Origin of the sequence: Brevibacillus reuszeri, from assembly GCF_001187725.1 — a bacterium.
GTDB lineage: Bacteria > Bacillota > Bacilli > Brevibacillales > Brevibacillaceae > Brevibacillus > Brevibacillus reuszeri.
Genome location: NZ_LGIQ01000002.1, coordinates 288,356 through 517,588, shown reverse-complemented (window position 1 = coordinate 517,588; position 229,233 = coordinate 288,356). Strand labels below are relative to the sequence as shown.

The following is a 229,233-nucleotide window of genomic DNA, read 5'->3' as shown; positions in this document are numbered from 1 at the left end:
TGTACCTTTTTTAGATTCACTGCGTTACAATTACGGGGGAGGTTGTTGCGATGCGCATCGGAATTATTGGATTAGGCAGTATTGGACAAATGCTGGTGAAGGCTTTTTGCAAAAGTAACATCCTTTCACCTGAAAATGTGATTGTGTATAATCGCACACAGGAAAAAGCGGATATCCTACATGCTGCGTATGGCATTGGCGTCGCTTCGAGTGCTCAGGAGATTTGCGAGCAAGCGGACCATATTTTTCTCTGCACGAAGCCGCTGGATATTTTGCCACTCTTAGGCGAGCTTACTGTATCTGCGGAAAAGCATGTTATCTCCGTTGCGGCAGGTGTGAGCATTTCTGATTTGGAAAAAAGCCACACTGGTCCTGTAAGTAAAGTCATCCCTACTGTGACCTCTCAGGAATTACATGGTGTTTCTTTGTTTACATGCAGCACACAAGTGAGTGCCGAGCAGCGCAGCGAATTTGTAAACCTGCTTTCTGCAATCGGCACCGCACAAGAAGTAACGGAGGATGTCATCGAGACTGCTACCATCATCAGCAGCAGTGCCCCAGGCTTGATTGCAGGCATACTCGAATCCTTTGCGGAGGCGGCTGTACGCAAGTCACCACAGCTAGACATAGACACAGCTCGCAGTATTTTGGTGGAAACCATGCTCGGTACCGCTTTGCTTCTGAAAAATGAACAGCTAGGCTTCGATCAGCTGATCACGCAAGTAGCAACCAAAGGCGGGATTACAGAGGAAGGGCTGCGCGTCTTGGATAAAACTCTTCCTGGCGGGTTTGACGAGCTGTTTGCGATGACAGAGTCCAAGCATGCCATGCTCAAGGAGCTCGTACAAAAACAGATTGCAAAGTAGCATATCGACAACAAGACAAAGGAGAAAGTGACAGTGAAAATCGGTTGGATTGGACTCGGCAACATGGGGATTCCTATGGCAAGTAATCTGCTGGCAGCGGGCTTTGACCTGCATGTATGGAATCGGACACCAAATAAAGCAGCACCGCTACTGGCTCTTGGAGCTAAACAGTCAGCTTCACTTGCACAGTTAGTCGATGAATGTGATATCTTGTTTACTATGGTCAGTGATGATGACGCTGTCAAAGTGATTTATACCGGGGCAAACGGACTGCTTTCTGCTGCTGTAAAAGGAAAGCTGGCCGTAGACATGAGCACAATTGCTCCAGAAACATCGCGCTTTTTGGCTGAACAAGCGAAGAAGGTCGGTTTACGATTTCTCGACGCTCCTGTTTCGGGAAGCGTAGGTCCTGCCAAGGAAGGCACGCTCGTCATCATGGTTGGCGGCGAGCAAGCTGATTACGAAGAAGCAAAGCCGATGCTGGACAAGCTCGGCAAAGTAGCGCTGCATCTGGGACCAAACAGCTCGGGTACATCTGCCAAGCTTGCGATCAATCTGCTGCTTGGCATTACAGTGCAGGGTGTTTCGGAAACATTGCTCTTCGCCCGTTCTCTCGGGATTAGCACGGAGCAAATGCTGAATATCATTTCCGAGAGTGCAGTAGGAACCCCTCTCATTCGCGGAAAAGCTGCTTCGATTCTCGCCGATGATTTCCCTGCTGCCTTTGCTTTGAAGCACATGGCAAAGGATCTCAGACTCGCGAAGGAAGCCGGCGTATCCACACCAATGGCAGATACGGCAAATGCCAGCTACCGCCAAGCCTTGGAGGGCGGACTGGGTGAAATGGATTTGATGGCGATTCTCCGGCATTTGGAGCAGAAGAAGGAAGCTGTAGCTGCTAAATAGCAGTCAGCCGAAAACACGAGAAAAGACCGGAAGCGAATTCCGGTCTTCTTTTTGTCTCTACCTAGCCTTGTTCAACCGTTCTTACTGCTGAGACTTCAGCCATTCATTCAACAGCTTTGCATCCTCAATCGCGCGTTTATCCCCTAAAATATCTCCTGGCTTGTTACCTTCGCCGATGAGATAGCCGTCGTAGGTTGTTCCCACAAAGGACAAGACGTATTGGAATTGCTGGATCAACGGAAGTCCTTTCAAACGGGGCTGATCTCCGCCCGTCGTGATGACATACGCACGTTTTTGCCCCATCGATTCTTTGAATGAATATCGTTTATCCCGCAAGCTTTGTGACCAGCGATCCACAAAGTTTTTCATGTAGCCAGACATGCCATACCAGTAAATCGGAGTGGAAAAAATGATAAAGTCATGTGCCATCACGGCTTCGATTACCTCATCATAATCGTCCGCCACGGGGGCGAAGCCGTCTGCATCATGCCTTTGATCGTGAATCGGGCGAATCTCCTTTTCTCGCAAACGAATACTGGTGTGAGGAATCCCCTGCAATGCCAAATTGGTCAACTGCTCAGTATTCCCTTCCTCTCTTGAGCTGCCGTGCAAAACGAGAATCTTCATTTCCTATCACTCCATTTCCATTTTTCCCATCTCTTTTCTTACCTATATTGTAGTGAAAAAAATGGGCTGCGTCATCTTTTGGCAAGCCTTGGGTGCAGTCATACAGAAAAACCCTCCAGCAATCTGCCAGAGGGCTACACATTTTACGATATAGAAGTACTAGCTTGCCTGTTCGCATGCTGATACAGCTTCCAGGCCAGTAAGAAGCCGACGAGCAAAAGCCCAGCGGAAAGGGAATACACCGCTCTCGTTCCCATCCATTCTGCAAAGGCTCCCATGATCAGAGACGAGACCCCGAATACCATCATGTCAATCGTTCCTTTTGCAGACAGCACATATGGCAATGCCGACTCCTCTGTTTGCTGTTGAAGTATCGTCTGTTTACTGACGAAGAACAACTCCAGAAACGGTCCGAGCAAAAAGGAAAACAACAGGGCTACAATTGGATGCGAGCTGCTGCCAAAGGCAAACGTAATCAAGCTTGCACAAATCGTACCGATTGCGATTGCCTTATACAGATGACGCTTGAGCCGATGAGCAAGCATCAGCAGCACACTACCACCTGCAATCGCTCCGAGCATGTAAGCAGCATTGATATATCCCCACCATGCCTCGCTGCTTCCCAAAACCTCAAGAACAAATGGCAGTAAGATCGCTGCAATCCAGGCTGCTCCTGACATCCCAACTACGATATCCATGGCAACCAAGAGATGCAGGGACGGGGTATCCCGGATGATTCTCCAGCCTGTGAGCCAACTTGTTTTAGCCTGCCGGGGTTCGGACTGGTTGTCTTCTTGTCTTTTGCCATCCTTTGCAGGAGCAACACCCAGCATCGCCACTGTCGCCACCACATAGGCTCCTACCGTTCCTAAAAGAACCGCGCTTGCCCCCAGCCATGCGACAAGCAGCCCTCCTGCCGCCCAACCAGCAAAATGAACGGTTTGATCAGAGGTTGCCAAAAGTCCATTCGCCCGCATCAGCTCAGATCGATCAACCAATCGTGGCACAAGGGCGTTACGTGCTGGATTTGCCCAGCCGTCCATAAAGGAAATCAGAGAGGCAAGCACAAAGAGCAGCCAAATCACTAGCTTTTGCTCCCCTACCCCCATCGCCACGACAAGAGAGGCAATGCCGAGCAAAATCGTCTTGATCCCTTGAGATAGCACAAGCATTCTCTGCAGGGAAAGATGCTGAAACACCAATGGAGCAAGGAAGCTGCTGAGTGACTGTGACGTCACGTTGACCACTGGAATCAATGCCGTGTACATCACGGAGCCAGTCATCGCGTACATGACCGAGATAAACGCAACAATATAAAAAACGTCCCCCAGATTGGCCAGAGTCTGACCCGCCCAGAGGCAAATAAACCGTCTATTCCACACGGTGCGACGCCTCCTGTCGGTTCAGGACTTTATTTAATTGTCCTGTTGGAATGAAAAATTAGTTCCACCGACAACTCATCACAATGGAGGTGCACCTCGTTTTCTTCAAATTTCTCTCATTATATGCCGGAATCTGTCTGTTGCATAGATTTGTTTCTAAAAAAGCTGTAATACACCCAGCCCGCGTTGATAAACAAAAAGGCGCTGGTCATAAAAAAGACCCCGCTGATGCTTACATAGCCAGCCAGAAAACCGCCAATCATCGGTCCGAGCATACTTCCAATGCTGACAAAGCTGTTATTGTAGCCGTACACGCGACTCACCATATGCACGGGCGTCGCTCGCCGCAAGAGCGAATTGACTGATGGCAAAAGCCCACCAAGTGACAATCCGAGCAGGAATCTCAGCAATATGAGCTGCCACACAGTTGCTACAAAGCCTTGTGGAATAAACAGAATTGCCGCCATCAGCAGTGCACCCAGGAGTACCTTTTGCGAGCCGTAGCGGTCTCCCAATCTACCCAAGCGTGGAGAGGCGAATACATTGGCAATCCCCATCGCTGCTTGCACAAGTCCTGCCCATAAAGCTACCTTGGCGCCTTCTGATCCGAGAAGCTGTGCGATATAAATCGGAAGGACAGGGATAATGCTAAACAAAGCAAACTGGATCATGACCGTTACAAAAAAGAGTGCCGGCAGCTCCTTGGACGAAAAGATCATGTGAAAATCGTCACGCAGACTCGAACGATCCTTTTTCTCCGGAGGCACAAAATTTTCTTTTACCGTAAACGTAATCACCAGTGTAGCGAGCAAAAGCAGGCTTCCCGTGATGAAAAAGATCATCCGAAAGCCAATACGCTCTGCCAAAAGCCCACCAAACAGCGGACCCATAATGGTTCCCGCCGTAATAAACGATTGCAGCATGCCTTGTGCCCAGCCAATTTGTTCTTTTGGCACAGAGGATGCGACGAGTGCTGTACTCGCGGGAATAATCCCTCCAACCAAGCCATTAATTAAACGCAGGGCCAACAGCTGCCATACGCTCCCGGCAAATCCCGTCAGTGCCACTGTAATCGACATAAAATAACCAGAGCGCAAAATCATGATCTTGCGCCCGTGCTTATCCGCCAAATTCCCCCAGATCGGTGATACGAGACCTGCCGTCAAAAAGTTGGCTCCAAATATAATACCTGCCCAAGCTGTTACTTCATGTGGATCTTCTATCCCGAAATCTTGTTGAATATACAGAGGTAAAAAGGGCATGATCATGCTCATCGCAACCATCACGACGAACAAAGACCCACATAAAACATATAAATTGCGGCGCCATATCTCCATCGGATTCCCCCGTTCCCTCGTCTTATCATTTACGATTCTTCGCCAGTTGTACTCCCTAAATCTTGTACACTCCACAAGGCATGATAAATGCCCCTTTGTTCCAGTAAATCTTCATGCTTGCCCTGTTCTACGATTTGTCCTTCTTTCATGACAACAATTTTATCTGCATGGGTAATGGTCGATAGTCGATGGGCGACAATGATGGTCGTGCGTCCTTTGGTCAATCTCGCCAGCGATTCCTGAATGGTATGCTCGGATTCCAAATCGAGGGCAGAGGTCGCTTCATCCAAAATCAGAATACCTGGATCACGCAAAAACACGCGGGCAATGGCGATCCGTTGCTTTTGTCCTCCCGAGAGCTTTACCCCCCGTTCGCCCAGCTCTGTATCGTAGCCATTTGGCAGCGCCGAAATAAACTCATGGGCATGTGCTGCTTTGGCTGCGTCATAGACAGCCTCATCCTTTGCATCTGGATTGCCCATTAAAATGTTTACCTTTGCAGACTCACTGAACAAAATATTGTCCTGTTGAACCATACCAATGTGATTGCGCAGATTCCGCTGCTTGATATCGCGAACGTCTACGTCATCAATTGTAGTTCTTCCTTCGGTCACGTCCCAAAAGCGCGGTAACAGGCTGATCAGTGACGACTTCCCGCCACCAGACATACCGACAATCGCTACGGTTTCTCCTGGCTCGATCGTCAAATCGACGTTTTGCAGGACGAGTGGTCCTTCCTCCCGATAGCGAAAGGAGACATTCTCAAAACGGATTTTTCCTCGGATTCGTTTGGTTGCAGGATCGACCGGCAGCTCCCCTGCATTTGGCTTGTCGACGATGTCATAGGACTCATCTATAAACTCAAACATCCTGTCCATCGATGCAATCGCCTGGGTCAGGACTGTGCTCGAATTGACCAGCCTCCGCAATGGCGTATACAACCGGTCCAGATACGCATAGAACGCAACCAGTGTCCCCACACTCATGCTGCCCCCGATCACCTGGTATCCTGCATAGGCGATAACGAGCAATGGTGCGATATCCGTAACAGTATTGATCACGGAGAAGGTACGGGCATTCCAGCGTGTATGCGTCAGTGCTTTATGTAAAAAATGATTGTTTTCTTTGGCAAATTCCTTGCTCTCATGATCCTCCAAGGCAAAGCTGCGAATCAGCGACATGCCGTTGACTCGCTCATACAAATGTCCCTGTAAATGTGCCAGCGCCGCTGAACGATCCTTTGTTAGCTGACGTAAGCGCTTATAAAAGAATTTGACGGAAATGCTGTACAGCGGAAATACAACGATGGCGACAAACGTGAGCTCGACATCCATGTAAAACATGATTCCCAATGTCATCACGATCGTGAATGTGTCGAGCCATAGATTCATCAAGCCCGTTTCTACAAAGCTTTTGGTTGATTCTACATCGTTGATCACACGAGAAATGACTTCACCCGTTTTGGTGTTGTTGTAGTACCGCATGGAGAGCCGTTGCAAATGCGAAAACAGCTGATTGCGAATGTCAAACAAAATGCGGCTGGATACCCACTGCGCGTAATATTGCCGAATGTATTCAACAGGTGCACGAACAACGGTAAACAGCAAAAATACACCAATCATCAGCCAGAAAAGCTGCGTTAGCTTTTCATCCTGGGGAAGTGGGCTCGGTAAAAGATCGTCAATCACATACTTAATGAGAAGCGGCAGGGCAAGCGGAATCGAAAATTTAATAATACCAATGAAAACGGTACCTAAAATCTGTTTCCAATACGGCAGCACATATGCCAGATAACGGCGTATGCTCAACCATCATACCTCCTTTGCAAACAAGGAAATCCCTCCCCCGAATTACGGGAAAGGGATTATTCCTCATCGTCTCGTACTAAAAGATAGCGTTCGTACCAGCGCTGAACGAAGCCGCTTTGAAAGGGACCACGACGTGCGCTTACCCAAGCCAATACTTCTTGCAGCGCTGTCTGTACTCTTTCCACGACAAACGGAGGGTAGTTCATCTGTCTGGAATGCAGCAGAAACTCCTCTTCATCGAGAATCGAATACGTCATGTCAGGAAACACTTTTACGTCGAGATCGTAGTCTATGTAGCTGAGCAACTGCCCCTTCATGCTAAAGGGCGAACCAAGGTTGCAATAATAGTAAATGCCGTCGTCGCGAATCATGGCAATGGTATTGAACCACTGGCCTCGTCCAAATGTACAAATGGCCGGTTCACGCGTACGCCACTCCCGTCCGTCTGCTTCTGTCACCTTGACCCGATCATTTCCCCCAATCACCACCGCATCACTGGTATGAATCAGCGTAGATTTGTCCCATATGCGGTGCAACGAATGGTCGTGTTTATAGCTTTCAATGCGGATATTGGAGCCCGGAGTTGGTGACATGACTCTCCCCTTTCTTCTCTTCTCTATCTGAATGGGGACAAGCCTCCTTAAGAAGAGAGCTTTTTGGAAAGTGTAACAAATTTTTGTACTTCATAGCCAAGCGAAAGGTAAAACGGAAGGATTTCGGGATTAGCCTGGTTGACCATAATCAGAACGTTATTGACGCCTCTCTGCTTGAACCGTTTTTCAATCGCGGCAACGAGTTCGCGTCCTATGCCACTGCCTTGCATCTCTGGAAGAACGGCGAGCCGGTAAAAGTAAGCACGCGCCCCATCAATGGTGCCCACTACCACTCCTACAACTCTTCCTTCCATCTCTGCAACCATTACCAGATCGCTGTCCCATGCCAGCTGTTGGGCCAAGTCGTTCAACGACTCCGTCTCCGATTGGTCCAAACCCGTTTCCTGCCAAATCCTTGTGATAGCCGAATAGTCACCGAGTCGAAACGGACGAATCAGCATACGTTGCCTCCTTCGTAGCCTTCTTGATCTATTGTACAACAATTGGACAACTTTGTCTTGTGTGGTAACACGTCAAAGTCTCCAACTCCGCGCATTTATTCAAGTGATTTTTTTTAGGTCAAAAGAGAAATTCCACCGTCTACAATCAAGGTTTGTCCACGAACCATCCATGCTTTGTCAGAGAGTAGGAACATCACAGCATTCGCCAGATCTTCCGGTTCCACGATGCGACCAGCTGGAGTACGTTCAGCAGAGCTACCGAGCAATTCCTCACGATTCGGGAAATGCTTGAGTGCATCTGTATCTACCGCGCCACCCGAAACGGCATTCACGACAATGTTATGTGGAGCCAGCTCAACAGCCAGATAACGAGTAATTGCTTCTACTGCAGCTTTGGAAACACCCACTGCTGTGTAGTTGTCCAATACGCGAATTGAGCCAAGGCTCGACAGGCTGACGATTTTTCCGCCGTTGCCGCTCTTGATCATTAGTTTTGCCGCTTCTTGCGCACAAAACAACAGCGCTTTACTATTAATTTCCATTGTCCAATCCCAGTGACTCTCTTCCAGCTCCATTAATGGGCGGAGAACACCAGATGCTGCGTTATTCACGAAGACATCCAGGCGACCGAATTCCTGGTCGATTTCAGCGAACAGCTCCTTGATTTTTGCTACATCGCCAACGTTTGCTTTAATCAAGTGAACACGTGCACCTTTTGCTTCCAGCTCAGCTGCTGCTTCTCTGGCAGCTGTACGGTTACGGAGATAATTCAGTACGAGATCATAGCCCTGTTCAGCCAATTGCAAAGCAATTGCTTTACCGATTCCTCTCGTTCCCCCGGTTACTAATGCTACTTTTTTTGTATTCATAAAAGTATTGCCTCCTAATCAGACCAACTATTAACAGCAGGTACTAATACTTAAAACCACTCATTTATTATACAACTCCCGTTCCGCTTTTTCTACAAGAGCCGTTTTTGTACCAGTGATTGGAACTGCAGAAGGCAAGCCATACTATACGAGCATCATCCATAAGCCGCTGCTACTAGGTACGCAGAGATACTGGCTAAATTGCCTTTGGAGGAGGACGACGAATGTACATAGGACGAGACTTATCTGAATTAACATTGGAACCGATGGAACGCTGGGAGCTAAACGAGCTTTTGTATCACCAGCATATTTTTTCCCAATTAGCTCTTTATCTCAGCACAGAAGGCGCCTCCCTGCATGTTAAAATCATCCGTGAGCTTGAATCGCGAGGACCGACCCATGGTGATAGCGGAGGCTGGGACCACTCGTCCACGCCGATTTATGATTAATAAAAGAAAACGGAAAAGAGCAGGCTCGTTTGATGAGAGAGGCCTGCTCTTTTTGCTTTTTTGGTAAATCGAAAAATTTCTTTTGGCAATCTTGTAACCTTTTTCTCTTTTTTACGGATAAGTAGGCAGAAGGAAAGAGAGGGATAACCATTATGAAGAAAATGATCAAAATCGTCTGCCTTCTGGCAACCACCAGCTTACTCGCGGCAACACCTATTTACGCAACACAGAAGAGCAATAAATCGGCGGAGAAGACGCAAGCTGTGACTGTAGCAGATATTACAAAAATGGTTGACGACTCCATAGCCAAGACCAAAAAGCTTTTGCCTTACTTGGACGACTTTCCGCATAAAACCGTGACGATTGATGAGGGCGGCGATAAAACCGTTCGCGTTTTGCTTAAGAAAAACGAGGACGAAGAAAAGATTTTACCAAATGTTGTACTTTGGCTCGATAAAAAAACCGGTGAATTAAAGCGATTCCGCTTGTTAAATGATGCAAACACGGATGAGAGCCTGGCAAAGGGAGAAACGGCTGTTGAACAGGCTACTGCCTTTCTCAAGCAATGGTATGGGGAAGACATGCGAGGATATCGTTATAATCCATACCTCTCTCATACGATTGGCGTTCCGTTCTCCAAAGTCGTGAATGGTCTTTTTTACCCTAGCCAAAGCCTGCGAATAACAGTAGACTCAGCTGGACGCATCACCGAAGGAGGACAAGCTCCTGTGCCTGATTCCAACTTCAACTATCCTGTACCGGAAATCGAAGAAACCAGGTTTGACGATCCGAAAGATGCAATTCCGGTTGAAGAGATGGAAACACTGGTCGCAAGCATGATGACTCTCTCTCATGACGGCGATACCTTCATCTATCAGCCGATGTTCTCTGGGTATATCGATGCGAAGACAGGCAAGGGACTAGAGATTCGACAAGCGAATTACGAAACCCCAGGTCCAATCGTTCATGTAAAACCAAGCGGAGCGACCTTTTCTGTAAAAACAAAGGAAGACGCTGCCTCCTATTTGAAAAAAGAACGCGGCATCCAAGCAACAGCAGCTGATATACGCGAAGAAGCAGCACGGGATGAAACCAAGAAACGTTTTTGGTGGAAGGAAGGAACAGAGCAGGAAGCACTTGTCCAAGCAGATGCAGCTACTGGAGAAGTCGTCGCTTACTTTACCATCGATACAGAACAGAATGAAACAAAAAGCGTGACACGCGAGCAAGCCAGACTATTGGCAATTAAAGAGGTAGAAAAGTATTTGCCAAGCGGTACAACTGAATTGATGGAAATTGTGAATCACCGCAGTGAAAACTGGCGCGGAAATATGTTTACCTTTGCTCCTCTCCATCAAGGAATTCCAAATCTGTCTCACGCATTTACCGTCAATATACATGGCGACCAGGTTACAGATTTTTTTGGAGCTACCAAGGCCAAGCTAGCAGCTAAACCAACAGAGGTTGCAAAGGTTGTTTCTGCAGAACAAGCAGCAAAAGCATTCTTGAAGGAAAATCCTCTGCAACTCATTTACTTCTACCCGAAGGATAACGGGAAACAGGCTGTGCTCACCTATCAGGCTAAACAGGGCTATTCTTTGACCAAAATCAATGCCGTAACCGGAAAAATCATAGAGCCGAAGAACGAATAAGGAGGAAATGTTTTGCATGACGAGCTCAACGAGAGAATCCGCCATATTTATCAGACCTACTACAAGGATGTCTACTCCTTTTTACTCTATTTTACCAACAATCAGAATGAAACAGAGGATTTGACCCAAGAGGTGTTTACGAGTGTATTGCGCTCCCTCCCCAATTACGATGGGCGCGTCGTGATTAAGACCTGGCTGTTCTCCATCGCCAAATATGTTGCGATCGACTATTACCGCAAGCAAAAGCTCAAGCTGTTCTTTTCCGAAAAGCTCCTGCGCAATACGGTAACAACAGAAGGTGTACCTGAAGCAGAGCTGTCCCATAAGGAAGATCTGGTAGCATTGAAAAAAGCTTTGCAAAAGCTAAAGCCCGGCTTTCGCATGGTCATTATCTTGCGTAGCATCCGCGGCTGCAGCATCAAGGAAACAGCAGAGCTTTTAGCGATTTCAGAAGCAAAAGTAAAGGTAGATTATCACCGAGGCTTAAAACAGCTACAGCGCTATATGACCGAATCGACGGAAGGAGGGTGGCAAAATGAATTCGTTTGATGAGCTGGAAAAACAACTAAAACAACTATCGGAGCTGGAGCAGTCCCCTCGGCCAGAATATATTTCTTATTTGGACGAAAAGCTGCAAAAAGAAGCGTCTATGGTCAAACGTCGGTTACGCAACCGCCGCATTTTAACTCATGCAGCAACAGCTGCAGCCGTAATTTTATTGGGAAGCTGGGTTTCAACAATGCAGTGGCAGCAGCCTTCGCCACAGGCATCTACGAATCCAGCAAATACGAATATAGCCTCTCCGTCGATGTCCGGATTACAGCCAGAAGCTCCAGCTGTGTCAGAAAAAACACCACTGGCCCCTGAACGAGCTCAAACGAAACCAGAAGTACCAGCATCTCCTTCCAAGCCAGATGAGCCAGAGACAGACACAGAGCAGTCGATTACTGTGCAGCAGCCACCCGCTCAAGTAAGCACAGAGGCGGCTGAGACTCCTCCACTCCAAATTGCGCAAGCGTATTTAAACCAGATGCTTGGGGACGAAAGCAAGGACTACATAATAAACACCCAGCAGACGGATATAAAGAAAGGTCAAATTGTCTTCAGCCGCATCATTCACGGCGTACCTTTCTATAACGACAGCTATTCCGTAGGCATCGAGCATGATGCAGTAAGCTATTTCAAATTCAACCGATTACCGGAGAAGCAGCGCAATTTATCTAAATTCCCTCCTCCAGACCATATTCTCTCGGAGAAAAAGGCTATGGAGATCATCGCTGATACCATGCAGTCTGTTTATCGCTATGACAAAAATGGCGTACTCTCCAAACGCTTTGAGCTGAACTTCCCAGGATATCTGGATGCAAAAACAGGAAGTGCCCTCATAACATCAGATCAATCTACTCAGATTCCTACACCAGAAACGAACATTCCTGTGAAAGCGGAAGGCAAAAAGCTGGAAGCAAGCTCATTGAATGCAGTCATTCATTTGCTCCAAGAGGAATTTGGTGTCACCTTTGATGGCGAGCAAGGAACATCGCCCAGCTCCATCTCATATGGAAACGGTTGGGGAACGGAATATATGTGGACAGGATCTGATAAAACCATTTCGGCCACCATCAGCCCAAGTGGCACGCTGACCGCCTACCACGTTCAGGAATCCAAGGATGAAACCTCCACCGGATCAAAGCGTGCTACACGAGAGGATGATCAAAAAAAGGCAGTCACGTATCTACAGCGTTATCTCGACAAAAAGATAACGGCAATCGGCTACCTTGGATCAAGCTGGGATGAAGAAGAAATTCATTACGGCTTTGGCGCTTTCGTAGACGGAATTCCAATTAAGGGCCGTACCTATAGCGTAACGCTTGATCAGAACGGGAAAGTCACCGGAATGGAAGTAGCCAAGACTGCCTCCAAAAATCCGCCGCTGTCCTTTGAAGCCACCTCCAGAGAAGCTGCCATCTCCGAATACTTGACCCAGCACAAGCTCGAGCTGGTCTATATATGGCCGAAAAAAACTTCAGATGACAAAAACACTACGGATGCTCCACAGCTCGTGTACCAGCAAAAGTGATCCTGCCCCACCCAACAAAAAGTGGCGTTCGAAAATGCTTCGCCACTTTTTGTCATCTGTTCACAGAGATGAATAATTGTCAGAAAATAATTTCTTTTTAAAATTAGGTAAAAAAGTGCTTTACATCAAGAAGATATTCCCATATTCTAAAAGTACGTTTTAAAACACTACGAAAGAAAAGGAGGCTGTGACAAATGATGATGATGAATGTACTCCAACCTGTTGCTGCTGCTTATGATCGTCTTATCGTTGTTACAATTGAATATGGCAACGCCTCCTGGACTGACGAATCCTAGTTTTATTCGTGTTTTAAACATTCCCATTTCGTCAAATATCCGACCACAGGCGTTGTTGCTTGTGGTCTTTCATTTTCTTTGTGATTCCCAAAAGACCGCTGGCGTATTGCCCGTGGTCTTTTTCTTTCTCCAGCAATCAAAAAATGGATATGATTCAATATTTAACCTTTGAAGGGAGGTGATCGATTATGGTACTGAACTTTTTGTTTTTCACAATCAAGATTGAGCGCAATCACGTAAATGCTGAACAACGTATCGCGACATACGCTCGCACACGTTACCTGGAAGAACGTGCGGAAGCCCACGCCTTTCAAGCAGCCCAACACATCAGCCGCATCTAATTTTTCACAAACAATCATTTTGAGGAGGGATTTTTTATGAAAACCAAACAAAGACGTCAGATGATGAGATTTACAGGAGTCAAAGCGATAGATGGCAGCTGACTGCACCAAATAAAAGGGATGGGAGGGATACGCTCATGTACATTCCGATGATTTTTTTCACGATCATTATTGAAAAGAAAAAAGTGACTCCAGAGCAACAGGAGGCACACTATTTGCAAAAACAAGCAATTGCTCAGTGGGAAGAGCAAAAGCATCAAATCGCGATGCAATTTCCTGAGTATTTGTATCGCTAATATAAATGCGTCAAAGTAAAGCAAAAAAAGAAGATCAGGTCTCATAGGGACTTGATCTTCTTCTTTTTTAGCCTCCTTCACGTAGCAGCCCAGCGAAGATACTGGCGAATAGGTCGGCTAATTATTTTTGCAGCAACTGCCTGATCTTGTGATGGGCCATCGGAAAGGTATACGCGTCAAGCTCTTCCCACGCTTCATAACGAGCATGCGTCGGCAATTCGTCCCCTTCAATCCAGTCACAGGACCAAACCTGCATGTTCCATTGCAAGTGGGAGAAAATATGCTGAACCTCTCCAATCGGCTCCAGTACCTCGACATCAATACCGAATCGCTCGCGTAGTCCATTGGCAAGTGCTTCGCGTTTGGTCGTTTCCGTGTCGGCATCGGACTCCACCATCGGGAATTCCCACATGCCAGCCAGAAGCCCCTGCGCCGGCCGCTTGTTAATCAAAACCTTGCCGTCACGCACAATGACTCCCACCTGAAGACTAACTGGCCGAGGCGGTTTTGCCTTTCCTTTGACCGGCAGCTCTTCCTGCACACCTTCCTGACGCGCCATGCAGTAATCAAACACTGGACAGGTCAAGCATTGCGGTGTACGCGGAACACAGACCATCGCACCTAGCTCCATCAATGCCTGGTTAAAATCCCCTGCTCTTCCGACTGGAATCACTTGTCGCACGAGATGCTCAATTTTGATTCTTGTAGCAGGCTTGGCAATATCGTCAGTCAAATACAGCAAACGGGAAAAGACACGCATGACATTGCCATCGACTGCTGGCTCCGCCTTTTCATACGCGATGCTGAGAATCGCTCCGGCTGTATACGGGCCTACACCTTTTAGTGTCGCGATCTCTTCGGGCGTATCCGGAACCACACCACCATAGCGCACGGTTACTTCGCGCGCGGCCGCTTGCAAATTGCGAGCGCGAGAGTAATAGCCAAGTCCCTCCCACGCCTTTAGCACATCTTCCTCCGGTGCCTGGGCCAAAGCTGTAACGGTCGGAAATTTTTCCATGAAATTCGCATAAAAAGGTTTAACCGTCTCTACACGCGTCTGCTGTAGCATGATTTCAGATACCCAGACCCGGTACGGATCACGGTTGATCCGCCAAGGCAAATCACGTTTTTGCGAGTCATACCAGCCAAGCAAATCCTGTGCGAATCCAAACACATGAAATTCTTCCGGTAATGTATACTTGAGGCTCGTTTCTTTTTTCCTTGCCATTTCTGTTTTGTCTGCTCCTTTTTATGAAAAGCTATAGCTCGGCGGCGCGAAAAGCCCACACATGCAGCTTGCCCGCTCCCGCGACACAGTTGCAAAAGTCGCGATCAGCCAAACGGACGGACTTGATTTGTTCGTACTGCTCCATCGTGTCTACATCAAAAGCTTCGACGAACAATCCTGGCTGATCCACACCTTCCCAGCTGCGATACTGTTTGGCGCCCATGCCTTCCATACGGGCAGCCATATCTGCGAGCAGCAGCAGCCCTTGGGCGCGCTTTTCATGCTCTAATTTATATTCGATAAAAACCGTGATCACAATATGCGCCCTCCCCTTCGAGGTTTGTCCCCTACATCATACCTTTCAAGGCCCTATGGGAACAAGCTCACAATTTTTTTCAGCAGAATGAGGGAAATATATCGCACCTCGCGCTATAATAAACAATAAAGATCAGCCTGGAAGGAAAGGAGGAAGACAACGATTCCATGGATACCGCCACGCACTTTGCCATGGGCTTTGGATTAGCTGGTCTCGCCTATCTCGATCCTGTTGTAGCTTCCACTCCGGCACTCGCGGGAGCAGTCATGATTGGTACGGTCATTGGCTCGCAAGCACCTGATCTAGATGGCTTGGTCCGCCTCCGTGGCACCGCAGCCTATGTACGCAACCATCGGGGTGTTTCGCACTCCGTTCCGGCACTGTTTCTCTGGACAGGAGCAATCTTTGTCCTCATACAGGCAATCATGCCGCAAGCACACTGGTTCCACCTGCTGAGCTGGATCTTTTTAGCGGTTTGCCTGCACGTATTCGTTGACTTGTTCAATTCGTATGGCACGAAGGGCTTGTACCCGTTTCGCGATAAATGGGTTGCTCTCAACGCCATCTTCATTTTTGACCCGTTCATTTTCGCCGCTCACCTCGTCGGCTTCCTGCTTTGGGCTTCGGGCGTCGATCCGGGCAGGTCGTTTCTTCTGATTTACATCATTATCGCCGGCTATTACTACTGGCGCGTTCAGGTCCAAAAACGAATGACAGAGCTGGTGCGACAGCGCATTGGAAAAACCGGGACCTATACGATCATCCCTACGCTTTCGTGGACGAACTGGACGTTTGTCGCCAAGACCGAGCACCACTGGTACGTTGGCGAGTTAATTTCCGGGGAAGTGATTATTCTCGACACCTTTACAATCAAACCCGAAAATGAGCGCATTGCCGCTGCGAAAAAAAGCTTCAAGGTACAATCATTTCTCGCCTTCACCCATCACGTCCATGTTGAGACCAAGGAACGCCCTTTTGGCTATGAGGTCAAATGGATCGATCTTCGCTATCGCTCCCGATTCCAAGGGAAAAGTCACTACATGTTCGTCGCAGTGGTATATCTGGACTTTGATTTGACTATCCGCGACTCGTTTGTCGGCTGGATTCACCGCGGTGAGGATCAGCTTGCCAAAAAGCTGGATTCAAATCGACAGCTAAGCTAAAGCGTCATAAATAAAACCGTCCAAGGCATCTGGACGGTTTTTGTCCTTCCTATCTGACCCGCTTCATTTACGGAAAATTGCCCCTTCATACCGAGTCAGAAACCGACTACGATCATCTTACAAGCAACATTACTAGTAGTCAGACTGGAGGACTTGCCATGATTCCCATTCGTTATTCTAAACGTACGATTACAGACCAGGAGCAAATTGACGCCTTTTTACTGCAAGCCAAGGTCGGCAATCTCGGTTTAACCAATGAATTCGAGCCATACATTCTCCCCCTCAATTTTGCCTGGTGGAATGGCTGTATTTATTTTCACGGGGCTGATTCCGGGCGAAAAATCGAGATGATCAACGCCAATAATCGTGTCTGCTTTAGTGTCTGTGAAGAGTACGGCACGGTAGCTGATCCCGTCCCTGCCAATCTGGATACCATGTACATGAGTGTATTTATTGCTGGCACAATTGATCGCGTACAGGAGCCTGACGAGATGCGCGATGCGATGCAAGCGATGATCGATAAATACGTACCAGGCTACTATCAGGTGCCATTGTCACTGCAGCATGTACTTAAATATCGCTCCTCCATGGGAAGCACCACTGCCATTTTCAGAATCACGCCAACCTCTATTTCGGCAAAAGGCAATCCGCATTCAGATGAAATGAAGTATTATCCTGGTCGAAAAGTAGAAATGGATGTGTAACGAAAAAAGACACGCTCGCCAAACAGCAAGCGTGTCTTCTTCTTTTTTCTTACAGAATAGCTGGGGCACTCATGCCTGTAGAAATGGCAAGCCGGTTCCAGCAGTTGATTGTATTGATTGCCATAATCAGTGACACGTATTGGTTCTCATCGAAATGCTCTCTCACCTGTTTATACACCTCATCGGATACGCCACCATTCGTAATGACAGTCACAGCCTCGGTCAAGGCAAGCCCTGCGCGCTCCGCTTCCGTGTATACAGCCGATTCTCTCCATGCGCTCAGCAAGTATATGCGCTGCTCTGTCTCACCTAGCTTGCGCGCATCCTTCGTGTGCATATCCAGGCAAAAAGCGCAGCCATTGATTTGGGAGGCACGGATTTTAATCAGTTCAATCAATTTTTTATCCAGACCAGTTTCATGCACATACTTTTCCAGTTGGAGCATTGCTTGAAACGCCTGTGGATTTGCTTTGCGATAGTTCATTCTTGCTTCCATGATTATCGTTCCTCTCGCCTTTAAATTGGTTTACACCCTCAAAGACGACTAACCATCCGATCCTGTGACAAACATTTACGCTTTTGCGACAAGATGGGATAATTTTTCTGGATTGACCATCATGTAAATCCGTTCGATCCGATACTCCAAAGGATGCAACACGAATTGAAAGGTGATTTTTAATTCGCCATCTGACATGACCACGATGCCGTCCTGACCATTCATGGTACGGACCTGCATCGTCGAACTGGCAGCCCAGCGTGGCCAAATCCCGAGCAAGAACGCAACGATACGTTGATCGGAGAAAATTGGCCGCAATGCCGATCTCGCTTTTCCCCCGCCGTCGCTAACCAGTACAGCATCGTTCGTGAGTAAGCTTATTAACGTTTTGGCGTCAGCTTGGGAGATCGCTTGGATAAGCTGTGTCACCAAACGAGTGGAGCGCTCCGGCTGCGTCTCTGTCTGCAAGCCGGCACCCTTAAGCTTTTGTCCAGCACGACTGAACAGCTTGCGGCAGCTGTCTTCCGTTTTGTCCAGCATCTCTGCAATGGCACGATAATCGTAATCGAGCGCGGTACGCAGGATGTAGACAGCCCGTTCTTGCGGGGTAAGGGTATCAAGCAAAACCAGCAAGCCGTAGGATACTGCCTCTTTTTCCATCACGACATGCAGGGGATCATGCTCACTTCTATCAGCCATGTACGGTTCAGGTAACCATTCTCCTACATACTGCTCGCGTTTCCAGCGTGCGGATTTTAGCGTATCGAGGCATCGGTTGGTCACAGCCTTGCACAAATAGCTTTTCACATGGTGAATGTCGTTGAAGTCATTTTGCGCAAAAGCCAGGAATGTCTCCTGCACGATATCTTCTGCCTCCGTTACGGAACCAAGCATACGGTAGGCAAGAGAAAACAGAAGCGCCTTGTACTCTTGATAAACATCCTCCATGCGAATCGGCATTACTTGGCCTCACCAAATTGCCAGATCGTATGACTTAGGCTGCCATAACGGAAGCTCATGTGCAGCCGCTTCGCAGTGCGGGCATCATCTGCTGCCCCCATTACATAAACCAAAGGTACAAAATGCTCGCTGCCGTAGACAGGAACCGCCTTTTCCGCATGAGGTGCAAGTTCGCGGTATTTGGCCAGATCGTCGACCTTCCATTCCGTCAGGGTTTGTTCCAGCCATTGCTCAAACTCAAGTGCCCACTCAGATGCGCCACCTGTTGTTTCGCGCATATCGATATAAGAAAAATTATGCACGGTGCCGCCACTTCCGATAATCAGCACATCTTTTTCTCGAAGCGGACTCAGTGCCTTGCCAATCGCGTACTGCTGTTCAATCGTGAGGTTCGGATTGACGGACAGTGCCACGACTGGAACATCTGCATCCGGGTATACATGTCTCAGCACTACCCAGTGACCGTGATCAAGACCTCTTGTAGTGTCGAAGTTGACGGGTACACCCGCTTTTTGCAAAAGCTCCAGTGTTTCTTTGGCAATATCGCTGTCGCCTTTGGCTGGGTATTGAATTTCATACAATTCGCGCGGGAAACCGCCAAAGTCATGAATCGTCGGGAAGGTATCTACGAACCCCACGTTTTGCTCAAAAGCCTCCCAGTGTGCCGAGAACATGACGATCGCCCGGGGACGATGCGGCAAAAGACTTGGTAATTGATTCATCGCTTGTGTATATACGTTGTTTTCAATCGCGAGCAACGGAGCACCGTGCGCGATAAAAAATGATGGCATCATGGTGAAACACTCTCCTTTGAATGCTTTATAGCTTAACTTTTTAAACTTAGTTACTTTTTGTAAGTATTATAACGCATCTTTGCTTGGTTTACTATCCCCTTTTTGTCGGGCTGGGGTGGTCCAGCTTTTGATTTCCTCCTGGCATTTTTGTGGGTTATCTCAATGTAGTATTAAAAAATTACTCTTATGTAATGCAAAAAAGCTTGCCGCATGACGCGACAAGCTTTTGTTGGGTGAGCCCACAATTATTTCGCAGCTGCGAAACGTTTGCTTACTTCATCCCAGTTTACTACGTTCCAGAACGCCGCGATGTAGTCAGGGCGTTTGTTTTGATAGTTCAGGTAGTAAGCATGCTCCCATACATCCAGACCGAGGATAGGCATTTTGCCTTCCATTACAGGGCTGTCTTGGTTAGGAGTAGAAGAGATAGCTACTTTTCCGCCTTCAGCAGTCAGCCAAGCCCAGCCGGAGCCGAAGCGAGTTGTAGCTGCTTTTGCGAATTCAGCTTTGAAGTTGTCAAAGCTTCCGAAAGCCGCGTTGATTGCGTCAGCCAGCTCACCAGCTGGTGCGCCGCCGCCGTTCGGGCTCAGGATTTCCCAGAACAGAGTGTGGTTAGCATGTCCGCCACCGTTGTTGCGAACTGCTGTACGGATACCTTCTGGCAAAGCATCCAGGTTGCTGATCAATTCTTCAACGCTTTTCTCTTGCAGGTCAGCGTGACCTTCGAGAGCTGCATTCAGGTTGTTTACATACGTAGCATGGTGACGTCCGTGGTGGATCTCCATGGTTTGAGCGTCGATGTGTGGAACCAGTGCATCATGTGCATAAGGCAATGCAGGAAGTTGATGTGCCATTTTAACATTCCTCCTCAAAATATGTATGGGTCAAGCTTCGCCTTTATTATACTTCAAAGAACGTACTTTTACAACAAATCGGTTTGCAAAGTATATTAATCTATTAAAATATTTCAGTAGATTTTCCATCTTGCAAACAGGATGGAGCGTGCTAGACTTGGATTATATGAAAACCTCTATCGAGGCTTCCCTAATGAGGAGCGACCGCGTTTAGCGGAATGTTTACATTCGCTCCGGAATTCATAAGCGTCACACCCTTATAAATTCCTATACGTTTACAAACTAGAGAATCAGGTGATCTTTTGTGGAAATGGACTTATCAACCATTATCTTTCTCGCGTTCTTTGGATTTGTCGCCGCCTTTATTGATAGTACCGTAGGTGGAGGCGGGTTGATCTCCCTTCCTGCGCTGCTCGGCTTAGGAATCCCTCCTTACCTTGCACTCGGTACAAACAAGCTGGCAGGCACCATTTCGTCCGCTACCAGCTCTTTTACCTTTATTCGCAGTGGCAAGTTTGACAAGAAGCTCATGTTCATCCTCTTCCCCATTTCGCTAATAGGGGCCTTTCTGGGGGCCAAAACGGTACTGTTTGTTCCTCAGGAGCTGTTAAAGGTACTGGTCATCGTCATGATGGCACTGATTTTCGTTTACACCTTGTTTAACAAACGGTTCGGTCAGGATTCCAACTTTAAAGGTCTCACCAAATTCACACTCGGTGTGGGAATTCCCTTTACCTTTTTAATTGGATTTTACGATGGCTTCTTCGGACCGGGAACCGGTTCGTTTTTCGTTTTCTTGATGGTGCTTTTATTCGGTTATGATTTTGTAATCGCTGCTGGCAATGGGCGAATTCTCAATCTGGCGAGCAACATCTCTGCCCTGTTCGTTTTCGCTATGGAAGGCAAGGTCATTTTATTGACTGGTCTGGTCATGGGTGTAGCTATGCTTCTCGGTGCGACGATCGGTGCGCGTGTGGCAATCAAAACGGGTGTGCGTTATGTTCGACCGCTGTTTTTGATCGTCTCCATCACACTCATTACAAAAATGATTTATGAATTGATTTTTATGTAGGCGAGAGTGGCATTTCTGTACAGCTACACGAAAAAAGGGAAACTGCGTCCAAACTAGCGAATTCCACCTGACCTTGCAGAGGTGGACGCTTAGAGGCGTGTTTCCTTTTTTTATTTACCCGAAAAAATTGGTTGAGTAATTTAACAACCAATTGGTAGTTTTCTTAAAGGTGTATCATTGCACAAAATAGATAGAAGAGGTGGCACATCGCTTCCGACTTCATCATATTTAGGGGGTAACCATGAATCTAACGATACTGGACACACCGTTCTCTGTTGTAAAATTCCCTCAAGCGCATGATATACCGTCATGGGCGACCAAGAGTGAGTTTTTCTCTATTACTCGGACCAAGGAAGAACTTTCCGTTGTTTGTGAATCTGCCAATGTGCCAGCTGACATTTCAGAGGACGCAGAGCACGAGTGGAAGTGCCTGAAGGTCGAGGGTGTACTTGATTTCGCACTGACCGGAATTTTATCTTCTTTAGCCAATCCGCTCGCTGATAACGGGATCAGCATTTTTGCGATTTCCACTTTCAATACCGATTATTTACTGGTTAAGGCTCATTCCCTAGAAAAAGCAAAGCTCGTACTGGAAAATGCGGGCCATAGCTTCCAGTAATGGTTGCAGGCAAACAAAACAGGAGTGGATCCTAGTTCCACTCCTGCCCCTGATTCGTCCAGAAATGCTAGCTAATCAGGAATTAACCATCAGTTGAATTTTCAACCGTTTTTTCGTTGGACCTTTATTTTGTGCTTTCAATCGAAAAACAACCAATTTCAGATGTGTTGCTCACATGTGTTCCCCCGAGGTTGTCCACCGCCACCTGGATAATAAATAGTTTAGTCAAAAACAACAAAGCGCTCCTGTACGGAATCGATCATAGCCATACATTCTTTCCGATAGCTATCATCTGCATATAACTCTTTCGTTGTCATTCTGGTCACCCGTCCCTATGCCAATGCCTTGATATCCTCTATCAACATTTCAACATTTTCTTTTTTGGTAGCCCAGCTGGTACAAAATCTCACAACACTGTGCTCCGAATCGAATTTTTCCCAGAAGGAAAAGGAGTACTTTTTGCCCAATTCACTGAGCATAGCATTCGGCAAAATCGGAAACTGCTGGTTGGTAGGCGAATCGTAGCGGAAGGAAAAGCCTTTTTCACGAAATGCTTCGCGAATCATCATTGCCATTTCCACTGCGTGACTCGAAATCTCAAAGTAGAGGCCATTTTCAAATAAGGTTTCAAATTGTATGCCCAACAATCTCCCCTTAGCCAGTAGCCCGCCCCTTTGCTTAATGAAGTAGCGGAAGTCTTTTTTCAGAGCATCATTCGTGATGACGACGGCTTCTCCGCACAATGCTCCGATTTTCGTTCCCCCGATATAAAACACATCACATAGACTTGCAATGTCTGCCAAGGATAGATCGCTGCCTTTTGAAACCAGACCATAGCCTAATCTAGCGCCATCCAAGACCAATGGCAGCCCGCATTCCCGGCAAGTCTTACTTAACGCTTCCAGCTCGGCCTTGCTATAAGTCGTACCATTCTCGGTAGGATGCGAAATATACACCAAGCCTGGCTGTACCATATGCTCATGAGTTACATCATCCCAGTGAGCGTCATACATTTCCTTTACCTGATCGGCCCGAATCTTCCCATCATCACTCGGTAATGTCAGCACTTTATGTCCGGTTGTCTCGATTGCCCCTGTTTCATGTACCGCGATATGACCTGTAATGGCGGCAACGGCACCTTGATGCGGGCGCAAAATAGAGGCAATAATCGTTGTATTCGTCTGTGTTCCGCCAACTAAAAAGTGAATGTCTGCATGCTCGAGATCACATGCCTTGCGAATGTATGCCTTGGCCTTTTCACAGTATGAATCCACTCCATATCCAGGTGCCTGCTCTTCATTCGTTTCCCATAACCGTTTTAAAATGCGTTCGTGTGCGCCTTCTGTATAGTCATTTTCAAATCGAATCATTTTCGTATCCTCTCCTACCGATCTAATTTCTTCTGAATCACCAGCATCGAAGCATGTATTTCATTGATTTCTTTTTGTGATAGTCCGTGAAATAAACGCTCGATTTGCTCATCCGATTTCTCGTTTAGTTGATGAAACAGCGCGATCCCTTTTGGGGTTAAACGGATGAGGCTGATTCTGCTATCTGAGGGCGAGCCTTCCTTGCTGAGCAGTTCATCCTTACTGAGCTTGGCGATGATTCTACTCATATAGCTGCGATCAATTTTGAGCCTTTCGACCAGATCGTTCGCGATACACTGCTTCATAAAGCCGATCTCTAAAATTACCCTTGCCTCTGTTAACGAGTACCCAGTATCCAATACATGCTTTTCCAAAACGCCAAGCAGAATCGTGTAAAACCGGTTAAATTTGCGTATATCTGCAATAATATCCTGCTTCATGACGGCGCTCCTTTTTAGTGGACTTTGTCAACAAATAATGTATGCGATTTAGTAGACTCTGTCAACATTTTTCAAGCACAAAAAAAGCCTGGCACAAAAGCCAAGCTCCCCCTACTCTTCGTTTCCTTTTCTCTGTTTCAAGCGCAAAATGATGCCATCGATCAGCAGGCCGACGCCCGCCAAGTAAAAAGGGGCTGCAAATCGGGTTCCTTCACCGATCGGCAGATCTTTCATGTACACGATAAAAACACCGATAATAAAGCCAATCATCGTGTAGCGCAGGCGAGTCGGCCCCATAACGACATCCCTCCGCTTTATTTTCCGAATTTATTTGGCATTTTCATGTTTTTCATCGTGCGGCTCATCTGTTTCAATTGCTTCTGGTTAAGGTTCATCCCCATAGAACGGGCCATGGCTTGCAGCTGCTTGTCGTCCATTTGCATATTGGAGACCTGTTTTTTCAAATAATAAGTTCCTCCGGCAAATCCGCCTACGAGGCCAAGTAAGAGTGTAACAATCGGAATTACCCAGTTGTACCAAGCCATCAATACATTACCATCCTCTTTACGTAATTATGTACATGTTTATTGTACCATAGTTGGACCTTCTGTACATTGCACCAACTGAAAATGGTGAGACTGCCTCAAGCAGGTTTGCTATTTCTAGCATATCCTAATTGCAAGAGGTGATGTAACAATGATTCCTATCGTTATTCTTGATGCTGGACATGGTGGTGTTGATCCTGGCGGAGGCAATAATTCCCAATTTTCAGAAAAGGACATGACTCTAAAGATCTCAACCTACCAGTACCAACGGCTCCAAGAATTGAACATCGCCGTCGCCATGACGCGAACAACAGATACCACCCTCTCAAGTGATGCTCGAACAGCAATCGTCCGCAACAGTGGTGCTCGCTATTGTATTTGCAACCATATTAATGCTGGCGGCGGCAGAGGTTCTGAAGTGATTTACTCCATTTATGGCTCAGCTGCTTTTCCTCGCTTGATTCAAGAGGAGCTAGAAGCAGAAGGCATGCCAAATCGAAGAATATTCACTCGAACACTCCCAACCAACTCTGGTCTGGACTACTATTACATGCATCGGGAAACGGGAAGCGTAGAAACCGTGATCGTGGAATACGGCTTTGCTGACAACCCTTTGGATGCGGAAAAGCTCGCCAAGGATTGGAAGAGTCTTGCAGAAGCAGTCGTTCGAGCCTTTTGCGAGTACGCCAAGCTGTCGTATCAGCCGCCGAAAACACCTATACCGACGTTGACGCCAACTCCTACACCCACTCCAACAAGCTCACCAGGTAATGGCAACGGAAACGGCAATCCTGGAAACGGAGGAGGTGGCACTTTGCCTGATTGGAAGCAAGAAGCGATTGACTGGATGTTTGACCAAGGGCTGCTCACGAATGAAGATTGGCGCAGTCAAGCTGACAAACCATTACCCCTCTGGGCTGAAGCAGTCATTCTTAAGCGTCTGTATGAAAAGCTGAAAACCTAAGTTCATTTACTGGAGGTAGTGTGCCGTGGGATTTGATCTGGGCTTGATCATTGCCTTTGCCCTGGCAGGCACTGCTACCCTATCGGATGTACTTCGCATCCCCAAAAAGCTGCGTAGTTGGGTAGCGGTCATGTTGATTCTCGGGCTGTACATGGTGAATCAGTGGTTGTATTCACCTGGATTTGACTGGAGGACGGCCTTGCTAGAGGGCTTGACTGCCGGTCTTGCCAGTGTCGGTATTCACTCTTCAACTAAAAACACACTGGAGCAATTTAGCGTGAACAAAACAAATCAGAAGCAAAAACAAATCGAAAGCAAGCACAACGACTCTCAATCCGCCGTGTAGCGTGTTAACGGAGTGTCAGCCAAACCCGAATAATTTTTCTTTGCCGGTACACATATCAATTCGTCCTCTGGATAGCGATAAGCGGTCAGCTTGCCACCAAACACGCATCCCTGGTCGATATTGAGTGTGCCGTTTTTGCGTTCAGGCTCTGGTCTGGGATCGTGCCCCCATACAATTAACGGCTCCGTAGCCTTACGTTCCTTTGCCCACTCTCTGCGAAGAGGACGACCATCTGGCCCTGTTCCGGCTACATCCCCGTATCTGCAAAAGGTTTGCACGGCTGATGTTTCCATTCCGATAAAATCGTCCTTGATTCCGGCATGGACGGCAACTGCGACCAGCTTGTCATTTCGCCTGATCATCATGTGTGAGGGGGAAGAGAAAAGCAAACGCCGGCTCTGCTCCCGCAGGAGGGATGCCTTTTTCGGCCCGAATTCCTGCTGGTACAAGCGCAATTCTTCTTCTACCTTCTCATCTCCATGCGAGAGGGTCACTGGTCTGCCATCCAGCCATCGTGCCACTTTCCAACCATGATTGCTATCGACCATTTCGGCAACACCCGTCGCAAGATGCAGTAAAAAAAATTGCAGCATCTTAATCGAATAAGGCCCACGACTTGTAATATCTCCGAGGGAAAGGAGCTTTCGGCCCTGGGGATGGCGATAGATGCCGTCGTGGCCTCGCTGATACCCCAAGCGCTGCAGCAATTCGATAAATTCGTCATAACAGCCATGCACATCTCCGACGATATCTACGCCCTTGTCCGCCAAAAGCACCTTGGATCGTGTCTGAGGTTTATGCCTCATCTTCCGTTCCCTCCTTTCCAAAAGCTATTACTTACTATCTTTACCACATATACAAAAAAAACTCACTCTCTATTCAAAAGAGTGAGCCTCGTCTTCATTTCCTTTTAGAGTGTGTTCGTTTTTAACCCAAATGATGTGTGTGTACATAGATCGCTGCTTGCGTCCGATCCTCCACGTTTAGCTTGGCCAAAATATTACTTACATGCGTTTTCACTGTTTTGATCCCGATGATCAATTCATCCGCAATTTCCTGATTCGATTTGCCCTGGCCAATCAGCTTGAGCACTTCCAGCTCTCGTGGCGTCAGCTGCTCATGCGGGTGTGCTTCCTGCCCATGGCGAAAGCGAGCCATAATTTTGCCGGCTACACGCGATTCCAGTACAGGCTCGCCTGCTACCGCAGAACGGATTGCTTTGACAATCTCAGCCGCCCGCGAGGTTTTGAGCAAATAACTAAAGGCACCTGCCTCAATGACCGGATATACCTTTTCGTCATCGATAAAGCTGGTGAGGACAATTACCTTGCTCGCTGGACAAGCCTCGCGAATCCTCCTTGTCGCTTCTACACCACCGATTCCTTCCATAACCAGGTCCATCAAAACTACGTCCGGACGCAATTCAATCGTCATCCGTACACCTTCTTCACCACTGCCCGCTTCCGCTACGACTTCAATATCATCCTCTGTCGAGAGGTAGGCAGCCAGTCCCATCCGTACCATTTCATGATCATCAACCAGTAGTACCCGAATCACAAAAGATCTCACCCTTCCCGTTCTGCCTGTGACATCAGAGGAATCCGCACTTCGATTTGCGTTCCCTTGCCTATCGCTGAATAAATCTCCATCGATCCGCCAACCTCGGCAACACGTTCCTGCATGCTGCGCAAGCCATAGGATGTCAGTTTATCTCCATCTGGATCAAAGCCTACCCCGTCATCTGATACCCGCAACCGTACCTGCTCTTGCAGCGTAAACAGTTTTACGGTAATCAAATTGGCTCTGGCATGCCTCAGCGTATTGGAAAGCGATTCCTGCAGAATCCGGAACAGATGATCCTCAATTCCACTCGGCAAGCCTTCGACGGCTTCGATTTCCCACGTCAGCTCCATCGTATTTTTACGTGTGAGCTCATCTAAAAGTTCCAAAATGGCTTCCTTCAAGGATTTGTTTTGCAAAGTCGCCGGGCGAAGATGCAACAACAGCGCCCTCATTTCCGCTTGTGCTGCGGCTGCCATTTCTTCCACTAATTCAATCTGCTGGCTGGCACGCTGCGGATTTTTCTCCACGAGTCGCTTCATGGCTGCTGTCGTCATCGCGATGGCAAACAGCTGCTGACTGACTGCATCATGCAACTCACGCGCAAGCCGCTGCCTTTCCTCTGTTACAGCCGCGTGCTTCAACTGTTCGGCAAGCGCTGCATTCGAATTGGAGAGACGCTGCAAGGATGCGACCTGCTCTTCCCATTGAGAAGCGAGCCTGTTTAATTGCCAGCCCAGCTCCCCTACCTCGTCGACTCCTAGCTCCGGCACACGGTACGATAGCATCCCCCGTCCCAGCTTCATTGCTGCTTCGCCCAAAACAAACAATCTCTTCTTCAGCAAGTTCCCGCCGATATAAGAAATAATCAGAGCGACAATCAATCCGGCTGGCAACGATATAATAAACGCAACGAGCTGAATGAGCCAATCCGGGTCTGGCGATAACAACGAGAGCCTCTTATCACCTAGCCATAAAACGATTTGGGGATCATGGATGATCTTGAAATACCACTGATGGATACCGGTATCGTTTCTCCACTGAAAGTAGAGCGAAAAGAAACAAATAAATGCTACTACGATCGCACTGACGGCCATTGTTACACCGTAGCGCACATACTGCCATTGTATACTTGCCAACCGCTGTCGACGCATCCGCCAGTACCTCCTAGATGTACTTGACTTTTATATCGCCGACTAGCAGCGAGATATGCAAATTTACTTTATGCACCGCCTGGTCATAATGATCAGACCGAATCATCAAGCTACGATTAACCCCTCCCTGGCGGTGACTAAACACCTCCAGATCACCGACTGTCAACTCTGCGGATACTAACACAGGAAGATCTACCGGGACATAAATGGTTACGTCACCAATCCACCCCTCCACTACGAGAAGTGCTTCGTCCTTCATCAGCATTGCCCGGGACAAGTCGATCACGACATCACCAATTCCATGCCAGACATGCAACTGACTGAGTTCGAATCTGCCCGAGGTCAGATGAAAATCGCCAATCAACGAGCTGCGGGAATCTTTTGGCAACATACGGTCCCGAAAAACGGTAGAGCCATCCTTTTCAGCTGTTTTCGCACCTGGTGGTCTCCATTTTGTCCAGCTCTCACTTTGCTTTTTAGGCTCCGTGCCTTCACCTTCGTTGCCTGACATCCAGCCAGATTGAAAGTCGAGATCATCCTGCTTGAGCACGGAATCCTTTCCCGGAAGCGGCCCCTTTTGCCGAGCCCTGCCTCGCACCAGACGAAAGCCAAAGTAGATAATGACAAAAGGTACAGCCAGTCGAAACAAGTCATCTATACCAATGCCGAACCACATTTCGAGAGCGATGATCGTACCCAGGCTGACCAAAATGCCGCCGCCGACCCTATTATTCTGTTTCCACAATCGTGCGCCAAAGTATACCAATAGCATCGGCCAAAGATCAAACAGACCGAACGTAATGATATGCAAGCCATTTAATAAAAGGCCAATCCCGGTCAAAATGATCAGGACACCAGCCAACATTTTGTGCAAGCGGGACAATTTCACAGAAGTCTCCTCTCTTACGCCCCATGCCGATCGTTTTTACTTCTGACCGTTACGACATGTATAAATGAATGCAGGTGGTATATTCAGCAAGGTAAAGCTGGTCTCTACCCTGGAAAAACGTGCCTGCAGCTCAGCTTGGAGTTGTAGCGAATATTGGAATGTAATGAACAGCCCGCCTGGTTTTAGCACGGATTGTACCTCATTCAAAATGTCTGCCCGCAATTCCTGCGGAAAGTTGGCAAAAGGCAGTCCGGAAACAATCACATCTGCCTGCTCCAGTTTTAATTCCTCCAAGTAATCCCTCAGCCTCGTTGCTTCTTCCATGATCGGAATTTCTGGGAATCGGGAATGCAGCATCGACCGAAACTGGGAATCGCGCTCTACAAGCACATAGTGGGTATCGGGACGTATTTTTTGATTAATCACATGAGTAAAAGCACCGGTTCCTGGCCCCAACTCAAATATGACGTCGGTTGAAGCCCAATCTACATGCTCCAGCATCCGTTCGCTTAAAAACCGAGAGCTGGGAATCACACTACCGACACGACCAGGCTCTGCGATAAACCGTCGCAAAAAGACCAAAAAGTCTACCAAGAATTGTACCTCCTAGGGGGAAAAGCAGCCTGAAATCCAGGCTGCCTAGTTGCCACACTTTATTCTATACCCGGTCCCCTAGTTCCTGTCCAATTAGGACTGCTCTGGTTTTTGGACCGGTACCTTTTTCTCTTGTAAAGAAGCTTTGATGCTTGCGAGCTCAGAATCGAGATCATCTTTCTCCAACTGAGACAAAGCATTCTCCCATCCATAACCTACATTGGAACCGCGCCATTGTCCACTCATTTGTGCCTCAGCTTCCATGCGCATAACCTTTTCTTCCATTCTAGCAAAGCCGCGGCCTGCTGTTTGGTTGCCAATACCCACAACCGCATGATTTACTTGCTTTTGTGTACGAGCAACTTGCGCCCGAGCCATCAGCGTGAATTTCTTTGCACGCATTTTATAGAACTCCTCTTTCAGCTCAGCCAGCTTCTCACGCATTTGAGCGGCAGCTTCTGAAGCTGACAAGTAGAGGGTTTCGTATTCTGCTGCGCGTCCTTCATACTGTTTTTTGTCTGCCAGAGCACGACGAGCTAGCTCTTCCTCGCCCTCTGTGAGTGCCAGTTTCACCTGGCGATCGCGTTTTTCAATCAGTGCGTTGGCTTCATCCAGTTGCTGACGGAATTTCTTCTCCAGGGCAACCTGACGGGCTACCGCTACTTCAACCTGTCCAATTTCTACTTCCATGTCACGCATGTATTGATTCAGCATCACTACTGGATCTTCCATCGAATCCAATGCATCATTCACAGAAGCTACTGTCAGGTCACGCAAACGTCTAAAGATACTCATTTTAAAATTCCTCCTCATCATATCACATCATATAGTTTCATCCAAAAGCTACATTTGACATCGTTGCCTACGGCTGGCGTCTGTTCACGTTTCTTTCCCAGTCATCCAGCTTATCTTCTTTTAAAATTCCTTGTGCCCACTGACGTTCCCAAGCTGGTGGTGCTTCTTTTTGTTCTGGCCGCGGACGCAACAGGCGATATCCTAAGTAGATAACCCCAATGGCCAAGATGCTGTGGAACAAGAGGTGCAGTTTCCCAAACAGCATCAACAGCCCGAACAAGAAGACAATGACTCCCCAAAAGCGTGAGCCCGAACTACTCATTACCTTGCGAGCCCCGTACAGCATGATTACTGAAGGAATCAACACGCCAATCAAATCGCCACTGTCGATTCCCAGTTGGTCCAGGAGAACCAACCCGCCAATTAGCAGCAGAACCAGCCCGAGGAGTATCTTTCCAGACCGTTCGCTCATCCTTTGCTTGCCTCCTTCGTTGTTGATGTGGTGCAGGTCGACCTTATGCACTTATTGTAGCCCTGAGCATAGGCTTCCCATAACGGGCGAGCGGTTGGTTTTTCCCTCCGTCCTTGGACGGATACTGCTTCCTGCTCCAATCGGACGAGCATTGCAGGGACTTGCCGAATCAAAGCTTGCACTGCCCGGACAAAACGTTACGCCATCAGACAAAATATTGTGGCAAAAATGTGAACAAACCATCGAAAAAGAGGAAATGTTGGACAAGCGTAGAATTTGTGTTAGGTACGCGTGTAAAAAAACATCGAAAATAGCCGAGTTCCGCCTGGCGGAAACGGGGGAACCAAGTTTTTGGGGTGAATGGCTGTGTTTCTTCGCAGTCTAGGGCGTCCTTTCGACCGAACCCTTCAGCTAACCTCGTAGGCTCATGGAAGGAGCAGTTTCTTTTGCGCAAGTTGGTAGTATCTTTTATGATGGCTGGGTTGCTGGCGATGGGAGCCGGTGCTGCACAGGCTGCTGAAAGCACATCTCTGAATGATGTGGTAAGCGATCTGTACGGCGTTCCTTACAAATCGTCCGGTACATCCACCAAGGGCTTTGACTGCTCCGGTTTCACACGCTACGTATTTGATGCGTTAGGTGTAGACCTGCCTCACAATTCTGCGGCTCAATATGAAGTAGGAGAATCCGTCGAGAAGAAAGACCTTCAACCCGGCGACCTCGTTTTCTTCAATACAAATGGACGCAGCATCTCGCACGTAGGCATCTACATCGGAAACGGCACATTCGTGCATTCGGAAACCGGCCGTGGAGTCGTCAACACCAAGTTGAGCGATCCCTACTACTGGAGCAAGCGTTATGTAGGTGCGAAACGCATCAACTCGCCTGTTCTGGAAGCAAAGGCTGAAACTCCGAAAAAGGAAAACGCGGTGCAAGCTGCATCGTTGCCGGAAAATCAAGCAACCAATAAGTAGTTCGGCAAAAAAATAAGAGCCAGGGACTTCGCGTCTCTGGCTTTTTCTGACGAAATTTAGTACCTGGTGTCAAGAGGTGACCTCACTTATAAGCATTTGGTTATAGTTAGAGGCAGACTTGCCTTTCCCTGGTCAAAGCATGTTATGATAGATAGACATGGTAAATAATTTTTTTCTGAATATCCGTTTCCATATTATATAGAAGTAACTGGGGGTATAACCGGTGAAGGATCACATATTGATTGTCGATGACAACCTCGAGATTATTGAACTCTTAGAAGACATATTAGAAAACGAAGGATTCCAGGTGTCTTCAGCTGAAAATGGTGAAGATGCCCTCCAAATGCTCAGCCAGGGACATCGTCCAAATTTGATTCTCCTCGATATCATGATGCCGAATATGAGCGGATATGAGCTCTGTTCCCAAATTCGCCGTGAATGGGATTTGCCAATCCTGTTTCTGAGCGCGAAAGGAAAGGCAGTCGACAAGGTAGTAGGCTTCGAGATCGGTGCCGATGATTACATTACCAAGCCTTTCGATACTGAAGAGCTGCTCGCTCGTATTCGTGCTCACCTGCGGCGCTACGAGCGGATTCGCAAGCATACAGAAGAACAGCCAGATAAAGAAGCATCTACCTCTTCGATTACGGTCCTCAAATTTAAAGACCTGGAGATTCACAAAGAAACCTACTCCGTTTATGTCAGCAATGAAAAGATCGAGCTCTCTACCAAGGAGTTTCAATTGCTCACATTCCTGGCCGAAAATGCCGGAATCGTATTTACACGGGAGCAAATTTACGACCGTGTCTGGGGATACGGCTACGGCTCTCTCAATACCGTGACCGTCCACATCAAAAACTTGCGGGAAAAGCTGGAGACCAACCGCCAATTCATCAAGACACAATGGGGGACAGGCTACGTATTTATTGGGGAGAAGCAATAAATGAGCTTGCGCAATAAACTGTTTCTTTCGTTTATCGCTTTGATTACGCTCAATATTCTTTTGTTCAAATTCGTCTTTCAGGACATTATTGTCGACCAGCTGAAAAATGACAGACATAATCAATATCAGTATGAAAAGGAAGCAGCAGAAAAGGTTCGCGTCAACCAGTTGTTGCGCAACAGCAATTTCAAGGACCCAACGGAGCGTTTGGAGCTCGAGAAGCAGCTTCCTGAGGACGTCATGTACCGCATGGTGATCAAGGACGCAAATGGCAATACGATCTATAACAAAACTTCACAGGCGTATGATTTAAAGGTCCCACCGTCCAGTTCAAAACCGAATTTTTCCCAAAAGGGTGCTCTCAAGACGGTTGCTGAATACCACTTTCAACAGGAGCCGCCACGCGAAGGAGAAATCGTCATTTATTTTTACACAGACGACTATGACATCATGTCTACAACCGGAGTATCCATGATGCTTTGGTTTATATACGGAAGTCTAGTGTTGGTCGGTCTGGTACTATTAACTCTCTTTGTCCGCTGGATTCTGCGTCCGGTTAACGAGCTGTCTCGGGTTACCCAGGAGATTCGCAGTGGAAAGCGACTTATCTCGTTTACGTACAAATCCGATGACGAATTCGGGCAATTGTTTCGCTACTTCGGGGACATGGTGGATGAGCTGCGTTTTTCCGAGGAGCGTCAGTCTGAGATGATCGCCTCGATCGCTCACGATTTCCGTACCCCCCTGACAACGATCAAAGGGTACGCTTCCTATATCGGGTCTGGTCGAGTCACTGAGCTTGAACGGATTCAAAAGCAGATGAGTAAAATTGAACTGAAAACATCCGATCTGGAAAAGCTGCTCGATGAATTACAGGACTTTAGCCAGCAAAGTACAGAAGTACGACTCAATATTAGCCGCATCCATGTAAAAGGATTTTTAAAAGGGATCATTGAAGACTATTTGACCCGAATTAAGGATGCTGGCCTCGCGTTTCAATGGAAGCTGCGCGTTTCCAACGAGCTGTATATTGAGGCTGACGAAACAAAGCTGCGTCGGGTCATGGAAAACCTGATCAACAATGCAATCTACTACAATAAGCCGAACGGCTCGATTTTGATTACGTGCGATCAGCGCGAAGGTCATGTGCTGTTCTCTGTGATTGATAAAGGCGAGGGAATCTCTGCTGAAGACCTGCCTAAAATCTTTACCAAGTTTTATCGCGCAGAAAAGTCCCGCAACCGGAACAACGGTGGTACGGGACTTGGATTAACCATCTCCCAAAGCATCGTCAGACGCCATGGCGGGGAACTGATGGTAAACAGTGAGATAGGCGAGGGCAGCAGCTTTTCGTTTTCGATTCCATTCTTTCACAGTTGAGTTTATTTAGATTTATAACCAGTTAATATATTTTTTATTTTTCTCTGTTACATTATTACTTGTAAGCATGTTGCTTTCAGTGATAAATAACCCCCAGTTCGGTATCTGACACAACACGGCGTAACCGTAGGTGAAAAGATGCCTTTTTTTTGTCCAAAAATCCTTTTGTTATCCTCGCTTTTCTATTCTCAACGGCAAGCCATTTTTTGGTCGCAGAGTAACCAACGGCTCTGGCTCTACCTTTTGATCAGGAGTTTCCAGCCTCAGTTTATAGCGCTGTGTGATCGTCGCCAGGAGCAAGGCAGCTTCCATCAAGGCAAAGTTGTTCCCGATACATACACGCGGACCTCCACCAAACGGGAAATACGCAAAGGTCGGAATCCGCTTCAGCAAATCCCCCTCAAAGCGTTCAGGAATAAACTCGTCAGGCTTATCGTAGTAACGGTGATTACGATGCATAACATACTGACTCATCATCAAGGTATCCCCCGGTTGATACGTATGTCCGCCGATCTCTACCTCTTCTACTACCTCACGATTAATCGTCCACGCTGCTGGATACAGTCTCAATGTTTCCTGCACGATCAAATTGGTGTACGTCAGGTGCGGCAAATCTTCGACGGTAGGAAGCCGGTCACACAAAACTGCCGTCAGCTCATCGTGCAGCTTTTTCTCGATTTCCGGATGCGTGGCAAGTAAATAAAAAATCCAGGACATCGTATTGGCAGTCGTCTCATGCCCCGCAACAAAAATGGTCATGACCTCGTCACGCACTTGCTCGTCCGTCATTCCTTCTCCGTCATCCTCGTCTCGTGCAGCCAAGAGCATCGATAGCAAATCATTCTGACCCTGTTCGCCATTTTTGCGTCGTTCTTCAATCAGTGCAAAAATCGTCTTGTCCAATGTCTCGTTCGATTCCACAAATTCGCGATTGCTTTTCGTCGGCACGGACAGTGGAATATCGATAAAAGAAGACGCCTTGTTGGCAACGTATTTCAAGCCGATATCAATTGCCTTTCCAATCTGATCGGCACCTTCTTTAATGCTTTTGCCAAACATCGTTTCTGTAATGATTGCCAGCGTGACCTTCATCATGTCGTGGTGGATATCGCGAACCTCTCCATCCTTCCATTCGCTCATCAGGTCAACTCCCTGGCGAACCATGACTTGTCCATATGTAGCGATTCGATCACGATGAAAAGCAGGCTGCATCAGTCGTCTTTGCCGCAAATGCTTTTTCCCTTCGCTCGTAAGAATGCCATCTCCGACAACCGCTTTTGCTACCTGAAGCCCTTTTCCTTTGCGGAAATGCGCTTGCTTGGATACCAGGACCTCTTTGATTTGATCTGGATTCATGAGCATGTAAACATGGCGCTTGGGCCCGAATCGGAAGTGAATAACATCGCCGTGCTCCTCTGAAGCGGAACGGATAAATTGCAGGGGATCACGGCGAAAGGATAGCAGGTTACCCGAAAGCGGCAGACCCTTTGGTCCAGAAATCGTTACATTCATGATGTCCTCCTTGTGGTAAATACGGCATGTTACGGATTAGTATCCAGCACCAAAAGGAGATTATGCGAAAAAAAGCCACCCGGTAATCGGATGGCTGTGCGTATAAATTTCTTGATCAATTCGTTACAGAAGATCCGGTACGCAGCAAGCGTGTCGCAATCAAACGCTCCCGTACCTTGATGCCGATGAGGGCTGCAAGTACTGCCTTGATCACGCCTACCATCAAAAATGGCGTTGCGCCAAACGCAAACGCTTTGTCCCACGGAACATCCAGAACGAATTTCAATTGGATAGAACCAAAAACCAGTGTCACGATCATGCCAATAATATTGGCGATCACGGCATTTACGAAGGTAAAACTCGTTTTTTCCAAATACAGCCCGGTTATATAGGCCGCCGCGATAAATCCGAAAATATATCCGCCTGTTTTTCCAAACAAGACTTGTATGCCGCCGCTCGCTTCTGTAAAGACTGGCAAGCCGATTGCACCCAGCAAAACGTAAATGACAAGGGCGACGGTTCCGTAACGACTGCCCAAAATCGTAGCCGTCAAGCCTATTGCGAGCGTCTGCGCTGTAATCGGAATCAATGGCAATGGAATCGTTAACTGCGACAAAACGGCTGTGACCGCAGCAAAAATAGCAGATAAGAGCAGCCACCTCAAACGTTCGTTTCTCATGCGTATAGCCTCCAATTGTTAACTAAAATAATTGCGAAGTTAACAAAATGATAATACGCATCCTCAAAATTGTAAATGGCCTTTGTAAAATTTAGCTGGGCTTGCTGTCAGCAAAGGCTTGCAGCCGGGTAAGTGACTGCACCGTATGATCCAGTAAAAAGCGCAAGTCCTCAATATTCCCCTCATCAATTTTCCGATGGAAATCAAGCGTTATCTGATTTCTCAACTGCTGTGGCGGCCATTCTACCCGATTTTCCTCCACCTGTGCTTTCAAGGTTTGCGTTATGTACGGACGACTTCCCCATATATCGTCTAGAATCGTGGTGATGGCTTTGATTTTTTGTGGGACATCCCCAGCATATGGCATCGGTAAATGAAAATGAATACAGATGGTACAGCCAACATGCTCTGTCAAAGGCTGCTCCAGCTGTTCGGCCGCAATATCAGCCAAGCTTGTGCGCAGCTGCATTTGTGCTGTTACTGCTTGCTCATTTTTATCCCGATCTACCAGTGTAAACTCGATTTGGAACATCCGGTGAAATGTAGCCATATCCATCACATCCGAGCGCTGTGTAATCGTGATGGCCCCTTCGAAATCACGGTCGTAAACAGCACCTTCCAGCACCACTCTGATGTTATCAAATACTAGTGGATGAAACATCTGTTTTCCTCCTCTCTCATGTATTTTTTCGAATCACCTTTCTTCTTAGAATGCCTCCTTTCCTGTTGTTTTGCAAGCAAGCCAGACTTACCCGTGGAAAACAGGAGCAATAGAGTGGTAACATGAGAGGGAACCAACCTTTGAGGTGACAGCCATGTTTTTAATTGGAATTTTAGTTGTTGTTGCGATTTTTGGTGAACTGTTTCATCGCTTGAATCCGTGGAAAAAACCGGAGCCCGCTTATGAAGATCTAGTCGCACAGATCAAAGCAGCAGATTGGTATCGGGAGTTATACGAGGATGAGGCTTGTCGATACGTCCTCGAGCATGATTCACATGTCCATGCCTACTATGCAGGTACTTACGAAGCGCAGCGCTTGCTTACCCAAAAAGGCTTTCAGCTGGGCTTGATCGACTACGTCAAGCAGCAGGCTTCCAAGGCATCACCTACTCATCGCTAAAGGATAAGAAAACCTCTATCGAGGCCACCTCAAAGAGGAGCGACTGAGTTACCTTGCCATGCGCTTGGGAATTCATAAGCGTCACGCTTATAAATTCCTATACGTAAGACAAAAGCCGCTGTCGCAAAACAAGTCAGCGGCTTTTTCCTATTCCCCTTTCGTTTAACAAACAAAAAAGGCGCACCTGCTTTTGGCTGCTGCCAAGCGGTACACCTTAACTCTCGAATCGATTCATTAGCGCTTTTGGTGGTAATGCTTGTAGGCGTCGAAGGATGCCTGCTCCTGGCAAGTGAAGCATTCAGTAGCATAGGATTCTGCCTGCTCGTTGATAGTTTGGCCGCAAGCAGCGCAGCATTTTGCTTCCAGATTGCGAAAGAAAGTTGTGATTGGCGTCATGATTTTAACCCCCTGTGTGTTGTTATCTGTATTGTATTACAACAGGAGCTGTTTTATAAAAGTTTGTTATAATACATTACACCTCATTATCTTTCCCTCGCGCTCATTCTCTCTCGATTGCTCTCTTTTTCGCTGTATTCATACATTTTTGCAAATTCACAAACTGTTGTAACACAATGATCACAGCTCTGTTTCCAGGACTGTTCATACGCCTTCTTAAATCAGCAAATTGAACAGATACGGATCATTGGTAATCTCGACATAGCTGATCCCATGCTGCTTCATACGCCCCACGAGCGGCTGATAATCTGCCTGACATTTCATTTCGATTCCGACTAGCGCTGGGCCATTTTCTTTATTGTTTTTCTTGGTGTACTCAAAACGTGTAATATCGTCATGCGGTCCAAGCACTTTTTCCATGAATTCACGCAAAGCACCTGCACGCTGCGGGAAGTGAATGACAAAATAATGTTTCAATCCTTCATGTAACAGCGAACGCTCCTTGATTTCCTGCATGCGGTCAATATCATTATTGCCTCCGCTGATGACACACACTACGTTTTTGCCCGCGATTCTCTCCCGGTACAAATCGAGCGCCGCGATGGACAAGGCACCTGCTGGCTCCACGACAATCGCGTTGCTGTTATACAGATCAAGGATGGTTGAGCATACTTTTCCTTCTGGCACGATCACGATGTCATCAAGCACATCGCGGCATAGCGTCATGGTCAATTGACCTACCTGTTTAACAGCCGCTCCATCAACAAACTTGTCAATCTCGTCCAGAGTCACCACATCGCCAAGCTCAAGCGCGGCTTTCATCGATGCTGCTCCGGCTGGCTCCACTCCAATGATTTTCGTCGCAGGACTGATTCCTTTTACATAAGTCCCGACTCCTGCTGCGAGTCCGCCTCCACCAATGCTCATGAAAACAAAATCAGCAGGCTCCTCCATATCGTTCATGATCTCCAGACCTACCGTTCCTTGGCCAGCTACTACCAATGGATCGTCAAATGGATGAACAAAGGTCCGCTCTTCCTGTATGCAATATTTCATTGCTTCTGCAAAAGAGTCGTCAAAGGTATCACCAATCAGGACCACTTCCACATAAGGTCCGCCGAACAATTTCACCTGCGTAACCTTTTGGCGTGGAGTTGTTGTCGGCATAAAAATGGTTCCCTGAATTTTCAGCTGATGGCACGAATACGCTACACCTTGTGCATGATTGCCCGCACTGGCACACACGACGCCATTTTCCCGCTGGACTGACGAAAGATTGCGAATAAAATGATAAGCACCTCGGATTTTAAACGAACGCACGACTTGCAAGTCCTCTCGTTTCAAATACACATTGCAGCCATATCGTTCTGACAAAACCTTGTTTTTTTGCAGCGGTGTTTTTTCTACGACGTCTTTCAACGCATGATTTGCCACCACGATCTCTTCCACTGATACTGTACTCATATATTGAATGCTCCTCCCAAAGGTGTCTCATGTCTCTATCGTTTCATCAAAAAAGAAAAGCCCCGCCCCGCCAGCAGCGCTTGTAAGCGCATGGCTGGCTGAGGCGAAGGCATCGCGGTACCACTCAGCTACTCTATTTCCCTCACGGAAAACAGACTTAAGAAGTTCGACAGAGGAACTCCCGTCTGGTAACGGAGACGAATCCGTTGTCCTTTACTAACAGAACTTACCTTTCTCTTTTCAAGGACACTGCTCCAAGGTGATTTTCAAAACAGGCTGGCGATCATCCTTTCAGCACAAGGGACGACTCTCTGCAACGCTGCTCTCTGCTTCTACTCTTCCTTATCTACGCAACTACTAACGAACTATTCAAATTAGTTACAAATTATAAATGTACTCGTCCTAGTTGTCAAACGTTATGTTATCAAAGTTAAGGCGTTTCCCAGATGTACCGGCAACCACAATCTTGAAACGCACGTTGCCAGCTTCGTTAACCGTAAAGCTCTGCTCCTGTAGCGTGCCCGTGCTGCTCTGCAAGCCGCTCACATCCTGCCACGTCTGTCCTGCGTTCACCGACTTTTGCAGCTTCCACGTAGCACCTGTATCAGTCCCGTAGTTGGCATGGGAAATCGTGACGGTGGTTACGTTGCTCACATCAAAATTCATCGTGATCGAGCCTGCTGCTCGCGCCCGTACTGATTGATTCCCCAGCTTTTTATCGGCTGATGTATCTCCTAACAGAGCATTATTCAAGTTCCATGATCCGCTTGACAGGGTAACGTCCCCTGCCGCATAGGCTGCTTTTGTTCCTGTTTCAAAATCTTCAGATGCCTGACCAGTCCCTGGATTCGGTGTCGAGCTGGAGTAACCATATGAACCTGGCTTAAAGGTCGAAGAATCCCACCACTTGTAGCCAGCAGCAGGTGCCGCCCAAGGCTCTGGTACAGGCTCTGTGGACGTCTGTGGATCTTCCATCGCCAACAGCTGTGTGACAGGACTTGGCGTGAAGCCGCTCAGCTGATCAAAGCTGGTATATGACTCCTGCTCTGCCAACCAATTGATCAGATTGACGAGGAGCTGGGCATCATCCTGCTCTTTGAAGCCGTCATATGTCTTTTTCGTGGCGCCATTTTCTTCACGCTTGTATTTTGGTGTAGCATCCTCAACCGGAGAGGAATCCCCGATGAAGGCTGCTTTTCCGCTCCCTGCTTTGGAAATCGCTACATAAGGTCCTTCGTTTATGCCACCACCATTGTATACGCCTTGGTCTACAGCGCTTGCCCACTTTACATTCGTGGTTGGCAAATATACGATTCCTTTTGCTTTATTTGGATCAAGGATAGCCAGGGTCGAACCAGCGTGCATCGCTATTGTGCTCACTCCACTTGTAATCCCAAACGATTCACTCGAAGGTACCACGTTATTTGCCGTAATATCTCCAAGCGCATTGTAGCGGAAACGAATGCCAAAGTTGGTTCCCAGCCAATCGGAGCTGTCCACATTTTGCATGGCAGTTGAGTTGCGCTCCTCCGTTCCCATACCTTTCGCCGGATTATCCCACGCCCCACGGCGATATCCGTTAAAAACTTCGTTGGCATCCCAACGGTTTTTGTTACGATCTGCATTATAATGATCCCCGATGAAGAAAATGCTGCCGCCATTTTCAACGTAGTCCAGCATCGCTTGCTGCTCAGAGGTTTTATAAGGGATATTTGCTTCTCCAATGACAAATACTGTGTAATCCTCCAAATCGCTCAGTGTGATCGGAGTCGTTTTGCGCAGCTCGGTAACGTAATACCCTTCATCGGCCAACGCATCGCCAAAATCGGAAAATCCTCCGTCAATAACCCAATCAGCTGCTCCTGATGTCTGTCCATGTGTGTTGTCAAAAAGGATTTTTTTGCTGTTGTTATTATTGACGACTTTCGGTGTCAAAACAGGCGCTGGATCGAGTGGTCCCTCTGCCTTTACGACAGTAGCATTCGTTAGCGGTAACGTAAAGATTCCTGTGAAGAGCGCGAGGGAGAGAAGGAAGAATGATAGCCGGTGCTTTTTTTGCTTGCTCAAATAGTCCAACTCCTTTTTGATAGAATAGGGAAATCCTCTTTACATTACCATATTCATCCTAAAAACTTGTCCCGTTAACACTCTTTTTACAAAAAATGGTTCTTACGACATAAAAGCATGAAAATCCTCCATACCCTTTGCCTTATTGTGGTCAGTCGGGCTGTTGTGGTGGGAAGAAAAAGGAGAGCTATGCGCTTTTTTTGGCAAAAAAAATGAGGCCCATCAGCGGACCTCATCCTCATTGCTTTGCTATTATACTGCTTCGTAGATTTCTTCATAGCGCTTGCCGATTTCTTCGTCGGTCAAGCCAGCTTCACGCAGACGGCCAATCAGAGCATTTGCCCAGATTTCAGTACGCTGTGCCATCTTTGCGTATTTTTTGGATTCCTTTTCTTTGCGCTTCGCACGGTCTTCCCCGTTGGATTTGAGGTTATCGAGGATAAACAGCATTTTCATGGTGTCCTCTTCGTTCAAACCTGTCCAGTTGTCGTTCAGGAACGCAACCACGTTTTTATAGTAACCATCAAATTCAGCGAAGGAAATCTCGGAATCCATGTTGAGATATTCTTTCATTTTGTCAAATAGCTCTTGCATCTAGCGTCACAACTCCCTCGTTATTCTCCGCACTATTATAACAAAAACAGCTCAGCGGAGGAAGTTGCCATTATCTGTGAAGCAGGACGGCTAGAATTACTTTTGTAGGCTTAGATCAATGGGAACCTCCCAGTTGACGTTACTCTGTATCTTTGAACAAGTTTTTCTTTAAATGACTCTCATATCCTCTCGTGCTCCTCTTGGGTCTGCAGGGGAAATCCATGTATAATAGAAACCATCATGAAGTAAGGAGAGCCACGCCCCATGAAGTCATCAGCCAAGCAGCAAAAAGACTTCCGTCCCCGAGATGGAAAGCAACCAGAGACGAAGCTCACTGTCGGTCAGCAAATGACCCTAACAATAAAAAGCCTAGGAATCAACGGCGAAGGAATCGGCTATTTTAAACGGAAGATTGTGTTCGTAGATAAAGCACTTCCCGGCGAAGTGATTCATGCACAGGTTACGGAAGTAAAAGAAAAGTACGCCACTGCCCGATTATTGAAGGTCGTGGAAAAATCGCCAGCACGCACCAAAGCTCCTTGTCCAGTGTACGAAGAATGCGGCGGCTGCAGTCTTCAGCATATGGACTACAAGGCGCAGCTTGCCTCGAAGCAAGAGCTGGTACTCGAATCCTTGCGCAAATACGCCCGTTTGGAAACCCCTCCAGTAGCACCTACCATTGGGATGGACAACCCTTGGGGATATCGCAACAAGGCTCAGTTTCAGGTTGGCAAACGGGATGGCAAGCTCGTCGCCGGACTGTATCAGACAGGTACGCATCAGCTTGTCGATTTGGAAACCTGTCAGGTGCAGCATGAAGCAACGACAGCCATCGTTCGCACGGCCAAACAGGTTATTCAGGAGCTAGGTATTCCTGTATACGAAGAGCGCAAGCGAACTGGAGTCATTCGTACAGTGGTGGCCCGTGTCGCTTTTGCCACAGGTGAAACACAGCTTACCCTCGTAACCGCTACTAACGAGATACCGCGCGTCAAGGAATTGGTCATGGAGCTGCGTTCGCGACTTCCGGAGCTTGTCAGCATCGTGCAAAACGTCAATGCTCAGAAAACATCGGTCATCTTTGGCGATACTACCCGCGAATTGTGGGGAAGACCGTACATCGCAGAGAAGCTGGGCGAGCTTTCCTTTGATTTGTCTGCTCGCGCCTTTTTTCAGCTGAATCCAGAACAGACTCACAAGCTATATGATGAAGTAAAAAAAGCCGCCGGATTGACCGGCAGCGAGTTATTGCTTGATTTGTATTGCGGCACAGGAACGATCTCGCTCTGGCTCGCTCCTTTTGCCCGGGAAGTACGCGGAATTGAGTTGATTCCAGAGGCTGTAGAGGATGCTCGGAAAAACGCTGAGCGGAATCAGGCGGCAAATGCCCAGTTTCATGTGGGGCGTGCTGAGGTATTGATGCCCAAGTGGGCCAAGCAGGGCGTGAAGCCCGATGTCGTTGTTGTCGATCCACCGCGTACCGGACTTGATGATGCACTGATTCGTTCCCTGCTGGAAGTCATGCCGAAGAAAATCGTGTATGTGTCCTGTAATCCGTCTACGCTTGCCAAGGATATCGGGAAGCTGCTTGCGAAGTATGAATTGAAGCATGTTCAGCCGGTGGATATGTTTCCGCATACGGCGCATGTGGAGTGTGTTTCACTACTTAAACTTAAATGAGTATCGCAAACCCTTGTCATATCAAGGGTTTTTCACTTTTTCTAAGCTCGTAATAAAGTCGATAAAATAATCATGACCACATATTGACCACATTGAGTCTCGAATTAATCTTAATTAGCACTTGTCATAATACAAAAAGCCACTATCCAGTGGTAAACTGAATAATGACTTTCGTCCGCCAAGTATTATGTTACTAGAAATATATTACCAGAAATATATTTCTGAATCAAGGAGAATTTGATTATATGATGACTCTGAAAGAAGTAAGAATGTTAAAAGGAAAATCGCAGGAAGAGGTATCTAGGGCTGCAAATATTTCGACCAAGCAATACTACAATATTGAAAAAGGGCTTAGCACTCCTACAGTAAGAGTTGCTTTAAAGATCAGTAAATTCCTTGAAGAAAGCATCTATGAAATAGCTGAATGGAATGAGGAACTCTAAAAATAAAAGTAGCGCAATCCATTACCTTTTGTGGAATTTATTGCGCTACATCTTTATTGCCTATTGATTTTCAGTACCGATCCCTTGTGGTGGATCAAACTCCGTATCAAAGATCGTGACGGGGCGAATTCTGGCTATTTCGTCATGTCCTAGAAATGTTACCTTACCGATTCTAGTACGACGAATCCAGATACCACTCAATGCTTGCCTGGCCAAAGACATGGGTAGTCCAAAGCGCTCCATATAGAATTGCTCATTTGGTTCTGTTTCAATTCCGATTATTCTATAGCCTTGAACTGTTTCAAATACTTTTTCTTGCATTACCTTACTCCCCTTTCATTTGGGCACTTCTTTTCCCTTCGTACCGATCAAAAAAACCAAAGGCTTTTCTTACGTTCTAATACTTTTCGCCTTTTTTTCAAAGCTGTTTCTATATCATCAGGATTTAACATATGTGGATGCTTTTCAGCGTTTATCTGGTAATAATACAAGCATTGATCTCTACGTTCTTTAAGCTCTTGTACCTTGAACCTTTTTACACCGCTATGGAATCCAGTTGCTTGTAACCTTCCTGACGCTTCGTTAAACGCATGTGCAGTAACGTTAAGAGCGTGCCTTAGCTCTGCTGCTCTCATTGTCAAGATACCATTAACCGAATTATCAATCATCAAATCAGCAAGCTTTATAACTGTTTCCTGTACTTTCTGTTCATATATTGCTTTGCGATCCAGCTTCAAAAATTTCACACCCTCTCCTTCTAAAACTATTCTTGGTCAATAAGACCTTCCTTTTCAGCCTCAAGCACTATTCTGGAATTCAGTGAGTATTGAATAAATTTTTGGACAACCTCGATGTTTCTTTTTTCATCAATTGGTGTGTCCAAAGCTATTACTCTTCCGATTGTATCCAAAATAGTTAGCATAAATTTATCGAATAGTTCGTGGTCTCCATTTGCATCATGTTTTAGATCTATAGAGTTTATCAAATGCTTTATAGCAGCTAACCTAAGATCCGATCTCCAATAGTTCTCTCTTTCTCCCTGGATAATTAAAGAAAGCGTCAAACCATTCTCATTACCCGATCCTGTTATATCAAATGGTTTATTAATGTCAAAACCCATTTCAGTTATCATAGAAACAAAATTTGATTTATTTTTCATTGTTTAACCTCCTAAATTTAAGGAACACATTTATTGATTAGTCACAGCCCACGACGTCGCCTAACGCCGCCATGGGCTTGGCCCTGTATTCCCCAAGAGCAAATACAAGGAACCCTTAATCTATCCTGCTCGAATATCAGAACTTAAAGTATCAGATTTACTTCCCACACCAACATTAACCTTTATTGAGCTCTCCTTCTGCCATAATTCATACGGGGATTTCCTTCCCGTCACGTATATAGTCCAAATACTCCCATTCAGCACTATCTAAATCTAATTTTTCGAGAATATTCCATCTCTCATCATAAAAACAAATTGTCGACTCCAATAATGCTTTGTATCGTAGAAAGCACTCTTTTGCCCTACGATGTATTTCTAAATCAGTGGCAGCAGTAAAATCAAATCCTATTACAAAATCGTGGTAAGCAAAAAACATGGGTTCTAATGTTCCGCAAAAATCTAAGTCTTCAATCAGTTCAAAGAAAATTGCCTGCTCTCTTGTCATTAAATCATTTCCCCTCTGCTCTTAAAGCAATTTCAAATTTCTTTGCTGCTTCTTTCTGCATATCGCTAGTTACGTGGCTATAGACGTTCATTGTCATTGCTGCATTTGAGTGTCCTAGACGTTCTGAAACGATTTTGACATGCTCCCCGAGTTTCAAAAGAATTGTTGCGTGAGTATGCCTGGTATCATGGAAACGAATTTTTGGTACACTCGCCTTTTGTATCATTCGGCGGAAATGCCCTGTCAAACTTCTCGGATTAATCGGTTGACCAATTTCATTTGCAGCTATCAAGTCGTAATCTTCGTATGCACTTCCCATTTCTCTTTTGTGTTTCTCCTGTTTAAGACGATAGGTCTTTAATATTTCGACCACAGTATCAGGTATGGACACCAATCGGTTTGAACGGCTTGTTTTAGGCTCTAAGAAATGAAATTGCTGGTTGGAGTAATAAAGTGTTTGGCAGACGCTAATTTTCCCCTGATTGAGATCACAATCCTTCCAGCGTAGCGATAAAATTTCCCCTCTTCTTAGTCCTGTGTACAATGCTAATAGATAAACGATGTAGTAAGATTGAGTATCTTCTTTAGCTACTTCTAAAAAGCGAACTGCTTCGTTAATTGACCACGTCCTTTGTTCTTTACGCCCGATTCTAGGTGGAATAGCAAGTTCGACTACATTTTTTGTAATGTTCTGCAATCTCATTTGATACGTAAAAAAACTTTTTAGGATGGAATGTAGATATCGAATATATTCAGATGACAGTCCTTCTTTCACCAAAGCCAAATAGAACGATTGAATATGGTCTGAATGAACGTCTTTTAGTTTCAATTTTCCCAAGGCAGGAATAATTCGTTTCACAATTGCCTTTGAGTAGTTGTCATATGTTGATATACGTAAGGTTGACTGTAATATAGTGTTTAACCATGCTTCCATAGCCTCCTGTACCGTCTTTTTACTTGGTTCCAGATAATCGCCTTTAGTTAATTGCGTGATTAATTCAGCACACGCCTGTTCAGCCTCTCTCTTCGTTCTAAAACCGCCTTTTGTCTTTTGGTTCCTAGAACCATCCGTCTTCCTTCCAATATCCACTGTGAACGACCAGTAACTGCCACGCTTACGAAAGTATCCTTTCATAGTCTTCTCCCTCTAGATGTACTGCTCGTTTAACCACTTGAACAATGCTTCCCTTGTTACGCGCTTGCATCTTCCTATACGAATCAACGGAAAGCCCGACTTTTCCATAATTTCATAAGAAACTCTTTTAGAAACACCGATAATCTCAGCAATATGAGTTGCCGTTAATACCAAGGGATAATCTTCAATGTTTGTCACTTTATTTCTCATTGATTTTTCCTCCAAATCTGTATAAGCTAATCATTGAATAAGAATTTTTTTCTTCTACGTTCTTTCTCTTCTTGGAAAGACGTATTTTTTTTGTCTAAACCGATCTCAGTCCATGACTGGAACAGCTTTGTAGTCTCCTCAATAGACTCGTGGTTTCCTATAGCAGCTACTGATAGTAAAATCCCTCGTCCTTGATCCAGTAACTGCTGAAAGTTGACTTGTTTTACCATCTCTCTAGTTAAAGGTGATGCTTCATATTCCATTCCTGCTTTTTGAATAACAACCCACTTCCGTTTTATTTTCCATCGAGAAACATTGTCTCGTGACGGCTGCCTTATCGTAAACCATTCACGTGTCAGATAAGCCCACAAACCACTCTCCTTTTCCAATAAATCTTCTATAGTGTGTATCGCAAACTCTTTTAACACCTCCCTTCGTAGTTGAAACTCTACCCTCCAAACGTCTTTGTCCTCGTTCCATCCATGCTCTCGCCAGATTTGTTTAAACCAGTCCTTCCCAGATTTTTGAATCTCCATCGTTTTATTATAGATTCGTGCTAATAATGGACCCCCTATACCAACTCGGAAGCCACTGAACTTTCGCCCATTTGTGTATTCCCCACTAACAAAGCAATCTTCCTTTTTTCTCGCTCTTGTTATCACGCCCTTGGTGTCGATTTGTTTAAACGTTACCGAATCACTATCCGCGCATATATCTGCACGTGAGACTTGATTTCGATAGTAGGAATCCGTAAAACATTTGAACCATTCAGTAAAGTTTTGATAAGCACCGGCCAAGCCAAATGACCAAATGTATCCTGATAAAAAGTGTACAAAAACCGGAGAGTTCGTTTTCAATTCCTTATCAGCGAAAAAAATGATAAAGTCATCACATGACAATCTGTAAGGATAGAATCGTTTACCAGTACGATGAACGGTTAATGAGACGTTGTTCAAAATTATAGTTCTTTCTACTCCTGTCTCTTGTGCCTCTTCCTTAAAGTTTTTAAAGATGTCTAAATGCGGTCTGAGACTAGATTCATAATTTTCAATGTTTAAACCAAATTCAAGAGTGTCAAAACCTTTTAAGATCAAGCCTTTTACCACCTTTGGGTTGTAATTTGAGGGGCGCATGTTATAGGGGGTGCGCCATATGCGAGAGGCTAACGCCTCAGTCTTGACATGGAGCCTCTACGAGTGTGCAGGACAAGGCTTATCGGTCAAGCCAAATGCGGGCTTGTCCGCTAAACCAGCCTGGCACATCTCGCATCTCCATATCAAGACCGAAGCCACCATTCCGCTTCGCTCCATGCTGGTATCGGCTGCGCTCATTTCATGGCTTGCCGGGCTTCTTTTATCTTTTCTTGTATTTTTCTTTCAAGACTAATTTGAATCGCTCTTGATTTCGCTAACATTTGTAGATATTTTTCTACTTCTTCAAAACATGATAAAGAAAGTGTATACTTGCTCATTAGAACCTCCTTTTAATTGATTATTTATCACAACAAAAGTGACAAAACACTCACTAGAGCTATAGTATATTCCAGTGAGTGTTTTGTCAATAATATTGTTATGTTATTACAACGAACGAAAGGTGAACACTAATGACATATAGTGAAATGCTCGTAAAAATTATTAAGGAAAGTGGTCTGACACTAAAAGAAATATCCGAAAAATGTAAGGAACACGGAGTTAAAATTGACTCTTCTTACATCAGTAAATTACAGACTGGAAAGCAACCTCCCGCATCCGATGAAGTAAATACAGCACTAGCATTAGTATGCAATGTTGATGAAGATACATTAAATTACGAAAAATATATGGATAAAGCACCTTATTACATTGCAGCATTTATTACAAAGATGCTCGACTATTTTAAAAGAACCAGCGATCAAGCATTAAAATCTAAACTCCCTCCTGAAATGTATCAAGTTATCAGTGAAAACTTGAATCAACAACCAAATGTACTCTTTATAAAACAATTTTTAAATCAAGACTTACCTAGCTTTAATAATGATAAATTCACTTTTCAAGACGCTGAGAATAACGAGGTAGGTTTTCTAAGTGGCGTTAATTTTAATATGACAATACTAGATGACTCTATGGAACCAAAAATTCCAAAAGGCTCAACAATTCAATTTGATAGCTCTCAGTCAATTGGAAATGGAGATATAGTGGTTGTAAAAATTGAAGATGAAAAATTTATAATCAGGAGATATATAGAGGTGGGAAGCAATAAAATTCTCTTAAGTGAAAACTTAGATTACCCACCAGTGGAAATAACGAGTGACATGGAAATTTTAGGGAAGGTTGGTTACGTATTAAATAAGTTATAAACTTGTAGTGTAGTATAATAATACAAATACAACATACAACAAGATACGTAAGAGGCGCGTGGCAAAGCCCCCGCGCCCTTCTTGTGCGTTACTCCATTTCAATTCGCAAGGCATCCCTAAAATTAGCCTGCTCCGATTCACTTTCATCTCAAATCCATTCTTTACATTAGATGTGTCACAGAATGACATTGACCACATTTTTGACCACACATTAGCATCATTCTATGTGATCGCTGATAAGCGTGGATGAACTGCTGATAGAATCAACTGCACTATATAGCACTTTTATTACATATGTGCACTCAAAGTTACAACTGTCCCGAAACGGCGCATGTGGAGTCGGTCAGTTTGCTGGTGAAAAAATAGAAAACAGAAAGGTGGCTAAACCTCTTGATACTTCTGGGGTTTAACCACCTTTATTACTCATTTCATGAAGATTGTTCTTACTTGAAATAAGTCTTTGACCACATCAATACGCGAAATGCTGGATTACAGGCACTGAAAATAGCCCGCATTGGACACAAACAATCTATAAGCGAAAAGAAAAGCTATATAATCCTCTATGACAAAATAAAGGGCATGTAAATTCTCTTAAAACCCTTCTACCCGAATTTGAAAATGCTTGTTATATTCCCATCGTAGCATTTAGCGGAAGGGCCACACTTAAAGTAAACGTTAATTCTCAGGTAATTTATCTAAGTAGTCTTAACAAGACTATTAGAAAGTACAAACAACCTGTTCTTACACATTCAGACGTAATCAGCATTATCAAAAAGCTTTCTAATAACAATCTCCTGGACAAAGCAACGCGAAAAGAACATGTAATGACACTGCAAAATGAAAACCATAATCGAAATCAAAAAATACGCAATAACGTGTGTCCTTCTTGCAATGGAAAGTTGGTTGAACGAAGTGGAAAACTTGGCAGGTTCATAGGCTGTTCCAACTATCCCAAATGCAAATTCATCCTAAAAGATCGCGTAGCAAGGTGACAACTTAAACAGCTATTTGTATCAACCGAAAGGTCTGTAGAAAACATGGCAAAATGGTCAAAGAAAGACGTAAACAATCTTGTATCCTTGATTAATGCAATTCTTATCATTGGTTCGTTTAGTATAGGTTTTTACTTTAATCTGGGGATGTATTACTTTTTCGGCTCACTGTTTGGAAGTGTCCTTATATCGACAATCATCGGAAATTTCCTTGGGGACAAGACAAGAAAAGCGAAGCCACCAAATAAAAAACAAAACAACGGGAAAACTGGAAAACTTAATGAATCCGTTTCGGATGATGCACTTCTAACCTCTGATATTGATACGCTTTCCGGTACTGATTTTGAAAGATTAATGGAAAGCTATTATCGCGACAAAGGATACAAGGTCGAAAGAGTAGGCGGATCAGGAGATCATGAGGTAGATTTAATTCTTCAAGACAAGAAAGGTTATAAGATAGCTGTCCAGTGTAAACGTTGGAAGAAAAATGTAGGGAATGACATCGTCCTTCGTTTGAAGGCTGGCAAACAGGTTTACGGGTGTTATGACGCTTGGATCGTCACGACTAGCCATTTTACAAAGGCTGCTATACAAATAGCAGAACCTCTCAATATCAAGCTAATAAATGGCGCTCAAGTACATGACATGATCGACCGTTGGCGTAAGGAAAAATCAAAATAAATATAGGGTCTTGGTGTCAATATCCGGCGGGGCGCGACGGCTTTTAATGGCTATCGCGCCCATGTTGATTTTATGAAGAAATAGTCCGAAAAGCCTGTACCATTTCAGTTGTCGCTTTAAAACGCATTGATTTATCTGGATGTAGCCCTTTATTTACAAACTCTCGTAACTTCAACTCAGGTATTGAGTCTGTATTGGTTCTTCCTGTCATCACAAAATACACTATCCTTGTTAAGGCATATGTTTCATGTAGAATGCTATAAGTATCAAATCCATCAACCACAAGAGAAGGGTCATTGAAGTAACCCTTAAATTCAGTGTTAGAAGTCGTAAGTGAACTATCTGGGACTTTGACTAAACCGAAATCAGCGATTTTCACAACATGTATATCGTGATACTCTTTCAGTAAAATATTTTTAGGACTAATATCCCTATGTAACCTATCCTTTGAATGGATATATTCAAAAGCCCGCAAAATTTGATTTACAATACCCTTACGTAACCCTATTGACAAAGATGAATTATTTTTTTGAATGAAACTGTCAAGAGTATAGTCCATGTATTCCATTATATATTCGTTTTTGGCTTCATCGTACTGATAGACTTCAAGAATATAGGGTGACGAAAATTCTTTCATCTCGTAAAATTCACGTCTAAATCTTTCGAGTTCTTTTTGTGTTAATTCCTTTTTTGCCCGTTTTAATACGAAATTTTTATCATAAAACGCATCCCGATACTTGTAAACATTGGCATATGAACCATTCCCAATTTGTTTTAGTGAGAATGATCTTGTTGTTTGAGGATGGTCTATTGTTACAATGCTGTTCGGAGTAAAAAGTGGGATTGTATAATATAAATCTATTTTCTCCATATGCGGGGGGAGAGAGCTTCCGCCGCTTGAACTTAAAAAATCTCGACATTTCTTCATTAGCACAAAATAATATTCAGTTATCTCGAAAGCGAGTTTTGTGTTTTTGAGAGCAGTATACAAGCCTAATGTTATTTCGATAGTTTTTAATAGCTTCCGGCTTGGGTCTGCCCAGAAATGAGCACTAAAATCATTAGTAGGAAGTCGCTCATTCATAGTTCTAAATAAAGAAATAAAATCAAAGTGAAGTGTTGCCAATATTTCGCGTAATCTTGCATGTTCTAGACCAATATATAATTCTGAAAACTCTGCGTTTATTGTGCTGTTAGAAAGCAGTTCTCTATACTGAGCTTCAATATAGTTTTCTATGTTCACTGTATCACCCCCAATCAAAATATAACGCGAAGTCAATTATAGGGTCAATGTTTGCATGCATGTGCATTATGAAAAGACGTTGGGCCTCTTTAACCCAACATCTTTGTCTCTTCCCTTTTAGCAGCAAGCGAAAACAGATTTTCAAACTTGTCCGAGGCTTGGTCGGCAGAGCCTAGGTCGTGGAAGCTGATACAGCGAAGGCTATTTTTCTTAACGAAGTTACGAAACCACAGGTATGGGAAGCATAGCAGCTGTTGCTCGTTATGCTTCTAGATGGAAATATTTGACCACATCAATACGCGAAATGAACATTTTTTGTTTAGGAGCTAACGTAAACCAAAATATTCGTTCGAAGAAATTTTTTTAAAATGACAAACCAAAGAAAGTTTCTTGAAATCTGACGTAGTCAGGTTTCTTTTTTTGTCGCTTTTCGGAGGTTCTGGAATATTTTTGGCGAAATAAGGTAATTTGAACTATCTACTTAATTACACGATTTATAAAATAATTTACATATATTTCGCAGGAGGAAAAAATGGGTAACCAGAAATATATCTCTACAACAGCTCTCTCTAAGCTGATGGGCGTTTCCACAAGCGAACTTTTTGCGTACTTAATCGAAATTGGATGGATGGAAAGAGTTAATGACGCTTGGACACTAACAAATACCGGTAAAGACAAAGGTGGACAATTTAGATCAGATTCATTACGAGGAACTTGGGTGGTTTGGCCTGACACTATAATTTACGAGCTTGAGTCTATGAAAGGAACTAATGCTAATGCTACAGACACAAAATATTTAAATGCTACTTTATTGAGCCAAATCCTTAAGGTATCAAAGTTGCGAATTAATCCAATTCTCTCAGAACTTGGCTGGTTAGAGAAGGATAGAAAAGGATGGGTATTAACTAAATTAGGTGAAAGTATTGGTGGAAAACAATTAGAGTATGAAAAAACCGGCATTCCTTATGTAACTTGGCCGGAAAGCATTTTAAGCAATAAAAGCCTAAACGAGACCTTTAAGCAAATACATGGAGAATTTTTTGAAGAGAAGGCAGAATCGATCGATGAAATCGATACAAGTTTTCGGGATAAATTTCAGGCAAAACATAGATCTGCTGATGGACACTTCGTTAGGTCAAAGGCAGAAATGTTAATTGATAATTGGCTCTATATGTCAGAAATAGTCCATGCATATGAGCGAAAACTCCCCATTGAAGAAGATGTATATTGTGATTTCTATCTTCCTGTTGGAAAAGTCTACATTGAGTATTGGGGGCTTGAAAATGATGCAAAGTATATTGAAAGAAAAAAAACGAAACTAGAAATATACCGAAAGTATGGATTTAATCTAATTGAGTTAACGGATATAGACATTCAAAACTTAGATGATGTATTTCCTAAGAAGTTACTGAAATTTGGAATTCAAGCTTATTAGATACAAAGAGTTTTTTTGGAGGAGACAAAGGGGACAGTTATTTTCAGATAAAATTTTCGCTCAACGCATAACCATTTCATCACGTGGTGTGTCTTGAGCGAAGCGAAAGGAATGGATATAAACATGAAAGAACCATCTGAACAGCTCATTGAAATGCTTGGTCATCCGTATAATCCCAGGAATGTTCAAGCTTTGCTGCAATCATTCGGTGTCAAGCGAATGCCAACTCCGAATAGCTATTTCAACGACGATATCATTTGGTCTGTGAAATCATCGATACGCATCGATATTTATCGCGCACCAAAAATAAATGATATAACTGGTCTTACATATACAAATCAAGATGAATGGATCATTGGAGCCATACATTTTCTTGCGCCCGGGTCGGATGATAGAATTAAAGCTCCGTTTCCAGGATACCTTCCCAAGGGAATCACGATGAGCTCAACACCAGATGAGTCTATAAAGGCATATGGTCAACCTGAACTGGATGAAGAATGTGACTGGCCTGCATTTTCCGGTCGAATTTTGGCATGGCGCAAGCCGGGTATAAATATCGCAATTGAATATGCGAACAGTGAGATTGATAGCGTGATGAGAAGCTACACGGCCTGTTTAATCGGCTGTATAGGCGCCTGGCGAGACGATAATCCGGAAGTCTTTGCTCCCTGACTGCAGGTCGACACTTTCTGATTGGATAGACGTGAAATCATTACTTCGGGCCCATTAAAATGTTGTGTTAACAATGTCTACTCGTCATATGTGGAAGTAGTTACGCTGTTGACGTTAAAATAGTTGAAAAAGAAAAGGCTAAAATCCCTTGATGTAACGGGAGTTTAGCCTTTTTCATTTAATTGTAAATACTGGTTTTGCCATAGAAATCACCATGGAAATATTCACCATATTTTCATTTGTTTCGACGATTTCACCGTGCTTTAATTTAAGTAAAATAATATGGAAGAGGTGAGCAATTTTGTCATCGATCTTACTCGTTATTTTTTCTATTAATTTTGCTCTTTTCTGTTTGCACGAAATGGATGCTATAAGAGCGAAAGAATGGAAACTGTTTGTCATTCTCAAAGATATGGATGATGACCGCGCCTTTAAAACATTTACGATCCTCCATCTTCCTCTGTACGCGATCTTGCTATTTTCATTTATAAGCCACCAAATGATAGCCTTCATTATTATCGATGTGTTTTTCATTATTCACTCCATACTCCATTTTTTCTTTGAGAAGCATCCGAATAACAATTTTACGAATATGTACTCCAGATTAATCATCTATCCAATGGGTATTTTGGGAGTCTTGCATCTTACGTTAAGCATATTTTCACAGTGAAATGAAAAAAGGGGACTGTTCCCTCTCTTCTATTTAGCAGGCTCCCTTCCACCCCACAAATTCCCAATTTCACAAGAAAGCAGGTAAAAAGCCCCTGCCCTTTTCAGTACAGCAACCTATAATTAAAATAGGGCACCGATGACTATACAGCGGTTGATTTTGCAAAAGTATTGGCTGCCGGCTTGCCGACGATCTACCATGTAGAGGATTCGCTGGAAAACTATCATCGGATCGAGCCAATTATTACAGAGCGTTATCAGGGCTGGAAAAATCGCCAAGCACATGGCTTTATTTGCCCAAGGAGGATGGCAATGAATATTACCGCGGATTTTATTGACGAGCGTTTTAAAGCATACATTTTGGAAACCTATTGCGAAAATCGGGACTGGATTGAGAAGCGCGATGTAGAGCGAATTGTCTCATTGTCTCTGGCAACCCACAGCTATTCAAGTCTGCGGGGAATTGAGCATTTTACCTCTCTTGAAGAGCTGGATTGCTCGTACAACGAATTGACCTCTCTGGATATCCGTCACAATCTACAATTGAGAGAGCTGAACTGTAACCAAAACGAAATTCATTCCTTGGATTTGACGAGCAATGTCAAGCTGGAAACACTGGATTGCGGTTTTAACCGGATTCGGCATCTGGATGTCAGTCAAAACATCATGCTCACCAAGCTAGTCTGTTATTGGAACATTCTCTCAGAATTGCAGCTCGCTCAAAATACGAATCTCAAAGAACTGAACTGCAGCTACAACTCCTTGTTTGAATTGAAACTGGATCAACACACACAGCTTACACACCTTGATTGCGGCAACAATTATTTGATCAGCTTGAACACGAAGCGCTGCTTTGATTTGGTGGAAATCCGCTGCAATCACAATCATCTTACCAGCCTGGACGTGACTGCCAATACGGCATTGCGAAGCTTGCGCTGCTTCAATAATCACATCACACATTTGGACCTCAGCCAAAATGCCCGCTTAGAAGAGCTCTATTGCTCGGAAAACAAAATCTCAAAGCTGGATACGAGTCGTAATCCACAGCTCACGAAAATGAATTACACCAATAATCTCATCGTCGAGCCAGACTATATGGTCAACGGGATCAGCACTTTTCGATACGATGTCTCGATTTCTACTTATAGCTCCATGCTTCTCTATAAGGGGAAAGAGGTTCATGTTACAACAGATGCCTCCACAAAAGCGGATATGGAACGGCTGTCACCGATTATCCAGAAAGTCTGGGAGCAATTTGACGAGCTGAGTGATCAAGCGCTGGACCTGATTGCCAATATGCACCCTGACGAGGATGTGAACGAGTTAGTTATGTCCGAGCTTGCTTTTGATAAGGACAGCACATTTCAAATAGGCTTCGATGCTGGAGATACACCAGCTGGGCAGCTAATCATTTACGTTGCTTTTTCGCAGAATCTTGAAATAAACAGCGAACTTGCATATGAAACGTATTAAAGACAGGCGGGAAAAGAGTTATCATGAGCATTTTTCACTTGGAGTACTGGACAACCATGGATACCGCTAGTCAAACAGAAGCGTTGAAGTCATTAGAGGGATCTAACGGTCATGCTTTTTCGTTCAAAACAATCGAAACCTTTCCTTCGGTTAGCGGAAATTTCACTACCGGGCTGTTTGAACTGGATGGGAAAGAATACATTTTTATTCCAGGCAGCAAAGTCACTTTAGGTTGGAGCGAGGCAGACATGCGCGATGAAATCATCTTGTCTGCTATCGAAAAAGAGCTTGAAATAGCAGGCATTTCCCAAAGCGCTACTGACTACTTGCAAAGCGTCTTTTCACCGCGAAGAGATGCTGTGATCGCTCCGATGCTGGTAGAAAGAAATGTGCAACCGATTGTCTCAAAGCCTGGGCATTTGGCTAACTACTACGCTATCTCACAAGACATTGATCTGCACGGCTTCTCATTGCCGACAGAGGATGAATGGGAGTATCTGTGTGGAGGCGGAACTCAGCGGATTTTTAGTGAGCATATAAATGAAGACTTGATCGTAAACATTTGTCGTGAAAAACGGTATTACTCCGACCTCGAAAAGCCGAATCGTTTTGGACTGTACATGGCTTACGAGCCTTATCTGTTTGAGCTGGTGAACTCCCCTGTCATTTCCAAAGGCGGCGACGGTGGAACTGCTGCACATGGAGGCTATCATATCCTTGGAGTCCTGCCCATTTCCCCGCATTACCGGGACGAGGTCATTCAAGAGCTGATGAGTAGCGACGGAGATTTTGATTGTGATGTCAGTGCAAGACGCATTGTGCGGTTAGAGACTCGATAGCAAAAAGAGGGGAACTGCTCCCCTCTTTTTGCGTTCTTCCTCACTATAAGCTTTCATTCTTAATAATTGCACGGTAAACAAACTTCGGTATGGCAGTTTGTCGGCGCCAGCGTGATTTCTGTCCCTTGGCAACAGGAACCGTAATCAGCCGATGAAGCCATTCCAGATTCAGTTTTTTCCACATCTCTGGCGTAGCCTTTACTTTACCTGCGAGGACGTCCAGGCTTCCTCCTACACCAAAAACAACCTTGACCCCATTTAACAGATGTTTATGCTTATAAATCCACTTGTCAGAGTAGGGAGCTCCCATCGCCACGATCAGCACATCTGGCTTGGTTTCCTGGATCGTTTGAAGTAGATTACTCTCTTCTTTTTCATTGAAAAAACCGTTATGACGACCCGCAATCACAACATTCGGATACTGCTTGCTAACCTCCTCGGCTGCTTTTTGGTTCGTGTCTTCATCTGTCCCCAGAAAAAAGAAGCTCCACCCACGCTCATTGCCTTCTTCCAAGAGGCGAAGCAGCAAATCATAGCCAGTCACTCTTTCCGTAATCGGCTCGCCTTTTCGTCTGGAAGCCATCACAATCCCGATCCCGTCCGGAGTAATCAAGTCTGCCTCTTTGACAATCGTTTGCAGCAGCTGGTCCGTTTGATACGTAATGGTAATCTCGGGGTTCACCGTGATGAGATGAAACAGCTTGGACGATTCTTGTTGAATATGCTCTGTCAGTTGCTGTGTGGTTTCATGGAGGGTTAGCTTGGAAAAAGGTACTCCTAAAATCGTTACTGAGCCTTCCATATGATCACCTTTCATCGATGCGAATTAGAAGAATTTTAACACATTCGCCGAATGTAAGTCTTACCCAAAACAATTTGTTATGATAGAGAAGGTAAAAGAATTGGTAATATTCGGGAGGATCACTCGCATGCTGCTTGAGGATCGCATCACTGATTGGATCGAAGCTTACGATCGCAATGGTTATCTGAACGGGTCTCTATTGATCGCAGCAAACAATGAGATAATCGTTAATCGCGGCTTCGGTTTGGCAAATTGGGAGCATCATGTCCCCAATACATTGACAACCAAATTCCGCATCGGCTCCTTGACAAAAGCGTTCACTGCGGTTGCCATTTTGCAATTGCATGAAAAACAAAAATTGAAGCTTCTCGACTCCATCGATAAGTATCTGCCTGCGTTTCCAAACGGTGAGCGAATCACTCTTTATCATTGCTTGACGAATACATCAGGGCTTCCAAACTACACTAGTTTTCCTGACTTTTGGTCGCACACCATGAGGCTGCCTTCCTCTTTGCATCAACTGATCTCTTCCTTGAAAGAACATCCTCTGCATTTTGAACCGGGAAGCAGATTTGACTACTCAAACTCCGGCTATGCCATTCTAACGGCGATTATCGAAGCGGTATCAGGCATGTCCTATGCAGATTACATTCAGGAAAACATTTGTCATCCACTCGGAATGAATCATACGGGTTGCGATGATGGCCAAAAAATCATCCCGAATCTGGCTTCCGGGTACTCCTTTTGGGAAGAACCGATTCATTCTGCGTATGCAGACATGTCTTTTCCTTTAGGAGCATATGGCTTGTATTCGACAACGGAGGATCTGTTTATTTGGGACAAGGCCTTGCGCTCACCACAGCTGCTCCCTAGGGAGCTGTTGGAGCAATTGTTCACCCCTTATCTTGGTTCCTATGCATGTGGTTGGCTGGTATCTACGATTACTGGGAAAAAATGCACGCATCATTTTGGCGATATTAGTGGCTATTGTAGCGATTTTCTCCGTTTTGTGGATGATCAGGCTACAGTTATTTTTCTAAGTAATATGAATGTCACCCCTGTATCTCATCTAAGCCGAGAGATAGCCAACATCATTTTTCAGGAAAATGTGAGCTTACCACTTCCTGCGCGTCCTATCGATTTTTCCGAGCAAGCTGCCTTGACGGGTTCCTATTTTATTGAAAAGGAGCCGCGGACAATACTGGACATTTCTGTAAAAAGCAACGCGCTCTATTTGACTACTCCCAAAATGTACGGTGTATTATATAAGTTCAAGCTCGTCCCCATTCATCATGATTCTTTGCGCACGATTTTGGTTACCGAAATGATCAATGAACAGCTTGTTTTTTCTTATTCAAAAGCAGGTGAGCTAGCAGGTCTTGTATATACAGACTGCTATGGCAAAGAGCATCAGCTTCACAAGACAGATCAGCTACCAAGACACGAAAAAGATAGGTGATAACAAATGACTACGACAACTACCCTCCCTCGACTGGGAGTCGGGGCAGTAATCCTGAATGAACAAAATGAGATTTTGCTCGTATGGCGCAATCGAAATCCCGAAAAAGACACCTGGTGTATTCCAGGCGGCAAGGTTGATCCTTATGAAAAACTGGAGGATTGCGTGATTCGCGAAATAAAAGAAGAAGTAGATCTTGAGGTAGAAATTAAAGAGCTACTCTGTACATCGGAAACGATACGTCCTGAAAATAACGAGCATTGGGTGTCTGCGATCTATGCCGTTACAGTGAAAAGCGGAGAAGCTCGCAATATGGAGCCTGAAGGAGCCATCGGGGATTTGAAATGGTTCCCCCTCAATCATTTGCCTGAGAATCTGGCATGCTTTATGTTGCCAGCTATCGATAGTTTGAAAAAGAAAGGCATGTAGTAGACAAGCAGCGTTTCGGCTACAGGAACCAAAGCCGCTGTTCCTCCAGATAGATATGTCGGTAACCGCCATTTGCCTAAAGGTCGGCTTTCAAAGTGCCAACTCATTCCCAAGCCCAAAAGGAGGATACAAGAAAATGGAACTGACCCCACTGATTGAGGAGTTGTTTCAAGCAGCACAATCGGGTGATACGGAGCGCTTATCTGCAATATTGGAAGCTCATCCTGACCTGGCCAATATCGAAAACAGCGATGGACTAACTCTTCTAGGCTATGCAGCGCATTTTGGAAACAAGGATGCTGTGCAGCTGTTGCTTGATCATGGCGCTGACATAAATGCCGTTTCCCATTCCAAAATCTCTTTTATCCCATCCAATACCGCCCTGCATGCAGCTATCGCCGGAGAGCGTGACCCCGACGTCATTCAACTGCTTTTGAGCCGCAATGCCAAGACGACGATATTCGATAGTAACGGTCATACGTGTTTGCATTCAGCTGCCTTTCACGACGACAATGTCGAGCTGATTCATCTATTGCTCGCACACGGGGCAGACGTGAATGCTTGTGTAGTGGAAAGCGAAACCGCCTTATCTCTCGCCAGCAAGAAAGGAAACCATGCTGTCGCCGAGCTTCTGCGTCAAAACGGCGCAAAAGACTGATGAATGCACATAAAAGGCTTCGAACACCTCAAAGGTACGAAGCCTTTCTCTTTTTTAGTCTACTGTTCACGATCTCGATGATTATTTTGTAAAATTCGAATTAATTACCTAAACAATTATCTGCAACTGTCCGATTATATATGGGAGTCATCATAAGGAGGGGAATCATATGAAAAAAAGTCACATGATTGCTGTCTCCTGTTTATTGGCAACCAGTCTAGTAACAGGCACAGCAGCAGCCCAGTCAGACAAATATAAAGAGTCTGGCAAAAACTCGGAAGCATCCGATAAGTACGAGAAGAAAGAGCAAGAGAAGCAGAAGGAAAAAGCCGAGAAAGAGGCAAAAAAGGCCAAGGAAGAGCAAGAGAAGCAAGCTGAAAAGGCTGAGAAAGAAGTAAAAAAAGCCAAAGAAGAGCAGGAAAAGCAAGCTGAAAAAGCGGCGAAAGAAGCAAAGAAAGCTCAGGAAGAGCAAGAAAAGCAAGCCGAAAAGGCTGCCAAAGAAGTGAAAAAAGCTCAGGAAGAGCAAGAAAAGCAAGCTGAAAAAGCCGCGAAGGAAGCGAATAAAGCGCAAGAAGAGTTAGACAAGCAAGCCGCCAAAAAAGCGAAGGAAGAAGAGAAAGCTGCTAAAAAAGCGTCCTTGAAGTCCGATACATACGGCAATTATAAAAAATACGAAGGTCTGCTGAAAGCAATCGAGCTTGTGCAGGACAAGCCTGCCGGATCAGCGGTTGCTGAAATGCTCAAAGCCAAATACGAAATGCTCCTCTCGCTGGACCAGCAGAAACAGCTTGGAGACGTCACTGAGAAGGATGCTGCACTGTGGGCGGCTGCCGGAATCCTGGAAAAGGACGGGAATCTGACAGATGCAGCATCAATCGGCAAGGAAGCTTTGCGTGCGAACTACAAGGACATTGCAGCCTACAAGAAGCTTGGGCTGTTGTATAAAAAGCTGGGCAAGCAAAACCTGGGACTGTATGTGAACGGCGAGGAGCTGGAAGCCGCCCCTATTTTGCACAATGGTCGAACGCTCGTGCCGTTCCGTTCCATTTCTGAGGCTTTGAAGGCCGAGGTTAACTGGAATCCGGCAGATAAATCCGTTACCGTCACCCGTGGCGGTGTTGTCGTGAAGCTCATCATTGACAACAAGATCGCTTACGTTAACGGAAAAGAAAAAGTGCTCGATATTCCTGCTACACTGATCGACGGAACAACAGTGGTGCCAAGCCGTTTTGTAAGCGAGGCGTTGAATGCTGACGTTCAGTGGGAACCGGAAACAGGTACAGTGATCATCATCGACAAGGAAGCCATGGAAAATACAGAAGCTTCGGCCACGACGGAAGCAAACGCAGACACGCAATAAAATCCGTTTCTTCCGTCTATCCATGAACAGAGAGAACCACCGATCAGCTCGGTGGTTTGCGAGTAGTCCGTTGTTAGCTTGCCATCCACCAGCCACTCTGTTTTACGTGCATCGTATATGATCGGAGTGTCTGTTTGCTCTCTTTTCGTTAAAATATCAAACGTGATGAGGTAGGAGTGAAGTGATTCGTTTGACGCTGCTGTAACTTTTATTGGCTGCTCGGGATTGATAAACAGAATGGTTCCTGGCTTTACCTGATATGTATAGAGGCCGATCGTCACTTCAGCCTTGCCATGTGCGACTACAAACAAGCCCTACGAAGAGAGCCACTGCTGATACTCATTGCAACCTGGCATATCTCCAACATGTATTTCTTCTGCGTAATTCAATCGATAAAAGTCCTGCACTGCGTCTATCACCTCTACTGACTGATTTCTCGCTGTTCTAGCACTACAAAACAATTGCAAACATACGTTCCGTGTATTAAAATAAACTTGTGGGTAATATTGGTATATGAAACTGCTAACATACCCTAAATCAGAGTGACCAAGGAGGATTTACTCATGTCATTGCGCCTGACCCCTTATGTTGTGCTGGATGGAGAAACGAAAGAAGCGATTGCATTCTACGAAAAAGCATTGGATGCCAAAGTCGTTTTTGTTCAAACCTTCGCTGACATGCCTGCAAACCCTGATTTCCCTCTTCCAGACGAAGCAAAAGGCCGTGTGGCACACGCTTCGTTAAAAGTAGGCGATTCCGACTTGATGTTCTCTGATTCATTCCCTGGTCAATCGATTCCAAAAGGTGATCATGTAACCATCTGTATCGTATCTGATGATGTTGAGAAATCCAAACGAATTTTTGATGCCTTGCAAGATGGCGGTCAAGTACTTATGCCGTTGCAAGAAACTCATTTTAGCCCTGCATATGGTAATCTGAAGGACAAGTTCGGCATCACGTTCCAAATTTTCACAGAGGGCAACCAGTAATTTCAAATCAACGGCTCTGATCGCCTCTATCGTATCAGAGTCGTTTTTTAACGCCTAGAAGGAGGATTCAGAAAAGATGAATATTCCTGAATCGTGTATCAAAGCATTTCCCGCTTATGAAGACGTTTTTGCCGATGATCTCGAAAACTGCAAAAAGCACTTCCTGCCCATATGCTCCATCAACTTGCAGTGTGTATTTCCCGAGCAGGATGAATGGTTACATATCGTATCCGTAAAGGAGATTTATGAAGGCTGTGTAGGTGAAGACACACAGGAGTACCATACCACCTACACCAAAGAGGATATGCTGGGCTTTGATGTCAGCAATGGAAAATATACATTCGAGGCAGATTGGAACTACTTCCTCTTGAATCAACAAGAACAAAAGGAAGCAGAGTATGCACAATTAAAAGCAGCAGAAGACAAGCAATATTTACGGCTTAAAAGAGAGCTTGGTCAATTAAGCGAACTTGCGCAAGCCTATATTCAAAACGAAAATGACTATAACAGTCGCAAGCAGTTTTACGAACTCACGAAAGGCATTTATCCCTTTTCCAGCATTGGAGATACCTTTGACTCTGTTGATGGCCTAATCGCAGACATCGAAAAGAAGCGAACAGATGGTTGGGGTTTTTCGTATCCCGAGATCAATGGCATTCTGGACGATGTTGCGTTTCAGTCCGATGAGACCCGGGATTTCATGGAGAAATACGACGTATCCATCGAGGAGATGCGCAAGTTTGAAAACACCAACCTCATACATCGTCCTCTCAAGGAAAACGGAGAAGTATTTACTTACATAGGTTCTCTGACAGGATACTTATTCCAGGCATATGGCGCAGGCTCTGTCCATTTATTTTACGATCAGGAGCTAAAGAAAGCCGTCATTTGTTTTGAGTACACCTAAAATCATAACAGGTTCGGGATTTACGCGATTTTTATACAGTACCACAAGGGCAGGTGCCATCGGACCCGCCCTTTTTACGTGTACAGGCGTAGCAATTCCTTGACCTTTTCTTTGGCAAAATCTCGTAGCTGAGCCGGCTCAATTACCTCGATCTGTCCGAGCCAATCGACAATATCCTGGCAGGCTCTTTCGTAACTGTACAGGTTGATCGTTAGTAAAAAGAACTCCTCCACCTGCTGGGATTTCATTACGTCCAGCTTGTCCATTAGCGCCCGCTTCGTCACAGGAAGCTTGATCGTGACAGGATACAGTTCCTTCGCCTGGCACTCTTGCTTGAAGAGCTGCCCTTGTTCATTCCAATGCCTTTCTAGTGAAAAAGTCTCCGGAATCGTATATGCTTCCTCCACCTGCTCCACTGTCATGATTCTCTCACACTTAAACGTTCGTAGTTCCCCTATGTCCTCACAAAAAGCTACGAGATACCAGTCTGCTTTTTTCACGACAAGTCCATACGGTTGCACAAGGCGTGTGGAACGATCACCACCTACCTTTTGATAACTAATACGCAGCTTCCACGAACGCCATACAGCTGCTCGCAATGTTTCAAAGCACGGCATGCTCGCACGCTCTGACCACCAGGGCGTATCATCAAAATAAAAGCGTGTTTTTGCTTTCTCGATATCGGAAAGATATACATCTGGCATCGTTTTTTCCAGTTTTAACAGTGCATTTTTTAGCTTCAATCCGGTCTCTGTCTGCCCTCCTGCATATATGCCCATTCCGGTCAGATAGAGATGAATCACTTCCTCGCCATGCAGCTGCTTCAGATTGACCGTGTATCCCTCCATCAGCTTAATGCCTCCATTTGGGCCTGATCTGGATACAATCGGAATTCCTGCTTCAGCCAGTACATCCACATCTCGATAAATGGAACGGACAGAAGTTTCCAAAGCATCTGCGAGATCCTTTGCTTTCATCTGCCCTCTTGACTCGATCAGAAGTAAAATCGCGATCAAACGATGTAACCTCATCTCACACCTCCGATTCCTCTCTACTGCTCCTCCTTATCTTTCTATTCCTGACAATCAGTTGTCAACAATTGTACGCTACGATAGGGAAAAAAGGAGTTGATAGGAATGAATATCGGTATTTTAGGAACAGGATTCGGCTCATATCATGCGCAGCTATTCAAAAAGATGAAAAAAATCGATCGGGTCGTAGTCTTTGGCCGAAACCAAGAGAAGCTGCACGAGCTGAAAGAAAAAGTAGGAGTCGAAACAACCAACCAGATTGATACCATCATGTCGGACCCGGAAATTGACCTGATCGATATTTGCTTGCCATCTACGCTCCATAGACAATACGCAGTAGAAGCACTGGAGAGAGGCAAGAACGTTTTTTGCGAAACTCCGGTATGCTTATCTCTAGAGGATGCTGAAGTGATGATCCAAGCACAAGAACGCTTTTCCAAAACGATTTTGGTCAATCAGTTTATCAAGTTCGATCCAGCCTACGCCTATCTCCACACCGTAAACCAACAGCAAAAATACGGTCGACTCCTCTCCCTTTCCCTGAAAAGAGAAACGGCTCCCCTGTGGGGCAATCTAGGTCTGGACTCGATTACACTGAACCTCATGATTCATGAACTGGATTTTGTCACCTGGATAATGGGGACTACGAACAACCTAGACGTGTGGGGGCAGGAAACCGCGGACAAGCAGCAAGCACTCGTTAAAGCAGCATTTGACTATTCACATGCCTATGCTGAAGTCATCGCTTCCTCTCAAATGCCACGTTCCTATCCGTTTACCATTGGTTATGAAGCCTACTTTGAACGGGCAAAGCTCGTCTATCACGAAAGCGACGAAAATGGGGAAACTCATGCCTACTTGCATGCATACACACAGTCAGGAAGAGAAGAGATTGCACTTATGGCTGCCGACCCGTACCAAAAGAGTCTGGAGCATGCGATCTGGTGTATCCAAAACGATCAAGAATCGATGCTCTCCCTGCAAAATGCAGTTTTGTCATTGAAAACAGCACTTGAGCTGAAAACACGCCTGCAAATAAAACGGTAGGAAGCGATAAAGCCGTACATAAAAAAAGAGACAGTGTCGGCTGTCTCTTTTTTTATGTAGATACTTGCTATGTGCCTGCATCTATTTAATGACCTCACCCGTTTTTGCATCCTGTGACCATGGCTGCTTGGCACTCCTTGGAATCTGGTACACCAGGATGGGGTCTGACTCGGAATCTGGTGCCCAATAAACAAGCTCGAGCGGGACAGTTTTCACGAAATGTGTGGAAATTTCTTGCTCAGATAATGCATCTGTTTTATGAGGAAGCGCAAATTCCTGTGCAAATTCTCCCGTCATGCTGATAACCTTCCCGCTGGCAAGCTCGACCGTCACCCTATAAGGTACGTCGATAACCGGAATGCCTTGGATAAGCGGAACAAAAGTGAACCGGGTCTCCCCTCCGTTATGACGAGCTTCTTCCACGGATACTTCATGAATTTGCGAAGGAAGATAATTTTTCAATTGATTCAGTGCCACTTCCTGTGCCTGATCAGTAGTGAGTCTGTCCCTATTTTGTTTTTCCGCCGCCCCTCTCCACTCATACCCTGTAAAAATACCATCTTCATCTGTAAACAGTTGGATCGAGCCTCCCTCTCCGGGCGACCATGTAAAGGAGAAGCCTTTCTTTTCAGCTCTCATAAACCCATTTCCTGAAACAGTAAATCCGAACTCGTTTGCAAGCAGCTGAGCCCCCTGCTCCCCATCCTTGATGGTTACTTGCTTCCCTTTACCTGTGGCTGCGAGCACGACTTTTTCTCCCTGTTTGCTTCTTACTTGTTTGCCCGACTTTGCATCGATAAAAGTATAAGGATCAGACATGTATTGAAGCTTGCGGGATGCGTTTGCTACATAGACGAGTCGCAAAGTAGCAGCCAGCTCTTTGGCAGCGACGTTTTCTTCGATCCGATCAGCTGCTGGTGCTTGTGCATTCTTCGTAGCGTCTTGCTCTTGGCCTGGGTAGAAAAGCATGCTCATCTCACCATTTTCCTCATCTACTTTCACTAGCAAGCTGCTTTCCTGTTGAGGAATACCCGCGATCACTTTGCGAAATGCTATTTGTCCATCGTCAGGTCTTGAATGGACGATATCCACCTCATACTGTGTACTTTTTTCTCCCAGCTTTTCGCGTAAAAAACGCACGGCCTGCTCTTCTACTCTTGTCTTATTCCTGGCAATTGAGTTCTCCCTGCCACTGCTTCCGCTCATCACTGCTGTTGTGCTGCTTGGTTTATCCAGTGTCGCTTGATTTCGGGACTGATTCGGCTGCTGTCGAATATTGGGGACAGATGGCTGGTTGGTATGCTGCTTTTCTCCTTTTGGCAATGGCACAGCTTCCTTATCAACTTCATCCTGCCCAGCCGGGAGTGCAGACTGCGGTAATGTCTCGACTTGCTCTCCTTGAGACGGAGATTGCCCCCATTGTGAGTCATTAGGGGTCTGAGTAGATGACCCAAGGCTAATCCACACCCCGACAAGCATAGCTATCGTAAACGTACTTGCCACACTAACCGTACGTACAGCTTTTTGCGTCCATAATACACGTCTTGTCTGACGTAAAAGCTTCTCCTTCCCGATCTGCTTCCATTCCTGTCGAGGTGGGGGAACTTCCTGCTTAATTTGCCGCAGCATCTGGATGATGTGCTCTTCATCTGGCCAACCCATTTGCAATCCCCCCTTCCTCCGATTCTCCCAAAATTTTTTGCAAAGCTTTTAACCCCCGATGACAATCCACTCTCACCTTTGTCTCCGATATCGCCAATACTTCCGCTGTTTCTTTTACGCTGTACTCCTTGATGTATCGTAAAATGACAATGATGCGCAGGTGCGGCTTTAATTTTTGCAAAGCAGTCTTTATCCTCTGCCTCTCTTCCTTTGTCTCGAATTCACTCTCCGGCAGGCCCTCTTTTGATTTCATGAGAGAAAGCCAGCTGTCCGAGAACAGTCTTTGCCATTTTTGCTTGCGATAATGGTCGATCGCGATGTACTTGGCGATCGAAAACAGCCACGTTTTCATGGTCACCCGTCCGTCATACTGTGGCAGTACTCGTAATAGTCTGGAAAAAACCTCGTGAACCATATCCTCGGCATCATCCTGACTACCAGTGAAATAAAGCAAGAAGTAGTAAATATCATCATAATAAGCTTCGTAAATGGCACCAATCCGTTCGCATAAATCCTCAGACAACGTTTCCCCTCCCCTCCCGTCTCATAATTACAAGCATCTATGGGTCGATCCCAAGGTGATAGAATTCGCCAGTCATCGCATCGATCTCTTCACTTGGATCCCCTGGCAATATATAGACAAGCTCAGCTGCATTTTTCGCTTCGTTCATGGAGTAATAAAGCTTGAGAGGGTATTTTTGGAGAAATTTCTTTGTCGCTTCTTCTGGTGTAATAGCCTTCTTTGTATCCGGAAACGGCAGCTTCTTTTTGTTTCCGCCTCCCCAATCAAGCAAAGTGACTTTTCCTGTAGCAGCATCTACATGTGCCTGCTTGATTGAATCATCAATCACATACCCCTGGTAGAGCTGCGAAAAATCAAATTCGTATGAATCGTAGTAATCGACATAGCGATAGGCTGTCAATGTCATTCCCTTATCGGTAAGCGGCAAGAATTCAGATAGGCCCTCTATCGCATGTTGCAACGCTTGCTCCATGCTCAGTGCTTTTTTGGCTTTGCTTTTCTTCTTCGTATCCAATACCTGATAGCTTGTGACTTTTCCCGTTTGCTCCTCGAAAAACAAGCTCCCCAGCACTTCATCTTCTGTCATCCAAACATAGTTCGTCAGTCCATTGTCTGGATTTTTCGTTTGTTGAAACGCAGAACGCCCCTTGGTAAAATCGTATCCGGACTGACGGCCGAGAAATGCAGCAGCCTCTTCCTTTGACTTGACGATTACCTCTTTTGCTTGCGGTTGGAATTGGATGAGGCGGTGAAGTGTTGGCTCGACTTTGTCCTTTCCGGTAGCCGCTAGAATTTCCCCTGAGAAAGCCGGTTGATAGAGCAGCCTGTATTTTTTCCCGTCCGTACTAAGAGCGATATAGGGCTTCATATAAGAAACCAGCATTTGCTCGATTTTTTCTTTGGGCAGAGCTTGCTTCGGATCAGCAAAATGAATTTGGCTGACATCCTGCTCTTCGTCAATGGACTCTGTATGTCCATCTCCTTTTGCCAAATTTTTAATCTGTCCCTCGCTATCCACAGAGATACCCAGCGTGTCATTTCGAAATGGAATTCCATTTACTATTTTCCGAAACAGGAAGGACGAGTTGCGCTTGGGCGTATCCGGATCGAATTGGTAGCCACCCATATCTTCACCGAACCACTTCTTCATGAAAGTGATTGCTACCTCCTTTGCCTTTTCATACGGATAGGTAGAAGTAAACCCGGTTCCTGTCAGCAGCATAAACCGCTTGATCTCACCTGTCTTTGCATCGGCAAAGAGTGTCACATATGGAAATTCCTGATCTGTACCCTTACGCTTGTTCACGATAATAAGAGATCTATTTTTGAATAGCACGAATTCGCTGCGTGGATATTCCTTCATGTAAGGAACAAGCTCACTGAGTCTTTCGATTGATTGTTCGATCTTTCGAACCGTTTGCGCATCAACAGCCCCTGTTTCATTCCTCTGTTCTTGTGCAGACGCTTCCTTTCCCGACACAACAGAAAAAGTTGCGGATGCTGCCAGACAAGTTGCCAAAAGCACATACATACTTTTTGTTCTTTTTTTCATTTTCTCTCTCCCTCCATTCAAATGCTTATGGTGCTCATAACCTGTGTCGATTTGGTTCTGCCTATTATTCGAACGAAACCCTTTTTTGTTTCAATTTGGAAAAAATCTTCAAAAAAAAACATCATCCCCCTGTCTCAGGAAATGATGAATTCGTAGATGTCGGACACTCATATATTAGCGTGCATGCCTCGAAATTTCGCGAACCAGCTGCATATCTGGAATCGTATAGTCACGTGGCAAGGAAGCGAGGATTGCCTTCCACACTTCCGGTTGCTTCGCTTTTTTGGCATATCGTTTATAAACACTCACAAAAGGCTTTGCTTGTGAAACAGATCGCTTTGCTTTCGGAGCAGTGTAGCTTTCAGTTTGCTGGTTGGCTCCTGCTTCCAATGTTTGCTGGTAAAGCTCCAGCGTCCGTCTAACCATCAGCTCGATCGGCCATTGTTCTCTCCCCCAGCGTTGTGCTTTTCCAGACAGTCGATTAGCCAGATCATGATCGTCCATGATCTGCTTGATGTTTCGATAGAGAGGTCCACTCGCTGCGACTGGCGACAGCAGTCCTGTTTCCATATGAGTAACGACCTCTGGCATACCGCCTGCATTCGTTACTGCGATAGGCAAGCCCGCGAGCTGCGCTTCCATCACTGCAAATCCGAGTGTTTCCAAAAAGCTCGGCAATACAAACATGTCTGCTTGCTTGAGGATACTCGGTACATTCTCCTGCGCGCCGACGAACATAACTTGCTGCTGCAATTGCAAGCGATTCCTTTGTTCTATCAATTTTTTTCGCATATATCCGTCACCGACCAGCCAGCAAACCCAATCTTTTCGTTCCTTGGCCAGTTTCGCCAAAGCTTTGAGCAGAAGCTCATGTCCCTTTTCTCGAGCAAGACGCGCAACACAGACGATATGAAATAACCCGTCGCGTCGCTCCAGCGGTGGCGGCTGCTTCATCCGCTGCTTAAAAAGCTCAATATCAATGCCATGGGGAATCACATGGATACGCTCTTTAGTCGGATGATAATCATCGACCAGCGTCGATTTCAACCAGTTGGATGGGACAATGAGACGATCAGCTGCTTTTACCGCGAGAGATTCCTCGGCGGCTACATACTTCCACTTGAACGTACGCGGAGCACGCTCCTGTAAAACAAAGGTCTCTCTTGTATTCGAGCAATGAAACGTACTGATTAACGGGATATGCTTGGGCTTCACCCTGCTAATGGCTCGTGTCGATTCTGAATCATGGGTATGGATCAGATCATATTGCTCCAGACCGAAATAAGCTGCAGCCAATTCAAAATTATAACGAAACGTCTCCTTGGAGAGTAACCATGATTTAGGCTCGTTCCAATGCTTCTCGTAATAATTGTGAACAACTTTTTTCACCATGTCCGAAATGGTTGCGATCCTTACAGATTGATCGGAATCAAGCAAATAATAATTTTTTTCATTCTGATCAGCAGCAAGAATCGAAACAGAATGCCCTTTTTTCTCCAGGGATCGCTTCAATTCCTCCACATATGTCCAAATTCCTCCAACATGGGGGAGGCTATAGCAGTATGCAATTAGAACCTTCATGGACTCTCCTCCCCATTGCTCTTCATTTCACCTTTTTTAAAGCCTCATATTTGATTTCTTTTCTATAAGCTTTTGCGATCCATTTTTGACTTCGATAAAACTTCAGCATCTCTCGCTTCTTTTTTAACAGCTTGGATGGCAGTTTTTCTTTGCCTTTTTTAAATACGTACAAATTTTTCTTCACCAGAGAGTGCATGATCTTGGACAAGGCAATATGCTGGGTGTGACCATACTCCCCTTTTTTATTGTGGGTAACGATTTTTTTATACTTGTTTGATTTCAGCGCTTTTTTCAGCTTTTTCTTTAATGCCTTTTTCTTAAAGGTCCCTTTCCATTTATCTTTAAAGCTCCAGATTTTATATTGGGCTCCGGCAAATTTCATTGCCCGAATGAATTCTTCTTTTCTTTTGGGATTATCACCGTTGGTCACACAAATAACTGTCCATCCCGGCTTTTTTAACAGTTGTGCTCCACCAAAGATGCTTTCATCATCAGGGTGAGCAACAACCATTAATTTGTTGTATTTCATGCCTCCACCCCCGAATTCATTACCACGTCTTGCCATATTATGCCGCTGTTCTCTAAGCGGTATAGATAGGTACCTACATAACCAATTTGGCAACAAAAAAGAGTCAATCTCCCCAAAAGGAAATCGACTCTCTTCTTATCTCGGTTGCTTATAGTTTGCAGGAGCCATCTGAGCAATTGTCATTTTCGCCAGCTGTCTCTTTCTTTTCATCCGTTTGCACAAATTGCAGGGTAGGAGCAGCGCTTTCTTCCTCCCAAACTTTGTTTAATACGTTGAAAAAGACTTCGCCGGGCTGTGCGCCAGATACGGCATATTTTTCATTAAAAACAAAGAATGGAACGGCGTTGATACCCAAAGCAGCAGCTTTTTGCTTGTCTGCCTGCACGTTCTCGCTGTAGTCGTCTCCCGCCAGCATGGCGAGTGTCTTTTCCTGATCCAGGCCGATCTCAGCTGCAAGCCTCGCCAGTACCTGATGATCGCCCAAATGCAATGATTCGGTAAAATAAGCCTTCAACAAGCGCTCGATCATTTCTTTCATTTTACCATGCGCGTTGGCATAATGGGCGAGTCGATGGGCATCCGCTGTATTGGTATGGATCATGGTGTCAAAATGATATTCCAGCCTGACTTCTTTTGCCTGCTGGGCTACCTGGGCGGTCATGTCTTTAGCCTTCTCGACAGGCATGCCGTACTTGGCTGCCAAAACATCGTAGATCGTCTCATCCGTATCCCGTTTAGCGTGTGGGTCCAGCTCGAAGCTGCGGAAAATCGTCTCTACCTTTTCTTTATGCGGAAATTGGCTCAGCGCTGCTTCAAAACGTCTTTTCCCAATATAACAAAACGGGCAGGCAAAATCAGACCAGATTTCTACTTTCATACGTTCTTCTCCTCCTATACAATGGCCACCTATACCCACAAGATGCCCGGAAACTGTAATCTCTACCAGTACATTATACAACAACTCCCCCACCAGCCTTGCACTTTGGAAAGGGAGTTATGCTTTACCGGGATCACCGTGTCATCCGAATGATGCGATCACAGATTGTCTCAGCGTCTTCTTTATCATGCGTGACCAATATAGAGGTAATCGTGGCTGCCCTGAGCAGCTGCTTTAAGTCTTCGCGGATTTTTTTCTTTAGCTCTGCATCCAGATTGCTGAAGGGCTCATCCATCAAAAGAATCGCTGGACGCGGTGCCAGAGCACGAGCAAATGCAACACGCTGCTGTTGTCCACCACTTAATTCATGCGGATAACGCTTGCTATACTCACTCATTTGCACGAGCTCCAGCATCTCCTCAAGGCGCAGCCCACGCTCTTTTTTAGATATTCCATGTAGTCCGAACAAAATATTTTGCGCTACGGTTAAATGTGGAAATAACGCATAGTCTTGAAAAATCATGCCGACACCACGCTGCTCTGGCTCCACAAAATGCCGCTCATCCACCAGCGTGCGCCCACCAATCAGGATGCGTCCAGCCTTTGGCTCCTCCAGACCTGCAATCAGTCGGAGCAAGGTACTTTTTCCACAGCCACTCTGTCCTAATATCCCTATGATCTCGCCCTGCTGGATTCGCAGTGAAAACTCATGTATGACATTACGATTCCCTGTCCCATATCCAAACGAGATTTCATCCATTTGAAAGTAAGTCATTTTGTTTGTTTCTCTCCTAACCAATGATAGAAAAAAACAGAGACGATCCCAACCGCAATAATACAGAGAGAGGGAATCGAGGCCTGATGAATTTGTTCATCGCTGGCATACTGGTACGCTTTGGTCGCCAATGTCTCGAAGTTGTATGGTCGCAGCAGAAGTGTAAGCGGCAGTTCCTTGATAATCTCCATGAATACTAGAACAAAGCCGGTGAATACCGCCCCTTTTATCAAAGGAAAATCGACTTTAAAAAAAGTACGTGTCATACCCAGCCCGAGTAATCGAGAGGCTTCGGTATAGCGATTACCAATCTTTTCAAAGCCCGCTTCCACAGCGTTATAGCCGACGGCCAGAAAGCGGATGATGTATGCAAAAATCAGCATGAAGAGCGACATGCTGAGCACCAGCTTGCCTCCGCCAAAGCCAAGCCATTCATATACCCCACTTAGCTTTTGATCGACAGAAATGACGACAGCGAGCACGCCAATGGACAAGACGGCTCCAGGAATCGAATAGCCCATGGAAATAAATCTGGTGAGCATGAGAGAAAAGGTAGAACCCCGAGCCGAGCGAATGACGTTGGCTACAATAACCGCCAGCAGCATCAGAATAAAAATGGAGACAAGGGAGACAGAGAGTGTATTGAAAAGGAGTTCTGTAAAGCCAGAATTCCATACGTCTTCATACGTCCATGTCGCCCAGACGAGCAATTGCGTAACGGGAATGAAAAAAGACAAGGAAACAACCAGCAGTCCAAAAGCCATTGCCGCCCATTTCCAGACTCCCTTTAGCTTGCGCCGTTTAAGCGGGTTTTGCTTATTTGTTGGCGAGCTGAATTTTTTACGTTTGCGAAGCAGTCTTTCTATGACGAACAATCCGATGATAAAGCTCATCAGCCAGGCCGCCAGACGAATCGCTGAATCCACGTCATACATCCCGAACCACGTCTTGAAAATTGCCGTCGTAAATGACGAAATCCCAAAATGCTTCGTAACCCCAAAATCGTTGAGCACTTCAAAAGCGACGAGACTCGCCCCTCCGACAATCGCACCTTGTGAGAGTGGCAAAACAATCACGAAAAAGGTATGGAACGAATTCTTCCCGAGCAATCTCGCATTTTCAATAAAAGCAGCACTCTGTTTCTCTAAAAAGGCTTTGGTGATGAGATACACGTATGGAAACAGAAACAGGGTAAAAATGAAAATAGCACCCTTCATCGACATGATGTCAAAGTAGCGCTGATCAGGGGTCCAGCCCAATGTGTTGCGCAGGAAGGTCTGAATACTTCCTGTATAGCTGAGCATGGAGCCATACGTATAGGCAGCAATATAAGGCGGAATCGCCAGCGGTAAGACAAAAGCCCAGTCAAAAAAGCGGCGCAGCGGAAACTCATATGCTGCTACTAACCAAGCCAAAGTCACGCCGACGATGATTGTACAGGCACCTGTTCCAAGTACAAGCCACAGCGATTCCAGAGCGTAATCCACCAGCATGTATTCTTGGATATGCTGCCAGTTTTCATTTTCTTTTTGAAAAAGTCCGAACAAAATATAAAGAGACGGAAGAAGGGCCAAAAAGGCCCCGATTACGCTCAGTGTTACCCACCCATTCATGTTCCGTCTCAGATTTCGCAAAAGCGCTGATCCGATCATGCTTATTTCCAGCCTACTTTATTCAGCAGCTCAACCGCCTTTTTGTTATGCTCGCCCAGCTTTGCAAAATCGAGCTGCTGTGTCTTGAACTCTCCCCACTCTGTTAGCAATGCTGGCTTGTCTGCCTCTTTATTCACAGGGAATTCAAAGCTGCCTTGTGTCAGCAAGGTTTGTCCTTCTTTGCCCGTGATAAATTCGATCAGCTTGATTGCATTTTCTTTATGCTTGGCATGCTTTGCGAGACCGATGCCACTAATATTGAGATGAGTGCCCGTTGTATTTTGGTTCGGGAAAAAGACCCCGATGTTCTCAGCGACCTTCACTTCTTCTGCGTCTTTGGAATGCAGCATTTGTCCAACATAGTACGTGTTCATGATGGCAACGTCGCCTGCCTTGGCAGCAATTGCTTTTGCCTGATCACGATCTCCGCCCTCCGGCTTGCGCGCAAAGTTGTTCACCAGACCTTTTGCCCACGCTTCTGCTTCCTGTTCTCCGTTCAGCTCAATAAAAGAAGCAACCAGTGACTGGTTATACAAATTGGAGGAGGAACGCACCAGCACTTTTCCTTTCCATTTATCATTAGCCAAATCTTCGTATGTAGACAATTGTTCTGGCTTCACGCGATCCTTGGCATACACGATAACACGTGCACGCGTCGCCATCCCGATCCATTCGTTATCTTTATCCCGCAGCTCTTGCGGTACGTGTTTGTCTACTTCAGCAGATTGAATCGGTTGAAGTACGCCATTTTGCTTTGCGTAGTTCAATACACCACCGTCTACAGTAATAAACAAATCTGCCTCGGAGCTCTCACCTTCCCGCTTGAGGCGTTCTACCAGCTCCTCCGCTGTTCCTTTCACTTCATTTACCTTGATACCTGTTTGTTTCGTAAATTCACCAAACAGCTTGCTATCTACATCGTAATGTCTTGCGGTAAATACATTGACGACTTGCTCGCCGTCTTTTTTAGCCGGCTCTGTTGCCTTTGCTCCTGCTGAATTGGTTTCTGCTTGTGGCTGCGCCGTGCTTGTATTGTTAGTGCCTGCTTGATTTGCCCCGCAACCAGCCATGAATGGCAAGGTCATCATGGTGAATAGCATGAGCCCAAGCATGTATTTTTTTCTCATTTCGCCTATCTCTCCATTCTCGTACATTTTTAATAATGAAAATCATTGTCAATTAGTTCGACGTTGACTATTGTATCTGACGAAAATGAGAAAACGCTGTGAAAATCAAAAAAACTTTTCCTCCTTGAGCATTTTTGATTCTTGTTCGAGCGGCAGTACAAACGAAACCGTCGTCCCTTTGCCTTTGCTGCTATGAATCATAATGGTTCCACCGTATTTTTCTACAAGGCGCTTGGCAATGGAAAGGCCTAGTCCATGCCCACTCTGTTCACGGCTTCTCGACTTGTCGACACGATAAAGTCGGTCCATCACATAAGGCAAATCCTGTTCAGGGATGCCTACACCACGGTCACTGACTGAAATCCGGGCTGACTCTTCCGAAACAACTGCGCTGATCTCCACCCGTTTGCTCTCACCCGAATACTTCACGGCATTATCTAGCAGTATGAGCAAAATCTGCTCCAAATGCTCCTCGGAGACTATCAGACTCCTCCCCTCCAGTGCATCTACGTCCAGTGCGAGCTGAAAGGCTGGATGCAGCAAGGCAATATTGCTTACCATCTGGCCTATTACTCGATCCGGGTCGGACAAACTGGCATCATGCTCCTGTCTTTCCTGCTCGGCGCGGGCCAAGACCAGCATTTCCTGAACCAGCCCCTTGAGACGGGTTAGCTCCTGAATAGACGCCTGCAGGGACTCCTCCAAAACTGCCGGATCGTTTTTTCCCCACCTTCGTAGCAATGATAAATGTCCTTCGATGATCGCGAGCGGTGTTCGCAGCTCATGTGAGGCATCCTCGACGAACTGACTTTGCTGTTTAAAGGACCGCTCTACTTGATCCATCATTTTATTAAACATTTTCATCAAACTGGAGATTTCATCCTGGTTGTCAAAAAACTGGACGCGCTCCTGAAGCCCTTTTTGCTTAATATTTCGGATCGTCTCATTCATCGCTTGGAGCGGCTTGAGCAGCTGTCGAGCCAGCAATCGGCCACCCAATCCACTGATGACTACTGCGGCCAAACAGCCAATTGCCATGACCTGAAACAATGCGTCACTGAGCTGTTCGTATGACTGCATATTTTTGATGATTTCAACTGTACCTGTAAATTGAAAGATTGTAATCGGGCCGCTCACCATCACGAGATTCCCGTTTGCGTACTCGGTGACTGCGTGATCATAGTGGGTGACAGGTACTGATTGTAGCCTTTCATTTTGGTAATCGTCATAAACGACCAATAATGGATAACCATCTTCATCCAAAATGCGTATGAGCTGGTCTTTCTGATTGATTCTCTCCAGAAAACCACGAATGTCGGCTAGCTCCGTCTCTTTGAACGAAAGCTCTTTTTCTAACGAATAGTTGACGATATCCCGCATCGTCTGTTGAATCATCTGCTCTTCCTGCCTCATCATCCACTTTTCGATAAAAAAGTATTGAAATGTGTTGTAGGCGACAAACACAAGAAACAAAAGCACGGCAGACCAGATCGTCAACCGCCACTTGATTGGAATCTGAGCTAGTGAAATCACTTTTCTTTTCATTTTCGCATCACATAGCCAATGCCGCGGACCGTTTGAATGTAGCTAGGCTCTTTTGGCGTATCGATTTTATTGCGCAAATAACGCACGTACACATCGACTACATTGGTCTCAACAGCCGCCTCGAAGCCCCACACATTGTCCAGCAACATATCTCTCGCCAATACACGGTTCATATTTTTCATGAAGGTGATTAGCAGATCATACTCTCTCTTGGTCAAATCGATCACCTGATCGCCTTTTTTCACCAGTCTGGCATCCAAATTTACCTGCAGCTCTTTATACACGAGCACTGATCGTTGGATGACCTCCTGTTCTTCCTGTCTGCGAAATACAACTCTCATTCGCGCCAATAGCTCCTCAATCGCAAATGGTTTAGGAATATAATCGTCGGCACCACTATCCAGTCCGGATACGCGATCGGTGATACTGTCTCTGGCGGTCAGCATAATGATCGGTGTCTTTTTCACAGTTCTTATTTTTTGGCATACTTCCAAGCCATCTACACCAGGGAGCATCAAGTCTAATAAGATGACATCCCACTCTTCTTTTAGCGCAAGCTCCAATCCTACTCTTCCATCATAGGCGACCGTGATGTGAAAAGCCTCATGACGCAGCTCCAGCTCAATAAAGCGAGCCATATTTTTCTCATCTTCAATCAGCAGAATTTTTTTCATTCTTGTCCCGCCTTTTGTTTACTCCTCTTCCGAGTCCATCTGATTGTATTTGATAATCATTTTCACCGTCAATTGGATTGCACGAAAAAAGGGACCGACATCGGCCCCTCTCCTTTTACTGCGCGATATATTTGATCACTGCCATTTCCTGCCCGAACTTATGTCCTTCATCACTAAATCCTACGCTGGCATATAATTGATGCGCTCCCCGGTTCTCGGGATGGTAACCGACGACGATTTTCCTCGCATCAGGCAGCTCAGCCATTTTCGCAAGCAGCAATTGGGTAGCTGCTTTGCCGATGCCTTTGCCCTGGTATTTTTTATCCACCATGATTCGGTAGATCCAGTACCCGTCCAGCTCTTCTTTTCTTGTATTGTACATGCAAAAGCCAACCTGCTGTCCGTCTGCGATGATCGACAACGCCTGTAAGGTCGGCTCGAATTTTGTCTGTGCAATGGATACCGCATTGGACACCATGTATGACTTCTGTTCTTCCGATACTTCTAGTAAGCAGCAAGCATACCAATTTTCTGCATCTACTTCTACGAGTTCTACCTGAACTGTCCTCATTTTCTTTCCCCTTTCAGCTGTGCGGGGAAACGCTGCTCGTTTTACCTGGCCGTTATCCCCATGTCGTTATTCAGCAAAACATTCATCTCATTTGTCATAATGAACGCCTCCTTTAGCAAAAAACTAACTATAATATACCATTTTTTCACCCACAGAAATAACAAATAGGTAGGTCAGGAACCCACCGCCCACTCTGCACATAAGATGGCAATTAGTACGATCCTAAACACGAGGTGGAGTGTGTCATGTACGGATATCAACCATACGGATACGACTATGACTTCTATCCCCAAACCGTATCCTCTCAACATGCACAGGAGCCGACTCAGTCATATGCCGAAATCCACGGTGGTCCTCTCGCTCCAAATCTGTACGGATATGTCGTCTTTACCGACGTGCCGTACGGGACGGATGTGTTTGTTGAAGTTGGCGGTCTTCCCGCATTTCAGCCTGCGTCCGGCGACCAACCACAGATTGGACCGTTTGGCTTTCATGTGCACGATAAAGGGGTTTGCACCGTAGGAAATCCAGATAATCCTTTTCTTGCAGCAGAAGGGCACTGGAATCCAACCCATCAGCCACATGGCAATCACGCCGGAGATTTTCCAGTGCTTTTTTCCAATGATGGGTATGCCCGCATGAATTTTTTCACCAACAAATTCAGAGCAGCAGATGTCATCGGAAAATCAGTCATTATTCATCAAAGCCCGGATGATTTTCACACACAACCCGCTGGCAATAGCGGGAAGCGGCTCGCGTGTGGTCTTATCCAAGCCGGATGAGACAATCAACCAAAGCAGCGGCAGCTACGGACGTGAACCTGCGCCCGAGACTGCCGCTGCTTCTCTTTTACATGGTACTAGTCCAGTTACAGCTCAATCACCTTTGTTGCGATGTTTTTGCAAAACTCGCTGTCATGCTCCACAAAGACGATGGTTGGCGCGTGCTCAAGCAGTAATTCCTCGATTTGCATGCGCGAAATGACATCAATAAAATTAAGCGGTTCATCCCAAATATGCAAATGGACCTTCTCACAAAGGCTTTTGGCAATCAGCACTTTTTTCTTTTGCCCACCGCTGTAGGCAGAAATATCTTTTTCAAATTGCACTCTGGAAAAATCGAGCTTACGTAAAATCGCTTTAAACAGACTCTCATCAATTCCGTTTGCTCTCGCGAAGTCCGTCAAATTCCCCTTCAAATGCGAGGTATCCTGGGAGACGTAGGAAATTTTCAGCTGACTTCCTTTTCGAAACGTACCCGTATATTCGAGCTCCTCCCCACAAATGAGCTTGATGATGCTTGATTTACCAGAGCCATTTTTACCGGAAAGAGCGATTCGCTCCCCCTGCTGGATCGAAAAGCTGACATCTGAGCAAACCTTTTTCTCTCCATAATAAATCGACACATGATCAAGCTCAGCCAACTGATTTTTATGATAAGCAAGCTGTGAAATCTTGAGACTTTCCTGGTTTTCAATGTTTTTCAGGAGCTTCGACTTTTCCTCCGCCGCGGAATGCTGTCTCTGCTCGATGGATTTGGAGCGTTTCATCATTTTGGCTGCCTTGTGACCAACATATCCTTTGTCCACCTTGGAGCCTGAGTTTAGTGTGCCGTTTTTCGTTTTTTCTACTTCGTGTGACCAGTTGCTCGTTCGTTTGGATGCATCAGATAGGCGTTTGATATCTTTTCGCAGTTTATCGTTCTCAGCGAGCTCAAGATTATCCTGTCTCTGTTTATTTTCCCACCAATCGGAGAAGTTCCCCCGTTGAATTTCGATATTGGTTTTATTGATGGAAAGGATGTGGTCGACGCAGTTATCCAGAAAGGACCTGTCGTGGGACACCAGAATAAAACCGCTTTTCATTTTGAGATAGTCACTGACCAGTTTCCGTGCATGCATATCCAGATGATTCGTCGGTTCATCAATGAGCAAGAAGCTGTTTTCCTTTAGAAACAACGTGGCCAGTAGCACTTTGGTTTGCTCCCCGTTGGACAAGGTGTCAAAGGGGCGGTAGAGAGCATCCTCAGAAACCTTGAGCAAGGAAAGCTCGCGCATAAGCTCCCAGTGAACGTAATCAGGATGAATGTCGCTGATGACATCCAAAGTATTGTTCTCCTTGTTTGCAACAGGGAAAGGAAAGTATTCAAATTGAACATGGGCAGAAATCGTACCACTGTATTCATACTTGCCCAGTAGCAGATTTAAGAAAGTCGTCTTCCCTCTGCCGTTTCTCCCCGTAAACCCGAGCTTCCAGTCTGTATCGATTTGAAAGCTCACATTTTCAAAAATGTTATCGAAGCTGCCCTCGTAGGCAAACGTCAGGTTGGTAACATTGATTAATGACATAAAGGTATCCCCCTGTAAAAAAATAGAAAAGCTACAAGAAAGTTACTTTCTTGTAGCTCAAATAAATACAGCAAATCCAACCCACTACTGGCGTTAGATAAGGATATATTGAGTGAAAGATAAAGTAACCCTCTTGCATATAAGAAATAAAACAGGCGAAACGTATCGCTTTTGTTGTTTTATTTTATAAGCAAGAAAAAATTACATTATCCCATTCAGCTCCATTCATTAAATTACATCCATATTATCATACCCATTTTCTAATTTCTACAATAATATTCAGGACAATCCAGAACTCTATGTTTCACCCTTTTAATAAGTGGGTATATAGACCTAAGCGACATTGATCGTTCTACCGAAAAAAAGGTAGCCACTTATTTAAAAAGGAGATAAGCAGCATGAATTCTTTCACAAAAGTGTTTGGCGTACTTATGGCCTGTTTGCTTTTGTTCTCGACATTTGGCCTCAGTCGTGCAGACGCATTCTGCTACGGAACACGCAATTATTTGCCACCATTATTCGGTGAGGTTGATTACGACGAGTACGATGGACTATCTGCTTATATCGAGGTAGAGCCAGCATTTACCGAGTTTATGTATCTGATTGCCACTGATTCACGTGGAAATGAAAGAGCGCGTATCCGCATTACTTCTATGGATGAATCAGAAATGTTTATGGCTCCTGTTACCGACAGGGAAGGACAAGAAATAGAAGTAAAAGTAAAATCCGGGTGGATCCATGTACCGCAAAAAAGCTTAAAGCTGTCACCTGGAGATTATGATTTCTATTTGGAGGTCAGTAACTTCGATTCTCGCCCGGAGACAGCATCTGGAAGCAAAATAACAGGTATCGCAACAGATACGCAGTGCGGTCGTGCTACTCTGCAATCAGACGCGTACGAAATCACCATCGATGCGATTCCAAACTCCGATTTTCCAGGTTTCATTGACATCAAAGACGAGTACCTTTTGATTAACCTCAACCTCACAGCCGAGTATGCAAAAGGAAAGTTTTCGCTGCTCATTATCGATGAGAATGGCAAGGTCGTGAAGCGTAATGCTCTGGGAACAAAGAAGCAGCAATTTTCATCGCGCAGCATTTCACTTGAACCAGGTACTTACAAGGTACAACTGGAGATGATCCTGTCCGGTAAAACAACCTTGTCCAATGCCGTAACCTGGGTCATTCAAAGAGAATTCATCGACCTCGGCTTAGGAGTGGGACAGTCTTTCCCTGGCAAAATCACGATCACTCCTTCTGGTGCGATCACGATTACTCTACAGGGAAAACAAGATACTCTGAGTCAGTACGACTTTTACTTTATCGTGCGGAATGCAGATGGAAAAGATGTACGTCACCTGCTGATCGATCCCAAAAATCCATCTCTCGCAGCCAAAGAATTGAGCCTGCCTACAGGCCTTTATTCATTAACTCTCAAGATTTACGACCCGAGAAGTCAGCAAACCATCAACTCGGAATCCATCTACTACACCGCGAACCAGTCTGGTCAAATCATTGTGTTTATCGATGGACAGCTGCAAACCTACAACAAGCCGCCTGTCAAAATCAATTCCAGAGTGCTGGTGCCGATGCGCGCTGTATTTGAAGCATTCGGCGCAAAGGTAGACTGGGATGAAGCGACGGAAAGCGTCACGGCAACCACAAATGGTGATGTAATCAAGCTGACAATTGGCTCCAAGATCGCCTATAAAAATGGGCAACCGATTACGATGGACGTACCTGCCATCCTGTATAATAACCAAACGACAATGGTTCCCATTCGTTTTGTCAGTGAAGCGCTTGGTGCTACCGTCAGCTGGGACAACTATTCCAATTCGGTCATTATCAGCAGATAAAACTGCCTCCTGCTGATTGAAAAAAAAAGAAAGCGCGGACGTCCGCGCTTTTTTGCTTTTCTATTCCTGATTTATCCATTACCAACGCAATAGAGACAAATCCACTTGTGGAACGAGACCTTGCTCTCCGGCTCTGCCGAGTAAAGCTGTGATTGCCCCATAGCCATCCTCACCCAGATTGCTGGTAAATTCATTTACATACAGATCAATATGGGCCTTGGCAACCTCTAGGGACAGCTCCTGGGCGTGGCACATCACATACTCCTGCGATGCCTCTGGGTGGGCCCACGCATACTCGACAGAAGCACGCGTCCAGTCAGTCAAAGCCTGTAAATCCATGGAGCGACGTGCGATGATAGCCCCCAGTGGAATCGGCAGCCCTGTATCGCCTTCCCACCAGTTTCCGAGATCGGTCATGAGTGCCAGGCCGTAATTTTGATACGTAAACCGCGCCTCATGAATCACGAGTCCAGCATCGATTTTGCCATCGCGAACAGCCGGCATAATCTCATGGAAAGGCATAACGACAATTTCGCCTACCCCGCCTGGGACATTTTGGGCTGCCCACAGTCGAAACAATAAGTACGCAGTCGAACGCTCGCTGGGTACGGCCACTCGCTTTCCAGACAAACGGGCTGGATCATTCTGATCAAGCCCCGAGCCATTTCCTTGGGTCAAAACAAGGGGGCCGCAGCCTCTGCCCAAGGCACCGCCACACGGCAGGAGTGCATAGTCCTTCAAAACCCACGGCAGTGCTGCATAAGAGATTTTCATGACCTCTGGCCCCTCTGACTTTGTGGCCAGCGTGTTGGTAATATCGATGTCAGCGTACATAATGTCGAGCTTCGGTGCTCCCGGAATCAATCCGTGAGCCCAGGCATGAAAAACAAACGTGTCATTTGGACATGGCGAAAACGCAATTTTCATCTAGAGTACCTCCCGTAATCCTGCACTTGCTTGCTCCAAGGCTACCAGCGCGTCTTTGATACGCCACGCTGATTTATCTCGTGGGCCAATCGCATTGGATACTGTCCTGATTTCCAGAACTGGCACGCCGCGCTGCTGCGCAGCAATTGCTACCCCGTAGCCCTCCATCGCTTCTGCCGCTGCATCGGGCATACGCTTGGCCAGTGCAGCTGCCGTTTCAGCTGTCCCTGTGACAGTCGACAACGTAAGCACCTGCCCCATTTTGACGGGCAAGCCTTTGGACTGTATCGCTTCGGTCACTTTTGTCGCCAATTCTTTATCAATCGCAACACGAGATGAACCAAAGCCGAGCTGGTCGACGTCAGAAAAACCGTCTGCTGTCTCTGCGCCCAGATCCGCACAGATGATTTCGCTTGCCACCACTACTGAACCGACTCCAGCTTGTCCAATAAAGCCCCCGCAAATACCGGCGCAAATGACCAGATCGTACGAATTTGTTGCCAGCACAGCTGCCGTACTCGCTGCAGCAGACGCTGGTCCTACTCCCCCAACCAGGAGAGTAAATCTGTTATCGTCCTGCAGCCCACGCAAAACGGCATCACGCTCTGCTTCCACAGATGTGACCACAAGTATGCGAATTGGCTGTTGATCTACTTCCATATGTCCCACTCCCTTCTCTTTTTCTCCTTTTATCCTGTCATGCTTCCACCTCCAACGTTATCGCTACTTTCGCGCCATGTAAAGTTGTTTAGAGAGTTTGTCAAAAGATAGGAAAATAATTACAATAGAGCTTCGAAACTACTATTTCAATAGAGGTGACCAATGAACCCACCTTTGTCTAATCCCCAAAACCACCCTGACTGGATCGCGCCGCATTCGCTCCGCTGGTATGCGCAGCTGGCAAACCAGACAGGAGAATATGTATATCCGTGGCGCTCTACCATTGTCGAGCCAAATGGCGAGTCGCTTTTTACCCAAGAGGTCGCTCGCATGGTCAAAAACAAAAAAGTCCTCGACATCGGCTGCGGACATGGTGCCTTCGCTCTTCTTTGGGCTACAGAAGCCAGTGAGATTGTTGGACTCGATGCCACCGACAGCTTTGTGAAAACCGCCATGGAAGGGACGCATCCAAACGTTTCCTTTGTCATCAGCAACACCAAGGAGCGTCTCCCGTTTGCAAAAGGAGAATTTGATTGTGCCTATAACCGTAAAGGTCCAACCTCTGCATATCCCGATTGCAAACGAATTGTTAAAGCCGGTGGTCAAATACTTGGACTTCATCCCGGAGACTTGCTTTTTGCCGAATTATCCGAATGGTTTCCGCACTTATTTGAACCACCTTCGAGTGGAACCCCTGTTCTCGACAAGCTACAAGCCAAACTGTATGAAGCTTCCTTTTCCCACGTAGATATTGCATCGGTAACGAGTACAGAGTATATCCTCTCACCGCTTGATGTGATCAAGCTGCGCTGCTTTGGCCAGCTGCCATCCGTGACGGAGCAGACGATCGTGCAGCACTTGCATTCAGTTCAGCACATTTTTGATCAGCATGCGACAGGAAACGGCTTACCCGTTACTTTTGCCCACTATTTTGTTCGTGTGACTGTATAGCATTCCTTATAGGCAATAAGAGCAGCAACCGATTTTGTCTTCAAAACAGATCGGTTTTCTTTGTTTTTCTGATTTTTTAACTTATATGTAAAGAGTTATTAAAAAAATTGTTAATGCAACTTTAATAAATATAGTTACTTGACAATCTACAGTTTATTTCTTACACTTGGTTACGAAAAGTAAACTAAACAATATCGCATAAGAATCGCTGTTCCAAAGCATCATGTTAAAGAAAAAATTCTTTGGAGGTATGTATCATGGGAAAAGATTTCTTGGCAGCCTTAAAAGACAGAAGAAGCTACTATGGAATTAGCAAAGAATCAGTGGTATCTGACAGCCGAATTCAAGAAGTCATCAACGAAGCTGTTAAACATACGCCTTCCGCTTTTAACTCCCAAAGTGCTCGGGTAGTGGTTCTGCTCGGTGAACAGCATGACAAATTGTGGAATATCACAAAAGAGACCCTGCGCAAAATCGTACCTGCTGACAATTTTGCTTCGACTGAAGAAAAAATGAATGCTTTTGGCAACGGCTACGGTACTGTGCTGTTCTTTGAAGATCAAAGTGTCGTGGATGGCCTGCAAAAACAATTTGAGCTGTACAAGGACAACTTCCCGATCTGGTCTCAGCACTCTTCCGGTATGCTTCAATTTGTAGTTTGGACCTCTTTGGAAAACGAAGGCTTTGGCGCATCCCTGCAGCACTACAATCCTCTGATTGACGAAGAAGTACAACAGACCTGGAATGTACCAAGCAGCTGGAAGCTGATTGCCCAATTGCCTTTTGGCAAGCCGACCTTCGAGCCAGGTGAAAAACAATTCCAGCCACTAGAAGATCGGGTAAAATTCTACTCTTAATCTCACCTTTTTCGAAAGCTGCTTACAGCGACACGATGGTTCAAATCCATTTTGTCGCCGTATTTTATTTGCACGGTGAAAGTACCGTTTTATACGATTGCTTTCCGCTAATGACTATGGTAGAATGCAATTAAACAAAAGATTTTTATAAGTGTTCACATATTGTAAAGGGTTTACATTTATGTTTGAACCTTTTACAATGTGTGAATTTTTATTTTATCCACAAATAAAAGTTGCATATTCATTTTAATTTTTTTGGAGGTAACACCCATGCAAACAGGTACAGTAAAATGGTTCAACGCTGAAAAAGGCTATGGCTTCATCGCAGTTGAAGGCGGAAACGATGTATTCGTTCACTTCAGCGCAATCCAAGGCGACGGTTTCAAATCCCTTGAAGAAGGCCAACGCGTTGAGTTCAACGTAGTTGAAGGCAACCGTGGACCACAAGCTGAGAACGTTGTAAAACTGTAAACAGCACTTACAAAGCTGCCCCTACTTATGGAGGGGTAGCTTTTTTGTTGCCTTGCGAGAGTTTTTTGATATGTAAAAAATTCATACTTTCTTCCTAAGAGGCTGTTGACAATACGTACACCTAACCATATAATCACGTTATAATGCAGATTAAAGCAATGGCGCTTTAGAGGGCATGAATTTTTTGACAATACGTATGATTTGTAGATGTTGCAATTATGGCTTTATTTTTAAGGTCGTTTGAAAGCGGTTCCAGTTTGTTTGTCAAGCAAGCACTGTAAACAAGTTCACACGAATAAGCAAAGGCGCTTAGGTATTTCTCGGTTACGAGATCCTAAGCGCCTTTTTTCAGTTAAATGCGCAACTCGACGTTTTTAACTGAGCCAGAAAGTAGATACTTCCCTTATCTGCTTCCTGATTGATTCAAGTCATAGCATTCCGCTAAAAATGCGGTCGCTCCCCCATAACAGCCTCGATAAGAGGTTTTCTGAAAAGGTAGCTATGACCGTTTTGTTTACATCCTGAAAAAGGTGGGGTTGTGTATGGAACACATTGGAAGTGTCATTATTTACATTATCATGTTATGTGCAGTCATTGGGGCTATTGCTGCGATCCGCAATAGCGATGAAGGACTCGGAAAAGAGTTCATGGAAGGGATTCACTCTACCGGTTATATCTTTGTACCTGCTGCCGGTATCATGGCGTCCCTGCCCTATATTTCCTGGTTTGTAGAAAAAGCGGTTTCTCCTATCTTCCATAAGATCGGTGCAGATCCAGCTCTTGCCGCTACTGCAATCCTTGCCACTGACATGGGCGGATATCAATTGGCTAACATCCTGAAGACCAGCACCGAGGGTTGGGTTATGGCGATGGTCGTTGGTTTCATGGCTGGTGCTACGATCGTATTCTCCATTCCGATGGGGCTTGCGATGCTCGATAAACGCGACCATAAATATATGGCGCTGGGTGTCATGTCCGGTATTTTGACTGTTCCCATCGGTGCTTTCATTACAAGTGCAATTCTTTCTTTGACCAACGCTCAAGTACGCGCTGAAATCGCTTCGAATGGTGATTCTACTTATGCTTTTGCTATCGGAATCGGACAAGTTCTGTTGAATCTATCCCCGATCCTGATTTTTGTATTGGTAATTGCTGCCGGTCTGCGCTTCTTGCCGGACCTGATGATTCGCGGATTTATGATTTTCGGTAAAACCATGGATGCTGGTATCAAGCTGGTACTCGTTTTCTCCATCGTTCAACACTTTACAGGAATCTTCTCTACGATCTTTGGTGCTTGGGGCTTTGACCCGATCATCGCCGATCCTGCTGACCAATACCGTGCTTTGGAAACTGCCGGTTATATCGGTATCATGCTCGCTGGTGCGTTCCCGATGGTATACTTGCTGCGCAAATACTGTGCGAAGCCACTGGAATCTCTCGGTATGAAATTAGGCTTGAGCTCTACAGGTAGTGCTGGCTTGCTCGCTACGATCGCAAACATTTTGGCGATGTTCCGTCTCGTTCGTTCCATGCCGCCAAAAGACAAAGTAATCAACATCGCATTCGGTGTCTGTGCTGCCTTCTTGCTCGGTGACCACCTGAGCTTCTCGGCAAACTTCCAGCCAAACATCATCCTGCCGGTACTGCTCGGTAAATTGGGTGCTGGTGTAATCGCGATCGCACTTTCCTACTGGCTGTCTGTACCAAAAGCTTTGGAGCTGGAAAAGCAAGACCGCGCTGCTGGCATTATTGGACCAAATGAATACCTGGAAGATGCGCCAAAAACTGCTGCTGCAGAAGTAGCCGCTACAAAAGAATAAATCAAAAAGGAGCTGTCCCCCTGAAAGGACGGCTCCTTTTTTCATGTAAAAAGAACGTCTGAAAACGAATGGTTGTACATAATTTGTATTGTGAATTCTTCCTATTCAGGGACGCAGCACAAATCGCCTTTGCCAGTTTCCAGTGCAGATTTCAGGCTTGACACTACTTGTGACCAGGCCATTTTGTGCCAAGCCCTGGCTTTGTCCCACTCCTCGGATTCTTTCCAGCCAAAATGCTCGATGACCACTTTGGTTTTCCCCGACAGCTCCGATAACGTGACAAGGACGTATGTTAACGCATTGTCCTGGTTCATGATAGCCGCAAAATCATCCGGGCCCTTCCAAGTAAAGCCCAGCCTCTCCTTTGGTTCGAATAGAGTCAGGAAGCATCCTTTGGTTCCCATTTGCTCCCGATTACTCGGATCAAAGAACAATTCATACGCGCCACCCAAACGCGGCTCAATATTGGCGTCAGGAGCAAACCACTGAATCACGCGGTCTGTTTGCGTAAAGGCTAACCATACCAGCTCCAGAGGAGACTCTATCTCCGTCTCTACCTGCAAGGCACTCATCGTCATTTTCCCCCTCGTAATTGTCCTAACAGTTTGAAAATAACAACGAAAACATTGGCAGTCAATACCTATTCCTCTAATGATTCTCGTGAAGTCAGATGCGAATGTACTATTTTTTCGGGTAATGCACATTCACGCCTTTGTCAAGCAATAATGAATGTTATAATAGAATGGAATAAAATCCAAATTGGGGAGAGGAACGATGGAACAAACAGTCGCAAAATCAGCTCACCAAAAATTACCGATTGGAAAACTGCTCAAGAGGATCCTCTTCATTCTGATTGGTGCCTCTCTCGTCTCTGTTGCTTTGGAAATCTTTCTGGTTCCAAACAACATCATTGACGGTGGAATTGTAGGTGTCTCCATTATTGCCTCGCACCTGACAGGAATGAAGCTTGGTATCTTCCTGTTCCTCTTGAACTTACCTTTCCTCTTAATTGGGTACAAGCAAATTGGGAAAACATTTGCTATCTCAACCTTGTTTGGGGTAACCATTATGTCGATTGGAACATCCCTTCTCCATCCCGTTCCTGGTTTAACCGGTGACCCTCTGCTCGCTGCTGTATTCGGTGGAATCATTTTAGGTATTGGTGTTGGACTTGTCCTGCGCTATGGGGGTTCATTGGACGGTACGGAAATTATCGCTGTCTTGTTCAATAAGAAGTCTCCCTTCTCCGTTGGTGAGATCGTGATGTTTATCAACCTATTCATTTTGAGTAGCGCCGGATTTGTATTCGGTTGGGATCGCGCGATGTACTCGCTGATTGCCTATTACATTGCTTTCAAAATGATCGATCTGACCATCGAAGGATTCCAGGAATCCAAATCGGTTTGGATTATTAGCGACAATCACAAAGAGCTCGGTGACGCAATCGTTGCTCGTCTGGGTCGTGGTGTTACTTATCTGAAAGGTGAGGGCGGCTATACAGGCGACGATAAGAAAGTCATTTTCTGCATCATTACGCGTCTGGAGGAAGCCAAGCTCAAGCTGATTGTGGAAGAAGTAGACCCTACTTCCTTTTTGGCCGTGGGGAACATTCACGACGTACGTGGCGGACAATTCAAAAAGAACGCTATTCACTAACAATTAGCATCATGCTGAATCTAATACGTTATCAAAAGTGTCGCCTATTATTCGGGTGGCACTTTTCTTTTCCGTTTTTATTTCCACAATTTGGTCCATCGTATACGATAGAGATACCTGCTCATAAGGAGGCTTTCCCATGGCTGCCAACCATTTTACACTTACATCGATTCCGATTGAAGAAAAAGAGGTCCTCAAGCGCTTATTGGAGCTGTACTTATATGATTTCAGCGAGTTTTTACCAATCGATGTCAATGAGGACGGCTGTTTTGGTTATCCCTATGTTGATGAGTATTGGAGTGATCCAGTCCGCCATCCTTTTTTTGTGAAGGTAGAGGGCAAGCTGGCTGGTTTTGTACTCGTTCGCAGCTTTCCTGACCATAATAACGAGCAAGTTTATTCGATAGCGGAGTTTTTTATGATGAAACGCTTCCGAAGACATGGTTTGGGAAAAACCGTCGCGCATGAGATCTTCCGAAAATTTCCCGGAAAATGGGAGGTCTTTCAGATCAGAAGCAATCTCCCTGCCATAGCCTTCTGGAGAAAAAGCATTGCGGAATACACCCGAAATGATTTTCAAGAGCGTAAAGAAGAGGAGAGGGTATATCAAACCTTTGTATCTGCACCCGGCTTGTAAGCATACAGACTAGAGACAGGAATCAAACAGTCTCTAGTCTTTTCTTATAACTGGCGTTACGCGCGGAAAAGTCATCGTGACGGTAGTTCCCTTTCCCTGCGCGCTCCAGGCTCTTATTTCACCGCCATGCGCCAGTACAAGCTGCTTGGCGATCGCCATTCCGAGGCCAGTTCCGCTGACATCCTCTTCTGTATGTCCTCCACGGTAATACCTTTCAAACAGATTTGCCTGCGTCTGCTCATCCATACCAGGTCCATTATCGCTGATTGCAACGGCAAATCCGTCATGCTCCTCCAAAGCATTCACACTGACGAGCACCTGTGTCCCTGCTGGCGTATGCTTGATGGCATTTGCCAAAATATTAACGATGATCCGACGAAAATAGCTCGGATCCACTTCTGCATAAACAACAGGTACAGAGGTGCGAAACTCGATCACGTGTTCATCTGCTCCTGGGTCATTCACCATGTCTACCGTGATCCTCCTGATTGCTTCGACAACCTCGATCGATTCCTTTACGAGCGGCAGGGCGTTGTTTTTCAAACGGTAGGTCAGGTTCAAATCCTCGATCAAGCCATTCATGTAATCCGCTTTTTCCCGTATTGTCCTCCCGAACTGCCCAACCTCGCCCTCGGCCCATTCGTATGCTTCTGTCTCCAGAATAGCCGCGTAGCCAAAAATAGAGCTGAGCGGTGTCTTCAAATCGTGAGACAAGCCGGATATCCATTCTTCCCTCGTTCGTTCCATATCTTTTTGCCGTTGTTCATTCATCCGCAGCGTCTCACTTAAATGCGCGAGTGCATCAAACATGTCTTTATAGACTGCGAATGGGCTCTTCCATTTCCCTTTTCTCGTCATTCCCGCCCTGCGACCGTTTCGTGCGACGGGCTCTATGTACTGACCTTTCGACAAGCGCTCGATCCAGCTCACCATGTGCAGAAGCGGTTTTCCTACTCGCAGCGCATACCAGCTTCCGATGAAAACAATACACAAAATCATAATGACTAGAAGCTGCCTGAGCACATCCTCCAGCACATTGTCCACCGAATCACCCGCGGCATCTGCCTGGAAGCCTGGATTGTGCAGCCCGACCACGTATGTCTTTCCGCTTTCTTGGTCATAACGGCTAATAATGCGCTGCGGCGTGTTTTTTTGTCCCTGCCCGTTTTGTAAAACCTCTGTCAAATCAAGGCGCAAGGATGCGTTTGCATGATTCCACTGCTCAAGAAGCTGCCCATCCCGGTCATAGATGACATACCAGGCATTTTCCCGGGAAAAGTTTTGCTGTAATCCCTCTGTAGCCTGCTTGCTTCCCAAAGGCTGCGAAACGAGTAATTGTCTCATCAACTCAAATTCTGGCGCAGGGGTTGCATACAGGACGATCATTTTCTTTTCCGCCACCGTCACGATCCAATAAGTAAAATGGTACGGAGCAGCACGTTCATTCTGTATCCATGCAATCCACTCACCCGGCGTGTAGGTGGTCGGAATATCGGCAGGTGTATGAAATGTGTAGATAGCCTTCCCCTGCTCATCCATAATTTGCATCCAGCCATTATGCGCTGCGACGCTTTTCTCCACCTTGTTCTCTACCCGGATGGTCTCGCCCTCTGCACTTAGCTGCATCGCCAGATCAGAAGCACTCAGGCGGGATGGATCAGCAGCAATCTCTTCATTGGTGACGCGTACTCCAAGCACCATCAGCGAAATACTCATACAAACAAAAAGCACGACGACAAACCCGAAAAACTGGCGGACATACTGGATGATCAGCTTTTTCCGCAGATTCATGATGACTTCCCGTTCGTCACCAGCTTATAGCCCAGTCCCCTGATCGTGACAAGATGCTTCGGCTGACTCGGATTTTCCTCAATCCGCTGCCGCAGCTTATGAATGTGCACCATCACGGTATTTTCATCAAACAAGCCATACTCATCCTTCCAGACATGATCGTATATTTGTTCCTTCGTAAAGACCCGATTCGGATTTTGACAAAAGAAAACAAGAAGCTGAAACACTTGCGCCGGGCAGTCCACCTGTTTTCCATCAACAATCAGCTCTGCCGCATCCACATTAACGAGGATTCGGTCAAACGCATATCGCTTTTCCTCTTGTGCCGCTGCTGTAGACGTTCCCAGCGTTCGTCGCAAATGCGCCTTTACTCGTGCTACGACCTCCAATGGGTGAAAGGGCTTGGTGATATAATCGTCAGCTCCATAAGCAAAGCCACTAAGCTTATCAAAGTCGGAGCCTTTTGCGGAAAGGAAGAAAATCGGAGCCTGCGTTCGTTGGCGCACCGCTGCACACAGCTCAAATCCACTTTTATCGGGCAGCATGACATCCAGAATCAACAGATCATACGTCCTCTCTTCTATCAGACGCAATGCCTGCTGTGCCCTTGTACACGTATCGATGTATAAAAAGCCTTCCTTTTTCAGGACGGTCTTCACCATGTGCAGGATCGCTTCTTCATCGTCGACAAGCAATATTCTCGCTTCTGTTTCCACAACGCACCCTCCTTCTTGTATTCATCATATCATGTGCTGCTCGGACGAACGAAAACGTTAAGGTAATGGTAAGGTAGTGTTTCGCTACCGGAAAGGAAGACCTTTTACAATAAAAGAGAAGAAAGGAAGTGAACAAACCGATGTGGGCCATTTGCCAACACGAATTTATTAGATTGTTCAAAAGCATTAAATCGTTGATTACCGTAGCCTTTATTGTCGGCATTTCGTATCTGGTCTCTGATCTGGTGAATCAGGCAGCAAGCTTTTTCCCGGCGCATGAGCTGGCGAAAGGACATGCACTTGGCATCCTTGTTCTCATCATGCTGCTCGGACCATTGTTTGTATTCAGCTTGTCCCATGACGTAATGAACCGGGAGCTGGCTGGCAGAACGATTCGCTTTCTCGTCACACGAACCTCCCGGACAAAAATTATTTTCGGCAAGTTTTTGGGAGTCGTTCTCTTTTGGCTCGCATGCCTTGTGATTACCTTTGGCGTCGTTTTGGCTACTGTTCATACATTCGATGCCAAGACATTTTGGCAGTGCTTGTCCTTGCTTGTATACTGCATCACGCTGGCCGTGCTGCTTTCCTTGGCCGTGCCTCGTCCTAGCTATACCATGTTTCTCGGAATTGTTCTGGCCATGGTGCTCCCTGGCCTGGGCATGTGGAGCGCGCTTTCGGGACATCCCGCTGCACAATTTACCGCCTATTTGACACCGTACACCTTTATTCAAAAAGGTGGAGCTTGGATCGGCTTTATCTGGCTGTATGCAGTAGTATTCCTGTCCGTTTCCATCTACTTGTTTCAAAGGAGGGATTGCTAATGCAGGTGATTGAAACTGTCCAACTGAGCAAACGCTTTGGAAATAGAACGGTTGTAAATAACGTCAGTCTAGAAGTCCAAAGCGGTGAAATCTTTGGCTTTCTCGGGCGAAACGGAGCTGGCAAGTCTACCTTCATCAATATGCTCACAGGCATCATTCGTCCAACCTCAGGCACAATCCGAATGTTTGGTGACGATAGCGGGTCAGAGGAATGGAAGCGAAGAATCGGTGTCTTGCCTGATTACTCCACCTTTTATGATTCGCTGACAGCTGCTGCTCATCTGCATTATTTTGCCCGTGTCAAAGGCGTTTCGCTGACTCAGCAGGAATGCAACCGGATTTTAGCGGCTGTGGAGCTTAAGGAACACGCAACGCGCAAGGCCAAAACGTTTTCCTTCGGGATGAAAAAGAAGCTGGGAATCGCTCAGGCACTCGTCGGAGATCCGGAGCTATTGTTTCTGGATGAGCCAACATCAGGAGTCGACGTGGAGTCGGCGCTGCATATTCAAGAGCTGCTTAGAAGCTTGCACGCACAGGGCAAAACGATCTTCATGACCTCGCACAACCTGAATGAGGTAGAAAAGATTTGTACCCGTATCGCGATCATGAAAAACGGAAAAATCGGGTCGCTTGGAAGTCTGGATGAATTACAGTCTGCCCACCAGAAGTGGCGTCATGTATCTGTTCGACACTCTGCCTTTTCTGCTGGGGAGCAGACTACTCTTTGTACATTTGTGGAATCGTTGGGGCGAAATCTCACGTGGGGAGACGGGCGTTTTTCCCTGCAGGTCGACGATGAACAAAAGGTAGCAACCTTAATCCGCGCGCTCGTACAGGCTCGTATCGACATCTACGGAGTCCATGTTGAGGAGCCTTCACTGGAAAAGATCTTCTTGGAGGAAGAAAGCCATGTTTAATTTATACTTCGCTCTCATCCTGACGATCCTCATCCTGTATCGAATCTATCGGGGAGACGTAGTATCCAATATGTCCATGTCTATCATGATTGGACTGATTGTCCTGAATCTCGTCATTTTCGCGAAAAATTGGCGTCAGAAGCAGAAGAAGGCATAAAAAAAAGCAGCTGTTTGAGCTCCGAACGATTCGGGTTACAAAGAGCTGCTTTTTGCCTATACCAGTGGCAAGAGCTGTTCGAGCCTTTCAATGACCGCCAAAGGCTTATGTGAAGATTTTGGTTCTTTTCCCCGCGGGTTGATCCAGACGGCAGAGAAGCCTGCATCGATTGCACCAGCAACATCTGCGTCCCATGTATCCCCTACGAACAAAACCCGCTCGCATTGTACCTGTAATTCCTGCACCGCTGTTGCGTAAATGCGCGGATCAGGCTTGTGGAAGCCGATCAATTCGGATATAAACACCCGCTCCTTCGGGAAATAGCTGGACAGCCCCAGCCTCTCCAGCTTGATAAAAGCCATATCTTCCGGACCATTCGTAACGATTCCGAGCGTATGCTGTTCAGCCAGCTTCGCGATTGTGGCTTGCACAGTCTGGTCTGGCTGGACAGCATCCATGCATGCCGCGGCATAAGCTCGCTGAAAATCATCGACCTGATGAGGCTCAATGTGCCTCCCAAAGTCAGCCAGTGAGCGCTGCAAACGAAGCTGACGGTATTGCGTAAAGTCGTAGAGCTGGGCAATCACATCAATCCAGAGCGCGTCTCCATGACGTCGCAGTGCTTCCTGCATTTCTTTTCCATCCAAATCAGCCGTCAACGGGTGAGTCGCGATCGTTTGATGCATCCCTTTCTCCCAGCATGCTGAAAAATCAAACAAGGTATCGTCCAGATCAAACAAAATCGTTGTGAAAGCAGGCATGTTGGTGTTCACTCCCTTTTCTCTGACTCCTGCAAATTATTCCTGCATGTGCCTCTTTCTTTTGCTATGATCATTGTAACGGAAAAAGGAGAAAAGGAGGGACATTATGTCTGTTGATAAGCTAGATCTTCTTTTGGAAGGGATGAATGAGCTGCGTCAAGTCACCCGTGCCATTTTGGATCGACAGGATGAGAATGATGCAAAGCTGGATGCATTGACTATGGAGGTACATGTACTAAAAGGCGATGTTGCTCAGCTTAAGGTAGATGTTGCCGAATTGAAAGAAGATGTTGCCCAGCTTAAGGTAGATGTCGCCGAATTGAAAGAAGATGTTGCCCAGCTTAAGATAGATGTTACTGAATTAAAAGAAGGTGTTGCCCAGCTTAAGATAGATTTTGCTGAATTGAAAGATGGCCAGAATCGGCATGAGCGAGTTTTGGAGACACTGGCTTTGCGCGCATTGGAATGGAATGCATACCGTCTCGACCATTCCCGCCGGTCCGTTTAAGACGAGCTGTTCGTTCCATTTTCTGCAAGATCAGCGTACAATGCCTCTTTCAGCTCTTCTGGCAAAAGAATGGAGCGGCGTGTATTTGCATCAATCATCACCATCGTTACATCCCCATCCGCCACCAGCTGCTCCTTTTCGTTATACAGCTCATGCTTGATGACAAAGCTTTTTTCACCCACTTTGACCACAGTCGTGATCGCGTGTACCTCTTCGCGCATTTGCAGCTCCTTGCGGTAGTTGATATTGATATTGACTACTACCGGCATAATCTGTCGACGCTTTAATTCGTCCAGTGTAAAGCCCTTCTGCCAGATCCAGTCAAATCTCGCCCACTCCATATACTCCAAATACTTTGCGTTATTCACATGTCCAATAACGTCAATATCGGTAGACCTGACGGTAAAATCAAAGCGATGTGCCAATGCTCTCACTCCCTTTTTTCTTTAGTATAACGAATGTAAGTAACTGAGTGAATATTCATTCAAAATATTCCGAATGATCCATCTGTTCATTATCTATATTTCTCCTATAATAAAGGTATAAACTTTGATCGACTGGTCATTTGGAAAGGATGATTCCATGTTTGAACAAGCACTGCTCCCTGCGCTCCAAACAGCTCGTTCCCGATATATGGATGCGCTGGATAAGCTGGAAGCAGACCAGCTCTCGTGGAAGCTGGCTCCTGGCTCCAACTCTGTCGGTTTTCTAATTCAGCATATTGCTGAAGTGGAATATCGCTTCTGTGCGATGTTTTTTCAGCAGCCGCTCCCGCCCGAAATCACACTGGCAACCATCGGCCCAGTAAAGGACGAGGGTATCTATACAGATTTGGCAGCCCTGCATGCCATACGTGAAGCCTCTTATACTCATTTACTGCAAGCCCTCTCCTCATTGCCCCCAGAGGCGTGGGACGTCCCTTGCGAAGCTCCTATCGCCACACTTACCCCCAGACAAGCATTAGGCCGACTCCTCTACCATATGGGCTATCATGGAGGACAAATTGGCCTGATCCGCAAATACGGAGGCAAGCAATGAGTCTGTACCTTGCAGGAGAGCGGCTCGTTTTGCGTAGCATGACGCGTGAAGACCTGACTCTCACCCTCGAAATATACAACAGTAATCCTGACTACAATTTCCTGCGAAATGGCGATGACAACGTAACTCTTGCGGAAGTGGAAGCAGAATATGACGCCACCCTCACCATCCCAACCGGATACTGGCTGGCGATTTGCGTTGCTGATCGGCTGATCGGAGTCTTGCATCTGATCGTCTCCAATCCTTCCGATCAAAAGAGCTGGATCAGTATGCTGCTGCTCCACTCTGACTATCAAAGACAAGGCTTTGGAAAAGAGGCCGTGTCCTTGGTAGAGCAGCACTGCCTGAAAGCTGGTAGTCGCAACATTCACCACGGTGTCATTGCCCATAACGCGCAAGCTCTTCTCTTCTGGGGAATGCTCGGCTATGAGCAGTATCGACAGGTTCAAGCGCCAGTCGGTCGTTTGACGCAGCCTGTGCTTTTAGTCGCAAAATGGCTGGATGAAGCTAGCTAAGGAGGTGAGACCTATGGCACGCCATCTGTTTGAATGTGATGTACCTGTTCTCTCCTAACAATCGAGGGAACGACGCAGCAGCCGTCCCTCGACTGCGGAATTTCGTTGTGATCAACTATTCCGAGAGGGGCATGTAGTCATGAGCCATTCACACTGGAAAAAACAATTGTTTGGTGCACTCTGCCTGTCACTGGCTGCCGCCATCTGGGGCGGAGTCTATGTGGTCAGCAAGGTCGTTCTGGAGGTCATCCCTCCTTTTACCCTTTTAATCTTGCGGTTTGGCATTGCGCTTCTCGTATTAGGAGCGTTTGTCATAGCACGAAAAGAGTACATCGCTAAAAATGATTATCCCATGCTCATGGGGATTGCGTTTGTCGGGGTGACGATTTCGATCGCTGCCCAGTTTCTTGGTACCAAGCTTTCGACTGCGCATATGGGATCCTTGATTACTGCTGCCTCTCCCGCATTCATCGCGCTTTTTGCCGTATGGCTGCTCAAGGAACGTCTTCACTGGAAGCAGCTGGTCGGAATTTTGCTTGCTACATGCGGGGTGATCATCGTGATCGGAGTTCCTGATGGGGCAGACGCTCAGTCTTCTTTCACGGGAAATCTGATTCTGCTGGTAGCAGCAGTAAGCTGGGGTCTGTACACGGTGCTGAGCAAAAAAGCGACACAGCGTTATTCCTCGCTCGCCGTTACCACCTATGTTGCCTTGTTTGGTCTCCTGTTTACAAGTCCCATCATGGCTTGGGAGCTGTCGGTCACACCTGTCTCCTGGCAATTTGGAATGGACATTTGGGCAGGCATCCTCTACATCGGGATCATCTCTACTGCCGGGGCATTTTATCTGTGGAACAAAGGGTTTGAGCTGATGCAAGCAGGAAGTGGCGCAGGATTTTTCTTCGTGCAGCCAATCGTCGGTGCCTTTTTGGGCTGGCTGCTTCTCCACGAGCATCTCGGCATGGGCTTTTTCGCAGGTGCTGCCTTTATCTTCCTCGGGGTCGCTTTGTCCAACCTGCAAAAGCAGGATTCATCCAGTTCAGCAGTACAGGAAGTGCCAAAAACGTAAGGGCAGAGCAGAGTGGACACATACCGTGATGTCTGCAAAAAAGAAAAGGGCAGCACTTTGGCTGTCCTTTTCGGTTCTCTTATATGACAGTGTTGTTCCTACGGCTTAAAATGCTGGGTGACTACGCCTTTTCCGTCTGCTACTTCCACTTCGGCGTAGGTTCCGTTAATAAAGGTTATTTGCGGCGGGACATGTCCACAATCCACATCATAAATGATTGGCACCTGCAGTTCCTCGGACAACTCCTGGTAAACATCTTCGGCAGTATAACCATCTACTGGTGTATTGGCAGGGCTTCTCCCGAACAGGATGCCGGAACAATTTGCAAACCAGCCCGCCAGCTTCATTTGGACTAATGAGCGGCGCAAATCTGCTGTGCTTAGCTCACAGTTTTCCAAGTACCACAAAATGGGCTCATTTTGAATAACGTTTTCCTGAAAATGACGTACATCCCCGTACGGTGTTCCGATGACATGACGAATGACATCTATGCATCCACCCAGTAAACGTCCCTCCACCTTTACTGGTGCTTGCCCTGCCGCAATGCTCTTCCACTCCGTCTGTTCATTCAAATGAAAGACACAGGGCGACGGTTTATCATGCTGCCACTCTTTTTGATACGCTGCGGATGAATACTGAACGATCGAGGAACCCGCTTTGGTAGAAAGCACCTTTTCCCACATGGCAGTCGTATCATCAGAGAACTCGCCGCGCAGGTCAATGAGATTGGTTCCATGTGCAGTCGCAATCCCACGCTTCAAAGTCACCACGAACAATAACAGACTCGTATCCGAATAGCCAAGAATCCATTTGTTCTCAAACTTCGAAAAGTCGAGGTTAGCAAGCAGCTCGATGAACAGCTCTCCACCCCACGGCGGGAAAATCAATGAAATCTGGTCGTTCTCCATCATATCCTGCAGTTCTTTTGCTCTTTTTATGGCCGGAGCAGACTTCGCCTTTTCCTGAGTCCAAGCGGTTTCTCCGACTGCAACACCATAGCCCCGTTGCTCCAAACGATCACACGCCTGCTTCAACAGGTTGTGCAAGCCGACGCTCACCCCTGAAGATGGTGCCGTTACTCCTATAGTTGCTCCCTTGTCTAAAAACGGATAGGTAATCATCTCGAGCCTCCCTCATTCTCCCGATGCGCTTTTTCTCGTTCATCGTAAATTAAGAAACATCATATCAGGTGAGTGAGAGCAAATACCAGTCTTATTGTAATTTTTTAATCGACAAAAAAAACTGACATCCACATGGGATATCAGCAAAAGAGATGACGGATTTTCTTGGTTTTAACCAAACAGGGACAAAGCTAAGCAAAAGAAAATAGGCGACATCAAGCCGCCCTATATATTAACCGGGAGGGAAGTAGAGGAGTTCAAACGAACAAACGCGTTACCTGTCGTTACAGTTGAATCTTTTAAACCTTACTGCTTGCTTGTGTCAGTTGAACTGCTGTTTTCAGTTCCGGAAGTTCCAGCCGAGCCTGCATCAGACTTGCTGTCTGTGCTGCCAGCCTCCGTTGATGAATCTGTTGAAGAGCCTGTGCTGTCAGATGAACCTGCTGGTGCCTCTGCATTCGCTTTGGAGTCATCAGTAGATTGATCCTGAGTAGCCGTGCTGTCAGAAGAGGAGGTCCCCGGAGTGGTTGCGCTTCCTTCTTCTTGTTGTGTCGCTGGTTCAGGTGTGCCTGTTGTGCTCGAGCAGGCAACCAAGCTTCCAGACAGGAGCAATGCGACAGCTGCAATGGATATCCATTTTTTATTCATGTTCATTCCCCTTTCGTTCCTTGGCATCGTGACCTTCTCGCTGTCACATGTATATCGTAACGGCGAAAAATAACCATTCTGTGTGGAAAGTGGGAAAAAAACATGATCAAAATATGAAAAAAGTATGACCATCGCATCGCTATCAACGATTCGAACACTTAGCTCGTTTGGCGAATAGCTGTTATGGTCGGTAGCCATACGGTAAACGTGCTTCCGTGTCCCGGCGAACTTTCCACACTCCATTTGCCATCGTGCAATTCTACGAGCTCTTTGACGATTGCAAGTCCCAAGCCTGTCCCTTTATTATTTTTGGAACGTCCGCGATCCACCTTGAAGAAACGCTCCCAAATCCGATTTAAATCATCAGCGGCTATTCCGATCCCGGTATCAACCACCTGGATTCGCACCCAATTATCCTCGCTCTCGGCGATCAGGCGAATCTCTCCCTTTTCCGTAAACTTCACAGCATTTTTCACGAAGTTTTTCAGAATTTGTGCGACCCGATCTTTATCAGCATAAATTTTCGGCAGCTCGTCTGCCAGCTCAACCGCAATCTGCAAGCCCTTTTCTTCTGCCTCTGCCCGAAAAGAAAAAGCTACCTTGTTTATGACTTCCCCCACATTAACAGGGAACTTGGCGAGGTTAACCTCGTTATTCTCCAGCTTCATCAGGTCCATCAGGTCATCAACCAGGCGGTTTACCTGCATCGTCTCCGAGTACATCACCGCGTAATACTTTTGCCGAGCCTCCTCCTCTTCCACGAGCCCATCCTGCAATGCCTCCAGGAAGCCCTGGATCGCCGTCAATGGCGTACGCAATTCATGGGACACATTGGCGAGAAAATCATTACGCACCTGCTCGAGATGATGCCGCTCTTGCTCCACCTTCTCCAGCTTTTCTGCCATCGTATTAATGGTATGAGCCAGGTCTCCGATCTCGTCAGAGGTGTCGACCTTGACGCGTTCGACGTAATTTCCTCTGCCAATCTCGGCGGCCGTTCGCTCAATGGTTCTGAGCGGTCTGGAAATCGACCAGGACAAATACGAAACCATCGCGGTCGACAACACGACACCGAATAACGTCGCCCACAAAATCGATTCACGCATGTGACCAAAGGTTCGCTCGATTCCTTCAATTGGGGCGTGCAAAATGATCCCGCCGTACACATTCTCCCCTTTGCCCCATGGCACAGAGACAGAGAGCATCGGGTCTTCCAAGCCTTCGATTTGCAGCTCGGTCACGGCGCTTTTTCCTTTTAACACACTATCGGCAATCGAAACAGCAACAGACTTTCCAGTAAACACTTCGTCCTTCATCGAGGTTGCGACAATTTTTCCGTTCTCATTGAACAGCCAGATGCGCGTATCAAATGATTCATCCAGCATCGCGAGCTTGTCCAGCAGCTGCTTGTTGATCTTGTTGCTGTCATAGATGGCGGTATTCACTTTTTTTGCGAGGCGAAGCAGCTCTTCCTGCTTCGTATTGTAGATGTACTCCTTGGCAAAAAAGGACAGTAAAATTCCCGAGATCCCGAGGCCGACCAATACGGTAGCGAGGAAGCTAAATAACAGGCGACGAAAGATGCTTTTCGACATCCCGAGCATCAGTCATCCACCCCAAATTTGTAGCCAATCCCCCATACCGTGTGAATGCATTCATACGGAAGCTTATCCAGGCGCTGTCTGATTTTTTTAATATGCACATCAATTGTACGAGCGTCGCCAAAATAATCAAAACCCCACACCTGTTCCAGCAATTGCTCCCGTGACAAAACACTGCCCGGAGATTTTGCCAACTGAACAAGCAAATCAAACTCTTTGGGACGAAAGCTGACCTTTTCTCCGGCAGCCATGATCTCGCGCTTATCCAAATCTATCGTTAACTGGTCAAACACTAGCGGACGGAGCACTTCTTCCTCGACTTTTACCTTTGGCTGCATTCGACGCAGGATCGCTCGTATTCTCGCTACCAGCTCGCGCGGACTGAACGGCTTAGTCACATAATCATCTGCCCCCAGCTCCAGACCGAGCACACGGTCAAACTCCTCATCCTTTGCAGTCAGCATAATAATTGGTGTATCCCATTTTTTGCGAATTTCGCGACATACCTCAAAACCATCCATTTGGGGCATCATGACATCTAAAATCACTACATCCGGCATTTCCTTTTCCATCACCTCGAGAGCTTCCCGTCCATCTGTAGCGACAACAAGGTCGATCATTTGCTTTTCGAAATAAAGGCGAATAATTTCGCGCACGTTTGGATCGTCATCAGCTACCAGGACCTTTGTTTGGGCCATAGCCAATAACCTCCCTTCATGATGGAACAGCATCTCTCTATCCTATGTGCAGTCCCATACGCTAAACTTTTTCCTATGGTAACATAGATCGCCCAGCTTGTGGACGGATAGAAGTCCTATCCGGCTGGGACTAGATGGAAAAAGGCGTGCCTGAACCCTGCTCGAGTTCGCACGCCCACTTTGTTTGTTTTCCCGAAAATGATGCCTTACAGATTGCCTGCCTTTTCCTGATAAAGCTCTTGCTTCGTCTGCTTGCTAGGCCACAGACTTCCCCAAAGGAAGCCCAGCAAAGCACCAGCAATCGCAGGAAGCAGCCAGCCAATCCCCTCTTTTTGCAGCGGCAAATGCTTGTAAATCGAGGTGATCGCCTCGATAGAAAGTCCCATAGAAGAAAGACCGTCCACCAAGCTGATCAATGCTGTTGCCACGATTGCACCCACGTAAACAGCTCTGTATCCCCGGAACAATTTGTGGAAAAACGCTAGCAGCATCAGGACAATCGCCAGCGGATAAATGGCCATCAGCACTGGAACGGAAATCGCAATCAGCTGTGTGAGTCCAATATTCGCTACACCTGCGCTGAATATACATAAAATTGCAGCCATCGTTTTATACGAAATCCCAGGAATACGGTCTGAAAAGAAACGACTGCACGCAGTGACAAGTCCCACAGACGTTGTTAGGCAGGCTAGTGTTACCGCAACACCGAGCAGCATTGAACCAAACGGACCGAACAAATGCTGAACAATCGCAGTCAAAATTTGTCCTCCGTTTTCGGATTGACCGAGTGCAAAGCTGTTAGCTCCCATGTAACCAAGAGCCAAATAGACAAGTCCCAAGCCGCAAGCAGCAATAACAGCCGCTTTGATCGTCGACCAGGTCACTTTTTTACGTTCCGTTACCCCTTGGTTTTGAATCGCTGCTGTCACAACAATCCCGAATATCATCGCAGCCAGAGCATCCAAGGTCAGGTAGCCTTCCAAAAAGCCTTTGAAAAACGCTGATTCCTTATAAACGCCAGTCGGTTCTCCCATGCCACCCATTGGCTGGAACAGCGACTGCACGAACATGAGTCCAATAATAATGAGCAAAGCAGGCGTCAATACTTTCCCGATCCGATCGACCAGCTTGGTAGGATTCAGACAGAGCCAGAATGTTAAGACAAAATAGACAACTGTAGTGAGAAAGAGTGGTACCCAGCTCCCTTTCATCGCTTCTGGTAAAAAGGGCAAAACCCCCATTTCAAACGTAACGGTCCCTGTACGGGGAATCGCCAGAAACGGTCCAATTGCCAAATAAACGATAAACGTAAAAATAACAGCAAAAACAGGATGTACACGACTTGCCAACGTTTGCAAATTGCCACCGCTCAAGCTAACAGCGATAACCCCTAGCAAAGGCAAGCCTACCCCTGTAGTAATAAATCCGAGCATTGCTAGCCATACGTTCGAACCTGCTGCTTGTCCTAAAGCAGGTGGAAAAATCATATTGCCCGCACCAAAGAACAAGGCGAATAGCATGAGTCCCACAGTAATGGTTTCTCTAGTTGTTAGACCTCTCATGTGTCTCCCCTTAATATTATTTATTTAAATAAAATTTTCATAAGTATAACTTAAATTTTCAGCTGGTATCAACCTTATTTTATTTCAAACTGGATTAATTATTGGTAACACAGTGGGGCTCTTATCAGCTTTTTTTAAAACGGATAGGACAGGAAAAACGCGGGAAGGTCTCCCCGCGTTAAAATTATGGATCTTCTATTGCCAACGGTACCAAACCTCGCCATTGCCATCGTTTCAAAAGCATTTCGTTCATTCTTTTTCCGCAGCGATGAGTAAAAACATGGGTCTTCGCCATTCATCCTTCATGCTCGCATCCTGTTTCAACATTTCATCGGAAGGAACCGGCTCTTTGACAGCCTTCAAAGCAAAGCCAGCCCCAATCACGTCGTTCATATACGTGGAAATGGTTCGATGATACTTGATCACACGGTCAGTCAAAAAGGTCGTATCACGCACTCCCTCTTCCTGATAATGATCGACAGGCCAATGCAACCGGTTTCCCTTGTCATCGTAATGCCAATCCTGCTCGGCTCTTGCTGTAAAGAGAGGGTGCTCCACTGAAAAAATAAAGGCACCGCCTGGCTTTAGATATTCGTACACTTTTTGGCAGACTTCTGCAAACGATTCGACGTAATGGAGGGCAAGCGAGCTGATCACCAGATCAAATTGCGCCCTCTCAAACGAGATATCCTCAATGGACATGCGCACATAGGAAATCGCTGAATCGTCTGTCTGCTCACGAGCTTTTTGCAGCATCTTTTCAGAAATATCGACGCCAATGACTGTTCGTGCCTGCTGCTGGCGCGCATACAAGCAATGCCATCCGAACCCGCAGCCTAAATCGAGAACATCTTTATCCGTGAGCTCTGGCAGCAGGCCTCGCAGTACATGCCACTCACCTGCCGCTTCCAATCCTCTGACAGAGCGCTGCATTTGTTTATAGGCAGAAAAGAAATTCAAATCATCGTATTTATTTTGTTTCATCCAGCATACAGCTCCTATCCTCGGAACTTTCTTTCGTCATGTTCAGCTTAGTCCATCAAACGAGAAGGATACAGGACAAACATCATTCGGTATCAAAGTGGTCCGCGCTTCTGCTTGCGAATAATTCTGCGGATACTGTGCTCAGTCAAATAAAATTGCTGTGCAAGCTCCTTGACCAAGACTCCACTGTGGTATGCTCTTGCAATTTGCTGGTTGCGCTCCTCAATCAGCTTTTTTGAACCCGTGGAATCTCCCCATTGCTTTTTTAATTCTTCTTGAACAGGGATATATAAATAGCTTCCTTGTACATATCTTTGAATGTCACGTACCAGCTCTTCTGGCAGCAGCATTTGTGCATTTTGATATTTCATCCTCATTTGCTCCCAACTATATAGCATCGCTTGCGTATATAGAGAAGCAAAGAGCACCAGCTTTAGCAGTTGGAAATAGGCTCTGGGCAAAGCACAGCTGGAACTCTTTGCCGAGAGCCATCATCAGCTCTGCGTACTAGCACGATTATCATGCCGATCAACTCCTGAATCAGAATCAGTTATATTTGTTATAGCACGTTTCCCCGAAAAAAAAACACCCCCGGATTTTATCCATCCGAAGGTGTTTGGCCAAGCTGGCATCGCACTTTACTTTGTAAACATACCTTTCAGTACAAACTTCACGTTCGCCGGACTTTCTGCCAGACGACGCATGAAGTATCCGTACCAGTCATTACCGTATGGAACATAGACGCGCATTTTGTAGCCTTCGCGTGCCAGGTCAATTTGAGATTGGGTACGAATTCCGTACAGCATTTGGAATTCAAACTGGGTACGAGGTATGTTGTGTTCCTTTTCCAGCTGCTTCACAAAGTTGATAATGTTGTCATCATGTGTCGCAACAGCTGCATAGCCGCCGTTCAGCAAATGCTGCTTGATGATTTTTTTGTAGTTTTCATCTACGTCCGGCTTGTTTGGATAAGCTACTTCAGGCGACTCTTTGTAAGCGCCTTTTACCAGACGGAAATTTACCTTTTTGTCTTTGAGACTGTCGATATCATCGGAAGCCTTGTACAGGTATGCCTGAATAACGGTTCCCACGTTATCGTACTCTTCCAACAGCTCGTTGAGAATTTCCATAGTCACATGGTTATGCGCATAGTCTTCCATGTCAATCCGTACAAAAATGTTGCCCAAGTTTTTCGCAACATCCAATGTACGTCTCATGTTAGTCATGCACAGATCACGGCTAATATCCAGACCCATAGATGTCATTTTCAACGACAGGTTGCAGTTTACACCAGACGCATGAATCGCTTCCAATGTTTTGATGCAGTAATCAGCAGATTCATTTGCTTCCTCTACACTAAATACGAACTCTCCCAGGTGGTCGAGTGTGCAAACGAGTCCTTGCTCATTCAGCTTGCGTACGGCACTGATTGCTTCTTGGATGGTTGCTCCGGATACAAAACGACTAGCGCCAAAACGCAGACCCCATTTTTTCGCTGCTGCGTTCATGGTTTGGTTTTTGGATAAAAATAGAAAAAAGTCCTTCATAGCTTGTTCCATCGTTGACTGTCTCCTCCTCAACGTACTCTACTCCTTTATACCTAGCACAAATCGTGCCAACACACCTATATTCGCAATAGCATCGTTTTCAGCTTTTTGCTGTTTCAAAAGACAACATTTCCACTTCAACACATGTGTACATTCCGTGTCTATTCTTGTACACTTTTGATTAAGAATTGTTTATTCGCGACAAGAAAGGATGCTTCGTCTCTTTCTTGTTAGTTTGCATAGGACGTGATGGTTTGAAACCGTTATTTTCATTAGATAGCATAGTCTCTTCGATTGCGACCCCTGTCAATCCTGCCAAGATCAGGATACGCACTGGAGAAAAAGAAGGTGTGTGGATAGATGGAGAGCGGACGGTGAGGGTAATCGCTGTTCCTGAAACTGCGACCCTGGAGGAATCCACCAGACAGATTCGTTCCTTTCTGAATGACGATGCGATGCCCGCCTTGGTCACGATGAATGAAGATGGCGTCCCGACAGGCATCATTTCCTCTCACGACCTATTCGCCTCCTTTCTCACTCTGGTTCAAAATCAGTCTGTGCTGCTCGGCACTTTGATGGACACCATGAGCGAGGCCGTTACAATCGTCGACTCCCGCAATGTCGTACAGCATTGGAATAGAGCTGCCCAGACCATATATGAAATTGATCGTACCCAAGTCATCGGGACATCGCTGGATGAGCATTTTGCCAGTGAATCGATTCGCCTGCTCGATGCACTGCGGCAAGGAACCTCTGTTCAGCGCGTTTATCATATTCCACGCCCGGACAGTCATGTTTTGATTAATGCTGCTCCGATACGCTTGGATGGACGGATTATCGGCGCCATTTCTATTGAACAAGACATTACCGAGCTGGTCCGGCTCAATGAAGAGCTGGCACATACGACTGCGCACCTTCATAACCTGCAACAGGAAATGAGCCGTTTTCAAGCAGCAGATGATCCTTTTTATGCGATCAAAGGGCACTCCGCCTCGATTCAGTCTGCGATCAGCTCAGCCAAAAAAGTGGCACAAACCGATGCTACCGTGCTGATTTACGGAGAAAGTGGAGTAGGAAAGGAGCTATTCGCCAAAGCGATCCATCAGGCAAGCCGCCGTCGCGAAAAGCCGTTCATTGCCATTAACTGCGGGGCGATACCTGCTGCATTGTTTGAGAGTGAGCTATTCGGCTATCAGGGAGGGGCATTTACTGGTGCTGAGAAAAAAGGCAAGCCAGGAAAACTCGAGCTGGCACACGGAGGTACATTGTTTCTCGACGAAATCGGAGAATTGCCACTGGAGTTGCAAGTAAAGCTGCTGCGCGCCTTGCAGGAGCGACAATTTTACCGCGTTGGTGGAACTGAGCCGATATCTGTCAATACGCGCATCGTAGCTGCAACCAACCGTCAGCTTGAGCAGATGGTGTTTGAAGGGCGGTTCCGTGAAGACCTCTATTACAGGCTCAACGTATTTTCACTGGAGGTTCCGCCGCTACGTGAACGTCGCGAGGATTTGCCTGAGCTGGTACAAATATTTATCCATGAATACTCCGTAGCACATGAGCAGTCGGTTCCGCGGATCGCCCCCGAGGTGATGCAAGCCCTGTTTGATTACACCTGGCCCGGCAACATCCGGCAATTGCGCAATGTCATCGAGCGCCTGTCCATTCTTCAGGAAAATGGCGTCATCATGCCTGAGCATTTGCCTTCGGTGATTCGTTCCCACTCCAACGAGCCACGATTATCCGCACCTGTCTCAAAGAACACTGCTTTTTCACCTGCCTTCGCTGCCTCTCCATTGCCGCACAACTCATACGCACCTGAACCTGCCTCCTCAGAGCGCGAGCGGATCGTTGCAGCATTAGAACGCACATACGGAAATAAAAAGGCAGCAGCCGAGCTGCTCGGCATGTCGCGAGGAACCCTTTACAATAAAATGCGCAAATACAATATAAATGAAGGAGCATTCGGATGGGCTTGATTACTTGGTCAGATGATAAATATGAAGTCCAATACGCTGGGGAAACCCTCGTGCTGTTGCCGAAGGAATACGCACTGCTTCATTTTTTATATACGTGGAAAAATCGGACGTTTTCACGCGAAAATCTGCTGGATCGTGTCTGGGCATTAGAAGAACCGACAGACCGTACCGTCGACGACCACATCTATCGACTGCGTAAAAAGCTGCAAAAATGGTCGCATCTGCTGACGATTGATACCGTTCGCGGGGTAGGCTATCGTCTCACCTGGAAACAGCAGCCACAGCAAGCGCTTCAGCCCGATGTTCTAGGCCGCGGCTTCTCGGAAAGCATCCAAAAAATGCTGACCACCTACCACGGAATGGGAATGGGTGCTGCCATGCAGACTCTCTCCGCGAACCAGGAAGTGCTAGGGTTTCAAATGGACCCGTTTTATGCGATGTATATGCGCTTTATCACCGGCAATTTTGCTTGGTTTGTCGAGGACAAAACGGCTCCCATTGGGGATAAGCTGTTTTATCTTTTTCACCTGTACCACATGACAGAAATGGACTCTCGCAAAACCATTGACGTATTTAACGTAGTGGTCAAGCATCAGGACCAGATACCCGCTTCCTTTCAGGATGAGCTGCAAATCAATGCGATTGCCCTGTACGCTCAGGCTGGCGAATGGGAGCTCGCACGTCAACAAATAACCAAGGCCAAGCAGATCGTAGACAGATTGAATTCAGATAGCTTCACTTTATTTCTGCAAGCCGAACAAACAGTCCTCGCTATCCTCTCTGATCAAGTGGAAGAAGCAGAAGAGTTAATTCGCCGATCTAGTGAAATATTGCAGACGATCCCGATGCAGCGTGAGCTAGGCAGCTTTACCGTCATGCAAGGAATATGCTTGTATCGGCGCAACGAATTCGCCAAAGCCCGGAGGCTTTTGGATGAGGGCATCGAAGTCATTCGTGCGACCCACTTTGTCCCGCACTTGATTTATGCGGTACATAACATTTTGTTATTTTTCCGGTTTTTTGATTGTGATCAAGAATGGAAGAACAAATACCAGAAAATGTGGGACGCCTTTTCAGGAGAGTACCAATACGACTATTTAAAAAGGTCAATTCTGAACATCTTGCCCTCATCCATCTGATATACCTCTGACAATTCCCTCTTATGATCGGTAGTAACAGATCCGATGGAGGGATTTTTTTGTTAAAGGAAAACAAAACATTTCGCAAGCTCTTTATCGCCTATGGCCTCTCTACCCTCGGGGACTGGTTTGATTTCATTGCCGTTTCCATTCTCTTAGGCTACGTATGGCAGGCGGATCCGATGACAATGGCGATGTTGCCAATTGCTTATGCTGCTCCTGGAATTGTGCTCAGTCAGTTCGCCGGGGTGATGGCTGACCGCGTCCACAAGGTGCGCATGATGATCCTGATGGACTTGATCCAGGCGAGCCTGACACTGCTATTGCTCGCGATGCCAAATCCAGCTTGGTTTCTTGTGGTCATCGCACTGCGGTCATGCGCTTCTGTCTTCAACGATCCTGCCCAGCAGACGCTGACTCGTCAAATTGTGACGCCTGAGCAGCTGCTCAAAGCAACTTCATTAAATGGTGCCGTTTTTCAAATGGGGAAATTGATCGGTCCACTGCTTGGTGGAATGGTAGCAGCATTTTTTGCACCAGCTGTTTGCCTGATCGTGAACGCAGGAAGCTATCTGCTCTCTACGGCTTTTCTTTTGACCATCCGGCGCGTTGAGGATAACCTCCCCCGAACCCAGTCGCGGGATAAAGCGAAGGCGCTTCCCATTCGCCAAGCGTGGCAGGAAGGCTGGAGCGTCTTTTTACAAAACCGTATTTTGCTCTACAGTACTCTTTTTAGCATAGCTGCCATGATGGCAATCCAGTTGGCAGACGCGCAGTTTCCCGTTGTGTTCCGCGATAAAGTACCTGACAATCCGGAAATGGTCGGATACTCTGTGAGTGCGATCGGACTGGGGGCGCTTTTCACTGTCACCTGGTTGCAGCGCTTCAAGGAAATCCGCTCATACGGCTGGGTGCTCGGCGGTGGTGTCTTCTTGATCGGCATCGGCTTCTGTGCAATCGGAATTTACCAGCCAAGTCATGGCATGTACTGGATACTGCCCGCTTCCTTGATTGCCGGAATCGGTACTGGGCTTACCACAGTGGGAAGTAATTACCTGGTCCAAAAAGAAACCCCGCCAGAAGCGCTGGGAAGGGTCAGAGGCATTATCGGTTCGCTTACGAGTGCTACCTTTATTATCGCCCCACTCCTGGGAGGCTTATTGATGACGCTCCTGGGGCCAAGTGCCGCATTTTTGTGGGTCGGTCTTTTGATTACCTGCGTTGGGTCTGGCGCAATTATTCTGCAACGACTCATCTGGGGCAAGCCGAGGGCTACTGCTGCTGTTGTTTCGGAACAAGCCGGATGATCTTGTGCAAATGGAGGGTCGAGCACTAGACCGAGCAGCCCTTCCCTCTCCCTCACTGACAAAAGGAGTCGGGAATAATAGAAGTGACGAATCGGGCAACACAGCCTGCTCCTTGGCTCGCCTGAACATGATCGCAAAAGGAAAGCATATTGTCTTCCCCTCTGACATTAGTGAGGGGAACTTCGCTTTTCTGCTCCCTTTTTCTATTGTCGACAGCTCATCCGTCAATTAATTACCTAGGTAACTTTATAAAAAAACGAAAAGAAAACCTCAGCTGAGGCCTTCTCAAGGATGCTTTCTCATGGTGATCCTACGATCAAAGCGGCTTATCAATTTTGACTTGCCTGCGTTCTTCGATTTGCCGATGCAAGATATATTTGCGCAGATTGTGGAAGTGTCGTGCATTAATTCCTTTGATTGTACCACCAAATAAATAATGAGGGCCTTCGATACGCTCATGAATGATTTTCAGCTCTGCCTTGACCACTCCATCCGGGCGATTGCGTCCATACAATTCTACAGAAAAAACAAGCCCTTGTTCACAAGGAATCGGTTTGTCCGTCCGAAAAGCGAGTCCACCCAAGCTCAGGTTTACGAGATCAACCATATTGCTGTAGACAGAAAATAGCGAATCAGGCTCCTGGGTCGGATATTGAATCCAGCCCTTTACCTCCATATCAAACCGGGGATAGCGTCTGCGTTGCTCACGAAACTCCGTAGCGGTCGGCGAATGAAACAAAAATAGCCGATTCTGGTCTTTTGCCACTACGACCGCATCAAAATTACTAATCGTCTCATAATCAGCAGTCAGTAAACAGGGGAGCTGGTCTCCCACCGTCACATCCATCGGAGAAGAAAAGACTACTTCTATCAGGTCTCCTTCTTCGTAGGTTACTTTCCCTTCAAACATCCGATTATTCTTTTTGAATTGTAAAATGCTTTCCATCTGCGGTATCCACCACTTCGCACAATATTTTACCGGGTTTTCCGGAATCTTTCCCTTGATATTTTTCGCGGAAAATAAGGTATAATGGGAACATTGACAGATAGGAGGTTACAGACCGATGAATCGTTATCAAATGGTAACACTGGCTTTGGCATTTTGCGTAACCGCCTGTCTCATCGGAGTTGGCATTGCCATCGGGGAGAAAAGTCCCCTCGGTATCCTTGGTTGTATCGTAGTTGCCTTCTCATTGATGGGATTTGGCTTTTCGTACAAGCGCAAGCATATGCGCTAACCTCTTCTCCGTTATCGCCTTACAAGTAAGCTGTTCACATAAAACAGGACGGAAGGCAAGCCCTTTGCCTGTTTTAACAGTTGTTTGGCTATGGTATAAATGCGTGGCTGGCTGCGATTTACCTTGCGATCCGCCAGATAAAATGCAACTAGCCCGTCAACGATCATACGGTGAAATGCAGGATTTGGCAAGCGTCTAACGCTTGCCTTTGCTTGCTGAATGAAAAATTGCAAGCGTTCAGTCGCTTCATCCTCGGACGAATAGTAGCTGACAAAGTTTAAATCTCCACCTAGCCTGTCTTCCTCAAGATCAATCAAATAGTCGAGTAAAATGTGTAAACCACACATCCACGGAAAATAAGCCTCACTCACAACTTCAATCTGCTCTTCCTTCACTGTCAAATCCGTCGCCATACAAAACAGGGCAAAAATCCCGATCGTAGAGCCTGTCACAGCGGCGAATTCCTGCCATTGCAGATAGCTATACCTTTCCTTATGTATATCCCACCATGCGAAAAGCTCTTGCTCGCGCAGCTTTGGATCGATATGCTTATACACCTGCAGATCGCTATACAAACAGGAAAACTCCAGCACCTGAGTCATCACCTTATCGTAGGCAGGCAGTCGGGCTGCATACTTTTGACAGGTTTGGACGAGATTAGCGAGGAATCCACCATCATCCTTGTCCTCCCGATACAGGTAGTAATCCCGCAGTGGAGCACCAGGTGTCAACGCATCCTGCATGGATATGTGCAGCTGTCGGAAATCTTTTGGATCAAGCGATGTACTGCGATCACACAAGTTGTCCAGGTAATCGCTAATAGTTTGATAAGCAACGATCAAAGGCACGATTGTTTCTACGTGCCCAACGACCTGCGCTGCGTACACACATCCGCCTTGGCAATGAAACTTTTTGGAATCCATGCTGTCTTGTGCTTGCTTCCGTAGCTCCGGGTTGGGAATCGCCTGTGCCTTTTTATACCAGGCTGCAAACTCCCGCTCCAGCACAGGTTGAACATGGCGATAAACTCGGTATAGTAACTGCCACGGATTACGTAGTTCGCTCACTAGCTTCCCTCCCAACAACAATAGAGATATCTTACCACATTTAGAGGCTTGCTCCAAAAGCCAATGCGCTCACCCTTTCTGTACTAAGCTTGCGACTGGCAAGCGAATGTCAAATAAAGTATTGTATCCTTCTGAGGTATCAGAGATATCAATGTTCCCTTGCAGATTCATAACCATTTCCTTGACATAGGACAAGCCAATTCCCGTTGAAGGGTTGCCCTGTTCATCATATTTTGTAGTAAATCCCGGAAGGAACACCAGCTCCACGTCTTGTACAGCTATTCCCGGGCCGTCATCTGCAATACAGAATCGAATCCACTCTTCTGTTTCATTCATCGTCACAACAATGGATACCATGCCCCGTTCCTCGATGGCTTCCACGCTATTGGCAACCAAATTGTTGACGAGTGACAGGGTCGTATAAATATGACATGATACATAAGGATTCGCCACATTGGACGTGAAATGAATGGGTTTGCCCAGCAGACGTGCATATTTTTCCTGCGCACGCACCACAATGGACACAAGTTCTCCAAGTGGCATATAATCGCGAGCATTCTCATCGGAAATCAGCTTCGAGAGGCCTGCATAAATCCGCTGATTATCCTTTTTCACCTCATGGACCTGCCCTGCGATGAGCAGTAGCTTTTTAGCATATTTTTCACCACCCGCAATCACGGACTGTTCCTTCATTTCACGATACAGCTCATAGCAATCCCGCGTGATGTCCTCCACCTGGTACAATGTTTTTTTCAAAAGAATCGATTCCTCGTACATATTGGAAACAAGCATCAGGACGCGTTCGTTACGAATTCGCTGCTCTCGCTCCATCCATTTGGCGTGTCGAAGCTGAATCATGCTGAAAAAGCTGAGCACAAAAAAACTGCGAATGAGGGCGATGACAGCAATCTGACTCACAACGGATAATTGCCAAACCCCCTCCCACGATGGAGAGCGAAAGGAAAGCTCGACTAAATTGGCAGCGATTTCTGCTACCGTTCCTAAAATACCTACCAGCAATGGCCGATGATGCAGCGTATTCACACGGAAAAACGAAAAAAGACAAGCAAACGTGGCATAAAAAAAGAAGGCCGGCATATGCATGCGAAAGGATTGCAGGAAGGAAAAGGTATCGAGATACGAAAAATCAAGGAGAATTCGAAATAAAACGACAATTATTCCCGTTAATACACCTGCTAGTAAAGAAGGGCGCAGCCACAGCAAAAAAAAGAAAAACGCAGTGGTACCAAAGCTGATGCGAAACTCATCCTGAAACGGGTGAAACTTCAGCTCCCCCGCAATCGGGACGGCAAGCAGCATAAGCAAAAGAATGGCTATACTTTCTCTCATCAAGACATATGCCCGCTCTCTCTATCAGTAATATTCCTATTTTACTATATTTTCCTAGAGGTAGACCATTAAAATACAATTGGCAGATAGAGTTTTTAGCAACAGCTTCAGAGGCCACAGACTCAAAAAAACTCCCTGGCATTCGTTCCATTCACAGGAACCCAAACACCAGGGAGGGTTTGCTTTTTACAATGGTTGATTATCGATGACTTTCGTCCAGCCATCCACTTGCTCCACACGGCGCTCTTTCATCAGCTTGCCGAGCGCTCGCTTGAAGCTGGACTTGCTCATTTGAAACTTTTCACGAATGATATCAGCCTCTGTATTGTCCGTATACGGCATGGCACCGTTGCGGCTATTCAAATACTCGAGCAGCTTGTCTGCATCTTCGCCATATTTGACTTCTTTCCGCTCCTTCATCGAGCCATTCAGACGCCCATCCTCGCGCACATAGCTGACTCGGCAGCTCACCGTTTGCCCCATTCTCATGCGCCCATCCATCTCGTCTCGATGAATAAACAAAATGTGATCGTCCTCTGTCAGCAAAAAGGCCCCTGCCTGAATGACCTTGTACACAGTAGCTTCGACCTGTTTGTTTTTCATCCGGGCATCCGCAGGTACAGAGAATTGTGTAATCTCATTTTCCGTCACAGGCTTTGCGAGCAGTCTGCCGAGCTTATCGCGCTTCAAAGCAACAAGCAAACGATCTTGAGGACGCGGCCATTCATCGCTGAGCTTTGGCAGGTCATCGATGAACAAAAGCAGGTCCTTGTTGATTCCGTTGTCCAAAAAGACACCCATCCGCGGAGAAATATCGACTACCTCGAGCCATCCGTACTCGCCCATGGCGACATATGGCAGAGCCATCGTCGCAGCCAGTCGATTTTCATGATCGTGGTATAAAAATACCTCAACCTCTTCGTCCATATGCAAATGTCCACGCGCTTCATTTACGTGAAGAAACACTTCATCCTTGCCTGAACGCAAAAAATATCCGATGTCAGTTTGACGGGATACTGTCATTTCCAGAGTCATTCCCGCCATCAAATTGCTTGGGGACGCGACTTTTGGTGCGACTTTTTGTCGTTCTGGTCTTCTTCCATTGTACATTCGTTCTTATCCTCGCTCTCTTCCTCTATGCACCCTAACTATACCCGTCAAACAGATGAAAATACCACAACTTTTTTTACCTCTTTTTGCAAAGTTGGCAAGTCTGATCCTGCCATTCATACATATAGCAATAAGGGCTTGGCTTACACTTCTCCCACCATGATCCCCTCTACCCTGACGCAGATAGGAGTGACCTTTGGCGATGCTGCTTTTGCTCGAGCATATCTTTTTGGGAATTGTCCAAGGCTTGACTGAGTTTTTACCGATCTCCAGTACAGGCCATCTCGTCTTGTTTCGCAAGCTATTCGGCTTGCAGGAGGTCGGTCTTCTCTTCGATACGATGCTCCACTTCGGGACGTTGATTGCTGTGGTGATCGTCTTTTGGCCACAGATTCGGTTTATTTTGACAAACCCTTTTAGCAAGCTGACAAAGCTGTTATTCGTCGGAACCATTCCAACCGCCGTCATCGGTCTTGCCTTTGAAGACTACTTCGAGGAAATATCGCAAACCGGTGTTACCATCGGCTGGGAGTTTCTCGTGACGGGTGCCATTCTATGGGGTGTCGAGTCTATGCGCCGCGGGCATCGCACATTTGATGATATCAGCTATACGGATGCCCTCATCATTGGCACTTTGCAGGGAGCAGCGATTCTTCCCGCCATCTCGCGCTCAGGGCTGACGATTGCTGGTGCACTCATGCGAGGAATCGAACGAGCGGAGGCTGCTCGTTTTTCATTTTTGCTTTCCTTGCCTGCCATCCTCGGCGCTTGTTTGTTACAAACCGTCAAGCTGGTAAAAGCTCCGCTCGAAACCTCTCTGCTCGCACCCATGCTTGTCGGAACGATCTGCTCGGGAATTGCCGGTTATTTCGCCATTCGCTGGATGATGAAAATCATTAGCTCAGGCTCCATGAAAGGCTTTGCCATTTACGTCTGGATCCTGGGAATTGTTATTCTCGCCCTGCAATTTTATGGACTGTAGTCGCAGGCACTACTATCTGTGCAAAAAAGCCGGCTGTCACCCCAGCCGGCTTCTTATCTGCTCTCTTCCTTGTCAGGGTATCGGCTCGCAATCAGTTTGCCAACCAACAAAATAATTCCATAAAATGCGGTCGCCAAAAGCGATGTGGCAAGCCAGGTAGCAGTTCCCAAAATAAGATAAAGAGCGGCGTGACCAATAAAAATCCCCAGTAGCCACACCAGGATGTTCATTCGATTAAAAAATGTCATCAGGCTACGCAAAATGCCTTGCACCTCCACCAATCCATCTGCTGGACCTGTTCAAGAAATCAGTTCCATTGCAAGAAACAGCAGCAATGTCTTCGAGACTTTTTGAACTTCCTCTACTACTGTTATAGCCGATGAAAAGGTGTTTTATCCCCCGAGCGTCATTCCAGCTCCTGGGTAGGTACGTTCACCGCAAACCCTGCACGCTCCAATATCTCTGCCAAAACCTCAAGTGGAGTATTCGCCACTTCCCCATACATTTTTTGCGTATGGAGATGGATCGCATCAGGAAAGTCCTCCATTAAATGTGAGCGCAGCTTTTTTCCGCTGTAATCCTCATCTGTAAATAGGTATATTTCACTCGCTGACTGTGTTTTCTCGGCAAGCTGCTCCCCTTTTTCTATGCTATACGAGCCGTACGTGCAAATAATGGTAATGGGCTCTGCCAGCACACGCAGCAACCGCTCCTTGTCTGTCTTGCCTTCGACGATGATGACACATTCATCCATGTCGCCATCCTCCTTTTCACAAAAGCCTCTACTGTAGTAAGTATACCTGCTATCTGTGCTTAGAAAACAGCTTTCGGGAAAATGTGCCTGAGTACATGATCCATCTGTATGGCATCGTAAGCTTGTGGATAGCAGATAAATTTTTAAAAGGGGTGCTTCTTGTTATGGCGAAATGGAAAAGTGCAAAAAACTTGAATCAAAAAGGACTGGCTGTTGCTGGCTTGACGAGCAGTACCGTTGCTGATGACACCCACACAGAAGAAAATCAAGGCGCCTCCAAGCAGCGCGTAGACCACAATACCGCTGACAATCAGATCGAGCAACAATAAAAGGGGGGCGGAAAAGCCGAGAAATCGGCTTTTTTTGCTGTTTTTCACTTCTTCTTTACTTTCCTTCTAAGCCTTGCTACGCTAAGAAAAAAATCTATCGAAGCCTTCTCATGGAGAAGCAGATACGCGAAGTTAAAACTCTACATCAATCGTTACAGGACGGAGAGATTTCTTGTGGAAGCATCCACATCTTTATGGAAAAACGCATCGTTCCTGAAGCTTTGGCTAGCTCAGCTGACTGCCAACATCGGGGATCAATGCTACAGCTTTGCCTTGCTTTGGTACCTGCTTCAAGCTACCAAATCAGGAACTGCCTTAAGCCTCCTCGCTATTCCAGAAATGGTCGCCGGCCTGCTATTTTATTTGATCGGTGGTGTGCTGGCAGACCGGTACAACCCTAAACTGTTAATGGTAGGGGCAGACCTTGCGCGGATCATCGTAGTCATTACTGTAGGCATTATGGCACTGCTTGGCATTGAACAATTTTCCTTCTTTTTGGCCGCACAGTTTTTACTTGGATTGTTTTCAAGCCTGTTTCAGCCATCTCGGACTGTTGCGCTGAAAGCAATTGTCCCGCTAGAGCAGCTCGGCAAAGCCAACGCGATATCAGACACAACCTTTCGAACCGTGCGAATTTTGGCACCCATGACGATCGGTTTGCTCGCAGCTTCGGTGCCGCTATCGACCCTGTTTTTTGTCAATGCAGCAAGCTATCTCGTATCGGTCTTTTTTCTTTATGCAATTCGCAGCTCCCTACATAATCGTTCCGAATCAGCCGCGAGTAAAATGACGCCAAAGCAATATGTAAACGACATTGCCCTTGGACTCGGCGAAATAAAGCGTAACAAGCTCCTTTTTCTGGTTTTGTTATTCAGCAATCTGGGCTTCATCGTCTGGGTCATCTGCTACAACGTGGGCTTCCCATTCCTCGCGGAGCGAATCGAGCAAGGCAACGGAAGTACATTGGCGATCCTGATCGGATTTTACGGCATCGGGAACTTGCTCGGCAGTCTCTACATGGCGCGCGCCTACTACACCAGGCACTTGTTCGTCATTTTGATCGGGTGGTCGTTCCAAGCAGCCGGATTTTTGCTCCTGACTATCGGTAGTACGAGCCATTGGATCGCCTTCCTCGCAGCGGCAATTGCCGGCGTTGGCGGGCCCTTTTCCGGAATCCCTACCGTTACCGCTATTCAGTTGAAAGCAACGAACGAGAATACAGGCAAGGTATTTGCTATCAACATGCTGTTGTTCACGTTTTTCGGGATGCTCTCCAGCATTCTTGGGGCAATCTGGCTTGGCAAATTACCGGTTGAACAGCTATTCCTTATAAGCGGATTGTTCCTCGCCTTGATCTGCTTCATCGGATTTGTCATGGAGCGACGCACCCATCACCTTATAGATCAAGAACACCAATCACATTCTGCGTAACAGCAGTGATTGGTGTTTTTTCTTTTGTGAAAAAAGCATTGCAATTCATAATTTCGCGTCATATAATCTGACATAAATAAAATGATGTTAGATTTTCTAACACAAAAAAGGAGTGGATGGAATGGAACCGACTCTTGCGCAACTCTCTGCTGCCATTGATGCCACATGGGTCATGGTATCCGCAATTTTGGTGATCCTCATGCAAGTTGGCTTTGCCCTTTTAGAGGCTGGGTCGACTCGTATGAAAAATGCCGGACACGTCGCAGGGAAGACGATTCTGACGTTCGGCATATGCTCGATTGCATTTTGGGCCCTGGGCTTTGGTCTTACCTTTGGCGATGGAAACTCATTTATCGGGCTCTCCGGCTTCTTCTTCGATGGGACACAAACTGACTCTTTCTCCGCTTTTTCTGCGTCTTCCATGCCTATCTCGATCCTCTTTTTATTTCAGCTAGCCTTTGCTGCTGTATCTCTCGCCATCTCTTGGGGCGGCTTCGCCGAGCGTGCCAAGCTATCGATTTACTTTCTGTTCAGCGTCTTGTTTACCGTTCTCATTTATCCCGTTGTCGGTCACTGGGTTTGGGGTGGCGGTTGGTTAGCCCGGCTCGGTATGCAGGATTTTGCTGGCTCGACTGTTGTCCACCTGCAGGGGGCTATTGTCGCACTGGTCGCTACGATTTTGTTGAAGCCACGGATCGGCAAATACAATCGTGACGGCAGCTCCAATCTGATACCGGGGCACAATCAGGTCTATTCGGTTTTGGGTGTACTCTTTCTATGGATTGGCTGGTTTGGCTTTAATGCCGGCTCCACTCTTGGCAGCACTTCCGGCTTCTTCGGCTATGTAGCTGTTACAACAAATCTGGCCACGGCGGCCGGAGCTGTTGCTGCACTCGCAATCTCCTGGATTGTAATGGGCAAAGCAGACATCCCGAGCATGTTAAACGGGGTACTGGCGGCTCTGGTAGCAATCACGGCTTCTTGCGCCTTCGTCGATCCGTGGGCTGCTGTCTTGATCGGTTTCGTGTCAGGTATTTTGACATTCTTCACTTCCATCTGGTTTGATCGCATGGGAATTGATGATCCGGTGTTTGCTTTCTCCGTTCACGGCGTAGCTGGTATTTGGGGGACATTGTCAACCGGCCTGTTTGCAACACCTGAGCTGGCTGAAAAAGTAGGTGTTGGTGGTGCAGGGCTATTTTACGGCGGCGGCTTTCATCAATTAGGGATACAAGCTCTCGGTTTGATCGGGTCAATGGCCTATGTTTTTATTGTCGCATTTCTTATTTTATCGATCCTGAAAGTAACGATTGGTCTTCGAGTCACTGAGGAAGAAGAGGTGGTTGGTCTTGATCTTAGCGAACATGGGGGATACGGCTATCCCGAACTACTCCAGCCTGAGCGCATACAGCCCCACGCCGCGGTCAGAAGCAATGCCTCTCACACTCTCTCCTGAGCAAATTGAGAGGATTCAAAGGACGTCCTCCTTTCGCGAGCTGTCCGGCATTCGCGAGCAACTGCTGGATTCGGAACCGCTTCGGCTGGTCACCCGTTCCAAGGAGCTCGCTCCTTTCTCAATTGTGGTCAATTTGATTCATGACTGCATGATCAGACAAGGGGTGCTACTCGCTGTCAACGAGCTGGTAAAAAGAGGGGCCGGCACTCCCCCCGTTCCATTTGCCTTTTTGCAGTTTGGCAGTGGGGGACGGTCTGAGCAAGCCATCGTGAGTGACCAGGATAACGGCTTGGTCTATTCCATTCCACCACACTTGGATGCGCCCGAAATTGAAAAGGTGCATGCCTATTTCCATCAGTTAGGAGCCACCATCGTTACTGGGCTGGAAGAACTCGGCTATCCCCCTTGCCAGGGAAACGTCACCTGCGTCTCGGCAAAATGGCGTGGAAGCGTCGAGCATTGGCTGGACCAGTTGGATCGCTGGGCGTCGCACCCCACGTGGGAGCATGCGCGCTATTTACTGCTTACGTGTGATGTCCGAGTTCTATGGGGGGAATCATCGGTCTTTGCACCTGTTTTCTTGCACCTGCGCCAATTGCTCGCCAATAACCCTTACCTGCTCAGTCGTCTGGCCAGCAATACGCTGCACTACCGTGTACCGCTTGGCTTGTTTGGCAGAATTTTGCCGGAGGTGACAGGCCGCTTTCGAGGGGCAGTTAACGTAAAATACGGCATCTACCTACCTATCGTTAACTGTGTCAGGCACTTCGCCCTCTCCCATGGGATTTTTGCCAGTACGACCTTGGAGCGGATCGCAGCCTTGCGAGAGCGCGGCCTATGGAGTAGAAGCTTTTGCGACGAGGTAGAAGACCATTTTCGCCAACTACTTGGATTACGTCTGGTTCCGCCCCTGCACTGGGAAGACCGTCAATACGTGAACAACAGCTATGTAAAGCTCAAAGAACTGTCTGCTGATACCAGCGTAATGGCAAAGACTGCGATGAAGCTAGCGATACGCCTGCAACGAATGACAGCTAAGCTTCCGTCCGTCCATCATGGATAGGAGGGTACAACCATGGCACAATGGGAGCTTTTGAGACGCATTTGGCACCTGAACCGCGAATCAGCGAGAGGCGTAAAAGGCTGGGAAACAGGCCATATCGAAGGAGATAAGCACCATCTGGCTTATTTGCGCTCGTTAAGCAAAGAACGTAAGGAGGCAGATTCCAGTGTCGATATTCTGCTTGCGGAGATGGAGGTTGTCGTTGTCGATCTGGAGACAACGGGCTTTTATCCCGATCATGGCGACGAAATGATTTCCATCGGGGCGGTAGCGATGAAGGGAGATCGGTTATTGCTTGGCGATTCTTTTTACACACTGGTGAAACCAGGGCGATCTATCCCTCCTCATATCCGTTCTCTGACCGGGATAACCGATGAAATGGTGCAGGATGCCCCTGAGCTGGTGCAGGTTCTGGCGCGATTTTTCCGCTACGTCGGAGACCGTCCACTGGTTGCCCACCACTCCCGACATGAAAGAGAATTTTTTCGCGCCGGATTATGGAAGACCAGCCGCCGTCCGCTTACCCATCGTATGCTCGACACGATGCTGTTCATCCGGTTACTCAGCAGCCCTGTCGGCAACGGTTCACTGGACGCCCTTTGCGCCATGCATGACATCCCGATATCTCGCCGCCATCATGCGTATTGCGATGCCGTAGCCGCCGGGACTTTGTGGGGAAAGTATGTAACCAAAGCGCAAGCAGTCGGATTTACGAATTTACGACAGATATACGAAGCTCTCCGCTAGATATGTTGATTGACAACGTATATTTTTCATAAAAAGGAGTTCCTAGCACATGATACGCATTCGAGATGCCGTTATTGATGATTTGCCAGCCATGCTTCACATCTACAACCATGCGATTCGAAATCTGGTCGCCACGTTTGATTTGGAGGAGCAGAGCCTGGAGCAGCGAGAAATCTGGTTTTACAAGCACGGGGAAAACTACCCGCTGCTCGTCGCTGAATCCGAAGGGAAGATTGTTGGCTATAGCTGCCTGTCTACTTTTCGGGAGAAGCCCGCATATGCCCAATCAACCGAGCTATCGGTTTACGTGGCAGATGATGTGCGCGGAAAAGGGGTGGGAACAGCACTGATGGCTGTCATCCTTCAACGTGCCGCACAGCTAGGCTACCATACCGTCATAAGCGGGATTGTAGGAGGCAACGAAGCGAGTATCGCGCTTCATCAAAAATTCGGGTTTCATTTCATCGGACAGTTTCGCGAGGTTGGGTTTAAATTCGGTGAATGGCAGGATGTTCATTTTTATCAGCTTCTGCTGGAGAATCAGTAGTCCCAATAAAAAAGTCAAAAGCGCCATTGTCATTCATGGGCTTTTGACTTTTTTCGTGGTCCATTCGCAAGCTCCAACCACTTCTCTCTAACACACTTTCTACTCCGCAGATGCGGCATCGATCTCCTCTGCTCCCGTCATTTGCAGCAATACCTCGTACGTCACAGGCAGAAGCGATTCAGGTACTCCCGCTGCTGTGTACACATGAGAAAAACGCTGCAAGGACCGATCCACAAAAATCGGAACGTCTACTTCGAGGGCAAACGGGCACACCGCGCCTACCTGATAGCCGGTCACCTCTACTACTTCTTCCGGTGAAGCCATTTTTGTTTTTCCAGAGCCTAGTGCTGCTTTGACCCGTTTTGAATGAATGCGCACATCGCCAGCAGCGACAAACATCGCGTATTTCTCACCCGCACGAAACAGGATCGATTTGGCAATCTGACCTACCTCCACCCCCAGTGCCTGGGCAGCAATTTCTGATGTGGGCAAAGGCTCCTCAAAAATAATCGGCTCCAGCTCTGGTTGATAACGCTGAACATAGGCGCGAACCTTTTCCAATGGACGACTACTCATTTTTCTTGCCTCCTGACCTGCTCTATTTCCTTTCAACAAATACAAGAAAGCAGTATGGCTCCACTGGCTTCGGAACCACACCGCTCTTTTATCCGGCCAAATTTCTTATCCTTTGATAAACGACTTGCGTACCCTGCTCCAAAATGTCAGTCTCTTGTAGCGGGCAAACTTGATTTTTTCCTGGCCTACCCGACACATAATGGAACGGACATCCTTCCAGACAGCCTGCTCACGATCCAATCCAATCATGATCTCGGGATTCATCACAATCAGCTCTACCTCATGATGCTTCGGCAAAACAAGGGAGCTGTTGACCGTACGATAAGCCTGGTTGTTAATCGATGCAATCTCAGACAGCTGAATAGCCTCGATCGATGGATGGACGATGGCTCCGTCTACCGCTTTGTTATAGGCCGTACTGCCAGACGGCGAGGAAACAATCAGACCGTCGCCACGAAACGTTTCGAGCTCATCTCCGTTAATATAAACGCACGTCACCAGCGTCGATAACGATGCATTGCGCAGCACCAGCTCATTAAGGGCCCATTTATCGTATTGTTGACCATCTCGTGTCTCTATTCGGCATTGGACGGTCGGGTATTCAGCAATCGCTGGTTCTTCTTGCTCGACCAATCGCTCTACGAATTCATCCAGCTCATCCGGTCTCCAATCTGCGTAGAAGCCGAGATGTCCCGTATGGATGCCCACATAAGCAGGCTCAGCGCCATATTGATGGACGGCTTCCAATAGCGTCCCGTCTCCCCCGATCGAAATGACCATATCGGGATGATCGTCAGGGCCAGACACGAAGCAATGCGGACTGTCAGCTGCCCTTACTTTTTGTTTCAATTCACTTTCTACTTCTCGCGTGTAATCATCATTTCGCAGTACAGTCGCAATCTTCATGCTGATCTGCCCTCACTTTTATCTTTCCAAGCGCTAAAGTAAGCTCTCTTCGTTTTTTTCACTATACCATAGGAAAAAGGACGATGCATGTATTCCCCTCTCCTTACCATCTCTCTTCCTGAAAAACTTGCTCCCGAAATTCATGCAAACGCCTTCGTGTCGCTGGAGACAAATCCCCTGGCAATTTGTCCCAGGGAAAGAAACGCATTTCCGCAACCTCTACCGGATCTCGCTTCGGCTCCTGCGCTCCCGTCAATGGTGCGTGAAAAAGGGCAATGTGGTCCCTTTTCCCTTCTCTTTCACTATAAAAAAGATGGCACAAAGAAAGCACCTGGGCGGTAATCCCACATTCCTCCCGAAGCTCCCGCCGGGCAGCTTCAAAGAAAGTTTCGCCCTTCTCGACTCCTCCACCAGGCAAATACCAGCCAACCGTATAGGTGTGACGAATCAACAGGACGCCTTTTTGCTCATCGGTAACGATTACTCTCGTGCCCAAGGTGAGCGGCCGGCGAATTTTCCAATACCATCTTGTAAGCGAATGGAACCACCTCATGCTTCCAACTCTCCCTGAACCATTTTTTGGCTATGGGCTACATTCTCTGTTTGTAATAGTTTTCCTGCTTTTCCCTTTTATCATAACCGCAACCAGGGCCTGCTTGCCAATCCACAATGAGAAAGCCTGGCTCCAATGCCTTTTGTGAAGCTGCAGCTGTATATATACTGGATCGGCATTTCATTCGTTCCTTTGTATACAAAAAACAGGCCTATCGTTCAGGCCCGTTCTTCATGCAAGACGATTCTCCAATTCCCTTACGATAGCCTCTGCCTTGCGGATCCATCTCGGATCAATCCGCGCGTCCTTGTCTACTGGCTCCTGAAATTGATTCATCACACCCGAAACCATGGGCTCCATGTACCCGATATCTTCTTCTACGCCCATCTGATAGACATGATGCAAAACAAACGGTTCTCCAATCTCCAGCCACGCATCTGCACTGTCCAGTTCTCCAGACACTACCTTTACAGGCAAGCGTAGATAAACCATATTCTGGTCATCCAGCACTCGGTCAAAAAAACCATGCTCATAATCCCAATTGGCCAAGGTGAAGTTTGGTAGCGTTTCTTGAAGATAACCGTATGTTCCTTTGGTACCCTGCAAGCTGCTTTTGATCGTTTTCATTATCTATCCCTGCCTTTGTCTTTGAAACCGTTCTTCTATTAATGTGCGACAAAATAGCTGGTTGTACTCCCCTAAAAAGAAAAAGAACAACAAGCCCTCTGCCCAAGCTTGGCAAAAGACTTGCTGCTCGTTTTCTTTTTAGAGCAAGGCGATGGTAAGCAGGGTAAACAACGCCAGCGGGATGATTTTGCTACCGCCGCAGCGACGTCGACGTTTTTTCGGAACAATGACAGGCGGCAATGGTTGCGGCGATATCCCCATTGGCGGGCACGGCTGCGGTGGTGGTGGAAACGGTGGTGGAAACGGTGGCGGAAATGGAGGAGGGAATGGTGGTGGGAATGACGATACAGGCGGAAACGGTGGGAATGGATTGAAGCCCATATAAGGACTTACTTGTGGTGGAAATGTATTCATTCCACTATAAGGACTCACCTGGCTGTACGGATTTTCTCCATATGGGCTGATCGGAACGCATGGATTGCTGCTGCTGCTAAACGGACTTACCTGTGGCGATGGTCTTTTCCCAGTGCTAAACGGACTTACTTGTGATGGTCTTTTGCCACTACTGTACGGGCTTACTTGTGGAAACGGGTTGTTGCTGCTGCTGTACGGGCTTACACGCGGAAATGGATTGTTGCTGCTGCTGCTGTACGGGCTTACCTGCGGAAACGGGTTATTGCTGCTGCTATACGGGCTTACGTTTCCTCCAGGAAAAGGACTTATATCACCGTATGGATCGTAACCTCCGTAAGGGTATGGATAGTAAACATCATACGGTGAAAAATAAGGATCGCCCCAGTCCGCATAGGTTTGATGACTGGCGACTTGCTCCACCTGATAGTAATCGTCCTCATATTCATCTACTTCTTCTTCCGCATCTGGGTCCTCTACTTCAACATATACGTTTTGATCGTCATAATCGACAATGACACCTTCAATGACTTGCCCGTCGATGGCTTCGATGCGCACTTTTTGCTCCACGTAATCTTTGCAAATGTTGTGCACATTTTCACGCATATCCTTTAGCAGACTGACGGTCTGTATGTCAGCCTGGTATAGGTTTTTTTCATCAGACTGCATGGAAACTCCTCCCCTTCTGATGGTTCTCTACTACCATATACAGGTGCCTATGGGGAGGTGTACCGTATTATAGGCTGGACTAGCCCAATTTCCACACAAGATATTTACATAAACCCTGGAAAAACATAAAACAGATGCTATTCGCTGATAAAACGCGATGGCAAGAATGGCTCCAGATGCTCTGTGCTGCCCTGCTCCAGATAATCTGCCATCCACTTTGCCGTGATCGGCGATAGCAAAATACCGTTGCGGAAATGCCCCCCTGCGATAGAGAGTCCACTCCAGCCTGGGATTGGGCCGAGTAGCGGCTTACCGTCTGCCGTCGCCGGGCGAAGACCTCCCCATGCTTCCAGGAACGCAGCTGTGTGCAATGCCGGAACGTAAGGCATGACACCATTTAAAATACTGGCCAAGCCAGCCATTGTTACTTCACGTTGGAAGCCGCTTTCATCCTCTGTGGCCCCAATCACGATTTTTCCATCCTTTTTAGGCGTAATATAGCCTGACGTCCCGAAAATGACTGTCCGAAGTGGTATCCCCACGGAGGAGACAGCTGCAATCTGTCCGCGCACAGGCCGTACAGGCACGGAAACGTTCAGCATCTCTAGCATGATCCCGGCCCATGCACCGGAAGTAATCACGGTTTGCTCCGCACGAAGCGGCCCCATGGAGCTTTCTACCCCGATGACCTTTCCGGCTTTGACGGCAATTCCACTCACTACACATCCCGAGAGCAGCTTAACGCCTTGCAGTCGGCACGCTGTCACCAACGCCCGGAGCAGCAAGCGATTGTTGATGTGCCCTTCTCTAGGCGAATAGATGGCAGCCTGAGCGTTGTCGGTCAGCATCGGCTCGACCTCGGTCAGCTCTTTTCCCGTGAGCCAATGTACAGCGTATCCTTTTTCCTTTTGCCAATGGTATTTGGTTTGCAGCTGCTCTTGTTCTTCCTCATTCAATGCGACGGTAAGCAGACCTTCCAGACTTACCTGCACATCTCCTGCAGTGAATTCCTCCAGTGTCTGTGCCCACTGCGGATACAATCGCAGGGAAGCTACCCCCATATCGAGCATCGGTCCCGGAGCCGTAAATTCTTTCAAAGGAGCCAGCATCCCTGCTGCCGCAGAAGACGCCTGCCCGCCCCATTCGCCTTGTTCAACCAATGTGACAGCCATACCGCGTCGTGACAGCTCATACGCCAGACTAAGACCAATAATTCCTCCACCCACTACCAGACAGTCACTCATGCTCTCTCTCCTCACTGTGTTTGTCCGGGTCATACCAAGGTCATCTTCTACGGGGAGAGGCAGCGTCTTGACGCAAATCAAAAAGCCCACCATCTCCCAAGCAGGAAAAGGTGGGCTCATACGCATACATGGAAACAAGGCGCAGTTTTTGCCGGCAACCATATCCCTGCGCCGGCATGATCCGGATCAGGTGCAATGGGTCGATGGTCTTTTGCTTCCATCCTCTCAGCCCCGCATGAAGGACTCCCCGAGTTGCTACTTCGTTATGTCGTTTTCGATCTTTTCATTGACCAGTATAGTCCTCTTGGCAACCATCTGACAAGTCTTACAATGACTTAGTCTTCATCTTTTACATCATAGCTTTCGGGAATCGTCTCATGCCTGGCTGCTTCCTCGTACTCGCGCAGCTTGCGCATTTCCTCCAGATGGTGCTTGAACTGATCCTTGTTGATCAAGTATTCATTGCCATCGTGAACGGCACGAATCCGCCCTTGGCTAATTTTCTCCAAAATAAAAGTTTCAGGGAGCTCCAGATAGGCTGCTGTCTCCGCTACGGTCAAATATGTCTTATTGTCTCGCAATCTAGCCTCCAGTTCCGCTTTCTGCTCTTCGTAGCCGGGTTTGCCCAGAAGTGCAAACATGTTGGCTTTGTACGCCTCTACTCCTGGCTGATCAAACGGGTTTACGCCTAACAAATAACCGCTTATCCCGCACGCCTTTTCAAAAAAGTAGATCAGGCCCCCCACATGATACGCTGTTGCTTCCGGAATCTCAATCAACAGATTGGGGACTCCGCCTGCTACGTGGGCCAGGACTGTTCCTTCGAAAGCTTTTTTATTGACAAACCCCATGTGCTTGCCTGTCAGGAAATTCAGACCATCTACATCGTCCGGGTCCCCCTGCACAGTCATATCGATGGCTGGCTTTGTTACCGACACCGTTGTTTCAAACAAATGCCGCATCCCATCCTGTATGTATTGTCCCAAGGAATGCAAGTCCGCCGAAAACTCGGCTGAGGCTGGAAAAATTCCTTTTCCGTCCTTGCCCTCGGATTCACCGAATAGCTGCTTCCACCATTCGGCAAAAAAACGAAATTGCGGCTCATAGCTGACTAACAATTCTACCATCTTGCCTTTCCGATACAGCGCATTGCGGATCGCCGCATACTGATAGCACGGATTTTCATGCAGGTCCATGACCATGTACTGTTCTCTGGCATCTGCTGCCCCTTGCATCAGTGCATCCATATCGGCTCCACTCACCGCGATCGGCAATAGCCCGACAGCTGTCAGGACAGAATACCGGCCTCCGATATCATCAGGAATGACGAATGTCTCGTAGCCCTCTTCATCCGCGAGCTTTTTCAAGGCTCCTCGCGATTTGTCAGTCGTGATGTAGATTCGTTCTTTTGCTTTTTCTCGCCCGTACTTTTTTTCTAGCCAGTTGCGAAAAAGCCGGAATGCAATCGCAGGCTCCGTCGTCGTACCTGATTTGGAAATGACGTTGATCGACGCGTCTTTACCTTCCAGCACGTCCATCAGATGAGAAATGTAGACGGGACTGATGTTGTTGCCTACAAAATAAATCTCCGGGGAACGCCGTTTCGACTTTGGCAGCAAATTGTAGAAGCTGTGGCCCAGAATATCCAGCACAGCCTTTGCCCCTAAATAAGAACCCCCGATTCCAATGACCAGAAGCACATCAGAGTCTGAGGAAATTCGTGCCGCTGCCTGCCGGATTCGTTCATACTCAGCACGGTCATACCTCTCGGGCCAATCCACCCACCCGAGATAATCTCTGCCTGGTCCCGTTCTTTTGTGCAGCATTTCATGCGCCTGACCAATCGCCGGAGCAAGCTGCTCCCATTCATGTGGTTTGACAAAAGTACGAGCGTTGGAGTAATCAAAACGAATCGCTTGGTTCATGGCTCCCCTCCAAAGGAACGTCATCTATTCCTTATCTTATCACGGGATTTGCCCGTAAAGTACTTTACGTCAAAACCTATCAAAAAGCGATGAAATCATAAATATTTCGCCACAACTGTAACCCTTTTCCAATCTTTTCGTATAACCTTTCGAGCAACGAAACATTTTGACATTACGCTTTCTTTTACCACTTCAAGAAAAATAAGGGGAAATCGATCATGAAAAAACGCTGGTGGATCATCGGTTCCGTAGTAGTCCTCCTGGGCGTAGGTTATGTCGGACTCAACATGATGGGATCTGGGCAAGCCATGGGTATGCCCGTAAACATCGGAACGGCAACGAAGTCGACACTTGAAAGCAAAATTCTCACTTCAGGGGTCGTTATTGTTGAGGACAAGCAAAAGCAGTACGCGAATGTAACCGGAACCTTGCGAGAATTCGTAGTCAAGGAAGGAGACAAAGTCAAAAAGGGACAGGTCATCGCGAAAATCGATACATCTGACGTCGATAGCAAAATTCTCGATATCGACGCTCAAATGGAGCTGGCGAGAGCCAATCTGGCAAAAGCGCAGGTAGGGAGTGAGCCAGAGGAAGTGGCGCAGGAGAACGAACGCGTCTTGCAAGCGCAGCGCGAGTACGATACAGCTAAAAAAGAATACGACCGGATGCATCAGCTTTTTACATCGGGTGCTTCTACCCAGCAGGAGCTGGATAAAGCCAAATCTCAGGTAGACTCTACTCTTTCTACTCTGAATGTAGCCAAGCAGCAGCTCTCCCTCAAGAAAAAGGGGCCTCGCAAAGAAGAAATCGCTTCTCAGCAAGCACAAATCAATAAGCTGCAAGTGGAACGCGGGCAGTTGGAAAAGGACCGCGTCCAAAGCGTTCTCGTCGCTCCAGCAGATGGAACCATCATTGCGGTTGCAGCCGACAACGGACAATACGTGAACAAAGGAACAGAGATCCTCACACTCGCAAATCTCGACAACCTGTTGATTCAGGCAGATATTAATGAATCAGATGTAAACAAAATGAAGGCGGGACAAACTGCAGTCATCGAAGGCACGACACTCGGTAAACAACAGCTGAATGCAAAGGTCACGCGGATTGCACCAACAGCAACCACCACACAAAGCAGCTCGGGCCAAGGCGAAAAAACCCGTGTCAAAGTGACGTTAACGCCTGAAGGTGATTTGTCTGCGCTCAAGCCTGGCTTCCATGTCGACATCAATATTTCCGTCCAAAAAATTGATCAAGCGCTGCAAGTACCGATTGAAGCCGTACAACAGGATGCGGACGGCAGCACGTTTGTCTGGATCGCAGCTGATGGAGTAGCGAAAAAGCAAAAAATCGAAACAGGCACGGAAAACGAGCTGTTCTCTCATGTGAAATCCGGTTTGAATGGTGATGAACAAATTATTTTGAGCCCTGTTGATTCCTTGACCGATGGAGTACCAATCATGCCGATGCCGGGCGGAGCAGGAATGGGTATGTAGCCCACTTAAGCAGGAAAGGAGGTCAGCCGACAATGCTTCACGTAGAAGGCTTGACGAAATCATATAAAACGGGCGACTCTACACTTCCTATTTTAAAAGGCGTCTCTCTCTTGGTGGAACAAGGCGAATTCGTCGCCATCATGGGACCATCGGGATCAGGGAAATCAACATTTATGAACATGCTAGGTTGTCTAGATCGCCCGGATACGGGTACATATATGCTGGATGGGATTGAGGTAAGCAGTCTGAAGGACCAGCAGCTTGCCCATGTTCGCAATCAAAAAATCGGCTTCGTCTTTCAATCGTTTAATCTTTTGGCTCGCTCTACCTCTCTGCACAATGTAGAGCTGCCAATGATGTACGCCAATATTAGCCGTTCTGAACGCAGGAAGCGTGCGACCGAAGCACTCAAACGTGTAGGACTTGCTGAGCGCATACACCACAAGCCGACACAGCTCTCCGGTGGACAAAAGCAGCGGGTAGCAATCGCTCGTTCATTGGTTAACCGCCCTGCCATTTTGCTGGCCGACGAACCAACCGGGAATCTCGACAGCCGGTCTGGCATTGAAATCATGGCTATGTTTCAGGAGCTGCATGCACAGGGTGTCACGATCATCCTGGTTACGCACGAGTTGGACATCGCCCAGCATGCTGAGCGGATCGTCACTTTTAAAGACGGAGTGATTATTCGGGATGAACGGGTCACTGAGCGACTCTTTGCCACCCCGTCAGACGAGGTGATCGTCACATGAATTTTTTGGAGAGCTTCACTACCGCAGTAGAAGGAATTTGGGCGAACAAAATGCGCTCCAGTCTGACGATGCTCGGGATTATTATCGGGATTACCTCTGTCATTACGGTGACGACTCTTGGTGAGGGTGGTCAAAATGCCATCAATCAGGAGATGGAGAAGTTTGGGCAAAACACCTTCAATGTCTACATTAACTGGGAAACCAAAGAAACCATGTCTAATGATGATTTGACGGTAGAGGATGCGGAGGTACTCAGCAAGATCAGTCCCGCAATCGAATACATCGTTCCCTACAACTCCACAACCATCGAAATGAAGGGTCCAAAGAAGGAAGAACGGGTTAACCTCTCAGCTACTACATCTGATTACTTTGCCATGCAAAAGACAATGAAGGTAGCAAAAGGGCGTCTTTTCAACAGTACAGACGACAAGGAACAACGTGCTGTAGTCGTGCTGGAGGAAGCACTCGGGGAAAAGCTGTTTGGACAAATGAATCCGATCGGACAGCGTGTACGCTGGGGAAACAACTCGCTCGTTGTTATCGGGACATACACGGAGGAGAAATTCAAGTTTGACATGGGTGCGCAAACCTTTGGTGCCTTTGTCCCGATTCGCTTCCACCAAACCTTGCAGGAAGAGCCCTCCGTCCAGACGTTTATGGGAAAAGCCATCGATAAAGCGTCTGTGAATCCTGCCATGCAGCAAGTAAAGCAATACCTCAGCCGCAAGCATCAAAAGAAAGACCATTATATGGCTCGCAGCATGCAAGAATCAGTCGACCAGTTCAATCAGCTGACTGGCACGCTGACTTTGATCTTTAGTGTGATTGCCGGTATTTCGCTCGTGGTGGGTGGTGTCGGGGTTATGAATATCATGCTCGTTTCTGTCACAGAGCGTACGCGAGAGATCGGGATTCGCAAAGCGCTTGGCGCCAGACGCCGGGATATTCTGGTTCAATTCCTGATCGAGTCGGTGATCGTATGCTTGATTGGCGGTCTGATCGGCGTCTTGTTCGGTCTCGGAATTGCCGCTCTGATTGCGCACTTTGCCAATTTGCCGCCGACGCTTTCCTGGAACAGTGTGTTTATTGCCTTTGGCTTTTCCAGCGCGATCGGTATCTTCTTTGGCCTCTACCCTGCGAACAAAGCAGCCAAGCTTGATCCAATCGAAGCATTGCGTTACGAATAAAACGGGAAACAAAAAACATGCACCGGGCGTTGCTTGCGCTTTCGGTGCATGCTTTACGTTGGAAAAGTATCCGTCATCAGCTTCAAAAGAAAAAAAAGCGCTATCCCGACGCTCGCCACGGCCCACCAAATCGTTTTGTTGTCTGCCTTGTCAGACTTGTAAATCCCGCTCAGCTTCCAGGTGCCAACAGCAACGCAGAGGAGACTGATCAGGAGCAGGATTGTCCCCATGATCTCCCTCCTTTCCCTTCCCTAGCTATATGGGATGGGACGGAAAAAAATCACTCCTTTGGCTCCTTTTTACCCAAACGATTGAGAACCTGACGGCCTCGTTCCTTGATGGACTCATCTTTTACAGCCAATTGACGCTTTTTCATCATGCCATTTTTCGAGGTGTCAGGGCGAGCCTTCTGCTGCTCATCACGCATTAGCTAAACTTGCCTCCGCCCTTTTTCTCATAATCAGCCAAGAGCTCGCCAAAGCTTTTGTTTCGCTCGCGTTCTTCCTGCTCACGACGCTTTTGCTCAGCCAATTCTTGTGCTTTTCGTTCGCTGTCCGCCTTCATTTCCTTTTCCAGCAGCTTGAGCTTTCCAAGGGCATCAGCATTCAGCATATCCTTCAGACTGTTTAGTCCGTTTTTTGTTTCTTCCGCTTGCATAGCTGGACGCTCATGCTTGCGCTGTTTCTTCGCCATTTTAACTTCCATCCTTTCTCTATCTCATTTCTGTCCTCATTCTCTGGCTCAAACCTGGTCATACTATGTCCATCTGGCATGAGGAGGAGGACAAGACATGGTACGCAACAAAGCAAAAGACTTCGGGAAAACCGCAGAAATCAGAGGGCCAAAATCCCAATCAGAAGCCGTTCGATCTGATGGCTCCATTAATAGTGAACCACAAGAGCGGTTAAAAGAAAACCGTTAGCAGGCAAAAACCGCCGGGCTGTTCACGCTCGGCGGTTTTTCTTGGAAAGCGGTGGGCGGTCCGGTAGTTTTCGTTTTACCCATTCCTGCCCCAGCAGTGTCAGCTTTTCGTCAAACTGAAACACCGCTCCTTTTTTGATCAGGCGCTTCGCCAGATCACGCTCCATTTCTATAAGTGGCAAGGCCTTGAAGGCCCCGGCCGTATCCAGACTGGCGCGTGAGAGGGAAGCATGCCTGGTTGAAAACAGGGTCCACGGCCAGCGATAACCGGATAAGCTCGATCCGTATTTTTGCCTGATCGTAAGACGCTTCTCTGCTTCCGGACAGGGCAGACCGATCGGGAATGCCTGACCATTTACAATATGCCCCTCCTCAAGCAAGCGGATCGTTTGTGTATGGGAATGCGGCCGCTTGATATACGGATAATTTTCCAGCCATTCCTTGCATTCAGCATGCTGGATCGGGCTGAAGCCCGGATCATATACCGAATAAATACGCCTCGCACAAAGTCCGAGAAGTACGAGTTTTTGCTGCTTCTCATGGGCATGCAGATGGACGCTGATGAAATCGCGCGGAACGATCATTGTTGGTGACAAGAAAATAATCACTTCCCCGCGCGCCTGCTTGACTCCTCGATTCAACAGCTCTGCATATGGCAGCGCCCTCCGAAATCGCAAGCATTGCAGGGGATAATGGGCGCCAAATCCCGCCATTTTTTCGGCCACTCCATCCGAAGAGGCGTTATCGAGCACAATCACTTCAAATTTTTCGAAAGAGGCAAACTGCAAATTAAAGCTGAACAAGGTATACAGGAGCTGATCGACTGCGTCTCTAACTGGAATGACGACACTGGTAAGCATCGGATCTCCCCCTTTTTGTAGCATATGCACCACCTACACATGTGGGCTGGGCGCATCCATTTTCAGGGGAAAGTCTGGCTTCCTTCGTATAAGAGGCCTGTCGTTGATGCATCTTAGTCAAGAGACATCTTCGTATGAAGGAGGTCCAAGTGATGGACAAGACCAACCAGGAAAACGAAGAAACGAAAGATATTTCCCTTGATGGTACGTTGCCTCATCAAATCAGCGCACCTGACTTCAAAAATTCCTCACGCTCGATTCAGAAGCCGTTTGTCAATGAATTCGGAGTTGTGATCGGGGACAGCCTGTATGAATCGGAGCAATCACCGCTCAACAACTGGTCGACAGATACAGACCCGGAAATCATGGCAGGTGACAAGTGGGTCCACCCTACCAATGACATCGGATGGAACTCCTACGAAAATCGAGAGCTGTTGGAAGACAAAGAAATAAAAGGGGCACGCTTCATGCATCCTACCTTTGACGTAAGCAAAGGCAAGGACTAGCTTGTGGCGATCCACACACAACCCATTCGGCAGAGCCATTCTGGCCGGATGGGTATTTTTGCGTGAAAAACGTCTCGACTTTTTTCAACGTAAAAGAATGTATTAGCACGAGGCTTATACATTCTGGAGCGCATGACAACTTTCCGCTAAACGCGGTCGCCCTCCTTTGAGGAAGCCTCGATAGAGGTTTTCTTATTAAAGGGTGATGTGAACATTTGCGGAAGCTGTGCCCCTGGCTTATATGCTCATTTTATTATGTTACAATGGACAGTAATGAATAGAGGGGGAGTTTTGCCCATGAGCATCAAGCTGGTAATCGAGTCTGCGTTTTCTAAGGCCTATCAACGTTATGCCGGATTTCTGCCGGGGGATACGCTGCGCTTATATGTACGAACAAGTGGTCCAGGAACAGGCGGTTTGTTTTACGCCATTGAAAAAGATGAAGCGATGACCGGTGATGCTGTTTTTGAAGTAGAAGGACTTACCTTTGTCATTCGACCCACCGACTTTTGGTATTTTGACGGGGGATCGCTTGCGTACAATCCTACATATGGAGAGTACGGCTTTACGTTTTCCAATCCTCGACTGGAGAGCTGAGCCAAGCCTGCAAACTGTCAGCCCAAGAAACTTTCCTGGGCGTATATCGTATACAATCAATAACTGCCATGATGTTTGGGAGGAACCTGCATGAAAAAAAGCCGTTCGGTCCTCTTAGCCATTGGTGCCTTTTTACTGGCGAATCTCAAATGGTTATTGGGAATTTTAAAGTTTTCCAAATTCGGCACAACGCTGGTGTCGATGGGTATCAGCTTATGGGCGTATGCCATGTTTTATGGATGGAAATTCGCTGTAGCTCTCGTCTATCTGATTTTTGTCCATGAGATGGGACACGTTATAGCGGCAAAGCGCAAAGGGATCGCTACCTCGCCTGCTGTTTTCATCCCTTTTGCAGGGGCGTTGATATCCTTAAAGGATCTGCCCCGCGATGCCAGTACGGAGGCTTATCTCGCCTACGGGGGGCCGCTTGCCGGGATGATTGCCTTCCTGCCTGCCCTCCCGCTCTACTGGTGGACGCAGGACCCGTTTTGGGCCTTGGTCATCTATCTCGGCGCTTTATTGAATCTGTTTAACTTGCTGCCCGTTTCTCCTCTGGATGGGGGACGTATTGTTTCTGTATTATCCACGAAAATCTGGTTCGTCGGCTTGGTGGGAATGGGGATCATGCTGTTTGCTTCGCCTGGACCGATCATGGTGATTATTTTCATCGTCGGACTGATTACGTGGTGGAGTCGACTGCGGGAAGGCTACCAGCATCAGGTGCTCCATTATGAACGCACGAAGCTGGAGGACTTTCTTCAGTTTTCGGCACAGCTGCCCCAATTGGAATCGACATGGGACAAACGCTTGCAGCTAAATGAAGAAATCACAGTGCTCAATAGCAAAGAACCGCACAAGGGCTTCCTGATGCCTTTTCTCCAGGATGAAAAGCGTCTTGAACGAGACAAATTAAAGCTGGATAAGGTGTTCATGCATAAAAAATGGGAGCTGTTCAAGCAGTGGGAGCGTGAGCCGGTTCAATTTATCGACTCTGATCCATTCCGCCCGGCACCCTCCGAGGTACTCAGCGAGGGTGAGCGCGTCGCACGCACACGCTTGAAGGAAGTAGATGAGCAAATGCATCGCCTGACCACTTACTACGAGGCACCAGCCAGTACGAAGTGGAAGGTGCTAGCCGCCTATCTCGGCCTTGCAGCAGTCCTATCCGCGTTTTTTGTTTATGGACAGCAAATTCTCCATCGCTAAAACCATGGGCGTTTCAAGCGTTTCGACTGTCGGACCCAAAGGTTTGACTATCTATGACCTTCTCCGGGCGCAAAAACGAGCGCTACGGATATCTGAGAGACTCTCTTCATGAGCAACAGGTCAGAAACGCCCTCTACGGTTGTTTATCGCTTTTGTGCGATACTACAAAACCAGATAAAATAGAAGGTGTACTTTCACAACATTCTAGAGAGGATGACTATTTACTTGGATAGCGTTCCGATAGTGCTCAACCTACTGCTTGTCATATTTCTTGTCTTTCTCAACGGCTTTTTCGTTGCCGCAGAGTTTGCTCTCGTTAAGGTACGGCAAACACGCCTGACACAGATGGTCAATGAAGGAAACAAACGAGCTGTATATGCCCAAAAGGTAACCCAAAAGCTGGACGGCTACTTATCTGCCTGCCAGGTCGGGATCACGCTCGCGTCACTGGGACTTGGATGGGTCGGGGAACCGGCTATCGCCCACATGATCGTAGAACCTCTACTCGGCTCCACAGGAATGCCCGGATATTTGATCTCCGCTATCTCCTTTGGTGTAGCATTCGCGATCATCACCTTCCTGCACATCGTATTGGGTGAACTGGCACCAAAATCTTTGGCCATTCAGAAAGCAGAAATTACCTCGCTGTGGGTTGCTGCGCCATTGATGTTTTTCTATAAAGTGCTTTACCCGGCTATCTGGTTCCTGAACGGAACAGCCAACGCTCTTCTGAAACGCATCGGCCTCGAGCCTGTGTCGGAGCATGAAGCGGCACATACCGAAGAAGAAATTCGCATTCTGGTGAATCAAAGCCACCAAAGCGGCCATATCGACCAAACCGAGTTGTCGCTGGTGGAACATGTCTTTGACTTTTCCGAAACCTTGGCACGGGAAACCATGATCCCGCGCATTGACATGGTTTGCTTATATACCACGAATACGTTTGACGAAAATCTGGAGATCATCCGTACCCAGCGCCACACGCGATTCCCTGTTGCGGATGAGGACAAAGACAACATCATCGGCTTTGTCCATGCAACCGACTTTTACCTTTCCGCTCTCCAGGATGGACATGTCGAGCTGGACCAATTGCTTCGCCCGGTTCTGACTGTTCCAGAAACAATGGAAATTAGTACAGTTCTGCGTTTGATGCAGAAAAAACGCTCGCAGCTCGCTATCGTCATTGACGAGTATGGCGGAACTGCTGGTCTGGTCACCATGGAAGACATTCTCGAGGAGATCGTCGGGGATATTCAGGATGAGTTTGACGAGGAAAGACCGGAGATCGAAAAAGTCGAAAATGGCTTGTCTGTATCCGGTATGCTCACGCTGGCTGATCTGAATGACCATATCCCGTTTGATTTGGAGTCCGAGGATGTGGATACAATCGGTGGCTGGCTGTACAGTCAATTGGAAGAAGAAATTGCGGTTGGTGCTTCCGTTGAATGGGAACATTACTTGTTCACCGTCAAAATGATGGATAATCACCGAGTTACACGAGTTTTGATTACACCACTCGCCGAAGAAGAAGCCGAACCAACTGATCAGCTGGTTTCTGTTTCCTAAACGTAACCATGCATACAGACGCCCCACACCTCTCTCATGTAGGTGTGGGGCGTCTTTCATTTCAGTTCGCTTCGAGATTCTCGGGTCGTCTCCAGTCACTGACACCGTTGTCCTCGAGAATTCCCATCGTCACATCGCTGATATCCGGGTCCATGAGCAGACTATCCCGCACACGATACTTGATATCATCCGCAACTGCCAAAGTCAGTCCCTCGCGCAGCTCGATGTAGCATTCCACATGGTAAAAGCGGCCTTCCTGAACGATTCGCAAACGATTGATATCTGTCACATCCGAGTCCGCAAAAATAATTCGTGCTACCCGATCCTCGATTTCCTTTGGTGCAGCTACTCCTATCAATCCGACCATGTTATCGTAGCCCACTTTGAATGCTACCCCGATCATCAAGATGCCGATCAGAATGGTTGCAATCCCATCCAAAAGGGCAAAGGAGCTAAACTGCGTCACGATTACAGCGATGAGGGCGAGGAGAGCTCCCGTCGTTGCCACAATATCTTCATAGAAAACGAGTCTTGTCGGCGGTGCAGCCCGTCCTACATTGCGGAAGGCAGCAGATATGATTCCCAAGCCTTTCGCCTCTACGCGGGTTTCGTGAACAATCTCATTCATTGCTTTGACTAGCACGTAGCCATCCACCACAATCGCCAGGAACAAAATAATAAAATTGATCCAGAAGTGGCTGGATGCAGTAGGCTGCTTAATCAGATGAATGCCTTCTTTTATGGTCTCGTACGCCATGATGGTCACTACGATGACCGCGACCATGCAAAACAGATTAATAACCCGCCCAAAGCCCGTTGGAAATCGGGACGTTGGCTTTTTTTCAGCAAGCACACTGCCGAAAAAGACAAAGCCTTGATTCACTGCATCAGCAATCGAGTGCATGGCAGATGCAAACATCGCTCCGCTCCCGCTATAGGCGGCAGCCAAGCCTTTGACGATCGCCAAGCCCGTATTTCCCAATGCTGCCGTAGCCGATGACATATTGCCTTTTTTCAATGCTGCCCAAAAAGAGCTCATGCAGTCAACGATCCTCCTCACATGAAAAAAATGGAAGCAACCCCAAGCCGTTTTATTATACTATGCCCTCGAAAAGTTCGATGTCGATTTTTGCAGAATAGGAAAATGAGAGAAAAAAGACAGACATCTGAGAATGTCTGTCTGTAATGACACAAATACGGTTAAGCAATTAATTTAAGACCTGCCACGGAAATGATGACCAGTGCAATGCAAAGAATGCGCAGCTTATCTTTTGGCTCACCGTAAAACAGCATCCCTACCAGTGCGCTGCCAACTGTTCCGATTCCTGTCCAAACCGCATAAGCGGTCCCCATCGCAATCTCTGTCATGGCATATGAGAGCAGGATAAAGCTGAGGGTGAATCCGCCAATCAGAACACAGAGAGATCGCACAGAAACCTTGCGATTCACCTGTGTAATCCCCATGACTCCCACAACCTCAAACAACCCGGCAACTATCAAGGATACCCATGTCATGCGACATCACCTTCTTTTCTATGCGGTTCTGCATTTTCGTGCGTGACCAGCTTCAAGCCGAGGATGCCTACCAATAGCAAAGCAATCAATCCGACCTTTGCCCAGCTAAATGGTTCGCCAAACACCACCATCTCACTGATTACAGTACCGGCTGTACCCAAGCCGACAAACACCGCATAGACCGTGCTTGTGGGCAGCTTTTTCCCTGAATAGACCAATACTCCAAAGCTAATGATGATGGCGATAGCGGTTACCGTCCATGTCAAAATACTGTCAGCGTGCTTCAGCCCGGCGACCCACATCACCTCAAAAACGGCAGCAACCACAACCAGCAACCAGTTTTTCCCCATGATGCAAAGCTCCCTTCCTTTGTAGTTGTATGGTTCCCCAAAAGATAAGCACAGCTGATGATGGCTGAGACTTTTTCACATGCAAAAAAAGCCTCGGGTGGAATACCATCACAGATATTCTCCCGGGCTTTTATCCCTCCGTGTACACGACCGCAGTCGTGGGTTTTCTCTCGGTCCAGACCGGCAATTCACTCGTCCGCGGAACCCTAGAAAACTCAAGAATATGCAATTAATTGTTGGGGTAACTGACGCCTATTATAGCAAAAGGCGAGCATCTTGGCAATGAACAGACCTCATTCCCCATATCGGAGTTGTGGTATTCTTACATAACAGAGCTTGATAAAACGGCAAGAAAAGAGAGGAATATCGCATGACACACGTACTATTCGTTTGCCTGGGCAACATTTGCCGTTCTCCGATGGCCGAGGCCGTCTTTCGCCATCTTGTTAAAAAGGAAGGCCTTCAGCAGCAGATCTCGATTGATTCCTGCGGGATTGGGGGCTGGCATGCCGGAGAGCGCCCGCACAACGGCACCCAAAAAGTATTGACGCAAAAAGGCATTGCCCATGACTCGCTAAGAGCCCGTCAAATTTCTCGCCAGGACTTTTCTGACTACGATTACATCGTCTGCATGGACGAAGAAAACCTGAGCGAGCTGAACCGCATCGCTCCATCCGATAAAAAGGTGTATCGCCTGCTCGATTTCGCCACGGATGCACAGGAACAAAATGTAGAGGACCCGTATTACACCGGACGATTTGAGTATGTCTATGAGCTTGTCCAAGCTGGCTGCCAAGGGCTGCTGGAAGAAATCAAAGCGCAAAAAGGATAGGGAAACTGACGAGATCCCCTAGTCTAGTGACCCAAGTGCTTCGCCATTTTGTCTGTCCACACCAAAAGAACGCGGATGCAAATTCCGCGTTCTTTACTATGCCCAATCTTCATTAAACAGCGAACTTCTCTACTTCCATCTGCCTGCCAAGCCAGCTCACCGTGCTTGCAATCAAACGATTGTAGCTCTCAGCCGAGGAAAACGTATGATCTCCCCCAACCACAACCTCCGTCTCGCAACGTCCTCTCCTGCGCAAGCGCAATTCATGCTCATAATGGAACAGGGAGTCTACCGCTATGACCTCATCCCGATTTCCGTGCAGCAGCAAGGCATCGCCTTCAAATTGCTTCACTTGGCGCAGCGGATGAGCCCCTTTTAACGAGCCAAAAAAGCGATCCTGTAACAAATAGCCGCAATGATCCGTATAACCAATCGAGAGCGCATCCTCATATTCCTGTGCACCCACAATCCGCACGATATCGTCATAGGGACGTGCAACTGCAGCCCACGTCACGAGAGAATGAATCCGTTTGTCTTGACTTGCTGTCAATGCGGCAACGGCTCCCCCGAGACTGTGACCCAAGAGGCTTACCCTCTCGAGATCGATTTGCTCCTTGGCAAAAGCGAAATCAAGAACATCACGGGTTTGTTTCAGCAACACATCAAATCCGCCAGCTCCATAATCACCATCACTTTCGCCGCATCCGCCATAATCAAAGCGCAGGACGGCGATTCCATGAGAAGCGAGCTCTCGGGCGGATTTCACAAACAAACGGTTCACTCCGATCCGACTGCCAATGAAGCCGTGGCAGATGATCACCAGAGGTGACTTCACATTCTTGTTTCCTGTTACATTTTCAGGCTCGTGCCACGTTGCTGCTAACGAAATATCACCGCTTGGAATATGAATGGTCCGTTCCAAAAAGCTCACCTCTTTATTTTTAGTATTCCGAGTAGTTTACTGAGTTATTAAATTGATTATCTCTTGTTTCTGTTTGAATGTCAAGAAAAGGTGCTTCCTTTTTCACAAGTAGCTTATGCGTTCATGATCATGACAGAAGATACGGCCGAAGCGACCTTCTTGCCGTCCTGAGTGAGCTCTGCGACCAGGTACGCCACGGATTTGCCCAATCGCTCCACTCTTGCCTCGATCTCCACGACACCTTGGAAAACGGGTCTGTGAAAAGTCGTCTGCAAATTGATGGAGGCAAAGCTTTGTTGATCGTTCAACGAAGAAGCGATCGCATAGGCCATCATAATATCGGCTGCTGCGGATAAAAAACCGCCCATGGCTACTCCGTTTCCGTTGATAAACAAAGGGGCAACCTCCCATCGCCCTATGGCTACGCCATTTTCGGCATAATCAGCGTATACCTGAAGTGTGGAATCACAGGGCGGAGGAGTATCCCCTTTTCTGGCAACATCGAGCAGATTGGTAATGGTATATTTTTTGGTTGTCATCAGTAACCTCCAAGAATATTTTGAAAATATCTTCTATTATAGCAAATGCTTTTCTGTATGAAAAAACTGGCTGCAAACGAGATTCCAGCCTCAAATCCTTCCTCCAGACACCGATAATAAGGATAGTAGGCTTCTAGAGCTTCTACGGCATCGCCTGTTACAATCCGTACTTGTTTAGACATTGCAGCGACACGCCTTTACAATAAAAGAATTCTCTCGTCATGTTTCATTATAGGAGGCAGCAGGGAGCAATATAAGAATGGACCTTTTTGTGCGGAGGTTACCAAAAAGGTACTATTGGATTACTGGCTGATTATTTTGCTTTGTTCCAAGGAATTGACCCTGTCTATATTCAGCGGAAAATGGAAGGTTGTGATTCTCTAGGTATGGGTCTGCTGCCCATCATCGAGATGATGTACGAATGGGGCGAAAAGCGCATGGAGGAGTTAAAGCTGGAAATCGGAGCGTCTCCGTCTCAGGTCTAATATAAAATCCGCCGATAGTTCGTTTTGGGAAAGCCCGTCTTTTTTCATAATGGAACAGGGAGGTTTCCCCAAAAGTGTGCGGATGTGAAAGATATGTTAAAGAATAAGAAACATGTTTACATTGTTCTTTCAGATACTGGTACAATATTTACGAGGCTAATCCGATTCTATACAAAGGCTCCACGCAATCACGCTTCTATCGCTTTTGATCTGGAGCTGAAGGAAGTATACAGCTTTGGCAGGAAAAATCCGCGAAATCCGTTCAGCGGTGGCTTTGTAAAAGAAAATTTGCATGACGCATTGTCCAAGGATGCAACTCTTGTGGTATATCGCTGTTCCGTTAGTGAGTGCCAATACAAAAAAATCCGAACGATCATCGCTCGGTTTGAAGAAGAAGCGCATCTATACAAGTATAATCTCCCTGGTGTACTAGGTATTGTGCTGAATATTCCAGTGAAGCGCCGTTATGCTTTTTTCTGTTCGCAATTTGTAGCCTCCGTTTTTGAGCAAGCGGGTGCCAGGCTGGTGCATAAATGCGCCGCTCTCACCACGCCAGCCGATTTGGAGCAGTCGGGTGAGCTGGAATTGATGGATTGAAAAAGGAGAAATAGATGGTTCAGAACACTTTGGATTTTTTAATGGAGTATGGCATTTGGGGAGTCGTCATCCATTCATTTGCTGATGCGGTCATCTTCCCCATTCCGGTTTTCTTTCTTCAGGTTTCACTAAGTATGATTGACCCGTCCCAAGCTTTGTGGATTGCTACTGCCGGATATATCGCGTGTTTGCTAGGTACTCCTGTCGGCTATTTCCTCGGAAAAGGGCTAGGACACTCCGTACTGTACAAGATCCTCAAGAAAGAATGGATTGATTCAGCAACTGCGATGTTCCAAAAACGAGGCGAAATGGCGATTTTCATTGGTGCCTTTACCCCTATTCCTTTTAAAGTGTTTACCATCATGTCTGGCTGCCTGAACTTTCCATTATGGAAACTGATTGGATATGCCGCCATCGGACGGGCCGTAAAATTTTATCTGGTCGGATTTCTGTTTTACTTCTACGGTCGCATGGCAGAAAATATGGTAGGCAATGCTTCTCTCTACGTCTTCCTGATTATGATTCCAATCTTGCTGGTTGGATTATGGATAAAGAAACGCCGGAGTAAAAGACGCGAGCTGCTCGAAGCGAAAAAACAACCAGGCGAGGACACCACTAAATAAAAAGAAGGCTCCGGACTTTTAAAAAAAGAGGGACAGCACCCGATGTGCTATCCCTCTTTTTTTGTTATTGGGCCTGAGCTGGAGCGATACTATTTTTCGGGGGAGAAGCCAGGTCACGTAAAATCGCAACCTCTACCCGTCTATTTTTCGCTCTTCCCTCTGCCGACGTATTTTGCGCTACCGGATGGTATTCTCCCATTCCTGTCGCACTGAACTTCGTCGGATTCAAGTTTGGATTTTCAAGCAGGACCTTCAGGAAATTCACGGAACGCTTCGCACTTAAATCCCAGTTAGACGGAAATTCAGGTCGATGGATCGGAACATTATCCGTATGTCCGGTCACCGTTACCTTTTTTGGATGCGGTACAAGCATGGACGCCATTTCTGCAGCTAGTGTTCTCGCTTCCGGTTTGAGAACTGCGCTACCCGAGTCGAACAACGCATTGTCCAAAATCGTGATGAGCAGCCCCTCTTCTGTCAGCTTCGTCTGGAGCTTGTCCTGCAGATTGTTTTGCTGGATGTATCCTTCTAGCTGAGTCTGTAGCTTTTTCAGGTCTTCCGTTTCTTTGCGGACAGCCTCTTCCAGCTTTTTCTCTTCCTCGGTCTTCGCACGATCCGCTTCTTGTCCACCTTTATGTATCGTTTGCTGCGCCATGAGCGGGTCAAGTGGTACTGGGCTTGGTTGGTTGAGCACTCCAACCCCACCGTTTAATGCAACGTTAAAGGAACGGACCATTTGATCGAACTTTTTCGCATCCATCTCACTGGATGCAAATAAAACGATGAACAAAGCGAGCAGGAGAGTGAGTAAGTCAGCGTAGGGAATCAGCCAGGACTCGTCCATATGCTCTTCGTGTTGAGCATGTTTTTTTGGTCGCTTAGCCATTTACCGCCGCTCCTTCCTCCTTCTTCTCCTCCTTCAGATCACCACGCTCTTGGAACGGAATGTAAACAACGAGCTTCTGCTCAATAGCTGCTGGCGATACCCCTGCCTGAATAGACAAAAGGCCTTCCACCATAATTTTTTTGATTTCGATTTCCTGTTTGGACTTGCGCTTCAGCTTGGTAGCAAATGGATGCCACAAAACATATCCCGTAAAAATACCGAGCAAGGTCGCAACGAATGCCGCAGCAATCGATATTCCGAGGGCATCAATGTCGCTCAGGTTCCCCAGAGCAGCAATCAGACCAACTACCGCACCCAATACCCCGAGTGTCGGTGCATAACTACCTGCTTGGCTAAAAATAAGTGCTCCTGCCTGATGACGCTCTTCAATTGCGTGAATTTCTTCATTCAAAACATCGCGAACGAAATCTGGTTCTCCACCATCGATGATCATCTTCATCCCGTTTCGCAGGAATGGGTCTTCGATCTCATCAGACGTGTTTTCCAAAGCCAGCAAACCTTCACGGCGGGCAATTGAGGCCCAGTTCATAAATTGACCGATCAGTTCTTTTTTGGCAGGGAGTTTTTCCTCTTTAAAAAGAACCTTGAAAAGGGAAGGAACTTTTTTGAGTTCAGACATAGGAAATGCATTTAAAATAGCGGCAACCGTACCTACGATGATAATCATGAACGCTGCTGGGTTCAGTAGTGCGCTAGGGCTTGCGTGCTTCAAAATCATCCCGACAACTACTGCGACAATACCAAGTACTATACCTATTAAGGTAGACTTTTCCATCGTGACACTCCCTACTTCCATAATCGAAATCTATCTATTTATGGTTTCGGTATTTTTGGCTTGTTTTGTGAGGGAAAGTTACATAAAAACCTGACTCTTTTCGAAAACGAGCTTATCAGAACCACTGAATCATCCCGATCATGACCAAAAGTCCTATTATGAACGAAAAGGTAGCTGAACGTGCATGGCCGTCCCCATGGCTTTCCGGTATTAACTCTTTATACACAATAAACAGCATGGCCCCCGCCGCAAAAGACAATCCGTATGGCACCAGCCCTTCAACAACTCCCGTAAGAGAATACCCGATGATGGCAGACACGATCTCAACAGAGCCCGTCAGTGTCGCCAATAGGAAAGCCTTGTGTTTGCTCACCTTTTGATTGATAAGAAAAAGAGCGACCAGAAAGCCTTCCGGAACATTCTGGAGGCCAATCGCAAAAGCAATCAATCCCCCAAGACTAGGCTGCTCACTCGAATAGCTGACTCCGACGGATAGCCCCTCCGGGATGTTGTGCAGAGTGATGGCGGATAAAATTAATAAGGCCTGCGAATCCATGGAAATATTCACTCGGGTATGCTCCAGGTCTATATGCGGAATGATGCTCTCCAGAAGGGTCAGTGTCACCGTACCAGTGAGAACTCCCAGACAAACAATCTGAAAAGGAGCATTATTCATCGCCTGAGGAATCAAGCTGAAGGTTGCCGCTGCCACCATGATACCTGCTGTAAAGGCAAGCAAAATATCACGCCAGCGATGCGTAACCGTTTTGAAAAAAAGGATGGGCAGGGCACCCGCTCCCGTTGCAATGGCGGACAGGAAGCTCCCCATCAAAAGCTGCTCCATTTGACTACCTCCACAACTAGATTACGCTGCTAAGATGTTACCACCAAGCCAAATTTGAAGGTGATAACAATGAGCGAAGGAGCTGTTCACCTGTACGAAAAAAACGCCATGGCCTGGCGTTTTAAGTTTCGGAGCGGTAGGTCTTGCCCAGCTCGCTTCCCAGTCCGTAATAATGACGGAAATTATAGAGTAAGGGATTCCATGCTGCCGGATTGATGTGATGCTCTCCCCTGACAATCTGTTTGTCTGCATGAACTCGTGTCACTTCCGTCTCGACAATCGCGAACATCTGCGCATATTCAGGAATACGGATGCTGCGAACGATCGCTTCCAGTTGGAGGGGGCATTCCCCGATTCGACCTGGACGAACCGTCTCAGATGGAACCTGCGTCAATTTTGCCGCCGTAAACTTGTCTGGCTCATAACGGAAGCCCAGCTCTTTTTTATAGGCAGGCATAGGGTTCCTCCCGGTTAAGGGAGCAAGTGCCTCTACCTGCTGCCACAAGCTAGCGTTCGGCAAGTTCAACACACATTCGGGACGCTCCCGCAGATTCTCGAGTCCCTGCGATCCGAGACCCAATCCTAAAATAACGTAGTTGCCCAGTGCCCACGATGAAGAAATGGGGCTGATATTGGTCGTACCATCTTGGTTTTCGGTACAGAGCAAGACAACCGGCGTTCCGTAGTACAGGATTTTGGGGTGAATGGTAACATGGCTCGTCATAAACGCAGCCTCCTTTAGCTAGAATAAAGCTTTCATGAACCATTCTAGCCGAGGGTTGTTTCCATGCCGGTCGAAGTATGAATGCTATTTCTTATACTTTGAAGCGTCCAATCATATTTTGCAATTCTTCAGCCATCTTGGACAAGGCGGTTGCTGAGGACGAGATTTCCTCCATCGCAGCGAGCTGCTCTTCTGTAGCTGCAGAAACGTTCTGCGTGCCATCCGCTGTGACTGCCGACACCTCGGACACTTGCCTGATCGCATCTACTACCTGCTCAGAGTGAGCCGCTGCTTCCTGTGCCGCCGCAGATACGTCGTGAACCTGATCGGATACAGTGCCGATAGACATCTGAATTTGTCCAAATGTTTCTCCTGCCTCATGAACGACCAGAATCCCTTGCTGAACCTCACGCGTACCTGCCTCCATCGAGTTCATCGCATGCTTTGTATCGCTTTGGATCGTATTGATTAATTGACTGATTTGCTCGGCTGAACGAGAGGATTGCTCTGCGAGCTTCCGCACTTCATCTGCAACCACCGCAAAGCCTCTGCCATGTTCTCCTGCTCTAGCCGCTTCAATCGCCGCATTTAGCGCCAACAGATTTGTCTGATTGGCAATTCCGGTAATCACCTCGATAATTTGGCCGATCGCCTGAGAGTGATTCCCCAATCCCTCTACTACACCAGACAATTCACGTATGGAATCATGAATGGCGTTCATTTGCAGGACAGCCGCCTGAATGGCTTGATTTCCTTCTCCCGCTATGTTCGCTACCTGTACAGCCAGAGTTGAAGCCTGCTGGGACTTGATTGCGATATGCGATATGCCATGCGAGATATCGTCAATCGATTTCGTTCCACGCTCCACGCTATCCTGCTGACGATCTGTAGCAGTGGCAACCTCTTGCACAGTTACAGCAATCTGCTCTGTCGCCTGACTTGTCTGTTCAGCACTTGCATTCAGCTGTTCAGCTGATGCGGCAACCTGCTCTGATGTCGTTCCTACCTGGCGAATCAGATTTTGCAGGCTGCTCGTCATCTCGTTAAACGAATGGGCTAAGTCATGGATTTCATCACGACTTTTCACGACAATCGGATCAACGCGCAAATTCCCTTCGGACACTTCCTTCATGTTGACAACTAGTCTTTGAATCGGTTGACGGATGTTAATCGTCAGCCAAAATGCAAGCAAGAGGCATGTGATCATAGAAAGGATTCCTAGGGTGATGTTCGTCAGCTTGCCTGTTTCATACAAGCTGGCGCTTTCTACTCCAGTTCGCTCCGCATGCTCGCTGTTGTATGTAATGATTGCATCGACGTATCTCCAGCGCTCCGTAAACAGATCCGAGGATTTTTGTTGAAGCCGCTCGAGCTCAGCCAACTCTTCTGGTGCCGCTTGCCGCTTGATATCAAGCTTTTTTGCGAATGCCACAAACTCGGGAATAAAGTTTTGGTAGCTCTCCATTCCTTTCACAAGTCCTTCGAAATTTTTCCGGTCTTCCTCATCTACGATCGTTGCTTCGTAATCGGACAGCCTTTTACCAATATATGCAAAGCGCTCATCAATCTGGCTTGCTAATTTTTGTTTTTCTTCCGCGCTGACGGCGACGAGCATTTTTTGCCCATAGCCAAAGATACTTTCCAGTGCCGTATTGATTTGCAGAATTTCTTCGAGACCGGGGCGCCAAACTGTCGTGAGCTCATCTACTTTTTGGTTCATCGTATGCATTTTGTACATACTCGTCGTTCCCATCAAAACCATGAAAATCAAAATAAGAGCAAACGCACTGCCCAGCTTTTTACCAATCGTCCATTTCATAGAAATCCCCCGTTTTTCTACACTTAGCAAACCGTGTACTCACCTTTTCCCCGGCGTTTTCTGGTATAAACATGTTTTTATTTTCCATGTTTTCAGATTTGTGAAAAGGCATCTCGATTTTTGCAAGTACCTGTAAGATAATAGTAGAAACTCATAGAAGAACGTGTACAATCGACCACATCCGAGTTAACGGGGAGGATTGGTTATGCAGCATTTTGACGTCATTATTGTCGGAGCAGGCTCGATGGGGATGGCAGCCGGCTACTATACAGCCAAGCAAGGAGTCCGCACTCTTTTAATTGATTCCCATAACCCGCCGCACACAATGGGAAGCCATCACGGAGACACCCGCATCATCCGACATGCGTACGGCGAGGGTAAGCAGTATGTCCCGCTCGCTTTGCGTTCACAGGAATTGTGGCGTCAGCTCGAGGATGCCTCCGGGGTCGAGCTTTTTGCCCAGACAGGGGTTTTGACAGCTGGCCCCAAGGATCAGCCGTTTTTACAAGAAGTAAGGGAAAGTGCAGAGCGGTACTCGTTGCCACTTGAAGTGCTCAGTGCCACAGAAGTACATGCTCGCTGGAGCGGCATAAAATTACCTGAAAATTTTTACGCTTGTTTCGAACCGACCTCTGGCGTTCTTTATTCGGAAAAATGCGTAGCCGCCTATCGCGATTTGGCCATCTCCACTGGAGCAACCTTGCTTACGGATACAAGAGTAACTTCCATAGAACTGGATGGGGAAGGCGTCATCGTCCAAACAGCAGATGAACACTATCGCGCCCAAAAGGTGCTGCTATCTGCTGGCGCATGGAATCCTTCCCTGCTCGCCTCTCTCGGCCTGTCCATTCCACTGGCACCTACACGTAAAACAGTGGCCTGGTTCGGTGCTGATGAGGAGCGCTACAGCTCTGACCGCTTTCCGGCGTTTATTTTTAATTTGGGAGACTCATCGTATTATGGTTTTCCAAGCTTTGACCAGACTGGGGTAAAAATCGGCCGACATGACGGTGGTCAGTTGATTGATCCCGACCGCCTGGAGCGGACCTTTGGCACTTATTTGTCGGATGAGGGAGATGTCCGTTCCTTCCTCGAGACGTATATGCCACAAGCAGCTGGCCCGCTTTGCGCTGGCAGAGTTTGCATCTACACGATGACACCTGACGAGCATTTCGTCATTGACCGTCACCCTGCCCACTCTCAGATCATGATTGCTGCCGGATTTTCCGGTCATGGATTCAAGTTTGCCAGTGGAATAGGAGAAGCCGCCAGTCAATGGCTTATAGATGGCGCCTCTACCCTTGATCTTTCGATGTTTTCGCTCTCCCGATTTGCGTAAAAAAGCGCAGCGACAGTTCATGCGCGGACATGACGCAAGCCTCTCGCCAGATGGCCAGAGGCTTTTTATTGATAATTGATCTTCACCATTCCCATGATCGAGACCCGATTTGTACCGTAATGGGTTCTCCAGGGTTCAGCGACTGCTGCGAGATACCAACACCCGGCTGACCGTTATTGTAATTGAATAAATAGGCAAAGCCAGGACGCGTCGCCTGATGTACCAGGTAGGCGGAGCGCATCGCGCCCATTCTACGTTCTTCATTTAAAAAATTGATGAGCGAATCAGCTGTGCGTATTCCTGCACCGTGTCCGTAGTACAGCCCTCTGCCGAGATCGACTACATTCTCTCCTTGCCACTGGGGCGAGTCGGGATCGTAATCCGGATTGGCGAAATACAGAATGTCCCCAGGCAAAAATGTATTGGTTCGAACTGTCTGCAAATCAAGGTCCTGGTCGTATCGCCAGTCATAAAGAAGAATATCTGCAAACATTCGTTCAAAATCAGGTAAACGAATCGATTGAAGAACAGCATGGTATAAAATAATGACCATCGCAGTGGCACACTCGGTCGCGTATTTCCTGCCCTCTTGAAAAATATTGATGATCCCCTGTGAAGGCGGGACTCCTGGCCTTAATCGAAACCCGCCCAGCTCTGTCCGAATCCAATAGCGCTCGTTGCACCTGGAATTCTCAAACGTGGAAAAAGCCATTCCACTCGCATTCAAAGCAAGTGCTGATCGTACCAGATGGTCCCTCATCTTCAATTCAAATTGCAGCAACTCGGCAGACGGGTATTCGAAAACCTCCTGACTGCCTGCCATGATTCGCACGGTTTCACGCTGCACGGCGTTCAATCCCCAGCCCGCCGTCAAGGCAAAAGGGTCAACCTGTCTTCCGGCTATCAAAATCATCGGATGGGTAACCTCCTTTACGCACGCCATCCATGTTATGTGTATGCATGAGCCCATGTCCATGTGTGAAGAAAACCATTTTAAAAAAATCCCCCGCTCAAATTACTAGCGGAGGACTCTGTATGCCTTAGCCTTCGACGTGGTTCACCACAGGCCTTTTCTTTAAGGAAACAGATTTCAAACGAGAGAACAAGTAGCAGCCAATGATGACGATGACGCTGCCAAGCAGTTGAAGCAGACTCATGCGCTCACCAAGCAAGAGAAAAGCAAGAATGGCTGTAAAGACAGGATTGAAATTCAGAAACATTCCCGCTGAGGTAGCCCCTACTTTTTGCACACCAATGTTCCACAAGACCATACTGACAACCGTCGCCAGTACACCTACGTAAAACAGAGCCAGCCAAAAAGACCAGTTTGTGTTGCTTATCGTAAAGGTCGTCACATTAAAAGGCAGCATGACAGCAACGCCAAAAATGCCCGAGTACAAGGTAGACATTAAGGGAGAAACTGTCTTCATCGCCCAGCGCCCGCATACAGAGTAAATGCCCCACATCGCAACTGCTGCGAGCATCCACAAATCTCCCGTATTAAAGTGCAGCTGCGCCAGGTGGCCGAAATCACCTTTGCTGAGGACTACGAGCACACCCGAAAAGGATATGAGCATGGCGAGTATTTGCAGGGGTCGAATTTTTTCTCCGATGAGCAAAAAGGAAAAGATCGCAATCGAAACGGGATTGAGAGTGGACAATAGCCCTACATTCGTTGCATCGGTTCGCTCCAATGCCCAAAACATGAAGAGATTGAACAAGGCCACACCCGTTACCCCCATCAAAATCAGGGGAATGAGCGCCTGACGGGTAGGCAGCAGCTTTTTTTCGTAAAACCAGACCATCGGCACCAAACAGACAATCGCGATGAGCCAGCGCAAATTGGTAAGTGTCAAGGATGATGCGTGTCCAACAAGAAATTTACCGACAACAAAGTTTCCTCCCCAGAGGAAGCTCGTACACAACAATAGAACCATATAGAGCGGTTTCATGATGCCTCCTGCCAAGATGTAAGTATGAACGTCATGCTAGTCCGTCCTCTATCATACACCTTTCTTTGCAGATTTGGCGGGCTCAATCCATTTTTCCATAAAAATAAGCTCATCCGCTGTAAAGCCCAACCGCCCGTAAAACGCTTGTACACGGCTATTGGACGGTTCGATCAGCAGGTTGATTTTTTCGCAGCCGAGTGTAGACAGCCTGGTCTCCAGCTCTTGCATCAGGCGACTTCCCAGGTCTTGTCCCTGATAGTCTGGATCGACTGCCAAATGGTTCACCCAGCCGCGCCTGCCATCGTAGCTGCCCATGACAACACCCACTATTTTACCGGATTCAGACTTGGCTACCAAGAACAGATCCGGGTCGCGCTCCAGCTTTTGCTGGAGTCCCTCCACAGTATCAGAGCGCGACAATTGCAGACCTGCTCGCTGCCAGAGATCAACTACTTCCTCGTATTGATGCAAGGCGAATGAATGGATTTGCATAAGTTTCCCACTCCGATTTGGTATTTTTATTTATATTAATGTATATTTATTCATTTGCAAGTATGAAAAAACTGAGCCTTATGCAGATTCTTCTCCGTCCATTCTCTCATTCAAACAAAAAGAGGCCTTCTAGTATTTCTAGAAGCCCCTTTGCAAATCTGCAACGCTTTTTAAACAGCCGCAAGCCACGTCGTTATGACCGGCATTAAGGTAAACGCCCATATCACGGTGATGATGGCGCCTGCGATGACAGCGAGTGTTGAACTGCTGCCCTCCAGCTCGCCTCTTTCAAAGGATTTGACCATCCCCAAGGCATGTGCACCCATTCCGTACATTAAGCCGATTGAAACGGAGTGGCGCAATCTCAAGCGTTTGATAATGGTTGGGGCCAAAAAAACACCAGCAAAGCTGGTAAGCATGCCGAACACGGCTGTCATGGTTGGCATACCCCCGATCGCCTCAGACACGCTAACCGCGACGGGAAGTGTAATCGAGCGCGGAATGACGCTGATCGCTGCTTCTTTTCCCAAGCCAAGAAGCATGGTGGTGGACACGCCAGCGACAATGGCGATCAAGGAGCCTGTCGCGAGGCTATAAATAATCATACGCCGGTGGTTCATCAAAACCGACCAATTTCGGTACAATGGCACGGCGAAAGCTACGGTGACAACTCCCATCATTTCGCTCAGCATGGAGGTTCCCTCGCTGTACGCCTGATAAGGGATATCTGTGAGAAGCAGTAGTAGAATCAATCCTGCAGGTGCCACAAGCGCTGGCGAAAAAAGCATTCCTGGCTTCTTTTTGTTCAGCCTTTTGGCCGCATAGAAAAAGACAATGGTCAACAGGAGGCTACATATTTTCAACAGGATCACGCTGCTTCACCTCGCCACGCTTGGAATTGAACACACGCTCAGCAACAGCGCCTGTCGAAACCATCACAAGCGCAGAACCGCTCACGACGACGATGAGAACCAGCAAGCCCTTGATCCCGAACAACCATGGATACTGCATGATGCCAACAAGCGACGGTACGAAAAATAAGATCATCTGGGAAAATAGAAGCGTTGCTCCCGCCTCTACCCACTGCAAGCGGACCCAGCCCAAATGCAAGCATAAAAACAGCAATAGTAGACCTATCAAGCTGCCGGGGATCGGGAGGTGCAAACCATAGGCTACGCCTTTTCCCAGCCAGGTAAACCCAAGCAACAATCCAATCTGCAAAAGAGCAGACAACCATTTTTTCATCGAGACCACTCCGGTTCCTTCTAGTTGGTACCTTCATTCTAATCGGTCTCGTTTTCATTCGTAAAATACATAATCATCATAAAGTCTATTCCATTTGGTTATGGAGAAAGCTGCTTATCGATAAACGCAATAAAGGCTCGCACGGCATGGGACAGATACCCTTCTTTGCGATAGATCAAGGCGTACTGCCAGTCGATGACAGGGGAAGAGATGTTGACTGTATGCAGATTACTGTTGTTCAATCGGCGAACAATCGAGCGTGGGACAAGCGATATCCCTTGCTGGGTCGCCACCATCTCCCCAACAAAATCCCACAAGGAGCTCATGTATGCCACACGTGGCTCAAATCCGGAGCGCATGCAGGCTTGCTTGACCACATCGTGAATCGCGTACTCCTCCGTAAACAAAATAAACGCTTCTTCCTTTAGTGCGTCTAATCTGACCTCGTCTTTGCTCGCAAGCCAGTGCTCTTGATAAACGATGGCAACCAGATCCTCTGAGACAAGCGGAACGGCAGTAAATTTGCTCGTATCGACTGGAAGAACCGTCAGCCCTACATCAATTTTCCCTTGCTCGACCTGGTATTCCAGTGGTTTGGCACTGTATTCCTTCATTTCAATTTCAATACCCGGATACTGCTTTTTAAACAAAGCAATAGCATTTGGCAGCAAAAAGGAGCCGACAGTAGGCATCATCCCCATTTTGACACGTCCACGCTGCACATTTCTCATCTCGGCAATCGACGATGACATGCTATCCATCAGCTGCAGCACTTTTGTCGCATGGTCGTATACCAGCTCGCCTGCGTCCGTCAGCTCCATTTTCCGTTCCGTCCGATCCAGCAGAATCACACCCAGCTCCTCTTCCAGTGCCTTGAGCATTTTGCTGATCGATGGCTGTGAAACGTGCAAGGCTTGCGCGGCCTTGGTAAAGCTCTTTTGCCTTGCCACTTCTACGAAATAATGCAGTTGCCGGATGTCCATGGTGATTTCCTCCGTTGCTTATTCTTACGCCCAGCTTCCTGCCAATGGAGCAAAATGCTGCATCGCCAAAGCCCCTGCTCCCATCACAATCGCATCTCCCCTCAGCTCGGAAGGAATGACCTTGAACTTGCCCTTAAAAGGCTCCCAGATGACTTGCTCGCTATGCTGCTCCACCAAATCAACGATCTCGCGGTAATTTTCCACCAACTCACCACTCAGAATAACTGTATCCGGGTTATACATGCAGACGATGTTATTAATCGTGATACCGATGTAGAGTGCCGTACGAGAGACGATTTCTTTTGCCCAGCGCTCATTGTTGCGGGCGGCTGCGAACACTTGTCGCACATCGGAAATATCCGCCACACGACGCGCTTCCAAAATCAGTGAGTTTTCATCTACGTATGTTTGCAGACAACCACGCTTTCCACACTCGCACAGATTGCCGTTTGGATCGAGTGTAGTATGTCCCAGCTCTCCAGCACTGTTGGAGCCACCCCGGAACACCTCTCCATTGATGATCAGGGCGGAACCGATTCCCGTACCGATCCCGATCAGAGCGGTCTTGTTCGAGCCTTTGGCAGAGCCGTACAAATACTCCGAGAGAATCTTTACTTTCAGATCGTTGTCGATTACGGTTTTGATCCGCAGCTCTCTTTCGATCAGGTCAGCAAACGCAACGCCCTTCCAGCCGAAGGTGGTAGAAAGCTGGACGATCCCGTTTTCATAATCAATGACGCCTGGCACTCCAACGCCGACACCAATCACTTTCTCGTACGGAATTCCTTCTCTATCAATCAGCCCGCGAATCTCCCGGCATATCAGCTCAGCCGTTTCCTCCGGATTTGCCTTTTGCGACTGATAATCGATCCGATGGTACACAATTACCGTTTCGCTAAAATCCATAATGCCAAAATTGATCCGCTTTTTCTCAATATCCACTCCGATCGTATAGATCGCACCTGGCTCGATATCCAGCATAATCGCTTTTCTGCCCACACCTGAAGAGGTAAGCTCCGTCTCGCGAATGACGCCTTCCTCACATAGCTCGCTGACAAACCTGCCGATGGAAGTCGCACTCATACCTGTTATTTTTGTAATTTCAGCGCGGGAAATTGGCCGCTGCTTTTTAATAATGTCGAGAATCATCAGCTTGTTGTGCTGCTTGATGACATCCTGATCATGCTTCACAATTTTTTTCATGCAAATAACCCCTCTTACATTTATCTTTCTACGTACGGTCACTCTCTATTTTATCCTCACACTACCTGTCAGCTCCCTTTTCGTCAACGGTAACCATACCAGCTTGGATGCTTCCAAAGCTTTTTTAAAGAAAAAACCACCCGATCAGCTCGGATGGTTGCCAACTTGACGTCATTTTTTGTGGTTCAAATCGTACGGTGTCTCCTGGTAAACGTAATAGTTCAGCCAGTTGGAAAACATCAGATTAGCATGGGCACGCCATGTGACGATTGGCTGACGGGAAGGATCGTCCTTAGGATAGTAATTCCTTGGAACGGCGATATCCAAGCCCTTGTTCACGTCCCGTTGATACTCATCCTGCAACGTCGTCGGATCATATTCCGAATGTCCCGTCACAAAAATTTGGCTACCATCCCGCGTAGCTACAAGATAAACGCCTGCCTCCTCAGATTCGGACAAAATCTCCAGCTCCGGCACCATCTCGATGTCCTCCCGGCGATTTTCCGTATGACGAGAATGCGGGATACAGAAGTAGTTGTCGAATCCACGCAGCAGTTTTACATTTTGCTTGTTCAAGGTGTGTGGGAAGATTCCGAACATCTTCTCTGGTAATGGATGCTTAGGAACCCCGTAATGATGGTAGAGAGCAGCCTGCGCTCCCCAACAAATATGCAGCGTTGAGGTCACATTCTCCATTTTCCAATCGAGTATTTCCTTAAGCTCAGGCCAGTAATTGACCTCGGTAAAATCAAGCTGCTCCACAGGTGCTCCTGTGATAATCATGCCGTCGAACCGTTGATCCTTGATTTCGTCAAACGTCTTATAAAACATGGATAAGTGCTCTTCTGACGTATTCTTGGACGTGTGGCTAGACATATGCAACAGCACGATCTCTACCTGCAGGGGCGTATTCCCCAGAAGGCGAAGCAGCTGTGTTTCCGTCGTTTCTTTTACGGGCATGAGGTTGAGTATGACGATGCGCATCGGCCGGATATCCTGTGTGAAGGCTCTGCTATCCTTCATAACAAAGATGTTCTCCTGGGCTAATATTTCCGTTGCTGGCAACTCGTCTGGCAGTTTAATTGGCATGTGTGTATCCCCCTTTCCATCCTTTGCAAGACAGGCAGAAAAACAATAATCGGACAAATTCGACAAAAATTCTTACCTTCCTGCTAGGAATTTCATTTGATTGATAAAATACCAGTAAATCTATTTCAAAAAGTTGGCTATTCAGCACCGATCTGTTTCAATATTCTGCCTCTTAATTTTCAACCTATTATACTCTTATTTTGCGAGAAGCAGCATGTCTTTTTCTTGGTTGGAAATGTTTTTTATGAAGTTTTCGATCATGATTCACCATTCAAATTATTTTCCAAGACAAAAAACGTTTTATAAACTCCCAGCACTTTTATTGATCGTTTCGAACGTTTAGAAGTATTGGTTTCTGCTATCATGAAAAAGGGTGTTGTCGTAATTCCTTCTGAAGAGTAATTGATACATCTAATTGAATCGCAATTTTTTTTGATCTTATATTGGGCTTCCAGCCATTTGTGATATTCTTCATCGCTCGGAACAGTATTCCCCATTAGGACGATCAGGACTGTAATTGCTATGACGATGTACTCCCATAGCTTCATCTTTCGCATGTTATCTCTCCTTCCGGCCACTTGCTGAACCCATCCCCCACAACCAGATTACCACTTTTAACAATATATGTAAGTGAAAAAAATTACAAAACCCGATGCATCTCGCAGACGCACCGGGTCAAACTTCATGCCTTACTTCTTCATATACGCTTTCATCAATTGCGCTTTGGTCTCCCACAAATCCTCGCTAATATACAAGCGATAGTGCTCGGGATTGAGCATACGCAAATATTCCGGCCAGAACAGCTTCAGTTGTTCTTTGTGGTAGTCGCGGATTTGCTCCAGCGTAGGCAGCTCATAAACTTGCTCCCCGTCTACAAACACAGGAATCAACAGGGATTCAGCCTTGTAGGCTTCCAACTGCTTGTTCAAATACGGATGGCTGGGATTAACCAAGTGAACAGGTGAGCCTTCTATCACCTGCTGTTCCTCTGGGAAGCAGAGATAGTCCGCAATGGCTTTGCCCGTTTTCGGATCAATCAGTCTGTACATATCCTTGATTCCGGGTGTCGTCACTTTTTCCGGGTTGGCAGAAATCTTGATGGTTGGTTGATACGTACCATCCTCACCTTCACGCGCCACTAGCTTGTAGACACCTCCAAGCGTCGGCTGGTCAGCTGCCGTGATCAGCTGTGTACCTACTCCCCAGCTATCTACACGCGCTCCCTGTACTTTCAGGTTCATGATGGTATGTTCATCCAGATCATTGGACGCAACGATTTTCACGTCGTGCATGCCAGCCTGATCCAGCATCTCACGTGTTTTGCTGGACAAATACGCCAAGTCACCACTGTCCAGGCGTACTGCCGAGAGCTTGATTCCGTGTTCTTCCAAGCGTTTTCCCACCGAGATCGCATGAGGTACACCGCTTTTCAGCGTATCGTATGTGTCTACCAGCAGCGTTACCTGACCTGGCAACGCCTCGGCAAAGCGTTCGAACGCCTCTTCCTCGCTCTCAAAGCTCTGTACCCATGAGTGTGCATGTGTGCCCTTGGTCGGAATTCCAAACATTTTTCCTGCGAGCATGTTGGACGTCGCGTCAAAACCAGCCAAATACGCTGCACGTGTTCCCCACAAGGCAGCGTCTGCCTCCTGTGCACGTCTTGTTCCAAATTCCATCAGTATATCGTTCCCCGCCACATTTTTAATGCGCGAGGCTTTTGTCGCAATCAACGTCTGATAGTTCATGTAGTTCAATAGCGCCGTCTCCACCAGCTGGGCTTCAATGACACGCCCCTCTACACGAATCAACGGTTCGTTCGGGAATACCAGGGTACCTTCCTTTACCGAAAAGAGCGAGCCTGTAAATCGCAGCGTGCGCAGCTCCTCCAGGAAAGCAGGATCATAATTTTCTTCCTGCTGCCGCAAGTATTCCAAATCACTCTCTTCGAAGCGAAGATTGTTAATATACGCAATGATACGCTCCAAGCCGGCTGAAACAGCATACCCATTGCCAAAAGGGAGCTTGCGGAAATAGGCCTCAAAAACGACCTTCCGATTGTGTGTCCCGTTTACCCAATGGGCGTACATCATATTGATTTGATATTTATCTGTGTGTAAAACCACACCTGATGATTGCATGTCACATAGGCCTCCTGTGTCTTCCTTTCCATCATCATACCAGAACCATTCGTTTCTGTCCCATCAGCGGTGTCGGAATAAAAGGGATATGCTATAGTATGTAGTAAATGGGAATGAAGCTCACAGCTTGGGAGTGAATAAAGTGCTGGATAGAAAAATTGCATACATCAGCAAGGGATTGCCGAAAAGCAGTCTTTTTAACGGACAAGAATTTGTCTCCGGAATCTGGAAAGAACAAGTCGATACATTGGTTGTTCGCCCCGTGAAAATTGATGAAGACGACGTAGCAAACCCAGCATACCATGGTGGACCTGATCGCGTCGTCTGTGTGTATCCATATGAACATTATGCCCATTGGGAAAAGCAATTTGGTCAAGCATTAGCTGGGGCGGCTTTTGGAGAAAATTTGACCGTTCTGAATATGCGAGAAGACCAAGTATGCATCGGGGATGTTTATCAAATCGGAGAAACGATTCTCCAAGTGAGCCAAGGACGTTATCCCTGTGCGACCATTAACAAACGAAACAACAACAATCGGTTGCTTAAAGGCGTTGTCGAAATGGGCTATACAGGCTATTTTCTCCGTGTCCTTCAGGAAGGAACCATTTCCAGCGATTCGACCATTACACAGCTGTCAGCTCATCCCCAGCAAATAACGGTCGCCGAGATCCATCACCTGTATTTCCATGACAATTCACCAGATCCCAAAACACTCGAGCGGATGCTTTCGGTAGAAGAGCTCGCCTTGCCTTGGCGCAAAAAGCTTTTGGAAAAACAGCAGCGAGCATGAAAGGAACCAGCTATGCGAATCAATAAATTTATTAGTGAAACCGGCATTTGTTCACGCCGGGAAGCGGACAAGCTCGTCGACGCAGGTCGCGTCACGATTAATGGAATGAAAGCGGAGCTGGGCAGCACAGCGGAGCCCGGAGACGATGTACGGATAGACGGGAAGCCACTTGGTACGAAGAAAAAGGACGTGTACATCGCTTTGAACAAGCCGGTTGGCATTACGTGCACAACCGAATTGCATATTAAAGGAAACATTGTTGACTTCGTGAACCACCCTGAGCGCATCTTCCCGATTGGACGCCTGGACAAGGATTCCCAAGGGCTTATTTTGCTTACGAATAACGGGGATATTGTGAACAAGATTTTGCGGGCGGAAAACAACCATGAAAAAGAGTACATCGTCACAGTGGACAAGCCGATCACCGCAAACTTTTTGCACGGGATGGCAAATGGCGTACGGATTCTCGGGACAGTCACCAAGCAATGCAAAGTGACAAAAGTTAGCGACCGTGTCTTCACGATCATTTTGACGCAAGGCCTCAATCGACAAATCAGACGCATGTGTCAGGCGTTCGGCTATCAGGTACGGCAGCTCCAACGCGTACGGATCATGAATATTTCGCTGGGCAATCTGAAAATTGGTCAATGGCGCAATCTCACAAGTAAAGAGCTGAGAGATTTGGAAAAGAATTTTTAAACCGTTTATTGCCCACTGAACAAAAGGTACTCCACAGTCATGAGCAGCTGGAGTACCTTTTTCATGATCACAGATCAAACGCAGCTGAGCTCGATCTTTTTGCTGTTTTCCAAATGGGTTTCCATGGCTTCGATCGCAGCCTTCAAATCGCCTTCCTTAGCCGCCTCCAACTGAATGAGGGCAGAAAACGAGAGAGGGGGGGTTCGTTTCTATGTTTTATGAATATTTCGCATTTATGGCAAAGTTTGATTTACATCCCTCTCAACTCCCATTACTATAGATGGCATACGTCGAGTCTTTGACGAAAAAACAAATAGAGAGAAAAGAGGTGGAGAGATTCTCCCATGCTCTTTTTCGGGTGGATCTCATGGCAATGAAACTGGTTTGTGTTGATTGCAACAAGGAAGTATCGGCAGACTTGTTTGACTATCAGTGTACATGTGGCGGCTTATTTGACATCGTTCACGACACCGCGCAGCTAGACGCCGAGTTTTTAAAGCGCGTCTTTCATGACCGTCTTTCGGAACGCATGACGCCTTATGCCAGCGGAGTTTGGCGCTACAAGGAGCTCATTTTCCCTGAGCTTGCAGACGAGTACATCACGACCAAATACGAGGGCAATACAGGCCTCTATGCTTCCGAACAAATTCAGTCGTATACCGGCAGCAATCGCAAGGTCTTGCTGAAAGCACAAAGCGAGAATCCGAGCGGCTCGTTTAAAGACAACGGAATGACTGTAGCAGTATCACATGGTCGCTCTCTCGGTTACCAGCGCTTCACCTGCACATCTACCGGGAATACTTCCTCGTCTCTTGCCATGTACGCCTCTTTGGCAAACCAGGAATCGTACGTATTTGTACCAAATAAAAATATTTCTCTAAATAAAGTGCTGCAAACCCTTGCCTACGGCGCAAATGTGATCAGCTTTGACGGCACCTACGATGATGGCATACGCTTCTATGAGCAGCACAGCAAAGAGCTCGGTCTTTATATTTGCAATTCCATCAACCCGTTCCGTATCGAGGGACAAAAAAGCATCGTCTATGAAATTGCTCAATACCTAAACTGGAATTTGCCTGACTGGGTCGTGATTCCTGGCGGCGCACTAAGCAATGTGACTGCTTTGGGGAAAGGCTTGCAGGATTTGAAAAAACTTGGCTTCATCGACAAGCTGCCTCGGGTTGCACTCGTACAGGCTGAGGGAGCCAGTCCGTTTCACCGCATGGTAGCAGAGGGACGTACTGAGCTGGTTCCAGAGCCGACTCCTTATACCCGTGCCTCCGCTCTTAATATCGGTAATCCGCCAAGCTGGAAAAAAGCGCTTCGTACTTTGGAGGAAACAAACGGTGTCACTTGCTCTGTGACTGACCAGGAGATTTTGGACGCCAAAGCTTGGGTAGACAAGAGCGGAATTGGTTGTGAGCCTGCCTCTGCGGCAACCGTCGCCGGGTTGCGCAAGCTGATTGCCCAGCAGGTGATCGACAAGGATGAGACGGCAGTGTGCATTTTAACCGGAAATATGCTGAAGGACACGGATGCCCTGCATGAGTACCATTTGGGCGAATCGTCAACGACTAGCTATAAAAACGCCATCCGACCAGCAGAATTGACGCTGGATAGCATCCAAAGCATACTATGATCACTGTTCTTTCTTTTACCGATCTATTTTTATGAAAAAAGCAAAAGGACCAGACACTTTGTTCTGGTCTTTTCTGATCATATTCTTCCTTATTACTTCACTTCGTTGAGCTGTTTCGCCAGCTTAAGCAGCTCCTCTTTAGAAACGACCTTCTCCGATGCACGCAAAGAGTATTCCAGCTTCGTACCGTTTTTGATCCAGATCACCCAATTGAAAGCATCGCCGTTTCCAGACTTATGTGTGGTCAGCACCGCTTCATTGTTGCCCACCATGACTTTTTCCATCACTTGCGCATTTGTTCCTGTATGCGCATTGCCCTCTTCGGCCATTCTTACTTCCGCTCTGATGCCACCTTTTTCAGAACGATAGGAGACGGTAGCGTAATCGAACTTGTCGCTGGACGGGATTTCCTTTACAACGTATTCCTTTTTGTCTCTTTTTGCTTCCGCCTTCATCGCTTCTGCATCGTACTTATCGCTATCCTCGTAGAGCACATCTCCTTCATTGAACTTGAAGGTTCCACCCAGCTCAGTTGGGAGGGTAAACATCTTCCCTACAACCGGCTGCATATCTTTCCACGAGGTATAGGTAACCGGATTGGAAACGACCGTAATATTCGGAGCATGCTTGGACCAGACGATATTTTTGTCTTCCTCTTCGTTTTTGGGCACCCAGTAGACCGCTGCAGTCGTTCCTGGCTTCAGATCATTCATAATGTTTGTCATGATTTCACTTTTGCGCTCAAGCTCCTTTTCTTCTTCAGCCAGTCTCGTCTGATCTTCCTGTGGCAGCTCCTGGACGACTTTTTGCTGCTCCTCATCCGTATACTGGGACATCGTTAGTACCACTTCGCCCTTTTCATTCTTTAATTCAATCATTTTCATCCCAGCCCAGACTGATGAAGCGCCAACCAACATGCTTGCAATGAGTAGCAATCCGATTTTCTTTTTCATGATTTTTTTCCCCTCCATTTTTTTAGCCATGATTGCTACCATGACTTTTTCTTTCACATCGACTTTCGGGACTGGCTTTGCTATGAGCATCTCTTGTATTGGCTTAAACGGATTTTGATCCATCATTAGCCATCCCTCCCATCGCTGGCAAATAGCGTTTGCACTTTTTCAAGGCTCGTTCAAATTGCTTCCGCAATGCCGCAGGCTTCTTGTCCAGCAAGGCAGCGATCTCCTCGTATTCCTTTTCCTCCAGCACACGCAATATCATCAGCGTGCGTTCCTCTGCAGTCAGCCTCTTCCATATCCGGTCAAACGGTTCTCCCAAATAATTGCGGTCAATCTGCTCTTCTACGTAATTACGACCATCCTCATCACGATTGAACAAAAAGGGGAGAAAGCGGCTTAATTTCCTGCGCTTCAAAACGTTGGCACAGTGATTGAAAGCAATCCGATAAATCCAGGCGGAAAATGACAGGGAGTATGAATATTGGTCAAGACGCTCATAAGCACGGAACAACACTTCTTGAACAGCGTCCTCAGCATCCTGGCGATGACCGAGCATGTGATAGCAGTATGTAAAGATCGGTTGCTGATAGTGGTCAATAATGACTTCGTATTGTTCCATAGCGCCTGCTTTGATTTCGTCCAGCAGCTGCTCGATTTCTCTCTTATTCACGATGTTCCCCCTCTCACTATGAATAACAATCCACCCTCACTCAATGTGACACTTTTTTCCAAAATAAAAAGAGGACTTTTCCACTCCATCTCGAAAAAGACGGAGGGAAAGCCCTTGTCGAATCTCATTTATCTTTTCCCGGGAAATCGACAGCGGCTGTCATCTCCCTTTAGAAATGTTCTCCATTGGCATAATAGCTTTCTTTTTGATAGGCTACGAACGCCATTTCCACCTCAGGAATGCCGAGGGATAGAACATACTTGGTCACAATCTGGGCAAACTGGTCACGAACCTCCTGCCCCCGCTCAAACCAGGCTACCTCGATAAATGGAAAAGACTCCACAACCTTCCCTGCAAAAACACCTGTTGTCTGCAAGCATTCGATTGTAAAGTTATCGGTACCGCAGCCGCAAAGCGCTGCCAATTCTACAGCAAGCGGCTCGCTGATGGCTGCCATTTGCTCGGCTTGAATACCTCGAACGATGAGATGTGGCATAATCTTATCTCCTTTTTGGGAAAAATTTCGGTTGCTACCATCATACCTTTCATGCGGGTATTCTGGATAGGTCAAAATCGCTGATTACAAACTGGTTACAAAGATGTAAATCTTCCATGAAGTGCTTACTATTTCCCGCTTTTTGTATTAAAGTGAATGAGGAACAAACTCTATGTAAATGGCCATTATAGCACGTTATTTGGAAAGGTGAGTACGCATGAACCTTTGGGAAATTTTCGTTGCATTCGTGCTAGGTTTAGTTGAAGGACTTACAGAATTCGCTCCTGTCTCTTCTACCGGGCACATGATTATCGTCGATGATATGTGGTTGCACTCAAAAGAAATGTTTACGAAAGAATTCGCCAATACCTTCAAGGTAGTGATTCAGCTTGGATCGATTTTGGCCGCTGTGATCGTTTTTAAGGACCGCTTCCTCAGTTTGCTGGGACTTAAAAAGCTTTCACCAGATGGCAATGGTCCCGGACACAAGCTGCGCCTGACTCAGGTAATTGTCGGTCTTGTGCCTGCTGCTGTATTAGGACTGCTGTTTAACAACTACATTGATGAGTATCTCTTTTCCATCAATACGGTGCTGATTGGGCTTGTTGCTGGTGCCCTGCTCATGATCGCAGCAGACTGGTTCCGGCCTGGACGCCCCAAAGTGTCCACCGTTGACCAAATTTCGTACAAGCAAGCACTTGTTATTGGATTATTTCAATGTATCGCCTTATGGCCTGGCTTCTCCCGTTCTGGCTCAACCATCTCAGGTGGGGTATTGCTAGGCTTGAGCCACAGAGCTGCTTCAGACTTTACGTTTATCATGGCGGTTCCTGTCATGGCGGGTGCCAGCTTCCTGTCCTTATTGAAGCACTGGCAGTACATCACCATCGAGTCCTTGCCCTTCTTTATCGTCGGCTTTATCAGCGCATTCGTCTTTGCCCTCTTGTCGATTCGCTTTTTCCTGAAGCTGATTAACAAAATCAAGCTGGTTCCGTTTGCTCTGTATCGGATCGCACTGGCAGCTATCATTTACTTCTTCATGATGTAAGAGATATGCCGGCGTTCCTACTATCACATGGCTTCGCCAAAGACTGCCCTTCTTGTTTCCTGGGGCAGTCTTTTCTGTGAAAAACGTCTTGACGTTTCTCATAAAAATGGATGTGACCTTTCTGTTTGTTCTACCTATTTCTCTCCTACTTGGATGGCCAGCGTGGACAATCATACAAGCCATCGAAGACCCTCGCCAATAAGAATGTAGTAACGAGGGAGGTGTTACGATGGCAAAGCGATTTTACTGCGAGGTTCTGAGGAGGCGCCTCCAGTAACCACAAATGCAACAGGAAATATCCACTTTCGATTAAGTGAGGATGGTCAGCTTCTGGAATATCGTCTGGTCGTCAACCAATTGCGAAAACTTACCCAAGCCCATATTCTTATGGGAGCCAAAGGTGCGAATGGTCTTGTCGTGGTAACCTTGTTCGGACCAATCTCGCGCGGAATTAGTGTGAATCGCGGGGTAGTAACAGGAGCCATAACGCAAAATGATCTGGTTGGTCCGCTTCAGGGGAGAACTTTCGCCGAATTGCTGCGATTGATGAATGACGGAATGACTTACGTAGACGCACATACGACGCAACATCCGAATGGTGAAATACGTGGACAAATCAGGTGTACAGATTCCCGCAGACAGTAATGGAATACCTGATAACCTTGGAAATTGGTCATAAGGCCACCCAAGGTTATTTTTTTGTCTCCTTTGGAGTGGATATCGTCATCAGATTTTCTCATGGAATTACGACTCTGCATTTTGCTAGCTAACTTTTTTTGGTATGATAACCTTTATGAAGTTTACTCAGGAGGCTATTTATTTTGTTATCGTCCAACCAGAAACGCCGTTTGACTTCTGTCCAAATCATTGTCTTTTTTTACGTGGGACTCATTCTGAGCTCATCGTTTCTATTGCTATTGCCATTTTTTCATAACCCGGGTGCACATCTCACGTTCATCGACTCCTTGTTTACCGCTGCGAGTGCCATCAGCGTAACAGGACTGACTGTCATTACCATCCATGAAGTGTTCAACGAGTGGGGCATTCTTTTTTTGACCCTGCTCTTCCAGGTGGGCGGGATCGGTATTATGACGCTGGGAACCTTTTTCTGGCTCCTGATGGGACAAAAAATTGGGCTGGAGCATCGCATGTGGATTGCTACGGATCACAATCGTCCTACGCTGTCGGGTCTTGTTGATTTGATGCGCAATATTCTTGTGATCGCCATCATGATTGAGCTGGTAGGGACGATTCTATTGGGAACTCACTTCATGCTTGCAGGGTATTATACAGACTGGTATTCCGCTTATTATCACGGGTATTTTGCAGCCGTCAGCTCCTTTACGAATGCCGGATTCGACCTGTATGGCAACTCTATGATGGACTTTACCCATGACTACGTGTTTCAGTCGCTCGTCATGCTCTTGATCATTTGCGGGGCCATCGGTTTTCCGGTACTTGTGGAGCTGCGCACGTACTTGTCGTATAAACGGGCAAAGATGCGCTTTACCTTTTCCTTGTTTACGAAAATTACGACTCTGACCTTCTTCTCCCTGATTATCATCGGAGCTGTTCTGTTGTTTTTGTTTGAACACAGCAAATCGTTTGCCGGTAAAACGTGGGTCGAAACTTTATTTTTTTCCTTGTTCCATTCTGTCTCTTCGCGAAGCGGTGGACTGGCGACAATGGATATCAGCCTACTCTCTACGCCATCGCTGCTCATGCTTTCAGCCATGATGTTTATCGGTGCGTCTCCCAGCAGCGTCGGAGGTGGTATCCGGACGACTACCTTCTTCGTTCTCGTTGCCACCGTATTTGCCAACATGCGCGGCTTTAAAAATGTAAAGGTATTTGGTCGCGAATTAGTGGAAGATGACATCATGCGCTCATTTGTCGTATTTTTTATCGCAATCATCATGGTGTTTACCGCGGTGATTCTACTCGTCTGGCTGGAGGATTTGCCCTTCCAGCACATCCTGTTCGAGGTTTGCTCTGCGTTTGGTACTACGGGCTTATCAACGGGGATTACCTCCAATCTGAGCGCGGCGGGCAAAGTTATTCTGATTGTAACTATGGTCATTGGGCGGATCGGAATCATCAATCTGCTGCTCTTCTTGAAACGCAAGGATCGGATGATGCGCTACCGTCATCCGAAGGAACGGGTTATTATTGGACAATAATGGAAAAATCCTGTGCAACTGACATCGCGTCTGCACAGGATTTTTTGTGTCGATCATCGCTGCTCCCCATCCGGGTTGATCCAGGATGCAGTCAAGGAATCACTCAGCACACAAATCATGAGGCGCAGCTCCTCTTCCGTATACTTTTGCAAAAAGCGGGTAGGGGAGCTGCCTACGATTGATCTTAGGCAACTGATGCTGGCTGGCTCCGTTTTTGTGACGAAATACGGTCCTGGTGGTATAAAGGGAGCTGGGGAAATCAGAGAAATCATCTCGCAAGCCTTGGAACTAGCTCAGAAATACGACATCCAGCCAAGAATTTCAGGTCGCTTTCCGCTACGCGAAGCCGCCGATGCTTACCGCTTTATGGATGCCCTCCCGCCGGGCAAGGTTCTTGTCCTTCCATACTTTGAATCGTAAAAAAAAGCTAATGTCTCCCCGTGAAGGAGCCAATAGCTTGTTCGTTTCATTTCTTTTGATATTTGTCTACAAAACGGGCTCGACAGAAACGTCAATCTGAGGGCTAACAGTAGTCGCCACACTCAGGATAGGCAATTCCATTACGTTCCGATGCTTTCCTGGTCCGTAGTAGTCTTGTTCCGCCTGTGCGAGACGGAATCCGAACGCCTCCAAGGCGCGAATGGACGGCATGTTCGTTTCACTCACTGTGACCCGAATCGTGCGAAGGGTCGGAAACTGGCGCAGTGCTTGCAGTCTTGCCTCGATAAATCGCTTGCCGATGCCTTGGCCCTGAAACTCTTTGCGTACGTTGCTGAATAACAGCCATCCTGTGGATTGGTACATATCAATCCCGGCGCAGCTGAACCCGATGAGCAGATTGTTACACGTCGCCTTGAATATCAATTCGGGAAACAGCTCCATATACTTTTTCAACTCATGCAGGTTCATTCGATCCGGAAGCGTCATATCCGCAAGCGTTATCATTTCGGCAAAGTCATCTCGCTTGGCACGTTCAATTTGCACGTCCATCATATTTTCGCCTCCAAATTCAAATTCCCTACTCCCTTACTTTAGCAAACAGGTTTAAAGAGAAGATGGATGGCATATGAACGGATTGTAAAATTATGATTTCAGCGGGATGTAGATGTTCATTTTCATTTGCTCAGGGTACCTGGAATTGCACACATCCGTGACTTCAAAATCTGGTCCTTCTCTCCGCTCATAATTGGAGCTCGGCAGCCACGTACCATAAATGTACCGGCGTATATTTTGACTTTGATCTGCTGACCCGTGCACTTTGAATTCTGCATATTTGCCTGCTGGCAGTGTCATCGTCACGAAGCCTTCCGGGACTTGATCAGTGATCTTATTTACAGCTTCGCCAACGACAAAGGAAAAGCTCCCGTCATCGTCAAAATTGCAGGATATTCCGTATGACATGTCTGGAGCTGCTTTATCTGGAATTCGCATAAAATCATGATTGCGGCCAAACTCATGATAAAATTCCGGTATTTCCTCAAAATAGATTTCGTCCTGCAAGCTCGTCCGAAATGAGCGACCCATGATCAGAATTTCGTCTAGCATCATGATCGTCGGTTTGTTCATCTTCATCTCTCCCTTGTCCTTCAGGCGAAACGTCAAAAAGTCCATTTTGGGCTGGTAGACAAGCGGTACATCCGACTTGCGAAATTTTCCCGGCGTCATGCCAAAACGCTTTTCAAAAGCGCGTGTAAAAGCCTCCTGGGATTGATATTGATACAGGACCGCGATCTCGAGTATGTTCTTGCTTGAGTCTTGTAATAAGACGGCGGCTTCTGACAGTCTGCGCTTGCGAACGTATTCCTGTACACCAAATCCGCAGATCGCTTGAAACAAGCGCTGAAAATGAAAAGCAGAAAAATGTGCCTGTGCTGCAATGTCCGTGATTGGCAATTCTTCGGTCAAATGCTCCTCCACATAGTCAATCGCCGCTTGAATCCGCATGTAATGGTCCATGATCGCTTCCTTTTCCTGAAACTATTTTTCTTCATTATGTAGTAGATTGAGATTGTTTTTTTGATCATTCGTGCTATACAATGGGAAAATGTCCTAGATTAGGAGGGGAAATAACAGTGAAATTACATAAAACCGCATTCCCGATGCTGCTAGCGATCGGGATTGTCATATCGCTCTGGGGCTGCTCCTCGGCGCCAGCGCTTGTAAAAACCAGTGGATCTGGCTTTGCCCAAAGTGAATATCATCAGCTTTCTCGCGAAGTAAAGGAAGTGGTTCATTATCGTCCCATGGCTTTTCAGGATATCAAGCCGCTATTGCCGGAAACATTGGCGGAGCGCTTTCACACGATTGACAAGAGCAAGCTCCCCTTTGCTGTAGACAGGGAAGCAGCAAATCTGGTTGCTTTTGACTATGGCTCTGATCAAGAACCACACCATCAATTGCAATTGTTGTACAAACAGGACCAGGATGACAATAACTTTTTCGTGATCCGCATGACGCAAACGGAAGAAAACCCACTGCCACCGCTTGCTCCGTCTTTGGAGTCGTTAGATACATTCGGCAATATTGCCAAAGTCGAGCAACTACGCGAGGACGTGCCTATGATTCATCATATCGTCCAGACAAACAGCTCCTATACGTACAGCTACTACGACTATAACGAAGAAAATCGTGTCTCTCATCTGGTAACGACCGTCGCCAATGAAATCGATTTTTATGAAGACGGTATCCTTTATCACATTGGCTATCATATCAACGGCAACAAGCCTGATGAGAATGTTCAGAAGCAGATGGTTGCTTTGGCGAAAGAGCTGGCAGGACGTTCGTAGGGAGTGGGTACCGTTCGACTAACAAAGCATCGTAAAAGGATGTGATTGTTTTGATACAAAAGAAGCTCTTTTCCTCCAAAAAGTTTTGGGATCGGTACTTTTGGAATCTTCATGATGAATTCTCCTATGAAATTCTTGAAGATAACCCCATTCGCTTTCATTTGACTGAGAACGATACTCTACTGCTTGATCCAGGTGAAGATTTAGCCTACATTTCGCTCGCTTATCAATATAAAACTGAAAATGAGCTAGAAATCGCATGGGATGATGAAGCACATTTCCATCCATTTGTTTTGAGATTTACTGAATTTCAAGCAATCGTGGATAAAATAGCTGCCGTGCATAACGTGGAAAAATGGGTTCCTGCCCTGCTTCTAAGAAGATTTGTAGGCATTGAGAGTTTTGCAGAGCTCCAAACGATTTCAGCATGGGAATTGGAAATGCGAAAAACATCAGGTCTGTTTACCGAAGACGAACTGCATGCCTGGTTTGAAAAAAGTAAACAGGATCATGAGAATTTTTGGAATGACTGTGATCGAAAATGGAGCTATCAAGAGCCTACTGGATGGGGGTTCGAAGGAAATGACGCCTATTCCTTACGAAACGCTAACAACAGTCACTTTCCATTTCAGCAATGGAATCGCATGCTAGCTGAGCTTGGTTGTTAGTTTATGAATTTCATCAAAAAGCCGACAATTCCATGAATCGGAACTGTCGGCTTTTTTTGTTTTTTGTTTATTTTTTCACAGAAGGCATGACACCCTCAGGAATGGGGTTTACATAGGTGGTTTTGCCCAGGCGTTGTTTCAGCTCGGCTTTCGCCTTTTCGATCAGCTCAGGGTTTTTGAGCATGTCAATTGCTGTGGAAGCCATGACTTTACCTGCATGGAGCATTCCTTTGTGCGCCATGGAAGTAGCACCAAGTGTAACCCACTGCCAGGAGTGCAGAGTAGATCCATTGATGAAGCAAGCAGTCGTACATTGAGCTGTCGGTGTAATCCAGCTGACATCCCCTACGTCAGTAGAGCCGTTGAGCGGAATGGTAGCACCTGTGTACGGATTGATCCAGGAAACCATGTCCGGATCAGGTGTATCCGCCGACAGTCTTTCTGCTGTTTGTCTCTCCTGCTCGGTCAATGTCGCACGTACCGATTTAGCGAGCTTCAGCTCTTCCTCGTCATGGACAGGAACGCCCAGCTCCTGGAAGTTTTTATACATCACTTGTTCGATCGTTTCATTTTGCACCACATTGGAGCAAGCCTTGTCGAATACGATCTCTACTTCGGTTTCGGTCATAAGCGCTGCACCTTTGGCAATTTTGCACACACGCTCGTAGATTTCCTGTACTTGAGCGACCTTCGGCGCACGTACCAGGTAAAGTACTTCTGCATACGGCTGAACCACGTTTGGAGACAAGCCGCCGGAGTTTGTTATGGCATAGTGCACACGGGCATCCGTAATGATATGCTCACGCAGGTAGTTGACTCCGACATTCATTAGCTCGACTGCATCCAGTGCGCTGCGTCCCAGGTGCGGACTTGCTGCGGCATGGGCACTTTTACCTCTGAACTTGAAGTATACTTGGTAGTTCGCGAGCGATTCGATCGCCATGATGCTGTTGTAGCCCATTGGATGCCAGCAGAGAGCGAAATCTACGTCTTCAAACAAACCTGCTCTTGCCATAAACGTTTTACCGGAGCCGCCTTCTTCACCCGGGCATCCGTAATAGCGAACCGTACCGGACATGTTATTCTCTTCCATATATTGCTTCACTGCAACTGCTGCCGCCAGAGAAGCGGTACCGAGCAGGTTGTGGCCACATCCATGTCCATTTGCCCCCGGCACCAATGGTTCTTCTTTTGCTTGTCCTTTTTTCTGGCTCATTCCCGAGAGAGCGTCGAACTCACCCAGAATCGCCACTACCGGACTTCCACTACCAAAGCTCCCGATGAAGGCAGTTTGGATACCGCCTACACCTCTCTCAACCTGGAAGCCTTCGCTCTCCAATGTATGAGCGAGCAATTCAGCCGATTGGTACTCTTCGAAACGCGTCTCCGCGAATTCCCAGATACGGTCGCTCACTTTGATAAACGAATCTCGTTTGTTCTCAATCATTTCTGCAATCTGTTTGGTATGCATGAAGAAACATCCTCTCTAAGTCGTTGTTTGGCAGATTGGAGTTTGACCAATAGAAGGGGTTTCCCTAAGTCAGAAGCCGTCTCGCAATGCGATTCAACAGCTCTACGCTGCGCGGAAGAATTTCCTCTTGAATATCGAATTTCTGATGATGGTGAGGCGCCGGAATATCAGTACCGATAGACATATAGGTTCCTTTTCCGCCGCGATCCTGTACGCGCTTGATCAAAAAGCTCGCGTCTTCGCTTCCCATCGCGTTGTATGCACCATTCACAAACGAGTGAAAGCCCTCCACCTGTTTTGCTTCTTCGAGAGCAAGCTCAGCCATATCGACGTCGTAGTTGATCGGAATAGCTCCGCCGACTACCTCGATCTCATGCTCCAGCTCATGCATCGCGGCACTATGCGCGATAATATTGCGTACACGCTGCTCCAGCTCTGCATTGACCTCTTCTGATACGGAGCGGGTTTCCACCACCATTTTAGCGTATGCCGGAATGATGTTGGCTGCAGTACCGCCCTCCAGAACCCCTACATTGATACGGGTAGAACCAGTGCTAAAACGTGGAATCGCATGAATGTTCAATAAAGCAGTTGCTGCTCCGAGTAATGCGTTTTTTCCTTGCTCAGGCGATGCACCGGCATGGGAGGAAACCCCGTGAAAATGTGCCAGCATTTTGGTTGTTGCCAAAAAGCCGTGTGAGCCGCCATGTATTTCACCGAGTGGTACACCGACACCTAGATGGTGACAGAAAATGTAGTCCACATCATCGACGATCCCTTTTTGCACGATGGAATACGCCCCGCGCACACCCTCTTCAGCTGGTTGAAAAATTAGCTTAATCGTACCGGAAAAATCTCCATCTGCCAGTTTTTCTGCCAGTCCCAAACCAATCGTGGTATGACCGTCATGCGCACATGCGTGCATGTTTCCCTCGTAGTGCGAGCGGAAGCCATTCGCTTGTGGAAAATGGTCTCCATCCTTGCTTTCTAGGACCGGCAAGGCATCCATGTCAAAACGGAAAGCGACAGTAGGTCCCGCAGACTTTCCTTTTTTCACACCGATTACGGCTGTGTATCCGCCGCGCATTTTTTCTACAATCGCCGGGTTTGCGCCATCACGCAGCGCTCGTTCATACGCTTTTTCCAATACAGCCTCGGAAGGCAACCCCCGACGGGAGTCGCCATCCATAGCATCTTGTCCATAAATGACTTCAAATCCGAGTGAAGTCAATATCTCGACTACCTTGGTAGCTGTACGGAATTCTGTAAAGCCCACTTCCGGATGCATATGAAAATCTCTTCGCAACGTAACCAGATCCAACATCATTAATTCCTCCTGTTATCTCTGGAGCAATCACTATTTCAAAACTGGATATACTCCAGGACCAATTGGCAAGCCCAAGAAATACCATACCACAAGTAACAGTGTCCAAAGCACGAAGATCGCAATCGGATACGGCAAAATCAAGGAATAGTACGTACCCAGCTTGGCATCCTTTTTATATTCCTGCAAAAAGTTCAGGAACAACGGGATAAACGGCGAGACAATCGCAAATGGAATCACGGACGAGTCAGCGACACGGAATGCGACTTGCGCGAATGCCGGATGGAAGCCAAGTGCCATGAACATCGGAACAAATACAGGTGCCAGGAGCGACCAGATTGCGGAACCGCTCGCAATAAACATACAGAGGAACGCAGACAGGAACATCAAGCCGATAAAGACTGGTGCGCCAGTCATGTTCATTTGTTCCAGCACATCTGTAATGGACAACGCGAGGAAGCTTCCCATGTTACTCCAGTTAAACATCGCTACAAATTGAGAAAGCGGGAAGATCATCACGATAAAGCCAGCCATGCCTTTAATCGGATCAGTCAACAGCGCTGGAATGTCATTTTGCTTTTTGATTACCCCTACCTTGATCCCGTACGTAATCGCTACGGTAAAGAAGAAGATCAGGATGACAGGGACGATACCCGAAATGAATGGCGACGGAACGATGGTACCAAGCTTAGGATCACGCAGGATTCCGTTCGCAGGTACTACCAGAACAGCCAGAACCGCGATGAAAACAAGTGCTGCAATACCTGCTGCACGCAGGCCTTTCTTTTGCAGATCGGATAAATCTTCGAGCTTTTTGCCGTTATCACCCTTGTAGACACCCAGCTTCGGTTCTACAAACTTGTCCGTAATAAAACCAATGACAGCGGACAAAAGCAAAACAGATACGGACATAAAGAACCAGTTATCGAGAACGCTTACAGTAACATTCGGGTCAACCGACTTGGAGATTTCCGAGCTGATACCGGAAAGCAGTACATCTGTCGTTACAATCAGGATGTTGGCGGAAAAACCGGAACCAACACCAGCGATCGCAGCCAGCAAACCAGCAACCGGGTGACGTCCGACTGCCAAAAAGATCAAGGCTCCGAGTGGCGGCATGATTACGAAAGCCGCATCAGAGGACACGTGGCTGAAAAACGCGATAAATGCTACCAGGTAGCTGGCGTAGCGTGCACTTACACGCAGAGACATTTTGCGAATAACCGCTTCCAAAAGTCCAACCTTTTCAGCCAGCCCGACACCAAGCATCAGCGTCAAGATTGAGCCCAAAGGCAAAAATCCTGAGAAGTTCTTGATGATGTTGGGCAAAAGCCATTGCAGACCTTCCTGGCTAAGCAGGTTCTTCACTTGGATCTCTTCGTTTTTAATCGGATCGATTGCCGTTACATGAAAAATAGACAAAATGGCAGTGATAATCATCAGAGCTGCTATCAGATAAAGGAAAAGCATGAATGGATTCGGCAGCTTGTTCCCAACCCGCTCGACCCACTTTACCAAGCCCATTCCTTGTGACGCTTGCTCATAATGGTCTGTGTTTGCTTGACGTGCACTCACATGGCATCCCCCTTAGGCCGTATCTTTTTACGTTAGAATCATCATTCCGACTGTTTCAGAATCGAAACAAAGGCGTTCTGAATGAGTGATCAGTCTGGGTGTTGGCATTAAAGTGAAAGCCCTTTCAATTTAACTTCAACGTTCACCAATCATTCAAAACCGAGATGTTGCTTCGTGATGAAATGAATACTCCTTTCGTTATATTCGGTCCAAGCTCTTAATTTAGCGAATACAAAGAGACATTTTCGTTTAAATGAATTATATAGCCATTTTAACTTTTTTTCAATAGAGTTGTTTGACTTCTTGCAAAATAGAAAAGCTTCCATTTTTAATCCAGCACGCATGAAACCTTGATACTCCTGCATTTTTATTAAACTTATGCCTGACGAAAATTGGTTATAGCTTCCCCCTTTTTTCCGGCTTCCTCTCTCCTGCTTTTTCTACCGCACAAAAAACACCCGACATCATCGGGTGTTTGCGTACTGATTCCTTCCTCACATTTTTAACGCGTACATTTTTTTGGGCCTTCCGCGAACGGCTTGCTGTTCTTCTCCTTTTAGCTCGGCGAGGCCGTATTCGCACAGGCTCCCGAGGATTCGCTGGGCGTTGCGCACAGTCATCGACAGGTACGAGGCGATATCTGTTGTGGTAAATGTACTCCAGCCCATGCGCTGTACGAGCGCCTTGATCTTGTTGTAGGTTTTCACGCTAATATTGGCCTTGTTTAACAGGTCCAAAAGCTCGCGATCACTCGAACGGTACGAATACGTCAGCTGCTCGCTCTCGCCTACCGACTCGATCATGACCCCGTCATCCTGCACGATGACGATTCCAAATTCCGGTCTTTCCTTTGCGTGCTGGATCGCTTTTCTCGCATTGTTTTCAGCAGAAAAGGCGGTCTCGCCAAATCCGACCCCTACCGCGACGGGAACATCTGCCTCCAGTGACAGCTGTGTAACAGTATGACGCAGCCTATCAATTTCGCGTTGGATCGCTCCGCGCGTACTGAAAATCTGATAGCGGCCATTTCCGTTTGCCATGAGGGAGCCGTCCATTCTTTCACAGAGGAGCAGCAGTATTTGCCTGATTTTCAGCTCTAGCTGCTGTAGATGGTAGCGGGTTTGCGAGCGCTCCGGAATTTTGTCGAACTGCTCCAGCTCAATAAATTCCACTCCGATTTGCGTGTCCTTGAAATATGTGCTTCTCGCTCTTTCGATGACGATTTTCATGGCTTGCCTGATTTCCATTTTGGTAATCAAGACCCGGTAAACAGGAATTCCTTCCTCCCGCAGCGCACGCTCGACAGAAGACAGCGTCGTAAATGCGCCTTGGGTCTTTCCTTGCTTCCAAAGCGAAACATGATAGCTCGTAATGGCCTCCGGGTTGTAGTGCTCGTCATACGTATGCAAAAACATCGTTTCGTCGTTGAGATCCAGCTCACTCATGGCTTCCCGCAAATTGGGTCCCTCAGTATCAATCATATCTACGGAGACACTCTTCACAACTTCATTATGATCAATCGACATCTGGATAAAGCAGCGGTACAAATTCGAACCTGTAGGCGGACAGTACACAATATTGGCATCTGGACCCACAGCATTTTTGGCAATCGTATAAGGGATAGGTCCGGAACAAAACCAGCCATTGCACTCTGCATTATGCTCCTGGACGATTCTGCTCACTTCTCTCGCATCCTCATACGTGAATGGGACAAATTCGATTTCATGCTCAAACTCATTGGCAATCGCCAATATCCGCTCAACAGAAGGGGGCGGTCCCACAACACCAATTCTATACATGCGTATAATAACTCCTACCTGTTTTGATAGACTCACTTGCTATCCTTATTTTATATGGAATCCAGAACCTAATCCAGATCATTTGGTACGCGTGTTGTCTTCTCTTTTGTCAGTCAGGATTTGCCTTACCGCCTCATACAAAGACACGGTCGGCTTTTCGATGAGGGTTTCTAAATCATTCGTCGTGCTGGTTGTATCGATTCGGGAAAGAAAGCGGTATAGCCAGTTATCTGCACGTGAATCCTCACGATGGGTAATCGGTGCGCCTGTTATTTCGGTCAGTGCCTGAACCAGATCGGCAAAATGCCATGGGCGCGAAGCCGTCAGCTCATACGTTTGATTTTTGTGAGCATTATTCGTTAGGATATTTGCCGCTGCCAAGGCCAAATCTTCGCGTGTCACACTGTTGAAGCCATCAATTCCCGGATACGTGATCAATTCCCCCGTCCGAGTAGCCACTCCTAAACCAAGCTGAGCGATAAAATCAGCATAGAGCGCATTTCTAAGAAACGTATAAGGAATCCCGGTTGTTCGGATTGCATGCTCTGTCGCCAAATGAAGATGCGTCAGTGAGATATCGCTTTTTTCGGGAAAGGCAAAGCTCGTATAAATGATGTGCTCCACATTCGCCTTTTTTGCTGCCTCAACGACGTGACTGTGCTGGCGAATCCGAACCGTATCGTCCATGTGTGGACTGGAGATGAACAGTAGCCTGGATGTATGGGTGAAAGCCTGTTGCAACGATTCGGGACTATCGTAATCGATCTGCCGGATACCCACATCCAGTTCTTGATAGAGCAGAGCTTTTTTTGGATCACGCACGCAAAGAGTGATATCGTTTGCTCCAACCTTTTGCAAAAGCTGTCGAACGATAAGACTTCCTAATTTACCGCTAGCACCTGTAACCGTGATGGTCATATGCTTGCACCCTTTCTCCCTGAATCAAATCTTAGTTAAACACTTAACTATTTTGACAAAAAAATCAGTCCTCTCTTCGTTTTATTTTCCCAAGCAAAAACAGCAATTGATGCAGCTCCTGCTCATTCAGGCTCGCTAGGGCATCAGCAACCACCTGGCGATTATCGGGAAGATGCTGAAGTAACAGCTTTTGTCCCTCGGCCGTAAGTGATATGACGGTCTTTCTGCCGTCTTCGGGATGACTGGTTCGATCAATCAAGCCATCCTGCTCCAGAGGTGTTAATAAAATACTGATGTTTGCCTTTGTCACGCCAATGTTTTGGGCCAGCAGAGACGGAAGAATTCGTCCGCCTTTTTTGGCGATTTCCACCAAAACGCGAATGCGTGCGCCATTGATCCCCTTTGACTGCCAATATTTTTCAGATTTACCCACCAGCTCTGCTGTAGCATCCACTAAGGCAAAAAAAGTCTGTGTCGGCAAAGGAGGCTGGTTTACGTATGCTTTTATCTTGTCTGTCATGCAATCACCTGTAAAAGTAGTTAAACACTTAATTACTTTTCATGGTAAATACCTCTCCAGCTTTTGTCAACTTTTCTTCTACAATGATCGTCATATTTCGCCTATAAAGAAAATTTTTGTCGAGAAATTAAAAAATTCCATTGCCTTTAAAAACATAAACGAATATTCTGAATACATATATGCATGTTTACTATTTTCTAGGGGGATTTTAATGAAAAAGGGTCTTGCACTGGCGACCTGTTTTACCTTGCTTTTTGGGGTAATAACTGGCTGTTCCAGCTCTCAACCAGCACCTGCACAACCAGCGGGACAAACTACACAGCCCGCTACAACACCAGCAGAAGGTACAAAGACAGAGCCAATGGTGTTGCATTGGAGTATCAATAGCGAGCCACCTTCCATGGACCCGGGTATCGCAGTCGACGCTGACTCATTCGACATGATCTACGCTGCATTTGAAGGCTTGACCAACTACGATTTGAACGGCCAGCTGACCAATGCGACCGCCGAGAGCTTTACCAACTCGCCTGACTACACCAACTATACGTTCAAAATTCGCAAGGACGCAAAGTGGAGCAATGGCGATCCTGTTACCGCACACGATTTCGTCTATGCGATCAAACGCAATCTCGATCCAAAAACAGCTTCCGAGTACGCCTATCAGCTTTATTACATTAAAGGTGGAGAGGAATACAATACAGGCAAAGGAAAGCCTGAAGATGTAGGCGTGAAAGCGCTCGATGACTATACGGTTGAATTCAACCTGAAGTCTCCAACTCCGTTTTTCCGTGAGCTGACCTTCTTCCCGACTCTTTTCCCATTGCATGAGAAAACGGTTGAAGGCAACCCGAAATGGGCAAACGAAGCAAAAACAATCGTCGGAAACGGTCCATTCATCATGGATACATGGGAGCACAAAAGCAAAATCGTCTTCACGAAAAACCCGAATTATTGGGATAAAGACAACGTCAAGCTGGATCGTCTCGAAATCGTCATGATTGAAGACAACAACACGGCGTTCTCCATGTTTGAAAATGGTGATATCGACTGGGGCGGATATCCGGCCTCCACGCTGCCAACCGATGCGATCCAGTCGCTCAAAGACGCTGGCAAGCTGATGGTAGCTGACAACCCTGGTACACAATCCGTCGTATTTAATACGAATAAACCACCATTTAATAACAAGAAGATCAGACAAGCCTTTGCCTATGCCATCGATCGTCAAGAAATCATCGACAACATTTTGCAGACTGGCGTTCCAGCTGCATACGGATGGGTACCAACCTCGATGGGGCTGAACAAAGACGGCTACTTCAAAGAAGACAAGGAAAAAGCGAAGCAACTGCTGGCAGAGGGTATGAAGGAGCTCGGTCTGACTACCTTCCCAAACGTTACGTACACATTTGATACAACGGATACGAATAAAAAAGTAGCCGAGGCTCTCCAAGACCAGTGGAAAAAGGCTCTTGGCGTTGACGTAAAGCTATATACAGCTGAGCTGAAGGTATACCGTGACATGAGATCGCAAGCGAATTTTGACATGATCCGTTTCCAATGGGGCGCAGACTTCAATGACCCAATCAACTTCCTGGAAATGTTCCGCGACAAAACAGGTGGAAACAACCACCCTGACTGGGAGAATCCAAAATTCAAGGAGCTGATTGATCAGAGCTACCACGAGCCAGATTTGGACAAGCGCAAGCAAATCCTGCTGGATGCAGAAACCATCCTGATGGATGAAATGCCGCTGGCTCCAATCAACTTCCGCGGAAGCCCTTATGTAAAAAATGATAAAGTGAAGGACTTCATCATCTTCCCACTCGGTGGTGCCTACTTCAAATTTACGTCTGTAACGAAATAAACGAAATAAAAAAACCTCTATCGATGCCTTCTCAAGGAGGAGCGACCGCGTTTTAGCGGAAGGTTTTTATGCGCTCCAGAAAGTTTAAGCAAGTTTGCTTTCATACAGTGAAGCGCTTAAACTTTCTTACACGTTGAAAAACCCGGCTGCACTTGTCATCTCGACGGTGTAGCCGGGTTCTTTTTACGATGAATGGTCGTTTGTTTAAACGGTTACGGATTGAGACTTCGTATCATTAAACGTATTCGTATCCAGTTCCTTCGTCGCTTTGCTTGTCAGGACACCAGCCGTCATGCTGCCGCTCACGTTGAGCGCAGTACGTCCCATATCGATCAATGGCTCTACGGAAATCAGCAAGCCCACGATCGCAATCGGCAGATTCATGGTAGACAGTACGAGCAGAGCTGCAAAGGTCGCTCCTCCACCTACACCTGCTACCCCAAACGAGCTGAGTGCCACAACTGCGATCAGTGTCAGGATAAAGGAAGGAGACAACGGATCAATACCAGCCAATGGCGCTACCATCACCGCGAGCATAGCTGGGTAGGTACCTGCGCAACCATTTTGACCAATCGAAAGACCAAATGAGCCGGCAAAGTTGGCGATTCCCTCTGGAACACCCAAATCCTGTGTTTGTGTTTTAACATTCAGCGGCAATGCACCCGCACTCGTACGAGATGTAAACGCAAAGGTAAGGACAGGGAACGCCTTTTTCACATACGTAATCGGATTCAGTCCTGCGAAAGCCAGGAGCAGCAAATGAATGATAAACATAATCGCAAGTGCCACATACGATGCCACTACGAATTTGCCCAGCTGCCAAATGGCATTGTAATCACTGGTTGCTGCCACTCTCGTCATGATCGCGAGTACCCCGTACGGAGTCAGACGCAGAATGATCGTAACGACGCGCATGATGACAGCATGGAAGGTATCTACGATTTTGGAGAATAGCTCAGCTTGCTCAGGATTTTTCTTTCTAACCCCTAAATAAGCAATTCCGATAAAGGCTGCAAAAATTACGACTGCAATAGTAGAAGTAGGACGATCCCCTGTTAAATCGAGGAACGGATTCGCTGGCAACAGCTCCAGCACTTTTTGTGGCAGTGTCATGCTCTGGATATCACCCAGACGCTGCTCCACCTGACCGATTCGCGCTGTTTCAGCCTCTCCTTGCTGGAACTGTGCTCCATCGAGATTAAAGGCCAATGTAGACGCAATTCCAATCGCCGCAGCTACTGCGGTTGTTCCCACCAGCAAGCCGATAATCAGCGTGCTGATTTTTCCAATGTTATTGGTTAGTTTCATTTTGGTAAATGCAGAGACAATCGAAATGAAGACCAATGGCATTACAATCATTTGAAGCAGCTTCACGTACCCTTTTCCGACGATATTGTACCAGTCGATAGTCGCTTTTAAGACGTCGGATTTTGTTCCATAGATGTATTGCAGGACTAGACCAAACAAGATCCCGACGCCTAGACCGACAAACACCCGTTTCGAAAACGAAATGTGTTTCTTTTGCATTGCGTACAATCCAATAATGATAGCAAGTAATACAACAATGTTAACGACCGTCAATAATGTTGACACTTGATTTCCCTCCGTTTCACTGAGAAGTAACTTAGAAATTGAGAATGAGAATAAGCATACTATATTACCTACAATCCCTACTGGTCAAGTGCGATTTTGTTATCATTACACTTCGGAATAAAAACGTTTGTCCAGCCGTAGGCGAACCTCTCGTTTTTCCATCGTAATCAAAACCAAGTAAATTGGTGCGAATAAAAATCAATAAGAAAACCTCTATCGAGGCTTCCTCAAGGAGGAGCGACCGCGTTTTAGCGGAAAGTTTCCATGCGCTCCAGAATTCATAAGCGTCGCGCTTATAAATTCTTATACGTTAAAAAACCAGGGCACGTCACTTAGACGCTCCCTGGTATCCCACCACTATATCTTATGCTTACTTCGCTTTCTTGGTAATCAAATTCCACAGCCAGGTCAGCACGACGGCGCCGATCACTCCGGCAATGACGTTGAAGCCTGCCCACATCCACAGCCAATTGCCCAAAACGAGGTCGCCAAGCCAGCTACCCAACAGCGCAACGATAAGCGAAGCCCACCAGCCAGTTCCACTTGCTTTGCCTGTCATCAACATATTCATGGCCCACCAAACGACAACACCTACGATTGCCCACACAACCCAAAACATAAGGACACACTTCCTTTCGCATGATGGTAACGCTCTCATAAGGACCTTAATGAATTATATTTATCTGCTATTATCATATAGAAATCGGGTGAATGTGTGCTGGGCCACAGCCTGTTTAAAGCCGGAAAAAAGCGCCTGCTCCCCACTGCTACTGCGAGGTACAGACGCTTCTATTTCCCTTTTAATTCGTATACATTTCCGGGCGGCGATTCGCTACACTTGGCAATTTACCGCGTACACGCAAGATACGCTCCGGGTCCAGCTCGGCTACAATCAGCGCTTCTTCCTCTCCTGCGCTTGCCATAACCACGCCCATCGGGTCGACGATCATGCTGCGACCGGCAAAAATGTTGCCCACTTGATCTGCCGCACAAATAAACATCGTGTTTTCAATCGCGCGAGCACGGACCAGTGTCTCCCAGTGGTCTTCCTTCATCGCACCTGCTACCCAGCCTGCGGGCACAAATAAAATATCCGCTCCTTGCAGTGCAAACTGTCTGGCTATTTCCGGGAATCTGACTTCATAGCATACCATTAGTCCGATTTTGCCAAACTCGGTTTCTACCACCTGGTACGGGTTATCTCCCTGTGCGATATAATCCGACTCCTTGTAAGAAAAGGCGTCATACAGATGCGTCTTGCGGTAGGCATGAATCAGCTCGCCAGCTCGATTGAGGAAGACGGTTGTATTGTAGGCGCGGTTTTCGTCACCCGCGATACTTTCGAACACACCGCATACAACGTATACACCATGCACCTTTGCTGCCTTGGCGAGGCCGGAAACAAATGGACCGTCCATTGGCTCCGCTACTTCGGCAGGCGTTACTCCCGACTTTGGTGTGGCCGGTGCACTGTACATTTCTGGCAAAATGACAAAATCCGCTCCTGCAGCTTTTGCCTTGGCGATATATTCTACTGCTTTTTGCAGATTCACTGCTTTATCCATCGTAGCCGTAAGCTGTGCGATTGCTACTTTCATGACTCCTCCACCCTTCCAGTCTCTTCTGTTTCTTCGGTTATCCTTACCACACAGTATAACTGATTTTCTTTGTCGTAGAAGATTTTGCTTGTATATCATGGACATGTCATACTATGGTATCCTTGTCATCAATCCCCCTGCCCAAGTGAGGTGAGCGTATGTCTATCCGAATTAAACTACTTCTGTCCTACACGGGCATGCTTGTCATCAGCTTATTGGTATTTGTCCTGACTGCCAGCTTGTTTACGATTGCGGCAACCGGCGACATTCACAGCTTTCGCGATTTTTACAAGGTTCATTACCAGCTCAACCCACTAACTGAGCAGGAGGAATCGATCTTTCTCGAGTTAAAATATCTCGCCAAAAACGAACCCGATGAGCTGCAAAACCAGCAGCTTTTGCTCGACTATGACTTCAAGCTGAAAACAGAGCGGGCTGGTCTTTACATCCGCCGTGAAAGCAATCAGGTTTTTGAATCCCGCACATTTAACCAGCCCGAATTGGAGGAGAATCTGCCTCCTTATGACCTGAACAACAATCAGATACGCAATACCTTTAACATCGGTGAACGCTTTTACGCCTATGCCAAATTCGACTTCCGGTTCTCAGACGGAGCAAAGGGCAGTGTCTTTGTTATCCGCGAGCGCAGTCCTTTTGGTGAAGTGACACGCAGGCTTCTCCCCATCCTCATCCTGATTCTCGTCGGAGTCATTGTGATCGCGAATGTGCTGTTATACCGCTGGATTACCCGCAGCGTCGTCAAGCCGCTCGATTTATTGCGCAACTCCGCAGAGCACATCAAGGAAGGCAATCTGCAGTTTTCGCTTGATCTGCACTCCAAGGATGAAATCGGTCAATTGAACGAAGCGTTCGAGAACATGCGCAGGAGATTGCAGGAATCCGTACAGCTTCGCTTGCAGGACGAGGAAAATCGTAAAGAACTCATCTCGAATATCTCGCATGATTTGCGTACCCCAATCACAAATATCAAAGGCTACATCGAAGGAATTCGCGACGGGGTCGCTGATACACCTGAGAAAATGGACAAGTACGTCAATATCATTTATTCCAAAGCAGTCGATCTGGATAAACTGGTAGACGAGCTGTTCCTCTACTCCAAGCTCGACTTGAAGCAGGTTCCGTTCCAATTTGAGCATGTAGATATCGTGCGTTTCCTCGACGATTGTATTGATGAGCTGCACTACGTCATGGAGGAAAAGGGTATAACCCTGGAATGGGATCAGCGGAAGAGCCATAGTATTGAGGTCGTTGCCGATCTGGAAAAATGTAAACGGACGCTACTGAATATCATCGGAAATGCCCAGAACTTTATGGATAAAGAAGAGAAAATGATTCACGTCTCCGTACAAGAATCACCGCAATGGGTCACGGTAGAAATCAGAGACAATGGCATGGGCATCGCCCCGGAAGCGATCCCGCATATATTCGAGCGTTTTTATCGTGCCGAGCAGTCCCGCAATTCTTCTACAGGCGGCAGCGGATTGGGCCTTGCCATTGCTAGACAAATCATCGAAGAACACGGCGGCTCGATTTGGGTAGAGAGCAAGCAGGGTCTCGGAACAAGCCTGTTCTTTACGTTAAAACGGACGACAAACCAAGGAGGGACAGATTCCCATGGCGACGCGCATCCTCATCATTGAGGACGAAACCACTATCGCTCAGCTGGAGCGTGACTATTTTGAGCTGAACGGGTTTCTCGTAGATTTATGTCATACGGGCAACGAAGGCCTGCAGCTTGCCCTGAATGAGGACTACAGCCTGATTATTGTCGATTTGCAGCTCCCTGGCATGGACGGGTTTGAATTATGCAGTCAAATCAGACAGAACAAGGAAGTTCCGATCCTGATCGTCTCCGCAAAAAAAGAAGAGATTGATAAAATCCGCGCCTTTAACCTCGGTGCCGATGATTATATTACCAAGCCTTTCAGCCCTAGCGAATTGGTAGCGAGGGCCAAGGCGCACCTGACCAGATACGAGCGGCTTCTTGGAAAAAAGGAGCCGGTTCAAAAATCAGAGATTTCCATTCGTGGTCTGGTCATCGATAAAGTCGCCCACCGAGTCTATGTCCGTAATCAGGAAGTCATTTTCACGACACGTGAGTTTAGTCTACTTGAATTTTTGGCTAGTCATCCGAATCGCGTCTTCAGCAAAAACGAGCTGTTTGAGCGAATCTGGGGGATGGATTCCAGCGGGGATATCGCAACCGTAACCGTTCATGTTCGCAAGCTGCGGGAAAAGGTAGAGATCGATCCGTCCAATCCTCAATACATTGAAACGGTCTGGGGCGCGGGGTACCGATTTACGGTATAGACGTATTTAATAATTTGTTAAGAACTATTTTAGAATCTTTTAAGCCCAGGTTTCTTGGGAGTTTAGCAGTCTCCTTTATCATACAGGTAAGGCAAGCAACTACCATACCTGTTGATCACAAGGAGGCTTTTCTGATGAATAAGGTTTCGAATAAACTCGCTACTCTCATGCTCGCAACTGTACTTGGTGCCACCTCTCTTCCTTTTGCCGCTCAACATGCATCGGCTGCAGCGGTACCACTCTCTGCCCAGGAAATTCAACAGGCAGTAAATGAGCTGTCCCAGCTGCGCATCATGCAAGGCTATCAGGATCACTCGATGGGCATTCACAATCAAATCACCCGTGCTGAGCTGGCCAAAATGGTTGCACTGACATTCGGCTTGCAAGGGAAAGCAGAGAAATTGCCTAGCTTCGCAGATGCCAACCAGAACGCATGGTATTACAAATATGCAGCAGAGCTGGTCGGACAAGACATCATGGAGGCTCCGGGCGGCAACTTCGACCCTCGTGGAACCGTAACAGACGCGGAGCTGGTGCAGGTCGTATCCAAAGCGTTGAAGCGCGATGCGAAATCAGTGAATTACTGGATGGAGCGCTTTTACTCGGCAAATAACAATGCCACTCGCGGTGAAGTCGCATTCCTGTTGAAAACAGCGCACAAAGCCATTCCTTCGCCTGACGCCAAAATTACAAGCGTTCACGCATTGAACGCGATTACGCTGATCGTGACAGTCGACGCTCCTCTGACAGCGGAGAACGAAGTATTTGCCAAAGCAAAAGAAGACTTCGTATTTAACGACGGGCTGACCTTGACCAACCTGCCTCGCCTGAAAACAGGTTCGACGAATACGTACATCGTGCCAACATCGGTTCAAAAGCCAGGTACGACCTACACATTGACTTATCGTGGTCAAAAAGCTGGCACATTCGTAGGCAATGCAACCAAGCTCGACATGACAGAAGCTAGACAAGTCTCCTATGACACATTCGAAGTGGAATCTCTCCAGGAAAACGGCGTAGTCGATTATGGATATGTGATCTCCGCATACAGTGCTGGACGTGGAGCTAGCGCATTCGTTCTGGACGACAACAACCAAGCAGATGGACAGACCTATCAAATCATCTCGTCTGGCCAAGCACGTCAAGTAACGATTACCCCTGCTGGCGGACAGCCAATCGTGGCAAAATACGTTCCATTTACCCAATCGACAGACGGCAAGCAAGAACCAAAATTCCGTCTCCCTGAGGGTCAGGTGCTCACTCCTGGTGTAACGTACACCGTGACATCCGATTGGGCAGCCATTGCCAATTCAACATTCGTCGCCAAAGAAATCGCTCCACTGGAAATAACAGAAGCGGAAGCACTCAGCGAAAACTCGATCAGTGTGACCGTGTCCGAAGATCCAGGCGATGAGCTGTTCTCTGGACGCAGCGTAGAGCTCACAAGTGCAGACGGTCAAAAGCTGCTCGCTACGTATAAATACTCCAGCCGCAAGGGCGCTGTAGGGGTGTTTGATCTGGCGCAAGATGGTAAACTGGCAGAAGGTACTACTTATACGGTCACTCCAGTTGGCGATTGGGCTGGCAAGTCCCAAGCCGAGCTGACTGTGGAATAACCGCGTAAGTAGATGCGGCATTTCAATCTACGAGAAAGGTGTTGGTTCGCTTTGCTGCGCGTTGGCCTTTTGACCTTCGCTATCGCTTTGGCTGGGTGTGAGGTGAATTTGGATTCGTATCTATCAAACTCGGAGCAGCAAGCAACCCAAGCGGTGAACAAGGAAATGAACGAGCTGAATCACGCTTTGTTAACAGCTGTAACCCAAGGAAACAAAGAAGAGGTCACAAAGCTTTTGGCAGATGGCGCTGATATTGATGCGACAGATGAAACAGGCCGCACCTCTGCGATGATCGCCGTACACACGAACCAACTGGAGCTGTTTACCCTTTTAGTAGAGCACGGTGCGAATATCAACATCAGAGACAACCGTTTGGACAATCCGTTGCTCTATTCCGGGGCAGAAGGCAAGCTGGACTTTGTAAAAGCAGCGATTGCCGCAGGAGCGGACACGACCGTTACGAACCGTTTTGGCGGAACCGCCCTCATCCCTGCCGCTGATCGCGGGCACGTGGAGATTGTCAGAGAGCTGCTGACCACCTCAGATGTAAATGTAAATCATGTAAACAACCTCGGCTGGACCGCATTGCTTGAAGCCGTCATTTTGGGCGACGGCGGTAAAAACCATCAGGCTATCGTCAAGCTTTTGATCGAGCATGGAGCCGACGTAAACCTGGCGGATAACGACGGAGTCACCCCTCTGCAGCACGCCAAAAAACGCGGCTATCGCGAAATGATTGATGCTTTGACGAGTGCTGGCGGGAAATAATGAATGAAAAAGGATAGAGTTCTCAGATCATCTCTGAGGCTCTATCCTTTTTTGCTTAGACGGGTAAGGAAAGGATCGGTAGTTCGTGCTGTCGTGGTGGGGAGGAAAAAGGAGAAATCGCTTCAGATTCTTGGAACACTAGCTCGGAGGATTCACTGGACGGCTCCATGAAAAAAGCGAAACCGCGTCCAAAGTAGTCATTTCTATGAAGCTTCTCAGAGGTGGACGCTTAATGGCGTGTTTCTCTTTTTTCACTGCGCCTCGGTCTGTGTTCCAAAGATCTTACGCTTATTTCTCCTTTTTCCTTGGACAGCTTTGGTGGCTTACTAGCTTTACTTTGGATGTTCATCTAGATGTTCTACAAAGCACTATTGCTAGAAAGTCTTTCACTAGCATGCTCCGACGCATACAATACTTGTCTGCTCTGAATGCTCTGCAAAAATCAGCTTCTAAAATGCACTTAGGCTCGCCAGAGAAACTGGATTCCAGGCGGAGCGACTCGCGCAACCCCGCTTAGCTCCGCAGGGATTTACGGGCAATAGAAACGTCACCTCTGCTCAAGCTACGAAGCGGCTACCACTTTGACGTTTCCCCGTAAATCACTGCGGAGCGGACAGTACCCACTTCCTCGCAGGGTGAAGACCGGAGCACAGATCGGAATCCTGTTTCTCCCCACCACATCCTCTCATTTTCTAGCAAACGAAAAATCCCACTCACAACAGTGAGCGGGACTTGTTTTCTTAATATATGCAGCTTTGCTCCATTAGGTTCGGGTTAATCGTACACACATTCGTTTAAAACACCTAACACCTGTATTTGGGAAACTTTCCACCCAAACGCTTATTTTTGAGCATCAAGAATAAACATCGATGCATCTTGTCCCATGAATATTTTCCTTCCATTATAAAAAGTTTTGGATTGAATCTTCCTGTACCCTATTTTCGTCATCCTATCAGTTAGCTTTTCTTGATCAAATCCGTTATGAACGATATCTGAGACTACTTTTTCATTTTTATTAAAATCTACGATTAGTAAATGTCCCCCATCGTTTAGCACATCAAATAATCTGGATAATACAAATTCAACATCATCTATATGAAGCAGGACCTGTGCCATAAAAATATAGTCAGCATGTAAATCCGATAGACCTTCCTTTTCAAAATCAAAGCAAAATGTATCTGCATTCTGAATATGACAATCAGCAATTTTTTGCTGTACTTGATGAATCATGCTTTGGGAGGTATCCAGAAAAAGCATTGAATGAAAATCGTTAACCAAGTTCATTCCAACAAGCCCAGTTCCACACCCAAAATCAATTGCATGCTTACTAGTAGCATCAACTACATATTCACGAATGGCATCAGATGATACCTTTGCAATATGAATTCTTTCAGAAGTGTCGTATCTATTTGCTATCATTTCAAACTTATCCGTATTTCCCATTATTCCCTCTCCCCCTTCTCAAAATAACTAGCGATTACAGACCTATAATATCCATAATAAACAACTCAATTTCAAGTTGCAATGACAAAAAAGACTCCCTCTCAGGAAGTCCTTGCCCTTTTTGCAGGCCAGATTTTTCCCAAAAAAGAAGCCTCTTAATTCCGATCCATATTTTTACCGTAATAAATCTCGTCCATCTCCATGTGCAACCGCTCCGTGATTTCATGCTGCTCCTCTACAGAGAGCTTATCCTTTGTATAGCCAAACAAATAGTTGTTCAAATCAAACTGCCTCAGCTTGCATTTCGTATGAAAAATGTTTTCCTGATAGACGTTTACATCGATCATATGGAACAGGTCCTTTATTTCATCTGGTATGTAGTTTTGGATCGAGCTGATGTCATGATCGATAAACAGCTTATACCCATGTATGTCTCGAGTAAAGCCTCGCACGCGATAATCAATCGTCATCATGTCTGTATCAAAGGAGCGAATCAAATAATTAAGCGCCTTGAGTGGCGAAATCTCACCACAGGTCGATACATCGATATCTGCACGAAAGGTACTGATTTCCTCGTCAGGATGGTATTCCGGGTAGGTGTGCACCGTAATATGGCTCTTGTCGAGCTGCATTATCACATTATCTGGCAAAGGTCCCGGGGATTCCTCATATGACTCTGTCGGTACCTCAACCACTGGACCCTCAGACACAAGAAAGGTCACACTGGCGCCCTGCGGTACATAATCCTGCTGGGCAACATTGAGGACGTGTGCGCCAATAATATCGGACACATTTTTTAAAATGTGGGTCAGGCGCTCCGCATTGTACTGTTCATCTATGTATTCGAGATACGCTTCCCGTTCCTTTTTGGTTTTGGTATAGCAAATATCGTACATGTTAAAGCTCAGTGATTTGGTCAGGTTATTAAAGCCATGAAGCGTGATATGCTGATTCGGTGTCGATTCCAAGCGAGTTTCCCCCTGTTACGATGATAGTCATGGTGACAAAGCTCTGTTTCAGCATTTCCCATTCCCTGACATACCAATCATGGCTAGTGAGTAGAAAGCTACACGATAACGAACCGTGGACCAGCCTGAGTGGGAAGGTTATCGCTAGTGAATCAGTAAAAAAAGCCCCATCCTCTCGCGGATGAGACCTTTTGCGCTAACGCAGTCGGGTGTTGGTAGTCGCTGTCCACGTGCCTGTTTCTCCTGCCCGTATCGAGGGCGACTTCATGGTTACATTGCCCCGAAGAACATAGTGCCTCAGATTAATTTGTGGATCATCACGGAAGGCGAGGGTCCCGACAAAAGAAGCATACGGAGATTGGAACCACATTTGTCTTGTTCTTTCATCCCAAAAGCCCTGGATCTGCATAAACTCTCTGCGAAAGCTGATTGCGCCATTTACAACGTTGCCGTTGACGCTGTTAATTACCAATGTTCCGAGTGACATAGGTCTGCCACCAAAGCTGGCCTGTACTTCCCATGTCGAGGGATAAGGCAAGCTCACCCTCGTCATTTGTCCAATTGCCACGGGTAACCTCTCCTTCTTATTTGGTTTGAGGTATTCTCCACTAGTACCCTATAGTATATGTACCCATAGATAGGAGTCCCGTAGGCAAATGTCCAAATTTGCGAGTTCCCGCTTATCCCTCCAGGCTTTTTTTGCGAAAAGCAGTCTCATCCAGCCTTTTGTATTTTATGAAGAGAGCCGTAAACAAAAGCGCCGCACCATTCATAATGAAAATGAATCGAATCGGGATCATGCCGCCAAGAAATCCACCCAAAATCGGACCAATCATGTTGGCAAACTGCATAGCAGACTGATTCAAACCAAAAGCTCTTCCGCGAAAATCGGGCTCGATGACCTTGACGATCAACGCGTTGATTGCAGGATAAACAGCAGCGAAAAACAAGCCGTAAACAAAGCGCAAAATCCCAAAGCCGTACAAATTTGTAAAAAAGAATTGCAGCAGGCTGCCGATCCCTCCACCCAGCAATCCGAAAAACAAAATCTTGGAATAGCCGATCTTGCTTCCTATGCGCCCCCAGCGCGGGGCAGCCAGAACTGTCGCAATCCCGATCGCAGAAAAAATAATGCCCGAGCTAAGCGAAGCATCCTGCTCAGAAGCTCCCAATTGGAGAACGTACACCGTCAATAGCGGTTCAAGCAGCATCACCGACACTGTGACCATCATACTGAGTCCGAGCACGATCATAAACGGACGATTCATACGCGCCACTCGCAAGTCTTCCCGAACAGAGGAACGCTTTTTCAGGCGGACATGAACTTCTCGGACGAAAAAGGTTGCAATCAGAGCTGCAATCAAAACCAACAGCGCGGAAAATAGAAAAGCCTCCCGATTCCCCCACAGATGACTGACAATCCCGCCAACCAATGGACCAACAATGCCTCCAGTCGCTCCGCTTGTCGCCATAATGCCTAAAGCATAGCCCGCATGTTCTTCCGGCGTGTTGGTTGCGACCAATGCGATGGCAGAGGGAACGAAGCCAGCCAGTAACCCTTCCAGCATGCGAACACCCAAGAAGACGTACGGATCAGTAACCAAATAATAGAGAGAATAAATCAGCACAAGACAAAACCCGGCCCGAACCATCATCAGCTTTCGCCCGTACCGATCCGCAAGCGAGCCCCAATACGGAGCGATGAATGCCCCCGTCAAAAAAGTGATGCCAAAGGAAATTCCCGACCAGGCTTCCAAATGCTCGTGAACCCCCAATGTGTTGTACATGAACAACGGCAAAAAAGGGATCGACAGGGAATACGCGGTACTACAGAAAAATACACCGATCCACAGCACTACGAGATTTCTTTTCCAGGAGAACGACATGACAGCTACCTAACCTTCTTTCCTGCAAAACAGGCATTTTTTATCCATTCAAATAGAAAAGGAAGCACCACGATCTGTGATCGCAATGCTTCTCCCTATCATTTGCGTTACGCTTCTTCCCAGAAGCGTCGCAGATTGTCCATACCGATTTTAGAGCCTTCCCGGCAGTCTTCCATTCCTTCGAATTCCACGGTGATATAGCCATCATAGCCGGACCCTTTAACCAGCTTGACGACTTCCCGAATATTGATATCGCCTTGGCCGACAATCGCCCCACGCAAGAAATTGCCGTTGACGGTTTTAAACCATTTTCCGCCACCTGGTTCATTGTAATAAGGACGGAAATAAAAATCCTTAAAGTGAACAAGGGAAGCATACGGCAGATTTTTCTTCACGCCGACCAGCGAATCTTCGTCCACGCACATAAAGTTTCCAATATCTACAGTTGTCTTGAAATTCGGACGGTTAACTGCCTGGAGTACACGCTGTACGCGGTCGCTCGCCTGAACAAGCCAGCCATGATTTTCTATCGTCGTCGTAATTCCGAACTGCGCAGCGTAATCGGCGATTTGACGGCTTCCTTCGACCATGACATCCAGATTGTTTTCAAAGTACTCAATCGTGGTTTGCTCTACAGGAACAGTAAACGTAGAAACATCGTGGCGCATATGCTTGATGCCCATCCGGTTCAAAAGGTCCACATGCGTCTTCACCCGCGCTACCTCTGCCTCGAATGCTTCCTCGCTCTCCTGAATGAAGTTTGTCGGCATCGAGTAGTTCGACAGCTCGATCCCTACTGCTTTTGCCTTATCGCGAACAGCATCAGCCAGCTCGTAGTTATCGACAAGTGTGAAGCCATACGGCACGATTTCCATATGCTCTCCGCCATTGTCAGCAATCCATTGCACGACATCCAGTACGTCCATTTCCCCTGCTCTGATTGCAGTCAGCAAGCTATACGTGCTCAGTCCAATTTTCATTTGATCCACCTCATTATTGGGATTGTTGTGATCGGTCGTGCTATCTTCTGCGCCTGATTCGACTCCATCCCTCCCTTCCCTTGGAGAGAAGCATTAGGAGAGAGGGAGCCTGGTGACGGTGACAGCCTGCTTGCGTTCATTGGACTCATAGGCGGCTTTGACCACTTCTAGTGTGCGTAGTCCATCCTCCCCGGTAATCGAAGGAGCACGTCCGTCCAAAACGCACTGAACAAAATCTGCAATCAGCCGCTCATCCATGTCTACCGCCCAAGGCAGATGCTGCCATTTGTTGCCGCGGTCATTGTAATAAAGGGCATGCTGCTTGAATACATCCACCCACAGCGAGCCCGTGGTCCCGATAATATGGATGGTCACATCGCCCCACGTAGGGAAGGTTTTGGGCCTGGACCAGCTAGGATCAATTGCCACGATGACTCCCGACTCCAATTCCAGTGAGACCATTCCGCAATCTTCTACGTCGATATCATAAAAACGGGTATCCAGCTCGGCGTATACACTCTTTACTTCGTCCTGAAGCATCCACCGGACAAGATCCATCAGATGCACGATATGATCAGTAGCTGCCCCGCCTCCGGACAGCTCTTTGTCGATAAACCATCCACCCGGCATCTGCCCGTGATTCGTACCATTGATGGCCATTACCTCGCCAATCGCCTTGGCGTCAATCATTTGCTTCACTTGTTCCATCACTGGTGCGAATCGGACAGGATAAGCGATTTGCAAAATGACCCCTTCCTTTTTGCACGTACGGATCATTTCTTCAGCATCCTTGACTTCTGTCGCAATCGGCTTTTCGCATAAAATATGCTTCTTTGCCTGCGCACTCGCAATCACGTGCTCCTTGTGCTTCGCATTTTCCGAGCAAACGATAACCGCTTCAATATCGGTTTCAAAAAAAGCTTGCAGGTCCTGATAGTAATCGACCTGATAAGTAGCAGCCATTTTCTGTCCTCGCTCTACGTCTCCATCCCAAATAGCGGTAAAGCGGACATCCGGGTGCTTTTGCAAATAAGTGGCGTAGCTGTGTGCATGCATATGTGCAAAGCTGATGATGCCTACCTTCATATGGAGTCACCTCCGTCTATGAGCTGGACCGGTTGTCCCGATTCAGCCGATTGCCTTGTTGCCTGTGCGATTTTTTGCGCTTGGAGGATATCTTCTGGCGTAATAGCCAGTGCTTCATGCGTGGACAGGCAAGAAACAACCTGCTCTCTAAAGCTTCGCTCGCGCTCTATTTGAGCCAGGTGAGCAAAGCGCTCCCAGCAGGGTACTTTTTGATCCAGACGCTTATTCGTTTGCCATAGGATTGGCTGACTATCATGACTGTCATGCTGGATCATGCCGGCATCACCGGTTATTTCAAAAGCCGCTCGCTCAGAAGCTTCTGCCCACGAAAGCTCAACATGTGCAATCGTGCCATCAACCATTCTCAGCATGACAAGCGCATACTCTCTCTCCAGCCCGAACTCGTCGGTATGCTTGACTCGTCTGGCCATAACCCGCACCACTTCACCAAATGTCCAGCGCAGCCAATCAAATTCCGCTACGCCCAGTTCGTGAAAAATACACCCCTTTGCGATTCCCGCTTCGGGAGCAGGAGCACTTCTACGGACGCGAATGACGCCGGGCTTTCCGATCGCACCTTGTCGGACCTGCTCGCGCGCCTGCACGTATTCCGGTGAAAATCGCAAGCTGCTTCCAAGCACCAGCTGTACCTCTCGCACCTCACACAGCTCTTTGGCTTTGCGAAGGGCAATATGCCCGAGCTGTCCACCCGCTCCGCAAATAACATGCTTTCTTTCTTTGGCGGCAAGCGCAATCCATTCGGTAGATTCCTCTGCGGATGAAAGAATGTCCACGACATCGACTTCTTTTTCATGCAAAAGCTCACGAAGTATTGCCAAGCTGTCTGCATAGCCTACTACCTCAGCAGCCCTGACCTTTGACCATGCCTCTTGGTATCTGTCCCCAGTCTCCCGTGGCCTTGCCACAACTACTTTCACCATGAGCTATCCACCTCCGTTTATCACAAACCTTTTGATCCTTTTTTAACTACAACCTCTTATAGCGAAAATTGAAACGTATCCTGCAATAAGACAGCCGCTGCTCCAACCACTTCCACGTCTTCTCCAAGCGAATTGAGGCGAATCGAAAGTCCTTCCGTCAAGATACCGTGGGCATATTCGGTAACATATTCGGTGACCTTGGAAATCAGCAATGAATTTTCAAAAGCGATGTCTCCCCCAAGAATGATGACCTCTGGGTTAAACAAATGAACGAGAGTGACCAGGCCCGTTGCCAAATACGAAGCCGTTTCTTCCAGAATGCTCTCGGCAAGCGGATCACGTCGGTCCAGTGCCTGGCGAAACGTTTTGGAGGAGATGCGATTGATATCCTGCTCGGCCAGCTCCATGATGCAGCTTTCCTTGCCTTTTGCCAGCCCTGACAACAGCTTGGAGTAAATAGCCGGCCAGCTCACATAGTTTTCCAGGCAGCCAACATTCCCGCAATCGCATCGGACACCAGCACGGTCAATCGTGGTGTGCCCGAATTCTCCTGCGCCTCCTGCATATCCGCGATAGATGGAGCCGTTGACCAGTATGCTTGAGCCAAGTCCGTCTCCAATCGTAACGTAGAGCATGTTTTGATAATGATTGAAATCACCGATGTTTTTTTCTGCTAGCAAATAGGCATTCGTGTCATTGTCGAGCCAGGTTTTGATTTGGAAGCGACTTTCCACGATTTCTTTTACAGGAGTGTCCTTTAGCTTCAGCTTCGGATTGTAGCGAATCATTCCGTTGTCTGAATCCACGATCCCTTGTGTGACGATCGAAATGCCCACACAATTGTCCAGATTCTCATAGGGCTGAACGAATTGCTCAATAATTTGCAGCAAATACGCGATAACGCTGTCGCCCTGATATGACTTGATCGAATAAGCTTCCTTTTTACGGACCTTTGCTTCCAGGTTCATTTCCGCGATAGTAATTTTAGAACCACTAATCGAGATTCCGATCAAAAAACGACTATCGGGGGAGAATTGCAGCAAAATCGGTTTCCGTCCCCCATTCGACGTGCCTGTTCCAACTTCACTGACGAGCGAATCGCGAATCAATTCGCTGACAGCAGACGTAACGGTTGTAGGACTCAGCTTGTGCCGCTTGGCTATTTCACTGCGGGAGATGGGGCCATAATGACGGATCGTATCTAGTATGATGGACCGATTTAACTCTTGAATTAGCTTTAAATCACCCGTCCTACGCATGGAACCCTTCCTTTTATTTAATAGATTAGGTAAACCTCTCTTGCAGTCTTTGGTTGATTACAGGTGACATGCGACGAAATGATCACTTTCAGCGCTTTCCCTCAGCGCTGGTGCTGTCGTCGTACAAATATCCATTTTGAACGGACAACGGGTATGGAACGCGCATCCCGACGGTGGATTGACCGGACTTGGCACATCCCCCTGCAAAATAATCCGCTCTCTTTTTGCGCGTGGATCGGGTATCGGAACCGACGAGAGCAACGCCTTGGTGTACGGATGCTGGGGATTGGCAAAAAGCGATTCCTTTGGTCCTGATTCCACGAGGGAGCCCAGATACATGACTCCGATTTTATCGCTAATATGCTCAACCACGCTGAGGTCGTGAGAGATAAACAGGTACGTCAAATGAAATTCTTCCTGCAAGTCCTTGAGCAGATTCAATATTTGCGATTGAATCGAAACGTCCAATGCCGATACCGGCTCATCTGCGACGATCAGCTTTGGCTTTAAAATGAGCGCACGTGCAATCCCGATCCGCTGGCGCTGACCACCGCTAAACTCATGAGCAAATTTTTCGGCATGGTAGCTGTTTAATCCGACGACCTCCAGCATTTCAGCAACGAGCTTTTCTCTTTCCGCCGTGGAAAGCTTGGTATGAATAATCAGCGGCTCCCCCACCACATCCCGAATTTTCATGCGGGGATTGAGCGAGGCATACGGGTCCTGAAAAACCATCTGTACCTGCTTGCGCACCTCGCGCAGCCGATTTTCATTCATTTTCGAGATTTCCTCATTGTTGATCCAGATTTTCCCCTCATCCGGTGTCAACAGACGCGTAACCAGACGCCCCGTGGTAGACTTTCCGCAGCCGCTCTCGCCAACCAAGCTAAACGTTTCGCCTTCCTTGATCTCAAAGGAAACGCTGTTCACGGCTTTTACGCTTTTCTTGTTCCCCAGAAAACCACTATCGATCGGAAACGTTTTTTTGATACCATCTACGACTACCAGTGACTTAGACATGCGCATCCCTACTTTCCTCGCTATACAGCCAGCAGCGACAAAAACGTTCTGGACCTGTAGTGGTGATCGCAGGCTCTTCCTCCCAGCAGACGGGCATTACATCTTTGCAGCGTGGAGCAAACTTGCAGCCTTTTGGCATCTGATTCGGATTTGGCACATTTCCCGGAACCGAATCGAGTCGGGAACGCTTTTGACCCAGCTTGGGAACAGAGCCGATCAAGCCTTTTGTATATGGATGCTTCGGGTCATCGAACAAATCAAAGACGGATGCCTCTTCCACGACTCGCCCTGCGTACATGACGACCACGCGATTGCACATCTCGGCTACGACGCCCAAATCGTGTGTGATCAAAAGCATCGACATATGCTCATTGGCCTGGAGCTGCTTCATGACATCGAGAATTTGCGCCTGGATCGTCACGTCCAGTGCAGTCGTCGGCTCATCCGCAATCAGTAGATTCGGCCTGCACGACATCGCCATCGCGATCATGATCCGCTGCCTCATTCCGCCAGACAGCTGATGCGGGTATTCATTAATGATCTCTTGTGGTCTCGGAATCCCTACCTTGGTCAGCATACTGATCGCATGCTCTCTCGCCTGCTTATCGGAATAGCCCAGATGCAACCGAATCGACTCCATGAGCTGCTCACCGATCTTCATGACCGGATTAAGCGATGTCATCGGCTCCTGAAAAATCATTGCGATCTCTTTGCCGCGAATCCCGCGCATTTCACTTTCCGAAATGTTTAAGAGATTGGTTCCTTTGTACGTAATTTCACCGTTCGTAATCTCGCCTGTCGTATCCTTGAACAAGCGCATGATTGATAGCGAGGTCACGCTCTTTCCACAGCCCGATTCACCAACAAGCCCGAGCACTTCCCCTTTTTTTATGTGAAAGCTGACCTTGTCCAAAACGACTGTCTTTTTGTTATCTCTCGTAAACTGCGTTTGCAGATGCTTCACTTCGATGATGTTTTCACTCATCTGCCCCATCTCCCTCGATTAGTTCTTTGTTTTCGGGTCCAGGATATCTCTGAGGCCATCGCCAACCAGATTGAATGCAAGCACGGACAGGAAGATCGCCAAACCAGGAATCATGACGACGTGAGGCGAGGTAGCCAGATAATCACGCCCCATGCTTAGCATTGCTCCCCAGTCAGGACTTTCGGGCTTGGCTCCCAGTCCGAGAAAGCTCAAGCTGGATGCAGCCAGAATTGACGTACCAATCCGAAGGGAAAAGAAGACAATCATGCTCGATACTGTTTCAGGAAAAATGTGGCGGAAAATGATCCGGCTGCTTTTGGCCCCCATCGATCTCGCCGCCTCAACAAATACAGCTTCCTTGGCTGCCAGTGTATTCCCCCGAATCAGACGAGCAAAGGACGGAATACTGAATACGGCTACAGCTACCACTACATTCGTTAAGCCTGGTCCCAAAATCGCGACAATAGCAATCGCCAACAGCAAATCCGGGAAAGCAAACATGACGTCACTTGATCTCATAATGAGCCGATCCATCCAGCCGCCATAGTAGCCGCTGCACAAGCCCAAAATCGTCCCGATCACCGCCCCGACCAATACCGAGGTAAAGCTGACACTAAGCGAGATTCCGGTTCCGACAATAATTCGACTCAGAATGTCCCGACCGTACTCATCCGTTCCCGCCCAATGTGCTTTGGAAGGGGTTTGCAGGATGGCATCATAGTCAGGCTCATATGGGTCGTACGGAGCTATCAAAGGTCCAAATATCGCGATGAAAAGTAGAAAGAGGATAAAAAAACCAGCCCAAAACGCCGTTTTTTGTTTCTTCCACTTCTTCCAAAACTCACTCATCCTGGAGTTTTTCTTTTCCATGGAGACCTGCGAGCTATGACTCACTTCTTTTACTGCTTCCATTCCAGTCTCCTCCTCTACTTAGCTTTCATAGCGAATCTTAGGATTTAGAGCTTTGTACAAAATATCAACCAGGAGATTCACCAGAATGAATTCCAGCGAGAACAACAGAATGACCGCTTGTACAACCGGATAATCGCGGAAAGCAATCGAATCGATCAACAGGCGCCCCATGCCCGGGATACTGAAAACCGTTTCTACCACGACTGACCCACCAAGCAAAAATCCGAACTGCAAGCCAGCGATGGTGACGACTGGGATCATGGAGTTTTTCAGTGCATGCTTACGCACAACCACTGATTCTTTCAAGCCTTTTGCCCGACCGGTTCGAATGAAATCCTCTTTTAACGTTTCGAGCAGTGAGGATCTCGTAAAGCGGGCGAGCATCGACATAATTCCCGCTCCTAGCGTAAGCGATGGAAGAACGTAGCTTTTCCAGCTTTCGGCTCCGCCGGTCGGAAACCATCCAAGCTGCACCGAGAAAATCTGTATAAGAATGAGTCCCAGCCAGAATCCAGGTAAGGAAATGCCTGATATTGCTGTCAGCATCCCTACGTAATCGGGCCATTTATTACGGAATACAGCAGAAATGGTACCGATCAACAGGCCTAGAACAAGTGCCCAGCCTAAACTCATAAATGTCAAATTCATCGTAATCATGTAGCGATTCGCAAACATATCGCTAATCGGAAGTCCTGTCTTTAAGGAATGTCCCAAATTACCTGTGAACAAGTTTTGCATATACGTGGCGTATTGAACCAACAACGGTTTATCCAGTCCCAATTCCGCGCGAACACGTGTAATCTCTTCCAGCGTTGCATCCTTCCCCGCTGCCAGGCGAACAGGGTCACCCGGGACCAGGTGAATAAAAAAGAAAATGAGCAGCGACACGACGAAAATGATCGGAATGATCTCGATAAGCCTCTTCACGATATAACGGAACATATTTTGTGTTCCTCCTAAATAAGAAAAGTAAAGCAGCGCTGGGCAGCAGACAACGACCCAACGCTGCTTTTCTGGTATTATTTAAATTCCGCTTCTCTTACGTAGATGCCGCCGCTTGGCGTGATGTAAACACCTTCTACGTTGCTGCGTTTTCCATACAAGATTTCATCGACAGCGAGGAAAATCCATGGTGCTTCTTTGAAGACATTTTCCTGTACGATTCCATACAGCTCTTTTTGCTTCGCTTGGTCAGAGGACTGAGTCGCTTCTTTGATGCTCTTGTCTACCAGATCGTTTTTGTAGAAAGCCGTGTTTGCACCAGCCGGTGGGAAGTTCTCGCTGCTGAACAGGGAGCGCATCGCATTATCCGGGTCTGCGGACGACCAGCTTACATACCACATGTTCATTTTTGCTTCTTCAGGCGATTTGATACCGTAAATCTCATCAGACAGTGTCGCTTCTTCCATCGACTTCACTTCAACGGTGATGCCGACCTTTTGCAATTGCTGCTGGATGAACTGCATGCCCTTCATCGTATCGGAGTTGGTATTGCCCCAGATGTCGGTCGTGAAGCCATTTTCGTAGCCAGCTTCCTTGAGCAATTCTTTTGCTTTTTCAATGTTGTATTCATAGACACCCTGCTTGGCGTAATGAGCAATCGTAGGAGACATCACTGATTCCAGCTTCGATCCGTATCCTGCTTTTACAACCTTGATGAAGGCATCCTTGTCTACCGCATAGTTGATGGCTTGTCTCACGCGTGGATCGTCAAACGGCTTTTTCAGCATATTGATGGAAACATAACGGGTGATCGTAGAAGGCGTGCGCTCTACCTTTACTCCGTCCGCTCCATTCAATGTTTCTACTTGTTGCTCTGGCAGTGGATAGATGACGTCAGCCTCTCCCGTTTTGAGCATCGCTACGCGGGAGCCATTTTCCGGTACTGGCTTGTAGGTGATTTTTTGAACCTTGGCAGCACCCTTATCCCAGTGATCCGCATTCAGCTCGACGGTCAAATGATCGCCTTGAACCCACTCCACGAATTTGTAAGGTCCAGTACCGACAGGATTTTTCGCGATGTCTTTACCGTATTTTTCAAGTGCTTGCGGGCTAATGATTCCCGTCGTGAATTTGTTGATCATGGCACTGAACGGCTGGTTCAGCGTCACCTTCACCGTGTAATCGTCAACGACGTCTGTGCTTTTGATGTACTTGTAGTTGCGGTACGCACGCAGATTGTTATCTTTGTTGCTCATACGATCGAAGTTGATTTTGACCGCTTGCGCATTGAACGGTGTACCATCATGGAACTTGACGTTTTGACGCAGCTTGAATGTGTATTCAGTCGCATCCGCATTTGCCGAATATTCAGTCGAAAGTCCTGGCATCAGCTTCAAATCTTTGTCGTAAATCAATAGTCCCTCAAACATGGAGGTCTGTACCCCACTTGACAGGGCATCCCCTGTATTTTGCGGGTCCATCGTAATGAAGTTTTCGTTGACGGCCACCACCAGCTGCTCTTTTTGTTTTGCTGGCGTCTCACCTGAGTTGGCAGCTGGCGGAGCAGAAGTACCTCCTGTATTGCCGCCTGTGCCACTGTTGCCACTGGAACACCCAAATAGTAAAGCTACTGAAAAAAGGAATACAGATGCTGCTCGCAAATAAGACACTTTTTTCATGACCCAATCCCCCTTACAATTTTTATCTGATAGATGCAATCTGGATGTCCCTGGACTCATTTTCCCCGGCTATTTACGAAAACGTGACTTCTTTGCCGGTTTGCGCTGATTCGTAGATTCCGCAGAGGATTTTCATCATCTCTACCCCGTGCTGCACCGGACTGATTGTTTCCTTCTCGCCGAGAACACATGCAACGAAGTGATCGATTTCGTTTTGGAAGCCTTGTTTAAAATCAAAGGAGAGCTTATCGAGCTGTGGGCTGATGTTCAGGATCGTATCGTGTTTTTCAGATATGATCGACAGCTCCGGCTCTACCTCTGCACCGCCCTTGTCGCCATACAGCTTGACTGACAGCTCTTCTTTTTTGGCGTGAAGTGTAAAGCTGACATCTATCATCAGCGATGCTCCGTTTTCAAAGCGAATGAGCGCGTTTGCCATGTCTTCCACCGTATTTTTGGATGGATCGTAATCAGCCGCTTTGTAAAAGGAAAGGTTCTTGACGTTGGCGCGATTCCCCAGCTTGTTGTACGTATTGCCGCTGACCGTTTTGACCTTTGGGCAACCCATCAAGTACCAGCAAAGATCGATGACGTGCACGCCCAGATCGATCAGTGGTCCTCCGCCGGATCTTTCCTTATCCGCAAACCAGCCTCCCGGATTTCCTAACCGACGCAAGCAGGATGCTTTGGCGTAATAAATTTCTCCGAGCTCGCCAGCATCGATGAATTGCTTGAGCAATTGAGCATTCGTATCATAGCGGCGGACAAATCCTACTTGTAGAATCTTGCCGCTTTCCTTTACCGCTTGTTCGATTTGGAGAGCGCTTTCAATTGAGGTGCACAAAGGCTTTTCGACCAGTACGTGCTTGCCCGCCTTCAGTGCTGCAATGGAGATTTCGGCATGCGTGTTGTTCCAGGTGCAAATGCTTACGGCCTCTACCTCTTTGTCTGCAAACACATCTTCCAAATTGCTGTAATACGTTTTGGCGTTGAACTTTTGCGCCTTTTCTTTCGCTCGCTCTTCGTTGAAATCAACAACGGCATGAAGCTCTACTCGTTCGTTGTGCTGATACGACTGCAAGTGCATGTCCGAAATAGATCCAGCGCCGATTACCGCAACCTTTACTTTACTCATGCTTTGCCTCCTACTTGTCTAATTTCTTGGTTAGTTAGTTTTTTCAGTGGAGTTATTAATTGAATGATACAAAATAATCTTAATCTTTGCAATACAGTTTCACTTAGAAAATTTGAAGTTTTCTCTCGTGCTCCCATTCTGAAAATAAGAGGCCTGCTGCTCCTACGACGCCCGATTCTACGCCCAGCCTGTTCAGTTCAATGCGCACCTGGCTCGCCATTCCTGGAATGCAACGCTCGCGGACACTCTTTTCTATCTCCTGCAAAATGATAGGAGCTGTATTCATGACGCCCCCACCAAAAACTATCACTTCCGGATTAAACAAATGGATCAGACTCGTCGCCCCAACGCCCAAATAAAACCCGGCCCGTTTTAAAATATCAATCGAAAAACGGTCTCCACGCAAGGCCGCTTCCCCGATTTGCTTTGCGGTCAGCTCTTTACTGCCATGTAGCAGGCTGGCCGAAATTGCGGTATCTCCATTGGCAAGTGCCGTCCTCGCTGCATTTTCAATAGCGGTACCAGACGAGTAAATTTCCAGACAGCCCCGGTTCCCGCACAGGCAGAGCGGTCCATTCCAATCAATCGAAATATGCCCGAATTCACCCGCGCTCCCGTCAATACCAGACAACAAGCGGCCATCGCTAATAATACCAGCTCCCACGCCCGTGCTGACGGTGACATAAATCATGTTTGCCGTACCCTTGCCGGCTCCCCACATCCACTCGGCAACCGCAGAAGCATTGGCATCGTTCATCAAGCGAACAGGAAGATTGAATTTGTCCTCAATTAGCTTGCCAATCGGGACGTTGCTCCAGCCCAAATTGCTGGCAAAAATGATCTCGTTCGTTTTGCTGTCAATCACTCCAGCAGAGGCGATTCCAACACCTCGCACGCGTCTGCGGTTTACCTTTTTATCGGACATAACAGACTCAATCGCCGCCAACACCCGCTCGATTACTGCTTTTTCTCCATCCTCCGAAGTAGTAGGGAGCTGTGCCTGACTGATCATTTGCCCTTCACTATTTACCAATCCCGCAAGGATTTTCGTACCACCCAAGTCTAGCCCAATCGCATACTCGTCCATTTCCATCGCCGACCTCTCCTTCCGGTCATTCTTTGTCTATTGCTGTTAGGTGAGTTACTTTCTCCAATGGTTTTATAAACTCATGTATGTTTATTTTAAGCACAGGATTCTCTTTTCGTCCAGATTATTCTGAAAAAAATCGCTCCTAAGCCGAAAAAAAGAACCCCTATTCTGCTGTAAAGCAGAAGTGGGTTCTTTGGATTTCTATTCGGTTGCTTACTTAAACCAGCCTTTTTCCTTGAAATGCATGATGGCCTCGATTCGGTTGCTCACTCCGAGCTTGTCGAGAATCACGGAGATATAATTGCGCACCGTCCCTGTCGTAATGTACAGCTGACTGGCAATTTCTTTTGTGTTTTTGCCATCGGCGATCAGCAGAAGGACTTCCTTTTCGCGCTCAGTCAGCGGATTTTCCTGCCCGTACGCCTCGTCTACCAGCTCTGGAGCGTAAATACGTCGCCCCGCCATGATGCTGCGAATAGAAGACGCCAGCTCTTCACTCGGACTATCCTTGAGCAAATATCCGTTGGCCCCCGCTTTTAACGCACGCTCAAAATAACCTGGGCGGGCAAAGGTCGTCAGGATCATTACCTTACAGCCACAGCCCTTCAGCTCCTCAGCTGCATCCAATCCACTTTTTACAGGCATCTCAATATCCATAATGCAAATGTCCGGCTTGTGCAAATGAACCAGCTTTACCGCGTCTTCCCCATTGCTTGCTTTGCCGACGACCTTCATATCCTCTTCCAAATCGAGCAGGGAAGCCAGAGCACCGAGCAGCATCCTCTGATCCTCTGCAATGACAATACGAATCATGCCCCCGCCTCCTTTTCTGGTTGTTTGAAGACATTTGGTACGCGAATGACGATAGTGGTACCCTTTTCGGTCGAACAAATTTCCATGCTCCCATTTACGAACTCCAGGCGCTCTTTCATTCCGCGCAGTCCGTTCCCTTTCGTACAGACCGTTTCCTCGATCATCCCGATTCCGTTGTCTTTCACCTGCACGATCAGATCGGTTCGCGAGGGTTCGATCAAGATCGAGCAGCTGGTGGCATTGCTGTGCTTGACGACGTTGGTGACTGCTTCCTTCAGACACATACTGAGCACATTTTCTGTCATCAACGAGGTATTGGTCAGATTCGGATTGCCCTCTAGGACAAAGTCAATTTCGGCCGCTTTGAAAATCTGCGTGATCCGGAACATCTCGTCCTCCAGCCTCGTGCCGCGCATCTGTGTGACCATTTCCCTCACTTCTTTTAAGGCGATTCGCGCTGTTTGCCTGATCTCCTGCAGCTCTGTCTGAGCCAGGGTCGGGTTTTTCGTGATCAATTTGCTCGCTAAATCGGTTTTGAGACCGATCAAGGAGAGCTTTTGTCCCAGCGTATCATGGAGATCACGGGCAATCCTCTGCCTCTCCTCCAGCTTGACCAGCTCCGATATCCGCTTGTTCGCGTGCTCTAGCTGACCTTGCAGCTTCTCCCCTTTGTTCCAGTTGTAAGTAGTCACTGGTAATAAGATGACGGCAATCAGGCTCACGAGAACAAACGGCAACTGGTTGATAAACTCCGCATTTTTAGCGACAAAGCCCATATTGATCGTGACGACGGTACTGATCAGATGAATCGTGTAAAGCGTAATAAAGCCAATCTTGTTCTGGATGTTTCCGATAAAAAATGCGAGGAAGAGCGAGAAATACACATAGCCGAACAGCACGGTCATAGCAATAGAAATGATTATTTGCAAGCTCGTCCAAAAGTAAATCAGCCATCCTTTGGATAGAAAGGAGAGCACGTAACAAATAAAAAACACGAGAATCATGACAATCCCGATCACGACCTCATACGTCGAGGAAGACCGGAAAATAAAATAGAAGGGTAGTATGTAAAAAACTACCCAGACGTAAGGGCTCAGGCCCGTATTTTTATGGAGAATGTGATACCACTTTTGCATGGCTGCCCACCTTTTTTCTACACCCTGTTATTTAAGTGTATCCGAATCGAAGGGTATATGGCAGAGTTATTTTCCTTCCAAGCTTGGTTTTGGGCTATGAAGTGCATTCATGATGGACTCTTTGTCAGTAAGCATCTGCTTTAACTCCTTGAAGCTGACAAAGCGTTTGCCCTGCTCATCCCATAGGCGAAAGCGTAGTGCAACCAGGCTATTCGCAAACGTAATCGTTGTTGCCATCTGCAAGGGAGGCGTTTCATTATGTGCTTTTTCCAGGTTGTAGTTCGGTACTTTTGGACTCAGATGATGTACGTGGTGGAAGCCGATATTGCCTGTCAGCCACTGGAGTACTTTCGGTAGCTTGTAATAGGAGCTGCCTTCTACAGCTGCTTTCACATAGCTCCACTGATCTTCGTTTTCAAAGTAAGAATCCTCGAACTGATGCTGGACGTAAAACAACCAGATGCCCATTACACCAGAAATGTAAAAGATCGGGCCTTGTATCAAAAGAACCGCCTTCCAGCCAATCGCCCAAATCATGAGCCCATATGTGCCGACAATCAGCACATTCATCAAATAGTTGTTCAATCGTTCGCGGCGACGAGCCCCTTTGCGATTAAAGCGATATTGAAATACAAAGACAAAAATTGGGCCAATCCCAAACATAACAAATGGATTGCGATAAATCCGATATGCGATCTTCTGCCACCATGGAGCAGCCAAATATTCATCTACCGTCATAATCCAAATATCGCCCACACCGCGCTTATCGAGGTTGCCGCTCGTTGCATGATGGATGGAATGGGCGTTTTTCCACTGTTCATAAGGACATAGCGTGAGGACACCTGTGATAATTCCGAGTATATCGTTTGCCGTACGGCTTGCAAAAAACGACTGATGGCAGCAATCATGAAAAATAATGAAGGTTCGAATCATGAATCCGGCTGCGATGATTGTAAGCGGGAGTGTCAGCCAGTAGGACACAGACAAGCTCAAATACGCACCATACCAAAGCAAAAGCAGCGGACCTATCGTATTGATTAACTGTCTGATACTTGATTTGGTATCTGTTTTTTCAAAGGGGGCAACATTCTTTTTCAAATGAGCGATGTTGGATTGGTGCATTGCATGTATCCTCCTCGATATGATGCGCGCGGGTGGCGGATTTGCCAGACGCAATTTTCTATCTATATTGTAGAAAATTCAGTCAGATCCCTGTAGTCATAAACGTCAAGTCGATGACATGACAAATGTCATGGTTGAACAAGTATTTAGGGGGGATAAAAATTTCTGCGTGGCTTTGGTGGGGGGAGGAAAATGGAGAAAATGCTCCAGCTTCTTGGAACACTAGCTTAGAGGATTCACTGGACGGCTTCATGAAAAAAGCGAAACCGCGTCCAAAGTGGAAGGGTTCGGGAGGTGTCTCAGGGGTGGACGCTTAAAGGCGTGTTTCTCTTTTTTCACTACGCCTTGGTCGGTGTTCCAAAGAGCTTCGTATTTTCTCCATTTTCCTCTGCCAGCTGTTTATGTACGCCGACATTTTTAATGAGTGGGTGACAATAAAAACAAAAATCCCTGACCTATCTTCGTTCGTCAGGGATTTCGATACAGATTCGTATTAGTTATTTTGCATGGCTTCCCACTCTGCTGCCAGGATGCTCATCATGATTCGGTCGTAGCTTTTGCCTTCGCGCAGGACGGAGGAGCGCATTCTGCCTTCTTCCGTGAAGCCTGCTTTGGTGTAGGCGCGGATGGCTGGCTCGTTGTATGAGATGACGTCGAGTCCGACGCGGTTTAGGTTTAATTCATGGAAAGCGTAGCGGAGGAGCATTTTCAATGCATCGACTCCGTAGCCTTTTCCCCGGTCATTCGGGTGGCCGATTCCCATTGCCATATGAGCAGCGCGGTTATTCCACTCGATTTTGAATAAAGCGACAAAACCAATCAGTCGATCATCCTCTAACGGACGCAGCATGAACTCGACATTGTTAGTACCGCGTGTGTTTGAGGCTGCAAAGGCAGAGGGCTGCTGAGGAACTGCAAAGTCTGAATCCAGCCTGCGCAAATAGTCGAAGTCCTCACTAAAACGCGCCATCTGTTCGGCATCACCTGGATACGCCGCTGTAAAGCGAAGGAATTCACCGCGAAATAAGCTTTCATTGCTTGTTGTCATGGAAACGCTCCTTTGTTAGTTGCTATTCACCTCTATCACTGTTGGCACAATCAGATAGCTACTGCTCATAGGGCATTCTCCTTTGGTAGAAAATTACTTTTATTGTACGCGATTTCTTGGTTCATTTCTATTGATTTTGGTTGTACGCACGATACCAATAAAATGGCTGCAGCTCGTCCAGCGTTTTATACACGAGTCCACCCTCTGGCATATAGACGGCTGCCTTTACTTTTGACCCCCAGTAGAAGAGTCTTTCCTGACAGACACCACATGGCGTCAATATTTTATACGCTGCACGCTCGTCATCACGAACAACGCAGATCGTATGCGTTACGACCTTTTGCAGCTTGTGCGCCTCACAGATTGCACCCGTCTCCATGCAAAGCTCCGTCGAAGCATTCAAAACCTCTGGCGCTACACTCGTCAAAATCGTCCCGTCTTCCGTATACATCGCTGCTGCCCCGCCCCAACCGGTTGGGTATCGTTTCTGAATCAGCTCCACTGCCGCTTCGAATAAAGCTTGTTCGATGTTCATTTCCATTCTTCCTCCGTCATGATTATCTACTTCTCCATCGTACAGGAACCAAACGATAGAATCATAGAAAAAAGGAAAAGACCTCATCCAGCGAGCAGGTGAGATCCTTTTTGCCTTGCTATCTTTATTTTCCATCAATACGCTGCATGAAATCGTCTAACAGCAGGTTTGCCGCTTTAATTCCACCAGCTGTATTCCAGATCGTTTCGTTTACCCGGAATACTTGATTGTTTTTCGTTACATTCAAAGACTTGAAAATCGGGCTATCCATCCATTTTTTCGCCATGTCGGTAATCTCCGTGGAGCCTTTTGCCTCGGAAACCCAATAGAACAAGATGTCGCCGTCCATGGCAGACATGCCTTCCTCTGACAGCAGCTCCGCAAAATTATTGACATCCTGCGAAGCTGGACGTGCTACGCCCAACTGTTCAAACAGCACACCACTGAACGTATCCTTTTGATAAATCTGAACGCCTTTTTTGGAGAACTTGGCTACGGAAACCTTCATGGCCGCCTTTGGACCGAGCTTTTCCTTTGCAGCCGCTACGCGATCGTCGAACTCCTTCATTACCTTTTCGCCCTCTGCCTTTTTGTTTAAGGTTTCAGCATACAGAGCAAAGTTGGTTTTCCATCTGCCAGACAGCTCTTCGGAAAATACAGTTGGCGCAACCTTTGACAGCTGATCGTATATTTTCTCATGACGTACTTTGTTGCCAATAATCAAATCCGGATTCAGACTGACGATCGCCTCCAGATTCGGTTGATCTTCGTAACCGAGTGCTTCCACGCCATCCATCTCAGCCTTGATATGGTCGTGCCACGGCTCTCCTTCCCATGACTGTACGGCTCCGACTGGCTTGACGCTGAGTGCGAGCAAAGCCTCTGTTCCTTCATTGGTCAAAATGACTACGCGCTTCGGTTCCCCTTTGATTGCTGTCGTGCCCATAGCATGCTTGATTTCGCGTACCTCGCCTGTATCCGCTGGTGCCGGGGTGCTTGCGTCTTTTGGTGCTTCGGTTGCAGCCGGTGCTGTTGATGCTGGCGCTTGCGTCTGTTGCGCCTGATTCGCTGTCCCCCCGCAGCCTGCCAAAACGGCGAGCATACTTACCAGAAAGAGACTAAGCAGTATGTGGCGAATGTGCTGAACTCCAGTGTTTCTTTTCATCTCGATATTGCCCCCACTTCTATCAATAATCCTGTTAGTGATAACCATTATCAATTGATAGTATATAGAGACTCGCCCTGCTTTTCCATGGACGTGGTTGCCCCGTTTATATGGAGCGAATTATCCGTGACCAGCTGCTCGAAGAAAAAATGACGTGCTCTTTTGGATCATGTACTCCCTCCCGAGCGGTCCCCACGGGTCCCAGTCGCGGCTGTCCGGGTAGTAGACCTGATTTTCCCGTACCGCGCGCAGCTCTCTCCATAGCGGGTTCTGCTCCAGGGCTGCCACATGACTCTTTTCGCTCCAGATCAAAATGATTCGCTCCGGGTCGAGCGCAAGCAGCTCGGAAAACGCATCTGCCCTGTAGCTGGCATGTGTCACGCGCGGGTCAGGCTGGAAACCGAGCTTGTGATAAAACAGGTCGGTCAAGGCATGACCATAAACTCCGTACATCCGTACCTCATCTCCGAGCACACGCAGAATCGTCCATCGTCCCTTACGTGTAACGAACTTCAATGCGTCTTTTGCCTGCTTTTCCACTGTATCGATATGTCGGATGATCTCCTCAGCAACGCTCTCTTTTTGGAACATGGTTGCTATGTTCATTTGATACTCGTCCCAATGCAAATAATCGTTGAACAGCAAGGTTTGCGGCGTCTGCTTCCATTCGAGCGCATCCTCTCTTCCCTGCACATTCATTCTGACGATTACATCTGGAGACAGGCATAGGATCTCCTGCGGATCGACTGGCTGCTCGGCATTCAGCGCTTTTGTACCTCGCAATCGGTGATGCAGATACTGGGGAAACCCTGATTTCGTCGTGTAATAGCTGGGAAAAGACGGTGCAACAATCGGTTGAATCCCCATCGCTAGCAAATGATCCTGTAAAAACAGCTTGCTCACCACAGCAACACGCTGGCCTGCTTGCTTCATGTATATATATGGAGGCAGACCCTCCCGCTTTTTAAACAGCCGACTGAAATAGAGCTCATCGGAAAAACCAACGCTACGTGCCACATCCTTGACGCTATATTGGGACGAGACCAACAATTCCTTGGCCTCCTTCATCCGCAGATGCGTCAAATATTCGCTCGGTGTCATCCCTGTTGCTCGTTTAAAAGCGCGACAATACGAGCTTGGTGTCATCTGGGCAACACGAGGCAAAATACCGACATCCAGCGGCTCCCGATAGTTTTTTTGCATGTAGGCAAGCGTCGCTTCTACGGGTCCGATTCCTTTTTCCGCATGCTGCAATTGCTCGGTATGGATGAAAGAGAGCAGTTCATAAAACAAAAGCTGTCCACGTAAAATAGAAGCGTAGTCCTGCTTGGAAACAGTCGCCGCCAGTTCCTCCAGCTTGGACAGAAGAGTCGCTGGCAGACTGATCGCAAACGCAGTTGAATCCGTCTGCAAATCGGCAGCAAGCAGCGTGTTTTTCATAATCTCCACGACCTGATTGGATGGCTGCAAGGCTGCTTCCACATACTGAAGCACATAAAAAACTAGCGACCCGGTATTTCCTGCGAGTGCTTCTATTCTCATTCCAGGGGTAAGCAGCACCGCTGTCCCTGAGTTGATCTCGTTTATTTTTCCGCTAATCGTAATCGCTGCGCATCCCTCTGCCACGTAGCACAGCGCATGAGTCGGTACTTGCGGTACTCGCAAGCCAAAGCCTGCTCTCCAGCTGTGCTTTTTTAATGAGACCAGAAAATGCGACATTCTTTTGTGTTGGTTTGACATTGCCACACCCCCTTGCATTTCATATACGCCTTGTTTACTCAAGCAAGCAGAAGAGTAGACAAGCGGATATAGGATTCCTGGCTGGTCTACTCTTCTGCAAAAGAAGCTACGTATTTGTATTTAGGAGCCAGAACGAGTCGAGCGGAACATCAGGAGAAATAAATAGGGCGCCCCCAAAAGTGCTACGACAATGCCTGACGGGATATCTTTTGGAATCAGAATTGTTCTTCCAATCAAATCTGCCGCTGCCAATAGTAAACCACCCAGCAGGGCTGATATTATCACTGCCTTGCGATGATGCGAGCCAACGAGAATGCGCGCAGCATGTGGTGCAAGCAAACCGATAAAACCGACTGCCCCTACGCTCGCGACAGCCAGAGAAGCAAGGAGTACCGCAATCATCGCTACGTACAGTCTTGTGCGTCGAACCCGTAAGCCGAGCCCCATTGAGCTCTCGTCATGAAAGGATAGCAAGTCAACACGACGTCCCAGCCACCATGCCAACGGCAACAGCACGAGGAGAGCTGGCAGCAAGCGGCTTGCTTCTAAATAGCCGCGACCATACGTGCTTCCCGCCATCCAAGCGAGGGCTGGCGCTGCCAAAAGCTGCGACTGTACAATCAAAATATTGATGAAGGCTGCACCCGCTGCGGCAACGGCAATCCCTACAAGGGTCAAAATGATTGGGTTCAGTCCACGTCTCCACGATACGGCATAGACAATTGCAGCGGAAGCCACCCCACCGAGCAATGCCCCCAGTGGCATCCAGTCCGACAAGTGCGGAAAGACAAGCAAGAGCAAAATCGCTCCAACGCCAGCCCCGCTTGTCACACCGACAATTTGCGGATCGGCAAGTGGGTTGCGAACAGCGCTTTGCATCATGCTGCCGCTCACCGCCAGCGCAACGCCAGCCAATACAGCCGTCAAAACACGTGGCATCCGCAGCTCAAACATCAATTGACGATACAGGTCATTTCCTTGTCCCATAACAATAGCCCAAACCTCTGACAGCGAAATGTACATGTTTCCGCTCGCCAGGCTGATCAGCCATACGATAACTAAAAGGCCGCTGAACAGGACAATCCAGACCGGATAAGGAATCCGTGAACGCCAGCCGCCTACACTCATGGAGGTACTAGCGCCAGTGCTTGCACTTATTTTGCGAGAAACCCGCATCGCAAGCCAGATCAGCCAAGGTCCGCCGATTGCTGCGGTAATCGCGCCAGCCGGAAGCTCGCCATATGCGTTGACAAACGACCGAGCAATCGTGTCAGAAGCGACGAGCAGGGCTGCACCCCAAATCGCACTGACTGGCAGCAGCCAGCTATGTCTCGTCATCCCGGACAAGCGTACCAGATGTGGTGCAACAAGCCCAATAAAACCGATAGGGCCAACGACACTGACGCACACGCAAGTAATGAGAATGGCAATGAGCATAGCCAAGAGTCGTGTTTTTCCTACCTTTTGACCCAAGGAGCGTGCCGTTTCTTCATTAAACGAAAGCACGTCCAGTTGCCGTGCCATGAGGCATCCGACTACAATTCCGCCAATAATCAGTGGCCAGCTAAATGCCACACCAGACCAGTCATTTTGTTTGAGGGAGCCTGAGCCCCATAAAAATATTCCTTGTGTCGTTTCCTCGTTAAATAAAATGATTGCACTCGTCAGCGAGGAGAAAACGAGCGTGACGATCATTCCTGACAGCGCCACGCGCACAGGACTTCCCTTTCGTCCGCCTGCCATAGAGTAAACGGCGACTGCAGCAAGAATTCCTCCCGCCATGGCAAAAGGAAGCGGAAATTGATGCAAAATCGCCGGCCAAAAGACCATCCCAAAGACGACAAACAAATACGCTCCTGCATTTACGCCGAGTGTTGTCTCAGAGGCCAGCGGGTTGCGGGTGACCGTTTGCATCAATGCCCCCGATACTGCCAGCGCTGCCCCAGCCAAAAGGCCCATGACCGTCCTCGGCAGCCTGACACCGCGTATGAGCTGATGATCTGCAATGTCTTGCGGAGCGATAATCGCCTGAACAACCGAGCGCAGCGAGATATCAGCCATGCCCTGTGTTAAGCTCACAAACGTCAGAATAGACAGAACCACTAGCCCGCCCAACAACATCCATAACGGCCTCCAGCCTCCTCTTGAAACAGAAGGGGCTGGATGAATAACGGCTCGGGCTATTGTTTCACGTTTGACAAGACTCATTTCGTCAGCAGATCAGCCGCTTTTTTCGCCATAATTTCTGCAGACAAGGGACCGCCGTAAGGCCACATGTCGCCACCCAATGCATAGATGCGATTTTCTTTTACAAAAGTAAGACCGTTCCAAACCGGATTGTTCTTCAGCTGATTATCAATCACGTTATCATCATCCTGGATGATATGCAGGAAGTTGGCATCCTGTAAGGCAGGGAGTGCTTCTACGTCCGTAGTCGTCATCCCGTTTTGCTCGAATTTCTTCGGTTTATACGCATTCGTCAGACCGATATGCTCCAGGATTTTCACAGCAGTGGAGTTGTCGGTAGACAAACGGAATTCAACTGCATTCTGGTTGCTGTAGCCCATGGCGAGAATAAATGGAACCTTGTCTTTGCCTGCAGCAACGATTTTTTCTTTAGCTTCGGCATACGTCTTGTCGAGGTTTTGCAAAACCTTGTCTGCCTCTTCCTTTTTCCCCACAATATCCGCAATTTCTTTAAAAGTATCAATCATTCGGGAATATTGGTCACCCTCACCCTCCGTCGGGTTGGAATCAAAGGCGATTGTAGGTGCGATCTTGCTCAGTTCGTCGTAGTTTGCTTCCACATTCCGATTCAAGCCAATGATCAAATCTGGCTTCAAGAGCATGATCGATTCCAGGTTTGGTGCAGTACGACTGCCGACATCAACGGCATCGGGGGCAATTTCCACAGGAAGCTTCACCCATTTTTTCATGTTGGGAATATCCGCAATTCCTACAGGCTGTACACCAAGTGCAAGCAAATGCTCAGCACTGCTCCATTCCAATGCGACGACACGCTTGGGAACCCCTTTAATAGTGCTTTCACCCTTTACGTGCTTAATCGTACGGACCTGCTCTTCTCCAGCCTTGCCTGCTTCCGGCTGAGTTTGTGGAGCTGTTTGTGAGGACGAGCCTGCTTGCGTGCTCGTATTTGAATTTCCGCATGCAGCAAGCAACAAAAATGCAGACAAGCATACTAGAAAAAATGGCAGCTTAGCAAAACGCATGGAATGATCCCCCTTTTTTCTTGTTCTAAGTAGAGTGAACATCGCTGCTCACACGGAAATATGTACGTGTCTTTCAAGAACATATGATAATGATTATCATTATCCTTGTCAACGCTGAAAATGCAAAAAATCCCCCATCGTGTGGGGGATTCTTGATTTACGCATCTTTTGGCAAAACAATTCCGCGATACAGTCTTACCGTTATGAGATAGTACAGGGCGTAGATCGCCACGAAAATCACGGTTGGAACCCAAATGTTTACGTACGGGTCTAACAAAATAACCGAAAACATTTGCATACCCACTAGCACGTGAGTCAGTCCCATCAATGCCGGGAACAAGAAAACAAATAGCAGCTCTTTATAAATGGAGCCCACAAGCAATGATTTGCGCACGCCAATCTTTCTCAGCATGCTATAGCGATCACGGTCACGGCTAGCTCCTGAAAGGATTTTAAACATCAGGCAGCTCGCCATCATCGCCAAAAACGCTACACCCAAGAAAAAACCCATAAACATCGTCCCGCTGGTAAAGGCATAAACCGATTCGTAGGTTCCGTATTTTGTCGAGAGATATACCTCATTATCCTCTGAGACTGGCTTGATCCGTTCCTTCTGTCGCTGGTTCATTGCTTTTATGTCTTGCTTATATTTCAAAAAGTCATCGACTTTGGCTATAAAAACGCTGTGTTCATTCCCTTTTAAACTAGCAAAGGTTGCCTGATCTACGATACGCACCGGCTTGCCATCATACATATCATAGCTTATCGTAAATCCCTGGGAGATGGCTTGGTACCATTCTTCCGGCAGTTGTTCCAGCTTCTGCCCCGTTTTCTCGTCTGTTTCATCATTCATTCCATACAGATTGGCAGGGAGTGGTTCCGTGATTCGCTTTGGTTCCTTATCTGGATCGTACTGCTGCAAGGTGTTGGTAGAAATCAACGGCGGATGTGCTAAGAGATCATCCTTGAGGTAATACATCGCATCCTCATTTACTTTGTAGCGATACGTATTTTGTTCCAGTACCGTCATTTTTTTCAGTGCTTCTTGATCCGCTTCGACTGGATCGTGAAGCGTGATATCGTACACATACCCGGCGTTTGCAAACAAGTCTACGTTTTTCTGGAAAGCAAGTCCGCCTGCCATCGCCCCTACACCAAGAGCGATCAGCATCGCAACTGTACCGAGAATTTTGGTCAGATTATTCACCCGAAAACGCAGCTGTGCCAGCGTAAAAGCATTCAGATTGCGATCATTCAGCTTGCGATTTCGCTTCAAAGCCTGCACCAGTACAGGCAAGAGCGAGATAAACAACAGATACGTCCCGATCGTAGTAGCGAATGCCCCTACAAAAAATCCGAGCACCTGCAGCATTTTGATTTCAATTAGCGAGTAGTAGCCGACTGCTACGAGCACCAGCCCTATGATTGCAACCAGAACTGTTCCGATTCCTTTTGCTTTCACATTGTCGTTTTGCTGCTCCGCACGGATAAGATCAAGCTCCGTTGCACGTGCCAAACGAACCGCATTGATGATGGATGTGAGCAGAAACAGCACCAGGAAAAAGCCCCATGTCATCCACACCGACGGTAGGTAGAACGGATAGTAGCCATCTGCCGAAATCTCCAGCAGGTTCATCAACAGATTGCCGATACCACTCGACAGCCCGATGCCGACGATGGTTCCGATTACCAACGAAACAATCCCCATCATCAATGTTTCCCAAAAGAGTATCTGACTGATCTTCCCCTTCTTTGCACCGAGCACCATGTACATCCCCAGCTCCTTGCGCCGCAGCGAGAGCAGGAACGAATTGGCGAAAAAGATATAGAAAATCGTAATCATCGCAAGCAAAAACGCTCCAACGTTAAAAACGATCTGAATGGACTTGATAACCGAATTTCCTTTGGTAAAGTCCGAATTCAACGCCAGCGTCTGAAACATGTAAAAAATCGAGATCGAGATGACCAAGCCTATCAGAAGCACCAGATAGTCTTTCATCATCTTTTTCATACTAGATAGTGATAGCTTTACCAACATCTTCTGCTCCTCCTAGCGCACATCATGAGATGCACCAAGCTCGGCAAGGACATCCAGAATTTGTTTGAAAAATTGCTGACGATCCCCAGTGCGATGTATTTCCGTGTACAGATTGCCATCCTGAATGAACAAGATTCGCTTGCAATAGCTGGCACTGAATGCATCGTGCGTAACCATCATGATCGAAACCTGATGATTCTCGTTCAAATCTGTCATGGTTTCTAGCAAGCTTTTGGCATTTTTGGAATCAAGCGCTCCTGTCGGCTCATCCGCCAAAAGAATAGCCGGATCGTGCACCAGTGCGCGCGCAGCCGCCGCCCGTTGCTTTTGCCCGCCTGAAACCTGAACCGGGTATTTGGACAATATCTCTTCGATAGAAAGGGTTTGTGCTACCTTTTTCACTTTGGCTGCAATCTCTTTGGAAGCTACACCTTGCAGTGATAGAGGCAAGGCAATGTTTTCGTAGATGGACAAGTTTTCTAGCAGATTGAAATCCTGAAAAATGAAACCGAGCTTTTGCGACCGGAAATCGGCCAGCTGGTTTTGTTTCATTTGTGTAATGTTTGTACCTGCAATCTGGATAAAGCCCCCTGTTGGGCGATCCAGTGTGGAAATGACATTGAGCAGCGTCGTTTTACCGGAACCTGACGGACCCATGATCCCGACGAACTCCCCTTTCTCAATCGTCAGGGAGACCCCTTTTAAAGCATGCGATTGGCTTTCTCCCTTTTTTCCGTATACTTTCTGTACGTCTTTGACTTCCAGTACAGCTGCACTCATCTTACGTCCTCCATTCGTTAGTAACATCCGACTGCCATCGTTGTTTCTCCTCGCTATTAAATGTACCGAGTTTCGGATGGAGGTGCTATTGATCTACCTTACAGTTTACTTTCGGTTTTGTAAGATTTGGGTGGGAGGAAAAGATTAAAATTCATCTTAACCCTTGACCTTAGGTCTGACCTAACCTGTATGATTGTGACATTCCATTACGAGTGGATTATCTAAAAAGGGTGGATTCAGTTGAGTGATAATCATACATTGTTGAACTTTTCAAAAGCAGATAAGGTTATTTTGTGGCTTGGCTTTCCGCTGATTGGTTTGGTGCTTGGGTGGTTTCTTCCCGGGATTGCGAAATGGGGGAGTTCTTTGCCGTGGATACCTTTTTTCGAGGGACCTTTAAAGCTAATTGCCTCCTATCATGGGGCATGGGTAGGCATTATTACTATGATCCTCGGGTTGATTGCAGGAGTTGCCTTTACTTTCCTATCCTTTCATGAAAGCTTAGAAGTCTCTTTATACGATGACAACGTGTTTTTAAAGCTGAGAGATGAAGAAACGGTCCTGCAAAAGAAGGATATCTCACTTGTCTTTCTGGAAAAAAATCAAATAGTGTTTATCGGCAATGATGAGAAAGAGCTATTTCGTTGTAAGCAGGAGCTCCCTAAACGCACAGTCGGTGCTGCATTTGTAAAGCATCGTTATGCTTGGAGTGATTCGGACCCATTTCAAAATGATTTTAAAATATGGGTTGTAGATTCTCCTGACCTATCCCCCGCTGCGAATGCTCTCTTGAAAGCTAGGAAAATAGCAATGGAATCGGGAAATGATGAAGAAGCTTTTCAGTTGGCGAAAGAGCTTTGGAAGCTAAGAGTATCTGTAAAAGAAAAGGAGAATCGGCAATATTATCGTTAAAAATTCCCTAGCTCTCCCGCACACAACTATCTTTACACGAAAACAAATCCCCTTTCTTGCACGATGCGCCCCCATTTGAAAAGGGTTCACATCAACTGCAAAAAGGGGATTGTCTACATCTACACGCTATTATTTCTTGGCCTTGTTTTCCTCATGTCTTTTGATGATCATATCTACGAACAGGCCAATCTGCTCTCTGACAGCGATTGGGTCGTAGCGGTAGTACGTATCAAAGTCGTTGAAGAAAATTTGATTGTTTTTGGATGCAGGAAGCCCTTTCCAAACTGCTGATTCCTTCAGGTTTTTCAGGGCATCACTGTTGTTATCCGGGTTATAGAAGGTCAGGAACATGTAGTCAGCCGCGTATTCTGGCAATGTCTCCATAGACAGCTGAACAGTCTGTTCTGGCAAGTCTTTGTGCGGCATTTTCAGTTTCAACGCATTGTACACCGTTTGACCACCGCGACCAGCATTATCTCCAAAAATCCACAGATCACCCTTGTTTGCCAGCTCGTACAGCCCGACAGTTGTATTTTCGTCTACGATGCCTTTCAGCTTTTCACGGCCTTCAGCAGCCTTTTTATCAAAGTCTGCGATAAACTCATCTGCCTTTGCCTTATCCCCCACGATATCACCAAACAATGTAACGGTATCATAGATGTTCGTCGTTGTTCCGTATGGGATAAAGACGGTTGGTGCAATTTTGGACAAGGCTTCGTAGTTGTCTTCATACATGACAACAATCAGGTCAGGAGCGAGTTCCAACGCCTTTTCCAGATTCACGCGATTCCCTACATCTTGTGCTGATTTCAATTGCTCCGTAATGAATGGGTTTTGGAAAGCCATGGTTTCTGCCCCGACGACATTTCCTCCAACAGCCACCAGTTCTCCCGCGTAATAGTCCGTCACGATTCGCTCAGGCTTCTCGGGAATTTGAACGGTTCCCTTTTTCGTTTCAAAGCTGCGCATTTTTTTCTCGGCTGGCGCTTCAGTCGCTTTCTCAGCAGGCTTCGCCGTTGAACCTTCTGCTGGTGTTGTCGTCTGTGCGGTGTTGCCATTCGAGCTGTTTGTTCCACCACAAGCAGTTAAGAACAGTGAGAACATAAAAACAAGAGCAAGTACAGCCAAGAGTGGTTTGTTCTTTAGCATGATAGCCTCCCTAATATGTAACCATACAAATGACACTGATTATCATTATCGTCAAAAAATATACCAGAGAGCCTTTTTTCTGTCAATCATGCAATTGCCGTGCTCCAAAGCCCAAAAGAAAAAATCCCTTTGCAAGAAAGGGATTCGCTCTCCACCGCTATTCCGACTGCTCTACAAGCTCTGTCATTTTGACAAGGGTATACCCTTGCTCCTGCAGTCCTTCTATAATACGCGGCAATGCTTCTACAGTACTAATATCATCGAGCATATGCAGCAAAATGATGCTTCCGCTTTTCGTTTGTCCCAGTACGGTCTTCACAATATCGTCTGCCGTTTTACTCTTATCATGATCGGAAGGAATGACGTCAAACAGGGCCACGGTTTCATAGCCTGTCGCCGCAATCGCCTTGAGCACTTGCTCGTTGACCGCTCCTGCCGGTGGTCTGTAATACATCGTAGGCTTTTGTTGAATGGCTTCTGTAATAATCTGATGGGCTTTTACAATTTCCAGCTGCAGCTGCTCCGTCGTAATCTGGGTGTTGATTGGATGGGAATACGAGTGGTTCGCCACATCATGTCCAGCTTCCAGAATCGCACGCGCCAAATTCGGGTTTTTAACTGTTCCGTCAGCGCGTAGGAAGAAGGTAGACTTCACATGATACTTGTCCAGGATATTGAGAATCTTCGTAACCGTTTCGTCGCTGCCCCAATCGTCAAGTGTAATGGCAACCTTTTTCTCAGCATTTTCAACACGCTTGAATGCTTTATACTTCGCACCGCTGAAATCCGGGTTGATTTTCGCTGCATCGTATCCCTCGATCGCTGTCAGCGGCTTCTTCTCTGCCCCATGTGCAATCAGCGTCTGCAGGGGAACGAACTGATATCCAGCATTGGCAGCTCCCTTTGCAATCAACGGGATCGAGATGGGAAGATGAATATTTTCATCGAGATCGAGCGTGATGATGCCTCCGCGGTTGATATATCGACGTACGTATTTGCTCTTTTGCTCATCTGTCTCATCTTGCCAGTTATGCAGGAAAAAGCTGTACCCGATGACTGCTTCCTGTCCATTGTGAGCTGCTGCCAGACGAATGTCGTCCGTGTAGGTGCCGACCCAGGTCCTAACATATTTCGGGGTGATCCCCATATGCTTCACGATCTGTTCCTTGCTCTCTTTGATCTGTTGATAAATCTGCTCGTAGCTTAAATTCGCCAGATCTTTACCGGTCACGGCGTTGTTTTCAATTTCATGCCCTTTCGCTACAATCAGCTTTGCCAGCTGCGGCTGCTTGGCCACCTTATCGCCTGGTAAAAAGAATGTCGCCTTGATTTTGTACGTATCCAAATCCGTCAAAAGCTGATTCAGCTTTTTCTCGTCACCCCAGCCGTTAAAGGTCAGCGCCAGCTCCGGTTTTGCTGTATACACCATCGATACGGCTTTGCTCATCTCACCTGTATAACGAACGATCTTTGGGGCTGGTGGCGTACTTGGTGCAGGTGCCCCTTTCCCCGTTTTCGTATCGGCTGCATATACAGCACCTTCTACCCCAATACCGCCAAGCAGCATGACAAAAGCAGTAGTCACTCCGATTACTTTGGTCAGCCAGCGCTTCTTGAAACTAATTTTATCCACTGTCATTGCTTCTACTCCCTTATCTATTTTTTATGCTCCCCTTGCATGCCTTTCGCCAAAAAATCCAGTCAACACGAAGGAAGTGTTGAACTGGTTTTTGGGGGTCATTCCTTGATGAGATCTGCCATTTTCACAAACGTATAGCCCTTTTTCTTCAAGCCTTCGAGTGCGACTGGCAACGCCTCAATGGTGTGGATATCATCGAGCATATGCAAAAGAATGACGCTGCCATTCTCGGTTTTGGTCATGATGCCGTTGACAATATCACTTGCTTTATTTTTGTTGTCCCAGTCAAGGGTTGTCACGTCATACATCGCAATGTTGTGATACCCTACCGCTGCAATGACCTTCCCTGTCTGGTCATCCACAACACCCGTTGGCGGTCTGAACAGCATCACGGGTTGTTGTTGAATGGCTTCCGTAATGACCTGGTGTGCTTTGACCAAGTCTTCCTGTAATTCCTCGGGGGTCAAAGTCGTTACGACCGGGTGACTATAGGAGTGATTGGCTACATCGTGTCCGCCCTCCACCATCGCTCTCGCCAGGTTGGGGTTGTTTTCTACGCCGGCAGCACGCAAGAAAAACGTCGCCTTCACATCATGCTCAGCTAAAATATCGAGGATTTTGGTCACTGTTTTGTCGCTGCCCCAGTCATCGAATGTAAGCGCAACCTGCTTTTTATTCGTATCCGCTTTATAAACCAGCTTGTACTTCGCATTTTGGTAATTCGGATTGACCTTGACTGCATCATAGCCAGGAATTTGTTCCAATGGCTTTCTCTCTCCGCCGTTTTTCACCAGCTCACTGAGCGGGACAAATTTGTAGCCGATATCCTCGGCAGCTTTAGCGATCAGCTTGATGGACGGAATTACTTCAGGGTTAATATCGGTATTTAACGATACGATCCCGCCTCGTGAAATATATCTCTTCACGTAATCGCCAATCGCTTTGGCATCCTTCATATCTCGATCCTTGGGATTGATGTTGTACGTAACAACTCCATCCATGCCGAGATGTGCTGCTGCCAAACGGACATCATCGGTATAATCCCCTGATCTGGTACGGATAAAGTGCGGCTCCGCGCCCGTTTCCTTTTTGATGACCTCATTGCTCAATTCGATTTCCTTATAGATCTGATCGTAGCTAAGCTTTTTCATGTCCAGCTGATTTAACGTATTGTTTTGGATATCATGACCTCTAGCCAAAATATCCCTGGCGATATTCGGCTCTTCTGCTACTCTCATCCCGGGGAGAAAAAACGTCGCCTTGATATGATTCGCGTCCAGTTCATTCAAAATCTGCGTCATCATCTTTTCGTCACCCATGCCATTGAAGGTCAGGCTCAGTTCTTTTCGTGCTGTATAGACGTACGGGATCACCTTGCTCTTTTCACCTGTAAAACGCGCAATCTTTTCAACTGGCGGCTCCACCGTCTGGGATGCCTCTTCCTTCCCACCAAACATCGAGCAGCCAGATAGTAGCCCGAAGGCCATCATGACAACGACGCTTTTGAAGATGAGGTTCCTTTTTCCTACACCTTTACTTGCTCTCATCGGTTTGCTCCTTTTTTCCAAAACATCACTCTATGCTAGTTGCGCCGTTCTATTCCGTTTGAAACAATTCTCTTATCTACTAGTATAAAAAAAGCATCTCAACAAGTTCTGAACAAGCTACGAATCGCAAAGAAACGGCAGCAGCAGGCTTTTGACCATCCGAAGCGGCAAAAAGGTATCACCAAACAACTCACTTGTCATGGCGATGACGAGTTGCCGCTCTGGAGCCACGAGAATGTATTGCCCCCGATAGCCCATGGCGAAAAAAACAGCAGGTTCGTATGCCTTATTGTTTTCATCCGTCAAAATCCACCAGTGGTAGCCATAGGAACCGACGTGATCATATGTATGATAGTAGGCGCGTGTGGAAGCAGAGAGCCATTCCTCTGAAAGCAGACGTTGTTTGCCACAGACTCCCTTGTTCATAACGAGTAATCCCAATTTCAACATATCCGCAGCACGCAGACAAAGCCCGAAGCCCCCGATCGTTATCCCTTTGGCGTCCTCAGGCCAGCGATATTCTGTGATGCCTAGCGGGGCAAACAGTTCTCTCTTTGCATAGGCAGACGCCTGTTCCCCAGTTGCCTTTTGCAAAATAGCACTCAAGAGATGAGACGCCCCTGAATCGTAGTTCATGGCTTCTCCAGGTGCGCGCTCCATGTCCTTTTCCAAAATAAACTTGACCCAGTCCTTGCTATACATCATCGGAAACGGAGTACCACCCCAGCTCGTCAACTCAGGCCACTCATAGCCAGGTGTCATGGTGAGTAAATGCTCAATCGTGATTGTGTTTTTTTCCAGAGGTACGTTCGGCAGGTAGGTCGAGATCGTCTTATGTATGCTCGCAATCTGTCCACGCTCTATTGCGATTCCTATGAGAAGTGACAGTACGCTTTTCGTAACGGAGTGTAGTTGAAACAGCTTGCTGTTCATTTTCGGATTGCGGAAATAGGAGATTACGACTTTTTCTCCCTGCTGTACGAGACAGGCATTGATTTTTTCCTTGCTTATTGCTTTTTGGAACTGATTGAAGCTTATAACGGAATCGTTCAACAAAAAACCTCCTTGCATGGCTGATTCTTTGGCTAAGGAGTAAGTTTGTCTGGAATAGTTCTTCTTTATTACCTTTTTTATCTATTCTTAACTATAGCATGAATAATAATTTTGGGTTAGCGTGCAAATATTTCCTGGCTTTTCTCTTGCTTTTTTCCTTTTACACGCATAAAAGGCAGCAAGGAAAGAAAGCCAAGAATTGCAAGGAAAGCACCAACCCACACAGGTGACACAAGTCCGTATCCTGCGTCGATGGTTAATCCACCGATCGCTGAACCGAAAACGATACCTAAGTTAATGATAGAGGTATGAACCGTCGTAACCAGCAATCCAGTACCAGCGACACGGGTTATGCGGGTTGCCATGGCCGGATTCATAGGGACCCCTACCAGGCCAATTACGATTACAGCGATCATGACTATGGTTGTGTTGTGCGGATACAGCCCGAAGACAACGAATGCAGCTGTCAGTGTGATAAGCCCGACAGTTAGAATTGACATCATATAATGATCGGCGAGCTTGCCTGTAACGATATTTCCGATGACCGTTGCCAAACCGTATATACCCAAGAGAAAGGGAACCATCGTCGTCGCAAAGCCAGTGACGCCAGTCAGGATCGGCGAAAAGTAACTGAATGCAGCAAATGTGGCACCGATAATCAACATGCTTGTCGCGTACGCCGCCCAAAGATTGCGATTTCTGAAGGCTGCCAGTTCACCTCGAATACTGGCTGATTCCGGCTTTGGAGAAGAAGGGATGGACAATTGCCCCAGCACACCTGACAGAAGAACTAAAACGACCACCGCCCAGAAGCTGGCTCGCCATCCGAAATACTGGTCAAACAACATTGCCGCTGGTAGCCCGATAGCGGTTGCGACCATCAACCCACCAAGGACGACGGAAGCTGCGCGGCCGATTGACTCAGGACGTACAAGCGTAAAGGCGATCGCCAGGGACACACCAAAAGAAGCTGCCGAGGAAATACCGGTAATCACCCGCGCCACCATCATCATCTCATAGCAGGAGGCTAAGGCGCCAATGGTTTGCCCGACTAGAAATACGCTAGTAAGTGTCAGGAAAGCTTGTTTTCTAGGCACTTTCAACATTCCAATTGTCAGTAATGGACCGCCAACAATCATCCCCGCCGCATAGGCAGAAATCAGGTATCCAATGGCTGAGACCGATACCCCGAACTCTTCAGAAAGCGAAGTCATCATACCGGCTACCATAAACTCGGAGGTAGTCATGGAAAAAATCATGAGACCTAACACATAGATTGCAAATGGCATGAAAACATCTCTCCTGCTTCTGTATTCATATTTTGTAATGATCTGTACAAAATTGGGCACAAATTGCCCATATGTGCAACTTGCGAATCAAACAGCCACTGAAAAAACACGCGTTTCAATCTGAACGCGCGTTTTACAGAGCTGCCAGCGTGCCTTCCACTACATCCTCCAGCATATTACGGTCTTCTATGACCTTGCCTAGCACGCGCAGTCCGTAGTAGCTACTCAGAAAGGATCGAGCCAGCT

243 protein-coding genes, 3 pseudogenes, 3 riboswitches and 1 other annotated feature (1 of these 250 running past the window's edge) are annotated in these 229,233 nt (G+C 47.1%); of the genes and pseudogenes, 90 read left to right on the top strand and 156 right to left on the bottom strand.

The genetic code is table 11. From position 1 onward, the window contains the following. The first annotated feature begins 50 nt into the window (after positions 1-50). Entirely contained in the window at positions 51-866 is an 816-nt protein-coding gene (locus ADS79_RS03020) for a pyrroline-5-carboxylate reductase family protein (protein WP_049736923.1), read from the top strand. Between the two features lie 33 nt (positions 867-899). Beyond that, the gene (locus ADS79_RS03015) at positions 900-1,772 is read left to right on the top strand and encodes an NAD(P)-dependent oxidoreductase (protein WP_049736922.1); all 873 of its coding nucleotides are present in this window, start codon (positions 900-902) and stop codon (positions 1,770-1,772) included. Between the two features lie 81 nt (positions 1,773-1,853). On the opposite strand, the gene ADS79_RS03010 is transcribed toward ADS79_RS03015, so the two are convergent. From ADS79_RS03010 to fabL, 7 genes are all read right to left on the bottom strand, one after another. Beyond that, entirely contained in the window at positions 1,854-2,399 is a 546-nt protein-coding gene (locus tag ADS79_RS03010) for a flavodoxin family protein (protein WP_084765582.1), read from the bottom strand. A 143-nt stretch (positions 2,400-2,542) separates the two neighbouring features. Further along, positions 2,543-3,781 carry an MFS transporter gene (locus ADS79_RS03005; protein ID WP_049736921.1) on the bottom strand — a complete coding sequence of 413 codons (1,239 nt, stop codon included), beginning with the start codon at positions 3,779-3,781 and terminating at the stop codon, positions 2,543-2,545. A 119-nt stretch (positions 3,782-3,900) separates the two neighbouring features. Beyond that, the gene (locus ADS79_RS03000) at positions 3,901-5,118 is read right to left on the bottom strand and encodes an MFS transporter (protein ID WP_049736920.1); all 1,218 of its coding nucleotides are present in this window, start codon (positions 5,116-5,118) and stop codon (positions 3,901-3,903) included. A gap of 29 nt (positions 5,119-5,147) precedes the next feature. Then, complete coding sequence (locus ADS79_RS02995) at positions 5,148-6,926, bottom strand: ABC transporter ATP-binding protein (protein WP_049736919.1); 1,779 nt, start codon at positions 6,924-6,926, stop codon at positions 5,148-5,150. A gap of 56 nt (positions 6,927-6,982) precedes the next feature. After that, the gene (locus tag ADS79_RS02990) at positions 6,983-7,519 is read right to left on the bottom strand and encodes a DUF402 domain-containing protein (protein WP_049736918.1); all 537 of its coding nucleotides are present in this window, start codon (positions 7,517-7,519) and stop codon (positions 6,983-6,985) included. Between the two features lie 47 nt (positions 7,520-7,566). Further along, positions 7,567-7,980 (bottom strand): GNAT family N-acetyltransferase, encoded by a 414-nt coding sequence (locus ADS79_RS02985; RefSeq protein WP_049736917.1) that lies wholly within the window; start codon positions 7,978-7,980, stop codon positions 7,567-7,569. 113 nt (positions 7,981-8,093) lie between these two features. Then, positions 8,094-8,849, bottom strand: a complete 756-nt coding sequence (gene fabL / locus ADS79_RS02980) for an enoyl-[acyl-carrier-protein] reductase FabL (RefSeq protein ID WP_049736916.1) — start codon at positions 8,847-8,849, stop codon at positions 8,094-8,096. Positions 8,850-9,073: 224 nt separating this feature from the next. Here fabL and ADS79_RS02975 point away from each other — a divergent pair, with 224 nt between their 5' ends. The 6 genes from ADS79_RS02975 (at position 9,074) to ADS79_RS34830 (ending at position 13,960) form a co-directional block, all read left to right on the top strand. Further along, the gene (locus ADS79_RS02975; protein WP_049736915.1) at positions 9,074-9,298 is read left to right on the top strand and encodes a hypothetical protein; all 225 of its coding nucleotides are present in this window, start codon (positions 9,074-9,076) and stop codon (positions 9,296-9,298) included. A 152-nt stretch (positions 9,299-9,450) separates the two neighbouring features. Next, entirely contained in the window at positions 9,451-10,950 is a 1,500-nt protein-coding gene (locus ADS79_RS02970; protein WP_049736914.1) for a YcdB/YcdC domain-containing protein, read from the top strand. A 12-nt stretch (positions 10,951-10,962) separates the two neighbouring features. After that, positions 10,963-11,499, top strand: coding sequence for an RNA polymerase sigma factor (locus tag ADS79_RS02965; protein WP_049736913.1), 537 nt, complete (start codon positions 10,963-10,965; stop codon positions 11,497-11,499). Beyond that, positions 11,486-13,027 (top strand): YcdB/YcdC domain-containing protein, encoded by a 1,542-nt coding sequence (locus tag ADS79_RS02960; RefSeq protein WP_049736912.1) that lies wholly within the window; start codon positions 11,486-11,488, stop codon positions 13,025-13,027. The genes ADS79_RS02965 and ADS79_RS02960 overlap by 14 nt, the downstream gene beginning before the upstream one ends. 484 nt (positions 13,028-13,511) lie before the next feature. Further along, positions 13,512-13,664 (top strand): hypothetical protein, encoded by a 153-nt coding sequence (locus tag ADS79_RS35530; protein ID WP_162839503.1) that lies wholly within the window; start codon positions 13,512-13,514, stop codon positions 13,662-13,664. Between the two features lie 137 nt (positions 13,665-13,801). After that, the gene (locus ADS79_RS34830; protein ID WP_141260872.1) at positions 13,802-13,960 is read left to right on the top strand and encodes a YrzI family protein; all 159 of its coding nucleotides are present in this window, start codon (positions 13,802-13,804) and stop codon (positions 13,958-13,960) included. A 121-nt stretch (positions 13,961-14,081) separates the two neighbouring features. Here ADS79_RS34830 and mutY read toward each other — a convergent pair whose 3' ends face one another. Continuing rightward, on the bottom strand, positions 14,082-15,188 hold the full coding sequence (mutY, locus tag ADS79_RS02955; protein ID WP_049736911.1) for an A/G-specific adenine glycosylase: 1,107 nt from the start codon (positions 15,186-15,188) through the stop codon (positions 14,082-14,084). A 31-nt stretch (positions 15,189-15,219) separates the two neighbouring features. After that, complete coding sequence (locus ADS79_RS02950) at positions 15,220-15,504, bottom strand: hypothetical protein (protein WP_049736910.1); 285 nt, start codon at positions 15,502-15,504, stop codon at positions 15,220-15,222. Positions 15,505-15,671: 167 nt separating this feature from the next. Between ADS79_RS02950 and ADS79_RS02945 the strand changes: the two genes are divergently transcribed. After that, entirely contained in the window at positions 15,672-16,667 is a 996-nt protein-coding gene (locus ADS79_RS02945) for a metal-dependent hydrolase (RefSeq protein WP_049736909.1), read from the top strand. Between the two features lie 158 nt (positions 16,668-16,825). After that, positions 16,826-17,371, top strand: a complete 546-nt coding sequence (locus tag ADS79_RS02940; RefSeq protein WP_049736908.1) for a pyridoxamine 5'-phosphate oxidase family protein — start codon at positions 16,826-16,828, stop codon at positions 17,369-17,371. A gap of 49 nt (positions 17,372-17,420) precedes the next feature. On the opposite strand, the gene ADS79_RS02935 is transcribed toward ADS79_RS02940, so the two are convergent. The 4 genes from ADS79_RS02935 to ADS79_RS02920 all read right to left on the bottom strand — a co-directional run bounded on the left by ADS79_RS02935 (position 17,421) and on the right by ADS79_RS02920 (position 20,475). Then, positions 17,421-17,867, bottom strand: a complete 447-nt coding sequence (locus ADS79_RS02935) for a carboxymuconolactone decarboxylase family protein (protein WP_049736907.1) — start codon at positions 17,865-17,867, stop codon at positions 17,421-17,423. A gap of 75 nt (positions 17,868-17,942) precedes the next feature. After that, positions 17,943-18,827: an RNA polymerase sigma-70 factor gene (locus ADS79_RS02930; protein ID WP_049736906.1), complete on the bottom strand. Its 885-nt coding sequence runs from the start codon at positions 18,825-18,827 to the stop codon at positions 17,943-17,945. After that, positions 18,827-19,621 carry a dioxygenase family protein gene (locus tag ADS79_RS02925; protein WP_049736905.1) on the bottom strand — a complete coding sequence of 265 codons (795 nt, stop codon included), beginning with the start codon at positions 19,619-19,621 and terminating at the stop codon, positions 18,827-18,829. The genes ADS79_RS02930 and ADS79_RS02925 overlap by 1 nt, the downstream gene beginning before the upstream one ends. A gap of 245 nt (positions 19,622-19,866) precedes the next feature. Beyond that, entirely contained in the window at positions 19,867-20,475 is a 609-nt protein-coding gene (locus ADS79_RS02920; protein ID WP_049736904.1) for a superoxide dismutase, read from the bottom strand. Positions 20,476-20,779: 304 nt separating this feature from the next. Between ADS79_RS02920 and ADS79_RS02915 the strand changes: the two genes are divergently transcribed. Both ADS79_RS02915 and ADS79_RS02910 read left to right on the top strand, forming a co-directional pair. Next, the gene (locus ADS79_RS02915; RefSeq protein ID WP_049736903.1) at positions 20,780-21,547 is read left to right on the top strand and encodes a TSUP family transporter; all 768 of its coding nucleotides are present in this window, start codon (positions 20,780-20,782) and stop codon (positions 21,545-21,547) included. Between the two features lie 241 nt (positions 21,548-21,788). Beyond that, positions 21,789-22,166: an ACT domain-containing protein gene (locus tag ADS79_RS02910; protein ID WP_049736902.1), complete on the top strand. Its 378-nt coding sequence runs from the start codon at positions 21,789-21,791 to the stop codon at positions 22,164-22,166. Between the two features lie 124 nt (positions 22,167-22,290). Here the strand turns inward: ADS79_RS02910 and ADS79_RS36575 are convergent, their stop codons facing one another. The 5 genes from ADS79_RS36575 to ADS79_RS02890 all read right to left on the bottom strand — a co-directional run bounded on the left by ADS79_RS36575 (position 22,291) and on the right by ADS79_RS02890 (position 24,521). Then, entirely contained in the window at positions 22,291-22,365 is a 75-nt protein-coding gene (locus ADS79_RS36575) for a hypothetical protein (RefSeq protein WP_412679385.1), read from the bottom strand. Positions 22,366-22,498: 133 nt separating this feature from the next. Further along, a complete protein-coding gene (locus ADS79_RS02905) occupies positions 22,499-23,536 on the bottom strand; it encodes a threonine aldolase family protein (protein WP_049736901.1) in 1,038 nt (345 codons plus the stop codon). A 14-nt stretch (positions 23,537-23,550) separates the two neighbouring features. Further along, positions 23,551-23,976, bottom strand: coding sequence for a MarR family winged helix-turn-helix transcriptional regulator (locus tag ADS79_RS02900; protein ID WP_049736900.1), 426 nt, complete (start codon positions 23,974-23,976; stop codon positions 23,551-23,553). 111 nt (positions 23,977-24,087) lie between these two features. Further along, positions 24,088-24,273 (bottom strand): hypothetical protein, encoded by a 186-nt coding sequence (locus ADS79_RS02895; RefSeq protein WP_049736899.1) that lies wholly within the window; start codon positions 24,271-24,273, stop codon positions 24,088-24,090. 17 nt (positions 24,274-24,290) lie between these two features. Further along, a complete protein-coding gene (locus ADS79_RS02890) occupies positions 24,291-24,521 on the bottom strand; it encodes a YneF family protein (RefSeq protein ID WP_049736898.1) in 231 nt (76 codons plus the stop codon). Positions 24,522-24,672: 151 nt separating this feature from the next. Here ADS79_RS02890 and ADS79_RS02885 point away from each other — a divergent pair, with 151 nt between their 5' ends. Continuing rightward, a complete protein-coding gene (locus ADS79_RS02885) occupies positions 24,673-25,485 on the top strand; it encodes an N-acetylmuramoyl-L-alanine amidase family protein (protein WP_049736897.1) in 813 nt (270 codons plus the stop codon). Between the two features lie 25 nt (positions 25,486-25,510). After that, complete coding sequence (locus ADS79_RS02880; protein WP_049736896.1) at positions 25,511-25,831, top strand: hypothetical protein; 321 nt, start codon at positions 25,511-25,513, stop codon at positions 25,829-25,831. Here the strand turns inward: ADS79_RS02880 and prpE are convergent. From prpE to ADS79_RS02845, 7 genes are all read right to left on the bottom strand, one after another. Further along, positions 25,816-26,637: a bis(5'-nucleosyl)-tetraphosphatase PrpE gene (gene prpE / locus ADS79_RS02875; RefSeq protein ID WP_049736895.1), complete on the bottom strand. Its 822-nt coding sequence runs from the start codon at positions 26,635-26,637 to the stop codon at positions 25,816-25,818. The two genes, ADS79_RS02880 and prpE, sit on opposite strands and share 16 nt — an antisense overlap. 121 nt (positions 26,638-26,758) lie before the next feature. Then, positions 26,759-27,388, bottom strand: a complete 630-nt coding sequence (locus tag ADS79_RS02870; protein ID WP_049736894.1) for a response regulator — start codon at positions 27,386-27,388, stop codon at positions 26,759-26,761. Positions 27,389-27,396: 8 nt separating this feature from the next. Then, positions 27,397-28,545 carry a HAMP domain-containing sensor histidine kinase gene (locus ADS79_RS02865; RefSeq protein WP_049736893.1) on the bottom strand — a complete coding sequence of 383 codons (1,149 nt, stop codon included), beginning with the start codon at positions 28,543-28,545 and terminating at the stop codon, positions 27,397-27,399. A 13-nt stretch (positions 28,546-28,558) separates the two neighbouring features. Next, complete coding sequence (gene liaF, locus ADS79_RS02860; RefSeq protein ID WP_049736892.1) at positions 28,559-29,434, bottom strand: cell wall-active antibiotics response protein LiaF; 876 nt, start codon at positions 29,432-29,434, stop codon at positions 28,559-28,561. Between the two features lie 36 nt (positions 29,435-29,470). Then, positions 29,471-30,028: a class I SAM-dependent methyltransferase gene (locus ADS79_RS02855; protein WP_049736891.1), complete on the bottom strand. Its 558-nt coding sequence runs from the start codon at positions 30,026-30,028 to the stop codon at positions 29,471-29,473. A 93-nt stretch (positions 30,029-30,121) separates the two neighbouring features. Beyond that, complete coding sequence (locus tag ADS79_RS02850) at positions 30,122-30,823, bottom strand: PspA/IM30 family protein (protein ID WP_049736890.1); 702 nt, start codon at positions 30,821-30,823, stop codon at positions 30,122-30,124. Positions 30,824-30,890: 67 nt separating this feature from the next. Next, positions 30,891-31,295, bottom strand: a complete 405-nt coding sequence (locus tag ADS79_RS02845; protein ID WP_049736889.1) for a LiaF transmembrane domain-containing protein — start codon at positions 31,293-31,295, stop codon at positions 30,891-30,893. Between the two features lie 302 nt (positions 31,296-31,597). Then, positions 31,598-31,737: riboswitch (cyclic di-AMP (ydaO/yuaA leader) on the top strand. A gap of 4 nt (positions 31,738-31,741) precedes the next feature. Here ADS79_RS02845 and ADS79_RS02840 point away from each other — a divergent pair. From ADS79_RS02840 to ADS79_RS02830, 3 genes are all read left to right on the top strand, one after another. Beyond that, positions 31,742-32,269: a C40 family peptidase gene (locus ADS79_RS02840; RefSeq protein ID WP_049736888.1), complete on the top strand. Its 528-nt coding sequence runs from the start codon at positions 31,742-31,744 to the stop codon at positions 32,267-32,269. Between the two features lie 223 nt (positions 32,270-32,492). Beyond that, positions 32,493-33,212 (top strand): response regulator transcription factor, encoded by a 720-nt coding sequence (locus ADS79_RS02835; protein WP_049736887.1) that lies wholly within the window; start codon positions 32,493-32,495, stop codon positions 33,210-33,212. After that, the gene (locus tag ADS79_RS02830) at positions 33,213-34,592 is read left to right on the top strand and encodes a sensor histidine kinase (protein WP_049736886.1); all 1,380 of its coding nucleotides are present in this window, start codon (positions 33,213-33,215) and stop codon (positions 34,590-34,592) included. A 168-nt stretch (positions 34,593-34,760) separates the two neighbouring features. Here the strand turns inward: ADS79_RS02830 and ADS79_RS02825 are convergent, their stop codons facing one another. The 3 genes from ADS79_RS02825 to ADS79_RS02815 form a co-directional block, all read right to left on the bottom strand. Then, positions 34,761-36,104 carry a cytochrome P450 gene (locus ADS79_RS02825; RefSeq protein ID WP_049736885.1) on the bottom strand — a complete coding sequence of 448 codons (1,344 nt, stop codon included), beginning with the start codon at positions 36,102-36,104 and terminating at the stop codon, positions 34,761-34,763. Positions 36,105-36,219: 115 nt separating this feature from the next. Beyond that, positions 36,220-36,783 carry a biotin transporter BioY gene (locus ADS79_RS02820; protein ID WP_049736884.1) on the bottom strand — a complete coding sequence of 188 codons (564 nt, stop codon included), beginning with the start codon at positions 36,781-36,783 and terminating at the stop codon, positions 36,220-36,222. Between the two features lie 91 nt (positions 36,784-36,874). Then, positions 36,875-37,444, bottom strand: coding sequence for a hypothetical protein (locus tag ADS79_RS02815; RefSeq protein ID WP_049736883.1), 570 nt, complete (start codon positions 37,442-37,444; stop codon positions 36,875-36,877). A 154-nt stretch (positions 37,445-37,598) separates the two neighbouring features. Here ADS79_RS02815 and ADS79_RS02810 point away from each other — a divergent pair, with 154 nt between their 5' ends. Continuing rightward, positions 37,599-37,904, top strand: a complete 306-nt coding sequence (locus tag ADS79_RS02810; protein WP_049736882.1) for a hypothetical protein — start codon at positions 37,599-37,601, stop codon at positions 37,902-37,904. A gap of 234 nt (positions 37,905-38,138) precedes the next feature. Here the strand turns inward: ADS79_RS02810 and yhfH are convergent, their stop codons facing one another. The 4 genes from yhfH to ADS79_RS02795 form a co-directional block, all read right to left on the bottom strand. Beyond that, positions 38,139-38,300, bottom strand: a complete 162-nt coding sequence (gene yhfH, locus ADS79_RS34085) for a protein YhfH (protein WP_084765575.1) — start codon at positions 38,298-38,300, stop codon at positions 38,139-38,141. Between the two features lie 216 nt (positions 38,301-38,516). Next, positions 38,517-39,764, bottom strand: coding sequence for a threonine ammonia-lyase IlvA (gene ilvA / locus ADS79_RS02805; RefSeq protein ID WP_049736881.1), 1,248 nt, complete (start codon positions 39,762-39,764; stop codon positions 38,517-38,519). 96 nt (positions 39,765-39,860) lie between these two features. Then, positions 39,861-40,122, bottom strand: a binding site (T-box leader). Between the two features lie 44 nt (positions 40,123-40,166). Further along, positions 40,167-41,840 (bottom strand): Ig domain protein group 2 domain protein, encoded by a 1,674-nt coding sequence (locus ADS79_RS02800; protein ID WP_409362409.1) that lies wholly within the window; start codon positions 41,838-41,840, stop codon positions 40,167-40,169. Positions 41,841-42,083: 243 nt separating this feature from the next. Beyond that, positions 42,084-42,425 carry a hypothetical protein gene (locus ADS79_RS02795; RefSeq protein WP_049736879.1) on the bottom strand — a complete coding sequence of 114 codons (342 nt, stop codon included), beginning with the start codon at positions 42,423-42,425 and terminating at the stop codon, positions 42,084-42,086. A 264-nt stretch (positions 42,426-42,689) separates the two neighbouring features. On the opposite strand from ADS79_RS02795, the gene rlmD reads away from it, so the two are divergent. Both rlmD and ADS79_RS02785 read left to right on the top strand, forming a co-directional pair. Further along, positions 42,690-44,105, top strand: a complete 1,416-nt coding sequence (rlmD, locus tag ADS79_RS02790) for a 23S rRNA (uracil(1939)-C(5))-methyltransferase RlmD (protein ID WP_049736878.1) — start codon at positions 42,690-42,692, stop codon at positions 44,103-44,105. Between the two features lie 245 nt (positions 44,106-44,350). Beyond that, on the top strand, positions 44,351-44,548 hold the full coding sequence (locus ADS79_RS02785) for a helix-turn-helix transcriptional regulator (RefSeq protein ID WP_049736877.1): 198 nt from the start codon (positions 44,351-44,353) through the stop codon (positions 44,546-44,548). Between the two features lie 60 nt (positions 44,549-44,608). Here the strand turns inward: ADS79_RS02785 and ADS79_RS02780 are convergent, their stop codons facing one another. From ADS79_RS02780 to ADS79_RS02750, 7 genes are all read right to left on the bottom strand, one after another. Beyond that, positions 44,609-44,869, bottom strand: coding sequence for a hypothetical protein (locus tag ADS79_RS02780; protein ID WP_049736876.1), 261 nt, complete (start codon positions 44,867-44,869; stop codon positions 44,609-44,611). A gap of 47 nt (positions 44,870-44,916) precedes the next feature. After that, complete coding sequence (locus tag ADS79_RS02775; protein WP_049736875.1) at positions 44,917-45,294, bottom strand: hypothetical protein; 378 nt, start codon at positions 45,292-45,294, stop codon at positions 44,917-44,919. Between the two features lie 17 nt (positions 45,295-45,311). Then, complete coding sequence (locus tag ADS79_RS02770; RefSeq protein ID WP_049736874.1) at positions 45,312-45,707, bottom strand: hypothetical protein; 396 nt, start codon at positions 45,705-45,707, stop codon at positions 45,312-45,314. 208 nt (positions 45,708-45,915) lie between these two features. Beyond that, positions 45,916-46,212, bottom strand: a complete 297-nt coding sequence (locus ADS79_RS02765; RefSeq protein ID WP_049736873.1) for a hypothetical protein — start codon at positions 46,210-46,212, stop codon at positions 45,916-45,918. A gap of 4 nt (positions 46,213-46,216) precedes the next feature. After that, the gene (locus tag ADS79_RS02760) at positions 46,217-47,347 is read right to left on the bottom strand and encodes a site-specific integrase (RefSeq protein WP_049736872.1); all 1,131 of its coding nucleotides are present in this window, start codon (positions 47,345-47,347) and stop codon (positions 46,217-46,219) included. Positions 47,348-47,359: 12 nt separating this feature from the next. After that, complete coding sequence (locus ADS79_RS02755) at positions 47,360-47,557, bottom strand: helix-turn-helix domain-containing protein (protein WP_049736871.1); 198 nt, start codon at positions 47,555-47,557, stop codon at positions 47,360-47,362. A gap of 26 nt (positions 47,558-47,583) precedes the next feature. Continuing rightward, a complete protein-coding gene (locus ADS79_RS02750) occupies positions 47,584-48,651 on the bottom strand; it encodes a replication initiation factor (RefSeq protein ID WP_049736870.1) in 1,068 nt (355 codons plus the stop codon). A 58-nt stretch (positions 48,652-48,709) separates the two neighbouring features. Here ADS79_RS02750 and ADS79_RS02745 point away from each other — a divergent pair, with 58 nt between their 5' ends. The 4 genes from ADS79_RS02745 (at position 48,710) to ADS79_RS02735 (ending at position 51,565) form a co-directional block, all read left to right on the top strand. Beyond that, positions 48,710-48,943 carry a hypothetical protein gene (locus ADS79_RS02745; RefSeq protein WP_049736869.1) on the top strand — a complete coding sequence of 78 codons (234 nt, stop codon included), beginning with the start codon at positions 48,710-48,712 and terminating at the stop codon, positions 48,941-48,943. A 217-nt stretch (positions 48,944-49,160) separates the two neighbouring features. After that, positions 49,161-49,892 (top strand): S24 family peptidase, encoded by a 732-nt coding sequence (locus ADS79_RS02740; RefSeq protein ID WP_049736868.1) that lies wholly within the window; start codon positions 49,161-49,163, stop codon positions 49,890-49,892. Between the two features lie 824 nt (positions 49,893-50,716). Then, positions 50,717-50,884, top strand: coding sequence for a topoisomerase DNA-binding C4 zinc finger domain-containing protein (locus ADS79_RS36375; RefSeq protein ID WP_084765573.1), 168 nt, complete (start codon positions 50,717-50,719; stop codon positions 50,882-50,884). A 45-nt stretch (positions 50,885-50,929) separates the two neighbouring features. Further along, complete coding sequence (locus ADS79_RS02735) at positions 50,930-51,565, top strand: restriction endonuclease (protein WP_049736867.1); 636 nt, start codon at positions 50,930-50,932, stop codon at positions 51,563-51,565. A 70-nt stretch (positions 51,566-51,635) separates the two neighbouring features. Here the strand turns inward: ADS79_RS02735 and ADS79_RS02730 are convergent, their stop codons facing one another. Further along, a complete protein-coding gene (locus tag ADS79_RS02730) occupies positions 51,636-52,808 on the bottom strand; it encodes a protein kinase family protein (protein ID WP_049736866.1) in 1,173 nt (390 codons plus the stop codon). 532 nt (positions 52,809-53,340) lie between these two features. Between ADS79_RS02730 and ADS79_RS02725 the strand changes: the two genes are divergently transcribed. The 5 genes from ADS79_RS02725 (at position 53,341) to ADS79_RS02705 (ending at position 57,896) form a co-directional block, all read left to right on the top strand. After that, entirely contained in the window at positions 53,341-54,243 is a 903-nt protein-coding gene (locus ADS79_RS02725) for a hypothetical protein (RefSeq protein ID WP_049736865.1), read from the top strand. Between the two features lie 93 nt (positions 54,244-54,336). Further along, positions 54,337-54,915 carry a hypothetical protein gene (locus ADS79_RS02720; RefSeq protein WP_236699862.1) on the top strand — a complete coding sequence of 193 codons (579 nt, stop codon included), beginning with the start codon at positions 54,337-54,339 and terminating at the stop codon, positions 54,913-54,915. Positions 54,916-55,216: 301 nt separating this feature from the next. Continuing rightward, positions 55,217-55,585 carry a DUF6713 family protein gene (locus ADS79_RS36520; protein WP_141260876.1) on the top strand — a complete coding sequence of 123 codons (369 nt, stop codon included), beginning with the start codon at positions 55,217-55,219 and terminating at the stop codon, positions 55,583-55,585. A 311-nt stretch (positions 55,586-55,896) separates the two neighbouring features. Beyond that, positions 55,897-57,057 carry a leucine-rich repeat domain-containing protein gene (locus ADS79_RS02710; RefSeq protein WP_049736864.1) on the top strand — a complete coding sequence of 387 codons (1,161 nt, stop codon included), beginning with the start codon at positions 55,897-55,899 and terminating at the stop codon, positions 57,055-57,057. 23 nt (positions 57,058-57,080) lie between these two features. Continuing rightward, on the top strand, positions 57,081-57,896 hold the full coding sequence (locus tag ADS79_RS02705; RefSeq protein ID WP_049736863.1) for a hypothetical protein: 816 nt from the start codon (positions 57,081-57,083) through the stop codon (positions 57,894-57,896). 43 nt (positions 57,897-57,939) lie between these two features. Here ADS79_RS02705 and ADS79_RS02700 read toward each other — a convergent pair whose 3' ends face one another. Beyond that, positions 57,940-58,698: a WecB/TagA/CpsF family glycosyltransferase gene (locus tag ADS79_RS02700; protein WP_049736862.1), complete on the bottom strand. Its 759-nt coding sequence runs from the start codon at positions 58,696-58,698 to the stop codon at positions 57,940-57,942. 127 nt (positions 58,699-58,825) lie between these two features. On the opposite strand from ADS79_RS02700, the gene ADS79_RS02695 reads away from it, so the two are divergent. From ADS79_RS02695 to ADS79_RS02680, 4 genes are all read left to right on the top strand, one after another. Further along, on the top strand, positions 58,826-60,157 hold the full coding sequence (locus ADS79_RS02695) for a serine hydrolase domain-containing protein (RefSeq protein ID WP_236699861.1): 1,332 nt from the start codon (positions 58,826-58,828) through the stop codon (positions 60,155-60,157). Positions 60,158-60,163: 6 nt separating this feature from the next. After that, positions 60,164-60,586 carry an NUDIX domain-containing protein gene (locus ADS79_RS02690; RefSeq protein WP_049736861.1) on the top strand — a complete coding sequence of 141 codons (423 nt, stop codon included), beginning with the start codon at positions 60,164-60,166 and terminating at the stop codon, positions 60,584-60,586. Between the two features lie 136 nt (positions 60,587-60,722). Continuing rightward, positions 60,723-61,244 carry an ankyrin repeat domain-containing protein gene (locus ADS79_RS02685; RefSeq protein ID WP_049736860.1) on the top strand — a complete coding sequence of 174 codons (522 nt, stop codon included), beginning with the start codon at positions 60,723-60,725 and terminating at the stop codon, positions 61,242-61,244. A 169-nt stretch (positions 61,245-61,413) separates the two neighbouring features. Continuing rightward, complete coding sequence (locus ADS79_RS02680) at positions 61,414-62,604, top strand: copper amine oxidase N-terminal domain-containing protein (RefSeq protein WP_049736859.1); 1,191 nt, start codon at positions 61,414-61,416, stop codon at positions 62,602-62,604. Here the strand turns inward: ADS79_RS02680 and ADS79_RS34075 are convergent. Next, complete coding sequence (locus tag ADS79_RS34075; protein WP_084765571.1) at positions 62,502-62,915, bottom strand: AraC family ligand binding domain-containing protein; 414 nt, start codon at positions 62,913-62,915, stop codon at positions 62,502-62,504. The two genes, ADS79_RS02680 and ADS79_RS34075, sit on opposite strands and share 103 nt — an antisense overlap. A gap of 252 nt (positions 62,916-63,167) precedes the next feature. Here ADS79_RS34075 and ADS79_RS02675 point away from each other — a divergent pair, with 252 nt between their 5' ends. Beyond that, positions 63,168-63,593 carry a VOC family protein gene (locus ADS79_RS02675; RefSeq protein ID WP_049736858.1) on the top strand — a complete coding sequence of 142 codons (426 nt, stop codon included), beginning with the start codon at positions 63,168-63,170 and terminating at the stop codon, positions 63,591-63,593. 76 nt (positions 63,594-63,669) lie between these two features. Next, complete coding sequence (locus ADS79_RS02670; protein WP_049736857.1) at positions 63,670-64,500, top strand: hypothetical protein; 831 nt, start codon at positions 63,670-63,672, stop codon at positions 64,498-64,500. Positions 64,501-64,574: 74 nt separating this feature from the next. Here the strand turns inward: ADS79_RS02670 and ADS79_RS02665 are convergent, their stop codons facing one another. After that, entirely contained in the window at positions 64,575-65,531 is a 957-nt protein-coding gene (locus ADS79_RS02665; RefSeq protein WP_049736856.1) for a helix-turn-helix transcriptional regulator, read from the bottom strand. A gap of 105 nt (positions 65,532-65,636) precedes the next feature. On the opposite strand from ADS79_RS02665, the gene ADS79_RS02660 reads away from it, so the two are divergent. Continuing rightward, positions 65,637-66,578, top strand: a complete 942-nt coding sequence (locus ADS79_RS02660; RefSeq protein ID WP_049736855.1) for a Gfo/Idh/MocA family protein — start codon at positions 65,637-65,639, stop codon at positions 66,576-66,578. An 81-nt stretch (positions 66,579-66,659) separates the two neighbouring features. Here the strand turns inward: ADS79_RS02660 and ADS79_RS02655 are convergent, their stop codons facing one another. From ADS79_RS02655 to ADS79_RS02600, 12 genes are all read right to left on the bottom strand, one after another. Then, the gene (locus tag ADS79_RS02655) at positions 66,660-68,240 is read right to left on the bottom strand and encodes a YcdB/YcdC domain-containing protein (protein WP_049736854.1); all 1,581 of its coding nucleotides are present in this window, start codon (positions 68,238-68,240) and stop codon (positions 66,660-66,662) included. Next, positions 68,224-68,763, bottom strand: a complete 540-nt coding sequence (locus ADS79_RS02650) for an RNA polymerase sigma factor (RefSeq protein WP_049736853.1) — start codon at positions 68,761-68,763, stop codon at positions 68,224-68,226. The genes ADS79_RS02655 and ADS79_RS02650 overlap by 17 nt, the downstream gene beginning before the upstream one ends. Before the next feature lie 37 nt (positions 68,764-68,800). Next, positions 68,801-70,315, bottom strand: coding sequence for a YcdB/YcdC domain-containing protein (locus ADS79_RS02645; protein WP_049736852.1), 1,515 nt, complete (start codon positions 70,313-70,315; stop codon positions 68,801-68,803). Positions 70,316-70,489: 174 nt separating this feature from the next. Next, entirely contained in the window at positions 70,490-71,896 is a 1,407-nt protein-coding gene (locus ADS79_RS02640; protein ID WP_049736851.1) for a glycosyltransferase family 4 protein, read from the bottom strand. A gap of 22 nt (positions 71,897-71,918) precedes the next feature. Further along, entirely contained in the window at positions 71,919-72,521 is a 603-nt protein-coding gene (locus tag ADS79_RS02635; protein WP_141260878.1) for a PIG-L family deacetylase, read from the bottom strand. A 52-nt stretch (positions 72,522-72,573) separates the two neighbouring features. Further along, a complete protein-coding gene (locus ADS79_RS02630; protein ID WP_328134650.1) occupies positions 72,574-73,320 on the bottom strand; it encodes a DsbA family oxidoreductase in 747 nt (248 codons plus the stop codon). Positions 73,321-73,435: 115 nt separating this feature from the next. Continuing rightward, positions 73,436-74,077, bottom strand: coding sequence for an ABC transporter ATP-binding protein (locus ADS79_RS02625; RefSeq protein WP_049736848.1), 642 nt, complete (start codon positions 74,075-74,077; stop codon positions 73,436-73,438). After that, a complete protein-coding gene (locus ADS79_RS02620) occupies positions 74,074-75,729 on the bottom strand; it encodes an ABC transporter permease (protein WP_049736847.1) in 1,656 nt (551 codons plus the stop codon). The genes ADS79_RS02625 and ADS79_RS02620 overlap by 4 nt, the downstream gene beginning before the upstream one ends. A 2-nt stretch (positions 75,730-75,731) precedes the next feature. Continuing rightward, positions 75,732-76,856 carry a Fe(3+) ABC transporter substrate-binding protein gene (locus tag ADS79_RS02615; RefSeq protein WP_049736846.1) on the bottom strand — a complete coding sequence of 375 codons (1,125 nt, stop codon included), beginning with the start codon at positions 76,854-76,856 and terminating at the stop codon, positions 75,732-75,734. 105 nt (positions 76,857-76,961) lie between these two features. After that, positions 76,962-78,401, bottom strand: a complete 1,440-nt coding sequence (locus ADS79_RS02610) for a HAMP domain-containing sensor histidine kinase (RefSeq protein ID WP_049736845.1) — start codon at positions 78,399-78,401, stop codon at positions 76,962-76,964. Beyond that, on the bottom strand, positions 78,398-79,075 hold the full coding sequence (locus ADS79_RS02605) for a response regulator transcription factor (RefSeq protein ID WP_049736844.1): 678 nt from the start codon (positions 79,073-79,075) through the stop codon (positions 78,398-78,400). Before ADS79_RS02605 ends, ADS79_RS02610 begins: the two co-directional genes overlap by 4 nt. A 115-nt stretch (positions 79,076-79,190) precedes the next feature. Next, positions 79,191-79,646 (bottom strand): GNAT family N-acetyltransferase, encoded by a 456-nt coding sequence (locus tag ADS79_RS02600; RefSeq protein WP_049736843.1) that lies wholly within the window; start codon positions 79,644-79,646, stop codon positions 79,191-79,193. Between the two features lie 245 nt (positions 79,647-79,891). Between ADS79_RS02600 and ADS79_RS02595 the strand changes: the two genes are divergently transcribed. Continuing rightward, positions 79,892-80,428: a superoxide dismutase family protein gene (locus ADS79_RS02595; RefSeq protein ID WP_049736842.1), complete on the top strand. Its 537-nt coding sequence runs from the start codon at positions 79,892-79,894 to the stop codon at positions 80,426-80,428. A gap of 86 nt (positions 80,429-80,514) precedes the next feature. Here the strand turns inward: ADS79_RS02595 and ADS79_RS02590 are convergent, their stop codons facing one another. Further along, positions 80,515-81,993, bottom strand: coding sequence for an Lsa family ABC-F type ribosomal protection protein (locus ADS79_RS02590; protein ID WP_049736841.1), 1,479 nt, complete (start codon positions 81,991-81,993; stop codon positions 80,515-80,517). A gap of 398 nt (positions 81,994-82,391) precedes the next feature. Here ADS79_RS02590 and ADS79_RS02585 point away from each other — a divergent pair, with 398 nt between their 5' ends. After that, positions 82,392-83,849 (top strand): copper amine oxidase N-terminal domain-containing protein, encoded by a 1,458-nt coding sequence (locus tag ADS79_RS02585; RefSeq protein ID WP_049736840.1) that lies wholly within the window; start codon positions 82,392-82,394, stop codon positions 83,847-83,849. A gap of 78 nt (positions 83,850-83,927) precedes the next feature. On the opposite strand, the gene ADS79_RS02580 is transcribed toward ADS79_RS02585, so the two are convergent. Together ADS79_RS02580 and ADS79_RS02575 are read right to left on the bottom strand one after the other, a co-directional pair. Beyond that, on the bottom strand, positions 83,928-84,776 hold the full coding sequence (locus tag ADS79_RS02580; RefSeq protein ID WP_049736839.1) for a 1,4-dihydroxy-6-naphtoate synthase: 849 nt from the start codon (positions 84,774-84,776) through the stop codon (positions 83,928-83,930). Continuing rightward, positions 84,777-85,436, bottom strand: a complete 660-nt coding sequence (locus ADS79_RS02575; RefSeq protein WP_049736838.1) for a futalosine hydrolase — start codon at positions 85,434-85,436, stop codon at positions 84,777-84,779. Positions 85,437-85,598: 162 nt separating this feature from the next. Here ADS79_RS02575 and ADS79_RS02570 point away from each other — a divergent pair, with 162 nt between their 5' ends. The 4 genes from ADS79_RS02570 to eutH all read left to right on the top strand — a co-directional run bounded on the left by ADS79_RS02570 (position 85,599) and on the right by eutH (position 89,535). Further along, a complete protein-coding gene (locus ADS79_RS02570; protein WP_049736837.1) occupies positions 85,599-86,387 on the top strand; it encodes a class I SAM-dependent methyltransferase in 789 nt (262 codons plus the stop codon). Between the two features lie 257 nt (positions 86,388-86,644). Beyond that, entirely contained in the window at positions 86,645-87,244 is a 600-nt protein-coding gene (locus ADS79_RS02565) for a nitroreductase family protein (protein ID WP_049736836.1), read from the top strand. 270 nt (positions 87,245-87,514) lie between these two features. Further along, positions 87,515-87,715, top strand: a complete 201-nt coding sequence (locus tag ADS79_RS02560) for a cold-shock protein (protein ID WP_049736835.1) — start codon at positions 87,515-87,517, stop codon at positions 87,713-87,715. Between the two features lie 542 nt (positions 87,716-88,257). After that, positions 88,258-89,535 carry an ethanolamine utilization protein EutH gene (eutH, locus tag ADS79_RS02555; protein WP_049736834.1) on the top strand — a complete coding sequence of 426 codons (1,278 nt, stop codon included), beginning with the start codon at positions 88,258-88,260 and terminating at the stop codon, positions 89,533-89,535. 101 nt (positions 89,536-89,636) lie between these two features. Here the strand turns inward: eutH and ADS79_RS02550 are convergent, their stop codons facing one another. Beyond that, positions 89,637-90,107, bottom strand: a complete 471-nt coding sequence (locus ADS79_RS02550) for an SRPBCC family protein (RefSeq protein WP_049736833.1) — start codon at positions 90,105-90,107, stop codon at positions 89,637-89,639. A 202-nt stretch (positions 90,108-90,309) separates the two neighbouring features. Between ADS79_RS02550 and ADS79_RS02545 the strand changes: the two genes are divergently transcribed. Beyond that, on the top strand, positions 90,310-91,191 hold the full coding sequence (locus tag ADS79_RS02545; RefSeq protein ID WP_049736832.1) for a YitT family protein: 882 nt from the start codon (positions 90,310-90,312) through the stop codon (positions 91,189-91,191). Between the two features lie 139 nt (positions 91,192-91,330). After that, entirely contained in the window at positions 91,331-91,828 is a 498-nt protein-coding gene (locus tag ADS79_RS02540; protein ID WP_049736831.1) for a GNAT family N-acetyltransferase, read from the top strand. A gap of 33 nt (positions 91,829-91,861) precedes the next feature. Here ADS79_RS02540 and ADS79_RS02535 read toward each other — a convergent pair whose 3' ends face one another. Both ADS79_RS02535 and ADS79_RS02530 read right to left on the bottom strand, forming a co-directional pair. Next, on the bottom strand, positions 91,862-93,619 hold the full coding sequence (locus tag ADS79_RS02535; protein ID WP_049736830.1) for a sensor histidine kinase: 1,758 nt from the start codon (positions 93,617-93,619) through the stop codon (positions 91,862-91,864). Continuing rightward, positions 93,616-94,281 carry a response regulator transcription factor gene (locus ADS79_RS02530; RefSeq protein WP_049736993.1) on the bottom strand — a complete coding sequence of 222 codons (666 nt, stop codon included), beginning with the start codon at positions 94,279-94,281 and terminating at the stop codon, positions 93,616-93,618. The genes ADS79_RS02535 and ADS79_RS02530 overlap by 4 nt, the downstream gene beginning before the upstream one ends. A 194-nt stretch (positions 94,282-94,475) precedes the next feature. On the opposite strand from ADS79_RS02530, the gene ADS79_RS02525 reads away from it, so the two are divergent. From ADS79_RS02525 to ADS79_RS35525, 3 genes are read left to right on the top strand one after another with little or no spacing between them, the layout of a single operon-like run. Beyond that, positions 94,476-95,159 (top strand): ABC transporter permease, encoded by a 684-nt coding sequence (locus ADS79_RS02525; protein WP_049736829.1) that lies wholly within the window; start codon positions 94,476-94,478, stop codon positions 95,157-95,159. Further along, positions 95,159-96,076: an ABC transporter ATP-binding protein gene (locus ADS79_RS02520; RefSeq protein WP_049736828.1), complete on the top strand. Its 918-nt coding sequence runs from the start codon at positions 95,159-95,161 to the stop codon at positions 96,074-96,076. Before ADS79_RS02525 ends, ADS79_RS02520 begins: the two co-directional genes overlap by 1 nt. Next, positions 96,069-96,233, top strand: coding sequence for a hypothetical protein (locus tag ADS79_RS35525; RefSeq protein ID WP_162839502.1), 165 nt, complete (start codon positions 96,069-96,071; stop codon positions 96,231-96,233). Before ADS79_RS02520 ends, ADS79_RS35525 begins: the two co-directional genes overlap by 8 nt. Positions 96,234-96,289: 56 nt before the next feature. Here ADS79_RS35525 and ADS79_RS02515 read toward each other — a convergent pair whose 3' ends face one another. Then, a complete protein-coding gene (locus ADS79_RS02515) occupies positions 96,290-96,994 on the bottom strand; it encodes an HAD family hydrolase (RefSeq protein ID WP_049736827.1) in 705 nt (234 codons plus the stop codon). 106 nt (positions 96,995-97,100) lie between these two features. Here ADS79_RS02515 and ADS79_RS02510 point away from each other — a divergent pair, with 106 nt between their 5' ends. After that, positions 97,101-97,502, top strand: a complete 402-nt coding sequence (locus tag ADS79_RS02510) for a hypothetical protein (protein WP_049736826.1) — start codon at positions 97,101-97,103, stop codon at positions 97,500-97,502. On the opposite strand, the gene ADS79_RS02505 is transcribed toward ADS79_RS02510, so the two are convergent. Beyond that, positions 97,499-97,927: an acyl-CoA thioesterase gene (locus ADS79_RS02505; RefSeq protein ID WP_049736825.1), complete on the bottom strand. Its 429-nt coding sequence runs from the start codon at positions 97,925-97,927 to the stop codon at positions 97,499-97,501. The two genes, ADS79_RS02510 and ADS79_RS02505, sit on opposite strands and share 4 nt — an antisense overlap. Before the next feature lie 157 nt (positions 97,928-98,084). Between ADS79_RS02505 and ADS79_RS02500 the strand changes: the two genes are divergently transcribed. The 3 genes from ADS79_RS02500 (at position 98,085) to ADS79_RS02490 (ending at position 100,124) form a co-directional block, all read left to right on the top strand. After that, a complete protein-coding gene (locus tag ADS79_RS02500) occupies positions 98,085-98,540 on the top strand; it encodes a DinB family protein (RefSeq protein ID WP_049736824.1) in 456 nt (151 codons plus the stop codon). After that, on the top strand, positions 98,537-99,055 hold the full coding sequence (locus tag ADS79_RS02495; RefSeq protein WP_049736823.1) for a GNAT family N-acetyltransferase: 519 nt from the start codon (positions 98,537-98,539) through the stop codon (positions 99,053-99,055). The genes ADS79_RS02500 and ADS79_RS02495 overlap by 4 nt, the downstream gene beginning before the upstream one ends. A gap of 139 nt (positions 99,056-99,194) precedes the next feature. After that, positions 99,195-100,124 (top strand): DMT family transporter, encoded by a 930-nt coding sequence (locus ADS79_RS02490; protein ID WP_049736822.1) that lies wholly within the window; start codon positions 99,195-99,197, stop codon positions 100,122-100,124. A 98-nt stretch (positions 100,125-100,222) separates the two neighbouring features. On the opposite strand, the gene ADS79_RS02485 is transcribed toward ADS79_RS02490, so the two are convergent. The 8 genes from ADS79_RS02485 to ADS79_RS02450 all read right to left on the bottom strand — a co-directional run bounded on the left by ADS79_RS02485 (position 100,223) and on the right by ADS79_RS02450 (position 108,297). Then, positions 100,223-101,245: a S66 family peptidase gene (locus tag ADS79_RS02485; RefSeq protein WP_049736821.1), complete on the bottom strand. Its 1,023-nt coding sequence runs from the start codon at positions 101,243-101,245 to the stop codon at positions 100,223-100,225. Between the two features lie 306 nt (positions 101,246-101,551). Continuing rightward, a complete protein-coding gene (locus ADS79_RS02480) occupies positions 101,552-101,893 on the bottom strand; it encodes a hypothetical protein (RefSeq protein WP_049736820.1) in 342 nt (113 codons plus the stop codon). A gap of 158 nt (positions 101,894-102,051) precedes the next feature. Further along, positions 102,052-103,497 carry a sensor histidine kinase gene (locus ADS79_RS02475; RefSeq protein WP_049736819.1) on the bottom strand — a complete coding sequence of 482 codons (1,446 nt, stop codon included), beginning with the start codon at positions 103,495-103,497 and terminating at the stop codon, positions 102,052-102,054. After that, positions 103,497-104,192 carry a response regulator transcription factor gene (locus tag ADS79_RS02470; protein WP_049736818.1) on the bottom strand — a complete coding sequence of 232 codons (696 nt, stop codon included), beginning with the start codon at positions 104,190-104,192 and terminating at the stop codon, positions 103,497-103,499. Before ADS79_RS02470 ends, ADS79_RS02475 begins: the two co-directional genes overlap by 1 nt. Before the next feature lie 206 nt (positions 104,193-104,398). Further along, complete coding sequence (gene brnQ, locus ADS79_RS02465) at positions 104,399-105,754, bottom strand: branched-chain amino acid transport system II carrier protein (protein WP_049736817.1); 1,356 nt, start codon at positions 105,752-105,754, stop codon at positions 104,399-104,401. Between the two features lie 249 nt (positions 105,755-106,003). Further along, entirely contained in the window at positions 106,004-106,738 is a 735-nt protein-coding gene (locus ADS79_RS02460) for a class I SAM-dependent methyltransferase (RefSeq protein ID WP_049736816.1), read from the bottom strand. A 92-nt stretch (positions 106,739-106,830) separates the two neighbouring features. Continuing rightward, positions 106,831-107,109, bottom strand: coding sequence for a CD3324 family protein (locus ADS79_RS02455; protein WP_049736815.1), 279 nt, complete (start codon positions 107,107-107,109; stop codon positions 106,831-106,833). A 267-nt stretch (positions 107,110-107,376) separates the two neighbouring features. Next, a complete protein-coding gene (locus ADS79_RS02450) occupies positions 107,377-108,297 on the bottom strand; it encodes a proline dehydrogenase family protein (RefSeq protein ID WP_049736814.1) in 921 nt (306 codons plus the stop codon). 242 nt (positions 108,298-108,539) lie between these two features. Here ADS79_RS02450 and ADS79_RS02445 point away from each other — a divergent pair, with 242 nt between their 5' ends. The 3 genes from ADS79_RS02445 to ADS79_RS02435 are packed head-to-tail and all read left to right on the top strand — an operon-like array spanning position 108,540 to position 112,710. Continuing rightward, complete coding sequence (locus ADS79_RS02445) at positions 108,540-110,264, top strand: sigma-54 interaction domain-containing protein (protein ID WP_049736813.1); 1,725 nt, start codon at positions 108,540-108,542, stop codon at positions 110,262-110,264. Beyond that, the gene (locus tag ADS79_RS02440; RefSeq protein WP_049736812.1) at positions 110,255-111,403 is read left to right on the top strand and encodes a winged helix-turn-helix domain-containing protein; all 1,149 of its coding nucleotides are present in this window, start codon (positions 110,255-110,257) and stop codon (positions 111,401-111,403) included. Before ADS79_RS02445 ends, ADS79_RS02440 begins: the two co-directional genes overlap by 10 nt. 59 nt (positions 111,404-111,462) lie before the next feature. Then, the gene (locus ADS79_RS02435) at positions 111,463-112,710 is read left to right on the top strand and encodes an MFS transporter (protein WP_049736811.1); all 1,248 of its coding nucleotides are present in this window, start codon (positions 111,463-111,465) and stop codon (positions 112,708-112,710) included. A 316-nt stretch (positions 112,711-113,026) separates the two neighbouring features. Here the strand turns inward: ADS79_RS02435 and ADS79_RS02430 are convergent, their stop codons facing one another. Then, entirely contained in the window at positions 113,027-113,656 is a 630-nt protein-coding gene (locus ADS79_RS02430) for a PilZ domain-containing protein (RefSeq protein WP_049736810.1), read from the bottom strand. A gap of 118 nt (positions 113,657-113,774) precedes the next feature. Here ADS79_RS02430 and ADS79_RS35160 point away from each other — a divergent pair, with 118 nt between their 5' ends. Next, entirely contained in the window at positions 113,775-113,948 is a 174-nt protein-coding gene (locus ADS79_RS35160) for a DUF5325 family protein (protein ID WP_161807248.1), read from the top strand. 11 nt (positions 113,949-113,959) lie between these two features. On the opposite strand, the gene ADS79_RS02425 is transcribed toward ADS79_RS35160, so the two are convergent. From ADS79_RS02425 to ADS79_RS02415, 3 genes are all read right to left on the bottom strand, one after another. Beyond that, entirely contained in the window at positions 113,960-115,015 is a 1,056-nt protein-coding gene (locus tag ADS79_RS02425; protein WP_049736809.1) for a tetraprenyl-beta-curcumene synthase family protein, read from the bottom strand. A gap of 69 nt (positions 115,016-115,084) precedes the next feature. Beyond that, positions 115,085-116,365 carry a sensor histidine kinase gene (locus ADS79_RS02420; RefSeq protein ID WP_049736808.1) on the bottom strand — a complete coding sequence of 427 codons (1,281 nt, stop codon included), beginning with the start codon at positions 116,363-116,365 and terminating at the stop codon, positions 115,085-115,087. A gap of 186 nt (positions 116,366-116,551) precedes the next feature. Next, positions 116,552-117,475 (bottom strand): CvfB family protein, encoded by a 924-nt coding sequence (locus ADS79_RS02415; RefSeq protein ID WP_049736807.1) that lies wholly within the window; start codon positions 117,473-117,475, stop codon positions 116,552-116,554. 202 nt (positions 117,476-117,677) lie between these two features. Here ADS79_RS02415 and ADS79_RS02410 point away from each other — a divergent pair, with 202 nt between their 5' ends. Then, positions 117,678-118,457, top strand: a complete 780-nt coding sequence (locus ADS79_RS02410; RefSeq protein ID WP_049736806.1) for an undecaprenyl-diphosphate phosphatase — start codon at positions 117,678-117,680, stop codon at positions 118,455-118,457. A gap of 53 nt (positions 118,458-118,510) precedes the next feature. On the opposite strand, the gene ADS79_RS02405 is transcribed toward ADS79_RS02410, so the two are convergent. Then, complete coding sequence (locus tag ADS79_RS02405; protein WP_236699859.1) at positions 118,511-118,735, bottom strand: hypothetical protein; 225 nt, start codon at positions 118,733-118,735, stop codon at positions 118,511-118,513. 128 nt (positions 118,736-118,863) lie between these two features. Continuing rightward, positions 118,864-119,211: a toprim domain-containing protein gene (locus tag ADS79_RS02400; RefSeq protein ID WP_049736804.1), complete on the bottom strand. Its 348-nt coding sequence runs from the start codon at positions 119,209-119,211 to the stop codon at positions 118,864-118,866. A 164-nt stretch (positions 119,212-119,375) separates the two neighbouring features. Between ADS79_RS02400 and ADS79_RS35520 the strand changes: the two genes are divergently transcribed. The 6 genes from ADS79_RS35520 (at position 119,376) to ADS79_RS02370 (ending at position 124,784) form a co-directional block, all read left to right on the top strand. After that, entirely contained in the window at positions 119,376-119,540 is a 165-nt protein-coding gene (locus ADS79_RS35520) for a hypothetical protein (protein ID WP_162839501.1), read from the top strand. A 174-nt stretch (positions 119,541-119,714) separates the two neighbouring features. Continuing rightward, positions 119,715-120,971 carry an MFS transporter gene (locus tag ADS79_RS02390; protein ID WP_049736802.1) on the top strand — a complete coding sequence of 419 codons (1,257 nt, stop codon included), beginning with the start codon at positions 119,715-119,717 and terminating at the stop codon, positions 120,969-120,971. 121 nt (positions 120,972-121,092) lie between these two features. Further along, positions 121,093-122,427 (top strand): ammonium transporter, encoded by a 1,335-nt coding sequence (locus tag ADS79_RS02385; protein ID WP_049736801.1) that lies wholly within the window; start codon positions 121,093-121,095, stop codon positions 122,425-122,427. Further along, positions 122,321-123,490 (top strand): DUF294 nucleotidyltransferase-like domain-containing protein, encoded by a 1,170-nt coding sequence (locus ADS79_RS02380; protein ID WP_236699858.1) that lies wholly within the window; start codon positions 122,321-122,323, stop codon positions 123,488-123,490. Before ADS79_RS02385 ends, ADS79_RS02380 begins: the two co-directional genes overlap by 107 nt. 12 nt (positions 123,491-123,502) lie before the next feature. Further along, the gene (locus ADS79_RS02375) at positions 123,503-124,237 is read left to right on the top strand and encodes an exonuclease domain-containing protein (RefSeq protein ID WP_049736799.1); all 735 of its coding nucleotides are present in this window, start codon (positions 123,503-123,505) and stop codon (positions 124,235-124,237) included. Positions 124,238-124,286: 49 nt separating this feature from the next. After that, entirely contained in the window at positions 124,287-124,784 is a 498-nt protein-coding gene (locus ADS79_RS02370; RefSeq protein ID WP_049736798.1) for a GNAT family N-acetyltransferase, read from the top strand. Between the two features lie 99 nt (positions 124,785-124,883). On the opposite strand, the gene ADS79_RS02365 is transcribed toward ADS79_RS02370, so the two are convergent. The 8 genes and pseudogenes from ADS79_RS02365 to ADS79_RS02330 form a co-directional block, all read right to left on the bottom strand. Further along, the gene (locus tag ADS79_RS02365) at positions 124,884-125,360 is read right to left on the bottom strand and encodes a YbaK/EbsC family protein (protein WP_049736797.1); all 477 of its coding nucleotides are present in this window, start codon (positions 125,358-125,360) and stop codon (positions 124,884-124,886) included. Positions 125,361-125,465: 105 nt separating this feature from the next. Then, positions 125,466-126,266: an NAD kinase gene (locus tag ADS79_RS02360; RefSeq protein WP_049736796.1), complete on the bottom strand. Its 801-nt coding sequence runs from the start codon at positions 126,264-126,266 to the stop codon at positions 125,466-125,468. Positions 126,267-126,369: 103 nt separating this feature from the next. After that, on the bottom strand, positions 126,370-126,819 hold the full coding sequence (locus tag ADS79_RS02355) for an NUDIX domain-containing protein (RefSeq protein ID WP_049736795.1): 450 nt from the start codon (positions 126,817-126,819) through the stop codon (positions 126,370-126,372). A 231-nt stretch (positions 126,820-127,050) separates the two neighbouring features. Beyond that, on the bottom strand, positions 127,051-127,446 hold the full coding sequence (locus ADS79_RS02350) for a YugN family protein (RefSeq protein ID WP_049736794.1): 396 nt from the start codon (positions 127,444-127,446) through the stop codon (positions 127,051-127,053). Positions 127,447-127,584: 138 nt separating this feature from the next. Next, on the bottom strand, positions 127,585-128,526 hold the full coding sequence (locus tag ADS79_RS35155) for an LSm family protein (protein WP_049736793.1): 942 nt from the start codon (positions 128,524-128,526) through the stop codon (positions 127,585-127,587). 137 nt (positions 128,527-128,663) lie between these two features. Then, the gene (gene thiO / locus ADS79_RS02340) at positions 128,664-129,770 is read right to left on the bottom strand and encodes a glycine oxidase ThiO (protein ID WP_049736792.1); all 1,107 of its coding nucleotides are present in this window, start codon (positions 129,768-129,770) and stop codon (positions 128,664-128,666) included. A 143-nt stretch (positions 129,771-129,913) separates the two neighbouring features. Continuing rightward, a riboswitch (TPP riboswitch) is annotated at positions 129,914-130,030 on the bottom strand. Between the two features lie 75 nt (positions 130,031-130,105). Further along, the gene (locus ADS79_RS36515) at positions 130,106-130,330 is read right to left on the bottom strand and encodes an excisionase family DNA-binding protein (RefSeq protein ID WP_328134648.1); all 225 of its coding nucleotides are present in this window, start codon (positions 130,328-130,330) and stop codon (positions 130,106-130,108) included. 18 nt (positions 130,331-130,348) lie between these two features. Next, positions 130,349-131,695 (bottom strand): annotated as a pseudogene (locus ADS79_RS02330) (glucose-6-phosphate isomerase); the annotation flags it as partial. Positions 131,696-131,913: 218 nt separating this feature from the next. On the opposite strand from ADS79_RS02330, the gene ADS79_RS02325 reads away from it, so the two are divergent. From ADS79_RS02325 to ADS79_RS02315, 3 genes are read left to right on the top strand one after another with little or no spacing between them, the layout of a single operon-like run. Continuing rightward, complete coding sequence (locus tag ADS79_RS02325) at positions 131,914-133,188, top strand: efflux RND transporter periplasmic adaptor subunit (RefSeq protein ID WP_049736789.1); 1,275 nt, start codon at positions 131,914-131,916, stop codon at positions 133,186-133,188. Between the two features lie 32 nt (positions 133,189-133,220). Next, a complete protein-coding gene (locus tag ADS79_RS02320) occupies positions 133,221-133,940 on the top strand; it encodes an ABC transporter ATP-binding protein (protein WP_049736788.1) in 720 nt (239 codons plus the stop codon). Further along, entirely contained in the window at positions 133,937-135,127 is a 1,191-nt protein-coding gene (locus ADS79_RS02315) for an ABC transporter permease (protein ID WP_049736787.1), read from the top strand. The genes ADS79_RS02320 and ADS79_RS02315 overlap by 4 nt, the downstream gene beginning before the upstream one ends. Before the next feature lie 53 nt (positions 135,128-135,180). On the opposite strand, the gene ADS79_RS35515 is transcribed toward ADS79_RS02315, so the two are convergent. Genes ADS79_RS35515 through ADS79_RS02310 form a run of 3 tightly spaced genes read right to left on the bottom strand, consistent with a single transcriptional unit; the run spans position 135,181 to position 135,820 of the window. Then, on the bottom strand, positions 135,181-135,357 hold the full coding sequence (locus ADS79_RS35515; protein WP_162839500.1) for a hypothetical protein: 177 nt from the start codon (positions 135,355-135,357) through the stop codon (positions 135,181-135,183). Positions 135,358-135,407: 50 nt separating this feature from the next. Beyond that, the gene (locus ADS79_RS35510) at positions 135,408-135,554 is read right to left on the bottom strand and encodes a hypothetical protein (protein ID WP_162839499.1); all 147 of its coding nucleotides are present in this window, start codon (positions 135,552-135,554) and stop codon (positions 135,408-135,410) included. Continuing rightward, complete coding sequence (locus ADS79_RS02310) at positions 135,554-135,820, bottom strand: DUF3886 domain-containing protein (protein ID WP_049736786.1); 267 nt, start codon at positions 135,818-135,820, stop codon at positions 135,554-135,556. The genes ADS79_RS35510 and ADS79_RS02310 overlap by 1 nt, the downstream gene beginning before the upstream one ends. A 97-nt stretch (positions 135,821-135,917) precedes the next feature. Here ADS79_RS02310 and sspK point away from each other — a divergent pair, with 97 nt between their 5' ends. After that, entirely contained in the window at positions 135,918-136,049 is a 132-nt protein-coding gene (gene sspK, locus ADS79_RS02305) for a small acid-soluble spore protein K (protein ID WP_049736785.1), read from the top strand. Positions 136,050-136,071: 22 nt separating this feature from the next. On the opposite strand, the gene ADS79_RS02300 is transcribed toward sspK, so the two are convergent. Continuing rightward, positions 136,072-136,932: a glycosyltransferase family A protein gene (locus tag ADS79_RS02300; RefSeq protein WP_236699857.1), complete on the bottom strand. Its 861-nt coding sequence runs from the start codon at positions 136,930-136,932 to the stop codon at positions 136,072-136,074. 128 nt (positions 136,933-137,060) lie between these two features. On the opposite strand from ADS79_RS02300, the gene ADS79_RS02295 reads away from it, so the two are divergent. The 4 genes from ADS79_RS02295 to ADS79_RS02280 all read left to right on the top strand — a co-directional run bounded on the left by ADS79_RS02295 (position 137,061) and on the right by ADS79_RS02280 (position 140,783). Further along, positions 137,061-137,414 (top strand): DUF3905 domain-containing protein, encoded by a 354-nt coding sequence (locus ADS79_RS02295; protein WP_049736784.1) that lies wholly within the window; start codon positions 137,061-137,063, stop codon positions 137,412-137,414. A gap of 297 nt (positions 137,415-137,711) precedes the next feature. Beyond that, on the top strand, positions 137,712-138,011 hold the full coding sequence (locus ADS79_RS02290) for an iron-sulfur cluster biosynthesis family protein (protein WP_049736783.1): 300 nt from the start codon (positions 137,712-137,714) through the stop codon (positions 138,009-138,011). Between the two features lie 90 nt (positions 138,012-138,101). Continuing rightward, entirely contained in the window at positions 138,102-139,217 is a 1,116-nt protein-coding gene (locus ADS79_RS02285) for a site-2 protease family protein (protein WP_049736782.1), read from the top strand. A 225-nt stretch (positions 139,218-139,442) separates the two neighbouring features. Next, positions 139,443-140,783, top strand: a complete 1,341-nt coding sequence (locus ADS79_RS02280; RefSeq protein WP_084765562.1) for a hemolysin family protein — start codon at positions 139,443-139,445, stop codon at positions 140,781-140,783. 61 nt (positions 140,784-140,844) lie between these two features. Here ADS79_RS02280 and ADS79_RS02275 read toward each other — a convergent pair whose 3' ends face one another. From ADS79_RS02275 to ADS79_RS02265, 3 genes are all read right to left on the bottom strand, one after another. Beyond that, positions 140,845-141,822 carry a cation diffusion facilitator family transporter gene (locus ADS79_RS02275; protein WP_049736780.1) on the bottom strand — a complete coding sequence of 326 codons (978 nt, stop codon included), beginning with the start codon at positions 141,820-141,822 and terminating at the stop codon, positions 140,845-140,847. Positions 141,823-141,983: 161 nt separating this feature from the next. Next, complete coding sequence (locus ADS79_RS02270; RefSeq protein WP_049736779.1) at positions 141,984-142,298, bottom strand: DMT family transporter; 315 nt, start codon at positions 142,296-142,298, stop codon at positions 141,984-141,986. After that, positions 142,295-142,648 (bottom strand): DMT family transporter, encoded by a 354-nt coding sequence (locus ADS79_RS02265; protein ID WP_049736778.1) that lies wholly within the window; start codon positions 142,646-142,648, stop codon positions 142,295-142,297. The genes ADS79_RS02270 and ADS79_RS02265 overlap by 4 nt, the downstream gene beginning before the upstream one ends. 117 nt (positions 142,649-142,765) lie before the next feature. Continuing rightward, a riboswitch (guanidine-I (ykkC/yxkD leader) is annotated at positions 142,766-142,869 on the bottom strand. Positions 142,870-143,018: 149 nt separating this feature from the next. On the opposite strand from ADS79_RS02265, the gene ADS79_RS02260 reads away from it, so the two are divergent. Further along, positions 143,019-143,480 (top strand): low molecular weight protein-tyrosine-phosphatase, encoded by a 462-nt coding sequence (locus ADS79_RS02260; RefSeq protein ID WP_049736777.1) that lies wholly within the window; start codon positions 143,019-143,021, stop codon positions 143,478-143,480. A gap of 112 nt (positions 143,481-143,592) precedes the next feature. On the opposite strand, the gene ADS79_RS02255 is transcribed toward ADS79_RS02260, so the two are convergent. From ADS79_RS02255 to ADS79_RS35910, 3 genes and pseudogenes are all read right to left on the bottom strand, one after another. Beyond that, on the bottom strand, positions 143,593-144,411 hold the full coding sequence (locus ADS79_RS02255) for an alpha/beta hydrolase family protein (protein ID WP_141260884.1): 819 nt from the start codon (positions 144,409-144,411) through the stop codon (positions 143,593-143,595). 104 nt (positions 144,412-144,515) lie between these two features. Continuing rightward, the gene (locus ADS79_RS02250; RefSeq protein ID WP_049736775.1) at positions 144,516-144,941 is read right to left on the bottom strand and encodes a PaaI family thioesterase; all 426 of its coding nucleotides are present in this window, start codon (positions 144,939-144,941) and stop codon (positions 144,516-144,518) included. Positions 144,942-145,018: 77 nt separating this feature from the next. Beyond that, a pseudogene (locus ADS79_RS35910) lies at positions 145,019-145,123 on the bottom strand (peptidase); the annotation flags it as partial. Positions 145,124-145,238: 115 nt separating this feature from the next. Here ADS79_RS35910 and ADS79_RS02245 point away from each other — a divergent pair. The 3 genes and pseudogenes from ADS79_RS02245 to ADS79_RS02235 all read left to right on the top strand — a co-directional run bounded on the left by ADS79_RS02245 (position 145,239) and on the right by ADS79_RS02235 (position 146,646). Beyond that, positions 145,239-145,426: pseudogene (locus ADS79_RS02245) on the top strand (hypothetical protein). A 93-nt stretch (positions 145,427-145,519) separates the two neighbouring features. Next, positions 145,520-146,023, top strand: coding sequence for a C40 family peptidase (locus tag ADS79_RS02240; protein ID WP_049736773.1), 504 nt, complete (start codon positions 145,520-145,522; stop codon positions 146,021-146,023). A 14-nt stretch (positions 146,024-146,037) separates the two neighbouring features. Continuing rightward, complete coding sequence (locus ADS79_RS02235) at positions 146,038-146,646, top strand: YqaA family protein (RefSeq protein WP_049736772.1); 609 nt, start codon at positions 146,038-146,040, stop codon at positions 146,644-146,646. A gap of 64 nt (positions 146,647-146,710) precedes the next feature. Here the strand turns inward: ADS79_RS02235 and motB are convergent, their stop codons facing one another. From motB to ADS79_RS02210, 5 genes are all read right to left on the bottom strand, one after another. Beyond that, entirely contained in the window at positions 146,711-147,532 is an 822-nt protein-coding gene (motB, locus tag ADS79_RS02230; RefSeq protein WP_049736771.1) for a flagellar motor protein MotB, read from the bottom strand. Next, positions 147,525-148,328, bottom strand: coding sequence for a flagellar motor stator protein MotA (motA, locus tag ADS79_RS02225; RefSeq protein WP_049736770.1), 804 nt, complete (start codon positions 148,326-148,328; stop codon positions 147,525-147,527). Before motA ends, motB begins: the two co-directional genes overlap by 8 nt. 115 nt (positions 148,329-148,443) lie before the next feature. After that, on the bottom strand, positions 148,444-149,172 hold the full coding sequence (locus ADS79_RS02220) for a ZIP family metal transporter (RefSeq protein ID WP_049736769.1): 729 nt from the start codon (positions 149,170-149,172) through the stop codon (positions 148,444-148,446). A 121-nt stretch (positions 149,173-149,293) separates the two neighbouring features. After that, on the bottom strand, positions 149,294-149,896 hold the full coding sequence (locus ADS79_RS02215) for a flavin reductase family protein (protein ID WP_049736768.1): 603 nt from the start codon (positions 149,894-149,896) through the stop codon (positions 149,294-149,296). 91 nt (positions 149,897-149,987) lie between these two features. Then, positions 149,988-151,715 (bottom strand): methyl-accepting chemotaxis protein, encoded by a 1,728-nt coding sequence (locus ADS79_RS02210; RefSeq protein WP_049736767.1) that lies wholly within the window; start codon positions 151,713-151,715, stop codon positions 149,988-149,990. A 205-nt stretch (positions 151,716-151,920) separates the two neighbouring features. Here ADS79_RS02210 and solA point away from each other — a divergent pair, with 205 nt between their 5' ends. Next, positions 151,921-153,054, top strand: a complete 1,134-nt coding sequence (gene solA / locus ADS79_RS02205; RefSeq protein WP_049736766.1) for an N-methyl-L-tryptophan oxidase — start codon at positions 151,921-151,923, stop codon at positions 153,052-153,054. A gap of 82 nt (positions 153,055-153,136) precedes the next feature. Here solA and ADS79_RS02200 read toward each other — a convergent pair whose 3' ends face one another. The 10 genes from ADS79_RS02200 to ADS79_RS02155 form a co-directional block, all read right to left on the bottom strand. Continuing rightward, on the bottom strand, positions 153,137-153,967 hold the full coding sequence (locus ADS79_RS02200; RefSeq protein ID WP_049736765.1) for a protein-glutamine gamma-glutamyltransferase: 831 nt from the start codon (positions 153,965-153,967) through the stop codon (positions 153,137-153,139). 127 nt (positions 153,968-154,094) lie between these two features. Next, positions 154,095-155,006 carry a DMT family transporter gene (locus ADS79_RS02195; protein ID WP_049736764.1) on the bottom strand — a complete coding sequence of 304 codons (912 nt, stop codon included), beginning with the start codon at positions 155,004-155,006 and terminating at the stop codon, positions 154,095-154,097. Between the two features lie 51 nt (positions 155,007-155,057). Continuing rightward, entirely contained in the window at positions 155,058-155,498 is a 441-nt protein-coding gene (locus tag ADS79_RS02190) for a GNAT family acetyltransferase (protein ID WP_049736763.1), read from the bottom strand. Positions 155,499-155,668: 170 nt separating this feature from the next. Continuing rightward, positions 155,669-156,370, bottom strand: coding sequence for an LrgB family protein (locus tag ADS79_RS02185; RefSeq protein ID WP_049736762.1), 702 nt, complete (start codon positions 156,368-156,370; stop codon positions 155,669-155,671). Then, on the bottom strand, positions 156,348-156,743 hold the full coding sequence (locus ADS79_RS02180; protein WP_049736991.1) for a CidA/LrgA family protein: 396 nt from the start codon (positions 156,741-156,743) through the stop codon (positions 156,348-156,350). The genes ADS79_RS02185 and ADS79_RS02180 overlap by 23 nt, the downstream gene beginning before the upstream one ends. Positions 156,744-156,841: 98 nt before the next feature. Then, a complete protein-coding gene (locus ADS79_RS02175; protein ID WP_049736761.1) occupies positions 156,842-157,726 on the bottom strand; it encodes a LysR family transcriptional regulator in 885 nt (294 codons plus the stop codon). A gap of 24 nt (positions 157,727-157,750) precedes the next feature. Continuing rightward, positions 157,751-158,929, bottom strand: coding sequence for an ROK family transcriptional regulator (locus tag ADS79_RS02170; protein ID WP_049736760.1), 1,179 nt, complete (start codon positions 158,927-158,929; stop codon positions 157,751-157,753). Positions 158,930-159,100: 171 nt separating this feature from the next. After that, positions 159,101-160,018, bottom strand: a complete 918-nt coding sequence (metA, locus tag ADS79_RS02165) for a homoserine O-acetyltransferase MetA (protein ID WP_049736759.1) — start codon at positions 160,016-160,018, stop codon at positions 159,101-159,103. A 257-nt stretch (positions 160,019-160,275) separates the two neighbouring features. Continuing rightward, on the bottom strand, positions 160,276-160,575 hold the full coding sequence (locus ADS79_RS02160) for a hypothetical protein (protein WP_049736758.1): 300 nt from the start codon (positions 160,573-160,575) through the stop codon (positions 160,276-160,278). Positions 160,576-160,707: 132 nt separating this feature from the next. Beyond that, positions 160,708-162,156, bottom strand: coding sequence for a nicotinate phosphoribosyltransferase (locus ADS79_RS02155; protein WP_049736757.1), 1,449 nt, complete (start codon positions 162,154-162,156; stop codon positions 160,708-160,710). Positions 162,157-162,298: 142 nt separating this feature from the next. On the opposite strand from ADS79_RS02155, the gene ADS79_RS02150 reads away from it, so the two are divergent. The 3 genes from ADS79_RS02150 (at position 162,299) to thrC (ending at position 165,284) form a co-directional block, all read left to right on the top strand. Next, a complete protein-coding gene (locus tag ADS79_RS02150) occupies positions 162,299-162,946 on the top strand; it encodes an MOSC domain-containing protein (RefSeq protein ID WP_236699856.1) in 648 nt (215 codons plus the stop codon). Between the two features lie 12 nt (positions 162,947-162,958). After that, positions 162,959-163,645, top strand: a complete 687-nt coding sequence (gene rluF, locus ADS79_RS02145; RefSeq protein WP_049736756.1) for a 23S rRNA pseudouridine(2604) synthase RluF — start codon at positions 162,959-162,961, stop codon at positions 163,643-163,645. A 373-nt stretch (positions 163,646-164,018) separates the two neighbouring features. Beyond that, positions 164,019-165,284 carry a threonine synthase gene (thrC, locus tag ADS79_RS02140; RefSeq protein ID WP_049736989.1) on the top strand — a complete coding sequence of 422 codons (1,266 nt, stop codon included), beginning with the start codon at positions 164,019-164,021 and terminating at the stop codon, positions 165,282-165,284. 92 nt (positions 165,285-165,376) lie between these two features. On the opposite strand, the gene ADS79_RS02135 is transcribed toward thrC, so the two are convergent. The 3 genes from ADS79_RS02135 to ADS79_RS02125 all read right to left on the bottom strand — a co-directional run bounded on the left by ADS79_RS02135 (position 165,377) and on the right by ADS79_RS02125 (position 167,409). Next, on the bottom strand, positions 165,377-166,363 hold the full coding sequence (locus tag ADS79_RS02135; RefSeq protein WP_049736755.1) for a hypothetical protein: 987 nt from the start codon (positions 166,361-166,363) through the stop codon (positions 165,377-165,379). After that, a complete protein-coding gene (locus ADS79_RS02130) occupies positions 166,341-166,913 on the bottom strand; it encodes an RNA polymerase sigma factor (RefSeq protein WP_049736754.1) in 573 nt (190 codons plus the stop codon). The genes ADS79_RS02135 and ADS79_RS02130 overlap by 23 nt, the downstream gene beginning before the upstream one ends. Positions 166,914-167,082: 169 nt before the next feature. Continuing rightward, positions 167,083-167,409 (bottom strand): DUF1904 family protein, encoded by a 327-nt coding sequence (locus ADS79_RS02125; RefSeq protein WP_049736753.1) that lies wholly within the window; start codon positions 167,407-167,409, stop codon positions 167,083-167,085. A 217-nt stretch (positions 167,410-167,626) separates the two neighbouring features. Here ADS79_RS02125 and ADS79_RS02120 point away from each other — a divergent pair, with 217 nt between their 5' ends. The 4 genes from ADS79_RS02120 to ADS79_RS02110 all read left to right on the top strand — a co-directional run bounded on the left by ADS79_RS02120 (position 167,627) and on the right by ADS79_RS02110 (position 171,057). Then, a complete protein-coding gene (locus tag ADS79_RS02120; RefSeq protein ID WP_049736752.1) occupies positions 167,627-168,457 on the top strand; it encodes an undecaprenyl-diphosphate phosphatase in 831 nt (276 codons plus the stop codon). A gap of 240 nt (positions 168,458-168,697) precedes the next feature. Further along, positions 168,698-169,102 carry a CHRD domain-containing protein gene (locus ADS79_RS34065; protein WP_084765560.1) on the top strand — a complete coding sequence of 135 codons (405 nt, stop codon included), beginning with the start codon at positions 168,698-168,700 and terminating at the stop codon, positions 169,100-169,102. Positions 169,103-169,278: 176 nt separating this feature from the next. Then, positions 169,279-170,637, top strand: a complete 1,359-nt coding sequence (locus ADS79_RS02115) for a TrkH family potassium uptake protein (protein ID WP_049736751.1) — start codon at positions 169,279-169,281, stop codon at positions 170,635-170,637. Positions 170,638-170,649: 12 nt separating this feature from the next. Beyond that, entirely contained in the window at positions 170,650-171,057 is a 408-nt protein-coding gene (locus ADS79_RS02110) for an MDR/zinc-dependent alcohol dehydrogenase-like family protein (RefSeq protein WP_049736750.1), read from the top strand. Positions 171,058-171,123: 66 nt separating this feature from the next. Here the strand turns inward: ADS79_RS02110 and ADS79_RS02105 are convergent, their stop codons facing one another. Together ADS79_RS02105 and ADS79_RS02100 are read right to left on the bottom strand one after the other, a co-directional pair. Beyond that, positions 171,124-171,630: a GNAT family N-acetyltransferase gene (locus ADS79_RS02105; RefSeq protein WP_236699855.1), complete on the bottom strand. Its 507-nt coding sequence runs from the start codon at positions 171,628-171,630 to the stop codon at positions 171,124-171,126. 90 nt (positions 171,631-171,720) lie between these two features. Beyond that, positions 171,721-172,593: an AraC family transcriptional regulator gene (locus ADS79_RS02100; RefSeq protein ID WP_049736749.1), complete on the bottom strand. Its 873-nt coding sequence runs from the start codon at positions 172,591-172,593 to the stop codon at positions 171,721-171,723. A gap of 116 nt (positions 172,594-172,709) precedes the next feature. Here ADS79_RS02100 and ADS79_RS02095 point away from each other — a divergent pair, with 116 nt between their 5' ends. After that, the gene (locus tag ADS79_RS02095) at positions 172,710-173,423 is read left to right on the top strand and encodes a hypothetical protein (protein ID WP_049736748.1); all 714 of its coding nucleotides are present in this window, start codon (positions 172,710-172,712) and stop codon (positions 173,421-173,423) included. Positions 173,424-173,473: 50 nt separating this feature from the next. Then, positions 173,474-174,091, top strand: coding sequence for a hypothetical protein (locus ADS79_RS02090; protein WP_049736747.1), 618 nt, complete (start codon positions 173,474-173,476; stop codon positions 174,089-174,091). A gap of 67 nt (positions 174,092-174,158) precedes the next feature. Here the strand turns inward: ADS79_RS02090 and ADS79_RS02085 are convergent, their stop codons facing one another. From ADS79_RS02085 to ADS79_RS02055, 6 genes are all read right to left on the bottom strand, one after another. Next, positions 174,159-175,562: a M20 family metallopeptidase gene (locus ADS79_RS02085; protein ID WP_049736746.1), complete on the bottom strand. Its 1,404-nt coding sequence runs from the start codon at positions 175,560-175,562 to the stop codon at positions 174,159-174,161. A gap of 64 nt (positions 175,563-175,626) precedes the next feature. Further along, the gene (locus tag ADS79_RS02080; RefSeq protein ID WP_049736745.1) at positions 175,627-176,886 is read right to left on the bottom strand and encodes an amidohydrolase; all 1,260 of its coding nucleotides are present in this window, start codon (positions 176,884-176,886) and stop codon (positions 175,627-175,629) included. A 33-nt stretch (positions 176,887-176,919) separates the two neighbouring features. Further along, entirely contained in the window at positions 176,920-178,410 is a 1,491-nt protein-coding gene (locus ADS79_RS02075; RefSeq protein WP_049736987.1) for an AbgT family transporter, read from the bottom strand. Between the two features lie 545 nt (positions 178,411-178,955). Then, complete coding sequence (locus tag ADS79_RS02065; RefSeq protein ID WP_049736743.1) at positions 178,956-180,260, bottom strand: FNR family transcription factor; 1,305 nt, start codon at positions 180,258-180,260, stop codon at positions 178,956-178,958. A 78-nt stretch (positions 180,261-180,338) separates the two neighbouring features. After that, positions 180,339-181,178, bottom strand: coding sequence for an NmrA family NAD(P)-binding protein (locus ADS79_RS02060; protein WP_049736742.1), 840 nt, complete (start codon positions 181,176-181,178; stop codon positions 180,339-180,341). A gap of 64 nt (positions 181,179-181,242) precedes the next feature. Then, positions 181,243-181,698 (bottom strand): MarR family winged helix-turn-helix transcriptional regulator, encoded by a 456-nt coding sequence (locus ADS79_RS02055; protein WP_049736741.1) that lies wholly within the window; start codon positions 181,696-181,698, stop codon positions 181,243-181,245. A gap of 211 nt (positions 181,699-181,909) precedes the next feature. Between ADS79_RS02055 and ADS79_RS02050 the strand changes: the two genes are divergently transcribed. After that, complete coding sequence (locus tag ADS79_RS02050; protein ID WP_049736740.1) at positions 181,910-183,559, top strand: peptide ABC transporter substrate-binding protein; 1,650 nt, start codon at positions 181,910-181,912, stop codon at positions 183,557-183,559. A gap of 204 nt (positions 183,560-183,763) precedes the next feature. On the opposite strand, the gene ADS79_RS02045 is transcribed toward ADS79_RS02050, so the two are convergent. The 3 genes from ADS79_RS02045 to ADS79_RS02035 all read right to left on the bottom strand — a co-directional run bounded on the left by ADS79_RS02045 (position 183,764) and on the right by ADS79_RS02035 (position 186,750). Next, positions 183,764-185,152 (bottom strand): L-cystine transporter, encoded by a 1,389-nt coding sequence (locus ADS79_RS02045; RefSeq protein WP_049736739.1) that lies wholly within the window; start codon positions 185,150-185,152, stop codon positions 183,764-183,766. Between the two features lie 370 nt (positions 185,153-185,522). Beyond that, positions 185,523-185,771, bottom strand: a complete 249-nt coding sequence (locus ADS79_RS02040; protein ID WP_049736738.1) for a GlsB/YeaQ/YmgE family stress response membrane protein — start codon at positions 185,769-185,771, stop codon at positions 185,523-185,525. A gap of 181 nt (positions 185,772-185,952) precedes the next feature. After that, the gene (locus ADS79_RS02035; RefSeq protein WP_049736737.1) at positions 185,953-186,750 is read right to left on the bottom strand and encodes a carbon-nitrogen hydrolase family protein; all 798 of its coding nucleotides are present in this window, start codon (positions 186,748-186,750) and stop codon (positions 185,953-185,955) included. Positions 186,751-186,908: 158 nt separating this feature from the next. Here ADS79_RS02035 and ADS79_RS02030 point away from each other — a divergent pair, with 158 nt between their 5' ends. The 4 genes from ADS79_RS02030 (at position 186,909) to ADS79_RS02015 (ending at position 191,465) form a co-directional block, all read left to right on the top strand. Further along, positions 186,909-188,411, top strand: a complete 1,503-nt coding sequence (locus ADS79_RS02030; protein WP_049736736.1) for a sensor histidine kinase — start codon at positions 186,909-186,911, stop codon at positions 188,409-188,411. Next, on the top strand, positions 188,386-189,081 hold the full coding sequence (locus ADS79_RS02025) for a response regulator transcription factor (RefSeq protein WP_049736735.1): 696 nt from the start codon (positions 188,386-188,388) through the stop codon (positions 189,079-189,081). The genes ADS79_RS02030 and ADS79_RS02025 overlap by 26 nt, the downstream gene beginning before the upstream one ends. Positions 189,082-189,215: 134 nt before the next feature. Continuing rightward, entirely contained in the window at positions 189,216-190,697 is a 1,482-nt protein-coding gene (locus tag ADS79_RS02020) for an S-layer homology domain-containing protein (protein ID WP_049736734.1), read from the top strand. Between the two features lie 51 nt (positions 190,698-190,748). Then, positions 190,749-191,465, top strand: coding sequence for an ankyrin repeat domain-containing protein (locus ADS79_RS02015; RefSeq protein ID WP_236699854.1), 717 nt, complete (start codon positions 190,749-190,751; stop codon positions 191,463-191,465). Positions 191,466-192,305: 840 nt separating this feature from the next. Here ADS79_RS02015 and ADS79_RS02005 read toward each other — a convergent pair. The 26 genes from ADS79_RS02005 to ADS79_RS01875 form a co-directional block, all read right to left on the bottom strand. Then, positions 192,306-192,908 carry a class I SAM-dependent methyltransferase gene (locus ADS79_RS02005; protein WP_049736732.1) on the bottom strand — a complete coding sequence of 201 codons (603 nt, stop codon included), beginning with the start codon at positions 192,906-192,908 and terminating at the stop codon, positions 192,306-192,308. Between the two features lie 155 nt (positions 192,909-193,063). Further along, positions 193,064-193,876 carry an adenosylmethionine decarboxylase gene (speD, locus tag ADS79_RS02000; RefSeq protein ID WP_049736731.1) on the bottom strand — a complete coding sequence of 271 codons (813 nt, stop codon included), beginning with the start codon at positions 193,874-193,876 and terminating at the stop codon, positions 193,064-193,066. A 196-nt stretch (positions 193,877-194,072) separates the two neighbouring features. Then, entirely contained in the window at positions 194,073-194,444 is a 372-nt protein-coding gene (locus tag ADS79_RS01995; protein ID WP_049736730.1) for a hypothetical protein, read from the bottom strand. A 112-nt stretch (positions 194,445-194,556) separates the two neighbouring features. Continuing rightward, positions 194,557-195,762: an MFS transporter gene (locus ADS79_RS01990; protein ID WP_049736729.1), complete on the bottom strand. Its 1,206-nt coding sequence runs from the start codon at positions 195,760-195,762 to the stop codon at positions 194,557-194,559. A gap of 107 nt (positions 195,763-195,869) precedes the next feature. After that, on the bottom strand, positions 195,870-196,742 hold the full coding sequence (locus tag ADS79_RS01985; RefSeq protein WP_049736728.1) for a sugar phosphate isomerase/epimerase family protein: 873 nt from the start codon (positions 196,740-196,742) through the stop codon (positions 195,870-195,872). Positions 196,743-196,835: 93 nt separating this feature from the next. Continuing rightward, positions 196,836-197,828, bottom strand: a complete 993-nt coding sequence (locus tag ADS79_RS01980) for a Gfo/Idh/MocA family protein (RefSeq protein WP_049736727.1) — start codon at positions 197,826-197,828, stop codon at positions 196,836-196,838. Continuing rightward, positions 197,825-198,769: a Gfo/Idh/MocA family protein gene (locus ADS79_RS01975; RefSeq protein ID WP_049736726.1), complete on the bottom strand. Its 945-nt coding sequence runs from the start codon at positions 198,767-198,769 to the stop codon at positions 197,825-197,827. The genes ADS79_RS01980 and ADS79_RS01975 overlap by 4 nt, the downstream gene beginning before the upstream one ends. 56 nt (positions 198,770-198,825) lie before the next feature. Then, on the bottom strand, positions 198,826-200,028 hold the full coding sequence (locus ADS79_RS01970; RefSeq protein ID WP_049736725.1) for an ROK family transcriptional regulator: 1,203 nt from the start codon (positions 200,026-200,028) through the stop codon (positions 198,826-198,828). 57 nt (positions 200,029-200,085) lie between these two features. Then, entirely contained in the window at positions 200,086-201,048 is a 963-nt protein-coding gene (locus tag ADS79_RS01965; RefSeq protein WP_049736985.1) for an ABC transporter ATP-binding protein, read from the bottom strand. Then, on the bottom strand, positions 201,041-202,033 hold the full coding sequence (locus ADS79_RS01960; protein ID WP_049736724.1) for an ABC transporter ATP-binding protein: 993 nt from the start codon (positions 202,031-202,033) through the stop codon (positions 201,041-201,043). The genes ADS79_RS01965 and ADS79_RS01960 overlap by 8 nt, the downstream gene beginning before the upstream one ends. Before the next feature lie 18 nt (positions 202,034-202,051). Beyond that, positions 202,052-202,945, bottom strand: a complete 894-nt coding sequence (locus tag ADS79_RS01955) for an ABC transporter permease subunit (RefSeq protein WP_049736723.1) — start codon at positions 202,943-202,945, stop codon at positions 202,052-202,054. Between the two features lie 18 nt (positions 202,946-202,963). Next, positions 202,964-203,887: a nickel ABC transporter permease gene (gene nikB / locus ADS79_RS01950; protein WP_049736722.1), complete on the bottom strand. Its 924-nt coding sequence runs from the start codon at positions 203,885-203,887 to the stop codon at positions 202,964-202,966. A 77-nt stretch (positions 203,888-203,964) separates the two neighbouring features. After that, positions 203,965-205,566, bottom strand: a complete 1,602-nt coding sequence (locus ADS79_RS01945) for a glutathione ABC transporter substrate-binding protein (protein ID WP_049736721.1) — start codon at positions 205,564-205,566, stop codon at positions 203,965-203,967. A 73-nt stretch (positions 205,567-205,639) separates the two neighbouring features. Beyond that, positions 205,640-206,701, bottom strand: a complete 1,062-nt coding sequence (locus tag ADS79_RS01940; protein WP_049736720.1) for a Gfo/Idh/MocA family protein — start codon at positions 206,699-206,701, stop codon at positions 205,640-205,642. A gap of 103 nt (positions 206,702-206,804) precedes the next feature. Further along, positions 206,805-207,794 (bottom strand): ROK family protein, encoded by a 990-nt coding sequence (locus tag ADS79_RS01935; protein ID WP_049736719.1) that lies wholly within the window; start codon positions 207,792-207,794, stop codon positions 206,805-206,807. 210 nt (positions 207,795-208,004) lie between these two features. Beyond that, complete coding sequence (locus ADS79_RS01930) at positions 208,005-208,604, bottom strand: response regulator transcription factor (protein ID WP_049736718.1); 600 nt, start codon at positions 208,602-208,604, stop codon at positions 208,005-208,007. Further along, a complete protein-coding gene (locus tag ADS79_RS01925) occupies positions 208,601-209,740 on the bottom strand; it encodes a sensor histidine kinase (protein ID WP_049736717.1) in 1,140 nt (379 codons plus the stop codon). Before ADS79_RS01925 ends, ADS79_RS01930 begins: the two co-directional genes overlap by 4 nt. 66 nt (positions 209,741-209,806) lie before the next feature. Next, a complete protein-coding gene (desA, locus tag ADS79_RS01920; protein WP_049736716.1) occupies positions 209,807-210,862 on the bottom strand; it encodes a Delta(5) desaturase DesA in 1,056 nt (351 codons plus the stop codon). A gap of 493 nt (positions 210,863-211,355) precedes the next feature. After that, on the bottom strand, positions 211,356-211,910 hold the full coding sequence (locus ADS79_RS01910; RefSeq protein ID WP_049736714.1) for a GNAT family N-acetyltransferase: 555 nt from the start codon (positions 211,908-211,910) through the stop codon (positions 211,356-211,358). Positions 211,911-212,037: 127 nt separating this feature from the next. Further along, positions 212,038-212,445: a cytidine deaminase gene (locus tag ADS79_RS01905; RefSeq protein ID WP_049736984.1), complete on the bottom strand. Its 408-nt coding sequence runs from the start codon at positions 212,443-212,445 to the stop codon at positions 212,038-212,040. 124 nt (positions 212,446-212,569) lie between these two features. Continuing rightward, a complete protein-coding gene (locus tag ADS79_RS01900; protein ID WP_049736713.1) occupies positions 212,570-213,610 on the bottom strand; it encodes an ABC transporter substrate-binding protein in 1,041 nt (346 codons plus the stop codon). A gap of 120 nt (positions 213,611-213,730) precedes the next feature. Then, entirely contained in the window at positions 213,731-215,350 is a 1,620-nt protein-coding gene (locus ADS79_RS01895; RefSeq protein ID WP_049736712.1) for an AraC family transcriptional regulator, read from the bottom strand. A gap of 120 nt (positions 215,351-215,470) precedes the next feature. Then, positions 215,471-217,558 (bottom strand): Fe(3+)-hydroxamate ABC transporter permease FhuB, encoded by a 2,088-nt coding sequence (fhuB, locus tag ADS79_RS01890; protein WP_084765555.1) that lies wholly within the window; start codon positions 217,556-217,558, stop codon positions 215,471-215,473. Next, positions 217,555-218,580 (bottom strand): ABC transporter substrate-binding protein, encoded by a 1,026-nt coding sequence (locus ADS79_RS01885; protein WP_049736710.1) that lies wholly within the window; start codon positions 218,578-218,580, stop codon positions 217,555-217,557. Before ADS79_RS01885 ends, fhuB begins: the two co-directional genes overlap by 4 nt. A 157-nt stretch (positions 218,581-218,737) precedes the next feature. After that, positions 218,738-220,618, bottom strand: coding sequence for an ABC transporter permease (locus ADS79_RS01880; RefSeq protein ID WP_049736709.1), 1,881 nt, complete (start codon positions 220,616-220,618; stop codon positions 218,738-218,740). A gap of 12 nt (positions 220,619-220,630) precedes the next feature. Next, on the bottom strand, positions 220,631-221,398 hold the full coding sequence (locus ADS79_RS01875; protein ID WP_049736708.1) for an ABC transporter ATP-binding protein: 768 nt from the start codon (positions 221,396-221,398) through the stop codon (positions 220,631-220,633). Between the two features lie 240 nt (positions 221,399-221,638). On the opposite strand from ADS79_RS01875, the gene ADS79_RS01870 reads away from it, so the two are divergent. Further along, entirely contained in the window at positions 221,639-222,310 is a 672-nt protein-coding gene (locus ADS79_RS01870; RefSeq protein WP_049736707.1) for a YqeB family protein, read from the top strand. Positions 222,311-222,439: 129 nt separating this feature from the next. Here ADS79_RS01870 and ADS79_RS01865 read toward each other — a convergent pair whose 3' ends face one another. The 6 genes from ADS79_RS01865 to ADS79_RS01840 form a co-directional block, all read right to left on the bottom strand. Then, entirely contained in the window at positions 222,440-223,459 is a 1,020-nt protein-coding gene (locus tag ADS79_RS01865; protein ID WP_049736706.1) for an ABC transporter substrate-binding protein, read from the bottom strand. A 157-nt stretch (positions 223,460-223,616) separates the two neighbouring features. Next, entirely contained in the window at positions 223,617-225,098 is a 1,482-nt protein-coding gene (locus ADS79_RS01860) for a polysaccharide deacetylase family protein (RefSeq protein ID WP_049736705.1), read from the bottom strand. Between the two features lie 98 nt (positions 225,099-225,196). After that, positions 225,197-226,588: a polysaccharide deacetylase family protein gene (locus tag ADS79_RS01855; RefSeq protein ID WP_409362412.1), complete on the bottom strand. Its 1,392-nt coding sequence runs from the start codon at positions 226,586-226,588 to the stop codon at positions 225,197-225,199. Positions 226,589-226,762: 174 nt separating this feature from the next. Beyond that, on the bottom strand, positions 226,763-227,698 hold the full coding sequence (locus tag ADS79_RS01850; RefSeq protein WP_049736703.1) for a serine hydrolase domain-containing protein: 936 nt from the start codon (positions 227,696-227,698) through the stop codon (positions 226,763-226,765). Positions 227,699-227,814: 116 nt separating this feature from the next. Further along, the gene (locus ADS79_RS01845) at positions 227,815-228,987 is read right to left on the bottom strand and encodes an MFS transporter (protein WP_049736702.1); all 1,173 of its coding nucleotides are present in this window, start codon (positions 228,985-228,987) and stop codon (positions 227,815-227,817) included. Positions 228,988-229,120: 133 nt separating this feature from the next. Beyond that, a protein-coding gene (locus tag ADS79_RS01840; RefSeq protein WP_049736701.1) for a TetR/AcrR family transcriptional regulator crosses the window boundary here: on the bottom strand, positions 229,121-229,233 show its end. The gene runs 469 nt beyond the window's last position; only the last 113 of its 582 coding nucleotides appear in the window; its start codon lies beyond the right edge, outside the window; the stop codon is at positions 229,121-229,123.

Bases quoted from the DNA above. Each gene is read 5' to 3' on its own strand.
- ADS79_RS02990 (WP_049736918.1), bottom strand. From the start codon at position 7,519: ATGTCACCAACTCCGGGCTCCAATATCCGCATTGAAAGCTATAAACAC.
- ADS79_RS02815 (WP_049736883.1), bottom strand. From the start codon at position 37,444: ATGTTTCATCCACTAGTATTTGATAACATCAGAGTGGTGCTGGAAGGT.
- thiO (WP_049736792.1), bottom strand. From the start codon at position 129,770: ATGAGTGACTGTCTGGTAGTGGGTGGAGGAATTATTGGTCTTAGTCTG.
- ADS79_RS02740 (WP_049736868.1), top strand. From the start codon at position 49,161: ATGACATATAGTGAAATGCTCGTAAAAATTATTAAGGAAAGTGGTCTG.
- ADS79_RS02455 (WP_049736815.1), bottom strand. From the start codon at position 107,109: ATGAAATATCAAAATGCACAAATGCTGCTGCCAGAAGAGCTGGTACGT.
- ADS79_RS02685 (WP_049736860.1), top strand. From the start codon at position 60,723: ATGGAACTGACCCCACTGATTGAGGAGTTGTTTCAAGCAGCACAATCG.
- ADS79_RS02310 (WP_049736786.1), bottom strand. From the start codon at position 135,820: ATGGCGAAGAAACAGCGCAAGCATGAGCGTCCAGCTATGCAAGCGGAA.
- ADS79_RS02520 (WP_049736828.1), top strand. From the start codon at position 95,159: ATGCAGGTGATTGAAACTGTCCAACTGAGCAAACGCTTTGGAAATAGA.
- ADS79_RS35155 (WP_049736793.1), bottom strand. From the start codon at position 128,526: ATGCAGTCTGATGAAAAAAACCTATACCAGGCTGACATACAGACCGTC.
- ADS79_RS02680 (WP_049736859.1), top strand. From the start codon at position 61,414: ATGAAAAAAAGTCACATGATTGCTGTCTCCTGTTTATTGGCAACCAGT.
- ADS79_RS34830 (WP_141260872.1), top strand. From the start codon at position 13,802: ATGTACATTCCGATGATTTTTTTCACGATCATTATTGAAAAGAAAAAA.
- ADS79_RS02155 (WP_049736757.1), bottom strand. From the start codon at position 162,156: ATGCAATCATCAGGTGTGGTTTTACACACAGATAAATATCAAATCAAT.
- rlmD (WP_049736878.1), top strand. From the start codon at position 42,690: ATGAAGTCATCAGCCAAGCAGCAAAAAGACTTCCGTCCCCGAGATGGA.
- fhuB (WP_084765555.1), bottom strand. From the start codon at position 217,558: ATGAGTCTTGTCAAACGTGAAACAATAGCCCGAGCCGTTATTCATCCA.
- ADS79_RS02945 (WP_049736909.1), top strand. From the start codon at position 15,672: ATGGATACCGCCACGCACTTTGCCATGGGCTTTGGATTAGCTGGTCTC.
- ADS79_RS02510 (WP_049736826.1), top strand. From the start codon at position 97,101: ATGTCTGTTGATAAGCTAGATCTTCTTTTGGAAGGGATGAATGAGCTG.
- ADS79_RS02210 (WP_049736767.1), bottom strand. From the start codon at position 151,715: ATGAAATGGACGATTGGTAAAAAGCTGGGCAGTGCGTTTGCTCTTATT.
- ADS79_RS02755 (WP_049736871.1), bottom strand. From the start codon at position 47,557: ATGAGAAATAAAGTGACAAACATTGAAGATTATCCCTTGGTATTAACG.
- ADS79_RS02645 (WP_049736852.1), bottom strand. From the start codon at position 70,315: ATGAAAAAAAGAACAAAAAGTATGTATGTGCTTTTGGCAACTTGTCTG.
- ADS79_RS02535 (WP_049736830.1), bottom strand. From the start codon at position 93,619: ATGAATCTGCGGAAAAAGCTGATCATCCAGTATGTCCGCCAGTTTTTC.
- ADS79_RS02810 (WP_049736882.1), top strand. From the start codon at position 37,599: ATGTTTTTAATTGGAATTTTAGTTGTTGTTGCGATTTTTGGTGAACTG.
- ADS79_RS02385 (WP_049736801.1), top strand. From the start codon at position 121,093: ATGGAACCGACTCTTGCGCAACTCTCTGCTGCCATTGATGCCACATGG.
- ADS79_RS02350 (WP_049736794.1), bottom strand. From the start codon at position 127,446: ATGAAAACGATCAAAAGCAGCTTGCAGGGTACCAAAGGAACATACGGT.
- ADS79_RS02120 (WP_049736752.1), top strand. From the start codon at position 167,627: ATGAACCTTTGGGAAATTTTCGTTGCATTCGTGCTAGGTTTAGTTGAA.
- ADS79_RS01895 (WP_049736712.1), bottom strand. From the start codon at position 215,350: ATGTCAAACCAACACAAAAGAATGTCGCATTTTCTGGTCTCATTAAAA.
- ADS79_RS02540 (WP_049736831.1), top strand. From the start codon at position 91,331: ATGGCTGCCAACCATTTTACACTTACATCGATTCCGATTGAAGAAAAA.
- ADS79_RS02530 (WP_049736993.1), bottom strand. From the start codon at position 94,281: ATGGTGAAGACCGTCCTGAAAAAGGAAGGCTTTTTATACATCGATACG.
- ADS79_RS02020 (WP_049736734.1), top strand. From the start codon at position 189,216: ATGAATAAGGTTTCGAATAAACTCGCTACTCTCATGCTCGCAACTGTA.
- ADS79_RS02475 (WP_049736819.1), bottom strand. From the start codon at position 103,497: ATGCTCGGGATGTCGAAAAGCATCTTTCGTCGCCTGTTATTTAGCTTC.
- ADS79_RS02250 (WP_049736775.1), bottom strand. From the start codon at position 144,941: ATGACAACCAAAAAATATACCATTACCAATCTGCTCGATGTTGCCAGA.
- ADS79_RS02595 (WP_049736842.1), top strand. From the start codon at position 79,892: ATGTACGGATATCAACCATACGGATACGACTATGACTTCTATCCCCAA.
- ADS79_RS02370 (WP_049736798.1), top strand. From the start codon at position 124,287: ATGATACGCATTCGAGATGCCGTTATTGATGATTTGCCAGCCATGCTT.
- ADS79_RS02190 (WP_049736763.1), bottom strand. From the start codon at position 155,498: ATGCAAATCCATTCATTCGCCTTGCATCAATACGAGGAAGTAGTTGAT.
- ADS79_RS02665 (WP_049736856.1), bottom strand. From the start codon at position 65,531: ATGAGGTTACATCGTTTGATCGCGATTTTACTTCTGATCGAGTCAAGA.
- ADS79_RS35160 (WP_161807248.1), top strand. From the start codon at position 113,775: ATGAATCGTTATCAAATGGTAACACTGGCTTTGGCATTTTGCGTAACC.
- ADS79_RS35525 (WP_162839502.1), top strand. From the start codon at position 96,069: ATGTTTAATTTATACTTCGCTCTCATCCTGACGATCCTCATCCTGTAT.
- ADS79_RS02495 (WP_049736823.1), top strand. From the start codon at position 98,537: ATGAGTCTGTACCTTGCAGGAGAGCGGCTCGTTTTGCGTAGCATGACG.
- ADS79_RS36375 (WP_084765573.1), top strand. From the start codon at position 50,717: ATGACACTGCAAAATGAAAACCATAATCGAAATCAAAAAATACGCAAT.
- ADS79_RS02500 (WP_049736824.1), top strand. From the start codon at position 98,085: ATGTTTGAACAAGCACTGCTCCCTGCGCTCCAAACAGCTCGTTCCCGA.
- ADS79_RS01940 (WP_049736720.1), bottom strand. From the start codon at position 206,701: ATGAGTAAAGTAAAGGTTGCGGTAATCGGCGCTGGATCTATTTCGGAC.
- ADS79_RS02565 (WP_049736836.1), top strand. From the start codon at position 86,645: ATGGGAAAAGATTTCTTGGCAGCCTTAAAAGACAGAAGAAGCTACTAT.
- ADS79_RS02610 (WP_049736845.1), bottom strand. From the start codon at position 78,401: ATGAAAAGAAAAGTGATTTCACTAGCTCAGATTCCAATCAAGTGGCGG.
- ADS79_RS02625 (WP_049736848.1), bottom strand. From the start codon at position 74,077: ATGACTTACTTTCAAATGGATGAAATCTCGTTTGGATATGGGACAGGG.
- ADS79_RS01985 (WP_049736728.1), bottom strand. From the start codon at position 196,742: ATGAAAATTGGACTGAGCACGTATAGCTTGCTGACTGCAATCAGAGCA.
- mutY (WP_049736911.1), bottom strand. From the start codon at position 15,188: ATGGCAAGGAAAAAAGAAACGAGCCTCAAGTATACATTACCGGAAGAA.
- ADS79_RS02525 (WP_049736829.1), top strand. From the start codon at position 94,476: ATGTGGGCCATTTGCCAACACGAATTTATTAGATTGTTCAAAAGCATT.
- ADS79_RS02660 (WP_049736855.1), top strand. From the start codon at position 65,637: ATGAATATCGGTATTTTAGGAACAGGATTCGGCTCATATCATGCGCAG.
- ADS79_RS02575 (WP_049736838.1), bottom strand. From the start codon at position 85,436: ATGGAAGTAGATCAACAGCCAATTCGCATACTTGTGGTCACATCTGTG.
- ADS79_RS02600 (WP_049736843.1), bottom strand. From the start codon at position 79,646: ATGAGGACAGTTCAGGTAGAACTCGTAGAAGTAGATGCAGAAAATTGG.
- ADS79_RS02700 (WP_049736862.1), bottom strand. From the start codon at position 58,698: ATGGAAGGCTCAGTAACGATTTTAGGAGTACCTTTTTCCAAGCTAACC.
- ADS79_RS02560 (WP_049736835.1), top strand. From the start codon at position 87,515: ATGCAAACAGGTACAGTAAAATGGTTCAACGCTGAAAAAGGCTATGGC.
- brnQ (WP_049736817.1), bottom strand. From the start codon at position 105,754: ATGAGAGGTCTAACAACTAGAGAAACCATTACTGTGGGACTCATGCTA.
- ADS79_RS02745 (WP_049736869.1), top strand. From the start codon at position 48,710: ATGCGAGAGGCTAACGCCTCAGTCTTGACATGGAGCCTCTACGAGTGT.
- rluF (WP_049736756.1), top strand. From the start codon at position 162,959: ATGCGAATCAATAAATTTATTAGTGAAACCGGCATTTGTTCACGCCGG.
- ADS79_RS35530 (WP_162839503.1), top strand. From the start codon at position 13,512: ATGGTACTGAACTTTTTGTTTTTCACAATCAAGATTGAGCGCAATCAC.
- ADS79_RS02430 (WP_049736810.1), bottom strand. From the start codon at position 113,656: ATGGAAAGCATTTTACAATTCAAAAAGAATAATCGGATGTTTGAAGGG.
- motA (WP_049736770.1), bottom strand. From the start codon at position 148,328: ATGGAAAAGTCTACCTTAATAGGTATAGTACTTGGTATTGTCGCAGTA.
- solA (WP_049736766.1), top strand. From the start codon at position 151,921: ATGCAGCATTTTGACGTCATTATTGTCGGAGCAGGCTCGATGGGGATG.
- ADS79_RS02135 (WP_049736755.1), bottom strand. From the start codon at position 166,363: ATGATGGATCAAAATCCGTTTAAGCCAATACAAGAGATGCTCATAGCA.
- ADS79_RS02985 (WP_049736917.1), bottom strand. From the start codon at position 7,980: ATGCTGATTCGTCCGTTTCGACTCGGTGACTATTCGGCTATCACAAGG.
- ADS79_RS02675 (WP_049736858.1), top strand. From the start codon at position 63,168: ATGTCATTGCGCCTGACCCCTTATGTTGTGCTGGATGGAGAAACGAAA.
- ADS79_RS01875 (WP_049736708.1), bottom strand. From the start codon at position 221,398: ATGAGTGCAGCTGTACTGGAAGTCAAAGACGTACAGAAAGTATACGGA.
- ADS79_RS03020 (WP_049736923.1), top strand. From the start codon at position 51: ATGCGCATCGGAATTATTGGATTAGGCAGTATTGGACAAATGCTGGTG.
- ADS79_RS35515 (WP_162839500.1), bottom strand. From the start codon at position 135,357: ATGGGGACAATCCTGCTCCTGATCAGTCTCCTCTGCGTTGCTGTTGGC.
- ADS79_RS02960 (WP_049736912.1), top strand. From the start codon at position 11,486: ATGAATTCGTTTGATGAGCTGGAAAAACAACTAAAACAACTATCGGAG.
- ADS79_RS02900 (WP_049736900.1), bottom strand. From the start codon at position 23,976: ATGAAGCAGGATATTATTGCAGATATACGCAAATTTAACCGGTTTTAC.
- ADS79_RS02725 (WP_049736865.1), top strand. From the start codon at position 53,341: ATGGGTAACCAGAAATATATCTCTACAACAGCTCTCTCTAAGCTGATG.
- ADS79_RS02125 (WP_049736753.1), bottom strand. From the start codon at position 167,409: ATGCCACATCTCATCGTTCGAGGTATTCAAGCCGAGCAAATGGCAGCC.
- ADS79_RS02375 (WP_049736799.1), top strand. From the start codon at position 123,503: ATGGCACAATGGGAGCTTTTGAGACGCATTTGGCACCTGAACCGCGAA.
- thrC (WP_049736989.1), top strand. From the start codon at position 164,019: ATGAAACTGGTTTGTGTTGATTGCAACAAGGAAGTATCGGCAGACTTG.
- ADS79_RS02620 (WP_049736847.1), bottom strand. From the start codon at position 75,729: ATGATCGGATCAGCGCTTTTGCGAAATCTGAGACGGAACATGAATGGG.
- ADS79_RS02780 (WP_049736876.1), bottom strand. From the start codon at position 44,869: ATGCAAGAAAAAGTATTTGAAACAGTTCAAGGCTATAGAATAATCGGA.
- ADS79_RS01990 (WP_049736729.1), bottom strand. From the start codon at position 195,762: ATGTCGTTCTCCTGGAAAAGAAATCTCGTAGTGCTGTGGATCGGTGTA.
- ADS79_RS02265 (WP_049736778.1), bottom strand. From the start codon at position 142,648: ATGGGGAAAAACTGGTTGCTGGTTGTGGTTGCTGCCGTTTTTGAGGTG.
- ADS79_RS01855 (WP_409362412.1), bottom strand. From the start codon at position 226,588: ATGATGGCCTTCGGGCTACTATCTGGCTGCTCGATGTTTGGTGGGAAG.
- ADS79_RS02215 (WP_049736768.1), bottom strand. From the start codon at position 149,896: ATGACGAGCCATGTTACCATTCACCCCAAAATCCTGTACTACGGAACG.
- ADS79_RS02515 (WP_049736827.1), bottom strand. From the start codon at position 96,994: ATGCCTGCTTTCACAACGATTTTGTTTGATCTGGACGATACCTTGTTT.
- ADS79_RS02005 (WP_049736732.1), bottom strand. From the start codon at position 192,908: ATGGGAAATACGGATAAGTTTGAAATGATAGCAAATAGATACGACACT.
- ADS79_RS35520 (WP_162839501.1), top strand. From the start codon at position 119,376: ATGGCGAAATGGAAAAGTGCAAAAAACTTGAATCAAAAAGGACTGGCT.
- ADS79_RS02925 (WP_049736905.1), bottom strand. From the start codon at position 19,621: ATGATGCCATCATTTTTTATCGCGCACGGTGCTCCGTTGCTCGCGATT.
- ADS79_RS02295 (WP_049736784.1), top strand. From the start codon at position 137,061: ATGGACAAGACCAACCAGGAAAACGAAGAAACGAAAGATATTTCCCTT.
- ADS79_RS02845 (WP_049736889.1), bottom strand. From the start codon at position 31,295: ATGAGCGAACGGTCTGGAAAGATACTCCTCGGGCTGGTTCTGCTGCTA.
- ADS79_RS02640 (WP_049736851.1), bottom strand. From the start codon at position 71,896: ATGAAGGTTCTAATTGCATACTGCTATAGCCTCCCCCATGTTGGAGGA.
- ADS79_RS02270 (WP_049736779.1), bottom strand. From the start codon at position 142,298: ATGACATGGGTATCCTTGATAGTTGCCGGGTTGTTTGAGGTTGTGGGA.
- ADS79_RS02320 (WP_049736788.1), top strand. From the start codon at position 133,221: ATGCTTCACGTAGAAGGCTTGACGAAATCATATAAAACGGGCGACTCT.
- ADS79_RS02025 (WP_049736735.1), top strand. From the start codon at position 188,386: ATGGCGACGCGCATCCTCATCATTGAGGACGAAACCACTATCGCTCAG.
- ADS79_RS02400 (WP_049736804.1), bottom strand. From the start codon at position 119,211: ATGGATGAATGTGTCATCATCGTCGAAGGCAAGACAGACAAGGAGCGG.
- ADS79_RS02885 (WP_049736897.1), top strand. From the start codon at position 24,673: ATGATTCCTATCGTTATTCTTGATGCTGGACATGGTGGTGTTGATCCT.
- ADS79_RS01980 (WP_049736727.1), bottom strand. From the start codon at position 197,828: ATGAAGGTAGGCATCATCAGCTTTGCACATATGCATGCACACAGCTAC.
- ADS79_RS01885 (WP_049736710.1), bottom strand. From the start codon at position 218,580: ATGCGTTTTGCTAAGCTGCCATTTTTTCTAGTATGCTTGTCTGCATTT.
- ADS79_RS02830 (WP_049736886.1), top strand. From the start codon at position 33,213: ATGAGCTTGCGCAATAAACTGTTTCTTTCGTTTATCGCTTTGATTACG.
- ADS79_RS02705 (WP_049736863.1), top strand. From the start codon at position 57,081: ATGAGCATTTTTCACTTGGAGTACTGGACAACCATGGATACCGCTAGT.
- ADS79_RS02235 (WP_049736772.1), top strand. From the start codon at position 146,038: ATGGTTCAGAACACTTTGGATTTTTTAATGGAGTATGGCATTTGGGGA.
- ADS79_RS02035 (WP_049736737.1), bottom strand. From the start codon at position 186,750: ATGAAAGTAGCAATCGCACAGCTTACGGCTACGATGGATAAAGCAGTG.
- ADS79_RS01865 (WP_049736706.1), bottom strand. From the start codon at position 223,459: ATGCTAAAGAACAAACCACTCTTGGCTGTACTTGCTCTTGTTTTTATG.
- ADS79_RS02105 (WP_236699855.1), bottom strand. From the start codon at position 171,630: ATGATGGACGTGCAAATTGAACGTGCCAAGCGAGATGACTTTGCCGAA.
- prpE (WP_049736895.1), bottom strand. From the start codon at position 26,637: ATGAGGCATAAACCTCAGACACGATCCAAGGTGCTTTTGGCGGACAAG.
- ADS79_RS02080 (WP_049736745.1), bottom strand. From the start codon at position 176,886: ATGTTGGATCTGGTTACGTTGCGAAGAGATTTTCATATGCATCCGGAA.
- ADS79_RS02970 (WP_049736914.1), top strand. From the start codon at position 9,451: ATGAAGAAAATGATCAAAATCGTCTGCCTTCTGGCAACCACCAGCTTA.
- ADS79_RS02220 (WP_049736769.1), bottom strand. From the start codon at position 149,172: ATGGAGCAGCTTTTGATGGGGAGCTTCCTGTCCGCCATTGCAACGGGA.
- ADS79_RS02895 (WP_049736899.1), bottom strand. From the start codon at position 24,273: ATGGGGCCGACTCGCCTGCGCTACACGATGATTGGCTTTATTATCGGT.
- ADS79_RS02050 (WP_049736740.1), top strand. From the start codon at position 181,910: ATGAAAAAGGGTCTTGCACTGGCGACCTGTTTTACCTTGCTTTTTGGG.
- ADS79_RS02085 (WP_049736746.1), bottom strand. From the start codon at position 175,562: ATGCATACCAAACAGATTGCAGAAATGATTGAGAACAAACGAGATTCG.
- ADS79_RS01880 (WP_049736709.1), bottom strand. From the start codon at position 220,618: ATGTTGGTAAAGCTATCACTATCTAGTATGAAAAAGATGATGAAAGAC.
- ADS79_RS01860 (WP_049736705.1), bottom strand. From the start codon at position 225,098: ATGACAGTGGATAAAATTAGTTTCAAGAAGCGCTGGCTGACCAAAGTA.
- ADS79_RS02410 (WP_049736806.1), top strand. From the start codon at position 117,678: ATGCTGCTTTTGCTCGAGCATATCTTTTTGGGAATTGTCCAAGGCTTG.
- ADS79_RS02420 (WP_049736808.1), bottom strand. From the start codon at position 116,365: ATGAGAGAAAGTATAGCCATTCTTTTGCTTATGCTGCTTGCCGTCCCG.
- ADS79_RS02570 (WP_049736837.1), top strand. From the start codon at position 85,599: ATGAACCCACCTTTGTCTAATCCCCAAAACCACCCTGACTGGATCGCG.
- ADS79_RS02865 (WP_049736893.1), bottom strand. From the start codon at position 28,545: ATGCGTCGACAGCGGTTGGCAAGTATACAATGGCAGTATGTGCGCTAC.
- ADS79_RS35510 (WP_162839499.1), bottom strand. From the start codon at position 135,554: ATGCGTGATGAGCAGCAGAAGGCTCGCCCTGACACCTCGAAAAATGGC.
- ADS79_RS02550 (WP_049736833.1), bottom strand. From the start codon at position 90,107: ATGAGTGCCTTGCAGGTAGAGACGGAGATAGAGTCTCCTCTGGAGCTG.
- ADS79_RS02785 (WP_049736877.1), top strand. From the start codon at position 44,351: ATGATGACTCTGAAAGAAGTAAGAATGTTAAAAGGAAAATCGCAGGAA.
- ADS79_RS01945 (WP_049736721.1), bottom strand. From the start codon at position 205,566: ATGAAAAAAGTGTCTTATTTGCGAGCAGCATCTGTATTCCTTTTTTCA.
- ADS79_RS02460 (WP_049736816.1), bottom strand. From the start codon at position 106,738: ATGAAACAAAATAAATACGATGATTTGAATTTCTTTTCTGCCTATAAA.
- ADS79_RS01925 (WP_049736717.1), bottom strand. From the start codon at position 209,740: ATGCAAAAGTGGTATCACATTCTCCATAAAAATACGGGCCTGAGCCCT.
- ADS79_RS02300 (WP_236699857.1), bottom strand. From the start codon at position 136,932: ATGCTACAAAAAGGGGGAGATCCGATGCTTACCAGTGTCGTCATTCCA.
- ADS79_RS01845 (WP_049736702.1), bottom strand. From the start codon at position 228,987: ATGCCATTTGCAATCTATGTGTTAGGTCTCATGATTTTTTCCATGACT.
- ADS79_RS02605 (WP_049736844.1), bottom strand. From the start codon at position 79,075: ATGAAAAAAATTCTGCTGATTGAAGATGAGAAAAATATGGCTCGCTTT.
- ADS79_RS02590 (WP_049736841.1), bottom strand. From the start codon at position 81,993: ATGTCATTAATCAATGTTACCAACCTGACGTTTGCCTACGAGGGCAGC.
- ADS79_RS02975 (WP_049736915.1), top strand. From the start codon at position 9,074: ATGTACATAGGACGAGACTTATCTGAATTAACATTGGAACCGATGGAA.
- ADS79_RS01970 (WP_049736725.1), bottom strand. From the start codon at position 200,028: ATGCGTAGGACGGGTGATTTAAAGCTAATTCAAGAGTTAAATCGGTCC.
- ADS79_RS02490 (WP_049736822.1), top strand. From the start codon at position 99,195: ATGAGCCATTCACACTGGAAAAAACAATTGTTTGGTGCACTCTGCCTG.
- ADS79_RS02585 (WP_049736840.1), top strand. From the start codon at position 82,392: ATGAATTCTTTCACAAAAGTGTTTGGCGTACTTATGGCCTGTTTGCTT.
- yhfH (WP_084765575.1), bottom strand. From the start codon at position 38,300: ATGACGCCAATCACAACTTTCTTTCGCAATCTGGAAGCAAAATGCTGC.
- ADS79_RS02075 (WP_049736987.1), bottom strand. From the start codon at position 178,410: ATGGGCTTGGTAAAGTGGGTCGAGCGGGTTGGGAACAAGCTGCCGAAT.
- ADS79_RS01905 (WP_049736984.1), bottom strand. From the start codon at position 212,445: ATGAACATCGAACAAGCTTTATTCGAAGCGGCAGTGGAGCTGATTCAG.
- ADS79_RS02920 (WP_049736904.1), bottom strand. From the start codon at position 20,475: ATGGCACATCAACTTCCTGCATTGCCTTATGCACATGATGCACTGGTT.
- ADS79_RS02065 (WP_049736743.1), bottom strand. From the start codon at position 180,260: ATGTATAGAATTGGTGTTGTGGGACCGCCCCCTTCTGTTGAGCGGATA.
- desA (WP_049736716.1), bottom strand. From the start codon at position 210,862: ATGCACCAATCCAACATCGCTCATTTGAAAAAGAATGTTGCCCCCTTT.
- ADS79_RS02200 (WP_049736765.1), bottom strand. From the start codon at position 153,967: ATGATTTTGATAGCCGGAAGACAGGTTGACCCTTTTGCCTTGACGGCG.
- ADS79_RS02100 (WP_049736749.1), bottom strand. From the start codon at position 172,593: ATGGACCATTACATGCGGATTCAAGCGGCGATTGACTATGTGGAGGAG.
- ADS79_RS02825 (WP_049736885.1), bottom strand. From the start codon at position 36,104: ATGAATGTAACGATTTCTGGACCAAAGGGTCTGCCGCTTTCGGGTAAC.
- ADS79_RS02735 (WP_049736867.1), top strand. From the start codon at position 50,930: ATGGCAAAATGGTCAAAGAAAGACGTAAACAATCTTGTATCCTTGATT.
- ADS79_RS02415 (WP_049736807.1), bottom strand. From the start codon at position 117,475: ATGTACAATGGAAGAAGACCAGAACGACAAAAAGTCGCACCAAAAGTC.
- ADS79_RS01935 (WP_049736719.1), bottom strand. From the start codon at position 207,794: ATGGAAATGGACGAGTATGCGATTGGGCTAGACTTGGGTGGTACGAAA.
- ADS79_RS02030 (WP_049736736.1), top strand. From the start codon at position 186,909: ATGTCTATCCGAATTAAACTACTTCTGTCCTACACGGGCATGCTTGTC.
- ADS79_RS02890 (WP_049736898.1), bottom strand. From the start codon at position 24,521: ATGGCTTGGTACAACTGGGTAATTCCGATTGTTACACTCTTACTTGGC.
- ADS79_RS01910 (WP_049736714.1), bottom strand. From the start codon at position 211,910: ATGACAACAAGCAATGAAAGCTTATTTCGCGGTGAATTCCTTCGCTTT.
- ADS79_RS02655 (WP_049736854.1), bottom strand. From the start codon at position 68,240: ATGGGTTGGCCAGATGAAGAGCACATCATCCAGATGCTGCGGCAAATT.
- ADS79_RS02240 (WP_049736773.1), top strand. From the start codon at position 145,520: ATGTTAAAGAATAAGAAACATGTTTACATTGTTCTTTCAGATACTGGT.
- ADS79_RS02545 (WP_049736832.1), top strand. From the start codon at position 90,310: ATGGAACAAACAGTCGCAAAATCAGCTCACCAAAAATTACCGATTGGA.
- metA (WP_049736759.1), bottom strand. From the start codon at position 160,018: ATGCCAATTAAACTGCCAGACGAGTTGCCAGCAACGGAAATATTAGCC.
- ADS79_RS02695 (WP_236699861.1), top strand. From the start codon at position 58,826: ATGCTGCTTGAGGATCGCATCACTGATTGGATCGAAGCTTACGATCGC.
- ADS79_RS02055 (WP_049736741.1), bottom strand. From the start codon at position 181,698: ATGACAGACAAGATAAAAGCATACGTAAACCAGCCTCCTTTGCCGACA.
- motB (WP_049736771.1), bottom strand. From the start codon at position 147,532: ATGGCTAAGCGACCAAAAAAACATGCTCAACACGAAGAGCATATGGAC.
- ADS79_RS02360 (WP_049736796.1), bottom strand. From the start codon at position 126,266: ATGAAGATTGCGACTGTACTGCGAAATGATGATTACACGCGAGAAGTA.
- ADS79_RS02765 (WP_049736873.1), bottom strand. From the start codon at position 46,212: ATGACAAGAGAGCAGGCAATTTTCTTTGAACTGATTGAAGACTTAGAT.
- ADS79_RS02580 (WP_049736839.1), bottom strand. From the start codon at position 84,776: ATGAAAATTGCGTTTTCGCCATGTCCAAATGACACGTTTGTTTTTCAT.
- ADS79_RS02470 (WP_049736818.1), bottom strand. From the start codon at position 104,192: ATGGCCCAAACAAAGGTCCTGGTAGCTGATGACGATCCAAACGTGCGC.
- ADS79_RS01955 (WP_049736723.1), bottom strand. From the start codon at position 202,945: ATGGAAGCAGTAAAAGAAGTGAGTCATAGCTCGCAGGTCTCCATGGAA.
- ADS79_RS02060 (WP_049736742.1), bottom strand. From the start codon at position 181,178: ATGACCATCACGGTTACAGGTGCTAGCGGTAAATTAGGAAGTCTTATC.
- ADS79_RS01930 (WP_049736718.1), bottom strand. From the start codon at position 208,604: ATGATTCGTATTGTCATTGCAGAGGATCAGAGGATGCTGCTCGGTGCT.
- ADS79_RS02175 (WP_049736761.1), bottom strand. From the start codon at position 157,726: ATGGACATCCGGCAACTGCATTATTTCGTAGAAGTGGCAAGGCAAAAG.
- ADS79_RS02760 (WP_049736872.1), bottom strand. From the start codon at position 47,347: ATGAAAGGATACTTTCGTAAGCGTGGCAGTTACTGGTCGTTCACAGTG.
- ADS79_RS02850 (WP_049736890.1), bottom strand. From the start codon at position 30,823: ATGAGTATCTTTAGACGTTTGCGTGACCTGACAGTAGCTTCTGTGAAT.
- ADS79_RS02480 (WP_049736820.1), bottom strand. From the start codon at position 101,893: ATGAATAAAAAATGGATATCCATTGCAGCTGTCGCATTGCTCCTGTCT.
- ADS79_RS02450 (WP_049736814.1), bottom strand. From the start codon at position 108,297: ATGGAACAAGCTATGAAGGACTTTTTTCTATTTTTATCCAAAAACCAA.
- ADS79_RS02820 (WP_049736884.1), bottom strand. From the start codon at position 36,783: ATGAGAAACGAACGTTTGAGGTGGCTGCTCTTATCTGCTATTTTTGCT.
- ADS79_RS02365 (WP_049736797.1), bottom strand. From the start codon at position 125,360: ATGAGTAGTCGTCCATTGGAAAAGGTTCGCGCCTATGTTCAGCGTTAT.
- ADS79_RS02195 (WP_049736764.1), bottom strand. From the start codon at position 155,006: ATGAAACCGCTCTATATGGTTCTATTGTTGTGTACGAGCTTCCTCTGG.
- ADS79_RS01975 (WP_049736726.1), bottom strand. From the start codon at position 198,769: ATGGTGAAAGTAGTTGTGGCAAGGCCACGGGAGACTGGGGACAGATAC.
- ADS79_RS02260 (WP_049736777.1), top strand. From the start codon at position 143,019: ATGACACACGTACTATTCGTTTGCCTGGGCAACATTTGCCGTTCTCCG.
- ADS79_RS02440 (WP_049736812.1), top strand. From the start codon at position 110,255: ATGGGCTTGATTACTTGGTCAGATGATAAATATGAAGTCCAATACGCT.
- eutH (WP_049736834.1), top strand. From the start codon at position 88,258: ATGGAACACATTGGAAGTGTCATTATTTACATTATCATGTTATGTGCA.
- ADS79_RS01960 (WP_049736724.1), bottom strand. From the start codon at position 202,033: ATGAGTGAAAACATCATCGAAGTGAAGCATCTGCAAACGCAGTTTACG.
- ADS79_RS02160 (WP_049736758.1), bottom strand. From the start codon at position 160,575: ATGCGAAAGATGAAGCTATGGGAGTACATCGTCATAGCAATTACAGTC.
- fabL (WP_049736916.1), bottom strand. From the start codon at position 8,849: ATGAATACAAAAAAAGTAGCATTAGTAACCGGGGGAACGAGAGGAATC.
- ADS79_RS02615 (WP_049736846.1), bottom strand. From the start codon at position 76,856: ATGAGAAAAAAATACATGCTTGGGCTCATGCTATTCACCATGATGACC.
- ADS79_RS02040 (WP_049736738.1), bottom strand. From the start codon at position 185,771: ATGTTTTGGGTTGTGTGGGCAATCGTAGGTGTTGTCGTTTGGTGGGCC.
- ADS79_RS02905 (WP_049736901.1), bottom strand. From the start codon at position 23,536: ATGATTCGATTTGAAAATGACTATACAGAAGGCGCACACGAACGCATT.
- ADS79_RS02795 (WP_049736879.1), bottom strand. From the start codon at position 42,425: ATGCAAGAGCTATTTGACAAAATGAAAGAATATCTCAACATGGATTCC.
- ADS79_RS02670 (WP_049736857.1), top strand. From the start codon at position 63,670: ATGAATATTCCTGAATCGTGTATCAAAGCATTTCCCGCTTATGAAGAC.
- ADS79_RS02935 (WP_049736907.1), bottom strand. From the start codon at position 17,867: ATGGAAGCAAGAATGAACTATCGCAAAGCAAATCCACAGGCGTTTCAA.
- ADS79_RS02355 (WP_049736795.1), bottom strand. From the start codon at position 126,819: ATGAGGTGGTTCCATTCGCTTACAAGATGGTATTGGAAAATTCGCCGG.
- ADS79_RS01965 (WP_049736985.1), bottom strand. From the start codon at position 201,048: ATGTCTAAGTCACTGGTAGTCGTAGATGGTATCAAAAAAACGTTTCCG.
- ADS79_RS02710 (WP_049736864.1), top strand. From the start codon at position 55,897: ATGAATATTACCGCGGATTTTATTGACGAGCGTTTTAAAGCATACATT.
- nikB (WP_049736722.1), bottom strand. From the start codon at position 203,887: ATGTTCCGTTATATCGTGAAGAGGCTTATCGAGATCATTCCGATCATT.
- ADS79_RS02325 (WP_049736789.1), top strand. From the start codon at position 131,914: ATGAAAAAACGCTGGTGGATCATCGGTTCCGTAGTAGTCCTCCTGGGC.
- ADS79_RS02930 (WP_049736906.1), bottom strand. From the start codon at position 18,827: ATGCCGATTCGCATGGAGGATGTTTATCAAGAGTACAAGGCGCTTCTG.
- ADS79_RS01900 (WP_049736713.1), bottom strand. From the start codon at position 213,610: ATGAAAAGAAACACTGGAGTTCAGCACATTCGCCACATACTGCTTAGT.
- ADS79_RS02315 (WP_049736787.1), top strand. From the start codon at position 133,937: ATGAATTTTTTGGAGAGCTTCACTACCGCAGTAGAAGGAATTTGGGCG.
- ADS79_RS02180 (WP_049736991.1), bottom strand. From the start codon at position 156,743: ATGAAAAAATGGTTGTCTGCTCTTTTGCAGATTGGATTGTTGCTTGGG.
- ADS79_RS02275 (WP_049736780.1), bottom strand. From the start codon at position 141,822: ATGAGCTCTTTTTGGGCAGCATTGAAAAAAGGCAATATGTCATCGGCT.
- sspK (WP_049736785.1), top strand. From the start codon at position 135,918: ATGGTACGCAACAAAGCAAAAGACTTCGGGAAAACCGCAGAAATCAGA.
- ADS79_RS02485 (WP_049736821.1), bottom strand. From the start codon at position 101,245: ATGATTACCTATCCGTTTTTAGACAAGGGAGCAACTATAGGAGTAACG.
- ADS79_RS02770 (WP_049736874.1), bottom strand. From the start codon at position 45,707: ATGAAAAATAAATCAAATTTTGTTTCTATGATAACTGAAATGGGTTTT.
- ADS79_RS02910 (WP_049736902.1), top strand. From the start codon at position 21,789: ATGAATCTAACGATACTGGACACACCGTTCTCTGTTGTAAAATTCCCT.
- ADS79_RS02285 (WP_049736782.1), top strand. From the start codon at position 138,102: ATGAAAAAAAGCCGTTCGGTCCTCTTAGCCATTGGTGCCTTTTTACTG.
- ADS79_RS02170 (WP_049736760.1), bottom strand. From the start codon at position 158,929: ATGAAAAAAATTGTGAAGCATGATCAGGATGTCATCAAGCAGCACAAC.
- ADS79_RS02290 (WP_049736783.1), top strand. From the start codon at position 137,712: ATGAGCATCAAGCTGGTAATCGAGTCTGCGTTTTCTAAGGCCTATCAA.
- ADS79_RS02690 (WP_049736861.1), top strand. From the start codon at position 60,164: ATGACTACGACAACTACCCTCCCTCGACTGGGAGTCGGGGCAGTAATC.
- ADS79_RS03010 (WP_084765582.1), bottom strand. From the start codon at position 2,399: ATGAAGATTCTCGTTTTGCACGGCAGCTCAAGAGAGGAAGGGAATACT.
- ADS79_RS02940 (WP_049736908.1), top strand. From the start codon at position 16,826: ATGATTCCCATTCGTTATTCTAAACGTACGATTACAGACCAGGAGCAA.
- ilvA (WP_049736881.1), bottom strand. From the start codon at position 39,764: ATGAGTACAGTATCAGTGGAAGAGATCGTGGTGGCAAATCATGCGTTG.
- ADS79_RS03000 (WP_049736920.1), bottom strand. From the start codon at position 5,118: ATGGAGATATGGCGCCGCAATTTATATGTTTTATGTGGGTCTTTGTTC.